This is a genomic window from Arthrobacter glycogeni, from assembly GCF_054510815.1.
The window spans coordinates 57,672-281,271 of sequence record NZ_JBTNDV010000003.1 but is presented as its reverse complement, the minus strand read 5'-3'; the positions used below and the strand labels follow the sequence as shown (position 1 = coordinate 281,271).

The 223,600-nt window shown below is 64.7% G+C and carries 224 protein-coding genes, 6 tRNA genes, 1 other RNA gene, 5 pseudogenes and 1 riboswitch (2 of these 237 only partly in view); of the genes and pseudogenes, 129 read left to right on the top strand and 107 right to left on the bottom strand.

The window, feature by feature from the left end:
• Positions 1-227, bottom strand: partial view of a DUF6318 family protein gene (locus ACX80G_RS05275; RefSeq protein ID WP_459306154.1) — the 5' end (the start) only. Its footprint begins 373 nt before the window's first position; only the first 227 of its 600 coding nucleotides appear in the window; its start codon is at positions 225-227; its stop codon lies beyond the left edge, outside the window.
• Between the two features lie 196 nt (positions 228-423).
• Between ACX80G_RS05275 and ACX80G_RS05270 the strand changes: the two genes are divergently transcribed.
• From ACX80G_RS05270 to ACX80G_RS05250, 5 genes are all read left to right on the top strand, one after another.
• Positions 424-1,350 (top strand): carbohydrate kinase family protein, encoded by a 927-nt coding sequence (locus ACX80G_RS05270; protein ID WP_459306152.1) that lies wholly within the window; start codon positions 424-426, stop codon positions 1,348-1,350.
• A 13-nt stretch (positions 1,351-1,363) separates the two neighbouring features.
• Positions 1,364-1,894 (top strand): YbhB/YbcL family Raf kinase inhibitor-like protein, encoded by a 531-nt coding sequence (locus tag ACX80G_RS05265; protein ID WP_459306150.1) that lies wholly within the window; start codon positions 1,364-1,366, stop codon positions 1,892-1,894.
• A 31-nt stretch (positions 1,895-1,925) separates the two neighbouring features.
• A complete protein-coding gene (locus ACX80G_RS05260) occupies positions 1,926-2,156 on the top strand; it encodes a zinc-ribbon domain-containing protein (RefSeq protein ID WP_459306149.1) in 231 nt (76 codons plus the stop codon).
• An 82-nt stretch (positions 2,157-2,238) separates the two neighbouring features.
• Entirely contained in the window at positions 2,239-3,051 is an 813-nt protein-coding gene (locus ACX80G_RS05255; RefSeq protein WP_459306148.1) for an HAD family hydrolase, read from the top strand.
• Between the two features lie 2 nt (positions 3,052-3,053).
• Complete coding sequence (locus ACX80G_RS05250; protein ID WP_459306147.1) at positions 3,054-3,848, top strand: glycerophosphodiester phosphodiesterase family protein; 795 nt, start codon at positions 3,054-3,056, stop codon at positions 3,846-3,848.
• A 92-nt stretch (positions 3,849-3,940) separates the two neighbouring features.
• Here ACX80G_RS05250 and ACX80G_RS05245 read toward each other — a convergent pair whose 3' ends face one another.
• From ACX80G_RS05245 to ACX80G_RS05215, 7 genes are all read right to left on the bottom strand, one after another.
• A complete protein-coding gene (locus ACX80G_RS05245; RefSeq protein WP_459306146.1) occupies positions 3,941-4,798 on the bottom strand; it encodes a DNA-3-methyladenine glycosylase family protein in 858 nt (285 codons plus the stop codon).
• Between the two features lie 118 nt (positions 4,799-4,916).
• Entirely contained in the window at positions 4,917-5,912 is a 996-nt protein-coding gene (locus tag ACX80G_RS05240) for a hypothetical protein (protein ID WP_459306144.1), read from the bottom strand.
• Positions 5,912-6,607: an aspartate/glutamate racemase family protein gene (locus ACX80G_RS05235; protein WP_459306142.1), complete on the bottom strand. Its 696-nt coding sequence runs from the start codon at positions 6,605-6,607 to the stop codon at positions 5,912-5,914. Before ACX80G_RS05235 ends, ACX80G_RS05240 begins: the two co-directional genes overlap by 1 nt.
• Positions 6,608-6,663: 56 nt before the next feature.
• Positions 6,664-7,044, bottom strand: a complete 381-nt coding sequence (locus tag ACX80G_RS05230) for a DUF7793 family protein (RefSeq protein ID WP_459306141.1) — start codon at positions 7,042-7,044, stop codon at positions 6,664-6,666.
• A 55-nt stretch (positions 7,045-7,099) separates the two neighbouring features.
• Positions 7,100-7,684 carry a hypothetical protein gene (locus ACX80G_RS05225; RefSeq protein ID WP_459306139.1) on the bottom strand — a complete coding sequence of 195 codons (585 nt, stop codon included), beginning with the start codon at positions 7,682-7,684 and terminating at the stop codon, positions 7,100-7,102.
• 177 nt (positions 7,685-7,861) lie between these two features.
• Complete coding sequence (locus ACX80G_RS05220; RefSeq protein ID WP_459306138.1) at positions 7,862-8,425, bottom strand: RBBP9/YdeN family alpha/beta hydrolase; 564 nt, start codon at positions 8,423-8,425, stop codon at positions 7,862-7,864.
• A gap of 5 nt (positions 8,426-8,430) precedes the next feature.
• Positions 8,431-9,759 (bottom strand): uracil-xanthine permease family protein, encoded by a 1,329-nt coding sequence (locus ACX80G_RS05215; protein WP_459306136.1) that lies wholly within the window; start codon positions 9,757-9,759, stop codon positions 8,431-8,433.
• A 76-nt stretch (positions 9,760-9,835) separates the two neighbouring features.
• On the opposite strand from ACX80G_RS05215, the gene ACX80G_RS05210 reads away from it, so the two are divergent.
• On the top strand, positions 9,836-10,663 hold the full coding sequence (locus tag ACX80G_RS05210; protein WP_459306134.1) for an SDR family NAD(P)-dependent oxidoreductase: 828 nt from the start codon (positions 9,836-9,838) through the stop codon (positions 10,661-10,663).
• Positions 10,660-12,045 carry an aldehyde dehydrogenase family protein gene (locus ACX80G_RS05205; protein WP_459306133.1) on the top strand — a complete coding sequence of 462 codons (1,386 nt, stop codon included), beginning with the start codon at positions 10,660-10,662 and terminating at the stop codon, positions 12,043-12,045. The genes ACX80G_RS05210 and ACX80G_RS05205 overlap by 4 nt, the downstream gene beginning before the upstream one ends.
• 120 nt (positions 12,046-12,165) lie before the next feature.
• Here ACX80G_RS05205 and pgm read toward each other — a convergent pair whose 3' ends face one another.
• The 6 genes from pgm to ACX80G_RS05175 all read right to left on the bottom strand — a co-directional run bounded on the left by pgm (position 12,166) and on the right by ACX80G_RS05175 (position 19,926).
• Positions 12,166-13,800, bottom strand: coding sequence for a phosphoglucomutase (alpha-D-glucose-1,6-bisphosphate-dependent) (pgm, locus tag ACX80G_RS05200; protein WP_459306132.1), 1,635 nt, complete (start codon positions 13,798-13,800; stop codon positions 12,166-12,168).
• Positions 13,801-13,883: 83 nt separating this feature from the next.
• A complete protein-coding gene (locus ACX80G_RS05195) occupies positions 13,884-14,510 on the bottom strand; it encodes a class I SAM-dependent methyltransferase (protein WP_459306131.1) in 627 nt (208 codons plus the stop codon).
• Between the two features lie 51 nt (positions 14,511-14,561).
• Entirely contained in the window at positions 14,562-16,085 is a 1,524-nt protein-coding gene (locus ACX80G_RS05190) for a long-chain-fatty-acid--CoA ligase (protein ID WP_459306130.1), read from the bottom strand.
• Between the two features lie 154 nt (positions 16,086-16,239).
• Positions 16,240-17,706 (bottom strand): peptide MFS transporter, encoded by a 1,467-nt coding sequence (locus tag ACX80G_RS05185; protein WP_459306128.1) that lies wholly within the window; start codon positions 17,704-17,706, stop codon positions 16,240-16,242.
• 67 nt (positions 17,707-17,773) lie between these two features.
• Positions 17,774-19,177 carry an amidase gene (locus ACX80G_RS05180; RefSeq protein WP_459306126.1) on the bottom strand — a complete coding sequence of 468 codons (1,404 nt, stop codon included), beginning with the start codon at positions 19,175-19,177 and terminating at the stop codon, positions 17,774-17,776.
• Complete coding sequence (locus ACX80G_RS05175; RefSeq protein WP_459306124.1) at positions 19,174-19,926, bottom strand: Type 1 glutamine amidotransferase-like domain-containing protein; 753 nt, start codon at positions 19,924-19,926, stop codon at positions 19,174-19,176. The genes ACX80G_RS05180 and ACX80G_RS05175 overlap by 4 nt, the downstream gene beginning before the upstream one ends.
• A gap of 93 nt (positions 19,927-20,019) precedes the next feature.
• On the opposite strand from ACX80G_RS05175, the gene ACX80G_RS05170 reads away from it, so the two are divergent.
• From ACX80G_RS05170 to ACX80G_RS05155, 4 genes are all read left to right on the top strand, one after another.
• Positions 20,020-20,346 (top strand): rhodanese-like domain-containing protein, encoded by a 327-nt coding sequence (locus ACX80G_RS05170; RefSeq protein ID WP_459306122.1) that lies wholly within the window; start codon positions 20,020-20,022, stop codon positions 20,344-20,346.
• A 10-nt stretch (positions 20,347-20,356) separates the two neighbouring features.
• Positions 20,357-21,289 (top strand): prephenate dehydratase, encoded by a 933-nt coding sequence (gene pheA, locus ACX80G_RS05165; RefSeq protein WP_459306121.1) that lies wholly within the window; start codon positions 20,357-20,359, stop codon positions 21,287-21,289.
• A gap of 84 nt (positions 21,290-21,373) precedes the next feature.
• The gene (locus ACX80G_RS05160; protein WP_459306120.1) at positions 21,374-22,348 is read left to right on the top strand and encodes a DNA topoisomerase IB; all 975 of its coding nucleotides are present in this window, start codon (positions 21,374-21,376) and stop codon (positions 22,346-22,348) included.
• Positions 22,349-22,432: 84 nt separating this feature from the next.
• Positions 22,433-22,798 carry a hypothetical protein gene (locus ACX80G_RS05155; RefSeq protein ID WP_459306119.1) on the top strand — a complete coding sequence of 122 codons (366 nt, stop codon included), beginning with the start codon at positions 22,433-22,435 and terminating at the stop codon, positions 22,796-22,798.
• On the opposite strand, the gene ACX80G_RS05150 is transcribed toward ACX80G_RS05155, so the two are convergent.
• The gene (locus ACX80G_RS05150; RefSeq protein WP_459306118.1) at positions 22,795-23,895 is read right to left on the bottom strand and encodes a diacylglycerol/lipid kinase family protein; all 1,101 of its coding nucleotides are present in this window, start codon (positions 23,893-23,895) and stop codon (positions 22,795-22,797) included. The genes ACX80G_RS05155 and ACX80G_RS05150 overlap by 4 nt on opposite strands.
• Positions 23,896-23,967: 72 nt before the next feature.
• Between ACX80G_RS05150 and serS the strand changes: the two genes are divergently transcribed.
• Positions 23,968-25,254, top strand: a complete 1,287-nt coding sequence (gene serS, locus ACX80G_RS05145; RefSeq protein ID WP_459306117.1) for a serine--tRNA ligase — start codon at positions 23,968-23,970, stop codon at positions 25,252-25,254.
• A 43-nt stretch (positions 25,255-25,297) separates the two neighbouring features.
• Positions 25,298-26,128, top strand: a complete 831-nt coding sequence (locus tag ACX80G_RS05140; RefSeq protein WP_459306116.1) for an HAD family hydrolase — start codon at positions 25,298-25,300, stop codon at positions 26,126-26,128.
• Here ACX80G_RS05140 and ACX80G_RS05135 read toward each other — a convergent pair.
• Positions 26,125-26,766, bottom strand: a complete 642-nt coding sequence (locus ACX80G_RS05135) for a hypothetical protein (RefSeq protein ID WP_459306115.1) — start codon at positions 26,764-26,766, stop codon at positions 26,125-26,127. The two genes, ACX80G_RS05140 and ACX80G_RS05135, sit on opposite strands and share 4 nt — an antisense overlap.
• Before the next feature lie 169 nt (positions 26,767-26,935).
• Positions 26,936-27,406: pseudogene (locus ACX80G_RS05130) on the bottom strand (inorganic diphosphatase); the annotation flags it as partial.
• A 141-nt stretch (positions 27,407-27,547) separates the two neighbouring features.
• Here ACX80G_RS05130 and dacB point away from each other — a divergent pair.
• The 24 genes from dacB to dhaM all read left to right on the top strand — a co-directional run bounded on the left by dacB (position 27,548) and on the right by dhaM (position 51,410).
• Positions 27,548-28,813, top strand: coding sequence for a D-alanyl-D-alanine carboxypeptidase/D-alanyl-D-alanine endopeptidase (gene dacB / locus ACX80G_RS05125; protein ID WP_459306114.1), 1,266 nt, complete (start codon positions 27,548-27,550; stop codon positions 28,811-28,813).
• Positions 28,814-28,852: 39 nt separating this feature from the next.
• Positions 28,853-30,007 carry an Rv3626c family coenzyme F420 biosynthesis-associated protein gene (locus tag ACX80G_RS05120; RefSeq protein ID WP_459306112.1) on the top strand — a complete coding sequence of 385 codons (1,155 nt, stop codon included), beginning with the start codon at positions 28,853-28,855 and terminating at the stop codon, positions 30,005-30,007.
• On the top strand, positions 30,000-31,043 hold the full coding sequence (gene tilS, locus ACX80G_RS05115; RefSeq protein WP_459306110.1) for a tRNA lysidine(34) synthetase TilS: 1,044 nt from the start codon (positions 30,000-30,002) through the stop codon (positions 31,041-31,043). Before ACX80G_RS05120 ends, tilS begins: the two co-directional genes overlap by 8 nt.
• Positions 31,044-31,086: 43 nt before the next feature.
• Positions 31,087-31,638, top strand: coding sequence for a hypoxanthine phosphoribosyltransferase (gene hpt / locus ACX80G_RS05110; protein ID WP_196839557.1), 552 nt, complete (start codon positions 31,087-31,089; stop codon positions 31,636-31,638).
• 191 nt (positions 31,639-31,829) lie between these two features.
• Complete coding sequence (gene ftsH, locus ACX80G_RS05105; RefSeq protein ID WP_459306108.1) at positions 31,830-33,902, top strand: ATP-dependent zinc metalloprotease FtsH; 2,073 nt, start codon at positions 31,830-31,832, stop codon at positions 33,900-33,902.
• Positions 33,903-33,938: 36 nt separating this feature from the next.
• Positions 33,939-34,556 carry a GTP cyclohydrolase I FolE gene (folE, locus tag ACX80G_RS05100; RefSeq protein WP_459306107.1) on the top strand — a complete coding sequence of 206 codons (618 nt, stop codon included), beginning with the start codon at positions 33,939-33,941 and terminating at the stop codon, positions 34,554-34,556.
• Between the two features lie 14 nt (positions 34,557-34,570).
• Positions 34,571-35,476, top strand: coding sequence for a dihydropteroate synthase (gene folP / locus ACX80G_RS05095; protein WP_459306105.1), 906 nt, complete (start codon positions 34,571-34,573; stop codon positions 35,474-35,476).
• A gap of 8 nt (positions 35,477-35,484) precedes the next feature.
• Entirely contained in the window at positions 35,485-35,874 is a 390-nt protein-coding gene (gene folB / locus ACX80G_RS05090) for a dihydroneopterin aldolase (RefSeq protein ID WP_459306103.1), read from the top strand.
• Positions 35,871-36,386, top strand: a complete 516-nt coding sequence (gene folK, locus ACX80G_RS05085; protein ID WP_459306101.1) for a 2-amino-4-hydroxy-6-hydroxymethyldihydropteridine diphosphokinase — start codon at positions 35,871-35,873, stop codon at positions 36,384-36,386. The genes folB and folK overlap by 4 nt, the downstream gene beginning before the upstream one ends.
• A complete protein-coding gene (locus ACX80G_RS05080; protein WP_459306099.1) occupies positions 36,374-36,862 on the top strand; it encodes a DUF3180 domain-containing protein in 489 nt (162 codons plus the stop codon). Before folK ends, ACX80G_RS05080 begins: the two co-directional genes overlap by 13 nt.
• Positions 36,855-37,370 carry a PH domain-containing protein gene (locus tag ACX80G_RS05075; RefSeq protein ID WP_459306097.1) on the top strand — a complete coding sequence of 172 codons (516 nt, stop codon included), beginning with the start codon at positions 36,855-36,857 and terminating at the stop codon, positions 37,368-37,370. The genes ACX80G_RS05080 and ACX80G_RS05075 overlap by 8 nt, the downstream gene beginning before the upstream one ends.
• Positions 37,367-38,947 carry a PH domain-containing protein gene (locus tag ACX80G_RS05070; RefSeq protein WP_459306096.1) on the top strand — a complete coding sequence of 527 codons (1,581 nt, stop codon included), beginning with the start codon at positions 37,367-37,369 and terminating at the stop codon, positions 38,945-38,947. The genes ACX80G_RS05075 and ACX80G_RS05070 overlap by 4 nt, the downstream gene beginning before the upstream one ends.
• Positions 38,934-39,842, top strand: coding sequence for a Rossmann-like and DUF2520 domain-containing protein (locus ACX80G_RS05065; protein WP_459306094.1), 909 nt, complete (start codon positions 38,934-38,936; stop codon positions 39,840-39,842). Before ACX80G_RS05070 ends, ACX80G_RS05065 begins: the two co-directional genes overlap by 14 nt.
• Entirely contained in the window at positions 39,842-40,762 is a 921-nt protein-coding gene (gene panC / locus ACX80G_RS05060; RefSeq protein WP_459306092.1) for a pantoate--beta-alanine ligase, read from the top strand. Before ACX80G_RS05065 ends, panC begins: the two co-directional genes overlap by 1 nt.
• 114 nt (positions 40,763-40,876) lie before the next feature.
• Entirely contained in the window at positions 40,877-42,367 is a 1,491-nt protein-coding gene (lysS, locus tag ACX80G_RS05055) for a lysine--tRNA ligase (RefSeq protein ID WP_459306236.1), read from the top strand.
• A complete protein-coding gene (locus ACX80G_RS05050) occupies positions 42,360-42,554 on the top strand; it encodes a hypothetical protein (protein ID WP_459306091.1) in 195 nt (64 codons plus the stop codon). Before lysS ends, ACX80G_RS05050 begins: the two co-directional genes overlap by 8 nt.
• A gap of 127 nt (positions 42,555-42,681) precedes the next feature.
• The gene (locus ACX80G_RS05045) at positions 42,682-43,002 is read left to right on the top strand and encodes a histone-like nucleoid-structuring protein Lsr2 (protein WP_459306090.1); all 321 of its coding nucleotides are present in this window, start codon (positions 42,682-42,684) and stop codon (positions 43,000-43,002) included.
• A gap of 130 nt (positions 43,003-43,132) precedes the next feature.
• Positions 43,133-45,640: an ATP-dependent Clp protease ATP-binding subunit gene (locus ACX80G_RS05040; protein ID WP_459306088.1), complete on the top strand. Its 2,508-nt coding sequence runs from the start codon at positions 43,133-43,135 to the stop codon at positions 45,638-45,640.
• A 190-nt stretch (positions 45,641-45,830) separates the two neighbouring features.
• Positions 45,831-47,933 (top strand): S9 family peptidase, encoded by a 2,103-nt coding sequence (locus ACX80G_RS05035; RefSeq protein WP_459306086.1) that lies wholly within the window; start codon positions 45,831-45,833, stop codon positions 47,931-47,933.
• 35 nt (positions 47,934-47,968) lie between these two features.
• Positions 47,969-48,514 carry an amino-acid N-acetyltransferase gene (locus ACX80G_RS05030; protein WP_459306085.1) on the top strand — a complete coding sequence of 182 codons (546 nt, stop codon included), beginning with the start codon at positions 47,969-47,971 and terminating at the stop codon, positions 48,512-48,514.
• 88 nt (positions 48,515-48,602) lie between these two features.
• Positions 48,603-48,785, top strand: a complete 183-nt coding sequence (locus ACX80G_RS05025; protein WP_459306084.1) for a CsbD family protein — start codon at positions 48,603-48,605, stop codon at positions 48,783-48,785.
• 230 nt (positions 48,786-49,015) lie between these two features.
• A complete protein-coding gene (gene dhaK / locus ACX80G_RS05020) occupies positions 49,016-50,017 on the top strand; it encodes a dihydroxyacetone kinase subunit DhaK (protein WP_459306083.1) in 1,002 nt (333 codons plus the stop codon).
• Positions 50,018-50,019: 2 nt separating this feature from the next.
• Positions 50,020-50,679: a dihydroxyacetone kinase subunit DhaL gene (gene dhaL / locus ACX80G_RS05015; RefSeq protein ID WP_459306081.1), complete on the top strand. Its 660-nt coding sequence runs from the start codon at positions 50,020-50,022 to the stop codon at positions 50,677-50,679.
• Positions 50,676-51,410 carry a dihydroxyacetone kinase phosphoryl donor subunit DhaM gene (gene dhaM / locus ACX80G_RS05010; protein WP_459306079.1) on the top strand — a complete coding sequence of 245 codons (735 nt, stop codon included), beginning with the start codon at positions 50,676-50,678 and terminating at the stop codon, positions 51,408-51,410. Before dhaL ends, dhaM begins: the two co-directional genes overlap by 4 nt.
• 33 nt (positions 51,411-51,443) lie before the next feature.
• On the opposite strand, the gene ACX80G_RS05005 is transcribed toward dhaM, so the two are convergent.
• A complete protein-coding gene (locus tag ACX80G_RS05005) occupies positions 51,444-52,385 on the bottom strand; it encodes an HhH-GPD family protein (protein WP_459306077.1) in 942 nt (313 codons plus the stop codon).
• A 104-nt stretch (positions 52,386-52,489) separates the two neighbouring features.
• Between ACX80G_RS05005 and ACX80G_RS05000 the strand changes: the two genes are divergently transcribed.
• Entirely contained in the window at positions 52,490-53,203 is a 714-nt protein-coding gene (locus ACX80G_RS05000; RefSeq protein ID WP_459306075.1) for a hypothetical protein, read from the top strand.
• 3 nt (positions 53,204-53,206) lie between these two features.
• On the opposite strand, the gene disA is transcribed toward ACX80G_RS05000, so the two are convergent.
• The 3 genes from disA to ACX80G_RS04985 all read right to left on the bottom strand — a co-directional run bounded on the left by disA (position 53,207) and on the right by ACX80G_RS04985 (position 57,038).
• A complete protein-coding gene (gene disA / locus ACX80G_RS04995) occupies positions 53,207-54,283 on the bottom strand; it encodes a DNA integrity scanning diadenylate cyclase DisA (protein ID WP_459306073.1) in 1,077 nt (358 codons plus the stop codon).
• 178 nt (positions 54,284-54,461) lie between these two features.
• Positions 54,462-55,838, bottom strand: a complete 1,377-nt coding sequence (radA, locus tag ACX80G_RS04990) for a DNA repair protein RadA (RefSeq protein WP_459306071.1) — start codon at positions 55,836-55,838, stop codon at positions 54,462-54,464.
• Between the two features lie 72 nt (positions 55,839-55,910).
• Entirely contained in the window at positions 55,911-57,038 is a 1,128-nt protein-coding gene (locus ACX80G_RS04985; protein ID WP_459306069.1) for an FUSC family protein, read from the bottom strand.
• 268 nt (positions 57,039-57,306) lie between these two features.
• On the opposite strand from ACX80G_RS04985, the gene pstS reads away from it, so the two are divergent.
• The 4 genes from pstS (at position 57,307) to pstB (ending at position 61,449) form a co-directional block, all read left to right on the top strand.
• On the top strand, positions 57,307-58,431 hold the full coding sequence (pstS, locus tag ACX80G_RS04980; RefSeq protein ID WP_459306067.1) for a phosphate ABC transporter substrate-binding protein PstS: 1,125 nt from the start codon (positions 57,307-57,309) through the stop codon (positions 58,429-58,431).
• 188 nt (positions 58,432-58,619) lie between these two features.
• On the top strand, positions 58,620-59,537 hold the full coding sequence (gene pstC / locus ACX80G_RS04975) for a phosphate ABC transporter permease subunit PstC (RefSeq protein WP_459306234.1): 918 nt from the start codon (positions 58,620-58,622) through the stop codon (positions 59,535-59,537).
• Positions 59,537-60,640 carry a phosphate ABC transporter permease PstA gene (gene pstA / locus ACX80G_RS04970; RefSeq protein WP_459306066.1) on the top strand — a complete coding sequence of 368 codons (1,104 nt, stop codon included), beginning with the start codon at positions 59,537-59,539 and terminating at the stop codon, positions 60,638-60,640. Before pstC ends, pstA begins: the two co-directional genes overlap by 1 nt.
• 29 nt (positions 60,641-60,669) lie before the next feature.
• A complete protein-coding gene (pstB, locus tag ACX80G_RS04965; protein ID WP_459306064.1) occupies positions 60,670-61,449 on the top strand; it encodes a phosphate ABC transporter ATP-binding protein PstB in 780 nt (259 codons plus the stop codon).
• A gap of 25 nt (positions 61,450-61,474) precedes the next feature.
• On the opposite strand, the gene ACX80G_RS04960 is transcribed toward pstB, so the two are convergent.
• From ACX80G_RS04960 to ACX80G_RS04950, 3 genes are all read right to left on the bottom strand, one after another.
• Positions 61,475-62,485: an inorganic phosphate transporter gene (locus ACX80G_RS04960; RefSeq protein ID WP_459306062.1), complete on the bottom strand. Its 1,011-nt coding sequence runs from the start codon at positions 62,483-62,485 to the stop codon at positions 61,475-61,477.
• The gene (locus ACX80G_RS04955) at positions 62,486-63,103 is read right to left on the bottom strand and encodes a DUF47 domain-containing protein (protein ID WP_459306060.1); all 618 of its coding nucleotides are present in this window, start codon (positions 63,101-63,103) and stop codon (positions 62,486-62,488) included. It lies immediately after the preceding gene.
• 297 nt (positions 63,104-63,400) lie between these two features.
• Positions 63,401-64,048 (bottom strand): hypothetical protein, encoded by a 648-nt coding sequence (locus tag ACX80G_RS04950; protein ID WP_459306058.1) that lies wholly within the window; start codon positions 64,046-64,048, stop codon positions 63,401-63,403.
• Positions 64,049-64,181: 133 nt separating this feature from the next.
• Between ACX80G_RS04950 and ACX80G_RS04945 the strand changes: the two genes are divergently transcribed.
• From ACX80G_RS04945 to ACX80G_RS04920, 6 genes are all read left to right on the top strand, one after another.
• On the top strand, positions 64,182-64,376 hold the full coding sequence (locus ACX80G_RS04945; RefSeq protein ID WP_459306056.1) for a hypothetical protein: 195 nt from the start codon (positions 64,182-64,184) through the stop codon (positions 64,374-64,376).
• A 112-nt stretch (positions 64,377-64,488) separates the two neighbouring features.
• Positions 64,489-64,561: transfer RNA gene (locus tag ACX80G_RS04940), tRNA-Lys, on the top strand.
• 194 nt (positions 64,562-64,755) lie between these two features.
• The gene (locus ACX80G_RS04935; RefSeq protein WP_459306054.1) at positions 64,756-65,370 is read left to right on the top strand and encodes a hypothetical protein; all 615 of its coding nucleotides are present in this window, start codon (positions 64,756-64,758) and stop codon (positions 65,368-65,370) included.
• A gap of 203 nt (positions 65,371-65,573) precedes the next feature.
• Positions 65,574-65,804 (top strand): hypothetical protein, encoded by a 231-nt coding sequence (locus ACX80G_RS04930; RefSeq protein ID WP_459306053.1) that lies wholly within the window; start codon positions 65,574-65,576, stop codon positions 65,802-65,804.
• Positions 65,805-65,934: 130 nt separating this feature from the next.
• Complete coding sequence (locus ACX80G_RS04925; protein ID WP_459306051.1) at positions 65,935-66,669, top strand: hypothetical protein; 735 nt, start codon at positions 65,935-65,937, stop codon at positions 66,667-66,669.
• On the top strand, positions 66,666-67,385 hold the full coding sequence (locus ACX80G_RS04920; protein ID WP_459306050.1) for a hypothetical protein: 720 nt from the start codon (positions 66,666-66,668) through the stop codon (positions 67,383-67,385). Before ACX80G_RS04925 ends, ACX80G_RS04920 begins: the two co-directional genes overlap by 4 nt.
• Positions 67,386-67,719: 334 nt before the next feature.
• Here the strand turns inward: ACX80G_RS04920 and ACX80G_RS04915 are convergent, their stop codons facing one another.
• The 5 genes from ACX80G_RS04915 to ACX80G_RS04895 are packed head-to-tail and all read right to left on the bottom strand — an operon-like array spanning position 67,720 to position 73,518.
• The gene (locus tag ACX80G_RS04915; RefSeq protein WP_459306048.1) at positions 67,720-67,998 is read right to left on the bottom strand and encodes an HPr family phosphocarrier protein; all 279 of its coding nucleotides are present in this window, start codon (positions 67,996-67,998) and stop codon (positions 67,720-67,722) included.
• A gap of 25 nt (positions 67,999-68,023) precedes the next feature.
• Entirely contained in the window at positions 68,024-69,721 is a 1,698-nt protein-coding gene (ptsP, locus tag ACX80G_RS04910) for a phosphoenolpyruvate--protein phosphotransferase (protein ID WP_459306046.1), read from the bottom strand.
• Between the two features lie 22 nt (positions 69,722-69,743).
• Positions 69,744-71,744: a PTS fructose transporter subunit IIABC gene (locus tag ACX80G_RS04905; protein ID WP_459306044.1), complete on the bottom strand. Its 2,001-nt coding sequence runs from the start codon at positions 71,742-71,744 to the stop codon at positions 69,744-69,746.
• On the bottom strand, positions 71,732-72,754 hold the full coding sequence (locus ACX80G_RS04900; RefSeq protein ID WP_459306042.1) for a 1-phosphofructokinase family hexose kinase: 1,023 nt from the start codon (positions 72,752-72,754) through the stop codon (positions 71,732-71,734). The genes ACX80G_RS04905 and ACX80G_RS04900 overlap by 13 nt, the downstream gene beginning before the upstream one ends.
• Positions 72,751-73,518, bottom strand: coding sequence for a DeoR/GlpR family DNA-binding transcription regulator (locus ACX80G_RS04895; protein ID WP_459306040.1), 768 nt, complete (start codon positions 73,516-73,518; stop codon positions 72,751-72,753). Before ACX80G_RS04895 ends, ACX80G_RS04900 begins: the two co-directional genes overlap by 4 nt.
• 651 nt (positions 73,519-74,169) lie before the next feature.
• Between ACX80G_RS04895 and ACX80G_RS04890 the strand changes: the two genes are divergently transcribed.
• Together ACX80G_RS04890 and ACX80G_RS04885 are read left to right on the top strand one after the other, a co-directional pair.
• Positions 74,170-74,436 (top strand): GlsB/YeaQ/YmgE family stress response membrane protein, encoded by a 267-nt coding sequence (locus tag ACX80G_RS04890; RefSeq protein ID WP_459306039.1) that lies wholly within the window; start codon positions 74,170-74,172, stop codon positions 74,434-74,436.
• A 118-nt stretch (positions 74,437-74,554) separates the two neighbouring features.
• Positions 74,555-75,304: a hypothetical protein gene (locus ACX80G_RS04885; RefSeq protein WP_459306037.1), complete on the top strand. Its 750-nt coding sequence runs from the start codon at positions 74,555-74,557 to the stop codon at positions 75,302-75,304.
• A gap of 112 nt (positions 75,305-75,416) precedes the next feature.
• On the opposite strand, the gene ACX80G_RS04880 is transcribed toward ACX80G_RS04885, so the two are convergent.
• The gene (locus ACX80G_RS04880) at positions 75,417-76,712 is read right to left on the bottom strand and encodes a DUF445 domain-containing protein (protein WP_459306036.1); all 1,296 of its coding nucleotides are present in this window, start codon (positions 76,710-76,712) and stop codon (positions 75,417-75,419) included.
• A 105-nt stretch (positions 76,713-76,817) separates the two neighbouring features.
• Here ACX80G_RS04880 and ACX80G_RS04875 point away from each other — a divergent pair, with 105 nt between their 5' ends.
• Positions 76,818-77,705 carry a glycerophosphodiester phosphodiesterase gene (locus tag ACX80G_RS04875; protein ID WP_459306035.1) on the top strand — a complete coding sequence of 296 codons (888 nt, stop codon included), beginning with the start codon at positions 76,818-76,820 and terminating at the stop codon, positions 77,703-77,705.
• Positions 77,706-77,726: 21 nt separating this feature from the next.
• A complete protein-coding gene (locus ACX80G_RS04870) occupies positions 77,727-79,526 on the top strand; it encodes a glycoside hydrolase family 15 protein (RefSeq protein WP_459306034.1) in 1,800 nt (599 codons plus the stop codon).
• A gap of 124 nt (positions 79,527-79,650) precedes the next feature.
• On the opposite strand, the gene ACX80G_RS04865 is transcribed toward ACX80G_RS04870, so the two are convergent.
• Entirely contained in the window at positions 79,651-80,826 is a 1,176-nt protein-coding gene (locus ACX80G_RS04865) for a zinc-dependent alcohol dehydrogenase (protein ID WP_459306032.1), read from the bottom strand.
• Between the two features lie 112 nt (positions 80,827-80,938).
• Here ACX80G_RS04865 and ACX80G_RS04860 point away from each other — a divergent pair, with 112 nt between their 5' ends.
• Together ACX80G_RS04860 and ACX80G_RS04855 are read left to right on the top strand one after the other, a co-directional pair.
• Positions 80,939-81,661, top strand: a complete 723-nt coding sequence (locus tag ACX80G_RS04860) for an AzlC family ABC transporter permease (RefSeq protein ID WP_459306030.1) — start codon at positions 80,939-80,941, stop codon at positions 81,659-81,661.
• Positions 81,658-81,969: an AzlD domain-containing protein gene (locus ACX80G_RS04855; protein WP_459306028.1), complete on the top strand. Its 312-nt coding sequence runs from the start codon at positions 81,658-81,660 to the stop codon at positions 81,967-81,969. Before ACX80G_RS04860 ends, ACX80G_RS04855 begins: the two co-directional genes overlap by 4 nt.
• 12 nt (positions 81,970-81,981) lie before the next feature.
• Here ACX80G_RS04855 and ACX80G_RS04850 read toward each other — a convergent pair whose 3' ends face one another.
• Both ACX80G_RS04850 and pta read right to left on the bottom strand, forming a co-directional pair.
• Positions 81,982-83,115 carry an acetate kinase gene (locus ACX80G_RS04850; protein ID WP_459306027.1) on the bottom strand — a complete coding sequence of 378 codons (1,134 nt, stop codon included), beginning with the start codon at positions 83,113-83,115 and terminating at the stop codon, positions 81,982-81,984.
• A gap of 55 nt (positions 83,116-83,170) precedes the next feature.
• The gene (pta, locus tag ACX80G_RS04845; protein WP_459306026.1) at positions 83,171-85,243 is read right to left on the bottom strand and encodes a phosphate acetyltransferase; all 2,073 of its coding nucleotides are present in this window, start codon (positions 85,241-85,243) and stop codon (positions 83,171-83,173) included.
• A gap of 276 nt (positions 85,244-85,519) precedes the next feature.
• On the opposite strand from pta, the gene ACX80G_RS04840 reads away from it, so the two are divergent.
• The 6 genes and pseudogenes from ACX80G_RS04840 (at position 85,520) to ACX80G_RS04815 (ending at position 88,893) form a co-directional block, all read left to right on the top strand.
• On the top strand, positions 85,520-85,861 hold the full coding sequence (locus tag ACX80G_RS04840; protein WP_459306025.1) for a thiamine-binding protein: 342 nt from the start codon (positions 85,520-85,522) through the stop codon (positions 85,859-85,861).
• A pseudogene (locus ACX80G_RS04835) lies at positions 85,858-86,513 on the top strand (O-methyltransferase). Before ACX80G_RS04840 ends, ACX80G_RS04835 begins: the two are co-directional and overlap by 4 nt.
• A gap of 9 nt (positions 86,514-86,522) precedes the next feature.
• Entirely contained in the window at positions 86,523-87,011 is a 489-nt protein-coding gene (locus ACX80G_RS04830; protein ID WP_459306024.1) for a GNAT family N-acetyltransferase, read from the top strand.
• Positions 87,012-87,044: 33 nt separating this feature from the next.
• Positions 87,045-87,551, top strand: a complete 507-nt coding sequence (locus ACX80G_RS04825) for a GNAT family N-acetyltransferase (RefSeq protein WP_459306022.1) — start codon at positions 87,045-87,047, stop codon at positions 87,549-87,551.
• On the top strand, positions 87,548-88,036 hold the full coding sequence (locus tag ACX80G_RS04820) for a GNAT family N-acetyltransferase (protein ID WP_459306020.1): 489 nt from the start codon (positions 87,548-87,550) through the stop codon (positions 88,034-88,036). The genes ACX80G_RS04825 and ACX80G_RS04820 overlap by 4 nt, the downstream gene beginning before the upstream one ends.
• The gene (locus ACX80G_RS04815) at positions 88,036-88,893 is read left to right on the top strand and encodes a spermidine synthase (RefSeq protein WP_459306018.1); all 858 of its coding nucleotides are present in this window, start codon (positions 88,036-88,038) and stop codon (positions 88,891-88,893) included. Before ACX80G_RS04820 ends, ACX80G_RS04815 begins: the two co-directional genes overlap by 1 nt.
• Here ACX80G_RS04815 and ACX80G_RS04810 read toward each other — a convergent pair.
• Positions 88,887-89,831 (bottom strand): LysR family transcriptional regulator, encoded by a 945-nt coding sequence (locus ACX80G_RS04810; protein ID WP_459306016.1) that lies wholly within the window; start codon positions 89,829-89,831, stop codon positions 88,887-88,889. The genes ACX80G_RS04815 and ACX80G_RS04810 overlap by 7 nt on opposite strands.
• A 148-nt stretch (positions 89,832-89,979) precedes the next feature.
• Between ACX80G_RS04810 and ACX80G_RS04805 the strand changes: the two genes are divergently transcribed.
• On the top strand, positions 89,980-91,359 hold the full coding sequence (locus ACX80G_RS04805) for an MFS transporter (protein WP_459306015.1): 1,380 nt from the start codon (positions 89,980-89,982) through the stop codon (positions 91,357-91,359).
• A gap of 3 nt (positions 91,360-91,362) precedes the next feature.
• Positions 91,363-92,172, top strand: a complete 810-nt coding sequence (locus tag ACX80G_RS04800; protein ID WP_459306013.1) for a 3-hydroxybutyrate dehydrogenase — start codon at positions 91,363-91,365, stop codon at positions 92,170-92,172.
• Positions 92,173-92,241: 69 nt separating this feature from the next.
• On the opposite strand, the gene ACX80G_RS04795 is transcribed toward ACX80G_RS04800, so the two are convergent.
• The gene (locus tag ACX80G_RS04795; protein WP_459306232.1) at positions 92,242-93,693 is read right to left on the bottom strand and encodes an NCS2 family permease; all 1,452 of its coding nucleotides are present in this window, start codon (positions 93,691-93,693) and stop codon (positions 92,242-92,244) included.
• Between the two features lie 307 nt (positions 93,694-94,000).
• Here ACX80G_RS04795 and ACX80G_RS04790 point away from each other — a divergent pair, with 307 nt between their 5' ends.
• Positions 94,001-94,606 carry a copper resistance CopC family protein gene (locus ACX80G_RS04790; protein ID WP_459306011.1) on the top strand — a complete coding sequence of 202 codons (606 nt, stop codon included), beginning with the start codon at positions 94,001-94,003 and terminating at the stop codon, positions 94,604-94,606.
• Positions 94,607-94,633: 27 nt separating this feature from the next.
• Here ACX80G_RS04790 and ACX80G_RS04785 read toward each other — a convergent pair whose 3' ends face one another.
• The gene (locus ACX80G_RS04785; protein WP_459306009.1) at positions 94,634-95,245 is read right to left on the bottom strand and encodes an FAD-dependent monooxygenase; all 612 of its coding nucleotides are present in this window, start codon (positions 95,243-95,245) and stop codon (positions 94,634-94,636) included.
• Between the two features lie 295 nt (positions 95,246-95,540).
• Here ACX80G_RS04785 and ACX80G_RS04780 point away from each other — a divergent pair, with 295 nt between their 5' ends.
• Positions 95,541-96,563, top strand: a complete 1,023-nt coding sequence (locus tag ACX80G_RS04780; RefSeq protein ID WP_459306007.1) for a universal stress protein — start codon at positions 95,541-95,543, stop codon at positions 96,561-96,563.
• A 76-nt stretch (positions 96,564-96,639) separates the two neighbouring features.
• Here ACX80G_RS04780 and ACX80G_RS04775 read toward each other — a convergent pair whose 3' ends face one another.
• The 3 genes from ACX80G_RS04775 to ACX80G_RS04765 all read right to left on the bottom strand — a co-directional run bounded on the left by ACX80G_RS04775 (position 96,640) and on the right by ACX80G_RS04765 (position 99,715).
• Positions 96,640-98,211, bottom strand: a complete 1,572-nt coding sequence (locus tag ACX80G_RS04775; RefSeq protein WP_459306006.1) for a C40 family peptidase — start codon at positions 98,209-98,211, stop codon at positions 96,640-96,642.
• A 178-nt stretch (positions 98,212-98,389) separates the two neighbouring features.
• Positions 98,390-99,310 carry a cation diffusion facilitator family transporter gene (locus ACX80G_RS04770; RefSeq protein ID WP_459306004.1) on the bottom strand — a complete coding sequence of 307 codons (921 nt, stop codon included), beginning with the start codon at positions 99,308-99,310 and terminating at the stop codon, positions 98,390-98,392.
• A gap of 45 nt (positions 99,311-99,355) precedes the next feature.
• Positions 99,356-99,715, bottom strand: a complete 360-nt coding sequence (locus ACX80G_RS04765) for a metallopeptidase family protein (RefSeq protein WP_459306230.1) — start codon at positions 99,713-99,715, stop codon at positions 99,356-99,358.
• 137 nt (positions 99,716-99,852) lie between these two features.
• Between ACX80G_RS04765 and ACX80G_RS04760 the strand changes: the two genes are divergently transcribed.
• From ACX80G_RS04760 to ACX80G_RS04750, 3 genes are all read left to right on the top strand, one after another.
• Positions 99,853-99,925 (top strand) — tRNA-Glu (locus ACX80G_RS04760).
• An 86-nt stretch (positions 99,926-100,011) separates the two neighbouring features.
• A tRNA-Asp gene (locus ACX80G_RS04755) sits at positions 100,012-100,085 on the top strand.
• A gap of 57 nt (positions 100,086-100,142) precedes the next feature.
• A tRNA-Phe gene (locus tag ACX80G_RS04750) sits at positions 100,143-100,218 on the top strand.
• A 26-nt stretch (positions 100,219-100,244) separates the two neighbouring features.
• Here the strand turns inward: ACX80G_RS04750 and ACX80G_RS04745 are convergent.
• Positions 100,245-100,523, bottom strand: a complete 279-nt coding sequence (locus ACX80G_RS04745) for a tyrosine-type recombinase/integrase (RefSeq protein ID WP_459306002.1) — start codon at positions 100,521-100,523, stop codon at positions 100,245-100,247.
• On the opposite strand from ACX80G_RS04745, the gene ACX80G_RS04740 reads away from it, so the two are divergent.
• The 3 genes and pseudogenes from ACX80G_RS04740 to ACX80G_RS04730 all read left to right on the top strand — a co-directional run bounded on the left by ACX80G_RS04740 (position 100,471) and on the right by ACX80G_RS04730 (position 102,075).
• Positions 100,471-100,677, top strand: coding sequence for a hypothetical protein (locus ACX80G_RS04740; protein WP_459306240.1), 207 nt, complete (start codon positions 100,471-100,473; stop codon positions 100,675-100,677). The two genes, ACX80G_RS04745 and ACX80G_RS04740, sit on opposite strands and share 53 nt — an antisense overlap.
• Before the next feature lie 276 nt (positions 100,678-100,953).
• A pseudogene (locus ACX80G_RS04735) lies at positions 100,954-101,262 on the top strand (Fic/DOC family N-terminal domain-containing protein); the annotation flags it as partial.
• Between the two features lie 15 nt (positions 101,263-101,277).
• Complete coding sequence (locus ACX80G_RS04730; RefSeq protein WP_459306228.1) at positions 101,278-102,075, top strand: Fic family protein; 798 nt, start codon at positions 101,278-101,280, stop codon at positions 102,073-102,075.
• Positions 102,076-102,248: 173 nt separating this feature from the next.
• Here the strand turns inward: ACX80G_RS04730 and ACX80G_RS04725 are convergent, their stop codons facing one another.
• The 3 genes from ACX80G_RS04725 to ACX80G_RS04715 form a co-directional block, all read right to left on the bottom strand.
• Positions 102,249-102,506, bottom strand: a complete 258-nt coding sequence (locus tag ACX80G_RS04725) for a hypothetical protein (protein ID WP_459306001.1) — start codon at positions 102,504-102,506, stop codon at positions 102,249-102,251.
• A 30-nt stretch (positions 102,507-102,536) separates the two neighbouring features.
• A complete protein-coding gene (locus tag ACX80G_RS04720; protein ID WP_459305999.1) occupies positions 102,537-102,899 on the bottom strand; it encodes a YtxH domain-containing protein in 363 nt (120 codons plus the stop codon).
• A 138-nt stretch (positions 102,900-103,037) separates the two neighbouring features.
• Positions 103,038-104,237, bottom strand: a complete 1,200-nt coding sequence (locus ACX80G_RS04715) for a PucR family transcriptional regulator (protein WP_459305998.1) — start codon at positions 104,235-104,237, stop codon at positions 103,038-103,040.
• Between the two features lie 97 nt (positions 104,238-104,334).
• Between ACX80G_RS04715 and ACX80G_RS04710 the strand changes: the two genes are divergently transcribed.
• The 8 genes from ACX80G_RS04710 to ACX80G_RS04675 all read left to right on the top strand — a co-directional run bounded on the left by ACX80G_RS04710 (position 104,335) and on the right by ACX80G_RS04675 (position 109,596).
• Positions 104,335-105,417 carry a ferredoxin reductase gene (locus ACX80G_RS04710; RefSeq protein ID WP_459305996.1) on the top strand — a complete coding sequence of 361 codons (1,083 nt, stop codon included), beginning with the start codon at positions 104,335-104,337 and terminating at the stop codon, positions 105,415-105,417.
• Between the two features lie 13 nt (positions 105,418-105,430).
• Positions 105,431-106,615 (top strand): fatty acid desaturase family protein, encoded by a 1,185-nt coding sequence (locus ACX80G_RS04705; RefSeq protein WP_459305994.1) that lies wholly within the window; start codon positions 105,431-105,433, stop codon positions 106,613-106,615.
• A 111-nt stretch (positions 106,616-106,726) separates the two neighbouring features.
• The gene (locus tag ACX80G_RS04700) at positions 106,727-107,251 is read left to right on the top strand and encodes a hypothetical protein (protein ID WP_459305993.1); all 525 of its coding nucleotides are present in this window, start codon (positions 106,727-106,729) and stop codon (positions 107,249-107,251) included.
• Positions 107,252-107,334: 83 nt separating this feature from the next.
• Entirely contained in the window at positions 107,335-107,835 is a 501-nt protein-coding gene (locus ACX80G_RS04695) for an Asp23/Gls24 family envelope stress response protein (protein WP_459305991.1), read from the top strand.
• 9 nt (positions 107,836-107,844) lie between these two features.
• Positions 107,845-108,036 carry a DUF2273 domain-containing protein gene (locus ACX80G_RS04690; protein WP_459305989.1) on the top strand — a complete coding sequence of 64 codons (192 nt, stop codon included), beginning with the start codon at positions 107,845-107,847 and terminating at the stop codon, positions 108,034-108,036.
• Positions 108,033-108,398: a hypothetical protein gene (locus ACX80G_RS04685; RefSeq protein ID WP_459305987.1), complete on the top strand. Its 366-nt coding sequence runs from the start codon at positions 108,033-108,035 to the stop codon at positions 108,396-108,398. The genes ACX80G_RS04690 and ACX80G_RS04685 overlap by 4 nt, the downstream gene beginning before the upstream one ends.
• Positions 108,395-108,982, top strand: coding sequence for a DUF6286 domain-containing protein (locus ACX80G_RS04680; RefSeq protein ID WP_459305985.1), 588 nt, complete (start codon positions 108,395-108,397; stop codon positions 108,980-108,982). The genes ACX80G_RS04685 and ACX80G_RS04680 overlap by 4 nt, the downstream gene beginning before the upstream one ends.
• A complete protein-coding gene (locus ACX80G_RS04675) occupies positions 108,979-109,596 on the top strand; it encodes an Asp23/Gls24 family envelope stress response protein (RefSeq protein WP_459305983.1) in 618 nt (205 codons plus the stop codon). Before ACX80G_RS04680 ends, ACX80G_RS04675 begins: the two co-directional genes overlap by 4 nt.
• Positions 109,597-109,598: 2 nt before the next feature.
• Here the strand turns inward: ACX80G_RS04675 and ACX80G_RS04670 are convergent, their stop codons facing one another.
• Positions 109,599-111,329 (bottom strand): glycoside hydrolase family 13 protein, encoded by a 1,731-nt coding sequence (locus tag ACX80G_RS04670; protein ID WP_459305981.1) that lies wholly within the window; start codon positions 111,327-111,329, stop codon positions 109,599-109,601.
• A gap of 140 nt (positions 111,330-111,469) precedes the next feature.
• Here ACX80G_RS04670 and ACX80G_RS04665 point away from each other — a divergent pair, with 140 nt between their 5' ends.
• The 7 genes from ACX80G_RS04665 (at position 111,470) to ACX80G_RS04635 (ending at position 117,123) form a co-directional block, all read left to right on the top strand.
• Entirely contained in the window at positions 111,470-112,750 is a 1,281-nt protein-coding gene (locus ACX80G_RS04665) for an ABC transporter substrate-binding protein (RefSeq protein WP_459305979.1), read from the top strand.
• Positions 112,751-112,850: 100 nt separating this feature from the next.
• Positions 112,851-113,867, top strand: coding sequence for a carbohydrate ABC transporter permease (locus ACX80G_RS04660; RefSeq protein WP_459306226.1), 1,017 nt, complete (start codon positions 112,851-112,853; stop codon positions 113,865-113,867).
• Positions 113,864-114,760: a carbohydrate ABC transporter permease gene (locus tag ACX80G_RS04655; RefSeq protein ID WP_459305977.1), complete on the top strand. Its 897-nt coding sequence runs from the start codon at positions 113,864-113,866 to the stop codon at positions 114,758-114,760. The genes ACX80G_RS04660 and ACX80G_RS04655 overlap by 4 nt, the downstream gene beginning before the upstream one ends.
• A complete protein-coding gene (locus tag ACX80G_RS04650; protein ID WP_459305976.1) occupies positions 114,760-114,981 on the top strand; it encodes a hypothetical protein in 222 nt (73 codons plus the stop codon). Before ACX80G_RS04655 ends, ACX80G_RS04650 begins: the two co-directional genes overlap by 1 nt.
• Positions 114,982-115,034: 53 nt before the next feature.
• On the top strand, positions 115,035-116,057 hold the full coding sequence (locus tag ACX80G_RS04645) for a LacI family DNA-binding transcriptional regulator (protein ID WP_459305974.1): 1,023 nt from the start codon (positions 115,035-115,037) through the stop codon (positions 116,055-116,057).
• A gap of 9 nt (positions 116,058-116,066) precedes the next feature.
• Entirely contained in the window at positions 116,067-116,807 is a 741-nt protein-coding gene (locus ACX80G_RS04640; RefSeq protein WP_459305972.1) for an alanine--tRNA ligase-related protein, read from the top strand.
• A gap of 172 nt (positions 116,808-116,979) precedes the next feature.
• Positions 116,980-117,123: a hypothetical protein gene (locus ACX80G_RS04635; RefSeq protein WP_459305970.1), complete on the top strand. Its 144-nt coding sequence runs from the start codon at positions 116,980-116,982 to the stop codon at positions 117,121-117,123.
• Here ACX80G_RS04635 and ACX80G_RS04630 read toward each other — a convergent pair.
• The 8 genes from ACX80G_RS04630 to ACX80G_RS04595 form a co-directional block, all read right to left on the bottom strand.
• The gene (locus tag ACX80G_RS04630; RefSeq protein WP_459305968.1) at positions 117,120-117,971 is read right to left on the bottom strand and encodes a DUF8083 family protein; all 852 of its coding nucleotides are present in this window, start codon (positions 117,969-117,971) and stop codon (positions 117,120-117,122) included. The genes ACX80G_RS04635 and ACX80G_RS04630 overlap by 4 nt on opposite strands.
• 3 nt (positions 117,972-117,974) lie before the next feature.
• On the bottom strand, positions 117,975-118,775 hold the full coding sequence (locus ACX80G_RS04625) for an exodeoxyribonuclease III (RefSeq protein WP_459305966.1): 801 nt from the start codon (positions 118,773-118,775) through the stop codon (positions 117,975-117,977).
• Between the two features lie 28 nt (positions 118,776-118,803).
• Positions 118,804-119,628, bottom strand: a complete 825-nt coding sequence (nadE, locus tag ACX80G_RS04620; protein WP_459305964.1) for an NAD(+) synthase — start codon at positions 119,626-119,628, stop codon at positions 118,804-118,806.
• 83 nt (positions 119,629-119,711) lie between these two features.
• On the bottom strand, positions 119,712-120,728 hold the full coding sequence (locus tag ACX80G_RS04615; RefSeq protein WP_459305963.1) for a sugar phosphate isomerase/epimerase family protein: 1,017 nt from the start codon (positions 120,726-120,728) through the stop codon (positions 119,712-119,714).
• 10 nt (positions 120,729-120,738) lie between these two features.
• Complete coding sequence (locus ACX80G_RS04610) at positions 120,739-121,842, bottom strand: Gfo/Idh/MocA family protein (RefSeq protein ID WP_459305961.1); 1,104 nt, start codon at positions 121,840-121,842, stop codon at positions 120,739-120,741.
• Positions 121,839-122,576: a sugar phosphate isomerase/epimerase family protein gene (locus ACX80G_RS04605; protein ID WP_459305959.1), complete on the bottom strand. Its 738-nt coding sequence runs from the start codon at positions 122,574-122,576 to the stop codon at positions 121,839-121,841. Before ACX80G_RS04605 ends, ACX80G_RS04610 begins: the two co-directional genes overlap by 4 nt.
• 59 nt (positions 122,577-122,635) lie before the next feature.
• Positions 122,636-123,796: a Gfo/Idh/MocA family protein gene (locus tag ACX80G_RS04600; protein ID WP_459305957.1), complete on the bottom strand. Its 1,161-nt coding sequence runs from the start codon at positions 123,794-123,796 to the stop codon at positions 122,636-122,638.
• 111 nt (positions 123,797-123,907) lie between these two features.
• Positions 123,908-124,879, bottom strand: coding sequence for a DUF5996 family protein (locus ACX80G_RS04595; RefSeq protein ID WP_459305955.1), 972 nt, complete (start codon positions 124,877-124,879; stop codon positions 123,908-123,910).
• Positions 124,880-124,960: 81 nt separating this feature from the next.
• Between ACX80G_RS04595 and pyrE the strand changes: the two genes are divergently transcribed.
• Complete coding sequence (gene pyrE, locus ACX80G_RS04590; RefSeq protein ID WP_459305954.1) at positions 124,961-125,521, top strand: orotate phosphoribosyltransferase; 561 nt, start codon at positions 124,961-124,963, stop codon at positions 125,519-125,521.
• Positions 125,522-125,536: 15 nt separating this feature from the next.
• Positions 125,537-126,538 carry a thioesterase domain-containing protein gene (locus ACX80G_RS04585; RefSeq protein ID WP_459305952.1) on the top strand — a complete coding sequence of 334 codons (1,002 nt, stop codon included), beginning with the start codon at positions 125,537-125,539 and terminating at the stop codon, positions 126,536-126,538.
• Here the strand turns inward: ACX80G_RS04585 and ACX80G_RS04580 are convergent.
• Positions 126,532-127,266: a tyrosine-protein phosphatase gene (locus tag ACX80G_RS04580; RefSeq protein ID WP_459305950.1), complete on the bottom strand. Its 735-nt coding sequence runs from the start codon at positions 127,264-127,266 to the stop codon at positions 126,532-126,534. The two genes, ACX80G_RS04585 and ACX80G_RS04580, sit on opposite strands and share 7 nt — an antisense overlap.
• 3 nt (positions 127,267-127,269) lie before the next feature.
• A complete protein-coding gene (locus ACX80G_RS04575; protein ID WP_459305948.1) occupies positions 127,270-128,049 on the bottom strand; it encodes an HAD-IIA family hydrolase in 780 nt (259 codons plus the stop codon).
• A 63-nt stretch (positions 128,050-128,112) separates the two neighbouring features.
• Here ACX80G_RS04575 and ACX80G_RS04570 point away from each other — a divergent pair, with 63 nt between their 5' ends.
• The 3 genes from ACX80G_RS04570 (at position 128,113) to ACX80G_RS04560 (ending at position 130,280) form a co-directional block, all read left to right on the top strand.
• Positions 128,113-128,778 carry a TrmH family RNA methyltransferase gene (locus tag ACX80G_RS04570; RefSeq protein WP_459305946.1) on the top strand — a complete coding sequence of 222 codons (666 nt, stop codon included), beginning with the start codon at positions 128,113-128,115 and terminating at the stop codon, positions 128,776-128,778.
• 61 nt (positions 128,779-128,839) lie between these two features.
• Positions 128,840-129,859 (top strand): class II fructose-bisphosphate aldolase, encoded by a 1,020-nt coding sequence (fbaA, locus tag ACX80G_RS04565; protein ID WP_459305944.1) that lies wholly within the window; start codon positions 128,840-128,842, stop codon positions 129,857-129,859.
• Between the two features lies 1 nt (position 129,860).
• Positions 129,861-130,280 (top strand): DUF3151 domain-containing protein, encoded by a 420-nt coding sequence (locus ACX80G_RS04560; protein ID WP_459305942.1) that lies wholly within the window; start codon positions 129,861-129,863, stop codon positions 130,278-130,280.
• 8 nt (positions 130,281-130,288) lie between these two features.
• On the opposite strand, the gene ACX80G_RS04555 is transcribed toward ACX80G_RS04560, so the two are convergent.
• On the bottom strand, positions 130,289-130,885 hold the full coding sequence (locus ACX80G_RS04555) for a hypothetical protein (protein WP_459305940.1): 597 nt from the start codon (positions 130,883-130,885) through the stop codon (positions 130,289-130,291).
• A gap of 47 nt (positions 130,886-130,932) precedes the next feature.
• Between ACX80G_RS04555 and ACX80G_RS04550 the strand changes: the two genes are divergently transcribed.
• The 6 genes and pseudogenes from ACX80G_RS04550 (at position 130,933) to ACX80G_RS04525 (ending at position 135,021) form a co-directional block, all read left to right on the top strand.
• Positions 130,933-131,319, top strand: coding sequence for a DoxX family protein (locus ACX80G_RS04550; protein ID WP_459305938.1), 387 nt, complete (start codon positions 130,933-130,935; stop codon positions 131,317-131,319).
• A gap of 185 nt (positions 131,320-131,504) precedes the next feature.
• Positions 131,505-132,791, top strand: coding sequence for an adenylosuccinate synthase (locus ACX80G_RS04545; protein WP_459305937.1), 1,287 nt, complete (start codon positions 131,505-131,507; stop codon positions 132,789-132,791).
• An 8-nt stretch (positions 132,792-132,799) separates the two neighbouring features.
• Positions 132,800-133,066, top strand: a complete 267-nt coding sequence (locus ACX80G_RS04540; RefSeq protein WP_459305935.1) for a DUF3253 domain-containing protein — start codon at positions 132,800-132,802, stop codon at positions 133,064-133,066.
• A gap of 9 nt (positions 133,067-133,075) precedes the next feature.
• Positions 133,076-133,615 (top strand): PAS domain-containing protein, encoded by a 540-nt coding sequence (locus ACX80G_RS04535; protein WP_459305933.1) that lies wholly within the window; start codon positions 133,076-133,078, stop codon positions 133,613-133,615.
• 39 nt (positions 133,616-133,654) lie between these two features.
• Positions 133,655-134,115 (top strand): annotated as a pseudogene (locus tag ACX80G_RS04530) (diguanylate cyclase domain-containing protein); the annotation flags it as partial.
• 18 nt (positions 134,116-134,133) lie between these two features.
• Positions 134,134-135,021, top strand: a complete 888-nt coding sequence (locus ACX80G_RS04525; protein ID WP_459306224.1) for a putative bifunctional diguanylate cyclase/phosphodiesterase — start codon at positions 134,134-134,136, stop codon at positions 135,019-135,021.
• 17 nt (positions 135,022-135,038) lie between these two features.
• Here the strand turns inward: ACX80G_RS04525 and ACX80G_RS04520 are convergent, their stop codons facing one another.
• Positions 135,039-135,815 (bottom strand): SurA N-terminal domain-containing protein, encoded by a 777-nt coding sequence (locus tag ACX80G_RS04520; RefSeq protein ID WP_459305931.1) that lies wholly within the window; start codon positions 135,813-135,815, stop codon positions 135,039-135,041.
• Between the two features lie 112 nt (positions 135,816-135,927).
• A complete protein-coding gene (locus tag ACX80G_RS04515; RefSeq protein ID WP_459305929.1) occupies positions 135,928-136,422 on the bottom strand; it encodes a DUF427 domain-containing protein in 495 nt (164 codons plus the stop codon).
• Positions 136,423-136,493: 71 nt separating this feature from the next.
• Between ACX80G_RS04515 and ACX80G_RS04510 the strand changes: the two genes are divergently transcribed.
• A complete protein-coding gene (locus ACX80G_RS04510) occupies positions 136,494-137,300 on the top strand; it encodes a carbon-nitrogen hydrolase family protein (RefSeq protein WP_459306222.1) in 807 nt (268 codons plus the stop codon).
• Positions 137,301-137,336: 36 nt separating this feature from the next.
• Here the strand turns inward: ACX80G_RS04510 and ACX80G_RS04505 are convergent, their stop codons facing one another.
• From ACX80G_RS04505 to ACX80G_RS04470, 8 genes are all read right to left on the bottom strand, one after another.
• A complete protein-coding gene (locus tag ACX80G_RS04505; RefSeq protein ID WP_459305927.1) occupies positions 137,337-137,840 on the bottom strand; it encodes a CoA-binding protein in 504 nt (167 codons plus the stop codon).
• A complete protein-coding gene (locus ACX80G_RS04500; RefSeq protein WP_459305926.1) occupies positions 137,837-139,168 on the bottom strand; it encodes an O-acetylhomoserine aminocarboxypropyltransferase/cysteine synthase family protein in 1,332 nt (443 codons plus the stop codon). Before ACX80G_RS04500 ends, ACX80G_RS04505 begins: the two co-directional genes overlap by 4 nt.
• On the bottom strand, positions 139,168-140,313 hold the full coding sequence (gene sfnG / locus ACX80G_RS04495) for a dimethylsulfone monooxygenase SfnG (protein WP_459305925.1): 1,146 nt from the start codon (positions 140,311-140,313) through the stop codon (positions 139,168-139,170). The genes ACX80G_RS04500 and sfnG overlap by 1 nt, the downstream gene beginning before the upstream one ends.
• Before the next feature lie 5 nt (positions 140,314-140,318).
• A riboswitch (SAM riboswitch) is annotated at positions 140,319-140,423 on the bottom strand.
• Between the two features lie 272 nt (positions 140,424-140,695).
• Positions 140,696-142,657 carry an acetate--CoA ligase gene (gene acs, locus ACX80G_RS04490; protein ID WP_459305923.1) on the bottom strand — a complete coding sequence of 654 codons (1,962 nt, stop codon included), beginning with the start codon at positions 142,655-142,657 and terminating at the stop codon, positions 140,696-140,698.
• Complete coding sequence (locus tag ACX80G_RS04485; RefSeq protein ID WP_459305922.1) at positions 142,633-143,559, bottom strand: ABC transporter permease; 927 nt, start codon at positions 143,557-143,559, stop codon at positions 142,633-142,635. The genes acs and ACX80G_RS04485 overlap by 25 nt, the downstream gene beginning before the upstream one ends.
• Positions 143,556-144,596, bottom strand: a complete 1,041-nt coding sequence (locus ACX80G_RS04480) for an aliphatic sulfonate ABC transporter substrate-binding protein (protein ID WP_459305921.1) — start codon at positions 144,594-144,596, stop codon at positions 143,556-143,558. The genes ACX80G_RS04485 and ACX80G_RS04480 overlap by 4 nt, the downstream gene beginning before the upstream one ends.
• 150 nt (positions 144,597-144,746) lie before the next feature.
• On the bottom strand, positions 144,747-145,559 hold the full coding sequence (locus ACX80G_RS04475; RefSeq protein WP_459305919.1) for an ABC transporter ATP-binding protein: 813 nt from the start codon (positions 145,557-145,559) through the stop codon (positions 144,747-144,749).
• 173 nt (positions 145,560-145,732) lie between these two features.
• Complete coding sequence (locus ACX80G_RS04470) at positions 145,733-145,912, bottom strand: hypothetical protein (RefSeq protein WP_459305918.1); 180 nt, start codon at positions 145,910-145,912, stop codon at positions 145,733-145,735.
• Positions 145,913-145,994: 82 nt separating this feature from the next.
• Here ACX80G_RS04470 and ACX80G_RS04465 point away from each other — a divergent pair, with 82 nt between their 5' ends.
• Positions 145,995-146,975 carry a GlxA family transcriptional regulator gene (locus ACX80G_RS04465; protein ID WP_459305916.1) on the top strand — a complete coding sequence of 327 codons (981 nt, stop codon included), beginning with the start codon at positions 145,995-145,997 and terminating at the stop codon, positions 146,973-146,975.
• 22 nt (positions 146,976-146,997) lie between these two features.
• A complete protein-coding gene (locus ACX80G_RS04460) occupies positions 146,998-147,414 on the top strand; it encodes a CoA-binding protein (protein ID WP_459305914.1) in 417 nt (138 codons plus the stop codon).
• A 6-nt stretch (positions 147,415-147,420) separates the two neighbouring features.
• On the opposite strand, the gene ACX80G_RS04455 is transcribed toward ACX80G_RS04460, so the two are convergent.
• Complete coding sequence (locus ACX80G_RS04455; protein WP_459305912.1) at positions 147,421-148,248, bottom strand: DUF1206 domain-containing protein; 828 nt, start codon at positions 148,246-148,248, stop codon at positions 147,421-147,423.
• Between the two features lie 60 nt (positions 148,249-148,308).
• Between ACX80G_RS04455 and ACX80G_RS04450 the strand changes: the two genes are divergently transcribed.
• Together ACX80G_RS04450 and ACX80G_RS04445 are read left to right on the top strand one after the other, a co-directional pair.
• Entirely contained in the window at positions 148,309-148,704 is a 396-nt protein-coding gene (locus tag ACX80G_RS04450; RefSeq protein ID WP_459305910.1) for an MmcQ/YjbR family DNA-binding protein, read from the top strand.
• The gene (locus ACX80G_RS04445; RefSeq protein WP_459305908.1) at positions 148,691-149,215 is read left to right on the top strand and encodes a DUF1990 domain-containing protein; all 525 of its coding nucleotides are present in this window, start codon (positions 148,691-148,693) and stop codon (positions 149,213-149,215) included. The genes ACX80G_RS04450 and ACX80G_RS04445 overlap by 14 nt, the downstream gene beginning before the upstream one ends.
• 173 nt (positions 149,216-149,388) lie before the next feature.
• Here the strand turns inward: ACX80G_RS04445 and purL are convergent, their stop codons facing one another.
• The 5 genes from purL to ACX80G_RS04420 all read right to left on the bottom strand — a co-directional run bounded on the left by purL (position 149,389) and on the right by ACX80G_RS04420 (position 154,500).
• Complete coding sequence (gene purL, locus ACX80G_RS04440; protein ID WP_459305906.1) at positions 149,389-151,707, bottom strand: phosphoribosylformylglycinamidine synthase subunit PurL; 2,319 nt, start codon at positions 151,705-151,707, stop codon at positions 149,389-149,391.
• Positions 151,708-152,457: a phosphoribosylformylglycinamidine synthase subunit PurQ gene (purQ, locus tag ACX80G_RS04435; protein WP_459306220.1), complete on the bottom strand. Its 750-nt coding sequence runs from the start codon at positions 152,455-152,457 to the stop codon at positions 151,708-151,710.
• 5 nt (positions 152,458-152,462) lie between these two features.
• Positions 152,463-152,735 (bottom strand): phosphoribosylformylglycinamidine synthase subunit PurS, encoded by a 273-nt coding sequence (purS, locus tag ACX80G_RS04430; protein WP_459305904.1) that lies wholly within the window; start codon positions 152,733-152,735, stop codon positions 152,463-152,465.
• Between the two features lie 173 nt (positions 152,736-152,908).
• Positions 152,909-153,445: an SSI family serine proteinase inhibitor gene (locus tag ACX80G_RS04425; RefSeq protein ID WP_459305902.1), complete on the bottom strand. Its 537-nt coding sequence runs from the start codon at positions 153,443-153,445 to the stop codon at positions 152,909-152,911.
• Between the two features lie 80 nt (positions 153,446-153,525).
• Positions 153,526-154,500, bottom strand: coding sequence for a 3-methyladenine DNA glycosylase (locus tag ACX80G_RS04420; RefSeq protein WP_459305900.1), 975 nt, complete (start codon positions 154,498-154,500; stop codon positions 153,526-153,528).
• A gap of 110 nt (positions 154,501-154,610) precedes the next feature.
• Here ACX80G_RS04420 and ACX80G_RS04415 point away from each other — a divergent pair, with 110 nt between their 5' ends.
• Together ACX80G_RS04415 and ACX80G_RS04410 are read left to right on the top strand one after the other, a co-directional pair.
• Complete coding sequence (locus ACX80G_RS04415; protein ID WP_459305898.1) at positions 154,611-154,817, top strand: hypothetical protein; 207 nt, start codon at positions 154,611-154,613, stop codon at positions 154,815-154,817.
• 242 nt (positions 154,818-155,059) lie between these two features.
• Positions 155,060-155,341 (top strand): hypothetical protein, encoded by a 282-nt coding sequence (locus ACX80G_RS04410; protein ID WP_459305896.1) that lies wholly within the window; start codon positions 155,060-155,062, stop codon positions 155,339-155,341.
• On the opposite strand, the gene ACX80G_RS04405 is transcribed toward ACX80G_RS04410, so the two are convergent.
• Positions 155,338-156,630, bottom strand: a complete 1,293-nt coding sequence (locus tag ACX80G_RS04405; protein ID WP_459305894.1) for an aspartate kinase — start codon at positions 156,628-156,630, stop codon at positions 155,338-155,340. The two genes, ACX80G_RS04410 and ACX80G_RS04405, sit on opposite strands and share 4 nt — an antisense overlap.
• A gap of 163 nt (positions 156,631-156,793) precedes the next feature.
• Here ACX80G_RS04405 and ACX80G_RS04400 point away from each other — a divergent pair, with 163 nt between their 5' ends.
• Entirely contained in the window at positions 156,794-157,726 is a 933-nt protein-coding gene (locus tag ACX80G_RS04400; RefSeq protein WP_459305892.1) for an ABC transporter ATP-binding protein, read from the top strand.
• The gene (locus tag ACX80G_RS04395; RefSeq protein WP_459305890.1) at positions 157,723-158,859 is read left to right on the top strand and encodes an ABC transporter permease; all 1,137 of its coding nucleotides are present in this window, start codon (positions 157,723-157,725) and stop codon (positions 158,857-158,859) included. Before ACX80G_RS04400 ends, ACX80G_RS04395 begins: the two co-directional genes overlap by 4 nt.
• A 132-nt stretch (positions 158,860-158,991) precedes the next feature.
• Here ACX80G_RS04395 and recR read toward each other — a convergent pair whose 3' ends face one another.
• From recR to ffs, 4 genes are all read right to left on the bottom strand, one after another.
• Positions 158,992-159,588 carry a recombination mediator RecR gene (gene recR / locus ACX80G_RS04390; RefSeq protein ID WP_459305888.1) on the bottom strand — a complete coding sequence of 199 codons (597 nt, stop codon included), beginning with the start codon at positions 159,586-159,588 and terminating at the stop codon, positions 158,992-158,994.
• Positions 159,589-159,627: 39 nt separating this feature from the next.
• Positions 159,628-162,468, bottom strand: a complete 2,841-nt coding sequence (locus tag ACX80G_RS04385; RefSeq protein WP_459306218.1) for a DNA polymerase III subunit gamma and tau — start codon at positions 162,466-162,468, stop codon at positions 159,628-159,630.
• A gap of 95 nt (positions 162,469-162,563) precedes the next feature.
• Entirely contained in the window at positions 162,564-163,457 is an 894-nt protein-coding gene (gene gluQRS, locus ACX80G_RS04380) for a tRNA glutamyl-Q(34) synthetase GluQRS (RefSeq protein WP_459305886.1), read from the bottom strand.
• A 35-nt stretch (positions 163,458-163,492) separates the two neighbouring features.
• An RNA gene (gene ffs / locus ACX80G_RS04375) (signal recognition particle sRNA small type) lies at positions 163,493-163,588 on the bottom strand.
• Between the two features lie 191 nt (positions 163,589-163,779).
• Between ffs and ACX80G_RS04370 the strand changes: the two genes are divergently transcribed.
• Positions 163,780-163,864: transfer RNA gene (locus ACX80G_RS04370), tRNA-Ser, on the top strand.
• A gap of 131 nt (positions 163,865-163,995) precedes the next feature.
• Here the strand turns inward: ACX80G_RS04370 and ACX80G_RS04365 are convergent.
• On the bottom strand, positions 163,996-164,916 hold the full coding sequence (locus tag ACX80G_RS04365; RefSeq protein WP_459305884.1) for an oxygenase MpaB family protein: 921 nt from the start codon (positions 164,914-164,916) through the stop codon (positions 163,996-163,998).
• 75 nt (positions 164,917-164,991) lie between these two features.
• Here ACX80G_RS04365 and ACX80G_RS04360 point away from each other — a divergent pair, with 75 nt between their 5' ends.
• The gene (locus tag ACX80G_RS04360; RefSeq protein ID WP_459305882.1) at positions 164,992-165,492 is read left to right on the top strand and encodes a glutathione peroxidase; all 501 of its coding nucleotides are present in this window, start codon (positions 164,992-164,994) and stop codon (positions 165,490-165,492) included.
• Here ACX80G_RS04360 and ACX80G_RS04355 read toward each other — a convergent pair.
• Entirely contained in the window at positions 165,489-166,376 is an 888-nt protein-coding gene (locus ACX80G_RS04355) for a hypothetical protein (protein WP_459305880.1), read from the bottom strand. The two genes, ACX80G_RS04360 and ACX80G_RS04355, sit on opposite strands and share 4 nt — an antisense overlap.
• Positions 166,377-166,475: 99 nt before the next feature.
• Between ACX80G_RS04355 and ACX80G_RS04350 the strand changes: the two genes are divergently transcribed.
• Positions 166,476-167,141, top strand: a complete 666-nt coding sequence (locus ACX80G_RS04350) for a hypothetical protein (RefSeq protein ID WP_459305878.1) — start codon at positions 166,476-166,478, stop codon at positions 167,139-167,141.
• Positions 167,134-168,576, top strand: coding sequence for a multicopper oxidase domain-containing protein (locus ACX80G_RS04345; RefSeq protein WP_459305876.1), 1,443 nt, complete (start codon positions 167,134-167,136; stop codon positions 168,574-168,576). The genes ACX80G_RS04350 and ACX80G_RS04345 overlap by 8 nt, the downstream gene beginning before the upstream one ends.
• Here the strand turns inward: ACX80G_RS04345 and ACX80G_RS04340 are convergent.
• The gene (locus ACX80G_RS04340) at positions 168,557-168,970 is read right to left on the bottom strand and encodes a hypothetical protein (protein ID WP_459305874.1); all 414 of its coding nucleotides are present in this window, start codon (positions 168,968-168,970) and stop codon (positions 168,557-168,559) included. The genes ACX80G_RS04345 and ACX80G_RS04340 overlap by 20 nt on opposite strands.
• A 79-nt stretch (positions 168,971-169,049) precedes the next feature.
• On the opposite strand from ACX80G_RS04340, the gene ACX80G_RS04335 reads away from it, so the two are divergent.
• From ACX80G_RS04335 to ACX80G_RS04325, 3 genes are all read left to right on the top strand, one after another.
• The gene (locus ACX80G_RS04335) at positions 169,050-170,126 is read left to right on the top strand and encodes a multicopper oxidase domain-containing protein (RefSeq protein ID WP_459305872.1); all 1,077 of its coding nucleotides are present in this window, start codon (positions 169,050-169,052) and stop codon (positions 170,124-170,126) included.
• Between the two features lie 87 nt (positions 170,127-170,213).
• On the top strand, positions 170,214-170,513 hold the full coding sequence (locus ACX80G_RS04330; protein ID WP_459305871.1) for a type II toxin-antitoxin system VapB family antitoxin: 300 nt from the start codon (positions 170,214-170,216) through the stop codon (positions 170,511-170,513).
• Positions 170,506-171,213: a LytR C-terminal domain-containing protein gene (locus tag ACX80G_RS04325; protein ID WP_459305870.1), complete on the top strand. Its 708-nt coding sequence runs from the start codon at positions 170,506-170,508 to the stop codon at positions 171,211-171,213. The genes ACX80G_RS04330 and ACX80G_RS04325 overlap by 8 nt, the downstream gene beginning before the upstream one ends.
• On the opposite strand, the gene ACX80G_RS04320 is transcribed toward ACX80G_RS04325, so the two are convergent.
• From ACX80G_RS04320 to aceA, 3 genes are all read right to left on the bottom strand, one after another.
• A complete protein-coding gene (locus ACX80G_RS04320) occupies positions 171,210-171,923 on the bottom strand; it encodes a DsbA family oxidoreductase (RefSeq protein WP_459305869.1) in 714 nt (237 codons plus the stop codon). The genes ACX80G_RS04325 and ACX80G_RS04320 overlap by 4 nt on opposite strands.
• 117 nt (positions 171,924-172,040) lie before the next feature.
• Positions 172,041-173,660, bottom strand: coding sequence for a malate synthase A (gene aceB, locus ACX80G_RS04315; RefSeq protein ID WP_459305868.1), 1,620 nt, complete (start codon positions 173,658-173,660; stop codon positions 172,041-172,043).
• Between the two features lie 28 nt (positions 173,661-173,688).
• Positions 173,689-175,029, bottom strand: coding sequence for an isocitrate lyase (gene aceA / locus ACX80G_RS04310; protein ID WP_459305866.1), 1,341 nt, complete (start codon positions 175,027-175,029; stop codon positions 173,689-173,691).
• 146 nt (positions 175,030-175,175) lie between these two features.
• Here aceA and ACX80G_RS04305 point away from each other — a divergent pair, with 146 nt between their 5' ends.
• Positions 175,176-176,684: a helix-turn-helix domain-containing protein gene (locus tag ACX80G_RS04305; protein ID WP_459305864.1), complete on the top strand. Its 1,509-nt coding sequence runs from the start codon at positions 175,176-175,178 to the stop codon at positions 176,682-176,684.
• Between the two features lie 88 nt (positions 176,685-176,772).
• Here ACX80G_RS04305 and ACX80G_RS04300 read toward each other — a convergent pair whose 3' ends face one another.
• From ACX80G_RS04300 to thiD, 4 genes are all read right to left on the bottom strand, one after another.
• Positions 176,773-180,681 carry a S8 family serine peptidase gene (locus ACX80G_RS04300; RefSeq protein WP_459305863.1) on the bottom strand — a complete coding sequence of 1,303 codons (3,909 nt, stop codon included), beginning with the start codon at positions 180,679-180,681 and terminating at the stop codon, positions 176,773-176,775.
• A gap of 300 nt (positions 180,682-180,981) precedes the next feature.
• Entirely contained in the window at positions 180,982-181,971 is a 990-nt protein-coding gene (locus ACX80G_RS04295) for a glycosyltransferase family 2 protein (protein WP_459305862.1), read from the bottom strand.
• An 8-nt stretch (positions 181,972-181,979) separates the two neighbouring features.
• Positions 181,980-183,443: a polysaccharide pyruvyl transferase family protein gene (locus ACX80G_RS04290; protein ID WP_459305860.1), complete on the bottom strand. Its 1,464-nt coding sequence runs from the start codon at positions 183,441-183,443 to the stop codon at positions 181,980-181,982.
• On the bottom strand, positions 183,440-184,264 hold the full coding sequence (gene thiD / locus ACX80G_RS04285) for a bifunctional hydroxymethylpyrimidine kinase/phosphomethylpyrimidine kinase (protein ID WP_459305859.1): 825 nt from the start codon (positions 184,262-184,264) through the stop codon (positions 183,440-183,442). Before thiD ends, ACX80G_RS04290 begins: the two co-directional genes overlap by 4 nt.
• Positions 184,265-184,410: 146 nt before the next feature.
• Between thiD and ACX80G_RS04280 the strand changes: the two genes are divergently transcribed.
• Entirely contained in the window at positions 184,411-185,124 is a 714-nt protein-coding gene (locus ACX80G_RS04280) for a queuosine precursor transporter (protein WP_459305857.1), read from the top strand.
• A 121-nt stretch (positions 185,125-185,245) separates the two neighbouring features.
• Here the strand turns inward: ACX80G_RS04280 and ACX80G_RS04275 are convergent, their stop codons facing one another.
• From ACX80G_RS04275 to ACX80G_RS04250, 6 genes are all read right to left on the bottom strand, one after another.
• Entirely contained in the window at positions 185,246-186,202 is a 957-nt protein-coding gene (locus ACX80G_RS04275) for a type IV toxin-antitoxin system AbiEi family antitoxin domain-containing protein (RefSeq protein WP_459305856.1), read from the bottom strand.
• A gap of 285 nt (positions 186,203-186,487) precedes the next feature.
• Positions 186,488-187,741: a tRNA guanosine(34) transglycosylase Tgt gene (tgt, locus tag ACX80G_RS04270; RefSeq protein WP_459305855.1), complete on the bottom strand. Its 1,254-nt coding sequence runs from the start codon at positions 187,739-187,741 to the stop codon at positions 186,488-186,490.
• Positions 187,742-187,760: 19 nt separating this feature from the next.
• Complete coding sequence (locus tag ACX80G_RS04265) at positions 187,761-188,567, bottom strand: SRPBCC family protein (protein WP_459305853.1); 807 nt, start codon at positions 188,565-188,567, stop codon at positions 187,761-187,763.
• A 51-nt stretch (positions 188,568-188,618) separates the two neighbouring features.
• Entirely contained in the window at positions 188,619-189,470 is an 852-nt protein-coding gene (locus ACX80G_RS04260) for a DUF6707 family protein (RefSeq protein WP_459305851.1), read from the bottom strand.
• A gap of 3 nt (positions 189,471-189,473) precedes the next feature.
• Entirely contained in the window at positions 189,474-190,013 is a 540-nt protein-coding gene (locus tag ACX80G_RS04255; RefSeq protein WP_196839393.1) for an NUDIX hydrolase family protein, read from the bottom strand.
• A gap of 123 nt (positions 190,014-190,136) precedes the next feature.
• Complete coding sequence (locus ACX80G_RS04250; protein WP_459305850.1) at positions 190,137-190,817, bottom strand: VOC family protein; 681 nt, start codon at positions 190,815-190,817, stop codon at positions 190,137-190,139.
• Between the two features lie 63 nt (positions 190,818-190,880).
• Between ACX80G_RS04250 and ACX80G_RS04245 the strand changes: the two genes are divergently transcribed.
• The 4 genes from ACX80G_RS04245 (at position 190,881) to ACX80G_RS04230 (ending at position 195,302) form a co-directional block, all read left to right on the top strand.
• On the top strand, positions 190,881-191,471 hold the full coding sequence (locus tag ACX80G_RS04245; protein ID WP_459305848.1) for a YdeI/OmpD-associated family protein: 591 nt from the start codon (positions 190,881-190,883) through the stop codon (positions 191,469-191,471).
• Between the two features lie 105 nt (positions 191,472-191,576).
• Positions 191,577-192,638 carry an iron ABC transporter substrate-binding protein gene (locus tag ACX80G_RS04240; RefSeq protein WP_459305846.1) on the top strand — a complete coding sequence of 354 codons (1,062 nt, stop codon included), beginning with the start codon at positions 191,577-191,579 and terminating at the stop codon, positions 192,636-192,638.
• Positions 192,639-192,663: 25 nt separating this feature from the next.
• Positions 192,664-194,238, top strand: a complete 1,575-nt coding sequence (locus tag ACX80G_RS04235; protein WP_459305844.1) for an ABC transporter permease — start codon at positions 192,664-192,666, stop codon at positions 194,236-194,238.
• Entirely contained in the window at positions 194,235-195,302 is a 1,068-nt protein-coding gene (locus ACX80G_RS04230; protein WP_459305842.1) for an ABC transporter ATP-binding protein, read from the top strand. Before ACX80G_RS04235 ends, ACX80G_RS04230 begins: the two co-directional genes overlap by 4 nt.
• On the opposite strand, the gene ACX80G_RS04225 is transcribed toward ACX80G_RS04230, so the two are convergent.
• Positions 195,254-196,396 carry a glycoside hydrolase family 76 protein gene (locus ACX80G_RS04225; RefSeq protein WP_459305840.1) on the bottom strand — a complete coding sequence of 381 codons (1,143 nt, stop codon included), beginning with the start codon at positions 196,394-196,396 and terminating at the stop codon, positions 195,254-195,256. The two genes, ACX80G_RS04230 and ACX80G_RS04225, sit on opposite strands and share 49 nt — an antisense overlap.
• A gap of 171 nt (positions 196,397-196,567) precedes the next feature.
• Between ACX80G_RS04225 and ACX80G_RS04220 the strand changes: the two genes are divergently transcribed.
• The 3 genes from ACX80G_RS04220 (at position 196,568) to ACX80G_RS04210 (ending at position 199,051) form a co-directional block, all read left to right on the top strand.
• Entirely contained in the window at positions 196,568-197,344 is a 777-nt protein-coding gene (locus tag ACX80G_RS04220; protein ID WP_459305838.1) for an SDR family NAD(P)-dependent oxidoreductase, read from the top strand.
• 32 nt (positions 197,345-197,376) lie between these two features.
• The gene (locus tag ACX80G_RS04215) at positions 197,377-198,540 is read left to right on the top strand and encodes an acyl-CoA dehydrogenase family protein (protein WP_459305837.1); all 1,164 of its coding nucleotides are present in this window, start codon (positions 197,377-197,379) and stop codon (positions 198,538-198,540) included.
• Between the two features lie 85 nt (positions 198,541-198,625).
• Positions 198,626-199,051 carry a VOC family protein gene (locus tag ACX80G_RS04210; protein WP_459305836.1) on the top strand — a complete coding sequence of 142 codons (426 nt, stop codon included), beginning with the start codon at positions 198,626-198,628 and terminating at the stop codon, positions 199,049-199,051.
• Positions 199,052-199,177: 126 nt separating this feature from the next.
• On the opposite strand, the gene ACX80G_RS04205 is transcribed toward ACX80G_RS04210, so the two are convergent.
• From ACX80G_RS04205 to ACX80G_RS04175, 7 genes are read right to left on the bottom strand one after another with little or no spacing between them, the layout of a single operon-like run.
• Positions 199,178-199,402, bottom strand: coding sequence for a hypothetical protein (locus tag ACX80G_RS04205; RefSeq protein WP_459305834.1), 225 nt, complete (start codon positions 199,400-199,402; stop codon positions 199,178-199,180).
• Positions 199,403-199,418: 16 nt separating this feature from the next.
• Complete coding sequence (locus ACX80G_RS04200) at positions 199,419-200,669, bottom strand: TspO-related membrane protein (protein WP_459305833.1); 1,251 nt, start codon at positions 200,667-200,669, stop codon at positions 199,419-199,421.
• Entirely contained in the window at positions 200,620-201,267 is a 648-nt protein-coding gene (locus tag ACX80G_RS04195) for a DedA family protein (RefSeq protein WP_459305831.1), read from the bottom strand. Before ACX80G_RS04195 ends, ACX80G_RS04200 begins: the two co-directional genes overlap by 50 nt.
• 52 nt (positions 201,268-201,319) lie before the next feature.
• Entirely contained in the window at positions 201,320-202,228 is a 909-nt protein-coding gene (locus ACX80G_RS04190) for an RluA family pseudouridine synthase (RefSeq protein WP_459306216.1), read from the bottom strand.
• Between the two features lie 59 nt (positions 202,229-202,287).
• Positions 202,288-204,237: a DUF6541 family protein gene (locus ACX80G_RS04185; RefSeq protein ID WP_459305830.1), complete on the bottom strand. Its 1,950-nt coding sequence runs from the start codon at positions 204,235-204,237 to the stop codon at positions 202,288-202,290.
• Between the two features lie 28 nt (positions 204,238-204,265).
• Positions 204,266-205,072, bottom strand: coding sequence for an Fpg/Nei family DNA glycosylase (locus tag ACX80G_RS04180; protein WP_459305828.1), 807 nt, complete (start codon positions 205,070-205,072; stop codon positions 204,266-204,268).
• Positions 205,065-209,888, bottom strand: coding sequence for an ATP-dependent helicase (locus ACX80G_RS04175; RefSeq protein WP_459305826.1), 4,824 nt, complete (start codon positions 209,886-209,888; stop codon positions 205,065-205,067). Before ACX80G_RS04175 ends, ACX80G_RS04180 begins: the two co-directional genes overlap by 8 nt.
• A gap of 105 nt (positions 209,889-209,993) precedes the next feature.
• Here ACX80G_RS04175 and ACX80G_RS04170 point away from each other — a divergent pair, with 105 nt between their 5' ends.
• Positions 209,994-210,530, top strand: a complete 537-nt coding sequence (locus tag ACX80G_RS04170; RefSeq protein ID WP_459305825.1) for a hypothetical protein — start codon at positions 209,994-209,996, stop codon at positions 210,528-210,530.
• A gap of 23 nt (positions 210,531-210,553) precedes the next feature.
• On the opposite strand, the gene ACX80G_RS04165 is transcribed toward ACX80G_RS04170, so the two are convergent.
• The 4 genes from ACX80G_RS04165 to rlmH all read right to left on the bottom strand — a co-directional run bounded on the left by ACX80G_RS04165 (position 210,554) and on the right by rlmH (position 213,399).
• Entirely contained in the window at positions 210,554-211,282 is a 729-nt protein-coding gene (locus ACX80G_RS04165) for a DUF4232 domain-containing protein (protein WP_459305824.1), read from the bottom strand.
• Positions 211,283-211,378: 96 nt separating this feature from the next.
• A complete protein-coding gene (locus ACX80G_RS04160) occupies positions 211,379-212,122 on the bottom strand; it encodes a YcnI family copper-binding membrane protein (RefSeq protein ID WP_459305823.1) in 744 nt (247 codons plus the stop codon).
• A gap of 96 nt (positions 212,123-212,218) precedes the next feature.
• Positions 212,219-212,833 (bottom strand): hypothetical protein, encoded by a 615-nt coding sequence (locus ACX80G_RS04155; protein ID WP_459305822.1) that lies wholly within the window; start codon positions 212,831-212,833, stop codon positions 212,219-212,221.
• Positions 212,834-212,940: 107 nt separating this feature from the next.
• A complete protein-coding gene (gene rlmH / locus ACX80G_RS04150; protein ID WP_459305820.1) occupies positions 212,941-213,399 on the bottom strand; it encodes a 23S rRNA (pseudouridine(1915)-N(3))-methyltransferase RlmH in 459 nt (152 codons plus the stop codon).
• Here rlmH and ACX80G_RS04145 point away from each other — a divergent pair.
• Positions 213,364-213,576: pseudogene (locus tag ACX80G_RS04145) on the top strand (DUF2256 domain-containing protein); the annotation flags it as partial. The gene rlmH and the pseudogene ACX80G_RS04145 overlap by 36 nt on opposite strands.
• Before the next feature lie 15 nt (positions 213,577-213,591).
• Positions 213,592-213,843 (top strand): DUF3253 domain-containing protein, encoded by a 252-nt coding sequence (locus tag ACX80G_RS04140; RefSeq protein ID WP_459306214.1) that lies wholly within the window; start codon positions 213,592-213,594, stop codon positions 213,841-213,843.
• A 325-nt stretch (positions 213,844-214,168) separates the two neighbouring features.
• Here ACX80G_RS04140 and ACX80G_RS04135 read toward each other — a convergent pair.
• From ACX80G_RS04135 to tadA, 3 genes are all read right to left on the bottom strand, one after another.
• Positions 214,169-214,253: transfer RNA gene (locus tag ACX80G_RS04135), tRNA-Ser, on the bottom strand.
• A 43-nt stretch (positions 214,254-214,296) separates the two neighbouring features.
• Positions 214,297-214,782 carry a pyridoxamine 5'-phosphate oxidase family protein gene (locus ACX80G_RS04130; RefSeq protein WP_459305818.1) on the bottom strand — a complete coding sequence of 162 codons (486 nt, stop codon included), beginning with the start codon at positions 214,780-214,782 and terminating at the stop codon, positions 214,297-214,299.
• A gap of 127 nt (positions 214,783-214,909) precedes the next feature.
• A complete protein-coding gene (gene tadA, locus ACX80G_RS04125; protein WP_459305817.1) occupies positions 214,910-215,395 on the bottom strand; it encodes a tRNA adenosine(34) deaminase TadA in 486 nt (161 codons plus the stop codon).
• Positions 215,396-215,418: 23 nt separating this feature from the next.
• Between tadA and upp the strand changes: the two genes are divergently transcribed.
• The 5 genes from upp to ACX80G_RS04100 all read left to right on the top strand — a co-directional run.
• On the top strand, positions 215,419-216,054 hold the full coding sequence (gene upp / locus ACX80G_RS04120) for a uracil phosphoribosyltransferase (protein ID WP_459305816.1): 636 nt from the start codon (positions 215,419-215,421) through the stop codon (positions 216,052-216,054).
• 528 nt (positions 216,055-216,582) lie between these two features.
• Positions 216,583-217,422 carry a winged helix-turn-helix domain-containing protein gene (locus ACX80G_RS04115; protein ID WP_459305814.1) on the top strand — a complete coding sequence of 280 codons (840 nt, stop codon included), beginning with the start codon at positions 216,583-216,585 and terminating at the stop codon, positions 217,420-217,422.
• Between the two features lie 305 nt (positions 217,423-217,727).
• Entirely contained in the window at positions 217,728-220,142 is a 2,415-nt protein-coding gene (locus ACX80G_RS04110) for a helix-turn-helix transcriptional regulator (RefSeq protein ID WP_459305812.1), read from the top strand.
• A complete protein-coding gene (locus tag ACX80G_RS04105) occupies positions 220,139-222,751 on the top strand; it encodes a helix-turn-helix transcriptional regulator (protein WP_459305811.1) in 2,613 nt (870 codons plus the stop codon). Before ACX80G_RS04110 ends, ACX80G_RS04105 begins: the two co-directional genes overlap by 4 nt.
• Positions 222,752-223,096: 345 nt before the next feature.
• On the top strand, positions 223,097-223,600 hold the 5' portion of the coding sequence (locus ACX80G_RS04100; RefSeq protein ID WP_459305809.1) for a SixA phosphatase family protein. Its footprint extends 21 nt past the window's final position; the window shows 504 of its 525 coding nt (coding positions 1-504); the start codon lies at positions 223,097-223,099; its stop codon lies beyond the right edge, outside the window.

Sequence of the window (223,600 nt, the reverse complement as noted above, 5' to 3'; positions counted from 1 at the left end):
GACTTCAGTTCGAAGACGTGGTGGAGAAACGCCCGCGCGCCTTCGGGGCTCGCCTCGCCCATCAGGTCGTTCGTTTCCGGAGGCTGAATGTTCTGTGCGGGCGCGGTTGAGCTCGCGGGGGTGGGAGCCGCAGCCTCCGAAGGGGCAGCGGACTCGGTGGATTCGCCGCACGCGGTCAACGTGGCAAGAGCGATGACGGCGATGGCCGCGGCATTTCTGATCTTCATTGATTCCCCAACAGGTAGTAAGTTTCTGGCTCCGCTTAGGTCGGCGCACCCGGACAGTCTAACCGTAGCCTTAGGCAACTAGGCTCGGGATGGAGTCCACTGTGCCGGAGATCACACCCGATGACGATTGCCGGCCTAAGGATCCGTTCGGCGCCCGGCGGGGTCGCCTACCGGGTGGGGATGCTAACTTGTTAGCGTGCTCACCGTGATCGGGGAAACCCTTATAGACGAAGTCATCAGCGATGTCGCTTCACCCCGCGCCCACGTGGGGGGGAGCCCGATGAACGTGGCCGTGGGGCTTGCCCGGCTGGGGCACCCCTGCCGGTTCATCGGGCGCTGGGGGGACGACGAGTATGGCCGGATGATCCACGAGCACCTCAGCAGCAACTCGGTGCTGACTCCGATGGGGCAGGATCATTACCCCACCAGTATTGCCACCGCGCGCCTCGACCCAGCCGGCGGAGCCGCCTATTCGTTCCAGCTTGTCTGGGACCTTCCCACCATCAGTGAGCAGAAGGACCAGATCCTCGACGGCACCACCCTGCTACACACCGGCTCAATAGCCACAATGCTGGCGCCGGGTGCAGCCGAGGTGCTCGCCGTCGTCCAGCACGCCCACCCGCTGGCCACCATTTCCTACGACCCGAATTGTCGGCCGAGCATCGTCACCGACGTGGACTTCGCCCGCGCACAGGCCGAGAAATTCGTAGCGCTCGCCGACGTCGTCAAGGCCTCCGATGAGGACCTTGAGTGGCTCTACCCGGGCCAGGACGTGTTCGATACGGCTCGCCAATGGCTTGCTCACGGCCCAGCCATGGTGGTGGTGACACGTGGCTCCCTCGGGCCGTGGGCCGTCGTCGCGCGCGGCGAAACCTCGGTTCCGGCCCCCGCTACCCGGGTGGTGGACACGGTCGGCGCAGGAGACTCCTTCATGTCGGCGCTCCTGGGGTCACTGGTGGACCGCGGCCTCGTCGGCGCGCCTCGGCGGAATGAGTTGCGCCAATTATCCGTTGAGCAGATGGAAGCAGTCCTCGCCTACGCAGCAAAGGCGGCGGCCGTAACCGTCTCACGCGCCGGTGCTAACCCACCGGTGCGCAGCGAGCTAGTAGCAAACCCCCAGTGAAACAGGAGCAGTTATGACCCGCGATCCGTACGCAGACCTCCCCGCAGTCCCCGGCTTTAGCCTCACCAGCACCGACGTCGAGCACAACCAGCCCCTGGACGTCCGGCACGCCTCGGGGGCTATGGGCATCGAGGACGGGAAGGATCTGTCGCCCCAGCTGTCCTGGAGCGGGTTCCCCGAGGGGACAAAAAGCTTTGCCGTGACGGTCTATGACCCGGACGCCCCAACGGCCAGCGGGTTCTGGCACTGGGCGGTCTTCAATCTTCCAGTAAGCACCACGTCCCTGCCGTCCGGCGCTGGCGTGGACGGCGGCACCGATCTGCCCGAGGGCGCAGTTCAGTTGAAAAACGACGGCGGCTTCAGTGGCTTCATCGGAGCAGCACCTCCGGCCGGTCATGGACCGCACCACTATCACGTGGTGGTGCACGCTGTGGATGTGGAGAGCCTTGAGGTGCCAGCGGAAGGCAGCAACGCCTACCTCGGATTCAACCTTTTCTCCCATACGCTCGGACGCGCCCGGCTGATCCCCACGTTCGAGCAATAGATCACGTCACCCAGAGACTGGAAGCCGACCGATGTTCCTCCTGTTTGGTTTTAAGACTGCGGTCCGGCATTTGTTCAGCGTTTCGAACACCTGCCCATACTGCGGCCAGCTGATCGCGCAACGCGTCGAGGAACGCGCCACCCGCTTCACCCTGTTCTTCATTCCCCTGCTCACCACCCGACGCCGGTATGGCATCACCTGTTCCAACTGCGGCGGCTCGACCGTGCTTTCCAAACGGGAAAAAGAAGCGCTAGCCCGCTGATCTGAGCGATTCAGCACTAATCGGCGCAGGTAGGCTTAGACGACCCTGCTGTTTGAACTGCCCGCTGAAAGAGAGTACCCGCATGCGCCTGGTCGCCAGCGACATGGACGGAACTATCGTCGGCCACGACGGCAAGATCAGTGCCCGGACCGTCGAAGCGTTCCGGGCCTGCCTGGATGCCGGAGTCGAAGTTGTTTTTGTCACCGGACGGCCCCCGCGGTGGCTGGACCCGCTGCGTGAACAGCTGGAACACCGCGGCACGGTCATCTGCTCCAACGGTGCAGTGACCTACAGCCTTCACGACGAAAGGGTGTTGAGCGCACACCTCCTGGAGCACAGCAACATTCTGGCAGCCCGCGAGATCATTCTCGACCTCTACCCGGCCGCCTCCTTCGCCGCCGAAACAGTCAACGGCTTCCACATCGAGCACGGGTTCGCCGAAGACGGCTCGGTGGAACTGCTCGCCGGGGCCGTCGCCATGCCGCTCGCGGACTCCCTCGCGGGAGAGCGGGTGATCAAATTCCTGGCCCGGGAACGCGACGTCTTGCCCGATCACTTCCTGAACACCGTCCGACCAGCCGTCGCCCACCTGGTCACCGCAACCCACTCGGCACCCAGCATCGCCCTGCTGGAAATGTCGATGCCCGGCATCAACAAGTCGGTCACCCTCGCCGAATTCGCCGCGAGCCGTGGGATCAGCCAGGCCGACGTCGTCGCCTTCGGAGACATGCCCAATGACGTGCAGATGTTGACCTGGGCGGGCACCGGATACGCGATGGCCTCCGGGCATCCCGAAGCGATCATGGCTGCCGATCTGCAGGCCCCAGCCTTCGAGAACGACGGCGTGGCGCAGATCCTCGAGGAGCGCCTGGCCGCCCTGAACGCCGCCCCGTAAGGATGCTGCCCTACCTGCGAAACGTCGGACCGGCCGGAGAGCAGCGGAAGCTCGCTCTCTCGCATCGCGGGTTTTCGCTCGACGGGTTGGAAAACTCGATGGTCGCCTTCGCCGCCGCAGTCGAGCTGGGCTTCGGCTATCTGGAGATCGACATCCGCACCACCAGTGACGGCGTTGTCGTGGTCTTCCACGACGAGCTGTTGGACCGGGTCTGCGACGCTGCTGGCCCGGTGGCCGATCGTACGCGGGAGGAATTGGGGGCCGTCCTCATCCGGGGCGTCGAGCCGATTCCCACCCTTGAAGAGGTGCTGACCCGGTGGCCAGCCATGAAACTGAATATCGACATCAAGGACGACGCTTCGGTGGAGCCGTTCGTCGAGCTGGTGGAGCGGTTCGGTGCGCATGACCGGGTGTTGGTCGCCTCTTTTTCGGATCGGCGGCGGCTGAAGGTACTGAAACTGCTGTCCCGACCGGTGGCATCGTCGGCGGGGATGGTGTGGTCGGCGTCGCTGTGGCTGCTAGGTCCACTCGGCCAGACGCGGCGCCTCGCCCAACTGGCCAAGGTCGATTGTCTGCAGCTGCCGGTGCGCCATGCCGGCATCGTGGTGGTGACCGAACGGTTCGTCAGGCGGTGCAGGAAGGCCGGACTGCCGCTCCACGTCTGGACCATCAACGACGCCGAGTCGATGGATCGGCTCCTATCACTGGGCGGTGGTGTGGACGGGCTGGTATCCGACCGCGCAGACCGGCTGGCCGCTGCTATGCGCCGCCGCGGTCAGTGGCCCCAAAGCACGTAGGCCCGGCCGACCGGACTGCTCCGAAAAAAGTGTCCCACCCGCAGACGCGCTGTTGGGCAACCACTATTGTGCGGCCCAGGCACTTGCTTGGCTCAAAGGGTGGTCGGCCGGTAGGTAGCTTCGGTCCACAGGTGGAACAGGGCATACGCGCGATACGGTCGCCACCGCTGGGACCAGGTCTCGGCTTCACTGATGCTGGGGTTGTTCATGGCCCGGCGCAGCACAAGGTCACCCGGCGTGAAGGCGTCCCGATCGCCAAGCACCCTGACCGCCAGGTAGTCGGCGGACCAGGGGCCGATCCCAGGAAGAGCCAGCAGGGCCTTCCGGACCGCAACGGGGTCACCGTGAAGAGTCAGCCCGTCACAGAAGGCCCGCGCAACGTGCTGCACGGTCGCTCCCCGCGTTCGGGTCACGCCGACGGCGCTGCGCAGGGCCTCCGCCGGAGCAGCAGCCAGTAACTCGGGAGTGGGGAAGGTGGTCAGTCCGGCGTCGCCCGGGATGCCGTAGGCGGACGCCAGCCGTCCGCCAAACGTCCCAGCGGCAGCCACCGAAACCTGCTGGCCGAGGACAGTCATGATGGCAGCTTCGAACGGTTCTGGATAACCGACGGCGCGCAGGCCTGGGCGACGCCGGACCAGCGGTCCGAGCAGGGGGTCCGGGTCGAAGGCCCCGGTTACCTTCTCGAGGTCGGCGTCCAGATCGAGCCAGCGTCGGATCGTTGCCGCCAGATCGGGGATTTCGCTGGCAGGTGCCCTGGTGCTGACCGTCACCCCCGATGAGCCGATGGTGACGGTCACCGCGTACTGGCCATTGGGTGTGCTGAGGAGCCGTGAGTGGGACAGCCCAGCCGGGTCGGGGATTTCACAGCCGGGGATGAAGTGGTTTGAGAGCAGGGAAACCATTGGCCCCACCTCGATCGGTCCGTTGGCTGCCAGCGAAAATTTCTTCACCGGGCAAGCCTACGGCCGGTTCCCGGCCCGCCATGACCAGGAAAGTGCCTCACCTGCAGACGCGCTGTTGGGCAACCACTACTGGGCAGCTGCAGCACTTTTCTGGCCCGGGCAAAGCCTACTGAAGCACCGGATCGGTCAGCGTCCTCAAATATTCGAGGGCTTGCGGGCCGTACTGGGCCATCGATGCGTCGTCGGCGTGAACCAGGAGCCGCAGCCAGGACCCATAACGGTGAAGCCGCGCCAGCTTCAGCGCTGGCTCGACGACGAGACGCAGCTCGGTCATGGGAGCAAAGTCGGTCCAGCACTTGAGGTAGGCGGTAATGACTTGCCGGATCCGCGGGTCGTCGACTGTGGTCTGCCACTGTTCCTGCATCACAGTCAGCGGAACATACAGCGAACTGAAGGGGTGCGCCCAGTAGGAGTCACCGAAGTCGAAGAATCTCAGCGGGGCGGTGGTGGTTCCCGGGATGAAGGCGTTGCCTGGGTGGAGGTCGTTGTGTTCAAGGCTCAGGGGGATTCCCACTACCAGAAGCGTTGCGGCGGCCTGCTCAAGGGTCGGGATACTGGCAAAAATACCGTCGGCCGCCTGCGCTGAGAGATGCAGGGGATGTTCGGGCGGCAGGCCCGTGTGAAGGAGCAGCTGGTTGCTGGCGAAGTTCCCGGCAATTCCGGGATCCATGCTGACCAGGCCAACGGCGGCCAGCGGGGCGCCGTGTGGAATGAGCTGCCGTTGGAGGTCAGCGAAGTCCTTCACCACACGGACCCATAATTGGTAGTCGGTCGACTTGAGGGAGGCGAGGGTCTTCCCATGGTCGGGGGTGAGCAGCCAGCCCTTGGCCGGTTCGAAGGCCAGGGGTGCGGCAACATGGTCCGGCACCAGTTCGGACATCCGGGCCACGAGGGCTGCCTCAGTGAACTGGCCGGGGTTGTTTTCCTTGAACCAGAGCCGTCCGTGATTCGTTGTCACGGTGAGTTGGGTGGACCAGAACCGGGTCCGGGTCGGTTCCAGCGGGCCTGTCTGCGTCAGGTTGCAGCCTTCGAGCACCTGGGTGATCCACTGCTGCACAGCTTCCCGCCACTCCGGTGACGCCCAGACCTGCTGTCGGTCCATCAGCGGCCCGCCAACGCTGCGGTCAGAGCGGCCCCGGCGTGGATGGCGGTGGTGGGAAACAGGTGCAGCGGCGTGTCCGCGGGTGATACCAGCAGTTCTATCTCGGTGCACCCAAGAATAACTCCCTGGGCACCACTGGCTCCGAGCGCCTCGATGATGCTGAGATACCTGCGCCGCGAGTGGGTCGAGATGATTCCCAAACACAGCTCCTCGTAAATGATCCGGTGGGCGACTGCCCGATCCTCGGTGCCGGGTGTCAGGACTTCCACGCCGTGTACTGCAAGCCGGTCCCGGTGAAAGTCCTGCTCCATCGTGAATGCTGTTCCGAGCAGCCCCACTGTGCTCATGCCTGCTGCGCGGACCGCGTCAGCGACGACGTCGACGAGGTGGATGAACGGAACACGGACTGCCTGCTCGATGGCTGGCGCGACCCGGTGCATGGTGTTGGTACACAGGACGATCAGCTCCGCCCCGGCAGCCTCCAAATCACGGGCACCCTGGGCCATAAGTGTGCCGGCTTCGTCCCAGCGACCCTCCGTCTGAAGTGCTTCGATCACGGCGAAATCAACCGATCGCAGCACACAGTCGGCCGAATGGAAGCCACCCAGCCGCTCCTTCACACCGTCGTTGATCAGCCGGTAGTACTCGGCGCTACTTTCCCAGCTCATCCCGCCCAGTAACCCGATCCTCAGCATCACACCAGTTTAGGCACTGCCAGCCAGGGAGGTGACAGGGTGTGGGTGGCGTCCCATCAGACGAAGGTTTCGAGCCAGTCGATCGCGTCGCGCTCGGATGTGAAGAACTGGGCCGGGTGCGCCGCATTGTCGGCAAACGCCGCGACTACACGGTCGACGGGATCCTCGCCGACCAGGGCAATGGCAGTGATGCCCTCTTCGTCGCAGAATGCGCGCCGGGCCGCGTTGGTGAAAGCTACACCTTTCATGCTCAGCAGGATCCGGCGGGTTCCTGGGTTGAGGAGGGATGCATCAAGGGCGGCTCGGGCATCGTCAACCGTGACCACAGCGGAGGGATGCCACCACGCGTGCAGGATGCCGTCCTCCCGCAAGGTGAGCGGTCGCGATTCGTCGTCGGTCGGACAGCGGCCAGCGACGGGGATAGAAGAATTGTTCATAGGGTCCCCCGAAGTTTAAGCAATTCCATTGAAGATTAAAGTAAGAGTCTGTGAATTACTTCGTCGCAGGTGATCTTTTGGATGTGTTCGCCCCAAACGAATATTCGTTGACCAGCCCGACGATGGCCGCGGCCACCTGGGTCACCTCAAGTCCTTCGGTTGAAATGAGCGCGTCGTCAGAGTCGGCCTCCTGCAGGATCGACTGCAACTCGCCGGCACGGTGTAGATACCAGCCCAAAGCGGGGTCGGAGGCGACATGACGTCGTCGCAGTCTGTCCCGGACTATGGCGAGCAGGGCATCGAGGCGAATCACGAGGAGGGGGCTGCCAAGCGCCAGCTCGTATTGCAGCCGTTGAGCGGACCCTTCAATCACCCCGGCGAGGATCAGGATTTCAGGTCCCGCGGCACGGAAATTGGCTACCATGGCCGCCAGGTTGGCGAGCTCGAGGTCGCGGTTGAACGGGTCACCAGCCGGGGCCGGCCAGGCGTAGCGCAGCCAGTCAAGATCGATGACCGCATGGGGTACTCCGTCGGCGGCCAGGAGGGCTGCGGTTGCCTGGGCTACTGACGTCTTTCCCGCCCCCACAGTCCCGTTGAGGAAGACACACTGCATCGTTCCACCTCGCATCGTCCCGCTCATGGCCCAAGCCTAATCTGGTCGCGACGCTCCCCATCGGCTTGCCGCGGGACTAGCGTGTGACCATGACCGACGACGACGTCCGGAGCCTTTCGCTGTTCCTACCGGAAACCTCTGAGCGTGCATCCTAGGGAACGCCCGGATTCCGGGTCAAGGACAGGCTCTTCGCCCGTCTCCGGGCTAGTCGCGGACAGCCGTAGTAGCCAGTCCAACGAGTTCCGCCTCAACCTCGGGGAAGGTCCGGTAGCCGTCGTCGGACCCGAAATGCCCGCCCCCGGGGACGACGACCAGCCTGCCACCGAGCCTGTCCGCGAGACTGGCGGTGATCGCCGGAGCTACCACTGGGTCGTTGTCCGATCCGATCACCGTGCAGCGGGGGACCACCAGGTCGTCGACAAACTCACTGCCGGCAGTAAAGCCGTCGAGGAGTGGGAGCGAATCGATGGGTTCGGCGAAACCAGCGACGAGGATCAGCCCCCCAAGTGACCAGCCCGGATCCAGCGCCGCCAGGTAGCGAAGCGCCGCAATGCAGCCGAGGCTGTGGGCGACGATCACCGTCCCAGCCGACGGTCGGCCGATGGACGTATGAAGGGCGCCTGTCCAGCCGGCTGTGGTGGGCTCGTTCGGTGTGGGTAAGTCCAGCACGGTCACCTGGTTCTGGACCGATGAGAAGCGGGACTTCAGCCAGGGAAACCAGTGCTGACCCGGAGACGCCTGATACCCGTGGACCACGAAGATGTCCATCCGGCTCAGCCCAGCTTCGACGGGCGGGACCCCTTGTCGGAGGCGTCAACGTCGTCGGGCCCCGTGACATGCTCACTGCCGCGCCAGCGGGCCAGGCCGTTCATCCCGTGGTAAATCACGAGGGTTGCGGCTGTGCCGAGGGCGATGCCCTCGAAGGTGAGGTCCCCGATGGTCCAGGTGAAGTTGGCGATACCGACCACCAGGGCCACCCCGGCCGTCGACAGGTTGATGGGGTTGGAGAAGTTGACCTGATTCTGCACCCAGATCCGGACCCCGAGGATGCCGATCATGCCATACAGCACCACTCCGGCGCCGCCGAGGACACCGGGTGGGACGGTGGCGATCAGTGCTCCGAACTTCGGGAACAGGCTCAGGAGGATGGCAACAATTCCTGCCACCCAGTAGGCCGCCGTCGAATACACACGGGACGCTGCCATGACGCCGATGTTCTCCGCATAGGTGGTGGTTCCGGAGCCGCCGCCCGACCCCGCGAGCATCGTGGCGAGGCCGTCAGCCATCAGGGCGCGGCCGGTCACGGGGTCGAGGTCGCGCCCGGTCATTGCCGCCACCGACTTCACATGACCGATGTTCTCGGCGACGAGGACCAGGACTACCGGGACGAACAATCCCACCACTGAAAGGTGGAACTCGGGGGTCTGGAAGGGGGGAAGGCCAATCCAGGCGGCGTCGCTGATGGCAGTGAAATCGACTTCTCCGCGCAGCATGGCTGCGACGTAGCCGGCGACAACGCCCACGAGGATCGATAGCCGCCCGAGGATTCCCTTGAACAGGACGGTCACCAGGAGGATGACCACCACGGTGATGAGCGCGGTCAGGGGGGCCTGCTCGAAGCTCGATTTTGCTGTGGGGGCCAGGTTAAGGCCGATCAGCGCGACGATGGCACCCGTGACGATCGGCGGCATCACCACCTGGATCCACCGGGACCCTGCCCTGTGGACGATGGCACCGATGATCGCCAGGACCGCACCGGCCATGATGATCCCGCCGAGCGCGCCCGCTGCGCCATGCTGGCTCTGGGCGGCGGCGATCGGCGCGATGAAGGCGAAGCTTGACCCAAGGTAGCTGGGAACCTTCCCGGCGGTGATGATCAGGAACAGGATGGTCCCGATTCCTGAAAACAGGAGGGTGGTGGCCGGCGGGAACCCGGTGATCAGGGGGACCAGGAACGTTGCGCCAAACATCGCGACGACGTGCTGCGCGCCGATCCCGACAGTCCGGGGCCAGCTGAGCCGCTCATCCGGGGCAACAAACTGCCCGGGCAGGACGTTCTTCCCATCGCCGTGGAGTGTCCAAGAGGTACCGAGCCTGCTCATGGCTGTGCCTTCCAAAAGATGTTGGGGTGATCTGTCGGAAATCCTACAGTCCGCCGCGGGATGTTACGTTGCACTCATGTCATTCACTGTCGAAGGCCGAACAGTCCTCATCACCGGTGCCGCCAGCGGGATGGGCCGGTTATACGCCGAACGCGCTGTCAGGGAGCGGGCCGGCGCCGTCGTCCTCTGGGATGTCGACGCCGACGCGCTCCACGCGACCGCCGATTCCCTGGGAGGTGCGGGATCCTCGGTGCACAGCTACGTCGTCGATCTTGCCTCGCTGAGTGCGATCACGACGGCGGCCGCCGCCGTCAGGAACGACGTCGGGATCCCGGCGGTACTGATCAACAACGCCGGCATTGTGCGCGGGAAGTACTTCTGGGAGCACGAGCAGGAGGCGGACATCGCACTGGTCATGCAGATCAACACCCTTGCGCTGATGCACCTGACCCGGGAGTTCCTGCCGGACCTCATCGCGTCGCGCGAGCAGGCACGTATTCTCAACGTTGCGTCGGCGTCCGGCACCCTGTCGGTGCCCCGGATGAGCGTCTACACGGCTTCGAAGTGGGCAGTCATTGGGTGGAGTGACTCGCTGCGCCTTGAACTGCGCGAGGCCGGTCACCGCCACATCAAGGTCACCACGCTGATCCCCAGCTACATCCGGACGGGCATGTTCGAGGGGGCCCGGGGTCCGCTGTTCACGCCTCTGATGGACCCGGCCGACGTCGTCGACAAGGCCTGGCGGGCGCTGCTGGCCGGGCGTCCCCGCCTCCAACTGCCGTGGTCGGTGGCGTTGGGCGGTGCGCTGCGCGGTGTCCTGCCGCAGCCGGTGTGGGACGTGGTCGCCGGGCGCGTGTTCAAGGTGTACAGCTCCATGGAGCACTTCACAGGCCGCGCGAAATGACTCTCCCAGCGGCGGCCGAGGAGGCTACGGCTGTGGCACGGCTGCGCCGGACCTTCGACGCCGGGACCACCCGCCCGCTGACCTGGCGGCGGGCCCAGCTCACGGGGCTGATCCGCATGTTCGCCGAGCGGGAGGTGGACCTTACCGACGCTCTGCACGCCGACCTCGGCAAGAGCCGCCTCGAAGGACTGGTGTCCGAACTCTCACTGGTCAGGGCCGAAGCCGAATACGCCCTGCGGCACCTGACCGAGTGGACCAGTGCCGAACGCGTGCCGGTGCCAGCTGGGCTGCTGCCGGCGACGGCCCGCCGGCAGCCCGAGCCACTGGGCGTGGTGCTGATCATCGGTCCCTGGAACTACCCGGTGCAACTACTGCTGTCCCCTCTGGTCGGTGCGTTCGCGGCAGGGAACTGTGCTGTCCTGAAGCCGAGCGAACTTGCCCCTGCCACGTCGGCGGTCATCGCCAACCTGCTGCCGCTCTATTGTGACGCCGCCGCCGTGGACCTGGTGGAAGGCGGCCCCGAGGTAAGCACCGAACTGCTCACCCAGAAATACGACTCCATCTTCTTCACCGGGGGTGCCCGCGTCGGAAGGATTGTCGCCCATGCCGCGGCCGAGCAGCTCACCCCGGTCACGCTGGAGCTGGGAGGCAAGTCGCCCGCCGTCGTGATGGACGGGAACCTCCGCGCGGTGGCGCGGCGCCTCGTGTTTGGGAAGTTCCTCAACGCTGGCCAGACCTGTGTGGCCCCCGATTACGTGCTCGTCGAGGCGGGGTTGGAAACGCAGTTGCTGCGCCACCTGAAAAAGGCGCTCGCCGACTTTTACGGCAGGGATCCACAACGCAGCGCCGATTACGGTCGAATCATCAACGAGGCGCACTTCGATCGCCTGGTCGGCCTGCTCAGCGGCGGCACTATCTACGCCGGTGGATCGTACGACCGCGATGCCCGGTATCTCGAACCCACGCTGCTGACCGGAGTGTCGCCGGAGTCCCCGGTGATGCAGGAGGAAATCTTCGGGCCCATCCTGCCGATTCTGACGGTAGGCGGAATGGACGAAGCTGTGGACTTCATCAGCTCCCGTCCCAGTCCCCTGGCGGCATACCTGTTCAGCAACACGACGACGGTGCGGCAGGACTTTGAGGCACGCGTGCGCGCCGGAGCGATCGGCCACAATGCCTGCAACCTGCACCTGACGGTGCCCGGACTGCCGTTCGGCGGGGTGGGGGACAGCGGGACCGGCGCCTATCATGGCCGCTATTCCTTCGACGTGTTCAGCCAGTTGCGGGGAGTGCTTTCCAAGGGCACCGGAATCGACACCCTGCGACTGGCCTACCCGCCGCACAACCGCCTGAAGAGGTGGCTCCTGCGTCGGCTCCTCTGAGCTGGCGGCGGGCTTCACGCCCCACCCCTCCAACCCGTTTCACCGACCCGTGAGATTAGGTGGACCGGGCGCCGACCTGAACTCGCCGACGGGCCACACCTCACGGTGCGGCGGTGGGGGTTAGCCGCCGATGACGGCGTCTACCAGGGCCTTAGCCTCTTCCTGGACCTGCTTGAGGTGGTCAGCGCCCTTGAAGGACTCGGCGTAGATCTTGTACACGTCCTCGGTTCCCGACGGGCGGGCAGCGAACCACGCGTTCTCGGTGGTGACCTTCAGCCCACCGATTGACGCTCCGTTGCCCGGGGCCGTGGTCAGCCTTGCAGTGATGGTTTCGCCCGCGAGGGTTGTCGCCGAGACGTCCGACGGCGACAGCTTCCCGAGCGCCGCCTTCTGCTCCCGCGACGCGGGAGCGTCGATCCGCGCGTAGACGGGCGAGCCGAACCGGTCGGTCAGGCTGGCATAGTGCTGGGACGGCGTGCGGCTGGTGACCGCCGTGATCTCGGAGGCCAGCAGAGCCAGCAGAATGCCGTCCTTATCGGTGGTCCAGGGCCCGCCGTCGTGGCGCAGAAATGACGCCCCGGCAGACTCCTCCCCACCGAAGGCGAGCCCGCCGGAGAGCAGACCCGGCACGAACCACTTGAACCCCACGGGCACCTCTTCGAGGGTCCGCCCCAGCTCGGCGGCCACCCGGTCGATAATCGACGACGACACGAGGGTCTTCCCGACGACGGCGTCCGCCCGCCAGTGCGGACGGTTCCGGTAGAGGTAGTCGATGGCCACCGCAAGGTAATGGTTGGGGTTCATGAGGCCCGCATCGGGGGTGACGATCCCGTGCCGGTCGGCGTCGGCGTCGTTCCCGGTGGAGATATCGAACTCCGACGAGCGGGCAATCAGCGAGGCCATCGCCGACGGCGAGGAGCAGTCCATCCTGATCTTCTCGTCCCAGTCGAGAGTCATGAACGCCCACTGGGGGTCGACGGCGGGGTTCACGACGGTCAGGTTCAGGTTGTGGGTTTCGCCGATGGCACCCCAATAGTCGACAGCGGCCCCGCCCATCGGATCGGCGCCGATGTGCAGGCCGGACGCCCGGATGGCATCAAGGTTGAGGGCGGTGGGAAGATCCTCGACGTAGTGCTGCAGGAAATCGTAGGTTCCGATGCCGTCCGCCTGCCGCGCCTGGCTGGCGGGGACGCGCCGCACCTCCCGTAGCCCACCCTCCATCAGGGTGTTGGCCCGGTCGGCGATCCAGTTGGTGGCATCCGAGTCTGCTGGGCCGCCGTGCGGGGGGTTGTATTTGAATCCGCCGTCGCCCGGCGGATTGTGTGAGGGTGTGATGACGATGCCGTCGGCTTGATCGGCGCCGCGGGCGTTATGGGCGAGAATCGCGTGGGAGACGGCAGGGGTGGGGGTATAGGCGCCGCGGGCGTCCACCTTGACTGTGACCTCGTTCGCGGCCAGGACCTCAAGGGCTGTCTGCTGGGCCGGTTCGGAGAGTGCGTGGGTGTCCCGGCCCATGAACAGGGGACCGGTGATGCCCTGGCCCGCCCGGTATTCGACGATCGCCTGGGTGATCGCAGCGATGTGCCCCTCGTTGAACGAGGCTTTCAGGGAGGATCCGCGGTGACCCGACGTGCCAAACGCGACCCGCTGTGCCGGGTCGTTCAGGTCCGGGACGACGTCGAAATACGCGTCCAGAAGCGAAGAAACATTGACGAGATCGCTGGGGAGGGCGACTGTGCCCGCTCGGTTTGCCATTGCTACAGCATGCCAAAGAACCGGGACTATTACAGCCCCGGGTGGCAAATGCGCGGCGCGTTTCGACATCCAGGCCGCCGGGCTCAGGGTTTACGGGCGTGAATCCGTTCAATGGTGCCGGCTTTGAGGCGTTCCACCTCGACGACGACGAATCCGGCAGCCTGCACCAGGGGTAATTGGCGGCGGGTGAAGTGCTCGCCAGCCGTCCGGACTGTGAAGCGCTCCAGCAGCCACTGCAGTGCGTAAATCGGTGGCCAGGTGCTCGCCACGTGATCGAGGAGGAGCAGCCTTCCACCGGGCACCAGCACCCGCCAGGCCTCCCGGACGGCTGCCTCCGGATCAGGAATCCCGCAGAGCGATAATCCACAGATCACCGAATCGAACGAGTTGTCGTCGAACGGCAACTGTTCGGCGTTACCTACCCGCACATCAACGTCGCGGCCCAGGCGGCGTGCCCGGTCAACTGCGACGGCGAGCATGGCCGGGCTGAGGTCAACCCCGGTCACCCGGGCGCCAGGCGGGAGATGGGGGAGGTTCAGCCCGGTACCGATGGCCACCTCAAGGATGCGGCCCTCGGCGCGGTCACCCAACCATTCGCGGCCGCCCCCAAACCAGACCCGGTCCAGAAAGGCGATCTGCCGGTCGTAGTTGTCAGCGTTTTGCTCCCAGGCACGCAACACCCGGGCGGTCTGATCTTCTGGTGCGGCCATCGTCTGCCTCCCTCTACGTTCCCAGCACCTACCGGGTGAACGGTGGCGCAGTTAGACCTGGATCTCGCGTTTGAGGATCTTCCCCGTCGGGCCCTTGGGCAGGGCTTGCACCAGCACCACCCGGCGGGGGTATTTGTATGCGGCAACGCGCTCCTTGGTGAATTCAAGTATTTCGGCGCTCAGCCGCTCACGGGCGTCGTCGTCCGCCGGTTCGAGTTCGGCCTTGATGCCCACGACTGCCACAATCTCCTCACCCTGGAGGTCATCCGGAACGCCGATGACTGCGGCTTCCGCTACAGCGGGGTGTTCGTAGAGCGCCTCTTCCACCTCGCGCGGGTAAACGTTGTATCCCCCACGGAGGATGACATCCTTCTTCCGGTCGACGATGAAGATGGCCCCATCCTCGTCAAACCGTGCCAGGTCTCCGGTGCGGAACCAGCCGTCGGGGATGGCAGCCGCCGTGGCGTCGTCGTTGTTCCAGTACCCCTTCATCACGCAATGGCCTCGAACAGCGAGCTCACCCACCTCGCCGGTGGGCACCTCGACTCCGTCGGTGTCGAGCATCCGCACCTCAACGCCGTCCACCGGTGTCCCAATCGAGCCCGGCTTGCGGATCGTCCCGCGCCGGTTGAAGCTGACAATCGGCGATGTCTCCGACAGGCCGTACCCTTCCAGCAGCTCAGCAGCGAAGACCCGTTCAAACTCGTGCAGCACCTCCACCGGTAGCGCCGACCCACCGGATACGGCCACGCGGAGCGATGACAGGTCGGTCCCCGCGACCGACGCATGCCGCAGCATGGCGATGTACATGGTGGGGACGCCCTCAAAGATGGTCACCCGGTCGCGTGCAATGATCTCCAACGCCTTCCCGGGCTCGAACCGGGGGAGCAGCGTCACGGTGGCGCCGGTGAGCATCGCCGCGTTCAACGCGCAGGTCTGCCCGAAAATGTGGAAGAACGGGAGCCCGCCGAAGAGCACGTCGCCTACCTTAGTGCCCATCAGGTCTCGTGAAATCTCGGTGTTACGCTGCAAATTGGAGTGGGTCAGGGCCGCGCCCTTGGGGCGGCCGGTGGTCCCCGAGGTGTAGAGCAGAACCGCAGTGTCATCAGCATCGACTGTTGCGACCACGGGGTCCGGTTCCACAGCTCCCAACTGCTGCATGAACGTTGCCCCATTAACGGTGATGACCTCCAGCGCGACGCCCTGGTCGTCAGCCGACTGTTCCGCGCCCTTCGTTGCCTCAGCGACAATTCCCTCCCAGGCGAACACCAGCCGGGCGCCGGAGTCGGTGAGGTGGTAGGCCACCTCGCGGGCCTTCAGCAACGGATTGAGGGGAACCACCACAGCACCGAAGCGCAGAACGCCATAATAGATAAATGCCATCTGCGGAATATTCGGCATAATCAGCGCCACCCGGTCCCCGCGCTGCACGCCCTTCTGCACCAGCAGGCGGGATACCCGCTGACTCCACCCGTCCAATGCGGCGAAAGTGAGTTCGACGTCGTCGAGCTTGATGCCCACCGCGTCCGGGTGCACCAGGGCAGTGGACGCGAGGTTGTTGGCGAGATTGGGCACGTGATCTCCTTCGATCATTGCGGGTTACCGGTGAGTAACAGTCTCATTCATGACACGGCGGCGCGCAATACCGGCAGGGGCGCGCGGCAATGCCACAACGACGACGACGCCCGCCCCGGTGTTGGGGCGGGCGCCGTTCGGCCGGGGGAGCGGGTTAGCGAACCCCGGACATCAGCTTCTTGATCGCTGGAGTTGCTGCTACCAGCAGGATACCCAACACGATCGCGGTGATCCCGCTGAAGGAGAAGTAGGGCACCTCATTGTCCTGGTCGTAGTAGCCGGCCAGGATGCCCGAAACCGTAGTACCCAGGGAGATGGACAGGAAGTTTAGGGCCACCATCTGGGTCCTGAACGTTTCGGGCGCCAGCTTGGTGGCCACCGAGAGGCCAATTGGCGAGAGGAACAGTTCGGCGAAGGTGAAGAACAGCAGGATCATGGCCAACACCAGCAGCGGTGTGCTGTTCGCGCCGCCGCCCGAGAACGGAATGAACATCAGGAAGGCGACACCCATAAAGATCAGGCCCAGCGCGAATTTGAGCGGCGACGACGGCTGCCGTGACCCCAGCTTGGTCCATAGCGCGGCGAAGACCGCGGCGAACAGGATGATGAACGCCGGATTGATCGACTGCACCCAGGCGGCGGGCATGGTCCAGCCCAGGATCTCCCGGTCCAGGCTCTGCTCCGAGTACAGGAGCACCACGGTGAACTGCTGCTGGAACAGCGCCCAGAACGCAGCACTGGCGAGGAAGAGCGGCATGAAGGAATACACCCGGCGGCGCTCCAAGGCACTGACTTTGCGGCTCCGCAGGATCACCGTGAAGTAGGCCACCGTGGCAATGATTGCCGCATAGGCCATCAGGTCCGCCAGATTGTCGGGGGTGACTGCACCGGTCAGGATGGCCACCGCAACGAGGGCCAGGAACGCGACGGCGATCAACATCCACTTCCGGTAATCGGCGGACGGCAGCGGGTTCTCCACCGCATGCGATTCCGCGGGAAGGTTCTTCCGGGTCAGGGTGTACTGCACCAACCCGATGGCCATGCCCACCGCCGCGGCGCCGAAGCCCACATGGAATCCCCAGCTTTGTTGCAGCCAGCCGGTAATCAGCGGTCCGACCAGGGCGCCAAGGTTGATGCCCATGTAGAAGATCGAGAAGCCGGCGTCGCGCCGCTCATCCCCTTGCCGGTACAGGGTGCCGACCAGGGAGGTCGCGTTGGCCTTGAGGCCGCCGGAGCCGATGCCAACGAGGATCAGGCCCACCGTCAGGCCCGCCCCGCCTGGCAGCACAGCCAGGGCGATGTGGCCGACCATGATCATGATCGCCGAGGAGAAGAGGACCTTCTCGGACCCGAGCACCCGGTCGGCCAGCCAGGCGCCGAGGATCGTCGACAGGTAGACACCGCCGCCATACGCGCCGACCAGACCAGCGGCAACCCCCTGGTTGATCGCCAGCCCACCCTCGGTGACGCTGTAGGTCATGTACAGCAGGAGGATGGCCTGCATCCCGTAGAAAGAGAAGCGCTCCCACAGCTCGATACTGAACAAATTGGCCAACATTCGGGGGTGGCCCATGAATGTTTTTTCCGCCGGACGGGCGGACGTCTCAGATGATGTGGTCATTTATCCCATGGTGCCACGCGCATTTTGGCTACTGAAGTGGACCCGGCGGATTTCGCCGTCGTCCCGGCTAAACGCCCTGCGCTTCAAGCTGCGCCGAAACCGCCAGTAGTTGCGCCTCGGCGCTGGGGCGCCCGATCAGCTGGACTCCCATGGACAGGCCGCTATTGGTGGCGAGGGTTGGCAGGGTGATCGCCGGCAGTCCGCACACATTCACCATCGACGTGTAGGGGGAATACTGGCACTGTCTCATGTAATCGACATCACCGTCCTCCGAGTCGTACCACCCGATCGGGCGGGGAGTCTGGCCCAGCGCCGGTGTCAGAATGAGGTCGAACCTCGAGTAATCGGCAATGGTCTGCTGCTCAAATTGCCGGAGGATGTCGACGGCGGCGACCAGCTCGGCCGCGCTGCGCGCCATGGCACGGCGCCGCATATCACGGGCGAGCGGGGAGAGCAGTGCTTCGCGATCCGGCGGGATGGGAGCCGCTGCCAGGGAGGCGGTCCAGACCAGCTGGAAGGCCTGATGGTAGCGGGGGTCGTAGCTGATGTCGGCGTCGACCACGTCGTGCCCCGCGGCCCCGAGAGCCGTGATGCCCTGCTGGTAAGCTGCCACGGCCTCAGGGTCCAGGACAATGTCGTAGGCACTGGCGAAGGGCGAGACAGTGCTGGCGCCGATCCGGAACGTGCCGTCCGCCCGGAGGGCAGCGCCGAGAAATGACGTCGATCCTGGCACCGCACTGGTGGCCCGGTGGTTGGGCTCGGCCACCATCGCGTCGAGCAGAAGTGCGGCGTCGGCGGTCGTCCGGGCCAGGGGTCCCGCCACCACGAACTGGCCGAGGTCCGCCTGGCCGGACAGGGAAGGAATTCGCCCCCGGTTCGGTTTCAGCCCGATCAGGCCGGTCGCCGAGGCGGGAATGCGGACCGATCCGCCGCCGTCGCTGCCCGGCGCAAACGGGATCAGGCGGGCCGCGACCGCTGCCGCGCTGCCGCCGGAGGATCCGCCGGGGCTGAGGGACAGGTCGAGCGGGTTCCTGGCCGGGGGCGCAATAGTGTTTTCGCTGTGGCAGCTCAGACCGAATTCGGGCACCTGGGTCTTGCCGAGGCTGATGCCGCCGGCAGCTCGGAGAATCGCCACCAGCGGCGAATCAGTGGCAGCGAGTACCTGGTCCATCGCCGCCGTGCCGTAGGTGGTCACGACGCCGGCGACGTCGGTCAGGTCCTTGTGCGCCAGCGGCATGCCGTGGAGCACTGGCAGGTGACCGCCCGACCGGGCGGAAGACGCCTGCCGGCTGTCCGCTGCGGCCGCCTCGTGCATCGCCTGATCCGCGGTCACCGTGATGAAGGACCCCAGTCGCGGATTGAGTTCGTCAATCCGGCTGAGATAGTGGGACGTTAATTCGCGCGAGCCCAGTTCGCCCCGCGCGATAGCGTCGCGCTGGGCCAGCGCGGTCAGGTTGTGAAGTTCGGTCACCGGATTTCCCCCAGCAGCCGGGGTTCCAGTGTTTCCTCAACTGCCACCGCATCGACACTGTCGCCCGCGCCGGCCCGAACAAGGTAGGCGCTCTTGCCAGGGGTTTCGCTGACCGCCTCCACCAGGGTGGTGCCGTGGTAGACCAGTCCCACGCCGTCGTCGGTGCAATGGGTTTCTCCGAGGGTGCCGTCGGCGACCATCCGGTGGATGAGCGGACGCCTGCGTTCCTCCGAGTCGTAATGCACGCCGTTTCCGTAGGGGAGAAAGCCCAGGCCATTGGTGACCGGTAGCAGCTCGGGGCCGAAGGAATCGGTTGCGCCGCCGCGGAACCAGCAGATAGAACCGGCTGAAACCCCGCCGAGGACCACGCCGGCCTGCCAGGCCCGGTGAAAGAGCTGGTCGAGGGCGTGCACGCGCCAGACGGCCAGCAGGTTCGCAACCGACCCGCCACCGACCCACACCACGTCCTGGGAGAGCAGGTGATCCTCCATCGGATCGATATTGGGCATGGTGAACAGGTTCAGGCACGCTGCGTCGAAGCCCGCAATCCGGGCAGCCTCGGTAAACCGCTGATTCCACTCCCGTGAGTCGCCGCCTGCGGTGCCCACATAGGTGACCCGCGGGGCTCGCCCTGTGACGCCCGACAGTTCGACGGCGTGATGCATGAGCAGATTGAATTCGAGGTCCACCCGGAGGCCCTTGCGGTACCCGCCTGACGTCGCAAGGATGGTGGGGCGATCAGCGGTCATTGGTACCTCCCGGTTTGGGCGCAGCATGGTGGGTGAGGTTCGCCTCCCACTATAGGCTTGGGCGGAATACGACCCATGGGAAGGGGATGAGTGATGAGCGAAGTTGAGAACGTCTCGATTGATTCAATTGTCGAGGACACCACTGTGGTGGACGTCAGGGAGGACTACGAATGGGCCGCCGGTCACATCGACGGCGCACTGCATGTTCCGATGGAGCAGATTCCCGCACGGCTGGACGAGTTTGACCCTGACGCTGACCTGCACGTGATCTGCCGGACCGGGGGCCGTTCCCAGCGCGTTGCCCAGTGGCTGGTAGCCAACGGGTACTCGGCAGTCAACGTGACCGGTGGAATGGGCGCATGGCTTGAAGCTGATCGTCCGATGGTCTCCGACACCGACCAGCCACCCGCGGTCCTGTGAGCTGGACAGCATGACCTCTCCAGCGTCCTACACCTTCCTCGGCCCCGAGGGGACTTTTACCGAGGCAGCCTTGCTGCAGGTGCCCGGAGCCGATGTCGCCCGCCGGGTTCCCGCCCCGACCGTCAACGCCGCGCTGGATTTGGTGCGGGATGGCTCTGTTGACGCCGCCATGGTCCCGATCGAAAACTCGGTGGAAGGCGGGGTGAGCGCCACCCTTGACGCCATCGCCCACGGGGATCCACTCCGGATCATCCGCGAGGTGCTGGTTCCCATCACGTTTGTCCTGGTTGCCAAACCAGGATCGCCCCTGACCGAGGTGCGCACCATTTCCACCCACGGTCATGCCTGGGCACAATGTCAGGCGTGGACCGCCAAACATATTCCCGACGTAGAATATCTGCCAGGATCCTCGACCGCCGCGGCCGCGGTTGGCCTCCTCGACGCCGGCTGCCCCTACGACGCAGCAATCTGCTCGCCGTTCGTGGCCGAACGGTTGGGCCTGGAGGTGCTGGGACGCGATATCGGTGATGTGTCCGACGCCGTGACCCGGTTCATCCTGGTCAGCCGGCCCAACGTGCTCCCCGAACCCACGGGTGCCGACAAGACGACGCTGGTCATTCCCCTGCCGGAAGATCATCCAGGGGCGCTGATGGAAATACTCGACCAGTTCGCCGCACGCGGAGTGAACCTGAGCAGAATCGAATCCAGGCCCACCGGCCAGTTCCTCGGCGACTACTTCTTCAGCATCGACGCCGAGGGGCACATCGCCGATGCCCGGGTGGCCGACGCACTGAAGGGATTGCACCGGATCAGCCCTCACCTGCGGTTCCTGGGCTCCTACGCCAGGGCCGACCGGCGTGAACACTCGGTCGCCAGGCACACCTCCGACGAGGCGTTCCGGGCGGCGAGGATCTGGGTGGATTCGCTCCTCAAGGACGACTAGGCGTAAGGGACGCCCGTGATCCGTCCATACCGGATCGGCAGCTACGCAGTAGTCTGATCTTCTCAATCCTGAAAGGTCGCACCCATGCCCCGACTTCGGCGCAGCAACTGTGAAAAGCCGGGCATTACCCGTCGCCGGCATGGAAAGGGCTTTGGCTACCGGACACCCGACGGAACACCGCTTCGCGATGCCATCGAGCTGCGGCGGATCAAGGAGCTGACGATCCCGCCGGCCTGGCAGGACGTCTGGATTGCCCCGTATCCCAACGGCCACATCCAGGCGCTCGGCACCGACGCAGCGGGGCGGCGCCAGTACGTCTATCACACGGCGTGGCGCCAGAAGAAGGACCGCGAGAAGTTCGACCGCGCCCTGGAATTCGGGGAAAAGCTGCCTGCAGCCCGGCGAGTCATCACCTCCCATCTACGCAGCGAGGGCATCCCCCGGGAGCGCGCGTTCGCCGCTGCGCTGCGGATTGTCGATTCGGGGTCGCTGAGAATCGGTTCCGAACAGTACGCCGAAGCCAACGGATCCTTTGGGGTCACCACCCTCCAGGTCGAGCACGTCAGTATCAAAGGGTCGGTGATCACCTTTGAGTTCCCCGGGAAGAGTGGCCAACAGTGGGAGTCAACCGTTGAGGACGCTGACCTTTCGGCGGCGATGCGGCCCATGCTTAAGCGCGAACCGGCCGACACGGCGCTCGCCTACCGGACCGCCGACGGCGAATGGCACCGCGTTGACGCATCGCAACTGAACGAATTCCTCCGCCAAGTCACTGGGGAGGGCTTCACCGCAAAAGACTTCCGCACCTGGCAGGCGACGGTCGTCGCGGCCATGGACCTCGCACGCAGTGACCTGCTGGCCACCAGCCGCACCGCCCGCCAGAAAGCTGTCGCGGCAACCATGCGCGCGGTCGCCGAGCGACTCGGGAACACCCCGGCCGTAGCGAAGCGCTCGTACGTGGACCCACGACTGGTCGACCGGTTTATGGTCGGCGAAGTCATTGAGATCGCCAGCTATTCAGCCTCCGAGAAAGCTGTTCGCGGGCTGCTTAAAGCGTGAGGATCCTTCCCACCGGAACCTTTTCCTCAGTAGGCTTCACTCAAGGCGCCAGCGTAGGCGCACACGTTCAACGAAAGGCGCACCATGAGCGAGCAGGCTAACGAAGGACGAGACAGCACCTCGAACGAAGGCGGCGGAGCCACCTCCGACGAGAACTACCGCGGAGACGCCGGAGACCAGGCCAACGACCTGCGGTTCTCGGAGGAGCAGCAGCTCATCAACAGCCAGGCGAAGGGCGAGTTTCCTGATTCGGACACCGAGAACCTCGAGCCCGTCCCCGGCGGCGGATACACCGGTGCGCAGAAGAAGAGCGCCACCGACGGCGGATTTACCGGCGAGCAGAACCCCGAGAACGAGGGCGAGTACACCGACGTCGAGGAAGACCCATCTGATGGCACCGGCCCACAGGGTGGGTACACGGATGCCGACACAGAAGGTGGTTCCCGCTAGCCGCGAGTCCTTCGCACCACTGGTCGGGTGCGCTGCGAAGCGGGTGCCGGGAGGGACCTGACGATCAGCGCACCCGGATCGATGCTAACGGTGACTGACGTGACAACGCCCGAGAGGTCGCCGTCGAGCTGGGTCTGTGTAGGTTCAGACACCGTCACTGTGACGCTCCGTGCCTGATAGTAGTTGATGACCGGGATAACGCTCCGCGGCCGGAGGACAATTTTGGCACCCATCCAGATCCAGCCGAGGATACTCCGCGGGCTCATCACCACCACATCCAGGTAGCCATCATCGAGCGTCGAATCGGGGATCAGCTCGATCCCGCCGGGAAGGCGCCCGCAGTTGGCGAACAGGACGCTGTGGACGGTCCTGACCTGCGACGGCTGACCATCGAGGCTGATTCCCATTCGCTGCCGCTTGCCTGGCAGGCTGCGGAAGCCGGCTTCGCTATAGGCCAGCCACCCCAACTTCTCTTTCAGGACGTCCCGCGTCGCCGCTACCACGACGGCGTCCAGGCCAACTCCGCCCATCACCAGGAAAACGTGCTCGGTGCCTGAACCAGTCCGGTCGTCGAGCAGCTTGACGCGTCCCATATCGATCCGACGCCCACCGCCATGAAGCGCGTGGCGCACACTCGTTGCCAGATCCGACACCGGAACGCCAAGATTCCGTGCCAGCAGGTTTCCCGTCCCCAACGGAATGAGGCCCAGCATGGCGCTCTGGTGCGCCATAGCCCGGGCCACGGCACGCACCGTCCCGTCCCCACCGGCAGCGATGACGACGTCGGACCCTTCCCGGAGGGCCTGGCTGGCCTGACCAAAGCCCGGGTCGGAGACGCTGGTCTCGAAGACCAGCGGCGGGTCCCAGCCAGCCTCCACGCAGGCCAGTTCAACCAGGTCCCGGGCGAGTCCAGCATGGGGCTTCCCCGGGTGCACGACCAGGGCCACCCGCTGCCGGTCAGTTGGTGCCGGAAGGGGAGGTGCCGCGTCGGGTGCGGGGGGTTTGCGGAAATGTAGACGGCGGACTCCTCGCCAGCTCGCAACGGAACCGGCCGCGACCAGGGCCAAGGCAATCAGGAAGATCAGGCGAAGTTGCATGATGCCCCTCAGGCTATCGCCCCGTGGAGAGGTCGGGGCATCATCGCGCCGTGCCATTGATAGTGTTGGCTCGTGATCGATGTTAACGAACTCCGCGACAATCCTGAGAAATTCCGCACATCACAGCGCGCCCGCCGTGCTGATGTCGACCTGATCGATGCGATTATCTCGGCTGACTCCCGCCGCCGGGAGGTGGTCACCAGCGCCGAATCCTTGAGGGCAGACCAGAACGCCTTCGGCAAGCGCGTCGCCCAGGCCAAGGGCCAGGAGAAGCAGGCATTGCTCGCGGAGGTCAAGGAACTTGCCGCCTCGGTGAAAGCCGCGGCAGCCGACGCCGAGGCCGCCCGACAGGAGCAGGACGCACTCCTTCGCAGCCTCCCCAACGCCATCCAGGAGGGCGTGCCAGCCGGCGGCGAGGACGACTTCGAGGTCGTCAAAACGGTCGGCATCCCACGGGACTTCAGCGGCGAAGGCTTTGCACCCCGGGATCACCTGGAAATCGGTGAGCTCATCGGCGCCATCGACATGGAACGTGGGGCGAAGGTCTCGGGCTCACGCTTCTACTTCCTCAAGGGCGTCGGGGCGCGCCTGGAGCTTGCGCTCTTGAACATGGCCATGGACCAGGCGGTTCAGGCCGGGTTCACCCCGATGATCACCCCCACCCTGGTCCGCCCGGAAATCATGCAGGGCACCGGGTTCGATGTGGCTCATGACGCCGAAATTTACCGGCTTGCCGAAGATGACCTGTACCTGGTGGGCACCTCGGAGGTGGCCATGGCCGGCTATCACTCCGACGAGATCCTCGACCTGTCAGCCGGGCCCGTCCGGTACGCCGGCTGGTCCTCCTGCTACCGCCGTGAAGCTGGCTCCCATGGCAAGGACACCCGCGGAATCATCAGGGTGCACCAGTTCAATAAGGTAGAAATGTTCGCCTACACCACCGAAGCGGAGTCCTACGCCGAGCACGCCAGAATGCTGGCGTGGGAAGAGGAGATGCTAGCCAAAGTGGAGCTGCCCTACCGGGTGATCGATACTGCCGCGGGGGACCTGGGCATGTCAGCCGCCCGCAAGTTTGACTGCGAGGCGTGGGTTCCCACCCAGGAGGCGTACCGGGAGCTGACCTCGACCTCCAACTGCACCACCTTCCAGGCCCGCCGTCTGAACATTCGTGAGCGGCAGCCGGAAGGTCAGAAGGGAACCCGCGCGGTTGCAACACTCAACGGGACGCTGGCAACCACCCGCTGGATTGTCGCGATCCTTGAGCACCACCAGAATGCCGACGGTTCGGTGACCGTACCGCGGGCGCTTAGGCCGTACCTGGGCGGGCTCGACGTGCTGCCGGTACTCGGCGCCTCCTGACGCTCCCTACCCCGCCGCTCGGCGAATCTGGTTCACTGGGGTAATGAAAGAATTTACTACTGCCGGCACCGAGGACCAGCGGCCCCACCGTAAGCTCATCGCCCTCGACGTCGACGGCACGCTGGTCGATCATGACGGAAAGATGACCGACGAGGTCCGGGATGCCGCCCGGGCCGTCGTCGACGCCGGGCACGAGGTCATCATCGCTACGGGCCGCTCACTGGGTGCCGCGCTGCCCATCATTGAACACATCGGGCTCACGCACGGCTACAGTGTGTGCTCCAACGGCGGGGTGACCCTCCGCGTCGATCCCACCCTGGCGCAGGGTTTTGAGATTATTGACCGGGTCACTTTTGATCCCCGGCCGGCTCTCGTTGCGCTGCGGGAACGCCTGCCGACCGCCAAATACGCCCTCGAAGACGACGAGGGAAACTTTCTCGCCACTGAACCGTTCCAGGACGCGAGCTTCGGGGCGAAGACCCGCACCGTGGATTTCGATGAGATGCTCGACGCCGCGGCGGTCCGGGTCGTGGTGTTCAGTACCGACAGCACTGCCGAGCAGTTCGGAGAGGCAGTCGAGGCAATCGGCCTTCACGGTGTCACCTATTCGGTGGGGTGGACGGCGTGGCTGGACATTGCGGCGGCCGGTGTCACTAAGGCGAGTGCCCTTGAACTGCTGCGCCGTCGCCTGGACATTGACCCGTCGCAGACCGTCGCTATGGGCGACGGGCGAAACGACATTGAGATGCTGACGTGGGCTGCCCGCGGCGTCGCGATGGGCCAGTCGCCGGCTGAGGTGCTGGCAGCAGCAACCGAGGTGACCGCCAGCGTGTACGACGACGGCGCCGCCAAGGTCCTCCGCACCCTCGTCTAGGAGCCCGGCTCATAGGGTACGGACGACGGCGGCAGGGCCACGGGTCCGGCGGCGAGGTCGAGGAGCCTCGCAGCCGCGGGCCGGGTGGCCCATTCCTCAATCCAGTGCGACCTGACCACTGCCTTACTGACAGCCTGGGTAGTAATCCCCAGTTCAGCGGAAATCAGCCGCTGCTGTCCCCTGGCGCCGGGGGTCAGCAGGTCAAGAACATTCCATTCGGCCTCTGTCCGGGTGAAGACAATCTGACCGAGCAGGCGCAGAACCGCCTCGGCCTCGCCCGCCACCACGGAATCCGGGCCCTCCACGGCGAGGGGAATACGTTCGCCGGTTTTCTGTGCCCGGGTGACGGCGCGGCGCGCGTAGACCAGCCCATATCCCTCGGCCTCGAGGATATTCCCGGGGATCGGTGCGTTGACTCCGCCAACACCGATTCCGACATGCCAGCGCCGGTGCCGGAGGGCGGTCAGGGCGACATCGACGGCAATCGAGGCGCTGTCAACAACCCCCTGCAGTTCGTCCCCGGTGGACCGCTGGAACGGCACCACAGCGTCGACGTGACGTAGCCCACGCAGCAGATCGCTGACCAGGTCTCCCACCTCGCGGGAGTCACGCTGGTTGATCGTTAGGACGTAGAGCATGGCTTCAGTATGCCTGAAATCATGCCCCACAACGCTCTAATCAACCGATAACCGTTGATTTTCGGTGTGGAGACTAGCGACCCTGTGGGATGGCTGCGGCGTTCTGGACATCGGCGTCGACGTCCCGCCCCTGCGGCTCATCTTTTTCCCGCTGCTCGCCGAGCTCCTGAAAACGCTTCAGCGAGGCCTCGACTTCGGCTTCGGCCGCAGCGCGGTCGGCCCAGTCTGCGGCCTCAACCCACTTGCCGGGCTCAAGGTCCTTGTAGCGCTCAAAGAAGTGCTTGATCTCGTCCAGCAGGAACGGCGACACATCCGATAGGTCCTTGATGTGGTTGAAGCGGGGGTCGGTCGGAACGCACAAGACCTTCGCGTCGCCGCCGCCGTCGTCGGTCATGTTGAACACGCCGATGGGACGGGACTCCACCAGTACGCCGGGAATCAGGTCAAAATCCTGGAGCATCACCATCGCGTCCAGCGGATCGCCGTCCTCGCCGAGGGTGTTCTCAAAGTAACCGTAGTGGGTGGGGTACTGCATCGAGGTGAAAAGGACACGGTCAAGGCGCAGCCGGTGCGTTTCGTGGTCGATTTCGTACTTGACGCGTGATCCTTTGGGGATCTCTATGGTGACGTCGAGGTTCATGGCACTCTCCTGTGGAATCCTGTGGTCAGCGCGCGGCGGTATGCCGCAGGGGCTGCCACGTCGGTCTAGTCTTAAACATATAGGTTTGGGACGCATCCCGTGGGTTTGAACCAGTTCGACTGATAACCGAGGGGGATTTATTTGCCCCGCAGCATACGGGTGGTCACTGCAGCCCTGCTGGTTGCGGTTTTCGCTGTCCTCGCCGTTCCCCTGGGTTTTGCGGCTGTGCCATCGGTGGTTCGGGCCTCTGAGGAGCCGGAGCCGACGCCTGAACCCACCACCGACGCACGGCAGCTACCGCCGTTGACCCTCACGCCCCCCGCCCACGTGACGGCTCTGGATCCGGCGGCTCCAGAGCCGAACCCCGACATCCTGACGGCCGCCCTTGACGCAGAACTCGCACTGGACGGACCGGGTGGGTTCTCCGGGATGGTGATGGACGCCGAGACCGGCGGTGTCCTCTTCGACAGGGGCTCGGGCACGCCCCAATTGCCGGCATCCAACCAGAAACTGCTTACTGCTGCTGCGGTAATAGCTGCTGTTGACCCGGCCGATGCCCCGTTCACCATCCTGCTGGATGACACCTTGTTCGTCGGCCCCACCCTCAACGCCGGCTGGTTGCCGGGTGACGTGGCTGCCGGCGAGATCGCCCCCATCTATCCGCTGGCCATCAACTCGTCCTGGGTGGACGAGGGTGCCACCCAGGGGCCGCGGTCACCCGACGCTGCCCTTGCCGCCGCAACAGTCTTCAGCGACGCGTTCGCGGTTGTCGGCAGCGAACTCGGTATTGAGGTGACAGCTGGGGTCACCCGGACGCAGGCCCCCGACGACGGTGTTCGGCTGGCCGCTGTTGGGTCGGCAACGGTCGCCGAACAGGTGGACCACATGCTGCTGACGAGCGACAACTACCTCGCCGAAGTGCTGGCCCGGCTGGCAGCGCGGGCGGGCGGCCAGCCAGCCTCCTTCGGCGGCGCCACGGAAACCGTCGTGAGCGTTATTAGTCAGTTGGGCGTAGCCACGGAAGGGTTGGTGGTCAGCGACGCGGCCGGGCTGTCCCCACGCAACGAGGTGTCCCCGGCCCAACTCGCTGCCGTGGTGCGCGCGTTGATCGTCTCAAAGGAGCGCGGGCTGGCCTCCGTCCTCAATGGGCTGCCGATCGGCGGACTATCGGGCACTCTGCAGGACAGGTACCAACCGCAAGGGCCAGCGGCCGACGGTGCCGGCCTGGTCAGAGCGAAAACGGGAACCCTCAACGCGGTGACGGCGCTCAGCGGGTACGTGGTGACGGCGGATGGACGGCTGCTGGTTTTCTCCTTGATCGCCGGCGGGCTGGATGGAAATACCTTCGCTGCGCGGACGGCGATCGACCGAGCCGCCGCCACCCTGGCCGGCTGCGGCTGCAGATAGCCCCCGTTCCTCTCAGGCTAATGTGATCGAATGGACCTCATGGAGAGCAACCCTTCGTCCACCGTCCGACCCAAAGCACCAGCACAACTTATTAACTGGGACCTCGCGGCGTCCAGCGCCGCGAAGCTCATCCCCGCCGGCCCCCAGGCGAGTGCGAACGAAATCGCTACAGCAGTCGCCGACCTGCGGGCGGCGGCCGAGGCTTCGATCGGGTATGTCCATCAGATCACCGGGCTCGACGCAGCGAAAGATCTGCGGGACTCTGACGTGCTCATCGTTGACAGGGCATCGTGGGCCAAAGCCAACACCCAGAGTTTCCAGGCGCTGATGGCGCCGGCGCTGGAGCACCTGTCGCGTGCCAGGAAAGACGAACTCAGCACCGCCAGCGCTGCCCTCGGCGGAACTCTCACCGGTGCCCAGTTCGGAGCCATTCTGGCCTTCCTCTCGTCTAAAGTGCTCGGGCAGTACGATCCCTTTGGCCCCGCAAGGAACGGCACCAACGGACGGCTGATGCTGGTTGCCCCCAACATTCTGGCGGTCGAGCGTGAACTGAACGTGGAGCCCGCCGACTTCAGGCTGTGGGTGTGCCTGCATGAGCAGACCCACCGGGTGCAATTCGCTGCGGCGCCCTGGCTGAAGGACCACCTGTTGGCGCACATCTCCGAACTCACGGAGGGTCTGCTCGGTAAGGCAGACGGCCTCTCCGAGCGGCTCGCTAAAGCCGCGAAGGGCATCACCAGTCGGGCGCAGCCATCCGATGCGGACCAGGGTGGTGCCGACAGCCAGCACCGGGGCAGCGACAACGGGATACTTTCCCTCCTGCAGGACCCGCAGGACAAGGCACGGATGTCCCATCTCACCGCCGTCATGAGTCTGCTCGAGGGACACGCAAACGTGGTGATGGACGCCGTCGATTCAACTATCGTCCCCAGCGTCAAAACCATCCGCCGCCGGTTCAATGCCAGAGGAAAGTCTCACGGTCCGGTGGAGAAATTCCTGCGCCGCGTGCTGGGGCTGGACGCGAAAATGCGGCAGTACAGCGACGGGGCGCGGTTTGTCCGGAGGGTCGTGGACCGGGTGGGCATGGAAGGGTTCAACAGCGTCTGGATCAGCGCCGAACACCTCCCCACCGAAGAGGAGATCCACGCCCCGGACAAGTGGATCACCCGGATGGGACTGCTTAGCGGTGGTTAGGCGCCCCCGGCTCAGCCCGGTGGTTGCCAACGCGCGCAATCTGCTCCGACATGCCCTTGAGATAAGCGGAACCCCGGCAGGGTCGCTCCTCCTGGTGGCCTGCAGCGGTGGGCCCGATTCCCTGGCTTTGGCATCAGTCGCCGCCCACTCCAGCCGCTCCGGGGAGTATCGGGTTGGCGCAGTAGTGGTGGACCATGGACTCCAGCCCGGCAGTGCAGCGATCGCGGCACAGGCGGCGCTGACCCTGACGGCCATGGGTCTGGACCCGGTCGGCGTGCGCACAGTCACAGTTGACCACCGGGGGATGGGGCCGGAGGCGGCGGCACGGAGCGCGCGCTTCAAGGCGCTGGACGCTGCGGCTGCCGAGTCCGGTGCGTCGGCAGTGCTGCTCGGCCATACGCTTGATGATCAGGCGGAGCAGGTGTTGCTGGGACTTGCCCGAGGCTCCGGCACCCGGTCCCTCGCCGGTATGCCGGCGCAGCGGGGGCTCTATCTACGGCCCTTCCTGGGGCTGCGACGGGACGAGACGGTTGAGATCTGCCGGTTTGAAGGACTCGCACCGTGGTACGACCCAACCAACTCCGATCCCAGCTTCGCCAGGTCCAGGGTCAGGGCTCAGGTCTTGCCTTACCTGGAGGAACAGTTGGGCCCCGGAGTCGCGCGGGCGCTGTACCGCAGCTCCCGGATTCTGGCGCAGGACGCCGACTATCTTGACCGACTCAGCCTCGAAACCTACGACCAGCTGCACGTTTTCGACGGAACCGACATCCTGCTCCTGGAGGACGCGCTCCGGTCCCTGCCGCCATCTTTGCGGCAACGGGTCCTTGCGCTCGCCGCCGTCCGGCTCGGCGGAGAGCAGCCAAGTTTCGAGCGGATCCGTGCGGCGGAGACGCTGCTCGACCGGCGGGGCTCGGCCGGGCCGGTGCAGCTCGGCGGGGGCGTGAGCGTGCACCGTCAGGTGCGAGGGAAGGCCGTTCCCCAAGGGGACCCAAGCTATGGCAGTCTTGTCTTTAGAAACAACCGTGCGCTTCCCTAAGCCGTCGGTGCAGCCCCATCATCCAAACCTTCAGGAGTAACTGGTGGATTCACAGGACGTCCAGGACGACCTCAAGCATGTCCTCTACACGAAAGAGGAAATCCAGCAGCGCGTCGCTGAGTTGGCGGCTCAGATCGACGCCGACTACGCAGGCCGGGACCTTCTGATTGTCGGTGTCCTGAAGGGCGCGGTAATGGTCATGGCGGACCTGGCGCGCGCACTGCACTCCCACGTCACGATGGACTGGATGGCTGTGTCTTCCTATGGCTCCGGCACCCAGTCCTCGGGCGTCGTCCGCATCCTCAAGGACCTCGAAACCGATCTGATGGGCAAGCATGTGCTCATCGTTGAGGACATCATCGATTCCGGCCTGACACTCTCCTGGCTGAAGTCCAACCTGCAGTCCCGCGGACCGGCCTCCGTGGAAATCTGCACCCTACTGCGGAAGCCCGAAGCCGCGAAGGTCAGTATCGACGTGAAGTACGTCGGCTACAACATCCCCAACGAATTCGTCGTCGGATATGGCCTGGACTTCGCCGAAAAGTACCGCAACCTCGACTTCATCGGCACACTCGCCCCGCACGTCTACGAGTAGCCCCAACCAGCCCCGGGACGCCGGACCCGGGCGAAGTCTGTCCGCCCATAGGGAACTTATGGGTGATTTGGTGCGTGGTTGTGTGCAGACGGTGTAAAGCTTGTACAGCTTTCCTTGCGCGCCCGCCGCGTGACGTCAGCGGTATCTGACTCGTTAAGCAGGAGGGACAGGGTCTCGAAACCCTGAGACGAATGAAATTTAAGAACCTTTTCAAGGGGCCCATCTTCTGGATTGTGCTCGCCGTCGTGGCGCTGCTGATCATCCTGCCCAACCTGTTCAGCACCAATAGCTCACGGGTGGACACCAACGTGGGCCTGGACCTCCTGAATGACAATCAGGTGGAGCAGGCGAAGATTTACGACGGCGACCAGCGCGTTGACCTGACCCTGCGCGAGGACTATGAGGACCTGGGCCGCAGTGTCCAGTTCTTCTTCAGCACCGCCCGTGCCGACGATGTGGTGGCAGCGATCAACGCCTCCGACGTCGAAGGGTTCACCGACCAGCCCGCTGAAAGCAACTGGTTCACCAGCCTGCTGGGCCTACTCCTGCCACTCTTGATCATCGGCGCCATTTTCTGGTTCCTGCTTTCCCGGATGCAGGGCGGCGGGTCGAAGGTGATGCAATTCGGGAAGTCCAAGGCGAAACTCGTCACCAAGGACATGCCCCAGGTCACGTTCAACGATGTGGCGGGTGCCGACGAGGCCGTCGAAGAGCTCCACGAAATCAAGGAGTTTCTTCAGGAACCAGCAAAGTTCCAGGCCCTCGGCGCCAAGATTCCCAAGGGCGTGCTGCTGTACGGCCCGCCGGGCACCGGCAAGACCCTCCTGGCCCGGGCCGTGGCAGGAGAAGCTGGCGTGCCGTTCTACTCGATCTCTGGATCGGACTTCGTTGAAATGTTCGTCGGCGTCGGCGCGTCCCGTGTGCGGGACCTGTTCGAACAGGCCAAAGCGAACGCCCCGGCAATCATCTTCGTCGACGAGATTGACGCCGTCGGACGCCACCGTGGGGCCGGCATCGGCGGTGGCAACGACGAGCGGGAGCAGACACTGAATCAGCTTTTGGTCGAGATGGATGGTTTTGACGCCACCTCCAACGTGATCCTCATCGCCGCCACCAACCGGCCCGACGTCCTCGACCCCGCTCTGCTGCGGCCAGGACGGTTCGACCGGCAGATCGGCGTTGAAGCGCCGGATATGCTGGGCCGCGAACACATTCTTACGGTTCACTCACAGGGCAAGCCCATGGCACCGGATGTGGACCTGCGCTCGGTAGCCAAGAAGACCCCTGGATTTACCGGCGCGGATCTTGCGAACGTGCTTAACGAGGCGGCGCTGCTGACGGCGCGGTCAAACGCCCAACTGATTGACGATCGTGCCCTCGACGAGTCAATCGACCGCGTCATCGCCGGGCCGCAGAAACGCAGCCGGGTGATGAAGGAACGTGAACGCAAGATCACCGCCTACCACGAGGGTGGGCACGCACTCGTCGCGGCGGCGCTGCGCAACACCGACCCGGTCACCAAAGTCACTATCCTTCCGCGTGGCCGAGCGCTGGGCTACACGATGGTGCTTCCCAGCGACGACAAGTACTCTATTAGCCGCAACGAACTGCTGGACCAGTTGGCGTACGCCATGGGCGGGAGGGTCGCCGAGGAGATCGTGTTCCACGATCCGTCGACCGGTGCGTCAAACGACATTGAGAAGGCGACCGCCACCGCCCGCAAGATGGTCACCCAGTACGGCATGAGCGAACGAATCGGTTCGGTCAAGCTGGGCCAGGGTGGCGGGGAGCCTTTCCTGGGCAGGGACATGGGCCACGAACGGAATTATTCAGACCACATTGCGTACATCGTGGATGAGGAAATCCGTCGGCTGATCGACAACGCGCACGACGAGGCCTACGAGATTCTGACCGAGAATCGTGACGTTCTTGACCGGGTTGCGTTGGAGTTGCTGGAACGGGAAACCCTGAACCAGGCGGAGATCGCCGAGGTCTTCACCGAGATCCGCAAACGCGATTTACGCGACGTGTGGCTGTCCAAGGATTCCCGCCCGGTTCACGCCCTGCCACCGGTCACCTCCAAGAAGGAGCGCGCTGAAGCCAACGAGGCTGGCGAACCCGCACCCGAGACCGTCGCGCCACAGGACCAGATCGCCGACGCGCACCTCATGGGAGATTTTGATGTGCACGGCACCGAACTGCCCGCAGCGGAGTCAGGGAACGGATCCGTCGGCAAGGGCGGCGCCGGAGGGGCCCAGCCCTAAACGGCCGGGCCGCAGGCACCGCGTAGGATTGCTCCAGTGACCGATTTCGATGATGAGGTGTTCTCAGCGGCCCTCGAGGCAGCAGGTTCACCTGTGGACCAGCTCAGGATCCAACGGGCGGTAAGGGAGATCCTCGCCGCGATCGGGGAGGATCCTGATCGCGATGGACTGGTTGAGACACCGAAACGGGTGGCGAAGGCTTATGCCGAGTTTTTCGCCGGGCTTCACCAGGACCCGGCGGAAATTCTTTCCACCACCTTCGAGATCGACCACGAGGAATTAGTCCTGGTCAAGGACATCCCGTTCTACTCCACCTGTGAGCACCATCTCGTGCCCTTCCACGGGTCTGCCCACATCGGGTACATTCCGTCAGCGGAGGGGCGGGTGACCGGGCTGAGCAAACTGGCCCGCCTGGTGGAGGTCTTTGCCCGGCGCCCCCAGGTCCAGGAGCGGCTCACCACCCAAATTGTTGAAGCGCTCATGACGCATCTTCAGCCGAAGGGTGCCATTGTGGTTATCGAATGTGAACATATGTGCATGTCAATGCGCGGGGTGCGCAAACCCGGCGCCAAGACTGTTACATCAGCTGTACGCGGCCAGGTGCGGGACCCCGCTACCCGGGCCGAAGCCATGAGCCTGATACTTGGAAGATAGGACATCACAGACCGATGGATTCACTCGCTGCGGCGCCGGGAACCGGGCCGGCCACCTCACCACTTCCGGTCCTAAGGGTCGCCAGGAAGGCGAAGACCCTCGCCGACCTGCCCACCAACCGCTCACTCGTGATGGGGGTCCTCAACGTCACCCCGGATTCGTTCAGCGACGGCGGGCGTTTCGCCAGCGCCGATGAGGCAATCGCCGAAGGCCTCAGGATGCACTACGCCGGCGCTGACATCATCGACGTGGGAGGGGAATCGACCCGCCCCAACGCGGATCTGACCAGTCCCGACGAGGAACAACAGCGGATCCTGCCCGTGGTGGCGGCCCTGGTGAAGGCGGGAGCCTTGGTCAGCGTGGACACCATGCACGCGTCGACCGCAGCACAAGCGCTCGACGCCGGCGCCGCCCTGGTCAACGACGTTTCGGGACTCGCCTACGACCCCGCGATGCCCGCCCTGATTGCCGAGCGGAACGTGCCCTATATCCTCCTGCACCGCCGCGGCACCGCAGCGACTATGGGTTCCCTCGCCCAGTACGGGGAAGTGGTCGATGAGGTCATCGCTGAGATGATCCACATTCGGGATGCCTTCGTTGCAGCGGGTGTTGATCCCAGCCAGATCATCCTCGATCCCGGCATCGGATTCGCCAAAGACGAAGCCCACAACTGGATGATCCTGGGTGCCATCAACCGGTTTACCATGCTCGGGCACCGGGTCTTGATCGGCGCGTCACGCAAACGGTTCCTCGGCACGCTCCTCACCTCAGCCGGCAAGGCAGCCGCCCCGCAGGAACGGGACTCGGCGACAGTCGCCATTTCGGCGCTCGCCGCCGCCGCGGGTGCCTGGTGTGTGCGCGTGCACGACGTCGGCCCCAACCTGGACGCCGTCAAGGTTTCAGCCGCGTGGACCGACTAGGTCCCGCCATGACACTCCTCCAGCAGGACACCATCACAATCACCGGCATCACAGCTCTCGGGTTCCACGGGGTATTCGACTCCGAACGCCGCGACGGCCAGCCCTTCGTCGTCGACGTCGTCCTCCACCTCGACCTTCACTCTGCTGGGGCAACCGACGATCTGACCACAACCGCTCACTACGGTGACGTGGCCGAACAGGTTGTCGACGTAGTGACCGGCGATCCACTCAACCTGATCGAGGCCCTCGCCGAGCGGATCGCTGCCCGACTGCTCGCATCCTTCCCCGTGGCGGCGGTCCAGATAACTGTCCACAAACCCCAGGCGCCAATCCCGGTGCCGTTCGGTGACGTTGCAGTATCCATCCTCAGGGCCCGGATCGGCGAGGAAACGCCGTGACCGGGCGGGTGCGCTCGGTGCTGGCCCTGGGAAGCAACCTCGGCGACAGTCACGGCACTCTCTCCCTCGCCGTCGCCGATCTGGTGGACAGCTCCCTGGTGCGCTTGAGAGAAGTCTCCCCAGTGGTCAGGTCGCGCCCGGTTGGCGGTCCGGCGGATCAGCCGGACTACCTGAATATGGTGATCGAAGTCGAAACCGACCTCGACCCCCACGCGTTCCTGGCCCACTGCCAGGCGGTCGAAATCAAGCACCAACGCATCAGGGGAGTCCGGTGGGGACCGCGGACCCTCGACGTCGACATCATCACCTTCGGCGACTACTCCTCCGACGACGAGCGGCTCACCGTCCCGCACCCCAGGGCAACCGAGCGGGCCTTCGTCCTGCAACCGTGGGCGTGGATGGATTCCACGGCGCGCCTCGGCGGACGGCTGGTGACGGAACTGGTCGGCGAAACTACCGACCTCGCCGGAATCCGACCCTATGAGGGGGCCGACACACAGTGGGTTCCCTGAAGTTCAGCTGGCTGGCAGCTCTCGGGGTAATAGCGGGGATCGGTGGCTGGCTGGTGAACTGGTGGGCGAGCAGGAACGGGTTCCCCGTTCCAACCCTGCCGCTGAGTTCGCTGCTGACCGTGGCTGCCATCCTGGTCATCACCCTGGTATTCGGGCTAAGGGTGCTGCGCTGGCGGAACGGCCGACGCGACCGGGCGCTGAACGCCATCCTCGCTGCCCGCACCGTGGTGTTGGCCCAGGCGACCGCTTACGCGGGGGCGCTGAACGCGGGGTGGCATCTAGGGATTCTGATGGATCAACTTTCCCTCGTCGCCGTGCGCGGCGTGACCGGATCGGTCTGGGGAACCCTTGTCCTTATTACCAGCGGCATGGTGATGATCGTCGTGGGGATAATGGTGCAGGGATTCTGTCGGTTACCGCCTGATGACGGTGCCGACAAGAACAGTAGCCGCCATGACGAGGGGGAGTATGCGTAAGGAACCTATCGATCCGGACGGCGTCGAATGGACTCGGGTGTCGCCGAAGTACCTGACCGTGCGCCTGCTCGGCTGGGCCGTGGGGACGATCATCAACCTCGCGATCTTCAGCATCCCCCTCATCCTCGTCCTGACCGACATTTGGTGGGGCTTCCCACCACTGTGGATTGCCTGGGCGCTGCCAATTGCTGCCCTGATCCTGTCCCTCTGGCGGGGAATCCTTCTTCCCCGCCAGGTCAGGGCGATCGGCTACACGGAACGGAATGAGGACCTCCTGATTCGTAGCGGCGTCTTCTACCAGCGCACCATGGTGGTGCCCTACGGGAGAATGCAATACGTCGACGTCGCTGTCGGGCCGATTGAACGGGCCTTCGGACTGTGCACCCTGAAAATGCACACAGCGTCACCGGGCACCAATGCCTCCATACCGGGCCTGCCAGCCGACGAGGGCGCGCGCCTGCGCGAGCAACTGTCCGCCCGCGGTGAGGCGAAGCTGGCCGGACTGTGACAACCCGGGACCAGACGCCGCCGGAGAACCCCATCGCGCCCGACGCGTCGCTGCTGGCAACCTCCGACGACCAGTGGAGCCGCGTTCACGTCATCTCCCCGCTGGTGCGGGGTTGGATTGCGTTGGTTGCCATCGCCTTCTTCGCCGGCCAGGACCTGTTCCAGGACGTGCTCAGCGGCGACGGCCTGCCAAGCTTTGCCGACGACGGATCACCGTTGCCCTGGACCATCGCCATCATTGGCGGGATTATTGTGCTCGTTGCAGCCGGTTTCCTGCTGTCCTGGTACTTCACCCGCTACCAGGTGACCGAGCAGCATGTGAGGGTCAACTCGGGGGTGCTTTTTCGCCAGAACCGGCAGGCACGGCTGGACCGGGTTCAGGCTATCGATGTGGTGCAGCCCTTCCTCGCCCGCGTCTTCGGGCTGGCTGAACTGAAATTCGAAGTAGCCGACGCCGGCGAGTCAGCGGTCAAACTCGCTTTCCTCAAACTCAGCGACGCGCAGCGTCTAAGGGCAACGATCCTGGCCCGCGCGGCGGGCGTGAGCATCGACCCGGACCACCCCGAGGATATCCAGGAGGCGCCAGAGCGTGAGGTGCTGTCGTTAACGCCCGGGCGGGTAATCGCGGCGGCGTTGCTGTCGGGAACCACTATCCTTCTGATCCTCGGTGTGGCAGTTGTAGTGGTCCTGGCGGTTGTCCTCGACGCGGCCGCCCCCCTTGCCGTCATCATCCCGCTAGGGCTTGCCGTGGCGGGTGGGTACTGGAACAGCATCAAAAATGGGTTCAATTTCCAGGCGGCAATCTCGCCCGACGGCATCAGGATCCGCTACGGCCTCCTCGACACCCGAACCCAAACCGTCCCGCCGGGGCGTATCCAGGCCGTCGGGATCAGCCAGTCTCCGCTTTGGCGGATGAAGGGCTGGTACCGGATGAGTGTAAACGTCGCCGGCTACGGTATTTCAGCTTCCGGGGATGCCCAGGCCAGGGCCACCCTGCTCCCGGTGGGAACCCGTCAGGAAGTCCTGCAGGTTCTCGCACTGGTGCTTCCCGATCCGGGCACCGAGGAACCCCTCGAGGTGTTCAACGCCGGGATGGAGGGCAGGGACAGCCGCGCGGGGTTCCTTTCCACCCCACGGCGGGCACGCTGGGTCGGACCGCTCGAATGGCGCCGCAACGGCTTTGCAGTAACCAGCACTGCCCTGCTGATCCGGTCGGGCTATTTCTGGCGGACCCTCGCAGTGGTGCCGCACGAGCGTACCCAGTCCCTGGCCCTGCAGCAGGGACCGGTGTATCGACGGTTCAGGGTTGCCGATCTGGTGCTGCACACCACGCCGGGACCGGTTAGCCCACGAATCCAGCAGGTCGACGAGGAAACCGCCTGGCGGCTCTTCCGCGAACAGTCGATCCGCGCAGCAGAGGCACGCCGCCGTAGCCTTCCGGAGCAATGGATGAGACCGGCTGAGGTGGCCGATGCGATTCCCATGCTGCCCCCGCCTTCCTATGACGGTCAGGGTCCGCCAACGAACGGTAAGGGTCCGCCAACCGAAGACCCGAAGGACGCAGATGAACAACGCTAGCGGGGCGAGGCGGCCGGGCCGGCTAGGTGTCGGAATTATCGGTGCAGGCAAGGTGGGGGCAGTCCTGGGTGCGGCCTTGCGCGCCGCCGAACACGCAGTCGTTGGGGTGTCGGCAGTGTCCGAGGCGAGCCTGGAACGTGCCGAAATGTTACTGCCGGGCGTGCCAGTGCTGGAGATCCGCGACGTCATCGAACGATCGGAGCTGGTGCTCATTGCCGTTCCCGATGACGCGTTGTCCGGACTGGTGGAAGGCCTTGCCGCCCTCGGGGCGTGGCAGCCGGGGCAACTCGTCGCCCACACCTCCGGACGGTTCGGCATTTCTGTGCTCGAACCGGTCCGCCGGATAGGCGCCATCCCCTTGGCGTTGCACCCAGCGATGACCTTCACCGGAATGAGCCTGGACCTCGCCCGGCTGCCCGACTGCAGCTTTGGCATTACCGCTCCCTCCGCCGTGCTGCCCGTGGCGCAGGCTTTGGTGGTGGAGATGGGCGCCGAGCCTGTGGTGATTGATGAGGTCCACCGGCCCCTCTATCATGCTGCCCTCGCTCACGCCTCGAATCACTTGGTCACGATCACCGCACAGTCGACCCAATTGCTCACCTACATCGGCGTTGAGCAACCTCACCGAATGCTTGGACCATTGATGAGGGCATCCCTGGAAAATGCCCTCTCAGCCGGAGAGGGAGCGCTCACCGGTCCAGTGGCCCGCGGAGATACCGGAACTGTCGAGGCGCACATCGAAGCGCTGAACTCCCAGCCATCGGAGGACATCCGCGCGGCCTACCGTGGTCTGGCGATTGCCACTGCCCACCGGGCCTTGGACCGGGGGCTCCTCAGCGAGGCGCAGGCCAGCGCGATCACCCAGGCACTGGCTTCCGATGAGCTGGGTCCCTGATGAGCGGATATCCTGCCGCGCCTCGGGTCGTCAGGACTGCTGCTGACCTAGCGACCGCCACTGCCGAACTCTTCGGCGGGCACCCGGCACCGGGCCGTGATGGTCAACGCCCCAGTCTCGGGTTCGTCCCCACCATGGGTGCCCTGCATGAGGGTCACACGGCTTTGGTGCGGGCAGCCCGACAGGCCAATGAGGTAGTTGTGGTCTCGATCTTTGTGAATCCGCTGCAGTTCGGCGAACCCACCGACCTTACGCGCTACCCCCGGCAGCTCGATCAGGACCTTGTCCTGCTGGCTGGCTGCGGGACGGACCTGGTGTTCGCCCCCTCGGAAAGCGAGATGTACCCGGAAGGCCCACCGCTCATCACCATGAATGCAGGCGCCCTCGGCAGCAAATTTGAGGGCGCCGCCCGGCCTGGGCATTTCAACGGGATGCTCACGGTGGTAGCCAAGCTGTTGCACGTTGGAGCCCCTGCAGCTGACGCCGGGTTTCGCTGCTATTTCGGTCAGAAGGACGCCCAACAACTTGCCCTCATCCGCCGGATGGTCAAAGACCTCAACTTTCCGGCTGAAATCGTTGCGGTTCCGACGGTCAGGACCCCCGCCGGGTTGGCTCTGTCCAGCAGGAACCGTTTCCTCACCGCGGCGCAACAGGACGCTGCGCTGGTGCTCTCCCGTGCGCTGCGTCTCCTAGAAGCCAGAGCTCAACGCCACGAACCACTGGACCTTGACTCGGCGGTGGCGTTGGTCACTAGCCATCCTCTGGTGGATCTCGACTACTTCGAGGTGGTAGACGCGGCGACCCTCGAACCCCTGGCCGTCAACTGCCGGGAAACCCCCTTCGTCGGTGAGGCATTGGCTCTCATCGCCGGGCGGGTGGGGTCAGTCCGGTTGATCGACAATGCCCCCCTGGGGTACTGAGTCAGCCAGTACCGCGTCGCTCCAGACGTGGGCGGCGGAACGTAGCCGGTAACCTTGTATATCGTGACCAAAGATAATTTCAACACCGCCACAGAAACCGTCCCGAGTGATGGCATGGGTAACGACGAAACCACCGAGCAGATGCGCATCCGCATGGAGAAGCGTGAGCGGTTACTCGGGCGGGGGGACGAGGCGTACCCGGTGAAGCCGGAGCGTACCCACTCACTGGCAAAGCTACGGGTAGAGTTCGATCACCTGGCAGCCGACGAAACCTCCGGCAAGATTGTCTCAGTGGTGGGTCGTGTGGTGTTTGTCCGCAACACCGGGAAGCTCTGTTTTGCTACCCTCCAGGAAGGCGGCGGGGCGCGACTGCAGGCCATGCTCAGCCTCTCCGAGATCGGCGAGCAGTCCCTCGCGGACTGGAAGGCTCTGGTGGACCTGGGTGACCATGTAGTGGTGCACGGCGAGGTCGTCAGTTCCAGGCGTGGAGAACTATCCGTCATGGCTGACGGTTGGGCGATGGCATCGAAGGCACTGCGCCCGCTGCCCACCCTGCATGCCGGGGTAAGCGAGGAAACTCGGGTAAGGCAGCGCTATGTCGACCTAATGGTGCGCGAAGAAGCGCGGGACATGGTGCGAAAGCGCGCAGCGATTGTGCGGTCTATCAGGGAAACTCTTCACTCGCTGGAATATGTAGAGGTGGAAACGCCAATGCTTCAGTTGGTGCACGGCGGCGCTGCTGCACGACCGTTTGAAACGCATCTGAATGCTTTCGACCAGAAGATGACCCTGCGAATCGCCCTTGAGCTTTATCTGAAGCGCGCTGTTGTGGGTGGAATAGATCGTGTCTACGAGATCGGGCGGATTTTCCGCAACGAAGGGGTTGACTCAACCCACAGTCCGGAATTCACCATGCTTGAGTGTTACGAGGCGTACACCGACCAGTTTGGAATGGCTGAGCGGATGAAGGAAATTATTCTCAATTGTGCCGACCTTCTCGGTTCATGGCGCATAGAAACAGAGGCCGGCGTCATTGACCTGAATGGCGAATGGCGATGGCTCGGTGTGTATCCGGGTCTTTCCGAGATGGTGGGGCGCCAGATAACCCCCGAGACCACCCAGGATGAGCTGGTGGATATCGCAAAAATGCACGAGGTAAAGATCGCCCCGGAATGGGGCAGCGAAAAGCTTGTGCTGGAACTGTTCGGCGAGCTGGTTGAGCCAACCCTGATCCAGCCAACCTTTGTGTACGATTACCCGCCGTCTGCACAGCCGCTCGCCCGGCCGCACCGCAAAGATCCTCACCTTATTGAAGCGTGGGATCTGATCATCGGCGGGATGGAGCGGGGAACCGCCTTCTCGGAACTTATTGACCCGGTGGTGCAGCGGCAGCGACTCGTCGATCAATCCAGGCGGGCGGCCGCAGGTGACGATGAGGCAATGCAGCTCGACGAGGACTTCCTGCAGGCGCTGGAGTACGGAGCACCCCCGATGGGCGGCATTGGTCTGGGCATTGACCGGCTGGTCATGCTGTTCACCAATACAGGGATTAGGGAGACCATCCTCTTTCCCATTCTCAAACCAGTTGGAGATAGTCGTGCTTGAGTATGTTGCAGTATTGGGGCCGTCGTTAGCAGTCGGCGCGATCTTCTATTTTGTGATGCGTTCAATATTCAACGCCGACCGCACTGAACGTGAGGCAATGAGCCAGGCTGAAGAACGGATCGCCGAGTCGCAGCAGGAACAGCCCGTTGCAGCGCCCGACCAGGAGGGCCCCGCGGCGCCCAAGTGAAGTAGTTCCCGACACATTTCGAGAAGAATTTCTATAGGCTTTTTTGTACTGTGCTTTGACGGTTAGTGTGTGACTGGCCCATAATTGGTTACACATAGTAATTCACCACAAAACGCAGGAGCAGACCGTGGCACAAAAAGTAAAGATCCTCCTGATCGATGACATCGACGGTGGCGAAGCTGATGAAACTGTACGCTTTGGTCTTGACGGCGTGCAGTACGAAATAGATCTTTCGAAGAATCACGCCAAAGAACTTCGGGCCGTAATGAGTAATTACGTTTCCGGTGCGCGCCGGAGCGCCCAGGTGAAAGCACGCGTAGCCACACCGGGCCGCAACCAGGAGGCCGCACAGGTTCGTGAATGGGCGCGAGCCAACGGATACACCGTCTCGGCCCGTGGCCGGGTCAACAGCGAAATCGTCGAGGCCTACCGCGCCGCCCAACGCTAGAAGGATGGCAGGCTGCGCACCGTTGGGCGCAGTCTCGGGTCGGTGTGATATCTCGCCTGTGGCGAACACGCTCCAAAAGGCCGGGCAGGACACGTAGCATCGAATTACGCGTTAGCTAGGAGTGTGCCCCATGTTTGAGAGATTTACCGACCGCGCCCGTCGTGTTGTTGTGCTGGCCCAAGAAGAGGCCCGCATGCTCAACCACAATTACATCGGCACCGAGCACATTCTGCTCGGTCTGATCCATGAGGGAGAAGGCGTCGCCGCAAAGGCGCTTGAGTCCCTCAGCATCTCTCTCGGCGCCGTCCGAGAGCAGGTTCAGGAGATTATCGGCCAGGGCCAGCAGGCACCGTCCGGCCATATCCCGTTCACGCCCCGTGCCAAGAAGGTACTCGAACTTTCGCTGCGGGAAGCCCTGCAGCTGGGTCACAACTACATCGGCACCGAGCACATCCTGCTTGGTCTCATCCGCGAGGGTGAGGGTGTCGCGGCGCAGGTACTGGTCAAGCTCGGCGCTGACCTCAACCGTGTCCGCCAGCAGGTCATCCAGCTGCTCTCCGGCTACCAGGGCAAGGAACCGGCGTCCGTGGGTGGCCAGCAGCAGGAGGGGACGCCGGCAGGGTCGGTGGTCCTCGATCAGTTTGGACGCAACCTCACCCAGGCCGCCCGCGAGGGCAAACTCGACCCAGTGATCGGGCGGGCACTGGAGATGGAACGCGTCATGCAGGTCCTCTCCCGTCGCACTAAAAACAATCCCGTCCTGATTGGCGAGCCCGGTGTCGGTAAGACGGCAGTAGTCGAAGGACTTGCCCAGGCGATAGTCCGCGGCGACGTACCCGAGACCATCAAGGACAAGCAGCTCTACACCCTTGACCTTGGTTCCCTCGTCGCGGGTTCACGGTACCGCGGAGATTTTGAGGAACGCCTCAAGAAGGTGCTCAAGGAAATCCGCACCCGCGGCGACATTATTCTGTTCATCGATGAGATCCACACCCTGGTGGGTGCGGGAGCCGCCGAAGGCGCAATCGATGCAGCGTCGATCCTGAAGCCAATGCTTGCCCGTGGTGAGCTCCAGACCATCGGTGCAACCACTCTTGACGAATACCGCAAGCACATTGAGAAGGACGCCGCCCTGGAGCGCCGGTTCCAGCCGATCCAGGTCCAGGAACCCTCAGTGGCGCACACCATTGAGATCCTCAAAGGCCTGCGGGACCGGTATGAGGCGCACCACCGTGTCTCGATTACCGATGAGGCGCTGATCGCGGCAGCAACCCTTGCCGAACGCTATATTTCGGACCGGTTCCTGCCGGACAAGGCGATTGACCTGATTGACGAGGCCGGCGCGCGACTACGCATCCGCAGAATGACCGCGCCGCCGGAGCTGAAGGAAATTGACGACCGCATCGCCGACGTCAAGCGGGAAAAGGAGTCGGCGATTGACGCGCAGGACTTCGAAGGCGCAGCATCATTGCGCGATAAGGAGCAGAAGCTTCATGACGAGCGAATGGAGAAGGAGCGCCGGTGGAAGTCCGGCGGCCTTGATGACATTGCCGAGGTCGATGAGGAACTCATCGCTGAGGTACTCGCCAACTCCACTGGCATCCCGGTCTTCAAGCTGACCGAAGAGGAATCGACGCGGCTCCTCAAGATGGAAGACGAACTGCACAAGCGGGTAGTCGGCCAGAACGATGCCATCAAGGCCATTTCGCAGGCGATCCGTCGCACGCGGGCAGGCCTGAAGGATCCCAAGCGTCCGGGCGGATCGTTCATCTTCGCCGGCCCCACCGGGGTTGGCAAGACCGAACTGGCCAAGGCGTTAGCCGAATTCCTGTTCGGTGACGAAGACGCCCTGATCACGTTGGACATGTCCGAATACTCGGAGAAGCACACCGTATCCAGGTTGTTCGGTGCGCCCCCAGGGTACGTCGGCTACGAAGAAGGTGGTCAGCTCACTGAAAAGGTGCGGCGCCGCCCGTTCTCGGTGGTGCTGTTCGACGAGGTCGAAAAGGCACACGCCGACCTGTTCAACTCGCTCCTCCAGATCCTTGAGGACGGCCGGTTGACCGATAGCCAGGGCCGGGTGGTCGACTTCAAGAACACCGTCATCATCATGACCACCAACCTGGGTACCCGCGACATCTCGAAGGGTGTCATGACCGGATTTCAGTCCGGCACTGACACCACCACCACCTACAACCGGATGAAGGCGAAGGTCACCGAGGAGCTCAAGCAGCACTTCCGACCCGAGTTCCTCAACCGTGTTGATGACACAGTGGTGTTCCCGCAGCTCACCCAGGACGAGATTGTCGAGATCGTCGACCTGTTCCTGGAGCGGTTGGGGAAGCGGATGGCTGACAAGAATATGAGCATTGAGCTCACCCCCGCGGCCAAGGTACTGCTGGCAACTCGCGGCTACGATCCGTCAATGGGTGCCCGGCCACTGCGCCGGACCATCCAGCGGGAGATCGAGGACCAGCTGTCCGAGAAGATTCTCTTTGGCGAACTTAAGTCTGGCGAATTGGTTTCGGTGGACATTGAGGGTGAGGGAGATGAAGCACGCTTCACCTTCGTCGGCCATGGCGCCCCGAAGGAAATCGAGGATGCGCCGGCCGCCATTGAGGCGACAGTTCCCGAATAGATTGTTGGGTGATGCCCTGAAGGTGTCAGTAGGAGGCCTCCGGTCGGCGTGAGAGCGCAGACCCGGGGCCTCTTGGCGTTTAAGAAGGTGACCACTCGACCCATCTCCAGCTTGTGTGCCTGAAGCAACCTATTACTCTCTCAGAGAAGTCATGCTGATCCCTACCACTCCCGATGGTAAAGATGGAGCCATGACACCCGAACCGGAATTGAACGCCACGGCGAAGCCCGAAACCCCGTTCCACGACCTGGACCGCTTCATTGCGATTCCCCGCCTTGGTTCGTTGGTGCTGAGCCCGGACGGGTCCCGTCTGGTGACCGCCGTCGCAACCCTGAATGCCAAGTCCACTGAGTACGCCACCGCCCTCTGGGAGGTTGACCCGGCTGGCGTGAAGCCCGCCCGCCGGCTGACCCGCAGCGCCAAGGGCGAGTCCGGGGCCGGGTTCCTCGCCGGTGGGGACCTACTGTTCACCTCGGTCCGCCCCGATCCGGAGCGTGCTGACGGCGACTCGGCCAAGGACACCGCCAGTGCCCTCTGGCGGCTGCCCGCCGCGGGCGGCGAGGCACGAGTGGTGCACTCCCGTGTGGGGGGAGTCAACGGCATCCTCACTGCCGCGACCGTGGACTCAGCAATCCTCATTGCTGACGTCCTCGCCGGTTCGACCGACGAGGCGGACGATGGTGAACGCCGTACCCAGCGCAAGGATGCGAAGGTGGGGGCCATCCTTCACTCCGGGTACCCGGTTCGCTACTGGGACGCCGACCTGGGACCGGCCGAACCGCGCTACTTCGCGCTGGAGAGCGATGCGTCGCTCCAGCCCGAACCGGTGGCGATCGGTACTCCGTCCGCGGCGCTGCTGCGTGACATCACCCCACATGCAGGGGTGGCGCTCCGCAACGCGCAGCAGGTCGTCAGCCCTGACGGCTCACTCGTGGTGACGTCTCTGAGCATTCCGGTGGGACGAGGGGACCGCCGCAGCGTCCTTGCCCGGATCGAGGTGGCGACAGGGCAGCGCACGGTGCTCCTGGACGACCCGGCCTACGACTTTTCACCCGGGCCGATCAGCCCCGACGGGACCACCCTGGTGGTCCATCGTGCGCGCCGAACCACAGCCGGGATTTCGCCCCAGCAGACGCTGGGGCTACTGCCCGTCACCGGAGGGGAGCTCACCCCGCTCGCCGGGGACTGGGACCGCTGGCCGTCGCCTGCCACCTGGTTACCGGACGGCAGTGCGGTGCTCGCGACGGCCGACGAGGAGGGGGCCTGCCCGGTCTTCCGTATCGCCGTCGACACCGGGCTGGTGACCAGGGTGACCCGCGATGAGGCCGCCTACACCGACGTCGTGGTGGCCCCCGATGGGGGTACCGCCTATGCGCTGCGCAGCTCCTACGCGTTTCCCGCCGAGGTGGTCAGCATTAATCTTGCTGACTCGTCGGTGGAGAAGCTGGCCGGGCCCGTGGAGCGGCCCGTTCTCCCGGGGCGGCTCGAACGAGTTCACACCACAGCCGATGACGGACAAAAAGTTGGGTCCTGGTTGGTCCTTCCCGCGGACGCGGATGCCTCCCACCCGGCCCCACTGCTGCTCTGGATCCACGGTGGTCCGCTCGGGTCCTGGAACGCGTGGACCTGGCGTTGGTCGCCCTGGCTACTTGCCGCCAAGGGCTACGCAGTGCTCCTCCCCGATCCGGCGCTGTCGACCGGTTACGGCCAGCACATGATTGACCGCGGTTGGGGCCAGTGGGGCAAGACGCCCTACACCGACCTCATGGCGGCCACCGACGCCGTCGTCGTCCGCGGTGACATCGACGAGACGCGCACCGCGGCAATGGGTGGCTCGTTTGGCGGTTACATGGCCAATTGGATCGCTGGGCACACCGACCGGTTCAACGCCATCGTCACCCACGCCAGCCTGTGGGCCCTCGATCAGTTCGGGCCCACCACTGACGCCTCCTACTACTGGGAGAAGGAGATGACCGCGGAAATGGCTGCCGAAAATTCACCGCATCACCACGTGGAAAACATCTCAACTCCCCTGCTGGTGATCCATGGCGACAAGGATTACCGTGTACCCATCGGGGAGGGTCTCAGGCTCTGGTATGAGCTGCTTTCCCGGTCCCGGTTGGCCGTCGATGACCAGGGTCGCACCGAGCATCGCTTCCTGTACTTCCCCGACGAGAACCACTGGATCCTCAAACCGCAACACGCGAAGGTCTGGTACGGCGTCGTCGGTCACTTCCTGGCTCATCATGTGCTGGATCAGCCCACCACCCTCCCACCCGAGCTGGGGCTGTAACGGTACGGGCGTCGAGGACTTTGTAGACTGCCCTAGTGAGTTCCTCTTTCAGAATCCGGCCCGCCCGCACCTCCGATGTCCCGGTGATCAAGACGCTCGTGGCTCCGCTCGCCGACAGCAGGGTGCTGATGGCCAAGGAAACCGTCGCTTACTACGAGGGCCTGCAGGAGTTCCGTATCGCGGAGGACGACGACGGCGTGCTCGGCTGCGGCGCGCTGCACGTCATGTGGGAGGACCTGGCGGAGATCCGCACCCTCGCCACCTCCCGCACCGCGCAGGGCCGGGGAATTGGTACCGCGCTGGTGGAACGACTGCTCGACGACGCCCGGGCACTCGGCGTCGATCGCGTCTTTTGCCTGACCTTCGAGGTGGAGTTCTTCCAGCGCAGGGGATTCCAGGTGATGGCAGACCAGTCTGCGGTTGACCCGGCCGTGTACTCGGAGCTCCTGCGCTCCCACGATGAGGGGGTGGCGGAGTTCCTTGACCTTGCCAGGGTAAAACCCAATACCCTCGGCAACACCCGAATGATCCGAAAGCTCGATGATCGCAGTGCTACGGGTGGCATACCGGCGGCAGAATAGATACGCTAAGGGAGCTTGGCATCTATGACGATGCGTAAGCGGGTTCCGGAACCGGCGCCCGACACACCGAGCGGAAGTAGGTCAGACTATGGGTGCAGACGATAAGGCAGCAAACACCGGCGAGAAGCTGGGCGGCAAGATCAAGGAAGGCCTCGGCAAGCTCACCGGCAACGAGAAGATGGAAGCCGACGGTCACAAGGACCAGGCTTCCGGCGACATCAAGAACGCTGGCGAGAACGTCAAGGATGCCTTCAAGGGCGACAACCGCTAGATCTGATCCATCAGGTATCCGCTCCGCATTCAGTTGCTAGTGAGACTTACCGAAGGATTAGTGCTGTGGGAGGGATCGGGCTCAGGCCCGGGTCTCTCCCACAGTCAGTTAAGGCAGTTGCTCAGCCTATAGGCAAGCGGCTGACCGAAGGGTATGGTTCAGAAACGGCCAGCAGGTCAGGCGGGCCGGTAGTACCCCTAAGTCCTGTGTCCTTCCACCGAGGAGCCGCCATGAAAAAGCTAATCAATGACCCCAAGCAGGTAGTCACCGAATCCGTCGAGGGGTTTGGGGCTGCTCATGCCGATCTGGTCAGCGTTCATCCGGAGCCCCTGTTCATTACCCGGCGGGATGCGCCGCGGCAGGGGAAGGTGGGGCTGGTCTCGGGAGGGGGTAGCGGCCACGAGCCGCTACACGCAGGTTACGTGGGGCTGGGCATGCTCGATGCCGCCGTACCGGGAGCCATGTTCACCTCACCCACCCCGGACCAGATCCTCCCCGCCACCACGGCTGTCGACGGGGGAGCGGGAGTGCTTCATATCGTCAAGAACTACACCGGCGATGTCCTGAATTTCGAGACGGCCGCCGAGCTGGCCGAAGCCGAAGGTGTGACAGTGCGGAGCGTCCTGGTGAACGACGATGTCGCTGTCGAGGACTCGCTCTACACCGCCGGCCGGCGCGGCGTCGGCGGGACGGTGCTCGTCGAGCGGATCGCTGGCGCTGCCGCCGAGCGTGGCGACAATCTCGACTCGGTGACCGCCGTTGCGCAACGCGTCATCGACAATGTCAGATCGATGGGGGTGGCGCTGGCCGCCTGCACAGTCCCGCACGCCGGGCAGCCCAGCTTTGACCTGACCGACGACGAAATCGAGATCGGCATCGGCATTCACGGGGAACCCGGCAGGCACCGCATCGCGATGGAGAACGCCGACGGGATCACCGGGCGGCTACTGGAACCGATTCTTGCCGATTTGCAGGTCGACAGTGGCGAACGGGTGTTGTTGTTCGTCAACGGAATGGGAGGAACCCCTGCCAGTGAGCTGTACATTGTCTACCGGCGGGCCCGCCAACTCCTTGAGGAGCAGGGGATTGTTGTCGAACGTTCCCTGGTCGGCAACTACATCACGGCACTCGAAATGCAGGGCGCCTCAATCACCGTCCTGCGCCTCGACGACGAGATGGTCCAGTTGTGGGACTCGCCAGTCCTGACCGCGGCATTGCGCTGGGGAGTCTAGGCGTGGTTGAAGGAACCCCGACAACCCTCACCGCGGCATGGGTGGTCGCCTGGCTGCGCGAGAGCGCCCGCGTGGTCGGCGAGCACCGGCAACACCTGATCGACCTGGACCGGGCGATCGGCGACGCCGACCACGGTGAGAACCTTGACCGCGGATTCTCTGCGGTAGTGAAAAAGCTCGACGACGGCGAAGACCCAGCCACCCCGGCCGCCGGCCTGAAGTTCGCCGCGATGACCTTGATGTCCTCGGTGGGGGGTGCGGCTGGGCCGCTGTACGGGACAGCGTTCCTGCGGGCGGCAGCCTCGTTGGGTGATGTCCGGGAGGTGGGTCCCGACGACGTCGTCGGGCTGCTGACCGCGGCACGAGATGGCGTGGTGGCCCGCGGCAAGGCGGAGTCAGGCGATAAAACGATGGTGGATGCGTGGACCCCGGCCGTGGAAGCGGCGGGGACGGCGGCGCTGGCGGGGGCATCGGTGACCGAGGTCCTCGTCGCCGCCGCCAACGCGGCCAACGCGGGGGCCGCGGCCACTGAACCTCTGATCGCCCGAAAGGGACGGGCCAGCTATCTCGGTGAACGCAGCGCCGGCCATCTCGATCCGGGTGCCGTTTCGACGGGGCTGATCCTGCAGGCGGCAGTCGACGCGGCCGGTGGCCAGTGGTGAACGTTGGTCTGGTGATCGTGTCGCATAGTTCGAAGATTGCCGAGGGCGTCTGCGATCTCGCCCGGCAGATGGCGGCCGACGTCGAGCTGGTCCCTGCGGGCGGGGTGGAGGACGAATCGGGGGTGTCAAGGATCGGCACCAGTTTTGAGAAGGTACTTGAGGCGATCTCGGTAGCCGATCAGGGACACGGCGTCGTGATCCTGACAGACCTGGGGTCGGCGGTCATGACCGCCGAGATGGCGCTGGAGTTCCTCGACGGTGATCATCGGGGGCGGGTCAGGCTTGCCAGGGCGGCCCTGGTGGAAGGTGCGGTCGCTGCGGCAGTCGAAGCCCAGACCGGTGCTGACGTGGACGAGGTATCCAGGGCCGCCGAGTCGGCGATCGTTGCGTTGGATCCCACAGTCCTTGAACTTTTTGTCAGCCACGCGGCCGCAGCGCCGGGGGATGCCCTGACCGCGCCGTCAACCAGCGGCCCGTCGGCGGAAGGGTCGTGGGAGCTGCCCAACCCGATGGGGCTCCATGCACGCCCGGCGGCAACCCTGGCTCGCGCGATGAGCGAACTCGACGCGGAGGTAACGGTGAACGGCGTCGACGCGAAATCGGTGATGCTGCTGATGAGTCTGGGGCTCGGGCAGGGCAAGGTGCTGACGGCGTTGGCTGCCGGCCCAGACGCGCAGAAAGCGATCGACCAGATCGGCAACGAGGTCACTGCCGGATTCGGTGAGCTCTGACCCGCAGATCCGGAGACCCGACGGCGGGCGGCGTCAGCCGGGAAGCGTGATCCCGGCTGGGGTATCGCGGGCGAGGCCGTCCTTGACGAGACTCTCCAACGACCGTTCCAGCTGATCCTTCGGTGCGTTCAGGTTGTGCAGCTTCATCAGTGGGGTTAGCGTTGCGGCGGACTCCAAAGCGAGATCTACGGGCACGTTGACCAGCAACTCCCTGACCACCGGCACGGCTGCGTTCCGGAGCACCCCCATCATCGCGCCGCGCACCTGACGGTCGGTCCCGGCCCACGCCTGGCCCTTGGGAATGTAGTGCGGTTCCGGCCTGCCGGCGGCCACCCATGCGCAGGCATCGAGCACCGGGCACCGGGAGCACGTGGGGGCCCGGGCGGTGCAGACCAACGCACCTAGTTCCATTACCGCCGCGTTCCACAGCACTGACTGGGCGACGTCGTCGGGCAGCAGATCGGCTGCCCGGCGCAGCTCTGCCGCGGTGAGCGCCGGCGCAGGCAAAGCATCCCCGCCGACCAGCCGCGCGTGGACACGGCGGATGTTCGTGTCCACTACCGTCTCGCGCCTCCCGAAGGCGAACACTGCCACCGCCGCCGCCGTGTAGGTGCCCACGCCCGGTAGCGTGAGGAGCTTGTCAACTGTGCCGGGCACCTCGCCGTCGTGGTGGTCGACGACGGCGACGGCGGTCGCGTGCAGGCGAAGCGCTCGCCGCGGATAGCCCAGCCGCCCCCAGTGTCTCAGCGCATCGCCGGAGGGTGCCGCGGCAAGATCCGCCGGGGTGGGCCAGCGGGAGAGCCATTCGGTGAAAACGGGCAGGACACGAACTACTGGTGTCTGTTGGAGCATGAACTCGCTCACCAGCACCGACCAGGGGGTGCGGTCGGGTCCCCGCCACGGTAGGTCCCGGGCCCTGACGTCGAACCAGCCAATGATGCCCCGATGGAGCTGCGCTGGTGGAACCTGGTGCATCGACCCTCCTGATAGGTGACCCTCAACTGATAGGTGACCATCAATACTGTACTGACCGGCGTGGGGTCACAGGTATCCGGCGGTTCAGTCTCTAGCCTTAAGTCATGGATTCTCACGGTGGCCCTTCGCGAGGCGGGCCGCAGGACAGGCCGTCACGCCCGTCTGGCGCGCCCCGGGCCAGCCCGCGGGTGTACCGCCGCCGCCGGTTGGTGGTGCTGGTCCTGACGTTAATTGTCCTCGGTGCGCTGGTGTGGTTGGGGACTTTCATCGCTGGGCTGATCGCCACCGCACAGGATACCGCCGATGCCGGATCGGCTCCCCGCGGACCGGCCCGGTCCGCGCCGGCGTCGGCCGACCCAGCGGCAGAGGCGGGCCAGTCGGGCGCGCCGGCTGAGGCGGCCGGGCCCACCGACGAGCCAGCGCCGTCGGACCCTGCCTGTGACCCCGACCAGGTGGAGGTCAGCGCATCGACGGACGCACAGGACTACGCACCCGAACAGAACCCGGTCCTGACGTTGACTGTAACGAATACCGGCGACGTGGCCTGCCCGGTGAACGTGGGGACCTCGCAGATGGAGTTCCTGGTTACCAGTGGCGAGGACCGGATCTTCTCGTCCCTTGATTGCCAGGAGGGCGCCGAGGACCTCAACCGGGATATCCCGCCGGGAGGGTCGGAGGAAGCCAACTTCCGCTGGGAACGGAACCGCAGCGCCCCGGGTTGCGAGGCGGTCGAGGCGGACCCCACGCCCGGTTTCTACGCCGTGAGTGTGTCTCTCGGCGAACGGACCAGCGACGAAGTTACCCTCGAACTGCGATAACCGCTACATGAAGCGGTCGAGGAGGCTCGTCTCGGCAATCCGGGAGAGCCCCTCCCGCACAGTGCGCGCCCGCTGTTCGCCGATGCCGTCGACGGCCATCAGATCGTCAATATTCGCGGCCATCAGGTTCTGCAGACCATCGAAGTGGTCAACCAACCGGTTCGCCACCGCCGGGGGAACAGCTTTGATGCCCGACAGTAGCCGGAAGCCCTTGGGCTGGACCACAGCGTCGAGAGAGTCATTGGACGGGTTGAAACCCACCACGCTGGCAATGGTGCCGAGGTCGATCAGGTCGGTGGAGCTGAAAGCCTGCAACGTCGCGAGCTGTTCTTCTACCACCAGGGAAGCGTTGCCGAGGTCGAGGTAGTCCCGCAGGACCATTTCGCTGCCGGGACCAAGACCGGTGGTTAGTTCTTCGACCTGCAGCGAAAGCAGCCGGCCATCCACACCGAGTTCAAGGACATACTGGGAGATTTCCTCGGAGATCCGGCGGACCATCTCCTGGCGCTGCAGGGTCACCGCCACATCCCTGACCGTGACCATCGCCTCGATCTCCAGCGCCGACAAGGAGCCAGTGACCTGGTCCAGGCGGGCTCGATAGCGCTCCAGGGTAGCGAGGGCCTGGTTGGCGCGCGCCAGCACCGGTTCGGAGCCCTCCAGCACATGCCGCAGGCCGTTGATATAGAGGGCAATGATGTGCATCGACTGGCTGACGGAGATCACCGGGAGACCAGTCTGGATGGCTACCCGCTCGGCGGTCCGGTGCCGTGTCCCCGACTCCTGGGTGTCGATGGTGTGGTCCGGAACCAGTTGCACGCCGGCCCGCAGGATATTGCTCGCATCCTTGTCGCAGACAATTGCACCATCCATTTTGGCGAGCTCCCGAAGCCGGGTGGGCGAGAAGGTGATGCCGATGTCGAAACCACCGGAGCAGATGGAGTCGACTGTGCGGTCGAATCCCAGAACGATCAGTGCCCCGGTACGCCCGCGCAGGATGCGCTCCAGTCCATCCCGCAACTGTGTGCCGGGCGCCACGCGCGCCAAAGTGGCTTTTAGCGCGTCCTCTGGGCTGCGAACCACTGCCACTTCCTTCCGGCTACCGGCGTCGCCAACCGGTATCCGGCTGGGCGAGGCCCTGCCGCGCAGGCACCCGCGCAGCCGTTCTCATCCTAGTGGGAGCGCAGCCTAAACCCTGATACCGGCCAGGGTCGCAAATGGGTAACGGTTACAGCGGATGCTGCAGGCGAGTTGGGGGCAGTTAGAAAAGTAGCTCCAGAGCCTCGGTCACCGTTGACACCTCGTGGACTTTGAAACCCGCCGGAACCCGGCCCGGACCATTGGGGGAGGCGGGTACCACTGCGTGGGTGAAGCCGAGCCGTTCGGCTTCCTGGACCCGTTGCGCAATGCCGGGGACCGGCCGCACCTCACCCGCCAGGCCCACCTCGCCGAAGGCGATCAGCCGTGCCGCGAGTGGCTGGTTAGTTTTCGCCGACGCGACGGCGAGGGCAACGGCCAGGTCGGTGGCCGGTTCGCTAAGTTTCACCCCGCCGACCGTTGCCACATAGCTGTCATCCTTATGTAGGCTCAGCGAGGCTCGCTGCTGGAGTACCGCCAGGAGCATCGCGACCCGCGAACTGTCGAGGCCGCTGGTCGCGCGGCGGGGTTGCGAGTTGGAGGACTCGGCGAGGAGGGCCTGCACCTCCGCCAGCAGGGGCCTGCGCCCCTCAAGTGTTACCGTGATGCAGGTTCCCGAGACCGGGTCCTTGGTCCGGGACACGAATAGGCCACTCGGATCGGCGAGACCCTCAACGCCGGTCTCGGTCAGGTCGAAACAACCCACCTCGTCGGTGGGGCCGTACCGGTTCTTGATGGCCCGCATCAGCCGGAGTCGTGAGTGCCGGTCGCCCTCGAACTGGCACACCACGTCCACCAGGTGTTCCAGCAGACGCGGCCCGGCGATCGACCCGTCCTTCGTGACGTGCCCCACCAGGACGGTGGTCATTCCGCGGGTTTTCGCTGCGGCGATCAACGACGCTGCCACCTCCCGGACCTGGGTCACTCCTCCGGCTGTGCCGTCGACGGCGGCGCTGCTTAGGGTCTGCACCGAATCAATAATGAGCAGCGACGGGGACAGCCGCTCCACTTGCCCGAGTGCCTGCCCAAGATCCGACTCGGCGGTGAGGTAGAGGGTTTCCGCCAGCGCGCCGATTCGTTCGGCTCTCAGCTTCACCTGGGCCGACGATTCCTCCCCGGTGATATACAGCACGTCCTTACCGAGCCGAGCAACCCGTGCCGCAACGTCGAGCACCAGGGTGGACTTGCCCACCCCCGGTTCCCCTGCCAGTAGAATCACTGCGCCAGGGACCAGACCGCCGCCGAGAACCCGGTCAAATTCGCCGATCTGGGTGGGCTGGTAGGACGCGGCAGTTGCGTCGATCTGCGCGATCCGGAGAGCAGGCGAGGCAACCGCTACCGCCGGCGTCGTCCTCGCCACTGTCTGGCCGGTCTCCTCGACCGTCCCCCAGGCCTGGCACTCGCCGCACCGACCCACCCATTTGGCAGTCGTCCACCCGCATTCACCGCACCGGTAGGCGGGGGCAGAAGTGCGCGACGGACGTGCTGTCTTTGTAGCCATGATCTCTAACGTACCGGCGGGTAGGGGCATGGTGCGGCAAGGACACTACCGCAGGCGCCAGCTTGACCGGACTCACAATTTCGGCAGATACCCGGCGGCCTCGTCGTGGGGGAGGCCGGTCGCCTCCAGCAAATCAACAATCAGCGGGCGGTACAGCAGCACCAGCCCCTCACCTTCCAGCCGCTGGATCTTCAGCAGCCGTGGATGGAGAGTGGTCGCCACAGCTGCCAGGTCCTCACGCGCCTGCCGGAGGGAGAGCTCCTGTTCGGGCGCACTTGAGGAGGACAGGGCGCGGCCCAACACGTCGACGGCGTCGGCGGTGTCCTCGATAACCCGGGACAGTTCCTGCACGGCTTCGTCGGTGAGCGCCGCATGATTGATCACCGACGTCAGCCGGCGGGTGAAGACCCGTGCGTTGCGGACGGCGAGGTCGATCGATTCGATTGACCCCCTCAGCTCGCCGAGCTCCTGGCGGTGCCGCCGGTAGGCGGGGGAGAGGCGCGCCACCTCCTGCGCCGCCCCCATGCTGCCGGACAGCCCCTCCATCAGCGGCTGGCAGCTGCGGGCCTTGATGAGCGCATGCCAGGCGAGCGTTGGATCGCTGCGGGTCAGCGCCGTCGACGATTCCCGCAGCACCGCCGACAGCTCGCCGAGGAGCTCCCGCACATTGGTCTTTGGTTCCTTCCGCGGATCCTTGGGGGCAAGGATCACTATCAGCAGCGCGAACAACCCGCCCACTATCGCGTCGACGCTGCGGGTGAAGGGCCCGCCGTCGGGAGCCGGGAGTAGCACCACGAGCAGGGACTGCAGGCCCAGTTGCGTAGTGAAAATGGTGCCGCTGTCCAGGAACCTGGCCAACAGGATGGAAACGAACAGGACGACGGCGGCTTGCCAGATCCCCGTACCGAAGAGGGCCAACAGCACGTCTCCGAGCGCAATGCCAAGGGTGCAGCCCACGCCGACCTCCAGCACCCGCCGAAGACGCGGGTCTCGGGTGAAGCCGAGGGCGATCATTGAGGATGTCGCAGCGAACAGTGGGCCGCTGTGACCGAGGACCCGTTCAGCGAAGACATACGCGCCCACCGCGCAGACGGTCATCTGGAGGGCGGGGATCACCGAGTTGGAGCTGCGGCGGAAACCGACCCGCGTCCGGTTGCGAACAAAGGAGCGGGCTCGCGAGGGAAATGATGGCCGCGGCATGGAACCCAGCCTAGCCCCGGTTTCCCGGGCACCGAGTCGCGGCGGACTACTGGGAATCGAACAGTACCTGGGACGGTTTGGCAAGGCTACCGAACGGGCTGATTGCAACTGTACGTCTCCCGTTCACCGGCCGTTAACTTTGGTCAGTCAGTCTCTTCACCTGTGGCACCTAGCTTGTTCAAGGTACGCATACCGAAAAGTTCGGCTTTTCCATCTTCATAGGTGCCCTCAGCACTGATTTTCGACTCCCTGGAAGGGGCAACATCAAGTGAAGGTTCTTCGCTTTGGCCGCGCAGCGGCAGTAATCTCCGTCGCCGCGCTCGCACTGACAGCCTGCGGCACCGACAGTGCCACCGATGCACCGGCTGAGACCACCGGAGACAACGGCTCGGTCGAGAGCACCGTGACCGGCACCCTGACCGGCGCTGGTGCTTCCTCCCAGGGCGCGGCAATGACCGCGTGGCAGTCCGGTTTCACTGCGGCTAACCCTGACGCAACGCTGCAGTACTCCCCTGACGGCTCGGGCGCCGGACGCGAGGCGTTCCTCGCTGGCGGCGTCCAGTTCGCAGGGTCTGATGCTTACCTGGATGAGGAAGAGCACGCCGCGGCCGTTGAGGTCTGTGGCCCTGAGGGTGCGTTCAACATCCCCGCCTACATCGCACCAATCGCTGTAGCCTTCAACCTGCCCGGTGTTGACGAGTTGAACATGGACGCAGAGACCATCGCTTCAGTGTTCCGCGGAGACATCGCCAAGTGGAACGACGAGGCAATCGTCTCGCAGAACGAGGGCGTCGACTTGCCCGACCTGGCCATCACAGTGGTCCACCGCAGTGACGAATCGGGCACCACCGAGAACTTCGTCGACTACCTTGCAGCAGCAGCACCAGATGTGTGGACGGACGAGGTGTCAGGCGACTGGCCCGCAGAGATCGTCGCTGAGAACGCACAAGGCACCAACGGAGTGGTTTCGACGACCTCCGGCACCGAAGGGGCAATTACCTACACGGACGCCTCAGCCGTCGGCGATCTGGGCCAGGTTCTGGTGAAGGTTGGCGAAGAGAATGTGGCGCTCACTCCAGAGGCCGCATCGCTCGCCGTCGAGGTTGCAGAGCCAGCCGAGGTGGAGGGCGCCCCTGAGGTTGACATGTCCTTCAACCTGACACGGGACACCACCGAGTCCGGCGCGTACCCGATTGTGCTGATCTCTTACCACGTCTACTGCGCTACCTACCCTGACCAGGAGACTGTTGACCTGGTCAAGGCCTTCGGCTCCTACGCGATCAGCGAAGAGGGACAGGCGGATGCTGCAGATTCGGCTGGAAACGCGCCGATCTCCGCTACGTTGCGCGAGCAGGCCCAGGCCGCCATCGATTCGATCACGGTTGCTTCCTAACACGGTTGACTTGCCCCGTCCGGTCTTTACAGACCGGGCGGGGCTGTCCTTTGCACTCAGCCATTAGGCTGGTAGGCAGCTACCAACCCCACCGCTGAGGACGCCCGATCGGCGACTGAAGCAGGATCAACCCAGTACCAGCACCGAAGGGTTAACTAGTGTCCACGAAGACGGTGTCTCCGAATACGCTGCGCAGAGATGGCGATAGCGGTCAATCAGGGGACAGAATATTCTCAACGGCCAGTCTGTTAGCCGGCTGTCTGATCCTCGCCGTGCTGTTCAGCGTGGCAATCTTCCTGCTCGTTCAGGCCTTTCCCACCTTCATCGCCGACCCGGCCGATATTTCGGGTGGCAGCGGATTCGTCTCCTATATCTGGCCGATCGTCATCGGAACGGTGATCGCAGCCACGATTGCGCTGATCATCGCCACACCGGTGGGAATCGGCGTCGCGCTGTTCATTTCCCACTATGCGCCCCGCAGGCTCGCACAGGGGTTTGGTTACCTGATCGACCTGCTCGCGGCCATCCCGTCGGTGGTCTACGGCGCATGGGGATACGCGGTTCTAGCGCCCCAGTTGGCGCTGGCCTATGACTGGCTTGCAACGAACCTCGGCTGGATCCCCATTTTCGAGGGCCCTGCCAGTAATACCGGACGGACCATGCTGACCGCGGGTATCGTCCTCGCCGTCATGGTGCTGCCGATTATCACCTCGCTCAGCCGGGAGATTTTCCTCCAGACTCCCAACCTTCATGAAGAGGCTTCGCTGGCGCTGGGCGCCACCCGCTGGGAGATGATTAAGATGGCGGTGCTGCCCTTCGCCCGCCCAGGCATCATCAGTGCAGCGATGCTGGGGCTCGGTCGGGCCCTGGGCGAGACGATGGCGGTTGCGCTAGTCCTTTCCGGCGGCGCACTGACCGCCAGCCTGATCCAGACCGGCAATCAGACCATCGCCGCGGAAATCGCGCTGAACTTCCCCGAGGCATTCGGTCTTCGCCTGAGCGAGCTGATCGCCGCCGGCCTGGTCCTCTTTGTCATCACCCTGGCAGTGAACATGATCGCCCGCTGGATCATCAGCCGTCACAAGGAATTCTCAGGTGCCAACTAATGAGTAGCGCAACCACGACCCGGCGTCCTTCCCAATTCACCAAGAACAAGCTGCCCGGGTGGTCGATCTGGGCAGTACTGGCTGGGGCAGTGATCCTCGGAGCAGCCGTCTCGGCACTGCTCGGGTTCAGCCCGGTCGCCATGGCCCTCTTTGCGGCAGTGTTCTTCATTGTCGGCGGCACCGCGGCGTCGGCCGTGGTGGAAGGCGGGCGCAAAGCGCGGGACCGGCTCGCCACCTACTTGATTTTCGGCGCGTTCATCGTCGCTGTCCTGCCGTTGTTCTCGGTGCTGTGGACGGTGCTGGAGCGCGGCATCCCCGGAATGACCAGTGACTTCCTGTTCCGTTCGATGAACGGACTCACGGGCGCCATCGACAACCAGAGCGTCGCCGAGGGCACTCCGGTGCTGGGCGGCGCCTACCACGCAATCCTCGGCACCCTGCAGATCACTATGTGGGCCACCATCATCTCGGTGCCGGTGGGCCTATTGGCCGCCATCTACCTGGTGGAATACTCCACAGGTGGCCCTCTCAGCAGGGCCATTACCTTTTTCGTCGACGTGATGACCGGCATCCCGTCCATTGTTGCAGGCCTGTTTGCGGCCGCACTGTTTGGGCTGATCTTCGGGCCCGGCACCCGGACAGGTTTCGTGGCAGCAGCTGCCCTGTCGGTGCTGATGATCCCGGTGGTGGTGCGGGCAACCGAGGAAATGTTGAAGATTGTCCCCAACGAACTCCGCGAGGCGTCGTTCGCCCTGGGTGTGCGGAAGTGGCGGACCATCACCAAGGTGGTCATCCCGACCGCCATTTCGGGTATTGCCTCGGGCGTCACCCTGGCGATCGCCCGGGTGATCGGCGAGACCGCGCCAATCCTGGTCACGGCAGGGTTTGCGACGGGGATCAACCTTGACGTCTTCGGTGGTTGGATGAGTACCCTTCCGACCTACATTTACTACCAGATCATTACGCCCACATCGCCAACCGCCACCGATCCGAGTATCCAGCGCGCGTGGGCGGCCGCCCTGGTCCTGATCATCCTCGTGATGTTGCTCAACCTCGTTGCCCGTCTGATTGCCCGGATGTTTGCCCCCAAAACCAGCCGCTGACCGGCGCTGAACAACCCCTAAGGATTTAGATGTCTAAGCGTATCGACGTCAAGGACTTGAACGTCTACTACAGCAAATTTCTCGCCGTAGAGGACGTCAACGTCACCATTGAAGCCAGTTCCGTCACCGCCTTCATCGGCCCATCCGGCTGCGGTAAGTCGACTTTCCTGCGGACATTGAACCGGATGCACGAGGTAATCCCCGGCGCCCGTGTCGAGGGTGAGGTGCTGCTCGACGGCGATGACCTGTACGACGACGCCGTTGACCCGGTTCACGTGCGGAGCCAGATCGGTATGGTCTTCCAGCGCCCAAACCCGTTTCCCACCATGTCCATCAGGGACAACGTGCTTGCCGGCGTCAAACTGAACAGCAAGCGCATCAGCAAGTCCGACGCCGACGCGCTGGTGGAGAAGTCACTGCGGGGCGCCAACCTGTGGAACGAAGTGAAGGATCGCCTTGACCGGCCCGGCTCTGGGTTGTCTGGTGGGCAGCAGCAGCGCCTGTGTATCGCCCGAGCCATCGCGGTATCACCGGAGGTTATCCTGATGGACGAGCCCTGCTCGGCTCTCGACCCCATCTCCACGCTCGCCATCGAGGATCTCATCAACGAGCTGAAAACCGACTACACGGTCGCGATTGTCACCCACAACATGCAACAGGCTGCCCGGGTTTCGGACAAGACCGCATTCTTCAACATCGCGGCAACCGGCAAGCCGGGAAAGATGATCGAGTTCGGCAACACCGCCGACATCTTCAACAACCCCCGGGAGAAATCCACCGAGGACTACGTCTCCGGCCGGTTTGGCTGAGTCATGTCTGTCCGGCTTTGCCGGTCTAGAGGAGCGGACTCATCGCCAGGAAAAGGACCGCGCCGATCAGTGCGGTCACCGCCGCCGTCGAGAACCACACGAGCAGCACCTTCACCACTTCGCGGCCGCGAATAGTGGGAAATCGTTGATTGGCCCCCGCACCGAGGATCGCCGAAGTCATCGTGTGGGTGCTGGAGAGTGGCATCGACAGGGATATCGAGCCCATAAAGAGCATTGCCGAGCTGACGCCCTGGGCCGTCATCCCGCGCAGCGGATCCATCCGCACCAGCCGGTGCGACAGGGTGTGGGTAATCCGCCAGCCGCCGAAGAGTGATCCGATAGCGAGCAGTACCGCTGCGAAGATCTGCACCCAGAGGGGGATCCCGGTGCCCGTTGCGATGCCGCTGCCCACGAGGGCCAGGACGATCACCGCCATGGTCCGCTGTCCGTCCTGCAGCCCGTGACCCAGCGCGAAGACCCCCGCCAGCACCGACTGCGCCAGTCTGCTACCTGAGTTCACCTTCTGGGGCGGGCTGTACCGTAAGAGCCAGATGGCGGGAAATACCGCCAGGTAGGCCAGCAGGTATGCCACCAGGGGTGAAAGGATCAGTGGCAGTGCGATCTGCAGGAGGAACATATGTTCCGTATCGGTGATTGACCCGCCCCCGATCAGGGTCGATGCCCCGCCGGAGCCGATCAAACCTCCGATGAGAGCATGGGTGGACGACGACGGCTTGCCCCGGTACCAGGTGAGAACACCCCAGCTAATCGCAGCAAGGAGACCTGCAACGAGGATTCCGAGGCCAACGCTCCCCGGCGGAACGCTCAACGCGTCCCCGGTGAACAGGAGTGCGACGCCGGTGCCGAGGAGCGCGCCAATCAGGTTGAAGAACGCAGCCAGGAGGACGGCGACAGTAGGGGTCAGGGCCCTGGTGCGCACTGCCGCGGCGACCGAATTGGAGACGTCGTGGAACCCGTTGAGAAAGGCAAAACCTCCGGCCAGCATCACGACGGCGCCGAGGAGGAACAGGTCCACCTATGATTCCTTGACGAGGATGCTACCCACGTGAGTGGCCACCTTGCGGATGTCCTTGGTGACGTCGACAAGCTGATTGGCCACGTCACGGTGCCGCGCGTAGACCAGCGGCTTGTGATCGTTGAGGAGTTCCGAGCACCAGATCCGGTGGGTGCGTTCGGCGCGTTTGGCTAGCCGAAGGATTTCAATCCAGTACTCCTCCAGCTCGTCCATCGAGTTCAGGCGTTTCATTGCCGCAGCAGTCAGCTCCGACTGGCGGGTGATCACCTCAAGTTGCTCGGTGGCCCGGCGGCTCAGCTTGCTGAGCTGGTACAGGGAAATGAGCTCGGCGGCGCCGTCGAGCTTCTCGATTGCTTCGTTCAAAAGCCGGGACAGGGCGTAGAGGTCTTCCCTGGGGAGCGGGTTGACGAAGCTGCTGCGCATCGAGGTGAGCAACGCGTAATGCAGTTCAGCTGAGTTGGCCTCGTGCTGGTGCAATTCTTCGGCTAGGCGGTCGTAGTCGCGGGTTGTGGCCCCGAGGATTCCCGACATGGTGCGCACGCCCAGTACGAGTTGCTGCGCCATGTCGGAGAGCAGGACAAGGCCGGCGTCCTCCTGCGGAAAGAGGCGAAGCTTCACGGGGGGCTACCTAACCTGCTCGGGCATCGGACATGAGTTGCTGCCTAAGAATAACCGACAGTCCCGTGGAGGCTTATTTTGGCCGGACACTCCATGTCCGAACGGCCTGTTGCACCGCCATTTACCCGGAATTCGGCGCTAACAACACAAAAATGGTGCCGAACCGGGAGCGCCTCTCGGCGGAAGGCCGCTCGAAGCGGCTAAATGTTGAAGCCCGGGGGTTCCACAGTCCGACACCACTTTCAGTGTTCTCCCTCGGTGCGCTCATGTCAACATTGGCCCCAGAAACACCGCCAGCTAGTCGAGTTCGCCCCGACGCCATGACGCCGCCGCATGTTCCAGATCTTCAGCGGTTTTAATGAGCTGATGGGAATTGCGCGTCAACTTGGCGGCATGCGCGCCGTTGACGGATTCGGCGTCGTCGGCGTGATGGGTCTGCCCCAGGGCAATGACCCGGCAGAACGCGGCGAAGCGTTCCAGCGCCACGTCAAACTCGCCCTCAAAGGCACCCGAGAGAATGGTGTCCGCCATGGACCTGACCTCCTCGGCGCCGGGGGGCTCCGCGACGCCCGCAATGACATTTGAGACCTGCGCCACATCCTTGCCGGACTCGAAGTAGGAGGCAATGCGCTCAGGATCCTGCTGGGTGGCGGCGCGGAGCGCGTAGAGCCGCCATAGGGCGCCCGGGAGGGAACGCGCGGGGCTTTCCGCCCACATTTCGGCGATCGCCTCAAGACCCTGCTGATCGGCCAGTTCGACCAGCCGCTGGGTGATCCCTGGATCGTCAGCGAGGCGGCCATGATGGACCAGAGCATGCGCTGAAAGGTGGGCGGCTTCGGACACTCGCGACGGATCTGCACCGCCGGCGAAAACTTCAAAGTCCAGCGGCGCGAATGGCTTGGGCTTGTGGTGCCGTGGACTCTGGTTTTCGTAGTTACCGCTCATGAACTGAGGATACTCCTGCCGTTTCCCTCAGTGCCAGAGTCACCGGCCCGGGCGGCTTTCGGACCCACCGCCCCGTCAAGACTGCTCAGGATCATTCGCAACACCGTGAGTTGTGGCAGGCCAGCCTTACCTGGTGGCTCCATCCGTTGCAGAGCAGAGCCCAGAGCACCCCTTCGACCCAGTCCGGCGACATCTCGGAGTCGATGGTGCCATCACTGCCACCACTGCCATCAGGGCCAGCGGTACCCACAGCGAGCTGTTGGCCAGCGATGACCTGTACCGTCGGCTGGTGAAGGCACTGCGGATTGTCGAACCGGCCGTTGGCTGACCTCACCGCCGGCCCCTCATCACCGCCGGTAGGGGCCGCGTTCTGCACACCGGGGCAGGATGCGATAATGTAGGCAGGTCATTTCGACCACTTCGGTGGTGTGGGGTGATGCGGGCCTTTAGCTCAGATGGTAGAGCATCGGACTTTTAATCCGTGGGTCGAGGGTTCGAGCCCCTCAGGGCCCACAATTGTGGGAAACCCGATCATGGAATCCCCGCCGTCCATCGTAACGGCGGGGATTCTGTGCGTTCATGAAGAAACTGGGGATTGACTCGGACCGTTTGAGCGTCTGCAATGGATAGTAGGTAATTCCACAAGGGACGCTACGTTTTCGGCCACCCTCGGTCCGTGAACCTCGGCCCCGCCGGGAGGAAGACCGATGGACCTTGCCAGTTTCGTCATCCAGGCGACGATCGCCGTCGCAGTGGTGGGAATGCTCACCGCTATCACCGCGGCGGTCTTGGCTGGCTCCCTCAAGCGTAATGACGACGTCGACTCCCTGTTTTGGTACGGGTTCTCCGGATTCGTGGCCGTTGTCCTCGCGGTGATTGCAGCCGCAGCAACCATTCCGGGGAGCGAAGGAATGGTCACCGCCGCGGCGCTGCTCTGCGGCGGCCTGGCAGCCGGTTGGCTATGGCGAGGCGAGCGGGAACGCCGGGCATCGCTCGACGCCGAGGCGATCCGCCGCGAGGGCGAGAACCTGCGTGCCCGCCACGAGCGGGTCCTTCAGCAATGGGTCACCTACGAACTTGATCCGGCAGCGGCCATCGACTTTCCGGCGATGACGGATCTCTCCCGCAGCGACACGTCCCAGCTGATCCGATCAATGCGGGCCGCAGCGCTGTCACGGGTCAGGTTCGACGACGGCAGCTCAGTAGCGCCTGAGTATGAGTCGGCTGTGGCACGCCTCGAAGCGGCCCTCGCAGCTGCCGAGACCGCTGCCGGGGTGGTAAGCAGTCAGGTTGTAGGCAGCAAGCGCCACACGCTCACCTAGCGGCCAGGGCTGGGAGCTCTGGCCGACGCCGGAGGCGTCGTGTAGGTTTAGCTGCATGAGAACAATAACTTTCGAGTAGTCCTTTCAGTGCTTCTTCTCTGATCGAAAACCACACTTGTTGAGGCAGTGCCTCCGAGTGGCGTTTCTTATCCACCACAGCAGCAGCTGAACATCGTTCGGCAGTCGACCATCTAAGGATCTCCATGACCGAGCAACCCAAAAACGACACCAAAGACCACACCCCGGACGTGGCAGTACACCTGTCCGAGTCGGCAGCGAGAAAACTTCAGGACGATCCCAGGGCCAAGCTCGCGCTGGAAAAGAAAAATCCGGATTTTGGAAAACTCGCCGGGTCCCGAAGCACCGGGCCCAATCATCAGCCGGTTCACCGCAGCGGGAAGCAGGGCAAAACCGAGAAGAAGGCGCGCTGGTAATTCTTCGGGCCATTGGAGGGTTAAATTGAGACTGGCTCCGCGTTCTGCGTATGGGGGAATCGCAGAATGGGGAGCCAGCAACCTCAGTATACTTCAAATCGAGCGGGGGAAGTCCAATTAAGGGGTGGTAATGGCTGTCACAGCTAAGTCCTTCCAGCTGTGGCGATCCCGGATTGCGCCAGACGATACCGTTTCGGATGTGTGCCGTAAGGCGGGGATCAAAAGGTCAACCCTGGGTCAGCAGCTGGTCCGTGGGAAGGTGGCCACCAGCACGATCGTCGGCATCGCCCGCGCCTACCACCTCCATCCCGTGCAGGAGCTTGGCGATTTTGATGGCTACCGCGACCTTCCGGGTGGGATCCGGGAACCGACTGACGCCGAACTGATCAGCCAGGTCTCCCACATCGACATCCTCCGACTCGTCGTGGCCCGCAGCCAGGACAAGGAGGTGGTGGGGCGGGCAGTCCAGCTCGATCTGGCTTCCTTCCCGCACCGGAACTCGGTGCGGGCATGGATCGATGCTATCGATCGTGGTGACCTCCGCCAGGGACTGGCGGACGGAACCGGCATCGCACCCCAGAACCTTTCGGCGCAGCTCACTGCCGGACGGCTAACCCCCGAACTGGCTTTGGCGGCTGCCCGGCTTGCCGGGGTATCACTGGCGAGCGGGCTGGTCGTTACCGGTCTGCTCACGCCCGGCGAGGGGAGCTGGCCGGCCAACGGAAGGCGCCGGGCGCTGAGCGTCATGCAGGACGCAGATCTGGTCCTGCTTGCGAGGGACCGCCTCGACGTGCTCGGTAAGTCACTCAAGAAACTTGAACTGGCGCATAGCCGGGATCGCGACCTATGGGAGAACCTCGGATGAGTGAGCAGGTAATCCAATGGACGGTGCTGGCACTATGCATCGTGTTCGCCTTATTGCGGCTACCGGACGCTGTCCGCGGCAGGGGGAGCGGCGTGTTCGTCGCTTTGGTGCTGCTCGTTGTTGCTGTGGGGCTGAGTCTGCCGCAGATCTACTTGCCGGTTGATGGGTTCCTGGGCGGCATCAACATCGCCAACCTGATCCTCAGACTCTCACTTTTCGCGATTGTTGTCCTGCTGGGCATCAGAATCGCTGCCGCCTTCAGATCGCCCCGAACGCGGTGGCTGATTATTGGACCGGTTGGCTTGGCGGTTTTGGGTCTTTTTGTACTGGTTACCGTCGCGCTGTTCGTCCTCAGCGACCTCCCCGAAAGTTCAACGGGCTTGTTCGCCTACTCAGAGCAAAGCACCGTGAGGTACTACGCCGAAGCAGGCCGACTCTATCCGGCATACGTTGCGGCTTGCCTGATCGTGCCCGCCCTTAGAGGCGTTGCGAACCCAACCGGCAGGACCGCACATCGGGGTGCGTCGGCGTTGTTGGCGGTCGGTTTTGGTGCTGTCACCTTTTTCGCAGTGGCTCGGTTTACAGTGGGCGACCTGGGTATGTGGGAGGTTCTCCTCCCGTTCGGCGCCATCCTGCTAGTCACGACCGGTCTCACAATCATCTGGGCTGCGCGACGGCGCACCGAATCGTCGCCGCAGGAGAATCAACTTGCCTAGAATTTGACGTTTTGGTGATTGATTACACCAAAGGTATTCACGTTTTCATCATCGTGTGCCAAAATAATGATTATGTAACTCTGCTTAGCCATGGGGGACAGCGGAGCTACGGTGCGGGGTGGGGCGTCCATTAGAACGGGTGGACGCACCTACCCGTTCCCGACCGGGTTACCCGGTCCAGGCGTAGCGCTTCTTCGGCCGGCCCGTCGTCCCATATTCGGGAGCAACTCTGGCCTGCGCCAGCGATCTTGGTAGTGGCTTTCCAGCGCTACCACATCCAGCCCGCGCCAATCACGTCACCGATTGCCGGCGGAGCCCAGACCCGCGCCCAGTGTCACTCGGCGTCGTGGTCGGTCTCCAGAATTTTCGCCAGAGTCTCTAGGGCCTCCTCGGCGCCATCGCCGTCGGCACGCAGCACGACGACGTCGCCGTGGGAGGCCCCGAGGCCCATCAGCGACAAGATGCTTGACGCATCCATCGCGTCTTCAACCGGCTCGCCTTCCAAAGCGATGGTGACTTCCATGGGAAGCTCACCGGCGGCCTCGGCGAAGATGGCTGCTGGGCGGGCGTGCAGGCCCACTCGGCTCGCCACCGTGGCTTTGCGTTCTGACATAGGGTTTCCTCCTTGGTTAGGGCGCTTACTGGCCCAGGGTTTTCAGAATGGGGAGCCGTTCGCGCACGGCGGTACGCCCCGAATCGGCAGTGGGAGCGGCAAGAGCCAGGGCCGCGAGTTCCTGGGCTTCGTGGCGGGTCACCGAGGCGAGCACCGCCGCGACGGTGGGGAGCGACCTGGCCGACATGGAGAGGGTCTGGACACCCAGACCCACCAGCACGACGGCGAGGGCCGGATCCGCTGCGGCCTCACCGCATACACCCACCGGTTTCTCGGCCCCCGTGTCTGCAGCTGCAGACTCCGCGCCGGCGACGGTGAGCTTGACCAGTTGAAGCACTGCAGGCTGCCAGGAGTCGTTCAGCGCGGCCAGTTGGCCTAGCTGCCGGTCAGCGGCCATCGTGTACTGGGTGAGGTCATTGGTACCCAGGGAAGCGAATCCCACATGGTGCAGGATTGCCTCTGCCGTCAGTGCCGCTGACGGTACTTCGACCATCACTCCGGGCTGGGTCAGGCCTTCCGCCAGGCACAGCCCGCCGAAGGCTTCGGCCTCCGCGGCGGTGGAGATCATCGGCGCCATCACCCACACCTCAGCTTCGGTATCCGCTGCGGCACGGGCGATTGCCTGCAACTGGCGGGTCAGGACGCCGGCGCTAATGGACCCCGTCCGGTATCCCCTGACGCCCAGCGCCGGGTTGGGCTCCGAGGCGTCGGTGAGGAAAGGCAGCGGCTTGTCAGCACCGGCATCGAGGGTCCTCACCACCACTTTCCGGCCCGGGAACGCGTCGAAGACCTCCCGATACGCTGCGGTCTGCTCGTCTCCGCTGGGCTCAGTCTCACGATCGAGGAAACAGAATTCGGTGCGCAGCAGGCCTACGCCCTCCGCCCCCGCCGCTGCCGCTGCGCGTGCGTCCTTGCCGGACCCGACATTTGCCAGTAACGGCACTAGATGCCCGTCGGCTGTGGCACCCGTCCCGTTGAACGTGCCGAGCGCTGCCGACTGCTCCACCCACCGGGCAGCCGCCGAACGCTCATCGTCACCGGGTTCAGTGACAATGCTGCCGGTGGCGCCGTCCACGTACACCACGGTCCCGGCTTTGATGGCTTCCGCACCGAGCGCCGCCACCACCGCAGGCAGTCCCAACGCGCGGGCCAGAATGGCCGTGTGCGACTGGGGTCCGCCGCTGCTGGTGATCAGCGCCAGCACTTTGGAGGAATCGAGGGTTGCTGTATCCGCCGGGGCAAGGTCCTCGGCAGCGAGGATGAAGGGCTGGTCCGACGTCGGAATGCCCGGAGCGGGAAGCCCGCGAAGTTCAGCGACCAGCCGTGCCCGCACGTCGTGGACGTCCTGGGTGCGCTCGGCCATGTACCCGCCGAGGCCCCGCAGCATCTCGGCAACAGCCGATCCGGCGTCCCACACCGAGCGTTCAGCGGAGGCGCCGGCGGCGATGAGCTTGGTCGCCGACTTCAGCAGCATCGGGTCGGTGGCCATCATCGCCGTGGCCTCCAAGACGGCGCTCGCATCCTCCGATGCGACCTCGGCGCGACGCTTCAGCTCGGCCTGGACCGCTTTGGAAGCGGACTTCAGCCGGGCCGTTTCGGCGTCGGCGGTGGTGTCCTGACCCCACCGCTCATCCGAGGGTGGTTCGGTCACGCTGCCGGGCATCTGCAGCACAGGCCCGATCACACGGCCGGGGCTAACCCCGACTCCGGTAAGTCTCGTCATTGAACTACCCTCCGGGGTTCGGTTAGGCGGCGACCGTCTCGGCGACAGGGGTGTCTTCGGTCTTCCGCGTGGCGAAGCGCTTCAGGGCAACCACTGCGACTGCCGAGATGATGGTGCCCACAATGATAGCCACCACAAACATAGCGACATTCCCGATCGCAAAGAAGACGAAGATACCGCCGTGGGGTGCCTGCGAAGTGACACCGGAGCCCATCACGATGGCTCCGGTCACCGCCGACCCGAGCATGCTCGCGGGGATGACGCGGAGCGGGTCCACCGCTGCAAAGGGAATCGCGCCTTCGGAGATGAACGCTGCGCCCAGCAGCCAGGCTGCCTTCCCGTTTTCCCGTTCGGCCACTGAGAAACGGCGGCGGTCCAGGACGGTGGCGAGTGCCATGGCCAGCGGTGGGACCATGCCGGCGGCCATGACGGCCGCCATGATCTGCCACGGAGCCTGGTTGGCTACCGCTCCCGCACCGAGTCCAGCGACGGCGAACGAATAGGCTACCTTGTTGATTGGTCCGCCGAGGTCGATGGCCATCATCAGGCCCAGGATTGCTCCGAGGAGTACAGCTGCTGCTCCGGTCATTCCGGAGAGGAAGTCGTTCAGCGCGTTGGTCAGTGCGGCGATTGGTCCGCCAAGGATCAGGATCAGGAGGCCCGATGCAGCGATGGAAGCCAGCAGCGGGATGATGACCACCGGCATCAGGCTCCGGAGCCAGCGCGGCACCTTGATCCGTCCGATCATTAGGGCGATATAGCCGGCAAGCAGACCGCCGACGATGCCGCCGAGGAATCCAGCGCCCATGAAGCCTGCCACAGCACCGGCAACGAAACCGGGGGCGATGCCTGGCCGGTCGGCCAGCGCATAGGCGATGTAGCCGGCCAGGGCCGGGACGAGGAAGCCCATTGACAGGGCTCCGATCTTGAAGAAGACAGCCCCCAGGAAGACTGCGAGGCCCTCCGGCGGCAGGTTGACGAGGGAGTATTGGGCGAGCATCGCGTCGCCATTGCCCACGCCGTCGGCATTCGACAAGGCAATTTCGTAGCCTGCGAGCAGGAAGCCCAGGGCAATCAGGAGACCGCCGCCTGCGACAAACGGAATCATGTAGCTAACACCGGTCAGCAGTACGCGCTTGAGCTTGCGTCCCACACTTTCGCCGTCGTCGTCGGTCTGTTGGGCCTGAGGGTCGGCGGATCCCTGGACGCGCCGCGCATCGGGGTTGTCGGCGGCGGCTAGCGCCTCCTCGACCATGAGTCCCGGTTCATCGATGCCCCGTTTGACTGGGGAGGTGATGACTGGCTTCCCGGCGAAACGGTTCCTGTCACGCACGTCGACGTCGACGGCGAAGATTACCGCGTCGGCGGCGGCGATCACCCCGGGGGGTAGGGGAGTGGCGCCGGAGGACCCCTGGGTTTCGACCTGGAGGTCAACCCCGCGCTCCTTGGCTGCGGCGACCAGCGAGTCGGCTGCCATGTAGGTGTGGGCGATTCCGGTGGGGCAGGCGGTGACCGCCACCAGGCGGCGCGGTGCTGCTGGTGGGGTTGCACCGCCGGAGCTCTGGCGGGGGCCGGCGTCGAGGGCGCCCTGGACGAGGTCGACGACGTCCTGCGGAGTGGCCGCGGCGCGGAGAGCTGCTGTGAAATCCTTCTTGATCAGCGACCGGGCCAGCTTGGACAGGAGTTTGAGGTGTTCCTGGTCGGCGCCGTCGGGTGCCGCGATAAAGAACACCAGATCGGCCGGGCCATCCTTGGCGCCGAAGTCCACTGGTGGATTGAGCCGCGCCATGGCGAGGGTGGGCTCGGTGACCGAGGTGGACCGGCAGTGGGGGATAGCGATGCCGCCGGGTATTCCGGTGGCGGTCTTCTGTTCGCGGGCCAGCGCGTCGGTGTAGAGGCCGTCAGCGCCGGTAGCCCGGCCGTTGGCGGCAACCTGATCTGCTAGCTGGCGGATCACCTGCTGCCGGTCAGAGCCCAAGTCCTGATCAAGCGTGACCAGGTCGGTGGTGATTAGCTGTGCCATTGATCTTCCTCCTTTGGAAGTGGTGCATCGAGCGGTGCGTCGGTTGAAGCGTAGGGGAGGTAAAGCCGCCGGGTGGTGACGGCGTCCGGGGTGGTTTGGCTGAGGCTGGGGACGGTGGATCCCGGTAAGGCCGCCGCGGCTGAGCCGTGGGCAACCGCCTGTCGCAGGCAGTGTTCGGGCGAGCCGCCGCCGGTATGGGCCAGCAGGTACCCGGCGAGGGCCGAATCGCCGGCACCGACCGTGGAGCGGGTGGCGACCGGTGGATGAGTTGCCTGCCACGCTTCGTGGGCGGTCACCAGGAGTGCGCCGCGCGCGCCCAGGGTTGCGAGGACAGTGCCGACGCCGGCGCCCACCAAAGTGGCTGCTGCGGCGGCGGCAAGAGCCGGATCGGCTTCGAGAGCATCGCCGTCGGCAACGCCGCTCAGTTCGGCGAGCTCTTCCGCATTGGGTTTCAATAGATCCGGCCTTACCCCTGCGGCAAGCGTGTCGATGAGCGGGGCGCCGGATGAATCGACGGCGATCAGCGGTGCTGTGTCCGGGTAGCGCTTGCGGACTGCGTCGATCACCGTGGCGTAGAAGGTCGTAGGGACACCTGGTGGGAGGGATCCGGCCAGGACCAGCCAGGTTGCCCCGGAACACTCGGCCAGCACCACGTCCAGCAAGGCGGTGAGTTCAGAGGCGCCGAGCAGCGGTCCAGGCTCGTTGATTTTGGTGGTGGTCCCGCCCTGCTCAGTTAGAGTGATGTTGCTGCGCAGCGGGGTGCCGATGGGGACGCTTCTGAACGGGACTCCGGCGGCGCGGAGGCCCACCAGTACGGGATCGTCAGGATCCCCAGGGAGCACCGCGGTCGCGGGAACTTCGGAGGCGCAGAGGGCGCGGCAGACGTTGACTCCTTTTCCGCCCGGTTCCTGGTGGGCGGCAGTGGCACGCTGCACTTCACCCCGGATGAGCTCCTTTGCCAGTTCTACGGTTCGGTCGAGGCTAGGGTTGACGGTCAGCGTGATGATCACGCGACCACCACCTCGACGTCGGCGTCAGCCAGCGCTGCAGCCAACGCGGGTGCGGGGGTCTGGTCGGTGACCAGGGTGTCAATGTCGGCGAGTGCGGCGAATCCCACCAGAGTCTCCTGCTCGAGTTTCGAGGCGTCGATGACGGCGATGACCCTGCGCGCCGACCTGACGATAGCCGTTTTAACTGACGCCTCATCAGGGTCTGGGGTGCTGAGGCCGAAGGTGGAGTGGACGCCGTTAGCTCCGATAAACGCGATGTCCGGGCGGTACCCGTTGAACCGGTCGATCGTGTGGCTTCCGACGGCGGCGCTGGTCAGTCCCCTGACCCGCCCTCCGACCAGTTCGAGGTGCAGGCTGGACAATGCGATCGCCTGGGCAATCGGGACGGCGTGGGTGATCACGACGAGGTCATCCCGGTTCTCATGGGCCAGTAAGTCGGCGAGGTGGCCGGTGGTGGTGCCTGCGTCGAGCACTATGGATCCGATGTGGGGAACCATAGCGAGGGCGGCTTTGGCGATCCGCGCCTTTTCTGGCTGATGCTGGGCCTCGCGGCTGTCCAGGCTGAGCTCACTGGTGCTGCTGTTCCCACCCGTCACCGCCCCGCCATGGACCCGACGCAGGATTCCCGCATCCTCCAGGAGGGCAAGATCACGCCTGACCGTTTCCCTGGTGATGTTGAAACGCTCGGAGAGCTCGGCGACACTGACCCGACCTTCTGCTGCCACGAGAGTGGCGATCTTGCTGTGGCGTTCCTCGGCGAACATTGCGGCCTCCTCGCAGTGGTGACTACCATCACAGTAAATGTCTGATTGAGTGACTATATCTGCGTTTATCTTTGTTTGTCAATCACTTTGTGGCGAGGAGGAAGCGTCACCGGGCAGGCGTCCGGTCAGCGACACTATTGGTATCCCGGCGCGCGATGGATGCCGTTAGCTGGGCCTTGATGCGGTGACATGCTGGGCCACGCCACCTCCGAGGGGCTACTAACCCGCCACGCCAGAGGTGATGAATCCGTAACGTCAGAATTGCAAAAGCAAGAACTGCGCACCGTGCAATGAACACGGTTGAAGACCCAAATCTCCAATTGTCCTGTACTCCCTCGTTACGCGGGGGTCCGAGGAAAATTTGCCGTGAGGGTTGAACTGTAGACAGATGGCAGGCGCATAGGCGCCTGTATGGCGATCGGCATCGGAGGATGCGGTTTGTGGGTCAATTAAGTGTTATCAAATCAATACCGGCGTGGTCGTTTGAAAAACCCTGCGCAAGAGGTTTAATGAACTCGACACCGCTTTAACTTAAAACTAAGCACGCTGATGAAGTAGGATGGCTAGAAGCTTGTGTGGGGACATCCTGCATTACAGCACTTTTGTTATACGTATCACTCGTAGACAAGACCCGATTACAAGGAGTACTTCATGGGTTTCTTCGCATTCCTTCTTCTAGGCCTTATCGCTGGCGCAATCGCCAAGCTCATTCTCCCGGGCAAGCAGGCCGGTGGGTGGGTCATCACCCTCATTCTTGGCGTTATTGGCGCACTGCTCGGCGGCTTCATCGGCAGCGCACTCTTCAACGCCGACATGAACGAATTCTTCTCGATCTCGTCATGGCTGCTGGCCATCGGTGGCGCACTGATCGTGCTGGTTGTCTACGGCGCCATCACCGGCCGCAAGTCACGCGCCTAATTCAGCCGCTGCACTTTGAAAACGCCGCCGGGGCAGCCCGGCGGCGTTTTTTGTGTATTTTCGGCCCCATTCGTGTGCGCTGTGGCAACGCGTTGCGCCCAACTGAAGGAATCCAGCAATGAAACTGCCTAACCTCAACCCAGCGTCGCGGATGGCTAATGGAGCTCTCTTTGATAAGCAGGGAAAGCCCAAGCCGGGCATCCAGCGAACCATCGAACGTGCAATTGAGGTGCAGCGACCGCTGGTCCTGGCGAATCTGCGCCGGATGTACGCAAAGAACCCGCAGGCGACCGCCGCCGAGATTAGCTCGGACCTGGAACGCCACTATCTCACGGTAATTACCGTCACGGGTGCCGGGGTAGGCGCAACCGCGGTCGTGCCCGCTATCGGGACCATCGCGTCGTTAGGGCTCTCTGCCGCAGCAACCGTTGGCTTCCTTGAAGCCACAGCCCTTTACGCCCAGTCCATCGCTGAACTCCACGGGGTCCAGACTGGCGACCCGGAACGCGCGAGGACCATGGTGATGGCCATCCTCATGGGCGAAGAAGGAAACGCCCTCATTCAGGCCATGCTGCGCGGTTCGGGCGGAGGTGCCACCGAGCACTGGGGCACTGTGGTCGGCGGTGCAGTGCCGTCCCCGATCGCTCGCACGATCGGGAACAGTATCCGGCGGCGGTTCGTGCGGAAGATGCTCGCGAAGCAGGGCGGCGCGCTCCTGGGGCGGGCGATTCCGTTTGGTATCGGCGCCGTCGTCGGCGGTGCAGGCAACCACATGATGGGGCGGGCGGTAGTCGCCGCGACGGCTCAGGCCTTCGGCCCGGCGCCCAGCGTCCTACCGGGTGAGCTGGTCCAAGACCTCGACAGGTGAGCCAGTCGCGCCCGGTTGCGGCGGCCGCGCTAGATATTTCTGGGGCAATCGGCGGGATCGGGCGCGCAAGCCGATAAAGAACACTCCGGGTGGCAGCAGATCAGCGGGTGAGTTAGCCGAAGACCGCGTGGGCAGCGGTAAAAATCACCAGGCCGGCGAGGGAGCCGACCACAGTGCCGTTGATCCTGATGAACTGCAGGTCCTTGCCGATCTGTAGTTCAATCTTGTGTGAGGTCTCGACGGCGTCCCAGCGGCCTACCGTCTCGGTGATGATCGCGGCGATGTCGGTGCGGTAGGTGCGCACCAGGTACCCGGCAGCGTCGGCGATCCACCGGTTCACTTTCCCGGCCAGCTCCTCGTCGCTGGACAACCGGCGCCCGAAGTCCCGGACCGCCGACTTGAAGTTACGGGCCAGTTCGCTCTCAGGGTCGTCGACGGCCTCAAGGAGTGCCTTCTTGATGGTGGTCCAGGTGCGGGCGGCCAGATCGCGCACCTGGGGGTCGCCCAGGAGCTGCGCCTTCATGCCTTCGACCTTGGCGATGACCACCGGGTCATGCTGCAGGTCCTGGGCCAAATCCTTGAGGTATTTGTCCAGGGACAGACGCACGTCGTGGTCTGGCCTGGTCTGCACAGCGCGCATGAACTTGGTCAGCTCCACGTACACCTTGTCACCCACCAGTCCGTCCACAAATTGGGGGACCCAGGTAGGGGAGCGCTGGGACACCAGCCCCGAGACAAGGTCATAGTTGCCGTCCACCCATTCGGCTGCGCGATCCACGAGCAGATCCACCAGCTGATGGTGGTGACCGTCGTCGAAAATCCGCTCGGCGATCTTTCCCGCGGGCGGACCCCAGGGCGGAGTGAGCAGGTGCTTACGGACCATTGACTCGATGACCGACTGGACGGCGTCGTCGTCCAGGACGGTAAAGACGCCGCGAATCAGGGCCGCACCCTCAGTAGCTACCCGGTCCGACCCTTCGGGGGTGGCAAGCCACACGCCGGCTCTCTGCGCAATACCCACCGTGGACAGTTTCTGCTGCACCACAGCCTCAGACAGGAAATTCTCCTCGACGAACTGCCCGAGGGACGCCCCAATTTGGTCCTTCTTCCGCGGAATGATTGCGGTGTGTGGGATCTTGATGCCCATCGGGTGCTTGAACAGCGCGGTGACAGCAAACCAGTCGGCCAGGGCTCCAACCATCCCGCCCTCGGCCGCGGCCCGTACGTATTGCAACCACGGGTACTCGTCCTGCAGGGCGAACGAGATGACAAAAATCACCGCCATCGCACCGAGCAGCCCGGTGGCCACAGCTTTCATGCGCCGCAGTCCTGCGGCCCGTTCTGCGTCAGTGCCGGCTAGGTGAGAGCTCAAGGATCCTCCGGGAGTTGCAGCGCACTTACTGTGCATCCGTCTGTGCCAGTAAAGCAGCGAATGGCTGGGTAAGTCACGCTGGGCTGACCGATGTCGCGTAGCGTATCGGGTAGACACTGGTTGCTGACGGGAGGGGGTAGGTTGCACACGATTTTCGCCCACCGTGGTGCGAGCCACCAGTTTGCCGAACACACCCGGGCCGCCTATCTCCAGGCGCTCGTGGAGGAAGCAGACGGCGTCGAATGCGATGTGCACCTGACGCGCGACGGGCAGCTGGTCTGCATCCATGATTCGACGTTGGACAGGACCTCCAATGGCACCGGCGACGTTGCCGACCATACCCTGAGGGAGTTGCGGACGCTCGATTTCGCGTCCTGGAAAGGGGCAAATATTCCGGCGGAATTCGGCGGTATAGCTGACCAGTTTCTATCACTAGGCGACCTGCTGGAACTGCTGCTGGCTGCGGGGCGCGAGGTCTCGCTGGCCATTGAACTCAAGCATCCCAGCCCCTTCGGGTTGAGACTTGAGGAAAAGCTGATCGCCTTCCTGATGCAGCGGGGGTGGGATCCGGAAAGCTCGACCCTCGCCAACGTGAATATCAGTTTTATGAGCTTCAGCCCTGACTCGGTGAAACATCTATTGGAGAAAGTGCCTTCGTATACCGTCTGCCAGCTGGTTTCCGACGTCAGGCCGCAAGAGTTGCGCGCCGAACTGCACCTTGGGGCGTTGACTGCAGCAGCGGTGATCGGCCTGCTCCGCCGGGCGCTCAATGATGGGGAGCAGAATATAGATTCCCATTCAGCGGGGGTGGCCGGTCCGGGCGTCGATTACGTGCTGGCCCATCCGGCCCGGGTGCGCCGGTGGATTGCCGAAGGGATCCGTATCCGTGCGTGGACCGTGGACAAGCCCGACGACGTCGAGTTCATGCGTGAGCTGGGCGTTCAGGAAATCACCACAAACCGTCCTGCAGCTGTCCGTGCCCAGCTCGCAAAACGCACCTCCGGCGGCGAGGATCCAGTCTGCCGGTAGTGACTGTGATTGAGTTGAAGTATGCATTCTCCGATCGAAGATTACGCGCTCGTTTCCGACATGCACACCGGTGCGCTGATTTCGAAGACCGGGAGCATCGACTGGTTGTGCTTCCCCCGGTTCGATTCTGATTCCCTCTTCAGCGCATTGCTGGGCGGAAAGGACCACGGGCGGTGGCTGGTGGCGCCGGCCCCGGGTGCGGGTTCAGCTGAGGTGGTGGATTGGCACTACGTCGACTCGACGTTTGTTCTGGTTACCCGCTGGCACACCGAGGTCGGGGACGTCAGGGTGACCGACTTCATGCCGATCGGAGACCGCAGGGCCTCTGTGGTGCGGCGGATTGAAGGGCTGAGCGGCGCAGTGCCGATACGTCAGGAACTTGTGGTGCGGTTCGGGTACGGCAAGATCATCCCGTGGGTCAGCCGACAGACCGACGAGAGCGGCCAGGCGATCTCGGCGATTGCCGGCCCCGACGCCCTCGCGCTGCGCGGCGACCACCTGCCGCGCGCCTCCCACCGCCGGCATGAGGGGGATTTCACTGTGGTTGCAGGCCAGACGGTGGATCTCGAACTCTTGTGGTACCCCTCGTACCGTCCGATGCCCCGTCCGGTGAACGTCGACACTGCGTTGCAGGAGACGATTGACTACTGGTCAGGCTGGGCCGCCAGCTTCGAGCAGCAGGGCGAGTATGATCCGATCGTCAAGCGCTCGCTGCTGGTGCTTCGCGCGCTTACCCACGAGGACACCGGCGGGATCGTCGCGGCGCCCACTACGTCCCTTCCCGAGCATTTTGGTGGCACCCGCAACTGGGACTACCGGTTCTGCTGGCTCCGCGACGCTGCCCTGACGCTTGACGCCATGATGACCCACGGATACCAGGAGGAGGCGCTGGAATGGCGCAACTGGCTACTACGGGCGGTCGCAGGTGATCCTGAAGATCTGCAGATCATGTACGGGGTTGGCGGTGAGCGGGAGTTGACGGAGAAGATCCTCGACCACCTGCCCGGGTACGAAGACTCCACGCCGGTGCGGGTCGGCAACGGGGCAGTGGATCAGTATCAGGCGGACGTGGTCGGCGAGGTAATGGTGGTGCTGGAAAAGCTCCGCAACAGGGGGGTACTTGAGGACAGTTTCTCCTGGCCGCTGCAGCGCGCGCTGCTGAGTTTCGCGGAGAACCATTTTGACGACCCTGATCACGGGATCTGGGAGATGCGCGGCGAGCTGAAGTACTTCACCCACTCGAGGGTGATGATGTGGGCGGCCTTTGACCGGGGTGTGCGGGCCGTCAGGGAGCACGGGCTGGAGGGCCACGCCGAACGGTGGGCTGAGCTCAGGGATCAGCTACGCGAGAACATCCTGGAGAAGGGGTTTGACACCAGCATCAATTCTTTCACCCAGACGTACGGCAGCCCAGAGGTTGACGCTTCGTTGCTGCAACTGCCGCAGGTGGGGTTCCTCGACTACGACGACCCCCGGATGCTTGGCACCGTGGCACGATTGGAGAGGGACCTGGCCAACGAGCACGGCCTGTTGCTGCGGTACCGGACCGAAGCGGGGATGGACGGGCTGAAGCCGGGCGAGCACCCCTTCCTCGCCTGCTCCTTCTGGCTGGTGGAACAGTACGCCCGGTCCGGGAGGATCAAGGACGCGAAACGGCTGATGGATCAACTGGTGGGATACGCCAACGGCCTTGGCCTGCTGGCCGAGGAATACGATAGCGGTAGCTCCCGGATGGCGGGCAACTACCCCCAGGCGTTCTCTCATCTGGGTCTGGTTCGCGCCGCGGACGCGATCCACGGCGTCAATAGCGGCTCTCTCTAGCGCTCCGCACCGCCAAAAAAGTGCCGGGCCCACAGGATCGCTGTTGCGCAACAGCGATCCTGCGGGCCCGGCACTTTTCTGGCGCCCAGAGCTAGCGCCGCGGACTCTCACCCAGCGCCGGTGACTAGGGGCGGATGACCACCTTGATGCAGCCGTCCTGCTTCTTCTGGAACTTTTCGTAGGCCTGGGGCGCTTCATCGAGGCTGATCGAGTGGGTCATCAGGTCCATGACGCCCAACGGATCGGAGGGGTCCTCGACGATAGGCAGCAGCTCATCGGTCCAGTTACGGACGTTGCACTGGCCCATGCGGGTCTGGAGCTGCTTGTCGAACATGCTCAGCAGCGGCATCGGGCTCGCCGTTCCACCGTAAACACCGCTGAGGGAGATGGTTCCGCCGCGCCGCACCGCATCTATTGCGGCATGCAGCACCGTCAGACGATCCACGCCAGCGGTTTCCATTGCCTTCTTGGCAAGGGCTTCCGGCAACAGGTTCACTGCATTCTGGGCGAACGCGCCCAGCGGGGAATCGTGCGATTCCATCCCGACGGCATCGACCACTGCGTCAGGCCCGCGACCGTCGGTCATCTCCCGCAACTCGTCGCCAATATCTTTTGTGAAATCGAGCGTCTCGATCCCGTGCCGCTCTGCCATGGCGCGTCGTTCAGCCACGGGCTCGACGGCGATGACCCGCTGGCCGAGGTGCCGGCCGATTCGTGCGGCAAATTGCCCCACGGGTCCCAGACCGAACACCGCGAGGGTGCCGCCCGCGGGAACGTCGGCGTACCTCACGCCCTGCCAGGCGGTAGGGAGAATATCGGAGAGGTAGAGGTACCGCTCGTCGGGGAGTTCGTGGCCCACCTTGACCGGTCCGTAGTCGGCGTGGGGGACGCGGAGGAACTCCGCCTGCCCGCCCGGAACCGAGCCGTACAGTTCGGAGAATCCCAGCAGGCTCGCGCCCGAACCCTGTTCACGGACCTGGGTGGTCTCGCACTGGGACTGTAGTCCCCGCGTGCACATCCAGCAGTGGCCGCAGGAAATGTTGAAGGGGATGACCACCCGGTCTCCCGGGCGCAGGTTGGTTACCGCGCTGCCGACTTCCTGGACGATGCCCATCGGCTCGTGGCCCAGCACGTCGTTCTTGTGCATGTAGGGGGTGAGCACTTCGTACAGGTGCAGGTCGGACCCACAGATGGCCGAGGAGGTGATGCGGACGATAGCGTCAGTGGGCTCCTGGATCACTGGATCCGGAACCTGCTCAACACTGACGGTGCGACGGCCCTGCCATGTCACTGCCTTCATGATTCACTCCATTCGGTTAGTAAGTAAGCTGACTACCTGTTCAGTATTACCGGGATCGACGGGGAAGGGAAGCCGAGTAGGCGAATTCCCGACCGGGCAATACGCTGAATCGGTGAAATACCTGCAGTCGCCCGCCGTCCGGGTTGGGCTCTCCATCGCCGTTGCTACCGGCCTGTACGGGATCTCCTTCGGAGCCCTCTCGGTGACATCGGGGTTCAACCTGTGGCAGACCGTGGCCCTGAGCCTGCTGCTGTTCAGCGGCGGCTCCCAGTTCGCGTTCATCGGCGTGGTGGCCGGTGGGGGTACCGGCGCCGCGGCTCTGACCGCCGCCTCGCTGCTGGGAATCCGCAACGCCGTCTATGGCATGCAGATGAACGCGCTGATCCGGCCCATCGGGTGGCGCAGACTTGTTGCAGCCCAGGTGACCATTGATGAATCGGCTGCAACCGCCAGCGGCCAGACCGACCCAGGCGAGCGGCAACTAGGGTTCTGGAGCGCCGGAATCGGCGTGTTTGTGCTGTGGAACGTGTTCACCGTCGTCGGCGCACTGCTGGGGACTGCGCTCGGCGACCCGGCGCAGTGGGGTCTTGACGGAGCGGCGGTGGCCGCCTTCCTGGGGCTGCTTTGGCCGCGCCTGAGAACCAGGGAGCCGGCAGCAATCGCAGTGGTCTGCGCGTTGGTTACGGTGGTGACGGTGCCGCTGATGGCGCCCGGGTTGCCTATCATCATCGCGGCAGCCGTGGCCGGGGCCATCGGCTGGTTTGGTCACGGAAGCCCGGAAGAGGGCCTCGAACCCGATGTTGACCCCTATGCCGACGGTGAGGCCAACCGATGACTCTGTGGGTCTGGATCCTATTGGCCTGCGCTCTCGCGTTCCTGACCAAGCTCACCGGATATCTCGTCCCGGCACGATGGATGGACAACCCCCGGATGAGCCGGGTCGCTGGAACCCTGACCATTGGGCTGCTCGCGTCGCTCACAGCGGTCAACACGTTTGCCTCCGGCCAGCAGCTTGTCCTCGATGCAAGGATCGTTGCCCTGGCTGCCGCCGCCGTCGCGCTGCTCCTGCGGGCCCCATTCCTCGTAGTTGTGGTGGCCGGCGCGGTGGCGGCGGCATTGGCCCGGTTGGCGGGAATGCCCTAGCCGGGCAGGGGCTCAGCGCGCGACGACGACGGCGGTCGCCTCAGCTATTGCAGCCTCCTCGTCGGTGGGCACCACCAGCACCGGGAACGCCGACTCCTCTGTGCTGATCTGGCGGGGCGCCGAACTCTTCTTGCGGTTCTCGGCCTCGTCGATATACAGGTTGAGAGCCCCAAGCTTGTTAACCACGAGCTCCCTGAATTGCCAGGAATTCTCGCCGATACCCGCGGTGAACACCAGCGCTTGAGCCCCACCGACTGCCACGTGATACCCGCCGATGTACTTGGCGAGCCGGTACGACGCCAGTTCCAGAGCAAGCTTCGCCCTGACGTCTCCGGCGGCCGCCGAGTCGACCACCGAGCGCATGTCATTCTGCCCGGTCAGGCCCCTGAGCCCGGCGTCGCGGTTCAGGAGCTGATCAAGGTCCTCGGCTGAGTAGCCCTCCCGGCTTAGGAACAGCAGGATCGACGGGTCGATGTCACCGGACCGGGTCCCCATCACCAGCCCCTCCAACGGGGTGAAACCCATTGAGGTGTCGATGCTGGCACCCGCCCTGACCGCGGTGATGGAGGCACCGTTGCCGAGGTGGGCGATGATCCCGGTGAACTCGGTGGGAGCCAGCCCCAGCAGCGACGCCGCGTGGTGGGTGACGAACCCAATCGAAGTGCCGTGGAAGCCGTAGCGGCGGATACCGAACCGGGTGTACAGGTCGTCGGGGACGGCGTACCGCCAGGCGTGTTCGGGCAGGGTGCGGTGGAACGCCGTATCGAAGACCGCGACCTGCGGCATCTGCGGCCATTTGGCGGTGATTGCCCTGATGCCCTGGACGTTCGCCGGGTTGTGCAGCGGCGCGAGCGGGCTGAGGCGTTCGATTGCCCTGGTGATCTCATTGTCCACCAGCACTGGTTCGCTGAACCGTTCGCCCCCGTGCACCACCCGGTGCCCGACGGCGTCGATGGTCTTTCCCTGCAGTGCCTCTTCAACGTCGGCGGTCACCCGGTCGAGGGCCGCCTGATGGTCGGCGGGGCCGCCGTGGGCAGGATCGCCGATCCGCTCCACGGTGCCGTCAGCCAATCGTTCGCCGGATCCGGTATTGCGTACCTGATATTTCAGCGATGATGAGCCCGAGTTGATGACGAGAATGATCATGATGCCTCCTGCCCAAAACTCTACTGGAGGCTGCTGTTTCCGACGCGGGAGCCTACTAGGTCTCCTGCGCCTGGACAGCGGTGATGGCAACTGTGTTCACGATATCTTCAACAGTGCAGCCACGGGAGAGGTCATTGACAGGTTTCCGCAGACCCTGCAGGATAGGGCCTACCGCGACGGCGCCGGCAGACTGCTGGACAGCCTTGTACGTGTTGTTGCCGGTGTTCAGGTCGGGAAAGATGAACACTGTTGCCTGCCCCGCAACGGAGGAGCCGGGAAGTTTCGATTCGGCCACCGACGCGTCGACGGCGGCATCGTATTGGATAGGTCCCTCGACGGGCAGGTCGGGGCGCAGCTCCCGAACCAGCTCGGTGGCGCGGCGCACCTCATCCACTGCACCGCCGGAGCCCGATTCGCCGGTCGAGTAGGACAGCATCGCCACCCGCGGATTAACACCGAACTGCTGGGCGGTCTCGGCGGAGGCAACAGCAATGTCGGCGAGCTGCTCGTCATCGGGGTCCGGGTTGACAGCGCAGTCGCCGTACACCAGAACCCGGTCGCGGAGCAGCATCAGGAAGACCGACGAGACAATCTTGATCCCTTGCTTGGTCTTCACGAACTCCAAAGCCGGTCGAATGGTGTTCGCTGTGGTGTGGGCTGCGCCGGACACCATGCCATCTACTTTCCCGAGCTGCACCATCATGGTGCCGAAATATGCGCCTTCGAGCATACGTTCCCTGGCGTTCTCGATCGAGACACCCTTATGGGAGCGGAGTCTGACATACTCGGCGGCAAATTCTTCGCGCAGCTCGGAGACCACTGGGTCGATCAGGCTCACGCCCGCCAGGTCGATGCCCTGCCCTGCCGCTAGTTCGCGGATCTTCGCCTCCGGGCCCAGGATGGTCAGATCGCAGACATCCCTGCGATGCAGGATTTCGGCTGCCCGCAGGATTCGTGGATCTTCCCCTTCGGGCAGGACGATGTGCCGGCGCTGGGACCGTGCCCGCTCGATCAGGTCATGCAGGAACCGCAGCGGCGTCATGGTGAGCGCCCTTGGGAGTTCCAGCCGTTCCAGGAGTTCCCGTTCATCGACCTGTCGCGCCCAGGCGCCCAGGGCCGCCGCGGCCTTGCGCCGCAGGCCGGAGGCGATCTCGCCGCGCACCTCGCTGACCCGCCGCGCAGCAGTGTAGGTGTCGTCGTCGTTGGCGAACACGGGGAACGGCGCCTGCGCCAGGAGAGACAGGATGGTGGAATCTGGCGCCAGCCCGCCCGTCAGGATCATGCCCGAGGGGACCGGGAACTCGGCGGAGAAGGATGAGGCAAGGGTGGCAACCATGACGTCGGCCCGATCGCCGGGGACGATCACCAGGGCGCCGTCGGTGAGTTTGTGAAGGAAGTTGGCCACGTTCATCGCGGCCACTTTGATCGACGCGACATCGCGTTCCAGAGTTGGGCTGCCGGCAATCTGACGCGCGCCGAGCTCCCGGGCCACCTCGCCCACGGTAGGCCGGGAAATTTCCGCCAGCTCCGGAATGACATAGACTGGGCGGCCCGAGCGGCCGGGACGCACCTGTGAACTGATCTCGGCGACGGCGTCGTCCGCGGCCCGGTTGACCATCATGGCGAGCAGGGACACCTGCGCAGCGTCCAGTTCCCGGCGCGAGACGTCGACGGCGTCGGCCGCCTCCGACGCCGACATTTCCTTGGCATTGACCACCGCCAACACCATGGCGCCGAGGTTATTGGCCAGCCGGGCGTTGAGGTCGAACTCGACGGCGGCGTCATGGCCGCTCAGATCGGTGCCTTCAACGATGATGACGTCGCACTCCCGGGCCATCTCGCTGTAAATGGAAACACACCGAGTGTCGATCTCCTCCCGTTGCCCCTTCACCAGCAGTGCGCGCGCTTCGGCGCGGGTGAGGCCGCCGCGGGCGCGTTCTGGCGGCAGGTTGAAGGACCGCTTCATGAGGTTGACCATGGGGTCCGCCTCGGTGTCGTCACCCTCGACGATTGGCCTGAAGAATCCGACCCGGTCCGCATGCCGGTGCAGCATGTCTGCCAGCCCCAGCGAGATGAGGGACTTACCTGAGCCTTCGGTCATGGCGCTGACGTATATTCCGCGAGTCATTGACTCATCCTGTCAAACGGTGCGCCCGGTAGCCATGACGTCGGGCACATTGGGGTATTTTATCTCGTTGGCGATGACCCTTGCGCAGTTGTGGCGGGTCCTGAGTCGAGACCGCCGAGCATTTGCGCAGTTGTGGCGGGTGGGAGAGCGCTCCACCCACCACAACTGCACAAGCAATGACGACGGCGGTGACACAGGTCATCGGGACCCGCCGGAGCTGCACAAATCTTTGCCGACGCCCCTTCCGCTGGCACACCGATATGCCAGACTTGGACCATGCTTGTAGCCTTCTCAGTTGCCCCAGCCGGAAACGGCGCCACGTCGGTCGAAAACGTCGATGGCTCGGTTCACGACGCAGTGGCCGAGGCCGTCAGGATCGTCAGGGATTCAGGCCTGCCGAACCAGACCGACTCCATGTTCACCACCATCGAGGGTGAATGGGACGAAGTGATGGACGTGGTCAAACGAGCCACCGAGGCGGTCGGCAAGTACGGTAGCCGCGTGTCTTTGGTGCTCAAAGCCGACATCCGGCCTGGCTACAGCGGGGAGCTCACGGGCAAAGTGGAGCGCCTCGAGCAGGCCATCGACGAGATGGACGAGTACCAGGGCCATTCATGACCGGCTGGGCCGCCGTCGAACGCTATCTGGCTGACACTGTGGTCCACCAGGATGAAGCGCTGACCGCGGCCATCGGCGCGACCGCCACCGCGGGCATGCCCGCCATCGAGGTCACCCCCACCCAGGGCAAGCTCCTGATGCTGCTGGCGACCATCCAGGGCGCCCGCCGCATCCTTGAAATCGGCACCCTCGGCGGGTTCAGTACTATCTGGTTGGCCCGGGGTATCCCCGACGACGGGGTGATTGATACCTGCGAATACGAGTTATCCCACGCGGCTGTCGCGCGCCGGAACGTCGACCGGGCGGGGTAGGCCGCAAGGTGACGATTCACGTGGGCGCGGCGCTCGACACCCTACCGACGCTCACCGCGCCCTACGACCTGTTCTTCATCGACGCCGACAAGGTCAACAACCCGACCTACCTCGACTGGGCTGTCCGGTTGTCCCGGCCGGGCAGCGTCATCGTTCTCGACAACGCGGTGCGCGGCGGCACCGTGCTGGAGACCGACGGCGACCAGGCGTTGCGGGGCACCCGTGGCGCCCTCGAGCTGCTGGGCCGTTACCCCCGGCTGGACGCGACGGCCGTCCAGACCGTCGGCTCCAAAGGCTGGGACGGGTTTGCGCTGGCAGTGGTCACCGGCGCCGCGGCATAAACTGAGGTGGTGAATTTCTCTATCCGTCGAGCCCTGCCCGACGACGCCGAAACCTACTCCCGCATTCACCTCCAGGGCCTCCACGAAACCTACGCGCAGATCATGCCGCAGGCGTTCCACGCGCATTACGACGCCGAGCTCCCGGTTCTGATCGCCAGGCGTCGGGAGGCCTTGACGGCGGGCGCGATCAGTTGGGTGGCATTCGACGAGACAGGATCAGCCGTGGGCGTCGCGACCTCGGGCGCGGGGCGGGACGAAGATCGACCTGACTTTGAGTTGCACCATATCTACACGCTCGCAGCGACCCACGGAAAGGGGCTGGGACAACAGTTGCTGGACACCGCTATCGGGGACCGGGCCGCCTATTTGTGGATCCTCAACAACAATCCGCGGGCCGAGCGGTTCTACCGGCGCAACGGGTTTGCGCCGGACGGCACCAGCACGCTCTGCGGTCCCAGCTGGCATCACCGCCCCATGTTCAGAATGCACCGGCAGTGAGCCTTTCCCGGCCGGACCGCTAGCATGACAACCATGCCCACCTTCACGATCCGGCCGTGCGCCCCCGCCGAGGTTGAGACGGTCCTACGGATGAAGAATCTGGCGTGGCGGGAGACATATGCAGGCCAGCTCAGCGATGAAATCTTCGATAAGCTCGACGCCGACGTGGTGTCCGACGCGGCCAGCTGGCAGGAAGGGATCAGGAACGGCGATGCCCCGCCGCTCGTAGGTACCGACGCGGCGGGCCGGGTGATCGGTGTCGCGGCTGGCGGGCTAGCGCGTGGCGACGCCCCGCCACCCGCAACCGAGCTTTATATGGTCTACGTGCTGGCCGAGGCCTACGGGTCGGGGCTGGGCCGCTTACTGGTCCACGCGGCGATCGGAACTTCCTCCTCCTTCGTGTGGGTGCTCGAAACCAATGCCCGGGCCACCGCCTTCTACCGGAAACTCGGGTTCGAACCGGACGGGGCCCGGGAGCGGTTGTCGACCGGTTGGAACGACCAGACTGAGATCCGCATGGTCCGCGGCGGGTCGTCATGAACGTGATTATCAGGCGGGCCCACCCCGACGACGCCGGTGCGCTGGTGGCGCTGCATAACCGCGCCTGGCGTGAAGCCTACGGCCACCTCGGGCCGGCGGAGTTCTTCGATCGCCGCGACGCCCGCTCCGCACGCGACACCGCTGAGCGACGCGGTCAGATCGAGGCGGGCGCGCCCTGGACGGTGGCCGTTGACGACGACGGCGACTTGGTGGGGTTGGCGCTCGCCGGATCTTCCCGCGACGCCGACCTGACTGGATGTGAGCTGTACTTCCTGTATGTGCTGCGGCGGGTGTACGGCGTCGGGGTAGGGCCGGCGCTGCTGGGCGAGGTGCTCGGCGACCGGGCGGCGAGCCTGTGGGTGCTGGCGGTCAACCATCGTGCCGTCGCCTTCTATCAGCGGCACCGGTTCGTCGCCGATGGTGCCCACCGGAAGGTCACCACCGAGGGCTCGGAACTTTTGGAGAAGCGGATGGTGCGCCACTAATGGGCAGGCAACGGCCGGCACGTCCCGGCAACTCAAAGGCGCAGCCGGACAGTGCCGAGGCCGGTCCGGTCGCGGGAACCTACGACATCGATACCGGCACGTGCGAGGTGGAACCGGACCCGTTCAACCCCAACGGGTGGATCCTGAAAGTCAACGGTGTCCCGAGTTCCCACATCGATCTCAGCGACCCCCTGCGCCTGGACTTCGAGTACATGCGGTGGATCGCGGCGCTGGTCGAATCGGAGCGGCGCGACGACGGGCCCCTGCGTGTCCTCCACCTGGGCGGCGGAGCCTGTTCACTGGCGCGGTATTTCGCTGCGTCGGTGCCAGCAGCCCGGCAGGTAGTCGTGGAACTCGACGGCAGGCTCGCTGGGTTGGTGCGTGACTGGTTTGATCTGCCGCGGGCGCCGCTGGTACGGATCAGGGTGGGGGAGGCCCGCGCGGTGACCGAGTCGCTGACCGGAGGCAGCCGGGACGTGATCATCCGTGACGTGTTTGCCGGCAGTATGACGCCGCAGCCGCTGACCACCCTTGAGTTTACCCAGCACGCCAAGCGGGTGCTTAGCGACGATGGCTTGTACCTGGTCAACTGCGGTGATTCACCGGATCTTGCTGGCGCGCGCCGGGAAGCCGCGACTATTGGGGAGGTCTTCGCTCACACAGCGATCGTCGCCGACCCGGCGATGCTGAAGGGGCGCCGGTACGGCAACGTGATTATCGCGGGCAGCGACGTCCCCCTGGCCCAGGACCCGGGGCTGGCACGGGTGCTGCTCGGGGGAGGCGTGCCCGCCCAGGCCTGGGACGATGCCCGCGTCAGGAAGTTCTGCAACGGGGCGCAGGTGCTCTTCGATCAGTAGGTTCCAGCGGATGCGGATGCGGTTGCCGGGCCAGGCCCGCTGCGAGGCCTACCCAGCAACTCATTCTCGTAGGCCGTGGTCGCATCCCTCAGGGCGGCGACGACCGCCGCGACAGCCGGTTGCCTCAGCGAGTCCGGCCGGGCCACCAGCCAGTACCCCAGCCGCTCGGCGATCACCTTGGGGAGCAGCCGGACCAGATCATCGTGCCGGTCGGCCATGAAGCAGGGCAGCAGCCCAAGTCCGGCGCCTGCCCGGGTAGCCTCCACATGGACGAAGACGTTGGTCGAGCTGAGCGAGTCCTTCATGGTGGGCAGTAACCGTCGGGGGGCGTCGAGGCTGTCCACCTGCAGCATCGAGTCGATGAAGTAGACCAGCGGGTGCACGGAAGCCTCGTCAATGGTCAGTGGTGCAGGATTCTCAGCGAGATAGGACTGCGAGGCGTAGAGGCCCAGCATGTATTCGCCCAGCCGCAGGGCTTCCGCCCGGTGCACCTGCGGTTCGCCGACCACCACCTCAAGGTCCAGGCCGCTGCGGGTCTGCGACGCACGGCGGGTTGCCGCAACAATCTCGATCGTCAGCCGTGGATGCTGGCGCCGGAGCCTCGCGAACGCGGGCGCGGCAATGTAGGCGCTGAACCCATCGGTGGCGCTCATCCGGACGACGCCGGCAACCGGGCTGTCGTCGTCGTCGCCCGCCAGGATCGCCAGCGCGGCAGCGACCCGCTCGGCGGCGGCCACCGCCCTGCCGCCCAGCTGGGTCAGTTCCCATCCCCCGCTGGCACGGACGAGGACGTGCCCACCCAGGCTTTTCTCCAGCGCAGTGATGCGGCGCGACACGGTGGTGTGGTTCAGGTTCAGGCTTTCGGCCGCCGACGTGAACCGTCCGGTACGCGAAACGGTCAGCAGGATCAGCAGATCGTCGGGATTCAGTGCACTCATCTCTGCATTTTCGCAGGTTCGCGGTGCGGATGTGGTCATTGAAGCACAGGTAATCTGCAGGGATACTCAATGAGGTTGCCAGGAAGTGACAGCAGTCACAGCACCCCCAGTCATTCAGGTGTCACCGCCGACACAGAAGGAGATCGTCATGAGCGTCAATCAACGCTCCACTCAATCCGGTCAGGACCGGACCGAAACCTCTGGACTCAAAAAGGTCGTCGCCGCCTCAATGGTGGGAACAGTCGTCGAGTGGTACGAGTTCTTCCTCTACGCCACCGCTGCCACCCTGGTCTTCGCGGTGGTGTTCTTCCCCAACGCAGCCACCCCGCTGGATGGCATCATCGCGGCGTTCCTGACCTACGCCGTCGGTTTCATTGCCCGGCCGCTCGGCGGAATCTTCTTCGGCCAGATTGGCGACAAGCTCGGCCGCAAGCACACCCTGCAGGTGACCATCGTTCTGGTGGGCGTTGCCACCTTCCTGATGGGCTGCCTGCCCGGCTTCAACTCGATCGGCTACTGGGCGCCAGCCCTGCTGGTGGTCCTGCGCTTCGTCCAGGGTTTCGCCGTCGGCGGTGAATGGGGTGGCGCTGTTCTGCTGGTAGCCGAGCACAGTCCCAACAAGTCCCGTGGATTCTGGGCCAGCTGGCCGCAGGCCGCGGTCCCGGTAGGAAACCTGCTGGCAACTGTGGTGCTCCTGACCATGTCCTTCATCCTCCCCGAGGACGAATTCCTCGCGTGGGGCTGGCGGGTAGCGTTCTGGCTGTCAGCGGTCATCGTGGTGATTGGCTACTACATTCGGACGCACGTCAGTGAGGCGCCCATCTTCCTTGAGGCCCGCGAGCAGGTTGAACGCGAGAAGTCGATCAACTACGGCGTGCTTGAGGTTGTCAGAAAGTACCCCAGGGGGATCCTCGGCGCCATGGGCCTGCGCTTTGCCGAGAACATCCTCTACTACATCATTGTCAGCTTCTCGATCGTGTACTTGAAGACTGTTCACGAGTACGACACCAGCCAGTTGCTCCTCGCCCTGCTGATCGCCCACGTGGTCCACTTCCTCGTGATACCGCAGGTGGGCCGGCTGTCCGACCGCTTCGGCCGCAAGCCCGTGTACCTGGCGGGGGCAATCCTCGGCTCAACGTGGGCGTTCTTCGCCTTCCCGATGTTCGACACCCAGAACCCGGTCATCATCATCCTGGCCGTCACCATCGGGCTGTGCTTTCACGCGCTGATGTACGCGGGCCAGCCGGCCATCATGGCGGAAATGTTCCCCACCCGGATGCGTTACTCGGGTGTCTCCCTCGGCTACCAGGTGACCTCGATCATCGCCGGCTCGATGGCTCCGATCATCGCCACTGCCATTCTGCAGGAGACCGGTTCGTGGGTGGGTGTCGCCCTATACGTCCTGGGCGCCTGTGTGGTGACCGCCATCGCCGTCGTCACGCTCCGCGAAACCAAGGGCATCTCCCTGCGCGACGTCGACGCCGAGGACGCCGAGCGGCACGGCATCAAGGTCCTGAAGGACAGCTGACCCATGGCGCAGACAACACAGCTCGACGACGGCGTAGCGCCGGCCCGGGACGCGGGCGCTACGCTGGCTCGCCCCCTCGCGGGACGCCGGGCGTTGGTCACCGGCGCGGCAAGCGGGATTGGGGCCGCCACAGCTCGCCTGTTGGCCGCGCAGGGGGCCTACGTAATCGTCGCCGACCGCGACGGCGACGGCGCTGCGGCCCTCGCGCGGGAGGTCGGCGGCGAACCGTGGTCGGTTGACTTCCTGCAGACCGGCGCACTGGAGGAACTGACCCTCGACGTCGACATCCTGGTGAACAACGCCGGAATCCAGACGGTCAGCCCCATCCACGAGTTCGATCCGGCGGATTTCCGACGCATCCACACGCTCATGCTGGAGGCTCCGTTCCTGCTGATCCGGGCTGTGCTGCCCGGAATGTACAGCAGGGGGTTTGGGCGGGTCATCAACCTGTCCTCGATCCACGGGCTGAGGGCGTCACCGTTCAAATCCGCTTACGTCTCAGCGAAGCATGGCCTGGAGGGCCTGTCCAAGGTGACTGCGCTTGAGGGCGGGCCACACGGGGTCACCAGTAACTGCGTGAATCCCGGCTACGTCAGGACCCCGCTGGTTGAGAACCAGATCGCGGATCAGGCACGGCTCCACGGGATCAGCGAGGACGATGTGCTGTCCACCATCATGCTGACCGAGAGTGCCATCAAGCGGATGGTGGAGCCGGAAGAGGTGGCCGGGTTGGTGTGCTGGCTGGCATCAGACACCGCCGGCATGGTGACGGGGTCGTCCTACGTGATGGACGGCGGTTGGTCGGCCCGCTGACCCACGGAGTCCGGACTGGCGCCTGCTTTAGGCGCCAGCCCAGACTCCGGCTTAGGTGCCAGCTCTGGTTTAGCGCAGGCCCAGCAGCAGTTCGAGCGGCCCGATCCCGAAGAACACTACAAAAGCGCCCGCAACAGCCCACATCAGCGGGTGGATCTCCCGGGCCCGGCCCTGGAAGGTGCGTACCAGGACATAAGCGATGAACCCGGCGCCCAGGCCGTTGGCGATGGAGTAGGTAAATGGCATCAGGATGAAGGTCAGGAACGCCGGGATCGCGACTCCCCAGTCCTCCCAGTCGATCCTGCCCACCTGCGCCACCATCATGAATCCGACGACGACGAGGGCCGGGGCAACCGCCTCGAAAGGCACCAGCGAGATCAGCGGGGTGAAGAACATTGCCAGCAGGAACAACACACCGGTGACAATGTTGGCGATACCGGTGCGGGCGCCCTCACCGATGCCGGCGCCGGACTCGACGTAGATCTGGTTGGAGGAGACCGACCCGGCGCCGCCGGCAACTGCGCCCAGGGCATCGACGATCAGGACCCGGTTGACGCCGGGGATGTTGCCCTTCTCATCGACAAGTTTCGCCTCATTGGCCAGGCCCACCATGGTCCCCATCGCGTCGAAGAAGATGCTCAGCAGGATGGTGAAGGTTAGGAGCAGGGCAGCGGTGGCTCCGATGGAACTGAAGGCCCCGAACAGGCTCACGTTTCCGATCAGCGACAGATCCGGTATGCCCACCCAGGACCCGGTCGGAAGTTCGGGAACCACCAGTGACCAGCCCTGCGCGTTGGCGCCGTCAGGCCCAACGCTGGGTCCCACATTAGCCACGGCCTCGACCACGACGGCGAGGATGGTGGAGGCGATGACGCCGATCAGGATTCCGCCGCGCACTTTGCGGACCACGAGGGCGATGGTGAGGATCAAGCCGAACACAAACACCAGGGTGGGCCAGCCCAGCAGGGCACCCTCGAAGCCGAGACCAACCGGGACCGTGGTTTGGGCGACGTCCGGTACCCGGCGGACGAAACCGGCATTGACCAGTCCGATCAACGCGATGAACAGGCCGATGCCCACGACGATGGCGGTCTTCAGGCTCTCCGGGACGGCGTTGAACACTGCTGTCCGGAATCCGGTGAGGACCAGGATTAGCATGGTGAGGCCGGCCAGCACGACCAGGCCCATCATCTGGGGCCAGGTCAGCTCAGGGTTGGTGGCGACGGTGATGGCGACGAACGCGTTCACGCCGAGCCCGGTGGCGAGAGCGAACGGATACTTGGCCCAGGCGCCCATCACGATGGTGAGGATTCCCGCCACGAGGGCAGTGACAGCCGCGACCCGCTCGAATCCCAGTTCCGCACCCGAGGAGTCGGCGCCTGCGAGGATCAAGGGGTTCAGGACCACGATGTAGCTCATGGCGAAGAAGGTGGCCACCCCGCCGCGGATTTCCCGTGCGTAGGTGCTGCCGCGTTGTGAGACTTCGAAATAGCGGTCCAGTGTGGAACCCTTTTTGAGCATGGTCATTCCTCGAACGATGGGGTGGTCTGCGGGATGAGTCTATCCGCTGCTCGCGGTGAGGGCGCCCGTGTGACGTCGTCGTCCTCTCGGTGAGCAAGGTGGTCAGGCGGGGTGGATATCTCGGACGCCGCTGTCCGGCTTGACCACGTCCGCGAGGGCTAGGTGTGTTACCCATAGGGAGTGGCGGTCCGCGATGAGCCGCTGAACCGCTATTCGGGTGTCCTCCAACGACGGCAACTTGCAGGCGGAGCGGGTGTGGTGCAGGCCCTCCCAGCCAGCTGGCAGCCCCTGCACGTAGAGTTAATGCATGAGTACCACCTACCCTGCTGCCGCAAATGCCGTCGGCCATTCTTTCCTTAGGGTTCCGACCCAGCTCGCGGCGATGCTGATGGTCGCACTGATGGCCGCTCTCGGTTCCGCCCCGGCCGCTAACGCCCACGACGAGCTGGCCGGTAGCAATCCCGAGCCCGGCGCGAGTATTGAGGTACTCCCGGCGGTGGTGGAGTTGACGTTCTCGAGCGTCCCGTCGGGAATCGGCTCGGAGGTGGAGATTCTCGACGCAAGCGGCGAGAACTGGGCGCAGGGAGACGTCTCGATCGTCGACCGTGTGGCAAGCCAGCCCGTCAAGGTGGGCGCCCCGGCAGGCGACTACACAGTCAACTGGCGGGTGGTCTCCTCGGACTCTCATCCTATTGAAGGCACCTTCGCGTTCACGGCGGCCGCCGCGGGTGCCGGGCAGACCCCTGGCGCCTCGGTAGGAACGCAGGGGCCAATCGAAATAGAGCAGGCTGAGCAGACAGCCGACGGGGACTTCCCCTGGAGCATCGTGGGGATGGTGGTGGTTCTGATCGCACTAGCCGTGGTTCTGGCCGTCACCGCCCGCAAGAAGTTGCGGCATGGAGCCGACTCGTAATACTCCCGCTGGATAGTCAGTAAGCCTTCAAGCGCCCAGTGCCCGCGGCGCGGCCAGCAGCGACGGATGTTGGACGATCAGCGTGCTCACCAGCTTCGCCTGCCGGACAATGTCGCGGGTAGTGGGGCTGAGAAGTTCACCAACCCCCACCAGGTGCAGGCCAATTGCCTGCGCCGCTGTCTTGAGGTCGTGTCCCACTGCGAGGCCAAGGGATAGGAGGAACCGGCGCAGTTGATTCTGGGGGTACTTGGTCAAAACCACATGATCTGCCAGTAAGACACCGCTACCGGTCTGAACGGCCCATTTCTTGGAGCCCAGCACCGGGGCGGGCAGCAGTTGCGAATGACCGACCACGCAGACATTCTCGGCGATCGTGCTGTGCCGGATGTCCAGCGAATGGCTGGTCGCATAGCCGCGCAGGAGCCGGAGCAATTCGGTTCGCTCTGACAGGGAAACCGAATCTGTCATGACCGTCCGGGACAACTGGCCCGTGTCAACTGACTCCACGCACTCAACAACGATGGATTTGATGCCCCGTCGGCTGAGCTCACTGGCGACAGCCAACCCGGGGAGTCCCGACCCGATGACCACTGTGGTGGTGAGCTCCGCACCGCCGTGCGCGTCTGAGCGCGTGGCCACGAGTCCGGGCAACGGCAAAATCACAGGTTAAACCTCCGGGGTAAGGAGTAATTCCGCACGGCCCAGCGCCTCTTCCGGGCCGTGCGGAAACTTGGCTGCGAACGGGTCAACCAAGCTCACCTCGTTACCCTTCCGAACCAACTGCGGATCGAACAAGTAACGATTTCTCAGAAGCCTATATAACTTTGCCCACGGTGAATAGTCCTGTGCGGGAGAGTAGGCTTTGAAATAATTCGACGGCGCCTTCCGATCGCCGACCGGACGCAGGAATTTGCGATCGTAGAGAGGAGTGGACATGGAAAAGGCACAGTCCGAGAATGGCGTTAGCAGTCTCTACGGCAGCGGGGTAGTGGTCGGCGTCGACGGCTCCGACCAGAGTCAATGCGCCCTCGTCTGGGCGGCCCACGAGGCGGCCCGCAGGGGCACCCGTCTGAGCATTGTTACCGCCTACACGGTTCCGGTTTTCGCCGCATCCAGCATGGACGCCGGCTATGCCACGATCGACGACGCCGTCATCCGCGAGGGTGCCCAAGCGGTCCTGAATCAGGCCGTCGCTCGAGTCGGAGGACTTCACGTCGAGATCGACCCGCGGGTCGAATCCGGCGATGCAGCTGGTGTTCTACTCGAACTGTCGGAGGAAGCCGAACTGATTGTTGTGGGATCCCGCGGCAGGGGAGGATTCGTTGGGCGCCTTCTGGGTTCGGTCAGCAGCGCGGTGCCTGCCCACGCCAAATGTCCGACAGTAGTGATTCCGCTCTGCGCTGCACGCCGTTTCGGCGACTCGGGAGTCGAACCACCCAAGACGAAAGGGGAACCCGGCGTCACGGCGGCTGAAGTGGAGCACGTAGTGGTGGTCGGAGTTGACGGCTCGGAGCAGGCCCGGATGGCTTCGCTCGCTGCCGCGGAGCAGGCCGCCTCGCGGGGAATGCCGCTGCGCGTGGTCTGCTCATTGCCCCCCTTTACCGGATCGCTGGCCTGGGTTCCCGCGCCGTTGGACCGTGAAGCACTCCACGTCGACATCCGCATCTCCTTGAACGCGGGGAAGGCTTGGCTGCAAAGCCATTTCCCGGGTCTGGAGATCTCAGTCGAGCTACTCGATGGCCCACCGGTTGAGGTGCTGATTGAGAACTCGCGCACGTCGGAGCTGTTGGTGGTGGGGACGCGAGGACGGGGCGGGTTTGCAGGAATGCTGCTGGGCTCAACGAGCCAGGGTGTGCTTCATCACGCCAAGGGGCCGGTGCTCGTGGTTCCGGACAGCAACGATCCGCGACTGCTTGATCGCGAGAACTTCGGACCGATGGTTGCCCCGACGAGCTAGTCCAGGGCAGCCGGATCCCTGCGGGTAGACCTGAGGTAGATTGTCGGTCCGGGCCGCGAGGCCCGGAGCCGTTGGGTCAGAACCTGGCGACCATCGGGTACAGGTTAGGCATTCCACCCATGTGCGCCAAGTCGGTGACCAGGATGCCCTGCGACTCGTTGAGCGCGTTGACCACCTTGTTGTTGCCGAGGTAAATACCGACGTGGTAGAAATTCCCGGGCGAACCCCAGAACACCAGATCACCGGGCTGTGCCTGGGCGAGCGGGACGTGATTGGAGCTTGCTGCGTACTGGGCGGTGGCCACCCGCGGTAGGGAGATGCCGGCTGAAGCGAAGGCCTGCTGGACCAGCCCTGAGCAGTCGAAGCCTCGCGGGCCGGATCCACCCCACTGGTAAAAGTTTGGCGAGCCGGTCTTCGACATGGCGAAGCTGATTGCTGCTGAGACCGAGCCACCGTTCGAGGGAGGCGGTGCAGGAGCTGGTGCCGGAGTGGGTGCAGGGGGCACAGGCGCCGGAGCTGGAGTAGGAGCCGGTGCAGGGGGCGCAGGAGCGGGGGCCGGAGCGGGTGCCGGGGGCGCAGGTGCCGGTGCCGGTGCCGGGAGGCGAGGCGAGGGTGTGCTGGGCGGCTCCGGTACGGGGGCCGGAGTGGTCGGCGCGGGCGCCGGTGCCGGAGTGGTGGGCGCGGGCGCCGGCGCCGGTGGCGCTACGGGCCGGTCAACCGCTGATGCGCTTGGCGCTGGGGCTGATGCCTCGGCAGCGGGGGCTGGCGGAAGGATGGTGGCGGGCATGGACTGCTGCACACCAACCGGAGTGTCGTTGGACCGTTGCGCTGCGGCGGCCTTCGCGACGCGCTCAGATTCGGCGATGATCTTGGCGAGCTCCAGCTCGCGCTGCTGGGCCTCCAGCCCGGAGATGCGTTGCTCTTCAAGCGCCGCGGTGGTGTTGCGGAGGGACGCGAGCTGGTCAACCAAGATGGAGCGCTCGGCCTGCCGGTCCTCGACCTGACGTGCTGCCGCATCGGTGGCCCGCTGATTGTCTTCGCCAGCCAGTTGGGCTATCTCGGCTGCGTCTGCCGCCGCCTGCCGGGCTGCCGCAGCGTCTAGGCGAAGCGCTTCCCAGGTCTTGGCTGCGGTTTGGGCGTTGGTAAAAGTGGTCGCGCGGTTTGCTGACAGTCCATACACCGTGGAAGCCCGCGCCATGATTTCATCGGGGTTCTCGCCACTGAGGAGCATGGTCATGCCGGGAGTGACCCCGCCCGAGCGGTACAGGTCGCCAGCCAGCTGCCCCACTTGGACTGATGCGGCGTCGTGGGTCAATGCTGCCGCCTCGGCGAGCGCCGTGGTGGCAACAGCGGTCGCGCGTCGTTCCTCGAGGACAGCGAGAGCGTCGATATACGCACCCTGGGACTGCATCGCGGTCGTTTGGGCATCCTGAAGGTTTGATGTTGCTGTTGCGAGGATTCCCTCAATCTCACTGACCAGGGCGGCCTTCGCCGTCGTACTGCCCAACGCGCCGGCGATCTCTGCCGGGGTGGGGATCACTGCTGCGGGGGTAACGTCCGTGGTGGGCGCCGCGACCGACGGGGTGAGGCCGACGCCGCTGAGCAGGACAGCCGCGGCAAGGACGCCGACGGCTTTCAAGGAGGGCATGCGCCGCTTTCCTGATGACTGCACTATTCCCCAAATCCTCGCGCGACGTATTACACAACAGTCACGACAATAAGGGGATGTATGTCACTTTAGCAACACTGGTCACACAAGTACCATAAACAACATTGGTGTCATTTGGTCGTGTTGTGGTGCGGCGTGTCGCGTTCTGCCCGTTAGATCAGGCGTGTTGGCGGCTCTCGTGGATTGCGTGCTCGGCTGGCTCAAGCTGAAACGTGCAGTGTTGGGTATCGAAGTGGTCACGGAGGCAGTGGGTTAGCCGGTCCAGCACCTGATCCACCCCCTCGGCATTGAGTGTTGCGCCGTCCACCACAACATGCGCCGAGAACACCGGTACCCCGGAGGTGATGGTCCAGGCATGAATGTCGTGAACGCCCACCACGCCGCGAACCCCAAGAATATGGCTGCGAATCATCTCGGAGTCAACACCCTTGGGGGCCGACTCAAGCAGCACGTTGATCACGTCCCGCAGGAGACTCCAGGCCCGCGGCAGGATCATCAGGGCGATAGCTATCGACGCGAGGGCATCGGCGGGGAGGTAGCCGGTCGTCGCAATAACGACGGCGGCGATGATGACGGCCACTGAGCCCAGCAGGTCGCCCAGCACCTCCAGGTAGGCGCCGCGGAGGTTGAGGCTTTCCGCTTGTCCCCGCCGGAGGATAAGCAAGCAGGCGAGGTTGGCTCCCGCTCCAACCAGCGCCGTGACAATCATGACGTCGGAGCGGATGTCAGGGCTCGTGTTGAAGCGGCGCAGCGCTTCGATCAGGATCACGACAGCGATGACCGCCAGGATGATGGCATTTGCCAGAGCAGCGAGGACTTCGGCCCGCTGATATCCGTAGGTACTCCGCCGGGTTGCGGGGCGGGTGGCTATCCAGGAGGCAAAGAGGGCAATGGTGACCCCCGCCGCGTCGGAGAGCATGTGGCCAGCATCGGCGAGGAGTGCAAGGGACCCGGACCAGATGGCTCCCACCACCTGCACAAGGACAACTGCCAGGGTGATGATGACGACGACGATCAGCTGTCGGCGATGCCTCCCGGTAGCCGTCCCCTGGGGTAATCCGTGATCGTGCGCGTGCATAAGGTCAAGTATCCGCTGTTGGGGCCCGCGGATGCGAGTTGGACCTTATCCCCAGCCCAGCTCGTGCAGCCGCGCGTCGTCAATCCCAAAGTGATGCGCCACCTCATGAATGACGGTGATGAGGATTTCCTCGATGAGTTCCTCCCGGGTCTCGCAGTGACGGAGGAGAGGCTCGCGGAAGATGCTGATGCTGTCCGGCAGGGAACCCGCCTCCCACCAGGAATCGCGTTCGGTGAGGGGGGTGCCCTCGTAGAGTCCAAGCAGTTCAGTATCGGCGTCCTCGCCGGGGCCTGGCTCGTATTCCTCGCGGACGAAGATCGCTACGTTGCTCATCATGCGCACGAGGTTCTCGGGAATCTGGTCGATTGCGTTATCCACTGCAGACTCGAAGTCTTCGAGGGTCATTTCGATGGGCACATAGTCGACTGTACCGGTGGGTTGGGTCGACCCTGGGCCGAGTTCCGTTTTGTGGAATCGCGACGCAGGCCCTATAGTTTTATAGGTCCACAGCAGGGGAAAATTGTTTGCCCAATGTGGTCCTGGCCCCCATCGTCTAGCGGCCTAGGACACCGCCCTTTCACGGCGGCGGCACGGGTTCGAATCCCGTTGGGGGTACGCAAGAGTAGATCAATTCGAAGCTTTTCGAGGCGGTCAGAAAGCGGCAGAGATGCTGGTAGGCTAAAACTCTTGCGAAAAAGCAAGGCCCTGTAGCGCAGTTGGTTAGCGCGCCGCCCTGTCACGGCGGAGGTCGCGGGTTCAAGTCCCGTCAGGGTCGCTCAGGTTTCCCAGTCTCGGCTGGTCGACCGCGGTGACTGTCGTAGGATAGTTGCACGGCTCTGTAGCTCAGTTGGTAGAGCGTTCGACTGAAAATCGAAAGGTCACCGGATCGACGCCGGTCGGAGCCACCAGCATTTAGCCCCTAGATTGCAGGAATTTACCGCAATCTGGGGGCTTCGCTATTTAAAGCGTTCTGCCCTTCTGTCCACATTTTGCCCACATTCGCAGATATAGCACCGTGATTCAGCATGACCGCGACTGCATCCAAATCGTCGTCGAAGAGATCGGCGTACACATCCAAAGTCATCGCAGCGGACTTATGTCCGAGCATCCGCTGAACAGCTTTCACGGTCGCCCTAGCACTAACGGCAAGTGAAGCCGCAGTGTGGCGCAAGTCGCGAGGGCTGATCTTCGGGAAATCGGGGTCCGACTTCATGCGGCTCGTCACCGCCGCGTCGAAGTGTTACCGCCTGAAGTTTGCGCCGCGCAAAACTGACGCTTTCGAAGGAAGTGAAGACCAGGTCTTCCCTCTTCTTGTTCTCGCAGCGTTTCGCCAGGATCTCGCTGAGGAACTCAGGGAACGGTACTGAACGACCTTTATGGTTCTTCGGTGTACTCCGGACAATAGTCCCTCGTGGTTCTGAGACTGTCTCGACGACAGCGACGCGCTGCCGCAACATGTCCAGGCGCCCTACCTTCAGGCCGGCCATCTCACCCCACCGCAGCCGGTATACGCGAAAAACAGCACCACATCGCCGTAGTCTCCCTGCCACGACTTAGCCTGTGGATAATCCATACATAGGGGATTACACGCCCCCGCAACATGTAAAAAAACCTCCGATTATCCCCTGTTGATAGATTTTTACATGTCCATCTGGAGCGCTGATGCGCCGCATAACGATCTGCCACCACTTCCGCCCGCAACGGACATAGAGACAAAGGCGATCCTCAAACTGACCATCGAAGCCCGGGCAGCCCTTGCGGCCTTGAATCAGGCGACGAGGTCAATGACCAATCCTTCAGTGCTCATCAATGCGATTCCGCTGCTAGAGGCATAGGCAAGCTCAGAAGTAGAGAACATCGTCACTACTACCGACGAACTCTTCCTACATGCTCAAGATGGAACCGCCGCGACTTCGGCAACCAGAGAAGCTCTGCGGTACAGGACTGCCTTATTTGAGGGCTTCACGATGGTTCAGAAACGAGGTGTTGTCACTACCACTACTGCGAAAGAAGTGTGCTCGATTATCAAGAAGCACACTATGGACGTTCGCAGCACCTCTGCGACCTACATTGGAAACCCAAAGACTCAGGTTGCTATATATACCCCACCTGAAGGCTATGACCTCATCAACGCGAAGTTGAGCGACTGGGAATTCTTCGTCAATGCCAGCAAGGGCTTTGATCCGTTGGTCAGGATGGCAATCGCGCACTATCAGTTCGAGGCCATCCACCCCTTCGAAGACAGTAACGGTCGAACCGGCCGTGTTCTCAACGTGTTGATGCTAGTTGCGGCTGGTCTTCTCGACTCTCCGGTCCTCTACCTATCCCGATTCATCAGCATGAACAAAAATGACTACTACCAGCGGCTTCTTGGCGTGACCGCTAGTAACGAATGGATCCCCTGGGTTTCCTACATGCTTGAGTCTGTTCGCCAAACCTCACTATCCACACTGAAAAAGATAGACGCAATCACGGATCTGCACACCACTATGAAGAGCGAGATAGGGGAATCCATCTCGGGTGGCGGGCACGTGGGCCTGCTGGATGTCCTATTCGAGCAGCCCTACTGCCGGATCTCTAACGTGATGGAGCAGTGTCATGTATCGCGCCCAACTGCGACGAACTGGCTTAACACTCTGACCGCAAAGGGTGTTCTGCGGGACTTCAGGACAGGCCGGGAAAGAATATTCATAAACACTAGGTTCATGGATCTACTTATAAAGGAGGAGGACATTGCTGAAAGCAACCAAGACCCTCTCTTCTAACCCATCACAGGAGATCGTTCTGCCCACGCTTCGCGGTAAACGACGTGATGCAGCGTGATGCTGAATGAACTGAAACTCCCGTAAATCTGATGATCTTGGATTAGACAACAAAAACCCCGCAGTCCCCAGTCGTTATACGGGGGCTGCGGGGTTTTTCGTTGCTGACTCTGAGATCAGCTATTTTCCGGAGCAACGACGCTGTCTTCGTCTTCTTCAAGGGCTGGAGCATCTTTGAGCCCCTCGGGGCTTGCATTGATGTCCTCCACCGGAGACTCGGTGCGCGATGAGCCCTCCTCGCTGGACGTGCCCGAAGCTTTCTTCTGCGCGCCTGCAGATTCGCCCTCGACGTCCTCGCGGTTGGTGGCTTTGGAATCTTCATTGCTCATGGTGCCGTACCCGTCTACTGGTCGATGTGCTCGAATATCAGGCATCAGGGAGTGTGCCAACGCCAACGCCTGCTCCTAGACGGTGTCGGGGCGGGTAGCGTCGTCCTGATTCTGGAACGGCGTGTCCTCGACCTTGGCGGGGTTGCCGCCGCTGGGGCCGGTGGTTGCGCCCTTGACGTCGTCCGTCTTGTCGCTGCGGTGGAGTGCACCGGTGACCGACTCCTTGGTCTTCTTGACGGCGTCGCCAGCCTGTTCCTGTACCTCGGGTATCTTGTGCTTCAAGGTGGAAGCGGTGTCGGCGACGGTCTCCTGGACCTTCGGGTTATTCCACAGTTCGTCTGCTTTGGTCTTGAGCTTGTCGTAGCTCTCCCTGCCGGCACGCGAGCCGAGCACATAGCCGGCGGCCATGCCTGCTGCGAATACAAGTTTGTTCTTCATGATGGTGCTCCTGTCTGATCGTCCAAGGGTTCCCATGGAAGGAACTGCTGGGTCGAATCTATCCGACACGTCCCGCAATCTCATAAGTAACCTTAGTTTATATTTGGGTCGGCTGACAGAGGCTGCGTCAATTCGTCTTCACCGACGGCCGGCATTTAGCGCCAGCTGTAACTCGAACCGGACCTGCGGGTTCTCAAGGTCGTCACCGAATACCTCCCGGAGCTGGGCCAGCCGATAGCCCACCGTCTGGGGGTGAATCTGCAGCTCAGCGGCGATGGGGGCGCGCTGCCCCCAGTGCTTGAGCCAGGACAGCAAAGTCTGCACCAGCCGCTCCCGTTGGGCGGGACGCATTTCGTCCAACGGCGCCAGCCGCCGTTGGGCCAGCTCGGTGATCGCTGTCGGTTCGGCGCTGAGAATCACCTCGGCTAGATGTTCGTCAGCCCAGACTGGCGGGTCCGCCGCCCCCTCGCGCGTCGGGAACACAGTGGCGGCCAGGACCGCCAGGCGCAGCGAATCGGGGACTCGCTCCCAACCGCAGGCCGGGCCGACGGCCGCTGACCGCCCCTCCAACGCCGCCGACAGCTGCCGACGCGCCAGCGGGGTATCTCGGGTGGGAATCAGAACAACCGCATCAGTCTCCCGCTCGACCAGGAGGGAACCAGGATCGAGCTGACGGCGCAGCCCGGCGGCCCGTTCGAGGGGCAGCGTGACCACCGTCAGCCGCGCGGGCAACGCCCAGTCAGCCATCGACGCCGCCTGCCGCAGCGCCGCCTCATCGGCTTGCCCCAGCAGCAGCAGTTCCAGCAGTTCGGTCCGCCGTCGGTCAACAGCTCCAGCACGTTCGGACTGCTCATACGCATAAGCCTCTGCGCTCACGGCAGATAACTCATCGATGTACGCGAGGATTGATTCACCCAGGTTCACCACCACGTCAAGACCCAGATCCTGCTTCATCGAGATCCGCGACATCTCACGGAAGGTCACCCGCGCACCCATCCGGTAGGCGCTCAGCAGCGCATCCATGCTGCGCCCCTGCCGGAACTCGCCACTGCCGAGCCCGGCCACCAACTGTCTGCTCTCCTCGGACAGGGCGGGCAACCTGGTACCGGGTAGCTGCAGGAAGCGTTCAAGCGCGACGGCGACGCCTCGCCGTAGACCTCTACCAAACCTGCCCTCAATGGGGCGGGCGTAGGTCGGAACCAGTTGTGGCACCGCTTCAATGATTGCCTCGACCACCCCGGGCATCATCGGCCGCAGCAGGGCGCTGATCTCCTCCGGAAGGGCCAGCCAGGGCGGTTCCAACGCATTACTCGCGGCGGCAGGCGGTGTGGAACTCATGGAATGCCTCGAGAATTGTTTCGACGGGATAGTTTACTCAACTCAATCGTATGTCCTGCTAGAAGAACTGGCGTCAGGAATATTCTAGAATTGGAGGATGATTCGGCTCCGTCGGTTGGCCCGCGCCGCATCCGTCCTCACCACTCCTCTCACCGCAGAAGATATTCTTGGTCTCTTCAACCCGGTGTACTCGAGTCGTCAGCTGCGCGGTGTGGTTACTAAAGTGGTGTCCGAAACTCCTGACTCGGTCACTATCCATTTCCATCCCGGACGGGGGTGGACGGCGCATCAGGCTGGCCAATGGGCGCGGATCGGTGTGGAACTGAACGGTGTCCGCCACTGGCGTTCCTACTCGCTAAGCGCCGCTGCCGGGGCGGACCCGGCCATCACCGTCACGGATGCCGGAGCGGTTTCCGGGGTGTTGGTGCGCAGCACCAAACCGGGCGATGTCCTCTTCCTGGCCCCCCCACAGGGCGAGTTTGTGCTCCCCGAGCATCCCCGCCCCCTGTTGATGCTTACGGCTGGCAGTGGGATCACCCCGGTGATGTCCATGGTCCGCACTCTGGTTCCGCGCCGCCCCGATGCCGACGTCGTCCTGATCCACTCGGCCCGGACCCCCAGCGACAGCCTGTTCCGTGAAGAGCTGAACGAACTGGCCGACCAGTTTTCGAACCTTCGAGTCACCCACCTGTTCACCGGCGAACGAGGCAGGCTGGACTTCGGCTCCGACGCCGACCTCGGCGAGCTGTGCCCGGACTGGCGGGACCGGGCGGCGTACGCTTGCGGCCCCGAAGGTTTCCTTGACGAGGCCGAGGCGCTCTGGGCGGCCCAGCCCGCGTTGGCGGCGGGTGAGGCGGCCACGGAACGGAACACCCTTACCATCGAACGGTTCAGTACCAACCTCGCCGGCGGCGAGGGGCACGACGGCGGACTGGTCCAGTTTGAGGCGTCCGACCGCGAGGTCGAGGCCGACGGCGATACACCACTGCTCGACGTCGGCGAAGACGCCGGCGTGCTGATGCCCAGCGGATGCCGGATGGGCATTTGCCATAGTTGTCTCACCCCGTTGCGTGCTGGCCAGGTACGTGATCTTCGCACGGGGGAAGTTCATGGGGAACCTGGCCAACTAATTCAGACGTGCGTTTCGGCAGCCGCCGGACCCGTCAATCTGGACCTTTAAGGAGCACCACCGTATGACGACACTGACTGAACGCACCGAAACCAAGCCTGCAGTTACCCGTCCCGGGGCGCTCGCCGCTACTGGGCACCCGTTGGTGCGGCCACCGGCCGCGGCTCATCTTTCCGACGAGCAGGTCGCGGAGCTGGGCCGGGAGCTCGATGCGGTTCGCGACGAGGTGCTGGCCAAGCGCGGAGCCACTGACGCGGCGTACATCCGACGGGTCATCAAGGTGCAGCGTGGATTGGAAATCGCCGGCCGTGCCTCGCTTCTGGTGGGACGCAACAAGGCCGCCTGGGTGGCCGGCACGGCAATGCTCAGCGTCGCAAAAATCCTTGAGAACATGGAGATTGGCCACAACGTCCTGCACGGGCAGTGGGACTGGATGCGGGATCCCGACATCCACTCCACCACGTGGGAGTGGGACTTCGTCACCCCTGCCAGGTCGTGGCAGCACACCCACAATGACCTTCACCATCGCTGGACCAACGTGGTCGGCAAGGACCGCGACGTCGGCTACAACCTCCTGCGGATGGACGCGGATCAGCCGTGGACCCCCTTCAACCTGGGCAACCCGCTGTACAACGCCATCCTGGCCCCGGTCTTTGAATGGGGAATCGCGCTCTACGACCTGGAGATCCCCGAGTACCAGGAGGGTTTGAAGTCCAAGGAGGATATGTCACGGGACCTCAAGGCGGTTGGCGTCAAGGCAGTGAAGCAATTCACCAAGGATTACGCTGCCACACCGGCCGTCGCCATGCTGACCGGGTCAGGGAAGCAGGCCCTGTACGGGACCCTCGCCGCCAACGCGATCCGCAACGTCTGGGCGCACGCGGTCATCTTTTGTGGACACTTCCCCGAGGGTACTGACACGTTCACCGAGGAAATGGTTGAAGGTGAGACCCGCGGTGACTGGTACGTCCGCCAGATGATTGGTTCAGCCAACATCTCCGGCTCGAAATTCATGCACCTGATGACCGGCAACCTGTCGCACCAGGTCGAACACCACTGCTTCCCCGATCTGCCATCGAACCGGTATGCCGAAGTGGCAGTGAAGGTCAGGGAAATCTGCAACCGTTACGGCCTGCCGTACACCACCGGTCCGCTTCCCAAGCAGGTGGCCTCCACCTGGGCGAAGGTCTTCAAGCTCGCGCTTCCCGACACCGGCCGGTTCTCACTGCGGAAGAAGACGACCGCCTAATCGGGCATCGAGCACCCGCAAGAAAAAGCGCCCCGGTCAAGGAGAAGACCGGGGCGCTCACGCGTTAAGTAACGTGTCAGTGGGAAGCCAGCCGGATCAGGAGTTCTTTGGGTGTTGAGATCGCGTGTCGCAGCAGGTGCCGGGTGTGCACTGGCATTGTCACTCTCCGGCTGCGGAGCCGCCGTCCCGGAGACAGCTGGCACTGCGATCGAACTCCCCGAGATCATTGCGGAGACCCCCACCGCTGAAGCCGCCGATCCGTCCCCGGACGCGCTTCCGAGCTCCGCGGGAGGGGACGCGTCCTCCTTGTCGCCGTCGAATGTCAGCGAAACGGAGGACGCCAATATCAGCACCAAGGACTGCGTCATCGTGGCCGCCGGGGTGTCATCAATCCTCCTGGCCCCGCTGAGCTTCATGGGGGGCTCCGACGACGAAACTGTTGAACGTCTCCACGACCAGATCGACGACGTGCAAGCCATGGTCCCGAAGGCGCTCGCCAGCGACTTCGATCGGCTGCAGGATGTCGTTACGGCCAGCACCGAGGATGGGGGAAGCTTCGACGAAAGCGCTTTCCGGGAGGCCGTCGAACCGATCGAGGACTGGCTCCAGCAGCACTGCAACAAGTCCCTTAGGTAGTTGCCGCCGACTGCCCGTTAGCGAGCGCCCCTTCCTGAGCGGGTAACCGTTAGGCTGAACACAACGAAAGGGGTGCTCTGCAGATGGATGAGAACCGGATACCACCGCCCAGCCACCGACCGATTGATCATTCACCGGAAACTGCCCCGGAGCAACTTCCGGGAGGATCGCAGGCCATCACCCGGGACGCTGACGCGGCCGGCGGGAGAACCACTATTGCAGATCCGGCCGTGGCCAAGGTCGCGGCCATTGCGGCGCGGAAGGTGCCAGGGGTTTACAGCCTTGGGGCCGGGGCCGGGCGCGCGCTCGGCGCCATCCGGGACGCCGTCGGGGGCGGTGACCTGAGTCAGGGCGTGCAGGTCGAGGTAGGGGAAACCCAGGTGGCGGTGGACGTCGTCCTCGTGGCCGAGTACGGCCACCCTCTCACCGGCGTCGCCGACCAGGTCCGTGCGGCCGTCTATCAAGGGGTCCAGGATCTTGTCGGGCTGCAGGTGATCGAGGTGAACGTCGAAATCACCGATGTTCACGTGCCCGGCCTCAATGACCCCAAGAATCCCGACAAATCCCGTTCCGCAGCAAGTTAGGCAACCACAATGACCCCCACAATAGTCGGAATAGCGCTGGGCGTCGTCCTGGCATTCACCGCACTGACCTTCGGTTTCTGGGGCTTCCTCCTCATGGCACTGTTTATTGCAATGGGGGCCCTGCTGGGCAGGGTCGCCGAGGGTAAACTGGACCTGGGCAGCGTCCGTGACGCCCTTGCCGGTCGACGCTCGTCCTCGTGAGCGCCGGACCTCCGGGGCTGGCCGGGCACAACCGGATCAGCACGCAAGCCCTGACCAGTACGGCGCGGGCGGTCGCTGCCGACGTCTTCGACATTCCGGCGCAGCAGATCCGGGCGAGCTGGTCCGATGATCAGGGTTTACTGGCCCTACGACTTGCCGTCCCCATTGCCGTCCCATCCCTGACCCGCATCGTCAGGGATCCGTCGCTGGTCAGCGGGGCCGGCGGATCGATCTGGGACCGCGCCCACGCGGCGAAAGGAGTCATCCTCCAACGGGTGGCACAACTGAGCGGTTCGCAACTCAGCCGCGTCGATATCAGAATCACCGGGATCAAGCTGGCCGAGAGTGGGCGCGTCAGGTGAACGACCGGATCACTCAACTGACCCGGAAAGTGGTGCGCCGCGAACTGCATTCCTCACGGGCACTACCTTCGGTCGCCGCCGCCGTCCTGATCTCCCTCGTCTGCCTGTACGTCATGTTCGAGGCCGCATTGAAGGCCACCGGCCAGGACGCCTGGCTGGCCAGCCCGGGGCAGGCGGGGGACTGGCTGGGAACCCTGCCCGGCACCGTCCAACCGGCGCTTCTGGGGTCGGCGGGGCTGCTGGTCTTCCTCGTCGGCCTGCTCTTTTTCCTCAACGCGGTGCTCCCAGGGCGTCGAGCCCGGCACTCAATCCCCAACCCGCGCACCGCAATCATCGTCGACGCCGAGGTGCTCGCCTCCGCTCTGGCCCGCCGCGCACGGATCGCTGCCGGGGTAACCCCTGACCAGGTAATGGTGACGGTGGGCCGCCGGGCCGTCGAAGTGCAGGTGCGCCCGACGTCGGGCATGCCCGTCGACGTCGGAAGTATCCAGGACGTTGTCGAGGACGAACTGCGGCTGACTTCGGTGGACCCGGTGCCCGCTGTGCGGGTGGCTGTTGCACCGTCGGGAGTGATCGGCCAGTGAACCAGACTCCACGCGTACTCAACCGATTGCTGTTGGGGCTGTTCGGTGCGGTGTTGATGGCGGTCGGCGCCGCCGTTGCACTATTGGCGGTTCCCGCCGTGGCTACCTGGTGGCAATCCGCTGCCGCCGGGCTCAGACGGTCGATCAGTGACGTACTCGAACGGACCACCCTCGCCGGCCAGCAGGATAGCTGGCTGTGGATCGTCGTGGGGACGGTGATGCTGCTGGTGGTGATCCTGATGGTCGCCTGGGTGGCGGCGCAGGGCCGCGGGCGTTCCGGAACGCTGGCGCAGGAGACCACCGTGGAGGTTTCCGACGACGACGCCGGGCGGGTCACGATCAACGGCGCGGTGGCCGAGCAGGCTTTGAAGGCCGCTTTGCAGGAACGCGGTGACCTGGTGAACGCGGCGGTCACTACCTACGAATTCGACGGTGAACCGGCCCTGAGGATCAGGGTGTTTCCACGGCCGGGGGTATCGCCGCATGAGCTGGCCACCGAGGTCACCGACCTGGTCGAAGCCCTTGACCTGCTGGTTGGACGCCGGACGCCGGTGCTGATCAGTATCAGCTCCGGCGCCCGCACCCGCTTCACCCGGACGGAACGGGTGCGCTGAGGTCAGGAGTCGGCGGCTACCAGCCACACCGACGCATTCGTGGTGAGGCGGCCGCCGTCGACGGCTGCCTCGCTACTGGCCAGAATGATCCGGTGATCGTGGGGCAGGTCGATCGTACTGGCACCCATGTTGGCCAGCAGCAGCACTGCGCCGTTGCGGTAGGAGAGGACCCCTTCCTGTGGGCTGTTCAAGGGCGTCCATTCAAGGAGCCCGCGGCCCAGTGCGTGGCTGTGACGCAAACCCAGTGCGCTGCGGTACAGCTCATAGGTTGAACCAGCCACGTCCACCTGGACGTCGGCCGCGTAGCCTGCGAAGCTTGACGGCTGCGGTAGCCAGGGGGCCGCGCCAGGTGCGCTCACGGCGTCGTACATCCCGAACCCGAACCCCGGCGCGTCTGCTACCCAGGGCAGGGGAACCCGGCAGCCGTCGCGGCCGATCTCGGTGCCGCTGGTGCGGGCGAAGGTGGGGTCTTCGCGGACGCCGTCGGGGAGGGTGGTGTGCTCGGGAAGGCCCAGTTCGTCTCCCTGATACAGGTAGGCGGAACCCGGTAGGCCCAGCATTATCAGGGCCGCCGCCCTGCCGCGGGCGAGGCCCAAAGTCTCATCCGGCTGCTCATGGTCGGAGCCCAGCCCCTTGGGGAACTGGGTGGGGTCCTGAAGACCGAACCGGCTGGTGTGGCGGACCGTGTCGTGGTTGGACATCACCCAGGTACTCGGTGCGCCCACCTTCCCAGCTTCGCTCAACGACTCGGTGATGCTCTCGGTTAGCTGGGCAGCGTCCCACCCGGCGAGCAGGAAATCGAAGTTGAACGCCTGCTGCATTTCGTCGTGACGGACGTAGCGGAACAACCGCTCGGCGGGTTCAACCCACGCTTCGGCAACCAGCATGCGATCGCCGTCGTACTGGGCCAGTACCCTGTTCCATTCGCGGTAAATGTCGTGCACCCCCGGCTGATCGAAGTAGGGCGGGGTCTGGTCGAGGTCAGCCAGGTCCGGTTCACCGGATTCGATGGGGCGGCCCGAGTTGCCACCGTCGATCATGTTTGCCTGCTCGGCCCAGTCAGGGAGTCCTTCCGCCTTGACCATGCCGTGTGCCACGTCGATGCGGAAGCCATCCACGCCCCGGTCGAGCCAGAACCGCAGCACCGAGACCATTTCGGCACGCACCTCAGGGTTTTCCCAGTTCAGGTCCGGCTGCTTCGAGTCGAAAAGGTGCAGGTACCACTGCCCGTCCGCGAGCCGGGTCCACGCGTTGCCGCCGAAGATGGACTGCCAGTTGTTCGGCGGCAATTCACCGTGAGCACCCAAGCCGTCCCGGAAGATGTAACGCTCGCGTTCCGGCGATCCGGGGGCGGCGACGGCGGCGGCCCGGAACCACTCGTGCTCGTCGGAGGTGTGGTTCGGCACCAGGTCCACGATCACCTTCATGCCCGACGCGTGAGCCTCAGAGAGCATCGCATCGAAGTCGTCCAAGGTGCCGAACAGGGGGTCGACGTCACGGTAGTCGGCGACGTCGTACCCGGCGTCCGCCTGCGGGGAGACGTAGAACGGGGAGAGCCAGATGGCGTCCACTCCCAGCTTCCGCAGGTAGGGTAGCCTGCTCCTGACGCCCGCCAGGTCGCCCATCCCGTCGGCGTTGCCGTCGGCGAAGGACCGGGGGTAGATCTGGTAAATCACCGCGTCAGCCCACCAGGGCGTGGCGACCTTTTGGTCGAGGGAAATTTGGATGGACACTTATAACCTTTCGATAAACATGGAAAAAACCGTATGTAAGCGCTTGCGTTGTGGCTTTCACCTTACTAGGGTGTGATGGTCATCACACAACTGGGGGGACTGCGACGTCCACCTCTCTTTCTCATTGGAGAGAAGGCACAATGAACAACAAGAAATTTTCGAGCAGGGTGGCATCTTTGGCGGTGCTCACGTTGCTTCTTTCAGCTTGCGGCGGCAGCAATGACGACGGCGGTGGCGGTGGAGGGGCGGCCGAGGAGGGTCTGGAGGGTCGCGGACCCATCACTTACGTGCAGGGCAAGGATAACAGCAATATCGTCGCCCCGATGATCGAGAAGTGGAACGCCGACCATCCTGACGAGCAGGTAACGTTCAAGGAGCAAACCGACCAGGCCGACCAGCAGCACGACGATCTGGTTCAGAACTTCCAGGCACAGATCGCTGACTACGACGTCGTGTCCGTCGACGTCGTCTGGACCGCCGAGTTTGCCGCCCAGGGCTGGATCCAGCCGCTGGAGGGTGACATGGCCATCGACACCTCAGCAATGCTTCCCGCGACGGTGGAGGCAGCGTCCTACCAGGACACCCTCTACGCCGCGCCCCAGTCGTCGGACGGCGGAATGCTGTACTACCGAACAGACCTCGTTGACAAAGCCCCCACCACCTGGGACGAACTGACGGAGATGTGCTCCATTGCAGAGGAGAACGACATCGAGTGCTTCGCCGGGCAATACTCGCAGTATGAGGGTTTGACCGTTAACGCTTCCGAGGCGATCAACTCCGCTGGCGGGGCTGTGATTGACGAGGCCGGGAAGCCAACTCTCGACACGCCAGAAGCAGCCGAAGGGCTCGGTAATCTCGTGGAGGCCTTCGAGTCTGGGGATATCCCGAAGGAAGCGATCACCTACACCGAAGAGGAAGGGCGCATCGCCTTCCAGGAAGGAAAACTCCTCTTCCATCGAAACTGGCCTTACGTCTACAACCTCGCCACCACTGAGGAGTCCTCTACGGTGAAGGACACGCTCGGTATGGCGCCGCTTCCCGGCACCGACGGTCCGGGAGCCTCCTCGCTGGGTGGCCACAGTGCCGCGATCAGTGTGTACTCCGAGAATAAGGCGACTGCCCGCGATTTCCTGGAGTTCGTGACCGACGAAGAACAACAGCGGTTCTTCGCGGAGCAAGGGTCCCTCGCGCCAGTCCTCGCGGACCTGTACGACGACGAGGAACTGGTTAAGGCTCTTCCCTATCTCCCAGTCCTCAAGCAGGCAATCGACAATGCGGTTCCACGTCCTGTGACGCCGTTCTACCCTGCCGTGACAACCGCAATCCAGGACAACGCCTACGCCGCCCTGCAGGGCGAGAAGACAGTCGATCAGGCGCTCGCCGACATGGCCAGTGCCATTGAGGCCGCCTCGGCAGGCTAATAGCATCACCCAGTGAGGGCGGGCGTGCCTGCGCATTTCCGCCCTCACTGCCCCCTTATTCGTAGGACCGGCGATGATGCCGGATATGAAAGGAGCGGACATGGCTACACGTCTGGCCGTGCCACCCAAAAGCGGTTCAAAGTCAGGACCGGTGGAAAGCGCCGACCGCCGAGCCCAATCTCAAACCAAATGGGCCTCTGTGCTCGTGGCGCCAACATTGATTTTGCTGGGCCTTGTCATCATTTACCCGATTATCAGCGGCATCGTGATGTCCTTCCAAAAGGATTCCGGACTTGATCCGGCTACGGGTCTCTTCGCGGATGGCGGATTCGCGGGTATCGCAAACTACACTGGCTGGCTATTTCAGCAGTGTGCGGCGGCAGGGGGTGGGACAGTTGACTGCCCGCAGGGCACCCTTGGTTCCCAGTTCTGGGCGGCCACCAGCAACACCTTCTTCTTCACCGTCGTGACAGTGATCCTGGAGACAATCATTGGCTTCTGGATGGCGCTGATCATGGCGCGATCCTTCCGGGGTCGCGGCCTTGTCCGTGCCGCAGTGCTTGTTCCGTGGGCCATCCCGACCGCCGTTACCGCAAAGCTCTGGTTCTTCATTTTTGCTTTCCAAGGCATAGCGAACGAATTGTTCAACACTTCGATCCTCTGGACTGGCAGTGAGTGGCCCGCAAAGTGGGCTATCATCATCGCCGATGTCTGGAAAACCACACCCTTCATGGCCTTGCTGATCCTTGCTGGGCTTCAGATGATCCCGGGTGATGTCTACGAGGCTGCAAAAGTGGACGGCGCGTCTACCTGGCAGCGGTTCCGCTACATCACGTTGCCCCTCGTCAAACCGGCCCTGATGGTTGCAGTCCTCTTCCGGGTCCTCGACGCACTTCGCATGTACGATCTTCCCGCCATCCTCACCGGTGGGTCCAACAACACGTCGACGTTGTCGATTCTTGTCGTCGACCAGATTCGGCAAGGCTTCAACAGTGCGGCGGCGCTCTCCACTATTACGTTTGTGATCATTTTCCTGGTCGCCTTCATTTTTGTTCGGTTCCTCGGAGCGGACGTGTCTGAGGGCTCCGGCGTGATAAAAAAGGCGAAGACAAAATGACCCAGTTAACCGGCGCGACCGCCACTCCGACGTCCGGCCGACAGCATGTGCGCGCTGTCAGTTCAAAGCAGCGCTGGGCCTCCGCGCGCACCTACATTAGTGCCGCCGTCATCGTCATTTGGTGTCTGCTACCCGCTTACTGGATGGTGGTCACCGCGTTCCGTGAGGTCGCCTTCACCTACGACACCAGCTTCCTGCCAACGCATGTCACGCTGGACAACTTCCGTACGGCGTTCGCTACGGATTCCGGGAATAACCTTGCGATGGCATTGGTGAACAGCCTCATCATCGGGCTCATCGTGACGGTGATCGCGCTAGTGGTCGGCGTATTTGCCGCCTACGCGCTGTCCCGGCTGAACTTTCCCTTCAAGTTTATGATCCTTGGCTTCATCCTGGGCGCATCTATGTTCCCTGGTGTCGCCTTGATCACTCCGCTGTTCCAGCTATTCACCGACATCGGGTGGATTGGGACCTATCAGGCGCTGATCATCCCGAATATCTCCTTTGTCCTACCGTTGACGGTGTACACACTCACAGCGTTTTTCCGCGAGATGCCGTGGGAACTTGAGGAAGCCGCGCGCATCGACGGTTGCACCCAGTCGCAGGCCTTCCGCAAAGTCATCATGCCCCTGGCCGCGCCGGCTGTGTTCACGACGGCCATTTTGGCGTTCATCTCCTCCTGGAACGAGTTTCTTATTGCGAGCCAGTTGTCGAATGACTCAACCCAGCCTGTGACGGTGGCTATTGCTTCCTTCACAGGGAGTCAGCCGCAGCAGGAGCCGTACACGGCGATTATGGCTGCCGGAACTATCGTGGTGATTCCTCTGGTCATCCTTGTTCTGATTCTTCAAAAGCGCATCGTCGAGGGTCTGACCGCTGGCGCTGTGAAGTGATGGCGTCCAATCGCAGGCAACAGCGCAAAGCGGAAAATCTGGATATCCTCATCGGGTTTCTGGGGTTTTTCGTCGTGGCGTTGGTTGTGGTCATCGTCGCTATGGAAATAAGCGGCAGGAATGCCGCCCTGTGGTCAGTGGCACTCTTCGCGGTCTTGCTGTCCATGTGGGGGCTGTTCCGCGTGCGCCGCCGGGATAGCCAAAAGCGAGCCGGGGAGTGACCGGGCTGAGACTGTAACGGGAGAGCTAAATCAAACGAGAGGGACCTAGCTCGATGGTCACGATCGAGGACGTCGCAGTTGCCACCGGGGTGTCCACTGCGACTGTTTCGCGTGCGCTGCGAAAATTGCCCGGGGTGTCGCCTGGTACGAGCGACCGAGTGCTGGCGGCAGCGGCCCGGCTTGGTTACGTGCCGTCGTCGTCCGCGTCGGGCCTCGCATCGGGCCGGACCATGGCGATGGGCGTGCTGTTGCCGCTGATTAATCACTGGTACTTTTCTGCAGTGCTGGCGGGGGTTGACCGCCAGCTTCGCGCCGCCGGGTATGACCTGGTGGTGTTCAGCCTGGGCGGGTCGGGCGTCAACCGGCAACGGGTATTTCACCGCTCCATCCTGCGCAAACGCATTGATGCGCTCCTGGTGATGTGCATGGAGCTCACCGATGATGAGCTGCAATCGTTGCAGGCGCTCGAGTCGCCGACCATCGTGGTGGGCGGATCAATCAAGGGGGTCCGTCATGTGGGCATTGACGACGACGCCGCCGCCCGGGACGCCGTCGAGCACCTGATCGAGCTGGGGCACACCAGGATCGCGCACCTGCGGGGCGGGGGCTCCTACGGCATCGAGTTTGAGGTGCCCCGTATCCGGGAGGAGGCATATCTTTCCGCTATGGCCAGGCATGGGCTGACCGTCCGGCCGGAATGGTCCCTGTTCGGGGACTTTCGTTTCAAGCGCGGCAAACAGGCGGCCCTTACCCTCCTGCAGGATCCGGCCGACCGGCCTACGGCGGTGTTCTGTTCATCGGACGAAATGGCGTTCGGGGTAATTACCGCCGCGGCCGAGCTGGGCATCAGCATCCCTGGTCAACTCTCGGTGGTGGGAATCGACGACCACGAATTCGCCGACCCGCTGGGTCTGACGACCATCCGGCAGAGCCCGGAGGAGCAAGGGGCCTACGCCGCTGACCTCCTGCTCGCCGAGCTGGAAGGAGGGACTCCGGCTGCCGCCCCCGCGCCGCGCCCCCACAAGTTGATCATCCGGACCTCTACAGCGCCGCCCTCCCGGGCAACGGGTAGATAGACTCGGCTGATGGCTACCGAACTTATCTACCTGAACGATTTTGATGTGCTGACCGGCAGCGCACGCGTGTTGTCGGTCAGCACCGACGACGACGGCCGGACCGACGTCGTCGTGGATCGGACCTGCTTCTACCCCCGCGGCGGCGGCCAGGACTGGGATACCGGGGTCATCCGAGGTGCGGGTGAATCCGCTGGGGACTTCGCTGTGGACGAGGTCCGGCTGGATCCCGAGGGAGTGGTGCACCACCTCGGAACCGGCTCAGTCGCGGTGGGGGAGGAGGTGTCACTGGAGGTGGACGCCGCCAGGCGGATGGTTAACACCCGGTTGCACTCTGCCGGCCACGTGGTCGACCTCGCCGTGGAACGACTCGGCCTGCAATGGGTTCCCGGCAAGGGAGCCCACTACCCACACATGGCGTTCGTCGAATACAACGCGGCTGTGCCCCCCGAGGAGGTCGACGCCGTCGTCGCCCAGCTACAGGAGGCCGCGCAGGGCGTGGTTGGCGCCGGCAGCACCAACGAGATCCGGTTCATGCCAGTCTCCGACATGGGGGAGTACTGCCGGAACGTGCCGGACAACATTCCCACCAACAAGCCCGCGCGGATTGTGCTGTACGCGGCCGACTTCGGCGTACCGTGCGGGGGCACCCATGTGGCGGACGTCAGCGACATCGGCACCCTAACCATCACCAAGATCAGGTCCAAGAAGGGTCTCACGAAGGTGTCCTACGCCGTCGACGGGATCAACTAGCGCTGTCGTCGGCTTCCCCTACCTGTTACCAGGCTTCCCGGTGGCTTTACCTGGGGAAAGAGGGGATGGTGAGGCTGATGGGGCTAATGGGTCCCAGCGCACCCGCATTCTCGTGAGCAATCTGGGCCGGCGGGGGTGACCTGGAGATTGGTGAGCGATATTCCGCACCCCGATGTCTAGATTCCTCACCGAATCGCAGACCACGACGGCGACGACGACCACGAGGGCGACCACGACGGCGGACGAGCGGACGACGATGACGATGCGTGCGACGACCACGACGCGTGCACGCCGGGCGGGGTGGACTGCCGGCTAGCTGGCTCGGGCCAGCTGGCGGATTGGAATCCAGCGGGAGGCCAACCGACGATACGAGGCAGCGGCTCCGGTCATGTCCCCTTCAGAGAGACATTCAATGCCCATGCGGACATCCATGGGTGATTCATCGGGGAAGACCAGATCGGCGACCGGGCCGTAGTCCAGTTCAACCACCGCATCGAGGCGGAACAACTGGAGCCACTCGATAATGTCGGTCAGGTCGTCGAGCAGGTCCAGCTCGGGCGCGGCGATCGCCAGGGACGCCATCGCGTGTTTGGCCCGTTCGATACACTGATGCGCTGCCGCGGCGACCCTGACGGTGCGCACCTTCCCGCCATCCTCGATCACCTCGGTCAGATCATCCTCGTGAATCAGGACGAACCAGGAGAACGGGACTCCCCAGGTGGCGGACCGGGTATGCAGTTTGGCCGTGGTCTCGGCGACTGTTTCGGGGTCGAGTCGTGCCTGATGCGCGTCAGTCGCCGCCTCCGGGAGCAGCACGTCGACCAGGGGGCCGCGGATGGTCTGGCCCAGCGATTCGGCGGCCAGGGACGTGCGGACCGCCAGCTGGTTGGGGCAGTAATACTGGGCGGTGATGCCGTTGGTACCGGGGAAGTGCAGGACCCGGACCAGATCGGTGCCGTGGTGGGGGAACGGGTCCGAGACTGGCCGCAGGATCCGTTGCAGCGAGTTGCTGCGCTCAATTCTTTCGGTGTCCTTGCGGTCGCGTGAGCGCTGTTCGAGAATCACCAGTTGCTGGGCGTCGCTGAACGCTTCGAGCGGTTCGAAAACCCTAAGAAATGACACGTAGGGGAAGTGGCCCGTGGCGGCCGGACCGATGCCCGCCATCAGCTATCCCAGCTCCACAATGACCGGGGCATGGTCGGAGGCGCCTTTGCCTTTGCGTTCCTCACGGTCGATCGACGCGCCGGTCACACGCTCGGTTAGCGCCGGCGACGCGAGCACAAAGTCGATACGCATCCCCATTTTCTTGGGGAAGCTCAGCTGCTTGTAGTCCCAATAGGTGTAGACGCCGGGTCCCGGCGTGTGTGGTCGGGCGACGTCGGTGAAGCCTGAGTTCTCGAACGCATGGAACGCCGCACGTTCCGGGGGGCTGACGTGGGTGTACCCCTCCCGCTGGAACAGGTCGATGTCCCAGACATCCTCATCCTGGGGTGCGATATTCCAGTCACCGGTCAGGGCGATCTGCGCCGTGGGGTCGGCTTCGACCCAGCCGAGGGCCTTCTCCCGCAGGGTGTCCAACCAGTCGATCTTGTACTGCATATGCGGATCGTCGAGGGAACGCCCGTTGGGGACGTACAGGCTCCAGACCCGCACCCCGCCACAGGTGGCGCCGATGGCACGGGCTTCCTGGATCGGTTCGGCGTCCTTTCCGAACAGGGGCTGGCCCTCAAAGGTGCGTTCGACGTCGTCGAGCCCCACCCGGGAGGCGATGGCGACGCCGTTCCACTGGCTGAGGCCGAAGTGGGCTACCTCGTAGCCGTTGGCCTCGAAGAGTTCCCAGGGAAAGTTCTCGTCCTTGCATTTGGTTTCCTGGATGGTCAGGACATCGACGTCGGAGCGGGCAAGCCAGGCTTCGACGCGGTCCGCGCGGGCTCGGAGGGAATTGACGTTCCAGGTGGCAATCTTCACAGGGAACACGTTACCAATGTCCTGGGCGTCAGCCCCGCCACCAGGTGTCGAGGATGGTAACCGGGACGGTCCGCTTGTGCCGGGTGATGGTGTGGCGGCGTTCGATGGCAAGGGCGGCCGACTCGTCGATCTCCCTGCCTTCCAGATAGTCGTCGATCTGGTCGTAGGTGATGCCAAGTTCATGCTCGTCGGCGCGGCCGGGCTGATGATCGAGGAGGTCGGCCGTCGGTATCTTGGCGTAGATCTGCTCCGGGGCTCCGAGCTCCCTGAGCAGTGCCCGGTTCTGACGCTTGTTCAGGCCAAACAGGGGCAGGATGTCAGCGCCGCCGTCGCCGTGCTTGGTGAAGAACCCGGTGACCGATTCCGCGCCGTGATCGGTGCCGATTACCAGGAGGTTGTGTTGGCCGGCGAGGGCGTACTGGGCGATCATCCGGGCCCTGGCCTTGATGTTGCCCTTGGTGAAATCGGAGATGTCTTCGCCCGTGGCGTTCGAGTATTCGGCTTCGAAACCGTCGACCGCCGCAGCGACATTGAAGGTGCGCTGGCTTTTCGGCTTGATGAACTCCAGGGCTGCCTGCGCGTCGTCCTCGTCGTGTTGCTCGCGGTAGGGGAGGCGGACGGCGACGAAATCGGCGTCGACCCCCTCATCGGCGAGTTCGGTCACAGCGAGCTGCGCGAGCCTGCCCGCCAGGGACGAGTCCACACCACCGCTGATCCCGAGGATAAAGCCGTTGGTGCCTGTGGCCTTGAGGTAGTCCTTCAGAAAGGTGACCCGGCCCCGGATCTCCGCTGCAGGGTCGATGGTGGGCCGCACGCCCATTTCCTCGATGATGCTGGCTTGGTTCTCGCGCATGGGAAAAGGCTACTACGGGGGCGTTTCCGGTGCGTTACGCCAAATCCCACGACTCCCACGATCCTGCCGCCATGGGGGCCGCGTCACTGGAAGGAAGTCCGCTGCTGCGTGAAGGCCGCGTCGAAGGAGCCCCCGGAGGGGCTGAAGTCGAACTGCTTGAGGAAGGCCAGCGCCTCCGGTGCGCCCTGTAACCGGTCCATCCCGGCGTCCTCCCACTCAATTGAGATGGGCCCGTCGTACCCTATGCTGGTGAGCGCCCTGAAGCTGTCCTCCCACGGCACATCCCCCCGGCCGGTGGAGACGAAGTCCCAGCCGCGGCGGGGATCGCCCCAGGGCAGATGCGAGGACAGGATGCCGTTACGGCCCCCGCCCATCCGCAGCTTCGTGTCCTTGCAGTCGACGTGATAGATCCGGTCGGCGAAGTCGGAAATGAACGCCACCGGATCGATCTGCTGCCACATGAAATGGCTGGGATCCCAGTTCAGGCCGAAGGCCGGCCGGTGCCCGATGGCTTCCAGGGCGCGCTGCGTTGACCAGTAGTCGTAGGCAATCTCGGAGGGGTGCACCTCGTGGGCGAACCTGACCCCGCACTCGTCGAACACGTCGAGGATAGGGTTCCAGCGGTCGGCGAAGTCCTGGTACCCGGCGTCAATCACGTCCTGGGACACCGGCGGGAACATCGCCACGTATTGCCAGATGGAGGACCCGGTGAATCCCACCACGGTCTTCACCCCGAGCTTCCGTGCCAGCCGGGCGGTGAGCTTCATTTCTTCGGACGCGCGGGCCTTGACGCCGTCGGGCTCGCCATTCCCCCAGACCCGGGGGCCCACGATGGCCTGGTGCCTGAAGTCGATAGGGTCATCGCATACGGCCTGACCCTTGAGGTGGTTGGAGATGGCCCACACCTTCAGGCCGTGGCGTTCCAGAATCGCCAGTCGCCCGGCGATGTAGTCATCATCGTCCCAGCGCCACGCATCAAGATGGTCCCCGGAGACAGCGATTTCCAGGCCGTCGTAGCCCCACTCGCCTGCCAGGCGTGCCACTTCCTCGAAGGGCAGGTCTGCCCACTGGCCGGTGAACAGGGTGTAGTTGCGTGCCATGGGTTAGCTCTTAGGAAAGGGTGAGCTGGGTAGGATCCCAGTCCTCGGGAAGGGGGTCCAATGCTGCTGCTGAACTGGTCACCGGCACAAACGCGCCCGTGTCGACTGATTCGGTGATCGCCGCCATCGCATCGAGGATGTGGAAGCCCGTTGCACCCTGGGCACGGTGTGGCTGGCCCGCGCGGATGGACCGCGCCATCTCCAGGACGCCGGAGCCTCTGCTGAAGACCGACCCGACGGCCGGAAGGACTTCCCAGTCGTCGGCGCCGTGTCGGTGCACCCGGACATCTCCGAAGAACTCGTTCGGATCGGGGAACGCGATTGCGGCATCGGTCCCGGTGATTTCCAGGAAACCGGTCCGCGGGCGGGGCGAGTCGAAGCTGAAGATGCTCTGCGACGACTGGCCACCGTCGTACTCCACCAGCGCGCTGACGTGGGTGGGAACCGACACCTCAAACGTTTCGCCAGCCTTCGGTCCGGAGCCGATCACCCGGGTGTCCCGCGACCGGGAGCCGACGGCGGCGACCCGCCGGATCGAACCGAAGGCCTGCACCAGGGTGGTCAGGTAGTAGGGACCGATGTCGAATAGCGGCCCGGCCCCTTCCTGGAAGAGGAAAGCGGGATTGGGGTGCCAGGATTCCGGGCCGGGCGACTGCATCAGCGTTAACGCGGTCAGGGGAGTGCCAATATCGCCGCGCCGGATGCTGCGCAGCCCGGTCTGCAAGCCGGCGCCGAGGAAAGTATCGGGGGCGCAGCCCAACCGAACCCCTGCCGCGGCGGCGGCGGCGAGCAGTTCCATTCCCGTGCCCCGGTCCAGGGAGAAAGGTTTCTCGGACCAGACGTGCTTGCCGGCCGCCACGGCGGCGAGGGCCACCGGCACGTGCGCGGCGGGAGTGGTCAGATTGACCACAATTTCCACGTCCGGGTGGGACAGGGCATCGTCAACGCTTCCCGAGAGCCCAACGCCAAACTCGGCTGCCCGGGCGCGTGCCGCATCCTCGAAAAGGTCAGCCACAATGTGGACGTGGAGATCAGGGAACGCGGTGAGGTTGGTCAGGTATTCCTTGCTGATGACGCCGGCGCCGATCACGCCGACGCCGACCGGTCCCCTCACGCGCCGGTCCGGGAGAGCAGGAACCGGCGGCTGTCCTCGATCGCCTCAAACAGGTCGCCAGCGCTGTCGTCGAGTTCAACAACAGCCGTTTCCACCGTCGACGCCGCCCCCAGCACGGCGTCGATGTCCATCCGCCCGGCGCCGACCGCGACCTGCGACGTGTTGTCCCTGTCGACTGCGCCGTCCTTGATGTGGATCAGCCGGACCCTCTCGCCCAACCGGCCCAGCAGCCCCGCGGGATCCTGACCGCCGACGGCCACCCAGTAGGTGTCCACCTCCAGGACCACTGAGGGGTGGAGGTGCTCGGCCAGGACCTCAAGACCGGTGCGACCATCGAAATCTGTCTCCACCTCAAACCAGTGGTTGTGATATCCCACCCGGAGGCCGTACCCGGCGGCGAGCGCTGCCGCCTCGTTGAGCTGACCGGCGGTCCTGGCGATGTCGTCGACCGATGTCCAGCGCAGTGGATCTACGAAAGGGTCGATCACCGTCCGCATTCCGAGGGTGCGGGCGGCCTCAAAAATGGCGGCCTGATCCGCGGAGAGCAGCGGAGCATGACCGGACGGTGCCGACAGGCCGTTGCGTTGCAGTGCTGCGGCCAGCGGGCCCGGGTCGGCAGCAAAGTTGTACGGTTCGACGTTGGTGAAGCCCATCGCCGCGATCCGGTCGATGGTGCCATCGAGATCGGCCTCAAGCGAATCGCGGACGGTGTACAGCTGGACAGACAGTTCCATGGGTTCCTCCTGCGTGCGGTGGGTCTTTCAGGCGGTGGGTCTTCAGGGCAGTGGATCTTTCAGACGGGCGCGACGGCGGTGCCCGTCCGGGCGGCGCTGGCTTCCAACGCGGCCAGCACCCGCTGGGTCGCCAACCCGTCCTCGAACGACGGCGACAGCGGGGTCCCCTCGTCGATGGCGGTGAGGAAGTCGGCTGCCTGGCTGGTGAAAGTGTGGTCCCAGCCGAGGGTGTGCCCGGCGGGCCACCACGCTCCAAGGTACGGGTGGGAAGGCTCCGTGACCAGGATGGTGCTGTAACCCTGCAGCTCGGTGGGCGTGGCGCTATCGAAGTATCGCAGCTCGTTGAGGTGCTCAAGATCGAAGCGCAGCCCACCACGGGAACCGTAGACCTCAATCTGCAGCGAGTTCTTGCGGCCGGTGGCGAACCGGGAGACTTCCAGACTGGCGACGGCGCCAGACGCGAGGCGCAGGGTGGCCCAGGCGGCGTCGTCGACGGTGACCGGCTCAAGACCGTCCGGGCCGTGACGTTCGGTCACAAACGTGTTGACCGTGCCGGATACCGAGGTCACCGAGTCGTCGAGCAGGAAAGCCACCTGATCGACGGCGTGCGACGCCGGGTCGCCCAGCGCGCCTGAGCCGGCGGATGCCTTACGCAGCCGCCAGCTCATGGCCGCGCGCTCGTCGGCGAGCCAGTCCTGCAGGTAACTCACGCGAATCTGACGGACGTCCCCCACGCGCCCGTCAGAAATCAGGGAGCGCGCCAGGGCAAGCGCGGGAAGTCGGCGGTAGTTGAAGCCGACCATTGACTGGATGCCGCGGGTCCGCGCATCGACTGCGGCGGCGACCATCTGCTCGGCTTCCGTCACCGAGTTGGCCAGCGGTTTCTCCACGATGACGTGCTTGCCGGCGTTCAGCGCGGCAATAGCCAGCTCGGCGTGGAGCTGCCCGGGGGTGCAGATGTCGACGAGCTGGATGTCGTCGCGTTCGAGCACCTCCCGCCAGTCAGTCGAACTTTCGGCCCAGCCAAACTGGGTGGCGGCGTCGGCCACGTGGCTGGCGTCCCGCCCCACGAGGAGCTGCTGGGTCACGCGCGGCGTCGGGTAAAAAGCATTCACGTTGCGCCAGGCGTTGGAATGCGCCTTCCCCATGAAGGAGTAGCCGAGAACGGCCACCCCGAGCGTGTCGGGCACGGCAGCTGCTGCCGGGGCGGGGATGGTCATCGGGGGTCTCCTTCAAGAAATGGCGTACAGGGAAACTTCCCTGGAGCGGTGCGGTAGTCAAACTGGCCAGCACCCAGCACGAGAGGGACAATCCCGGCAACCGGGCACACGTTAGCTGCCTTCACGACGGGTCGTAGTCACCGTGCCGCGTCGGTCCCACCGTGCCGGATCGGTCTCCAGCCGGGCCCTGTCCCAGTGACCGGTCGTCGCCGCTGCCACATAGGTGGCCTGTAGAAACTCAAGGAGCACATGGTCGGGATCGGTCGCCGAGCGGACCACTTCGTAGGGCAGCAAAAACTGTCCGTTCCCTGGTGAATAGAACGCCCCCGCCGGACCGGGAGACCGGTCGGCAAAGCCCGCCGGCTCGGGGTAGGCGTACGCATAAAATGCACCCTCTTCGCCGCCACCGGGCCAGAATCCGCAACTGCTCAGTTCCTTCGAGTAGCCCTCCTCCATCACCCAATCGCCGCAGTTTGGTGCACCCCCGGGATGGACGGGGGCGTCCCTGCCGGAAAATCGCGTGCAGGCCAGATCCATGGCGCCCCAGAAGAAGTGGACTGGGCTGACCTTGCCCGTGAAGTGGGCTCGAAACGCGTTCATCACCCGGTCCGCCTGGACGAGTTGGCGCCAGAACAGGTGGGCGGAGACTGGATCGTAGGAGGCGTGTGCTGTGTCTTCGGGGAAAGGAATTGAGGGGTCCACCTCGTTTGGCCGGGATTGAATGTCGATGTCGATACCCAAGTCCGCGAGGGCTCCCATGACCCAGGAGTAAAAGTCCTTCATCGGCATGGGCGCCAGCGCCAGTTCCCGTGTCTGCCCATCGCCGCTGCGGATGCGCAGCCGGTGATCGTGAAAGTCGAACTCAATGTCAAAAACCGTGTCCCGGTAGGGGATTGTTGACGTAGTCAACCCGCGGGCGCTGACATACAGGGTGACCTGCCACCAATGATTGACGAGCGGCGCGTGTGCAAGCCGGATCTTGCCGATGATCTGGGTCCACAGGTGCAGGGTGTCCCGCGTGTCAGACCAATCGGCCACCAAAAGTTTCGGCCATTCTTGAGTGGCTTCGTCTCGCCGGATCATAGCGCTCCCTCCAGTTTGTGTCCGAGCCTACCGAACTGGCCCTCGCATGTCGCTGCTGGTCGAGCCATTAGGATTGCATCCATGACAGCTACCGTCGCCCGAGACCGCCTGCGCGAACTCATCCAGGACCTGGCCATCGTGCATGAGAAGGTCACTTTGTCCAGTGGGAAGGATGCCGATTACTACATCGACCTCCGCCGGATCACCCTCCACCATGAAGCCTCGCAGCTGGTGGGCGTGGTCATGCTGGAGCTTCTCGACGACGCCGGCATTACCTTCGAAAGCGCTGGCGGTCTGACCATGGGCGCCGACCCCGTGGGTACGGCCGTCATGCACGCCGCGGCCCGCGACAACCGCGGCATTGACGCGTTCGTGGTGCGCAAGACCCAAAAGACCCACGGCATGGCCCGCCAGGTGGAAGGCCCCGATGTTGCCGGCCGGCCCGTCGTCGTGCTCGAAGATACCTCGACCACCGGTGGCTCGGCGCTGACCGCTGTGGAGGGTGTCCGGCGGGCGGGCGGCCTGGTGCAGGCGGTGGCAGTGATCGTTGACCGGGACACCGGCTCGAAGGAGCGGATCGAGTCCGAAGCGGGTGTGCCGTACCTTTACGCGTTCGGCAAAGACGAGCTCGGTTTGGGCTAGCGCCCCCTCACACCCATGACTGACGATTCCGAGCGGCTGCTTCGCTATGCGCACGGGGTCAAGGGGATGTCCCGCCGGTCATTCCTGATTGGCTCGGGGTTCGGCCTCACGCTGGCTGCCGATCTGTTCCTGACCCGGCGAATTCAGGAGGAACGCGAAGAACTGCAAATCCTGCCCGTCAAGGACGACGAGGCGGCGCGGCGGTTCCCGCGAGCCCGCTGGATCATTTTCCCCGGCTACAAAACCGGTTGGGAGGAGGGCGGCTGGATTGCTAATTCGCTGCAGCCCGCTCTCAGCCAGCGCGGGCAGATTTCCGTGCTGGGATATTCCAACCGCGGGCTCAATGTCGCCACCATCGTTGCGGCGCTGAACCGGTACGTGCGGATCTTCCAGGTGGAAACCTTGTATTTCTACGGGCACAGTTTCGGCGGAATGGTGGCTGTTGAGGTGGCGTCGCAGCTGCGCGGCCTCGGCATCAACGTGGAGCTGATCATCCTTGATTCCAGTCCGCACTCCCGCACCGATGTGCTGGACCAGGCGGTTTTCGAGGGCGTGGTGTTCCTGTACGACGCCGGCTACCGGGTGCCGACCGTGTTGCGGGGCGGCTACGAGCTCGGGGAGCGAATCGTCAACAAGGATGAGCGCTCCTGGCAGCAGATCCTCAACCAGACCCTCGAACAGCTGTCCCCGCTCGCGCCGTCCAGCGTGCTGATCCAGTCGCAATCGTCCTACATCTACCACTACAACGTCACCCGGTTTCAGGGGACCCTCGGCGATACCCAGATCGCGTTCATCGGGAATCCCAACGACGGCACTGTCAACTACTCGACCACCCGGCCGGGCTGGGCGGAGGCGTTCCCCGACAATCTGGTGTCGGCTGACTACGTGACCGAGGGGGCGCTTCCGGCCCACGCCAGCCCGCAGTGGAACCCGCTGATCTACCAGAGCATCGTGGTGGCACTGCAGGATGAGTTTCTCCCGCTTCCGCGCGGCGGGTTCCTTAGGACCGTCTACTGACCACTGAGTGTCCGCCGCAGCTGCGCTAGGTCGGCGCGGTCCATGCCGGCACCCGTCAGGAAGGCGTCAACGGTCCCGAACTCCCGGCGCAGCCCATCGATGAACGTCGCCATGGCGGCGGCCGGGGAGGTGAGGATGACCGGCGGGTTTTCAAACGAAATCCGGTCCGCCCCCGCCGGGGCGTTCCCCACCCAGAGCTTCGCGAGCGCCGGCAGGATCAGCGGGAGGGCCCCCGTGGTGTGGGCGTAGTCCTGGATGATCAGGTCATCGGAGACCCCCGCCACCAGAAGGACGACGGCGGTGATCACCCCCGTCCGATCCTTACCCGCCGCGCAGTGCACCAGCGTGGTCCGGCCCGCCGCGATCGGCGCCAGAGCGCTGACCACCACTTCGGGGCGGCTATGCAACCAGCCGACGTAATGGTTTCCCAGGTCCTCTGCGGTCAGTAGGTCAAAGGTGGAGGCGGGGTTCGCCTCGGACGGGTCGAGCGGCGCAGTGACCACGTCGATCCCGGCGTCCGCCGCCACCAGCCACGGCACCATGGTGGCCTCGCGGTTGCTCCGCAGGTCAACGATCGTCTCAATCCCCTTGCCCCTGAGGAAGCCCATGGTTGCATCACGATCCCAGCCGAAGGGCTGACTGGAGCGGAACACCAGTCCGGGTACCGTCGCCCGGGGATCGGCGGCGGTGAGCTCAGCGATGTCGCGAAGGTTCAGAATTCCCGGCACCGGCTACACCTGGTCGATGAGGTCAGCCACCGAGTCCATGATCTGTGCCGGCCGGAAGGGATAGGCGTCAATATCGGCACGCTGGGTGATCCCGGTCAGCACCAGCACCGTGTGCAACCCGGCTTCCATCCCCGCGATGATGTCAGTGTCCATCCGGTCCCCGATCATCGCCGTCGTCTCGGAGTGAGCGTCAATTTGGTTCATCGCCGACCTGAACATCATCGGATTGGGCTTACCCACAATGTAGGGGACACGGCTGGTGGCAGCGGTGATCAGCGCCGCCACGGCCCCGGTAGCAGGCAGCGGACCTTCCTTGGACGGTCCGGTCACGTCGGGGTTGGTCGCGATGAACCGGGCTCCGCCTTCCACCAGCCGGATCGCCTTGGTGATGGCCTCGAACGAGTAGGTGCGGGTCTCGCCGAGGACCACGTAGTCGGGGTGCTGATCGGTGAGCACAAAACCCGCGTTATGCAACGCCGTCGTTAAACCAGCCTCACCGATAACATAGGCGCGTCCGCCCGGCAGCTGTTCTTTCAGGAATTGCGCGGTGGCGAGGGCCGAGGTCCACAGGTTCTCTTCCGGGATTTCCAGGCCCGACGCCTTGAGCCGGGCTGCCAGGTCACGCGGGGTGTAGATCGAGTTATTAGTGAGCACCAGGAACCGTTTGGAGGTGGTCACCCAGCGGTCAATCAGGTCAGCAGCACCCGGGATGGCCTGATTCTCGTGGACGAGGACGCCATCCATGTCAGTCAGCCAGCATTCGATGTGTTCGTTCTCGCGCATATGATCTCTCCCTGCTGTCCGGGCGGTGCTATCCGTCCCAGTCTTTCACCTTAGGCTGGGAGCGTGAAAGAAAATCCCGAAACTCCACTGGTCCCGGTCGGCGTCGGGCCCTGGGAGGGTCAGCTGCCGGAGGGCAGCCACTGGGATCCCGACCTGCTCGCGGCAGGGGACACCCGCAACGTGGTCGACCAATACCGCTATTGGGCGCACGACGCGATCGTCGCTGACCTGGACTCCCGCCGCCATACCTTCCATGTGGCGATCGAAAACTGGCAGCACGATCTGAATATCGGTTCGGTGGTGCGCACCGCCAACGCTTTCATGGCCAAGGAAGTCCACATCATTGGACGACGGCGGTGGAACCGTCGGGGCGCCATGGTCACCGACCGTTACCAGCATGTCCGGCACCACCCCACAGTGGAGGAGTTCGTGGCCTGGGCAACCGGAGAGGGACTGCGGATCATCGGGATCGACAATTTTCCCGACTCGGTACCGCTGGAAAGCTACGAGCTGCCCGGGAACTGTGTGCTGGTCTTCGGCCAGGAGGGGCCAGGGCTCACCCCCGAGGTGCACGCCGCCGCTGACGCCACCCTCTCCATCGCCCAGTTCGGGTCGACCCGCTCCATCAACGCGTCAGCCGCCGCAGCGATCGCCATGCACGGCTGGGTCCGCCGGCATGTGTTCAACCAGAGCGTCCAGGCCGTTTCTGTCGATCGACCAGTCGAATAGGATGGCTGGAGCGGTCCGTTTCCATCCCGCCTGTTAGCACGCATTCCACAAAGGAGTCCCTATGCCTATCGCAACACCTGAGATCTATTCGGAAATGATCGACCGTGCCAAGACCGGGGGATTCGCGTATCCGGCTGTCAACGTCACCTCCTCCCAGACACTCAACGCGGCCATCCGCGGGTTCGCTGAGGCGGGCTCCGACGGGATCGTGCAGGTCTCAACCGGCGGCGCCGCGTACTGGTCCGGCGCATCGGTGAAGGACATGGTGGTCGGGTCCCTCGGTTTCGCGGCATTCGCCCACGAGGTGGCCAAAAAGTATGACGTCAACATTGCCCTGCACACCGACCACTGCCCGAAGGACAAGCTGGATGACTTCGTCCTTCCCCTCCTTGCAGCGTCGGAAGAAGCGGTCAAGCGCGGCGGCAACCCCATCTTCCAGTCCCACATGTGGGACGGCTCAGCCGAAACCCTTGAAGAGAACCTGCGCATCGCCAAGGACATCCTGCCCCGGGCGGCGGCAGCCAAGATCATCCTCGAAGTCGAGATCGGCACCGTCGGCGGCGAAGAGGACGGCGTCGAAAACGCCATCAACGACAAGCTCTACACCACCGTCGACGACGCCCTGGCCACCGTCGAGGCGCTGGGCTCCGGCGAGCACGGCCGCTACCTGACCGCCCTGACCTTCGGCAACGTGCACGGCGTGTACAAGCCGGGCGGCGTCAAGCTGCGCCCCGAGATCCTCAAGGACATCCAGGACCAGATCGGCGCCAGGTTGGGGAAAGACAAGCCCTTCGACCTGGTGTTCCACGGCGGGTCCGGCTCGTCGGCGCAGGAAATCTCCGACGCCGTCTCCTTCGGTGTCATCAAAATGAACATCGACACCGACACGCAGTACGCGTTCACCCGCCCGGTCGTTGACCACATGCTCAAGAATTACGACGGCGTCCTGAAGGTCGATAACGAGGTGGGCAACAAGAAGGTCTATGACCCACGAGTGTGGGGAGCAGCAGCCGAAGCCGGGCTCGCCGCCCGCGTCGTCGAGGCCGCAGCATCTCTGGGCTCCGCCGGGAAGAAGCTCTAATATGTCGGACGAATTCCGCCGCAATCTACTCGGCCCCGATCCCACCCTGCTTCCCGAGGAGACGGATCTCGGGGCACGGCTGGCTGCCGGTGACGAGGCGGTTGACCTCGCTGCCAAGTACCCGACGTCGTCGCTGGTGTGGGCCATCCTCGCCGACGAGGCGTACGGCGAGGGGCGCACCATCGAGTCCTATGCGTACGCCCGTACCGGCTACCACCGGGGCCTCGACGCCCTCCGCCGGAACGGCTGGCGGGGAACCGGCCCGGTCCCGTACTCGCATGAACCCAACCGCGGGTTTTTGCGGTCCCTGTACGCGTTGGGCCGGGCCGCGGCCTCCATCGGCGAGATTGATGAGGCCGAACGGATTGCCAAGTTCCTTGGTGAATCCGACCCCGACGCCAGCAAGCAGCTCGGCAAGTAGCCAGCCGACTATGGCCGCTTGATGCTGGTCACCACGGTGACCAGCATCGGCGCGGCCGGGGCCGAGCTGAAACCAAACCGCACCGGGGGTGTCAGCCGGGCAAGTCCGCCCACATCGGTCCCGTCCCAGCTGGCCGTTACCGCGACGATTTTCCGTGCCATGGTCACCCCGTAATATTCGGTACGGCCATTCCCTGCTGAGCCGGCCGTCCTGACGCCCGGCATGAGCAAACCCGCCACCGGATTGATCAGCCTGAGCCAGCGGGGTGAGGTCCCCAGCCGGCGGGGGACGAGGCGTAGCAGCCGTCCCAACCCGGTCACGCCGCCCAGTTCGGCAGTGACCCTGAGAGGCCCGGCTGCGACGGTCAGGATGCCGTCGCTGAGCGTCGAGATCACGTCGACCACCAGCACCCGGTCGAACTGGTAGGTGGCGCTGACATAGTCGGCCACCACCTGGGTGGGAGCGAGCAGCGTCCGGCTCCCGCCGTCGTCCTCCACCATCACGTCGGTGAAGGCCCCGAGCGGCGACTCCGTCCAACGGCCCACCACCAGTCGAGTGCCCGAACCGGTGCCAAGCCCGGCGATGTTGCCAACGAAACGATCCATGAGCACATTCTCCCCTCCAGCGGCGCTGCGAGTGGCATCATGGCCCTATGCAGAAGAAGCGGATCGACCTGGTATGGCTCGCGCTTGCGGCGGCGCTTGCCTTCTTTTTCGTCCGGGCGGGGATCGAGAAGGTCATCGGGGTACCCGCAGCCCTGCTCCCCTTCCAAAAATCGGGCTTACCAGGGTGGACCGTCTACCTGACGGCTGCCCTCGAATTCATCGGCAGCGCCGCACTGTTCGTGCCCCGGGTCCGTACCCTGGGGGCGCTGCTGCTCGTGCTGGTCATGGCCGGGGCGGCGGTGACCAACATCGTCAACGGTGACGCCAACTATGTGTGGACCAACGTGCTGCTGGGCGCCGGCGCCCTGGTCCTCGCCTGGCAGGGCCGCCCCTATCTGTTCGACCGCTCCCGGCGGGACAACCGCCCGGGCTGAGGGGGGACGAGGAGTCGCCCATTGACCACCGCAGCTGAACGCCGGCAGGATCTGTTGCTAAACTTGGCTGGTAAGAGCCCCAGATCTCTTGCAGTCACGCAGCAGTAGGTTTTGGGGCATTCTCATGCACTTCTGGCGGCATCGCGTGTTGTGCGGGTGCTGCCGCAACGATGGGGGAGGATCCCATGCCAGCGATCGTTATTGTCGGAGCCCAATGGGGCGACGAAGGTAAAGGCAAAGCAACCGACCTGCTCGGCGGACGGGTTGACTACGTCGTCAAGCCGAACGGCGGAAACAACGCAGGGCACACCGTCGTCGTTGGCGGTGAAAAGTATGAACTGAAGCTCCTGCCCGCTGGCATCCTGAGCCCCAACGCAATCCCGATCATCGGCAACGGCTGCGTCATCAACCTCGAGGCGCTCTTCGAGGAGATCGAGGGGCTGGAGGCCCGCGGCGCCGACACCTCGAAGCTGCGCATCTCGGCGAACGCCCACCTGGTGGCGCCATACCACCAGGTCCTTGATAAGGTCACCGAACGGTTCCTCGGCAAGCGGGCCATCGGCACCACCGGGCGTGGCATCGGCCCCGCCTACATGGACAAGGTGGCCCGGCTGGGGATCCGGGTCCAGGACGTCTTCGACGAGTCAATCCTGCGCCAGAAGGTTGAAGGGTCGTTAGCCCAGAAAAACGAGTTGCTGGTCAAGGTGTACAACCGCCGCGACGTCGAGGTGGAGGAGGTGGTCGACTACTTCCTGTCCTTCGCCGACCGGCTCCGCCCGCTCGTCATCGACAGCACCTACGTGCTCAACGAAGCCCTCGACGCCGGCAAGGTGGTCCTCATGGAGGGCGGCCAGGCCACCTTCCTCGACGTGGACCATGGCACCTACCCGTTCGTGACGTCGTCGAACCCCACGGCCGGTGGCGCTTCGGTCGGGTCGGGGATCGGGCCCACCCGGATCAGCCGCGCCGTGGGCATCATCAAGGCCTACACCACGCGGGTCGGAGCCGGGCCGTTCCCCACCGAACTCTTCGACGACATGGGCATGTACCTGCAGACCAAGGGCGGCGAGTTCGGTGTCAACACTGGCCGCCCGCGACGCTGTGGCTGGTACGACGCCGTGTTGGCCCGCCACGCCGCCCGCGTCAACGGGTTCACGGACTACTTCGTGACGAAACTCGATGTGCTCACCGGGATCGAGCGGATCCCAGTCTGTGTGGCGTACGAGGTCGACGGCGTCCGGCACGATGAGATGCCGATGACCCAGACCGGCTTCCACCACGCCAAACCCGTCTTCGAGTATTTTGAGGGCTGGACCGAGGACATTACCACGGCGCGCACCATCGACGACCTGCCGGAGAACGCTCAGGTGTACGTGCGGGCGCTGGAGAAGATGTCCGGCACGCGCTTCTCGGCCATTGGGGTGGGCCCGGACCGTGACCAGACCATCGTCATCAACGACCTGATCGGCTAGACCAGCCAGTGGATCCCGCCAGCGACGACACCGGCCAGCTCCTCGAGGGCGCCATCCGGCGGCTACTCGACCAGCGAAAGCCGGAGGCGACGATCTGCCCGTCGGAGGCTGCACGAGCCGTGTCCGACGGGCAGTGGCGGGACCTGATGGAGGCGTCCCGCGAGGCCGCCAAGCGCCTGGTCGCCGCCGGTGAGGTGGAAATCACCCAGGGCGGGACGGTCATTGACCCCTCGACGATCAAGGGCCCCATCAGAATTCGACGCCGGCGGGCCTGACCTTCCGGTGTGGTAGCTCACGCCGACGGACCTTACATTTCGGCTCGGCCCGCCGACAGTTCAGTGCGGAGCAGACGGTCAGCTGACCGGGCCGTCGCCCACACCGACTTTTCGAGGGGCAGTCATGACGCCGATGGCGTTTTCAGAGCGGGTATTTCCCGCCCACCGGCGTTTGCCGTGAGCGCCACCGGGCTGGACTACGAAGCCCTGTTTCAGTACGCGCCGATGGGGTATCTGCTGACCGACGACAACGGCGTCATCACCAACGTCAACGAAACGTTCCTTATCTGGGCCGGCCACTCCCGCGCAGACCGGTTGAATACGCCGCTGCACGCGCTATTCCCGGCCGGGGACCAGTCCTTCTACACTATGCAGTGCGTCCCCCAGCTGACCCTGGTCGGTGCCGTCTCCGAGATTGCTCTGGAGGTCGTGGGCAAGGACGGCGCCCGACGTGCAGCGTTGCTGTCCGCGAACCGGGTTTCGGCCTCTGACACCACACCGGCGATGGTCCGGGTCGGGATTTTCGGTGCACACCAGCGTTTGCGGTAGGAGAAGAGTCTGCTTGATGCGCGACGCCGGGCCGAGGAGTTGGAGGCGAGGTGGGCCGCAGCCGAGGCCGGGCTGCAGCACCCGGCCCTCCACGACGCCCTGACGGGGCTGTTGAACCGGGCTGGCCTGATCCAGGAGCTCGGTGCTGTGCTGTCGGACGCCGGCGCCTCAGCCGGACACGCCGTGGTGTTCTTCGTTGACCTTGACCATTTCAGGGCGGTCATCGACAGCCTGGGCATGCTGCCGGTGACGAGCTGCTGAGTTTGGTGGCGGGACGGCTTCGGGAATCAGTGAGTGAACCGCTGCGCATCGCGCGGCTATCCGGTGACGAGTTCGTCGTCGTCGAAATGGTCGACGACACGGCCGAGGTGGGGACGGTGGCCGGGCGGCTGCTGGAGTCACTGAACCCACCGATCATGATCGAGGGTCTTGAGGTGGTGGTGGGCGCGAGCATCGGGGCGGCGATCTTTGAGGACGGCGATACGCCAGAGCGGCTGCTGCACCGGGCCGATATTGCGATGTACCAGGCGAAGGCCAGTGGGCGGAACGCCTGGGAGCTGCACGATTCCTCCCAGTCCGACCCGGCAGTCGACAGAATGCGGCTGTTGGGCGAACTGCGGCACGCCATTGCCAACGGTGAACTCCGCGTGTACTACCAGCCGCGGGTGAACCTGCGGAACGGCTGCCTGACCGGTGTCGAGGCGCTGGTGCGGTGGGAACACCCCAGTAGAGGACTGTTGCCGCCGTCGGACTTCATTGGGCTGGCCGAGGAATCAGGGCTGATCCGTGAACTGGGGGCGTGGGTGCTCGACGAGGCGGTGGCGCAGGCGGTGCGGTGGGCTGCAGATCACCCAACGCGTGGTCCGGTGGAAATGGCGGTGAATCTTTCCACCCGGCAACTCACTGATCCTGAACTCCCGCGGCGGGTCGGGGCGGTGCTGGCGCGGCACGGCTTTGATCAGTCCCTGCTGACCCGTGAAATCACCGAGACGTCCCTGATAGTGGGGCCCGAGGCGGCCATGAAGGCGCTGACCGCGCTGAAGGCGCTGGGGGTAGGGCTGGCGGTTGATGATTTCGGGACCGGCTATTCGAGCCTGACCTATCTGCGGCAGTTTCCCATCGACGAGCTGAAGATCGACCGGTCGTTCGTGTCGGGGCTCGGTATCAATAGTGGCGATTCGGCAATTGTGGCCAGCTGCGTGCAACTGGCTCACGCTGTGGGTATCAAGGCGGTGGCCGAGGGCGTCGAGACGGAGGGGCAGCGCGAAGCCCTCATCGATCTCGACTGCGATCTGGCACAGGGCTACCACTATGCCCGGCCGCTCCCAGCCGCCGAGTTGGCATCATGGTTCGCCATGGAATCTCCCGAACTGGCGCACACCACTCCGGGTGCCGCAGCGCTCTAGCTGCGGCACCAATGGCACTACAGGTTGATCGTGATGTCAGCCTTTTCACGGAGGCTGGCCACCAGGGACTCCGCTGCTGCGGACTCCTTCTGGGTCTTGAGCTGCTCCTCAAGGGCCGGCTTTGCTTCTTCGAAGGGCGGCACCTCGGTCTCTTCACCGCTCTGGGCGTTCTGTTCCTCCTGCTGGGCCACCGCCTCGTCGTAGGCGGTGGTGAGCTCCTCCTCGGAAGGTGCGGCGTCCCCCGCCTCTTCCTTGATGAGCTGCTCCACCTGGACCTGGGTGGCAAGCTGTTCGTTGACTGTTGCCTCGTCCATGCCCTGCTCGGCAAGCGCGGCATAGAACTCATCGGCTGAACCAAGCTGGTTGGCTGCGACGAGCTCGTCGAGTGCTGCGGTAGTTGCTTCCTCGCTTGCCTCAAGCCCCCGCTCGCCAGCTTCCTGAACCAGCAGTTCGGTACCGATCATCCCCTCAACGGTCTGGGTTTTCAGCTCATCCTGGTCGACAGCTTCCCCGGACATCTGTGACTGGATCGCGGCCTGCTCGTACTGGGCGGTGTAAACCGACTCAAAATCAGCTTTGAGGATCTCGGTGCCGTTCACCAGAGCGACGACGTCGGGCACGCCCTCAAGATCGGGCTCGGCGACTTCTGGAGCCGCGTCGGGTGCTGGGCTTTCGCTGGCGGGGGACTGGGACGTCTCGGACCCTGACTCGCTGCCGCTTTCGGGCGTGCCGCATGCTGACACCACCGAAACAATTCCGGCCAAGGCAATACTCAGTAACAACTTCTTCCGCACAATATTCTCCTGCCAGATAGATAACCAACCTGCGAAGTTATCAGCTTTCTATGAGCGTTAGCTGGACGCTACCTTTTGACGGCGGGTTTGGGCCGCCAGGACGGGGCCCGGACTACCAGCCCCAGGTGCCGGGCGCTCCTTTGAAAGGGCCCACAAGGCGCCCGGTGATCCAGCCGCCGTAGAAGTCGCCCTCCTGCGCCGTGACCACCTCGCCGTCGATCAGGCAGCGGTCCATCGCTCCCGGGTAAATCGCCACCCGGGTCTGCAACGCCTCGAAGCCGGGGGTGGGGCTGGGATAGGTCCAGCCGGCGCGCTGCACGCGATGGCGCCCACTGACGACGTCGTAATAGGCAGCCATGCCCTTGTACTCACACAGCGATGAGCCCTCCGCGGGGACCAACGTGCCGGCCACGAAGTCGTCGATCGGTACGTAGTACACCGGCGGGTGGCTGGTTTCGAGGACCCGGACCGCGGTGGTGCTCTCGGCAATCACCGCCCGGCCAAACTCGATCACTATCCGCTCGGTGGTGTTCTCCAGCCGGGGCGGCCGTGGGTAGTCCCACACGGACTCCTGGCCAGGACCAGGGACGATAGGTTGCAGTCTCATAATTCAACGATAGGACCTTCAGGCATTCGGTAGGCTGTAAGAGCATCTATTTCATGATGAAAGCGGCGACAATGAAGATCAGCGTTGGGCAGTTCCGGCCGGGCGGCGACGTCTCGGACAACCTCAGGACCATGCGGGGGCTCGCCGAGAAGGCGCGTTCCGAGGGGTCGGAGCTGATCGTCTTTCCCGAAGAATCCATGTTCTCCATCGGGAAGGTAGAGGGGTCGCTGGCGGCCGCGGTGGACGAGAACTGGTCGACGTTCGTGCAGCAACTGTCCTTCGTCGCCGCCGAACTGGGCATCGCCATTGTTGCCGGCGGGTACGAGGGCAGCGGCGAGGATCGCCCCTACAACACGCTGGTGCTGGTCGACGCCACCGGCAAGATTGTGGACACCTACCGCAAGCTGCACCTCTACGACGCCTTCAGCTACCAGGAGTCCACCCGGATCAAGCCGGGCGACGGCGGTATCAAGGTGGTCACGATCGGTGAGCTGACGGTGGGCCTGATGACCTGCTACGATATCCGCTTCCCGGAACAGGCGCGGGCGCTTGCGGACCGTGGGGCGGACCTGATCCTGGTGCCGGCCGCCTGGTTCAAAGGCGACCACAAGGTGGACCACTGGGAGACCCTGCTGAAGGCCCGCGCCATCGAGAACACCGTCTGGATTGCCGCGGCGGGAACCTCCAGCGGGCACACCATCGGCCACTCAGCCATCCTCGACCCGATGGGCATTCCGCAGGTTTTCCTCAATGAGGAGAGTGAGGGCGTGGTCACCACCGATGTGTCACGCCGACGGATCGCCGACGTCCGACAGTTCCTGCCCGTCCTGAAGAACCGCCGCTTCGCGCGCAACGAGGAGATCGTCGAGTCCCACTAGCCCCGGACCGATGGATCTCTGTTTGGTGGGGTCGGGCTAGGCGGTGACCCGGCGCTTCGACGAAATCACTCCCGTGTTGAAACCGGCCAGGTTCAGTCCGCCGTGGAACCGTGCGTGCTCAATCTTGATACACCGGTCCATGACGACATTCAGTCCCGCCTTTTCGGCGTCGTGCGCAACGCCCTCATGCCAGGACCCCAGCTGCAGCCACAGCGTCTGCGCGCCGACCGCCTTGGTCTCCTCCAGGACGCCCGGGAGGTCGTCGTGCTTCCGGAACACGTCAACAATGTCGGGGACCTCGGGCAGGTCGGCGAGTGACGCGTACACCGGCTGCCCTAGAATCTCCTTGGCCACCGGGTTCACGAAGTACAGCCGGTAGGGCGACGACGACTGCAGGTACGTTGCCACGAAGTACGACGCGCGGGACGGCTTGTCCGACGCCCCAACAATCGCCACAGACTTGGCATTCCGCAGGAGGGAGAGCCGTTCGGGTGCTGACGGGCCCTCCCAGGTCCGCACCGTTTCCGGGCCAGCGCTCATGCCTGAACTCCTTCGGTTGAACCCGGTGCCGCAGCGAGCTGGGGCGCTGTGGCAAGATCCAGCGCCTGGTCGATGTCCCACAGAATATCTTCCAGGTCCTCCAGCCCGATCGAAATCCTGACCAGGTCCTCCGGGATGCCGGCCGTGACCAGCTGTTCGGCGGAGAGCTGCTGGTGCGTCGTCGAGCCGGGGTGGATGACCAGGGTGCGTGCGTCGCCGACGTTCGCCAGATGCGAGGCGAGCTGTAGTGATTCAATGAACTTCTGCCCGGCCGCCCGGCCGCCCTTCACCCCGAAGCTGAAGACCGATCCCGGCCCCTGCGGCAGGTATTTGGCTGCCCGCTCGAAATGACGATGCGAGGGGAGCCCGGCGAAGTTCACGTATTCAACCCGCGGGTCGTTCTCGAGCCACTCGGCGACCGCCTGCGCGTTGGCCAGGTGCTCGTCCATCCGCTGGGCCAGGGTTTCGACGCCCTGCAGCAGCTGGAACGCGGACATGGGGGACAGGGACGGGCCGATGTCCCGCAGCTGTTCGGTGCGCAGCTTGGTCAGGAACCCGTACTCCCCGAAGTTGGCCCACCACTGGATGTTGCCGTAGGACGGCACCGGCTCCGTCATGGTGGGGAACTTGCCGTTGCCCCAGTTGAAGGTACCGGCCTCGACGACGACGCCGCCCAGGGTGGTCCCGTGCCCGCCGATGAACTTGGTGGCCGAGTGGATCACAATGTCCGCGCCGTGCTCGATCGGCCGGATCAGGTAGGGGGTGCTCAGGGTCGAGTCGATGATCAGCGGCACCCCGGCGTCGTGGGCGATCTTTGCCAGCCCCTGAATATCGGCGATCTCGCCGGACGGGTTGGCGATCACCTCGGCGTAGACGGCCTTCGTGTTGTCCTGGATGGCCGCGGCATAGTCAGCGGGGTCGGTGCCGGGCACAAACGTGGTGTCAATGCCGAACCGGCGGAGGGTCACGTCAAGCTGGGTGACGGTGCCGCCGTAGAGCTGCGACGCGGCGACAATGTGATCCCCCGCCTGGCACAGCGCGGCGAAGGTGATGAATTCGGCGCTCATGCCCGACGCCGTCGCCACGGCCCCGATGCCGCCCTCCAGCGACGCAATCCGTTCCTCGAACGCAGCGACCGTGGGGTTGCCGATCCGCGAGTAGATGTTGCCGTACTTCTGCAGCGCAAACAGGTTGGCGGCGTCGGCCGTGTCCTTGAAGACGAACGACGTCGTCTGGTAGATGGGTACCGCCCGGGCCCCATGGGCCGAGTCAGGAGTGCCTCCGGCGTGGAGGGCGCGCGTGCGGAAACCGAAGCTGCGGTCAGCCATCAGACACCTGCCTTAATCTGGTCGTCAACAATGAAATCTAGGCCCTCTTTGCGGGCGAGGTCCGCTTCGAGCTCGCGGACAATGGGAAGGATGTCTTTGCCGAAGGCTTCGACTTCCTCCTGGAAGTGCAGGTAGCAGGTCAGCATGAGGTTCACGCCGATCTTCTTGTACTCGACGATGCGCTCGGCAATCTGCTCGGGCGTCCCGATGAGCTGGGTCTTGAACCCGTCGTTGTACTGGATCAGGTCCTCGAAGGACGAGTCGGCCCACATGCCCTTGCCGTCCTTGGTGGACGCGCCAGCCTCCTGGACCGCGTCGCGGAACCCTTCGACGGCCGGCTTGTGCGCCTTGGCCACAATCTCGCGGAGGGTTTCGCGGGCCTCCTTCTCGGTATCGCGGGCGATCACAAACCCGTTGAGCCCGAACCTCGGGTGCCGTCCGGCTTCGGCTGCTGACGCCTGCACGCCAGCGACGTTCTCCTTGAACCCCTCGAGGTCCTTCCCGTTGGAGAAATACCAGTCGGCCACCCGGCCTGCGGTTGCCTGTGCCGCCGTCGAGTTCCCGCCGAAAAAGATCTCCGGGTGCGGCCGCCCCGGCACGTCAACGGGTGGCGGGTTGAGGGTGAAGTCGGTGATGTTGTAGTACTTCCCGGCCTGGGAGAAGTTTTGCTCGGTCCAGAGGCCGCGGAGAATCCTGATGAACTCCTCGGTGCGGACGTACCGTTCGTCGTGCTCCAGCCACGGCAGCCCGAACCCGGTGAACTCACTCTTCAGCCAGCCCGAGACGATATTCACTGCCGCCCGACCACCGGAAATGTGGTCGGCGGTGATAATGAACTTCGCGAGGACACCGGGCTGCCACATGCCCGGGTGGACGGCGGCGATCACCTTCAGCTTTTCGGTCGCGCCGAGCAACGCCAGCGAGAATGAGGTGGCCTCATGCTGCTTGTCGGCGCCATACGACGCCGCGTACCGGGTCTGCGAGAGGGCGTACTCGAAGCCGGCATTTTCTGCAATGCGCGCCAGTTTTTTGTTGTAGTCGAAGTCCCAGCTGGTGCGCTGCTCAATGGTCGACACCACCAGCCCGCCGCTCACATTGGGAACCCAGTAGGCGAACTTGAGGGGTTGGGATAGATCAATAGCCATGAAAACCTCCATCGTGCCTGGCATTAGCACCCTAATGTCACTGCCGGGGCAGTGGCCAGGGTTGCTGCGGTGTCAATGAGCCAGATCTCTCGTACCGCTCGGGATGGTCACCACCAGTGTGGCAGCCCCTTCGCGGTAGACCAAGAATGTTGCTCAGCGTTGCAGGTGTCGTCCTCAGTCACATGATGCAGGGCCTTGAGGTCGCCCGAGCTTCGGATCGGTGATCAACCCGGACCGCGGGGGTCAAACTGGAGATCGGTGGGCGGTATGTTCGCCACCGATGCCCACTTTGACCCCGGGACGGCGATAAAGGTCACTGAAACCGGGTGGAAGGTCTCCGGGACGGCCGGAGGATGAGGCGCCGGCCGCGCGCGGGGCGGGGTCACGGTGCTGCCCTCGCGGCCAGGACCGCCGCGATTCCCGGCACGCAGGCCTCATTCTGCAGCGAGGTAGTGTCACCGAGCGTGGTTCCCTCGTACAGCTGGGTCAGCAGCCGGCGCATGATCTTCCCGGACCGGGTTTTCGGGACGTCAGCGACGACGACGACGGCGGCCGGCTTGGCGATCGGCCCGATCACCGTCCCGACGTGGTCCCGCAGGATCCGGGCCACCTCATCCTCGGCCCTTGCCCCTTGTGATGCAGCCAGCACGACGAACGCGGCGATCGCGTGACCGGTCAGCGGGTCGGCGACCGGGCACACCCCGGCCTCGACCACCCATGGGTGGGCCACCAGCGCCGATTCAATCTCGATGGTCGAGAGCCGGTGACCCGACACGTTGAGCACGTCATCGATGCGGCCGAGGATCCAGGTGTCGCCGTCGTCGTCGTACCGGGCGCCGTCACCGGCCAGGAACCAGCCCTGGGCGGCGAACTTCCGCCAGTAGGAATCCAGGTACCGCTGCGGGTCGCCCCAGACGGTCCGGGCCATGGCGGGTCCGGTCTGGTCCACCACAATCAGGCCCTGCACTCCGGGCGGGACTGGGCGCCCGTCGTCGTCGACAATCCGGGTACTCACGCCGGGGAGGGCGCGGGATGCGCAGCCCGGTTTGAACGACGCATCGGTGGGGCGGGGAGACAGGATGGCGGCCCCGGTTTCGGACTGCCACCACGTGTCCACCACCGGCGCGGTGCCGGATCCGAGGTGCTCCCTGAACCAGCGCCAGGCCTCAGGGTTGGTCGCCTCGCCAACGGTGCCGAGGAGCCGGATGCTGGAGAGGTCGTAACCGGACGGTACGCCGTCCGGGAACCAGCCCATCAGTGACCGGATCAGGGTGGGCGCCGTGTAGTAGCTGGTCACGCCGTAGCGCTCGATGATCTCAAAGTGCCGTCCCGGGTGGGGTGTGTTGGGGGTGCCCTCGAAGATTACTTGGGTGGCGCCGTTGGCGAGCGGCCCGTAGATCTCGTAGGTGTGGGCGGTGACCCAGGCCAGGTCGGCGGTACACCAGTGCACGTCGGTGTCCCGCCGGGCCGGGTCGGGGTGGCTGAACAGGTAATCGAAACTCCACGACGCCTGGGTGAGATACCCGCCGGAGGTGTGCACCAGGCCCTTGGGTTTCCCGGTGGTCCCGGAGGTGTACATGATGAACAGGGGAGTCTCGGCGTCGAATGCCTCGGCGGTGTGGTGCGGGGATGCGGCGCCGACGGCGTCATGCCACCAGACGTCGCGGCCCTCGGTCCACTCGATGTCACTGCCAGTGCGGCGGATCACCAGGACGTGCTCGATGCTGGTGGACCCTGACACGGCCTCGTCGGCGTTGGCCTTGACCGGCACCGCCAGGCCGCGACGGTACTGCCCATCGGTGGTGACCAGCAGTTTCGCGCCGGTGTCTTCGACCCGGAACCGGAGCGCCTCGGCGGAGAACCCGCCGAACACCAGCGAATGGACCGCGCCGATCCGGGCGCAGGCCAGGGTGACGACGACGGTTTCCACCAGCACGGGCAGGTAGATGACCACCCGGTCGCCCTGGCCGATCCCGAGGTCAAGCAGGGCGTTGGCGGCGCGGGACACCTCGTCCTGCAGATCAGCGTAGGTAACTGTGCGCCGGTCGCCGGGCTCGCCTTCAAAGTGCAGGGCAACCTTGTCACCCCGCCCGGCGTTGACGTGGCGGTCCACGCAGTTGTGTGCCACGTTGAGACGGCCACCAACGAACCACTCGATCACCGGCACGGTGAGGTCTTCCTCCGCCCCACCCGGGGCGGGGCGGGCCGGATCGAAGGTGTGCACGGTCGACCACTCGGTGGCCCAGTCCAGCCGGCGCGCCTGCCGCTCCCAGAACGCCAGCCGGCCGGTCTCGGTCAACGGGTCGGTTTCCTGCAGGCTCACGCCCATCGTCGCACCGCCCATTTTTCGGCAATCCCCAGGAGCGCGTCGGTGGTTTTGCCGATGACAGCCAGCAGGATGATCGCGAGGAAAATCCTGTCCACCCGTCCATTGTTTTGCGAGTCGCTGAGCAGATATCCCAGCCCCAGGGAAGAGGCGATCAGTTCCGCAGCGACCAGGAACAGCCACGCCTGGGCGAGGCCCAGCCGCAGTCCGGAGAAGACCGAGGGAATCACGGCAGGTAGCTGCACCGTGGTCAGCAGCTTGAACCCGTTGAGCCCGAACGCCCGGCCGGCCTCCACCAGGTTCCGGTCCACATGGCGTAACGCCAGATACACAGTGGTGAAGACCGGGAAGAAAGCCCCGATGAGGATCAACGTGATCTTCGAATCCTCACCGATCTTCATCCAGAGGATCAGCAGCGGCACCCAGGCCAGCGACGGAACGGCCCGCAGCGCGCCGATGGTCGGTGCGAGGAGGGCATCGGCGATCCGCGACAGTCCCACCAGGGAGCCGATCGCCAAGCCCAACGCGGCGCCGAAGGTGAAGCCCAGCAGCACCCGTTGGGTGGAGATGCCAACATGGGTCAACAGTTCGCCGCGCTGTATCAGCTCGACGGCGGCGTTGAACACTGCCGCGGGTGGCGGCACCTGGACGGCGCTGAACAGGCCGGTCACCGAATTCAGCTGCCACACGGTGACGATCAGCGTGGGCAGGATCAGTCCGAGGAGCAGGCGCACCCAGCCGAGCCGCAGCGGACCGGCCTGGGACCATCCCTGGGCCGGCCCACCCCGTTCGGGCTGCGGCTGGGCGGCGCCTGCCGTTGTGAGGGTGGAGCCTGGGGCTGCCAAGGGTGCAAGCCCCTCGGGCCTGACCACTCCCGTAACGCTGTTCCCGGTGAGATAGGGATTCCCGCCGTGGGTCATGAGGAGGCCTCAATCGCTGCGGGGTCCGCGTTACGCACCAGGGAGTCATCAAAGAGGGTGTCCAGTGCTTCATCGACCTGCTCCTGGCTGGAGACGTCACCGGATTCGACGAACACCGGTCCAATCTTCTCCAACACGGCCCGCTGCGCCTCGCCTGGGGCCGGGTCGACGTTGAGGTTGGTGCGGTCGATGATGACCGCGTTGGCGATCTCGACGTCGATTCCCGCCACCTCAGCGAGAATCTCGGCCGTTTCCTCAGGGTTTTCCGTCGCCCATTCGCGGGCCTTCTCGTAGGCGTTCACCACGGTCTGGGCCACCTCGGGGCTCTCCGCCAGGAAGTCTTCGGTGGCGTTGAGAAAGCCGTAGGTGTTGAAGTCGATGTCCCTGAAGAACAGGGTGGCTCCGTCCTGCTCGGCTGAGGCCATGATCGGGTCGAGCCCGGACCAAGCGTCGACCGACCCGTTGGCGAGGGCTGCCCGCCCGTCGGCGTGCTGCAGGTTCTGGACCGTCACCTCGGAGGGATCGATCCCGCCGGCCTCAAGGGCCTGCAGGAGGAAGAAGTAGGGGTCAGTCCCCTTCGTTGCGGCGATCGACTTGCCGCGCAGATCCTCGATCTCCTTGATGTCGGAATCCGCGTTGGTCACCAGAGCAGCCCATTCCGGCTGGGAGTAAATGTCGATCGCCTTGATCGGCGACCCGTTGGATCGGGCCAGAAGTGCTGCCGAACCGGCGGTCGAACCGACGTCGATAGCTCCGGCACGCAACGCCTCATTGGCTTTGTTCGAGCCGGCGGACTGGATCCAGTTGACGGTGATCTTCTCGGCAGCCAGCTCGTCCTCAAGCCACCCCTGTTCCTTGATGATCAGGCTCAGCGGGTTGTAGGTGGCGAAGTCGATATTCAGCTCACCACCGACGGGCCCCGCAGATTCGGCGTCCTCACCAGCCATGCAGCCCGTCAGCGTGAGCGAGGCGACGGCGGCCAGGGACACGACGGCCAGGACGGAACGGCGGGGGACAGGTGTTGGTTTGCGGTTCATGAGGATCCTTCGAGTGGGACAGTCGTCCGAGACGGGTTGTGTGAGACGAGCAGAAGTGAGGTGGTGCAAGTGCGGCGCTGGGTACGGAGAGGCTGCGAAGCGGTGAGGTAGTGGTGCCCGTGGGCAGAGCGGAGAAGAGGAGGACGCGGCCTATTGGCCGGTGACTCCGAGGGAAGCCAGCAACGAGCTGCGCATTCGGCCCAGATCCGCCGAGTTGCGGTTGCGGGGGCGGTGACCGGGCACGGTCAACACTTCGGTAATTGTCGCGCCGGGGCGGTCACCGTCGGCGCCAAGGAGGATGATGCGGTCCGCGAGTTGCAGTGCTTCGTCGACGTCGTGGGTCACGAGCAGCACAGTGGTGGGCTGGGCGCGGTGAATATCGAGCAGGAGGTCCTGCATCTTGATCCGGGTGAGGGCGTCCAGCGCACCGAACGGTTCGTCGAGGAGGAGGACGCCCGGGTTGCGGGCCAGCGCGCGCGCCAGGGAAGCCCGCTGCGCCATTCCGCCGGAGACTTCCCGCGGCCGGTGCTTGGCGAACGAATCCAGTTCGACCAGGTGCAGCAGTTCGGCCACTTTCGCTTTGCCTTCGCTGGCGCTGGAAGCTTTGGGTAGTCCGATCGCCACATTGGCCTGCAGGGTGTGCCAGGGCAGCAGCCGTGGCTCCTGGAAGGCGACGGCGCAGCGTTCGTCGATACCGTGGACTTCAAGACCGTCGATGAGTACCGATCCGGCGTTGAGTGCGTCGAGTCCGGCGACCGCCCGTAACAGGGTGGACTTGCCGCAGCCGCTGGGCCCCAGAATGGCAAGTACCTCGCCGGCCTGAACCTCGAAGTTGATGTCCCGCAGGACGGCGCGGCGGTCGGAGGCGGGGCCGAAGCTGCGCCCCAGGCCGATAAAGGTGATGTCGAGTGCCTGCTTGGTGGCCAGGGAAGTTCGCGGGTGTGGTGATGCCAGAACGCTCATAGAGTCAACTCCATCGGTCCTGGCGGTAGCACCCTACTGTCACCGGTTAACTGTGGGCAGCCGGATGGCCAGGGTTGCTGCGGCTTCATCGATCCAGGTCTCTCGGCCGCTCGGGATGGTCAAGCACTACTAAACCCCTGTACGCCGGTGATGTGCAAGTGTGGGCGTAACAATCAGTTATCTCCGGGCTCCAGGGTGTGGCGGTATCCAATGCTGGGAAGATGCTCGGCGGTCCAGGGGTCACGGGACCGGACGGGCGGAGCCTGCCCGGAACCGTCCCGAACGACGGCCCTGAATACCTGCACCGCGGCAGTAAATATTGCGATCAATGCGAAGGCTGTCATCAGTTCCATACCCTTGATGATCCGCTCGCCCAGAATCGAAAAACAGTGGCGGAAATGACCATGTTCAACAAATTCCTGCCATACTGGTCTCGTGCTGAAAAGTGTTGCGGTGGTAGTCCTCCCGGGCATGGCGCCCTTCGAATTCGGTGTGGTGTGCGAGGTCTTCGGATCAGACCGTACCGCCTACGGGGTGCCTCCCTTCGACCTTCGGATCTGCGCTGACAGGCCAGGCTTGGTGCCAACCAGTCTGGGTTTTGCCATTGAAGTTGACAACGATCTGTCGCCCGTTGCCACAGCCGACCTCGTAATTGTGTGCCCCTACGACGGCGGGCGGACGCTACCCCAGCCCGTCATCGATGCCTTGCGGCAGGCAAACGAGCGGGGCGCCTGGATCCTTTCCGTCTGCAGCGGGGCATTCGTCTTGGCGGAGGCGGGACTGCTCGACGGGCGGCGGGCCGCAACCCATTGGAAGTATTCTCTACGGCTGGCCGATGACTATCCGGAAGTTACGGTCGACGAGGATGTGCTTTACGTCCAGGACGGCAACATCATTACCAGTGCAGGTTCCGCGGCAGGAATCGACGCCTGTCTCCATCTGGTGCGGACCGAGCTGGGTAGCAAAGTTGCCAATGCAATAGCCCGGGGAATGGTGGTTCCACCTCACCGGGACGGAGGGCAGGCGCAGTACATCGACCGGCCGTTCCCGACTGTCAACGGGGACACAATGGAGCATCTTCTGGTCTGGTTGGGCGACCATCTGGAAGAGGACCAGCCCGTCAGCGCCCTCGCTGCCCGGATGCACATGTCCGAGCGCACGTTCGCCCGGAGGTTCCGGGCTGAGACGGGAGCCACCCCGGCCGCCTGGGTCAACACCCAACGACTGTTACGTGCGCAGGTGCTCCTCGAGGAAACGGAGCTCAGCATTGACGCTGTAGCGACCAATTCAGGCTTCGGACAGGCTGTCCTGCTGCGGCACCATTTCAATCGGGCCCTTGGCATCAGCCCGGCCAGCTACCGCAGAACTTTCCGGGGAAAGCACCCCACGCAGGTAACTGTTCCGACTGGCAACTGATCGGATACAAGTGAGAGGCACCATGGCACACCGCAACGATCCCGAGTTGATCCGCTCCCTGCTCACGACGCCGGCGCGCTGGGCGGTGGTGGGACTATCCAATAACCCCCGGCGGGCAGCGCTCGGCGTCTCCCGGTTCCTGATCGACCACCTGGGGATGGAGGTCATCCCGGTGAGCCTCAAGGGTGATTCGGTACACGGGCAGACCGGGTATCAGCGGTTGGCCGATATCCCGGGGACCGTCGACGTCGTCGACTGCTTTGTGAACTCCTCGAAGGTGGGGGCGGTGGTGGACCAGGCCATTGCGGTGGGCGCGAAGGCCGTCTGGCTGCAGCTTGGGGTCATCGACGAGGCGGCAGCGGCTCGCGCGACGGCGGCGGGCCTCGCCGTCGTGATGGATACCTGCCCGGCGATGGAGGCTCCGGGTCTGGGGCTGTAACGTCAGCTACATTCTCTGGTATTTGGAGCGGATCACTAGGAACACACCGTAGGCGATCAGGCCCAGGGCGACGACGCCGAGGATCCACGCGCCATACGGCTGGTCCTGCAGGGACTTCAGGGCGCCGTCCAGGCCGGTGGATTCTTCGGGATTGTTCTTCACCGTCGCGACAATGAACAGCAGGCCCAGCACCAGCAGGGCAACACCCTTGGCGATGTAGCCAACCATGCCAAGCCGGATCACCGCGGTGCCCGCGCCGTTGCCTGGTAGCCGGGACAGGTTCTTGGTGAAATGTTTGGTGGCGCCGCTGTACACAAAGTAACCGCCGACGATCATCACCGCGGCGCCAACAGCCATCAGCAGGACCGAGCCGGCGGGGTTGGACATGAGGGAGGCGCTCAAGTTCTGGGTGCTTTCGCTGCTGTCTTTGCCGCCACCCGCGGCGTACGTGGCGAAGCTGCCGCCGATGACACCATAGGTGACCGCTTTGGCGCCGTTTTTCGCGCGGAACTTGAGCTTGTCGGAATCTTTCAGGCCGCGGGCGCCGAAGAACACTTCGCTGAGCAGGAACAGGGCCAGGGCGATCGAGCCAATGGCGCATCCCCACAGGAGTAGCGCCCCGCCGGGGCCGTCGCCCAGCGCGCTGATTGCGCCGCCCTGGTCGGCGCTACCGGACCCGCCCATCGCCACGCGGAGCGCGATCACGCCGATCAGCAGGTGGAGCAGGCCGGCGGCGATGTAGCCAGCCCGGGCCGCAATCTCAAGTGCCTTGGACTCCGAGACATCCTCGGCGACATCCACTGCCTTATCGGCCTGGCGTTTTGCCTCGCTCATGGTGCGCTCCTGCGGTTGGTGTCCTCCCATCCTGCCACTAGTTAGCGGTACGCTCACCCTATGGATCCGGTTGACCTGCGGGAGTTGTGCCTGGCGCTGCCGGGCACTTTCGAGGACTTCCCTTTCGGCCCTGCAGCGTCGGTGTTCAAGGTGATGGCTCCCGCGGGTACCGCGAAAATGTTCGCGTTATCCGATCTGTCGGACCCGCAGTTGTCGGTGAGCCTGAAGTGTGAACCTCAACTGGCGGAGCAACTGCGCGCCGCGCACCCGGAAATTGTGGGCGCCTACCACCTGAACAAAACTCACTGGAATGGTGTGTCGTGCACCGGCCGTCTCCCGGATCCGATGATCCGCGACATGATTGAGGATTCCTATGACCTCGTGGTGGCATCCCTGCCCATGAGGGACCGCGTAATGCTCGGCTGGAGCAGATGGGCAGCAGATGACGACACCTAGTTTCACCTATGAACCAGTTGGATTGAGTCAGTGCGGCGAATCCCCGGACGGCTTCCGGACGGTCAGCCGGCGGGTCAGGGTAGGCGCGGGGCACGCCGCGTATGCCCGCCTGGCGGATGGCATCCTGTCCTGGCAACTGCACCGCGGTGCCGGTCTCAGTGTGCCCGCAGACCAAGGGCGCGCCGTCGTCGGTCGCGAGGTGGTTCCCGGCTTCGGCGTCGGCCGGTTGCGCCTGCCGGCACCTTGCCGTGTGGTGTGGGCCGAGGAACCGGCCGACGACGGCGGTGCGCAGCGCGCCGGGTTCGGATACGGCACCTTACCTGGACACCCGGAACGCGGCGAAGAAGCCTTCATCGCCGCGCTGGCTCCGGACGGGGCGGTCTATTTCGAGGTGTTTGCCTTCAGCCGGCACGCCAACTGGTTCTTCGTCCTGGGCGCACCGGTGGCCCGGTTCTGCCAGGAGCTCGTCACCCGTCGGTATATCGCCGCCGCGCAACGGCTGGCCCGTTAGTTTCTCCACCCAAGGTGCCGGGCGGGTGCAGGTTTCCCCACCTTCTGGCCCTTACCCTGCGTGTCGCAGTGCAACACGCAGGGTTTCTGGGCGACCCAGACGACAAGGTGGGGAGACCTGCACGGTCAACGGGTGCTCAACAGCGGCACCCGCAAAGTGAACCGGACCAGCTGTTAGGCGAAGTGGGCGGGCAGGGTTGAGTCGTGGGCCGCGCGCAGCTCGAGCAGCGGCAGGGTGAAGTGCCCCTGGACGTCGAGGGTGCCGCTTTCGACGTCGACCACACCGATGCGCAGGTGCGGGTAGTTACGTGCTGTACACATGTCGTTGAACCGCACCTCTTCGGAGCGTGCGACGCTGACGACGGCGCGCCCCTGGGACTCGGAGAACAGCGCGGTGAACGGGTCGACGCCGTCGCGCTCGCAGAGCTCATCGATGCCGATCCGCGCGCCGACGCCAAACCGCAGGGCAGCCTCGGAGAGTGCAGCAGCGAGCCCACCCTCGGACAGGTCGTGGGCGGCGTCGATCATGCCGTCACGGGAGGAGTTGATCAGGATGGCGGCGAGGGTCTTTTCCGCCGTCAGGTCCGCCACCGGTGGCTGCCCGCCGAGGTGGCCGCGCAGGTTGGCCCACTCGGAGCCGTCCAGCTCATCCCGGGTGGTGCCGAGCAGGTAGATGGCCTGGCCGTCGTCGCGCCAGCCCGACGGGGTGCGGCGGGCGACATCGTCGAAAACGCCCAGCACACCCACCACCGGGGTCGGATGGATGGCGACGCCCCCGGTCTGGTTGTACAGCGAGACGTTGCCGCCGGTCACCGGGACCCCGAGCTCCTGGCAGGCATCCGCCAGGCCGCGCACGGTCTCGGCGAACTGCCACATCACTTCGGGGTCCTCTGGGGAGCCGAAGTTCAGGCAGTCCGTGACGGCCAGCGGCTTGGCGCCCGTGGTGGCGACGTTGCGGTACGCCTCGGCCAACGCCAGGCGCGCGCCCTCGTAGGGGTTGAGGTAGGAGTAGCGGCCGTTGGCGTCGGTGGAGATGGCGACGCCGAGGCCGGTCTCCTCGTCGACGCGGACCACACCGGCGTCGTCGGGCATGGCCAGCGCCGTGTTGCCCTGCACAAACCTGTCGTACTGGTTGGTGATCCAGTCCTTGGAGCACATGTTGGGGGACGCCATCAGTTCCAGCACCGCGGCGCGCAGGGCGTCGCCGTCCGCGGAGGCCGGTCGGTCGCCATCGAACGTGTCCTCCTGCAGCGCGTCCTGCCAGGACGGCCGGTGGAACGGACGGTGGTAGACGGGCCCGTCGTGGGCGACAGTGCGGGGATCGACGTCGACAATCTTCTCGCCAGCCCACTCGATGATGAGCCGGCCGGTATCGGTGACCTCGCCCAGCCAGGAGAACTCGACATTCCACTTCTCCATGATGGCTTCGAACGCGGCGGCGTTGGCGGGGGTGACCACGGCCATCATGCGTTCCTGCGACTCGGACATCAGGATTTCGCCGGGGGTCAACGACGGATCGCGCAGCAGGACGTCGGTCAGCTCAACGTGCATGCCGCCGTCGCCGTTCGACGCCAACTCGGAAGTGGCACAGGAGATGCCGGCGGCACCGAGATCCTGAATGCCCTCGACGACCGAGGCCTTGAACAGTTCGAGGCAGCACTCGATGAGCACCTTCTCGGCGAACGGGTCGCCCACCTGCACGGCTGGGCGCTTCGACGGCTTGTCGGCGTCAAAGGATTCGGAGGCCAGCACCGAGGCACCGCCGATACCGTCGCCGCCGGTGCGGGCGCCGAAGAGCACCACCTTGTTGCCCACGCCCGAGGCATTCGCCAGACGGATGTCCTCGTGCCGCAGGACGCCGACAGCCAGTGCATTGACCAGCGGGTTGCCCTGGTAGACGGAGTCGAACACCACTTCACCGCCGATGTTCGGCAGGCCGAGGGAGTTGCCGTACCCGCCGATGCCGGACACGATGCCGTGCACCAGACGTGGGGTGTCGGGGTGGTCGATGGCACCGAACCGCAGCGGATCCATGATCGCGACCGGACGGGCGCCCATCGAGATGATGTCACGCACAATGCCGCCGACGCCGGTCGCTGCACCCTGGTAGGGCTCCACGAAGGAGGGGTGGTTATGGGATTCCACCTTGAACGTGACGGCCCAGCCGTCACCGATGTCGACGACGCCGGCGTTCTCGCCGATACCCACCAGAAGGTGCTCCTTCATGGCGTCGGTGACCTTGTCGCCGAACTGCGCCAGGTGCACCTTCGAGGATTTGTAGGAGCAGTGCTCGCTCCACATCACCGAGTACATGGCCAACTCAGCGGCGGTGGGGCGGCGGCCGAGGATCTCCACCACACGGTCGAACTCGTTTTCCTTCAGGCCGAGCGCGGCCCACGGGAGTCCGACGTCGGGAGTCTCGGCAGCGTGGGCGACGGTGTCGATGTTGAATTTGCGGGCCTCGGCGGGCGCGGCGGAGCTATTGAGGGTCACTTACTTAACCAGCTTCTTGAGTACAGAGGTGAATATTCCCAGACCGTCGGTGCCGCCACGGACGCCGACCACCCCGGTCGCTGAGGAGTCGGGACCGAAGCCGGCCTCGACAGCGTGCTCCGGATGGGGCATCAGGCCCACCACGTTCCCGGCCGCGTTGGAAATCCCGGCAATGTCGCGGCGGGATCCGTTCGGGTTGCCGCCCACGTAGCGGAACACCACCCGGCCCTCACCCTCCAGCACATCGAGGGTCCGCTCGTCCGCAACGAACTGCCCGTCCTGATTCTTCAGGGGGACAACGATTTCGTCGCCCGCAGCGTAGGAACCGGTCCACGCGGTGGAGGAGCTCTCGACGCGCAGACGCTGGTCACGGCAGAGGAAATGTAAATGGTTGTTCTTAATCATGGAGCCGGGCAGCAGGTGCGCCTCGGTGAGAACCTGGAATCCGTTGCAGATCCCGAGCACCGGCAGCGCGCTTTCGCCACCGGAGGCGGCGGCGGTGATCTGCTCCATCAGGGGGGCGAAGCGGGAGATGGCCCCGGCCCGCAGATAGTCACCGTAGGAGAAACCGCCGGGGATAACGACGGCGTCAACGTTCTGCAGGTCGTGGTCGCCATGCCAGAGGGGGACGGCGGTGCCACCGGCGAGGCGCACCGCGCGGGCGGCGTCGCGGTCGTCAAGTGAACCCGGGAAGGTAATAATCCCAACTCGAACCGAACCCAGCTCCGGCGAGGTCTCCGCTGCGAGCATCTGAGTCACTTCACGGCCTCGCCGGGGCCGTCGGTGAGCACCTCAACGCGCGTGACGTCTTCGATGACCGGGTTGGACAGCAGGGTGGCCGCGGCCGAGCGTGCCTGCGCCAGCAACTCCTCGGTCACCTCGCCGTCAACGGTGAGTTCGAAACGTTTTCCTTGGCGGACCCCGGAGAAGCCGGTAAACCCCAGCCGCGGCAACGCCCCGGCAATGGCCTTGCCCTGCGGGTCAAGGATCTCGGGTTTAGGCATGACGTCAACAATTATCCGGGGCATCCGGTTACTCCTGGGCTCAAGGTGCGTTAGATGCAGTGGCTTCGGAGGTGCCGTCTCACGCTGAGAAGAAATGGTGAGTCCAGCGCTCCGCGAGCTTGCCGTCCCAGTCTAACGGGGATCACCCTCCACCCGTCATCTGGGTCGGCGGGGAACGGTGTTCAGCGAGGCGCCGGCTACAGGGTGCCCGTGCCGCCCGGTGTTCCTAGCAGCGGCTCAAACATGGCCCACCGGGCAATTTCGCAGCCGTTCTCCCGGGAGAAGCTGGCGGTGACCTGTTCTCCGCCGACAGTGCCTTTCACGACGGCGGTCTCCGGGCCGCCGTATTGCTGGGTGCACATCGTGCCGGGGTCCGGCTTGGCCACGATCAGGTCACCGTGCGAGCTGAGCGCCTGGCACGCCGCAGCGGGATCCGGCAACTTTGATTCCCCCACGGGTGCACCCGCTGTACATTCCAGTTCGTAGGTGACCCGTTCGGCGTCGTCGCCAATGGTGACAACGATGGTGAGCTGGGAGTCAGCGGCGGGGCCTGCGCTCGCCGACGGCTCGGGAGCTGTTGTCGGCGCCTGGGTAGTCGGGTCGGCGGTCGCTGATCCCGGCGGTGTACCACCGCTGCCCGCACCACAGCCGGAGAGCACCAGCAGGATCATGCTGGCACCGGCCAGAACACCCAGCGGCGTCGACGGGCGGCGGGAAGGGTCTTCGCGGATCATGGCATCTCTCCTTCTCCTGCCGACGGACTGCGCCCCGGCTGCTGTTTGGCCGGTTGCCCGGTGGCGCGAAGGGACGGTCACTAGATTAACGCTGGCCCACTCTCCGTCAGTTCCACGTCATCCAAAGCGGTACTCAATCGTTGCCGAAGTTGCTGGGACTCCTCGGAGAACCCACGTTGCAGACGGGCGTACTCGGCGCGGCCTCCGGGGGTTTCGATGCGGATCGGGTCATAGCCCCAGGCTCCGAGGTCATAGGGCGAGGCCCGCATGTCCATCGCCCGGATCCGCCACGCCAGGTCAAAGCAGTCCATCACCAGGTCGCTGGAGAGCAAGGGGGCGAGCTTGTACGCCCACTTGTACAGGTCCATGTTGGCATGTAGGCACCCGGGTTGTTCGAGGTCGCGCTGCGTTTCCCGGGTGGGCTGCAGCGCGTTCAGGGGTACCGCCTGAGGGGTGTAGAACCGGAAGGCGTCGAAGTGGGTGCAACTGATCTTGCTGTCTTCGACCAGTTGGTCGGTTCCCTCAGCCCCGAGCCGGAGTTTGAGGTACTCATGGCGCACTCCATTGACCTGCGACCGGTACGCCATCGCCCACTCGTGCAGGCCGAAACAGCCCAGCTGAGCCCGCCGGGCCTGCGTGCGGCGGACAATGATTGCGGCGAAGTGCAGTGCCTCCGCCCGGTCGCGGCGGAACCCGTCGACGTCGGCGGTGACGGCGTCGACGTCGTTCTCCAGCGCCAACTCCGTCCGCTCGGCTATTGTGAGCGTCCGGTAGTGCTTCCAGGTGGTCCGTTCGGTGGCTTCCGAGCCGGTGAGCACGACGCCGGCTCCCGGGTGCCAGCGCGACAGCTGGCCCGGTTTCATCGTGTAGTAGGTGAACAGGAAGTCCTCGACGGGGTGCTTCAACCCGGCGGAACGCCGTTCCAGGTAGGGACGCGCGAAGGGCTCGACCCGCGCTTGGTGGAACGCGGCGGCGGCGAGCCACTGCTCCGGTCGCAGCACGGTCAGGGCACCAGGCCAGGCCGACGTCGTCGCACTGATCGATAGGCTGCTCACCCTTCCAGTGTCTCACCGCGATTACCACCGGTCGAAGCCGTGGACCGGTCAGGCAGGGAGGATGATGGAGGGAGGAAACGTTGATCGACCGGCAGTCCGGAAGGAACACCATGGCGAGGAAGCCCAGTTTTGTGCAGCGGTTCATGAAGGCCACGGGTCGGGCTCGCGCAGTGTTCGGGCCGGCCCAGAGCAGCTCACTGGATCACCCCATGACCCGGGAAAACGAGGCGCTGCTCAAGGACCGTGAAGCCGACGCCGCGCAGTGGGAAACGGTGAAGCGCCCGGACGGCAGCACCTACATTGTGCCCAGGAACTAGCCGACCCGCTGACCACCTCGAACCAGCACGCGACAGTGAGAATGGATATCACGAAGAAGATCGACTCCTGCAGCGCGGGCCCCGGTGGAATCGATGGTGCTACCAGAGACCATTCTCCGCCAGCCGGTCGCCTGAACAGGCTGGACGAGTTGCCGACTAAGTTCACTTTAAGAGGCGCCTTTTCCGTCCCGCGGCGGTAAAATTGGCCGCAAGCGTATCGCGCGAAGAAGAAGGCGGTTCGAATGAGAAATCCCACCAGGGGGTCGCCACGGAAGTGGCTAAAGAACCCTGCCAGAGTGTTCCTGGGCCCGGCAGAGCGGAGTGATCCCACCCTCCCCGTCGTACACCGGGACGACGAGTTTGAGAAGGCGTCGAAGACCGATCTCGACGGCTTCGAGGTGGAGGAGGATTCGACGGGGCACCACTACGCAGTACGGAAGGAGCACCCGCCGACCCGGGCGCCGGAGGCACCGATGAAGTACGACGACTGGTCAGGCAAAAAGGCTCTGCATACCGAAGATTAGCGACCGGTGCCAGCGTGCACGGTGGCCACCGTTTCACCGTCCAGGTCGAATGCCGCGTGGACGGCCTGGACGGCTCGGTCCAACAGTTCCGCATCGGTCACCACCGAGATCCGGATTTCGGACGTCGAGATCATGTCGATATTCACCCCGGCGTCGGAGAGGGCCTTGAAGAACCGGTAGGACACCCCGGGGTTCGACCGCATTCCCGCGCCGATCAGGGACAGCTTACCGATCTTCTCGTTGTAGTCGACGCTCTCGTAGCCCACCCGGTCCTGGGCGGCTTTCAGAGCGGCCAGCGCTTCGGAGCCTTCAACGATCGGCAACGTGAAAGATATGTCGGTCCGCCCGGATCCATGCGTGGAAACGTTCTGCACAATCATGTCGATGTTGGAGTGCGCTCCAGCAACAATCCCGAAGATTTCTGCGGCCTTGCCGGGAATGTCGGGTACTCCCACCACGGTGACCTTCGCTTCCGAACGGTCATGGGCGACGCCCGAGATGATGGGTTGTTCCATGGGATCTCCCTCTTGAATTTTGATGTGGTCATCGGGGCTGGGCAGTACCCAGGTACCCTCCCGCTCGCTGAACGAAGAGCGAACGTGCAGGCGGACGCCGAACCGTCGGGCGTACTCGACGCTGCGCAGATGCAGGATCTTCGCGCCCGACGCCGCCATCTCAAGCATTTCCTCACTGGAGATCTCGTCGATCTTCCGGGCGCTCGGTACCACTCGCGGGTCAGCGCTGTAGATGCCGTCGACGTCGGTATAGATCTCGCACACATCCGCATCTAACGCGGCGGCCAACGCCACCGCAGTGGTATCAGACCCGCCCCGACCCAGCGTGGTGATGTCGTTACTCTCGCGGCTCATCCCCTGGAAGCCAGCGACGATTGCGACGTCGCCGCGGTCAATAGCGGTTTTGATCCGGTGCGGCGACACGGAAATGATGCGAGCGCGGCCGTGAATGGCGTCGGTGATCATGCCAGCCTGGCTGCCGGTGAAGGACTGTGCCGAGGCGCCAAGCCCCTGGATCCCCATGGCGAGCAGCGCCATCGAAATGCGCTCGCCAGCGCTCAAAAGCATGTCCATCTCACGGGGGTTGGCGACGACGTCGTTGGACACCTGTGCGGCAAGATCAAGCAGCTCGTCGGTGCTGTCGCCCATCGCCGACACGACGACAACTACCTGGTGGCCGGAGCGCTGAGTCTGCACGATCCGCTGCGCGACGCGCTTGATCCCGGCGGCGTCCCCAACTGAGGAGCCACCAAACTTCTGGACGATCAAGCTCATGCGCACGCTCGCTGACGGAAAGGTGGGTGATGCTGTGCGACATCGTTGGCGCTGCGGTTGACGGTCCAAGTTTAGCCCTGCGGGATTTGCGTCAGCCAATTATGCGTCCGATTGTTCCGCCCAAGATCCCCTGAACGTGACGCAAGTCGCATAGTGTTCAACTATGAACAACGAGTATGGGGGAATCGTTGCCAGGGGGATTGCAAGGAGTTTCGGCTCCGTTGCGGCCATCAGGCACATCGACTTTGCGGCGCCGCCTGGGGAGGTGACAGCGCTGATTGGGCCCAACGGCTCGGGTAAGACCACTCTGCTGCTGATCCTCGCCTCGCTGCTGGCGCCCGACAGTGGGACGCTCACCGTGGGCGGTGTGGACCCGATGCAGGACGCAGTCGCAGTCCGGCGCAGGGTCGGGTGGATGCCGGACACTTTGGGGGTCTGGGAATCGCTCACCGCCACCGAGATCCTCACCACCATGGGTTCGCTCTATGGGATGCCGGTCGACCAGCGCCGCGACCGCGCTGCAGGGTTGCTTGCGGCCGTCCGGCTTGAGGAGTTCGCCGATAAACCCGCGCGGGTTTTGTCCCGCGGGCAGCAGCAGCGGCTGAGCCTGGCCCGCGCACTGATCCACGACCCGACCGTGCTCCTCCTGGATGAGCCGGCGTCCGGACTAGACCCCGGGTCCCGGGTGGAACTTCGCGCCACACTCCGCTCCCTGGCGGACCAGGGGAAGACCATTGTGGTGTCCAGTCATGTACTCTCCGAACTCGACGAGATCGCCGACCGGGCCGTGTTCATCAACAGGGGTGAGTCGGTCAAGAATCAGACCCTCGACGAAGCCGGCACCCAGATCCGCCGCTACTACATCCAGGCAGATCCTCTGCAGCCGCTGGCCGACGCGCTGGCCAGTCACGGCGTCGAGTTCGAGGTGCGTGGGGATTCCCGTCGCACCGAGTATCAGGTGCTGGTCAGCAGCACCGACCAGGCGGCGTGGCTTCTGCGCACCCTGGTCCTGGCTGACGTCGCCATCACCGCCTTCGCGCCTGCCGGCGGCGCCCTCGAAGAAACCTATATGAGCCTCGATACGGACAGACAATGAGTATCTCTACCACCGAACAGCCTGGTTCCACCGGTGCCGCCTCCGACCTGGTCTTGACCTATTGGGGTGGGGTGAAAGCAGTCTTCGGCCTGGAAATGCGGCAGCGGCTCCGAGCCAAGGCCTGGTACATCATGCTGGTCGTCTGGTTCTTCGTCATCGGCCTGGTGTTCCTGCTGGCGTCAGTGACGACGGCGTCGGCCTTCGGAACCGGGGCCATCCTGTTCGACCTGGTGGTGGGCTTCGTTTTGTTCTTTGGGCTTCTCGTCGCGCCGGGGCTCTCCGCCAACGCGGTCAACGGCGACCGCGCCGCCGGCACTCTTGCCATTTTGCAGATCACCCTGCTGACTCCCGGTCAGATCCTGTGGGGCAAATGGTTTGCCTCGTGGGTGGCGTCGCTGGCCTTTCTGCTGGTCAGCACACCGTCCATCTTCTGGGCGCTTGCGTTGGGAGGGGTGAATCCCGCCGAGGCGTTTGTCTCACTACTGATGCTCAGCATCGAGTTGGGCTTGGTGTCGGCGATCGGCATCGGAATTTCGGCTCTGGCCAACCGACCTCTGTTCTCCATTGTGACCACCTACATGGTGGTGGCCCTGCTGGGCATTGGGACTCTGATCACGTTCGGGCTGAGCTACGCACTGGTCGAAGAGGACAACGTGGAGGTGTCCTACTCGTTCGTGGACTATCCGCCCGGCACTGACTTCCCGACGGAGATTCCAGCGTCGGTGGAGATGGAATGTGTCACCCAGACCGAGATTCAGACCGTGCACCACACGGAGCGGACGGCGTGGCTGCTGGCCGCCAACCCGTTTGTCATCGTGGCCGACTCGGTTCCCTATTCCCGCGGTGGTGACTTTGGGCAGGTGGCGACGCCGATGAGCCCCGATGCGTCTGTCCAGCCTGGCGTGATGGAGGGCATCAGCCAGGGAGTCCGTTTCCTCCAGGCTGGCCCCGACTACGAGACGACCTGCGAGGAAGCGCAAGGTTTTGGACGGGACCTGCCCGAGGGTGGGTTCCCGATGTGGCCCCTGGGTTTGGTGCTGCAGTCGGCGCTGGCCGGGACCCTGCTGTGGCTTGGACGCCGCAAACTCGCGACCCCCGTCCGGCGGTTGGCGCAGGGGACGCGGATCGCCTGACCCGGGTGAGCAAAGTGGACCGGACGGGTCAACCTGGAGATCGGTGAGCGGAATGTTGCCCACCGATCTCCAGGTTGACCACCGGATCGGCGTTCGTGGGCCAGCGACCATCGGTTGGCTGCCCGGGACCGGCTAGGAAACGGTGCGGCGCCCCTCGAAGGCGCGACCGAGGGTCACTTCGTCAGCATATTCGAGGTCGCCTCCCACCGGCAGGCCGGAGGCCAGGCGGGTCACCTTGATCCCGATAGTTTTGAGCATTCGCGCCAGGTAGGTGGCGGTCGCCTCGCCCTCAAGGTTGGGGTCGGTGGCGATGATAATCTCTTCGATCTGATCGTCAGAGAGCCTGCTGAGGAGTTCGCGGATCCGGAGCTGATCAGGACCGATGCCCGCGATAGGGTTGATGGCGCCGCCAAGCACATGGTAGCGGCCTCTGAAGGATCGGGTGCGCTCGACGGCGATGACGTCCTTTGACTCTTCCACCACGCAGATCGCTGTCGGATCGCGGCGCGGATCGCGGCAGATTCCGCAGGTTTCCTGCTCGGCAACGTTGCCGCACACCGCGCAGAACTTGACCCGTTCCTTCACCGTGACGATGGCGTTGACGAGACGCTTAATGTCCTCACCGTCGCCCTCGAGAATGTAGAAGGCAAGCCGTTGAGCCGATTTCGGCCCGACCCCCGGAAGCCGGCCCAGTTCGTCGATGAGCTCCTGGACTGCGCCTTCGTACACTGGACCTTCTTCTGGTTGCTGAATTCATGCGTCGGAGCGCTACTGGCTGTCGACGCCGCGTTCCTCGATGAGTTTTCCGTTCAGGATGCGTTCGATGGCTGAGCGTCCAACCAGCCCTGACTCCTCGATGGTTTCATCATCGGCGCTAGGCTCGTCCTCGACGTAGACCAAGTCTACGGCGCCTTTCCTCGGATTAGCCGCTTCCTCCTCAAGCCGCTTCCGCTCTGCTTCGTCGAGGAGACGCTGGTACCGGCTGAGCGGCTTCGCTGGTGGGGTGGCGACCGCGGGTGGAGGAGAGGGCTGTTCGGGCGCGGGGTCCCGTGGAGGTTGCTGGTGCTGTGGGCTCGCCGTTTCTGCCGTCGGACGTTCCTGGGTCCCTTCCCGGGCTGGTGCCCCGGCCTGCACCGGTGCCGTGCCCTGTTGCGGGTCGGACAGCGAGGGACGGCGGGTGGACAATGTCTGTTCGGCCGGGCTTGTGGGTTGAGGCGTTTGCCAGGCATCGCTTTCTGGACCCAGATCGTATTCGTCGGAGGGCGGCTCGACCGAAGCCCACGAATCGTCTGGCTCCGAGACTGCTACCTTGCTTCGCTGCGCCCGACTCGCGGGAGCAGTTGGTGCGGCGGGGGATTGCCGGGGGTGGTCGCTCTGGTCTGCGCCGGTGCTTGGGCCGGTATTCCAGCGGGCTGGCGTTGCCCCGCTTGGCTGTTCAGCCGCGCGAGAGGGGGTGGCTGTGGCCGCACCGGGTGGCGGGGAAATCGCTGGCGCAGAGGGTGACGACGGCGCAGAGGTTGTCGAGGAGGGGGTGGATGATGCTGCCGGTGCGGCGTTTAACGGTGCTGGCTGCGAAGGTGGCTGGTCCGTCGGGGCGACTTCCGCGGGGGTGCCTGCGGACGGTGCGGCCTCCGTCGGGGTGCCTGCGGACGGTGTGGGATCGGAGGACGCAGCCGCAGCCGCAGCCGCGGTTGCAGCCGCAGGTGCAGGTTGGCGAGGGCCGGTAAGCGCCTCGCGCGAAGGCGTCATGGCCGGGAGTGCCTGGCTGCGCTGTCGTGTTTCGGGCGTCGAGCTGCTGGGAGGCTCCGTCGGCGCCTGCCGACTAGTGGGTACTTTTGGGTTTGGCTCACCCGCTGACGCTGCTCCGTCGTGGAGAACTTCGATGGTGACGTTCAAGGCAAGGATCGCGTGGATCGCCTGCTTCACATTGTCGATGTGGGTGCCGCGTTGGAACGCGATGGCGTTCCCCTGCGTCGCGAAGGCGAGCACCAACTGGTTTCCGTTCATGGTCCGCGGTTTGGCGTCGGGATTGACGTTGAGCCAGGTGGTCCGTTTGATCCGGGCCAGTTCGTCCATAATCTCCGGCCACGCGCGGCGGATCATCTCCACCGGCGGAGCGCCGGACACGGCCGGAGCCGATGCTGGTTCCTGTTGGGAAGATTCCGGTTCGGCGGGAGGTGAAGTGGCAGGAGCCCGAGCTGGTGTAGTCGAGCTTTCCAGCGCCGAGGAGCCCGGCTCTGACGCGGTCGGAGCTGGTGTAGCGGACGCCCCGTCGTCCGGCGCTGAGGCACCCGGGGTTGGTGTTGACCCAGGCGGCGAGTTCTCCGCCGGGGCGGTTTCATCCGGCCACGCCGAATCGCTGGATGTCGCCTTCTCCGGCGTAGGTCTCGCGGTGGGCGGCGTTGTCTGGGGGCCACCTGGTGTGCTGGCGACAGGAGCGGGCTCCTGCGCCAGGGCGGCCGGTCCGGCGGGCTGGTCGGCAACGGTTGCGGATCCGGCGTATTGCAGCCGGCGCTCAATCCTGTCGACGCGTGCCAGGGTTCCCCGTTCGGTTTCGTCGGCGGCCGGCAACAGAATGCGGGCGCACAGTAGTTCGAGGTGCAGGCGGGGGGAGGTGGCGCCAGTCATTTCGGTCAGGGCCGTATTGGTGATGTCAGCCGCACGGGATAGCTCGCCGCGTCCCAGCTGGTTCGCCTGGGCGCGCATGCGGTTCAACTGGTCATCGGGGGTGCCGCGAAGAATCGCCGCGGCACTGTCCGGGACGGCATTGACGATGATGAGGTCACGGAACCGCTCCAGCAGATCCTCAACGAATCTGCGGGGGTCATGGCCTGTCTGGATCACCCGGTCGACGGCGCTGAACACCGTGCCGGCGTCGCCCGCTGCGAAGGCGTCGACGACGTCGTCGAGCAGTGATGCGTGCGTGTACCCGAGGAGGGACACGGCTAGCTCGTAGTCGAGCCCATCAGGCCCTGCCCCTGCCATGAGCTGGTCGAGCACCGAGAGGGAATCACGCACCGAGCCGCCGCCGGCCCGGATCACGAGGGACAGCACACCGGGCGCCACCGGGATGCCCTCCTGGTGGCAGAGAAGATCAAGATAGGCCATCAACGGCTCGGGCGGGACCAGCCGGAACGGGTAGTGGTGGGTGCGGGACCGGATGGTGCCGATCACCTTGTCCGGTTCGGTGGTGGCGAAGATGAACTTGATGTGTTCGGGTGGCTCTTCAACGATCTTCAGGAGCGCGTTGAAACCCGCCGACGTGACCATGTGGGCCTCATCGATGATGAAAATTTTGTACCGGTCGCGGACGGGTGCGAAGGTGGCGCGTTCCCTCAGGTCCCGGGCGTCGTCGACGCCGCCATGGCTCGCAGCGTCAATTTCAATCACGTCGAGGCTGCCCGACCCACCGCGGGCCAGTTCTACACAGCTGTCGCAGACGCCGCAGGGAACCGGCGTGGGGCCCTGGGCACAGTTCAGGCAGCGCGCGAGGATGCGCGCCGATGTCGTCTTGCCGCAGCCGCGAGGCCCGGAGAACAGGTAGGCGTGGTTGACTCGGCCCTTCTCAATGGCAGCCATGAGGGGCTCAGTGACGTGCTCCTGGCCGATGACATCCGCGAATGCTTCGGGACGATATCGGCGGTAAAGGGCTGTGCTCACAGAAGAACCCTATCGGTTGGCGGTGACGTAGTGCAGCGGTGGCATCAGGACAGGCTGCCGGGCTCGACAGTCCAGGCTTCGCGCGGCAACCGTGCGGGATCAAAGGCCCCCAGCGCTTCTGCCAGCGTACCCGCCGGGAGCCCTGCCGAGCGAAGAATCAGGTCCCTCACCCGGTCACTGCTCCACCCTTTTTCGGCGAGGGATTCCAGGGTGACGGCGCCGTCCCGTTTGGCGAGCCGCTGCCCCACCGGGTTTAAGGCCAGGGGAACGTGCGCGTACTGAGGCGGGGTGATTCCCAGGAGGGTGGCGAGATAAGCCTGCCGTGGCGCGGAGCTGAGGAGGTCATCCCCGCGGACCACCTGGTCCACCCTCTGGGCGTCGTCGTCGACCACTACGGCCAGGTTGTAGGCGGGCACTCCGTCGCTGCGGACAATGACAAAGTCATCCACCGGGCCGGTGTACACGCCGTGCAGGTGATCCTGGACAGTCCAGGTGGTGACCCCCGACCGCAGCCGGAGCGCCGGCGGACGTTCAGGTTGCGGGGGGACCGTTGACGGTGTGAGGTTGCGGCAGGTGCCCGGGTAGGAGCCGGGTAGGCTGTGCGGCGCTGTTGCGGCTTCGGCGATGTCCCGGCGGGTGCAGAAGCACTCGTACAGGAGGCCGGCATGCCGCAAGGACTCGACGGCGTCCTGGTACAGGGTAAGGCGCTCGCTTTGGCGAACCGGCGTCGCATCCCAATCGAGCCCGATGGCGACCAGCTCGGCAAGCTGCGCGTCCTCGGCTCCGGCCCGGGCGCGGTCCAGATCCTCGATCCGCAGGAGAAACGTCCGTGCGGTGCTGCGTGCGAAGAGCCAGGCGAGAATTGCGGTACGGAGATTTCCCAAATGCAGCTCCCCGGATGGGCTGGGTGCAAAGCGTCCGGCGCCAGGGCTGTTCATCGGTGCTCCTGAAGCGTCAGGGAATGTCCAGGGAATGAGAAGACCCCCCATGCACCTGCCAGAGCCCGCTTACCCTTGCTACCTTCCGGTCCTGGGGGAGTTCACAGGGTGACACCACATGAGGGGCCGGAGAAGAGTCTACAGGAATCCGGCGGTCGGCTTCGAACCAGGTCGTCGGCCGGTCCGAGGGCTCAATTGCTGGCCGGGGATCGGTTGGCGGTGCATCGGGTGACCATTGCTCCCGGCGGTGTGGGGCAGGGTCGCCCGACTGCGATTCGTTAGATCGTTGCCCGTTGGGTAGTCTGGTATCTGCTCCAAACTAGGAGGATTCGCCTAGCGGCCTATGGCGCACGCCTGGAACGCGTGTTGGGTTAACGCCCTCGGGGGTTCAAATCCCCCATCCTCCGCGCAATAAGAAGCGGCTCTGACCCGGCAATACGCCGGTCAGGGCCGCTTTTTTCTTTATCGTCCGCCGAACTTCCCAGTGATCGGCAAAGATCGGTGGGACTATCTAGACAGTCCCACCGACCGAGCTCGATCACTGGGATCCTGTGCTGGCGTCCCCGCGCAGTCGGGCGAGCCGACGGAGCGCAGCAGCCTCGCTGGGACCCTCTGGCCCCAGACCCAGCCGGACGATGAGCATTACCACCCGGGTGGCAGAGCGCACCGGCAGCGGGATGGGCCCCAGCGACGGGACGCGCAACCCGAGCAGTTCACGGTGTCGGGGTTCCAGAGTGGCCACCGCCCCGGCGAACAGCACCTGGTACCCCAGCCGCTGTGACGCAGGTAGCGGCGGGCGTTTGATGTACCGGAGGGCTTCGGTGACCTGCGGGCCGCACACCAGTTCGTCGTCGAACGCTGCCAGTTGGGCGGCGAGCTCCGCTGCGGATTCGGGCGGATCGGTGACCCCCATGAGCCGCCCGGCCTGCGCCCACTCATTGACGTAGTTGTCGGCGCCGCCGGGTATTTTGGGCCCGTACGCAAGATGTGAGGCGAGGAACGCGTCGGTGAAAGCCAGATGCACCCAACGCAGCAAATCGGGGGAGGCCGCCGAGTAGGGCTGCGTGGCGCCCTGGCTGTCCGTATACGTCCCCGAGACCCGCTGGTGCAGCCGCTGCACCCAGGCAGAGCCGCCCTTGGCCGCCTCGGCGGACCCATAGGTGACGGTGAAGATCCACTGGATGGTGCCCGCCAGGCGCCCGAGGGGGTCTTCGCGGTAGCGCGAGAAGTCGTGGACACCCGCCATCGCCCCCGGGTGCAGGGCCTGCAGGAGGAGCGCGCGGATCCCGCCGACCAGGGGGGTCATGGACCCGTGGACTGCCCAGGCCGCTGACGACGGCGGGAAGTAGCCGACGTCGTCGCCCTCGTCTAGTTTCTCCGCCCAGGCCGGAGGGACCTCCGCGTTGCCGGTGAAGGTTTTGCGGAGCTGTGTTCGCCAGGTGCTGATGAGGGAGGCCACCCTCTCATTATTACTCAGGCCCATCCGTGGGCTGCTACCGTACGAATGCTAAGCAGTCACCTACCGGGAGCAACCATGCCACCAACGAATTTGCACTCTATTCCTCTGACCATGAACGACGGCACCGAGAAATCGTTCGGGGACTTCAAAGGCAAAACGGTGATGGTGGTGAATGTTGCGTCGAAGTGCGGGTACACCCCGCAGTATGGCGGGCTGGAGAACCTATACCAAAAGTATCGCGATCAGGGATTCGTGGTGGTTGGTGTGCCCTGCAACCAGTTCATGAGCCAGGAGCCCGGCACCGATGAGGACATTCAGTCGTTCTGCTCCGCCACCTACGATGTGACGTTCCCCCTGACCAAGAAGGCCGACGTGCGCGGCAAGAACCAGCACCCGCTCTACTCGGAGTTGACCAAATTCAAGAACGGGATCTTGCCCGGACTGGTGAAGTGGAACTTCGAGAAGTTCCTGATCAACGATCAGGGCTCAGTGGTGGCGCGCTTCGCCCCGACCGTCGAACCCGAGTCGGACGAGGTTGTCGCGGCCATCGAGGACGCCATCGGCAAGGCGGCCTAGCTGCTAGGTCGCCCCCGACCGTCATCCAGCGACAGGACGCAGGCGGCGAGAAAAGCAGCCCCGGCGTCGTCGTTGGTCAGAACACCCTCGGTGAGCACCGGGTACGGGGTCGCCGGGACGCCGTCCGCGGGCCGGACGTCGACATGAGCGACGTCGTACCCGTGCGCATGCAGGTAATCAGCCATTGCGTAGTCGGTGCGTGAATCCCCAACGGTCCGCCAGCGGGACGGAATGGTGCTGAGCAGTGCTAAGGCCCGCTCGGCACCAAGGTCCTTGCCCAGGCGGACCGACTCGATGTCGGTGGAGATGATGGTCGGGTCGATCCTGAAGTCGATATTGTCGTCGCTGTCCGGGGCATGGTGGGCCAACCGGCACACTCCCATCCCGAAGGAACGCATCAGGGCCAGCGCATCGGCGTCGAATCCGGCCTGCTCCGCCAGATAGTCGGTGTTATCAACGTCGATGTGCTGTTCCACCGAGACCATCGCGTACTTGGTTTCGTCAAAAAACATGTGGGCCGAGTATTTCTCCGCCACGAGGTCGCGAATCCCCGCCCCGAACTCCTTCGGCAGCGCGAGCGACTGATCGACGTGCAGTTCCCCGGCCCCTGAGCGGTCAAAGCTGAACCAGACTCCGCCTTTCTCGCAAATGGCGTGGAACACCACCCCCTCCGGAATCCCTGCTGCGAGCATCGGGTCCATGACCTCACTGCGGATAAACGAATCGGACCGTCCGGTGTTGAAGATGACCGGCCACCCCGCGGCGGCGAGCGTCAGGAGGTCGTCGATGATTTCCTTCCGGACGGTCCGCGACACGGGGCTCGCAACCGGCCCGTCGACGTCCAGCAGAAGGCCCGTACTCAGATGGGTATCGGTCTCGGGCATAGGTCAATTCTCCATGGTTTCTACAAGGTGTCGAAATCAGAATTAGTGAATGACACGCAACAGCCATTTAGATCCCCACCGAATGAGCGGACAGGGCCGATGACCATACTAATGGGCGACGTCGAGCGGGCTACGGTCGACGTCGCTAAAGCGGTTGACGTAAACATCACATCCGACGACCGGACCGGCCTGACGCGCCGCGTCTTTGGTGTACTGGTCGGTGTCACGGTGGCTGGCACGGCAGCAGCGGGCGGCCTGCTGGCAGCCGCTACCTCTGCCAGCCCGCCCGGAGTGAAAACTTCCTTCGGCACCGTCCGGCTGACCGAGGCCGAGCGGCAGCTGAGATTCCTGCCAGCGAACGGTCCGGGCGGCTCCGACGCACAGAAACTGCCCGGGATCACCCACGGTGGTCACAGTGCGGTCGGCAGCACGGCTCAACCAGCCAACAGCACCTGGGGGGAACACCTTGCCCTTCGACTGGAGGTCCGCAACGACTCCGACCAGCCCGTACTCTTCGCCCCGGGCCAGCTGCGCCTGCAGATCGGTGCGGACGGACCTACCGTGACGAACCGGGACGCTGAAGCGCTCACCGGCCCGCTCCCGGCCGACTCGACAACCTCCCTGTGGATCAACTTCCTGGTACCCGCCGATGCGACGAGACTCTCCGCCGAGTTCACCGACCCGTGGGGTGGCAGCCCTCCGCTGGCCCTGGAGTTGCCGCCGGTGCTCAACCGGCCAGGCTCGCTGGCGGTGGATCATGACTGACAACCAGGGAATCGCGAAGAATGGCGTCGATATCGCCGGAGAACCCACCGATCTGGAGGTGACAGGCCAGCTGGGCCGTTGGGACTTCCTCCGGTACGGGGCCGCCGCCGGCGTGGGCGCGGCAGCCCTCCTTAACGCGCAGCCCGCCCAGGCCGCACGGGTTAACAGAGTGGCGACGACGCGGCCCGTCGCCGTCAGCCCGATCCCCGGCGTGCTCGACCTCTACATCAATGAGGGTTACCTCAAAATGGTCGATGACTCGTTGGTGTACCACCGCGGATTTGGAGACCGTCCAACTGATGTTGACGATTTCCGCCCCAGCCTTGCCATTGCCCCGAAGGTGTTCACTGCAGCTGGTCAACTGGTGGAAAGTCGGAGCTATCCTCTGGGAGCGCCACTTCCCCCGCATGGAACGCCCCAGCCCTTCGGGCCGGACCCCGCCAATCCGGGGCAGTACTTTATCCGTCGAAACTACTGGGCGAGCTATTACCCGCAGCGGACCATCATCGCGGAAGTGGGGGCCCGGATCCGGATCCGGGTTCACAACCGGTTGTCCAAACAGCATCAATTCACTTTGCACGGGGCAGGCCCGGGCGGCAGCGACGTGGGCACCGGGACAATTCAACCCGGGGGAAGCGCGCTACTGGAACTCGATACGCCAGCACCCGGGACGTATATCTACGCGGACCCGACCAACGCCCCGGTCGAGCGGGTGTTGGGTTTGTTCGGCGTGCTGCTGGTGATCGATCCGGAGCATCGGTGGGCCATCGGGGAGGACATGGCGTCGTTCGAACGCCAGTGGCTCTGGATCTGTCACGACGTCGACTCGGTCTGGGCCGGGATTGAGGCCTCCGGCGGAACTGTTGACCCACGCCGGACCAAGGCGGTACCGCGATACTTCCTCCTCAACGGACGCAGCGGCTACGAATCCCTGGGAATCACCACCGACGACGACCTGAATCTCGCCACCGAGGAAGAGACGCTGATCTCGGGCTATCCCCGGCAGCTGGACGTCCGGCAGTTCGGCGAGGGCACCGAGCTGGGGACGCTACGCGGAGGGCAACTGGTACGCATGGTCAATCCCGGCATCGTATTCCACCAGATGCATTTCCACGGCAACCACCTGTGGACTGTAGGACGCAATAACTACAACTGGCCGCGCAGCGACGGTTTCGTGGACCCCGACGGGCATGTGGTGGTTCAACAGTGGGAGGACGTCATTGAACTTGAACCCATGGACCGCAAGGACTGCATCATCCCGATCAAACGGCCACCAGACGCCGTCAACCAGGTCTGGGCAGCGCGGACTACAGACTGGGAGTATCCCATGCACTGCCACGCTGAACCATCGCAGACGGCTGCCGGCGGGTTGTACCCTGGCGGGCTGGTTGCACACTGGACTCTGAAAGCACCGATCACAGGAGCGGCATTGTGAGCAACGTCAAGGTACCCGCAGGCACAGAGCGCCGGTTCCCCTGGTTTAGGCGCACCGAGCCGACCCCGAAGCCGAGCGCCAAGTCCACGCTTTCACCCACGCCGAAGCCGACGTCGAGTGCCAAACCGGCGCCCAAGCCGATACCCAAGGCCAGTGCCAAACCCACCCCCAAGCCGACGTCGAGCGCCAAACCGGCGCCCAAGCCGACACCCAAGGCCAGCGCCAAACCCACCCCCAAGCCGACGTCGAAGCCAACGTCGAGCACCAAACCGGCGCCCAAGCCGACGACACCGAAGCCGACGCCGACCGCCACACGGACGGCGACACCCAAGCCGACGCCGAGTGCGACGGCGACAACCCCGGCTCCACCGCCGTCGCCCACCCCGTCGCCCACTCCGGTTCCACCGCCGTCGCCCACCCCGTCGCCCGCTCCCGATGACGACGGCGCCCCGAGTCACCGCTTCCGCAGCCAGGTGGACTTCAGCTCAGAACAGCTGGACCTTGAGAACCCTGTCACTGAGTTCCTGCAGACGCCCCAGCGGTCGGTGGTGATGGAGTTCTTTTCCCGCGACCTGGTGTTTGATGATGGAAAGAAATTTGAGGTGTGGAGTTTCGAATCGGAGGATTCCGGGCGGAGCCTGCCGGGACCGACGCTGCGGCCCACCGAAGGCGAGATCTTTCATGCGACGTTCACCCCGGCCAAGGGTGCCCACACCATTCATTGGCACGGCATGGAACCGGATCCACGCAACGACGGCGTCGGACACTCCTCTTTCGAAATCGGAGGCAGTTACACCTACCAGTGGCAGGCCGAGCCGGGTAGGCCTGGGGACCCCAACTACGGGGCGGCGGGCACCTACTTCTATCATTGTCACGTCAACACCGTCCTGCATGCCCAGATGGGGATGTTCGGTGCCCTGGTGGTGGACCCGGTGGTGCATCCCAGCTACCCGGTGACGCCCGGTGCACGCAGACCCTTCGTCGATGGGCCCGAGTACGACATCGCGACCGAATGCCTACTGGTTCCGTATTCGCTGGACCCACGCTGGCATGAAATGAACCATGCCGCCGGACTGTCCGGCGAAGACGTGGGACTTAACCGGTTTGAGCCTAAGAACTTCTATCTGCTGGGAGGCAATCTGGCGGACCGGGGTGACACCGACGGCAGCGTCTGGAGCCTGTCGTCCATCTCAGCCAACGTAGTGCCAGGCGCGCGCAAACCCACCCTACTGAGGATCGTCAACGCCAACTACCTGCCCAATCGGATGTACTTCACCGATGAGGCAGGGCACCCCGCCCGGATCGCCGAGGTCATTGCCCATGACGGGCGGCCCTTCAGGGACACCTCAGTGCCGGGGGTGCCTTCTCCGACCTGCGCGGCGGCAGGCTATCCGCTGCTCACTAGCCTGCTGGGTTTCGGAGCAGCCGAACGGTACGACGTCATGCTGCTGCCTCCGACGGCCGGCCGGTACGAATTGAAGGTCGAATGGGAAGACTGGATTACTGGCGAAGTGCTCGCGGCACGGACCATACCGATCATCGCGACCTGACCGGCCGGAACGTAACCTTTCGGCCACTAAACCCCGTTGGGCGCGGCTCATGTTCCATTGACCGTTGATGTTCTCTAGTCTGTATTGGTGATCTTCAAAGCCGTAAGCGCCGGACGCCCCTACCCTGACCATGGTCATGTGACCCCGAAGGACTGGGCCAGCGTCGCACCTCGTCAGGTGCGCCTGGACGACTTGGTGACCACCAAAACCACCCTGGACCTTGAGGCGCTGCTAGCCGAGGACTCCACCTTTTTCGGCGACCTGTTCCCACATGTAGTCCAGTGGAACAAGACGCTGTACCTCGAAGACGGGTTACACCGTGCCGTTCGAACCGCCTTGCACCAACGGACTATTCTGCATGCGCGCGTGCTGGTGATCGATGACTGACCAGTCGCCGCACCGGCACGAAACCAAGAAGTCCAAGAAGAATCCGATCGAGTGGCACGGTCACCGGATCGTCACTGAAAACGATCTGGACAATGTGTTCGCCGATACCGGGGACGTTGAGCGACCGCATATCTACATGCGGCGGCTCAGGCACGGCGTGGTCCTGGTGGTACTGGTCGCGTTGGTGGCGACAGCGGTTTTCGTGGCCATCGGCATCAACCGTGGGGATATCCGGATTGCGGCCCTGGAACCTGACCTCGCACCGACCTACACCTGCCCCGCGGGACCATTCGAGGTGCAGTCACCCTCGGCGGTCACCGTTAACCTCTATAACAGCACCACCATCGATGGGTTGGCAGGAACCGTCGGCGAGAGCCTGCAGGGCCGCGCCTTTGTCGTCGGCGAAGTGGCCAATCGCACGGTGAACCGGGTAGGCATGACCGCGATCGTCGTGTCCGGGCCCACCGGATACGCGAACGCTTTTACCGTGCAACGTCAGATCCCCGGGACGACTTTCGTTGAGGACGAGCGCACCGACGCGACCGTCGACGTCGTCGTCGGATCAGGGTTCGAGACTCTCATCGCCGAGGAAGACCTGGATACGACGCCGGCCGGGCTGATCTGCACCGACCCGGCGACGGCGTCCGCCGAGCCCGAGTCGGCGTCCGGGCCTCCCGAAGCCACTCCGGCGGCGCCCTAGCTACAGCCGTCCGGGCCGCACGTTTCGCCGTCGGAACCCGCAGTTGACCCCGCAGGACTAACGAGCGTGAGGGGGTTCGCTTCCTTCCACGCGGTGTCCAGCGCCTCGGCGAACAGGTCCGTGGGCTGGGCTCCGGAGATGCCGTACTTCCGGTCGATGACGAAGAAGGGGACACCGCTGATACCGAGGGCGCGGGCTTCGGCGATATCCTGCCGGACGTCGTCGGCGAATCGGTCGGTGCCCAGGGTGTCACGCACGTCCTGCTCCGTGAGGCCGAGGCTCGCACCCAGGCCCACCAGGAACTCAGTGTCCGAGGTGTCCTTGCCCTGCTCAAAGTGGGCGGACAGGATGGCCTCCTTGGCCGCATCGCCGAGACCCTGGGATTTGGCCAGGTGCAGGAACCGATGGGCCGTGAAGCTATTACCCACCACGACGTCCTCGAACCGGAAATCCAGGCCCTCGCCCGCGGCTGAGGCGGAGAGGCTGTCCCACATCTGGCGGACCTGGTCCTCTGGGATGCCCTTGCGCTCCGCGAGGTACTGCTGCTCGGTGCCGTCGTAGTGGTCTGGTAGGTCCGGATCGAGCTGGAAACTCTTCCAGGTCACCGTGACCTGGTCCCGGTGGGCGAACCCCGCCAGGGCTTTCTCGAACCGGCGCTTGCCGACGAAACACCAGGGACACTTGACGTCTGACCAAATTTCAATCTGCATACCTCGCACAACGCGGGGGTGGCTTCGGCATATTCCCGCCACTCAATAGAGACGCGCCCGCACCCAACCGGATGCGGACGCGTCACTGTTCGTCCAGACATTCGTCTAGATGTCGGTTTAGACGGGTGCGAGCTCCCTGCTCTCGTGCAGGTAGCGGGCGTAGGCGGGGACGGTGAGGAACGTGGGGAACTCCTCGCCGAGTGCCACCTCCTCGAAGATCGCGCGGGCGTCGTCAAACCGGTCGCCGTCGAAGCGCTCCAGTCCCTCAAATTCCTCCTCCAGCAGTTCGGCCACCCAGCCGTGGGTGATCACTTCGCCGTCGTCGGTCACCGCACCCGAATAGATCCACTGCCAGATCTGCGACCGGGAGATCTCGGCCGTGGCCGCGTCCTCCATCAGGGAATTGATCGCCGCAGCACCATTGCCGCGCAGCCACGACTCGATGTACCTCACACCCACCTCGAGATTGCCGCGGATGCCACCCTCGGTGATGACCCCGGGGGTGCCAGCGATGTCCAGCAGCGCCTTATCGTCGGGGACGACGTCGTCGCGCAGCCTGGTGAGCTGGTTCGGTTCGCTACCAAGCACCGAATCAAACACCTCCATGGCCACCGGAACCAGGTCCGGGTGAGCCACCCAGGAGCCGTCGAACCCGTCGTTCGCTTCGCGCGTCTTGTCAGCCCGCACCTTCTCCAGTGCGACGGCGTTAGCCGCCTCGTCGCGTCGGTTCGGGATGTTCGCCGCCATCCCGCCAATCGCATGGGCACCCCGGCGGTGGCAGATTCGCACTAGTTGCTCCGTGTAGGACCGCATGAACGGGGCGGTCATGGTCACCATGGACCGGTCGGGAAGGACGAAACGGGGTCCGCGGGTCCTGAAGTTCTTGATCACGGAGAAGATGTAGTCCCACCGGCCCGCGTTCAAACCAGCGGCGTGTTCGCGCAGCTCGTAGAGGATCTCTTCCATCTCGAAGGCCGCGGTGATGGTCTCGATCAGAACCGTGGCGCGGATGGTGCCCTGGGGGAGCCCGAGGAGCTGCTGGGCCTGGACGAAAATGTCATTCCACAGCCGCGCTTCGAGGTGGTTTTCGATCTTCGGTAGGTAAAAGTACGGGCCACGGCCCTGCTCGATCAGGGTCCGGGCGTTGTGGAAGATATACAGCCCGAAGTCCACCAGGCCGCCGGCAATCGGGGTGTTGTTGATCAGCAGGTGCTTTTCCGGCAGATGCCAGCCGCGGGGCCGGACCACGATGGTCGGACGGTCCGCGCCCAGGTGGTACTCCTTACCCTCCGGGGAGGTGAAGTCGATCCGGTCCGCGAGGGCATCGCGCAGGTTGATCTGCCCATTGATGACGTTAGACCAGCTCGGGGTGGAGGAGTCCTCCATGTCAGCGAGCCACACCTTGGCGCCCGAGTTGAGCGCGTTGATGGTCATCTTTCGGTCCACCGGCCCGGTGATTTCCACCCGGCGGTCCTCCAGTCCCGGAGCGACCGGCGCCACCCGCCAGCCGGTATCGTCCCTGATGTGTTTCGTTTCCGGGAGGAAACGCGGGTCGGTGCCGTTGGAGATCCTGGCACGGGACTGCTGCCGCAACTGTAGGAGTTCCTGCCGTCGGGTCCCCGTCGATTGATGCAGCCGCCGCAAAAATTCGAGTGCCTCGGGGGTGAGAATTTCGTCCTGGCGGCGCACGGCCGGCGCCGTCAGGGTAACGCCGTTGAGAGTGATCAGGTTGTTCATGGTGTGCCTCCTGGAAAAGTGGTGGGGGTTAGTGGAACTGCTGCGCCTCGGTGGAGCCGGCCAGTGCGAGGGTGCTGCCCGTGGGGTTCAGAGCGGTGGCGACCTGGTCGAAGTAGCCGGTTCCCACCTCGCGCTGGTGCTTGGTTGCGGTGTAGCCGCGGGATTCGGCGGCGAACTCTCGTTCCTGCAGCTCGACGTAAGCGCTCATGCCGTCGCGTGCATAGCTTTCGGCAAGATCGAACATCGAGTAGTTGAGGGCGTGGAAGCCGGCCAGGGTGATGAACTGGAAGGTGAAGCCCATGGCGCCGAGCTCACGCTGGAACCTGGCGATCGTCGCGTCATCGAGGTGCTTCTTCCAGTTGAACGACGGCGAGCAATTGTACGCGAGCATCTGGTCCGGATACTCCGACTTGATGCCCTCAGCGAACTTCCGCGCCAGATCAAGATCGGGTGTTCCGGTCTCCATCCACAGCAGGTCCGCGTACGGTGCGTAGGCGCGGCCCCGCGCAATGCAGGCGTCCAGCCCGTTACGCACGGTGTAGAAGCCTTCGGGAGTGCGCTCGCCGGTGATGAACGGTTGGTCCCGCTCGTCAACGTCCGATGTGATCAGCGTTGCCGCCTCAGCATCGGTCCGCGCCACGACCACCGATGGTGCGCCGGCGACGTCGGCCGCGAGCCGGGCGGCGTTGAGGGTCCGCACATGCTGCTGAGTGGGGATGAGCACCTTACCGCCGAGGTGGCCGCACTTCTTCTCGGAAGCGAGCTGATCTTCCCAGTGAACGCCCGCGGCGCCGGCCTGGATCATCGACTTCATCAGTTCGTAGGCGTTGAGCGGGCCACCGAAGCCGGCCTCGGCGTCGGCGATGATGGGCACCAGGTAGTCCTCCACCGTCTGGACGCCCTCGGCGAAGTCGATCTGGTCGGCACGCAGCAAAGCGTTGTTGATGCGCCGCACCACAGTCGGGACCGAGTTGGCGGGGTAGAGGGACTGGTCGGGGTAGGTGTGGCCCGAGTTGTTGGCATCGGCGGCGACCTGCCAGCCGGACAGGTAGATGGCCTTCAGGCCGGCTTTGACCTGCTGCACCGCCTGGTTACCGGTCAACGCGCCAAGCGAGTGGGTGTACTCGCCCGTTCGGGCCTGATCGGTCAGCTGGGTCCAGAGCTTCTCGGCGCCGCGCTTGGCCAGGGTGTGCTCCTCCTGGACCCGGCCGCGGAGGCGGACGACGTCGGCCGCCGAATAGTCGCGCTTGACGTTATCCCAGCGGGGATTGGCCGACCACTCGAGTTCGAGCTCCCGCTCCGCGGATCCTTCGGCGCCCTGGCCAGTCGATGTTGTGTGGGCGGGTGGGGTGGTCTGGTCCTGTGTCATTGCGTTCTCCTTTGAATTCCCTGAGCCGCGGTTCCAAGTTCATAAAGTATTCGACGGCTTCGTAGAACCAACCTTTCTACCATTCCGGCCCCTTGCCTAGACGAAACTACTGGCAAGAAGCGCACTTCTTCGCGTAACCTCAACAAATGACTAACATGCCGATCAGACCAGCCACCTGGAACCGGCCAGGGCCCAGTGGGTCTGCCACGATAAGTTCCGGAGGGCCGGGGGACCTCGACGCGATCAGCCTGGGCCGACGGATCCGCCACCTCAGGAAAGCGAAGGGGATGACGCTCGACGATCTCGGCGCCGTCGTCGGCACTGTTGCGTCGCAGTTGTCGCTGATCGAGAACGGCAAACGGGAACCGAAGCTGGGGATGCTGCAGGGGCTCGCGGCGGCGCTCGGGGTGGGCATCGATCAGCTGCTGGGTGCGGAGCCGCCCTCCAGGAGGGCGGCTCTGGAGATTGAGCTGGAGCGGGCGCAGCGCGGCCCGCTGTACGGGTCCCTCGGTCTGCCGAAGGTGCGCATCTCCGCACGGCTACCGATGGAGGTCCTCGAATCGCTGGTGGGGCTTCAGGGGGAGCTGGAGCGGCGGCTCAACGAGCAAGTAGCCACTCCTGAGGAGGCCCGCCGGGCCAACGCCGAACTGCGGGGGGAGATGCGCCGCCAGAACAACTACTTTCCCGACCTCGAAGCCGAAGCGCAGAAGGTCCTGGATTCGGTGGGTCACACCACGGGGCCCATGTCGCAACACCTGATCGCTGACATTGCAACGCACCTGGGGTTTACCCTGCATCATGTGGGCGACCTGCCGCATTCAACGCGCTCCGTCACTGATCTAAAGAACCGCAGGATCTACCTGACGCAGTCGCAGCGGACCGATCACGATCCGCGCTCGGTGTTGCTGCAGGCACTGGGGCACTACGTGTTGGACCACCAGACGCCCGAAAACTATCGAGAGTTCCTCCGGCAGCGGGTGGCCACCAACTACTTCGCCGCCGCGTTGTTGCTGCCGGAGAAACCGGCTGTGCAGTTCCTGCAGCGGTCTAAGGCGGCCAAGGAGATCGCCGTCGAGGACATCCGCGATGCCTTCGCCGTGTCCTACGAGACCGCGGCGCACCGGTTCACCAACCTCGCCACCGAGCACCTGGGTATCCCCACCCATTTTCAGAAGACCCACGAGAGCGGGATTATCTATAAGGCCTATGAGAATGACGGCGTCACGTTCCCCCAGGATCATACCGGCGCCATTGAGGGACAGCCCTCCTGTAAACGGTGGACGTCACGGGTGGTATTTGAGGTAGCCGACAAGTTCCGTGCGTACAACCAGTACACGGACACTCCCAGCGGCACGTACTGGTGCACGGCCAGGACCGAACGGTCGGCCAACGGCGAATTCTCGCTGAGCATCGGGGTGCCGTACGCGCACGTGAAATGGTTCAGGGGCCGGGACACCGCCATGCGGGAGAAGTCCTTCTGCCCGGATGAGGCGTGCTGTCGGCGCCCGCCGTCGTCGTTGGCTGAGAACTGGGCCGGTCACGCCTGGCCTAGCGCCCGGGCGCACTCCCATCTGCTGGCCGCGATGCCGCCCGGTGCGTTCCCCGGGGTGGACGAGACCGAGGTGTACAGCTTCCTTGAGGCCCACTCGGACTGACCGGGGACCTTTTCCTAGTGCAAAAAGTAGTGGCCACCTGTTGCCGGGTGGCCACCACTTTTTGGTGTCTAGCTGATGCTAACCGTGGTTACGGGTTGCACCCGCCGTTGTTTTCGTTGTAGCCGTCCAGGCGCTCGATGAACGCAGCCATAGCGTCACGCGCGACTGGCTGAAGGCTCTTGTACTCGCCATCAGGGAAGCCCCGGGTGATCTTGTTCTCGGCCATCCAGGAGATTTCCCGGTGGAACTGGTCGTTCACCGGAACATCCCGGAACGGTTTGACCTGAGGTGCCTGATAATCTGCCGCGTCGCCGATGTTGCAGTAGAGCCCGGCGAAACGATTCATGAATGCTGCCATTGCATCACGGTTGACGGGAGCCAGCGGACGGTAGGTGACCGCCCCGTTGCCCTCGTCGTATCCGGTCGACAAACCAGTCTCGGCCATCCAGGACATTTCCCTGTAGAACTGGGTGTCCGTGGTGATGTCATCGAAAGGCGACACCGTCGGCTCGGCATAGGCAGGCTTGCCGGCCAGGCGGTAGAGGAACGCCGCCATCGCGTCGCGGTTGATCGAGGCGAGCGGGCGGTACGTGCCATCCGGGTAACCGGTGGTCAGGCCTCGGTCGGCGAGCCAGTTGATTGCGTCCTCGTGCTCGTTCCCCGCAACATCCGGGAAGCGAAGCTGATCAACCTGAAGTCCCACAATTTCGTCCTTCAGCCCGGTTGCGTTCTGGTGGTGCAGGAACAACGCACGGGCATCGGTGACGCCCTCCTGGCGGTTGACGCCCAGCAATGCCCCGTCGGCCGAAACAAAGGAGGCGTCGGGGGTTGCGCCAGCAAACCACAGCTCAGGCTCCGTGACGTTGAAGTCGATCCAGTCGGTGGAATCCACCGGACCGTTCTCGCCATCCTCGTCAACGTTGAAGGAACTGTAGGTTGCCACGCGGTACTTGATGGGTGCCGATGCTTCCAGATCGAGGCCAAGCGCTGCGACCGGGATGGGGAAGGTGACGACGTTGGTGTCGAAGGTGTTGGTGTCAACGCTGCCGTCAACGCCATTGGCGGAGACGACGGCGAGTGCAGAGACGTTGCCTTCCGCGTCGACCGGACCAAGCGAACCGTCAGCGTTGAGTTCGTAGACTTCGAAGAGGATCAGGTCCAGGTCAGCAGCGCGGCTGGTGAATCCGACGTGGTCGGCTGTGCTGTCGTTGTCCGTGTCGAACTCGACCTCGATGGCGTTGTTACCGCCAAGCTGGCCCCAGTTCTGCCAGGTGCTGATGCCGAGGTTGAAGACAGCGGGGGCCTTCTCGTCCTCTGGATCGCCACCGGCTGCAACCACTGCGGGGACCGTTGACGATGCGCCGACTGAACGCAGGTCATAGGAGTACAGGGATTCCAGCGGACGCTTGTCGGCCCGGGGGCTTTCAGCGCCGAGCACGAGTGGGGACACAATTGACTCATACAGCGAGCCTTCCCCACCCTGCGCCAGGCCACGGCCCTCCAGGGCGATTGCAGTCTCAAGAGTCGAGGCGTTCTCGAACATGATCTTCGCGCCAGCCGAAATCTCGGACGTAGGCTTCGGTGCCGAGTAGACGGGGACACGGAGTTTCTGGCCCTCTGCTCCAAGCAGCTGTACCCGTCCGGACACGTCGGCGAGGTACTGGCGGGGCACCCCGAGCTGGGTTGCCTCAGCGGCGGGGTCGATCGTCTTCGCCAGCGCAGCAGGATCGTCGATGCTCATGATGACATCAAGCGTGATGGTTCCGTTGGCAGGCACATTGACCACCTCGGGGAACACCGTGATCTCAACACCTGGCATGGTGGATGCCTTGAGGTAGCTGGTCGTGTAGGTCAGGACGGCGTCCGACTTGTTTTCGACGGTGACCTGCTTGGTGATCTCCGTCTTCTCGGTCCCGAGTTCCAGTACACCGAAGTTTACCGAGGTCAGTGATGGATCCTCGGTTGCGTAGGCCAGCACCCGGGTGTCGAGGGCCTGGACCGCGTCCACCCGACCCGAACCGACCCGGTTGGGTGCGTAGGCGACTCCGTCAGCGGTCAGTAGATCCGCTGTTGCCGTGTTCATGATCATTGACTTGATTTCGTACGGGTTGAAGTCGGTGGCACCAACCAGCAGCGCTGCGATGCCGGCAGTGTGAGGGGCGGCCATCGATGTGCCACTCTTTACCGAAGCGCCGGATCCTGTGCCGACCTGGACCGAACCGGTTGAGACACCGGGGGCCGCGACGTCAGGCTTCACCACCCCGTTCGAGCCATGAATTCCTCGGGACGAGAAGGAAGCCAGCGTGTCCAGTGCCCCGGAGCTAGCTCCGGCAGTTGCCTGGTACTCAGAATCCAGAAGGACTTCCAAGGTGCCAGCCGCTGCTGCCGGTTCCAACTGTTCGGAGAACTCGGCGTTTAGCTGGACGCCGGGAATGGTTGCGTTGCCGCCGATTCCAGAGGCAAAGACTGACCGGGGCGAGTCGAGGACTACACCTTCTCCGCCTGCGGCTTCGACGTTGTTGAAGCGCACGCCCGATCCGCAAGGGAATTCGCCGTTCTCCTCCCACTGCAGCCAGACCCATTTGCCGTCGAACGTGTTTGGAGCGAAGGGCTGGCAGCCGAACGCATTGGCTGCGGGGGCTTTGACGACGGTTCCCGTGAGCTGGTCGGGGGTGGCGTTGGTGTAGTTAAAGTTTTGCGCGTACTGGCCAGCAGCCTGCCCCGCTTCTGGTGCGAGTACATCAATCCGGTCCAGGGTGACCTGGGAGCCGACGCTAGCAGCGACGGTGAGCGCCGACTTGGCGCTGCCGGGGGAGCCGCCGATGTCGTAAATGTCGCCGTCGTTACCTGACGAAACGACTGAGAGGACGCCAAGGGTGGTGAGCTCGTTGACGATGTCGTTTTCGGGGTCGTCATACGCTGGGAAGGAGGAGCCAAGCGACATGTTGACTACCTGCGCGCGGTCGTCGAAGTTGCCGTCACGGTTGGGGTCGAGCACGTAGTCGAGCGCCTGGCCGACGACGGAACTGGAGCCTTCGCAACCGAAGACGCGGAGCGCAACCAGCTGTGCGTCGGGGGCCGAGCCGGGGCCGATCCGCATGGCGTTGACGCCGTCGGCGTCGAGGTCGGAATAGTCGCCGTCGAACGTGGTGCCGTCGTCGTTGACGCCGTAGCCCGCGGCGGTGCCTGCGACATGAGAGCCGTGGCTCTGGCAGTCGAGGGGGTTGAGGTCCGGCTGGGGAGTGTCGTTGTCCGGGTCGTTCGCGTTGTAGTCGTCGCCAACGAGGTCGAAGCCGCCCACGTACTTAGCGGCATCGAATAGAGCTGGATCGGGTTCCAGATCGGCCTTCGCCTGCTCGAATGCCTCGATGGTGCCGGGCCCGCCGAAGCCGGAATGGGTGTAATCGAGTCCGGTGTCCAGGACAGCGATGGTGACTCCCTCGCCAGTCTGGTCTCGGGCCGTCCAGGCATCAAGAGCGCGAGTGTCGATATCCGCGCCCTTGTTGGTCACGGTCTTCGGCACAATACCGGTGATCTTCACGACATCGGGGCGGGCAGCAAGTGCCCTGATCGCCTCGGCGTCGCCCTGAATGGCAACACCGGGGAGCGTGTTGGACGTGGTGTAGAGCTGCGTGGCCGACGCTTCGTCGGCCACAGAATCTGCCTGCTGCTCGATTCCGGACCTGATGTTCAGGACGTCGCCCGTCCGGTCCAACGGCGCTTTGAGACCGCTGAGAACCTCTGCTGGCTGGGTCTGTTCGAAGGCGCCTTTGCCCGAGAACTGGATGTAGGCCGCAGTCGAACCCTTTCTGTTCTTCAGATCCGCGCTGACTTTGAGATCGGGTAATGCCTGGAGCTCGATTCCCTCAGCAGTGGGCTCGCCCGATGACGGCGATTCCAGAGCTGAAGCAGGCGCCCACATGCTGGAAGCCAGAACAAGGCCAGTTAGCGATGCCAACACAGCCTTCCCCGTATTCCGGTGGTATGACTTGCTCATACTTCTCCTTAGTGAGGCTCAGACATGGCCACTTGCCGGGATCCTTGGTTAGCTCCCCGCAAGTACTGCTGACACGGCCATGACAGATGTGAGTGACATTCCTGGAGTGAACGAGTTGCGCCAGCAGTATTTCGTCAGTGGATGCCGGCAGACCCGACCCCCTCCACCGGTACCACTTTTCTGTGTAGTGGGTCACAAGTCAACGGGTACCACATAAAAAACTTAGTTAAGTTAGGCAATTTCCTTGCAATTCCCTGAAGACTGCCGCGGGGTGTGAAATCGCGATCCTTTCGCCCGGCTCTAGCGCCGAGTCACTCGGTCTTTCAACCGGCGGTACCGGCGACGCGCCAGCGAGACGAGGCTGGCGTCGCTTATCGCCTCCTCCAGTACCCGCATCCTTTCGGAGAGTTGACGGTTCGCATCGAGAATCTGCCGCAGGAGGTCCTCCGAGTAGTTCTGCCGCTCGTGCAAATGATCGAACTCGCGCTGCTGATATGCAGTCTGGTACAGGAGCGACCCGAGACCGGACCGGCCCGCGTATTCCTTGAGGTGCTGCTCGCGCACCTTCCGGTCCAGCAGTTTGTGATCAGCATCATCGATGATCACGCTGTTCCCTAGATCTCCGGTTGCCTCCCGGCGCTGATTCCAGAAGGCCAGGGGTTCAGCGCCGAGGAAGCCCAGGGTGTGGTGGCGCAGCAGCCGGAGCTGAAATTCCCAGTCACCCACGACGGAGAGAGATTCGTCGTAGTACCCGATCTGGTCGTGAATCGACCGGCGATAGAGCACCGAGATGGGAACGCAGCGGTTGTGCCGCAAAGTGTCAAAGAGGGTCACTGACCGCATCTCGGGCAGGAAGATCTCACGGCCGACTTCCTCGATCGTTCCGTCCAGAATCCGCTCGTAGACGATCTCGGTGCGTACCGCCACGCCGGCGTCGTCGTGCTGCGCCAGGTGGGCCAGGGTCCGCTCGAGAAAGGCGGGGTGCCATTCGTCGTCGTCGTCGTGGATCGCAATAAACTCCGAGTCTGTCGCGCGGATACCGGCATTGGATGCCGCCTCCATCCCGAGCGCGGCGTCGTGGTGGATAACCTGAACCCGCCCGCCGAGCTGCGCGCGGTACCGGTCCACGACGGGGTCCACTTCGGCGCGGTCGCCGCCGTCGTTGACGACGACGAGAGTCCAGTCGGACACGGTTTGGTTGAGGACATCCCGCAGGGCACGGTCCAAAAGGAGCGAGCGGTTCCGGGACCGCATGATGATGGCAACTGAGGCGGGGGAAGCGGTGGTCACAGGAGTCCTTAGGCGGCTTTGCGCGGTCGCAGCCGCGATCGGAGTGAGGCGAGGATGCGGACCAGTCGGAAACTGGAGGAGTTGAACCAGCCCTGCAGCTCGTTGCGCGCTGCTGTGGCTTCGCCGTCAAGGTGTTCCCGGGTCTTGTGCAGGCGGGCGATTTCCGCCGACATGGGCAGGAATACCACTCGCGCCGCAGCGGCGGTGGTAGCCCACGTGCCCTCGGGTACCAGCTCCTGGTGTAGGCGTGGGACGAGGAGGTCGGCGGGGTGACCGTGCAGGGCCCGCACAACAGTGTCCCACCAGGCGGCTGATTCGGCCAGTTTCTGCTGGCGGAGGGATTGCATCTGATGCATAATGTCGGCGCGTCGTTGCCAGGCTTCGTGGATGGCGAGCCGAACGGTGCCGTCCAGCAGGGACGGCAGCGCCAGGACGAACTCGGCCAGCCCCCAGTGAGCGAGTGCCCCACGCAGTCGCACGTCGCTATATTCATCGAGGGACAGGGCTACCGTCGGCACGGCGCCGTCGAGTGCGAAAACCACCGGGTGGTAGCGCGACGTGACGACCATTGCGGCTCTCGAGGTCAAGACCGCGGTGTCCCGCGCTGACGCGATCTCCCTGGCCTCAACGGCGGAGGTCATCGCGGCCGCGATCTCGGCGTGCATGGTTTCATCGACGCCGCCCTCCCCCTGCACCGCCATGTGGGGGAGGAGGAGCACCGGCAGGCCGGTGAGTTCGGCCGCATCGTCCAGCACCTTGGCGACCGCCCGGACGAAGACGTTGCGCGGGCAGGCCCCCGTCCCCCCGGCGAAGGTTCCCACAAGGTAGGCGCCTGCTGGCGGGTTTCGGTGCGATTGTCCCTCGCCGGGCGTCGCGCTTGTGGCGAGGAACGATGCGTCGTCGAGGCTGGGCGCCACGGTGGTTCCGGTCAGCTCGCGCGCGAGCTTCAGCGTGCTGGCCTCGCGCGCTCCCACCAGGGTGGCGAGCGAGAGCATCCGTGCAGCGACGTCGCGGTCCGCTTCGTATAGCAGCGGACCGACGGTTTGGCCGGCGATGACAACCGTCTTCCCGAGGTGCCGGGCGATCTCGACGACCGCTGCACGCTCGTACAGCAGCCAGCCATACACCGAGTTCATGTTGCCGCCGCCCGCGATCAGCACGGCGTCGCAGCCGGAGATGGTCTCGATGAGCTGGTGTACCTGATCATCATTGGCCAGTCCGTGTGGCTTACCGGCCAGGAAGGAAAGAATGTCATTCAGGTAGTGCCGGTACGCGGCGTAGGGCCACGGGAATTCGATGGTCGGCGCCGCTTCGACCCCGAACCGGCCGACGGTGTCGGTGACATTCCGGCTGAGCAGGACGACGTCCTTGATGTCGCGGGCGGCGAGTTCGTCAACGGCCGCATGGGTCATCGCGTCATCTCCGACGTGGTAAACCCGCTGTCCGATGTCGCCTAGAATCGCAATCCTCATGCTCGGATCCCGGCCGCGCCGCCCTGCCAGACGGCGTCGAACGGTGCCTGGGACGAGACCCTATGTCGAATCCCCTCGGTCACGAATGTCTTGGCAGTTCGGGCGGCTTCCAGAGGCGTGGCACCTTTGGACAGTTCGGCCGCGATGGCGGCGGCGAGCGTGCACCCCGCCCCGCTGACCGCCACGTCGCCGACCTTCGGGGCGGACAGCAGCTCAAGGGTGGTGCCATCGAAGTAGACGTCAACGGCGTTCGCGCCTTCCACTCGGACACCACCCTTCGCGACGACGACGGCCCCGCTGATCTCGTGGATCCGCTGGGCGGCTTCCTGCAGATCCTCAATCGTGTTGATGGTCATCCCGGAAAGCGATTCGGCTTCGAAGTGGTTGGGCGTGACCACAGTGGCCAGCGGAAGAATGCTGGCCTTCAGGGCCTGGTCGGTGTCGAGTGCGGCGCCCGGCTCCTGCCCCTTGCAGATCAACACCGGGTCCAATACGACATTCCGCCACCGTTGACTCTTCAACGCTGCCGCCACAGTGTTGATCGTCGAGGGGGTCCCGAGCATGCCAATCTTGACTGTCTCCAGCGGATAGCACGTCTGGGCAGCCTCCAACTGATCGGCGATCACCTGCGGGTCAACCGGCACGAAGCGGTGGTTCCAGTTGTCCTTCGGATCGAAGGACACAATGCAGGTCAGGGTCGCGATGCCGTAGACACCCAACTCCTGGAAGGTCCTGAGGTCGGCCTGGGCGCCGGCGCCACCGGTTGCCTCGGATCCGGCGATGGTCAGGGTCACGGCTGGGGCGGAATGAGGTAGGGGCATTCCTATAGTCTGCCCACTTTCCTCCGGGGCGGCCAGTTCAGGGCATCTCTTCCCGCCGTGGGAGAATTAGGCTGCCCGGGGGCAGCCGGGCATCAGTGCTAATACAGCGGACCGAACAGTGTCCGCGAACCACTTCGATGAATGAGATGACGTTGACTCAGCCGCAGGAAAGAACCCGCGCCAAATTTGCCTCCTCCGGGAGCACCTACTTCGCCGTCATGCTGGCGACGCTCGCCGTCGTGGTGTTGCTGTCGAACATCGGAGCATCCAAGGGAGTGCTGATCGGGCCGGTTGCCGGGGACTTCAGCATCATCACCGACGGCGGGTTCTTCCTCTTCCCTCTCGCCTACATTCTGGGCGATGTGATCAGCGAGGTCTACGGCTTCAAAGCCGCCCGGTTGGCGATCATTGTGACGTTCCTGCTGTCCGCGTTCGCGTCCCTCTGTTACCTGATTATCATCGCGCTCCCCGGGTTCGACGACGATTTCGGTACGTCAAAGCAGGCCGCCCTCGAGGGAGCTCTCGGCCCGGTCCCGTTGATCGTGCTTGCTTCCCTTGTGGCGTTCGCCGTGGGGCAGACACTCAACGCGTGGGTGCTGGTGCGGATGAAAGCCCGACTGGGTGAGCGAGGTCTGGTGGGACGCCTGCTCGGATCAACGGTGGTCGGCGAGTTCGCCGACACCCTGATCTTCTGCGCCATCGCTGCGTCTGTTATTGGTATTACGACATTCGGTGGATTTCTGAACTACCTCCTCTTCGGATTTCTCTACAAGACCCTGATCGAGGTGTTCTTTGTTCCGGTCACAGCACTGGTGATTAAAGCGATCAAGAAGCGCGAACCGAGTTACGCGGCTTCCTAGCTGCCGCCTGCCCCCATTCCTTCCTGGAGATGGCCCGCCTATTCCTTCGTGGAAGTGGCCCTATGGGCCGGAAAAGTGCCGGAGCCGCAGACGAGTGGTGGGGCTGCCATTCGTCTGCGGGTCAGGCACTTTTCCGGTGGAGCAAGGCCGCCCGGTGCAGAGCAGCGGTGAGCCGGGCGCGCAACTCTGACTCTCTGAATAAATCCGACCATTCGAGCCGGACGAACTGCCAGCCGTCCTCCATTAGCGCCTTTTCCCGGCGACGCTCCTGAAAGAGCACCTCGTCGGTGGGCGCGTAAGCAAAGTACTTGATCTTGCCGTCAAATTCGAGGGCCAGCAGCAGCTCCCGCCACGCAAAATCGAGTCGGTGGGCACCATATCTGGTCCGGACGGCGACCTGCTCCTCAGGTATCGGTAGCCGTAGACGTCGGATGATGTGCCGGGTCAGGGTTTCGCCGGGGGATTCGGCCAGGGCGCTGGCATGAGCGAGGACCTTTCTCGCGTTGGCGATGCCTTTGTGGCCGGTGAGTTGCAGGGCTATGTCCCGCATGAGGGGGCGGTCTCCGCCTTGATACAGGGCATTATCCGCGATGATCAGCGACTGCCGGTAGGGGAGTATTCGTGCGCAGTCCACCACGGTGCGTTCCAGCGATGTGACGCGCAGCCCTTTCTTGACGGACACGGCCTCGGGCACCAACGGTGAGCAATAGGCTCGAACGTCTGGACCATGTCCGTGGGGTGAGGTGGGAAAACTTTGAGTGACGTGGATCGAGTCATCCACGTTCCACAGGTGCAGCCCGTGGACCCGGGCAGCCGATGTATGGCTGTACACCAGCCCTGACTGACTGGCCCGTAGAAGTGAGTGGCGGTGTGCGTAAATGCGCTGCAGCGCGCGTGTTTTGGGTGACTGTTGTTCCCAGAGTTGGCCTGACCCGTAACATCCGCGACGTAACCGGACGAGGACTCCCGTCTGGACGAGCCGGGCAACCTGCCGATCGTTGACGTTCCGGTCGGCGAGTTCCTCGGTGGTCCAGGGAGTCTTCGAGAGGTTCAGCCAGGACGGGCACTGGGTATTCATGCAGCCAGCATGCGCTGATCCAAGCCCGAGGGGGTGGGCCGAAACCGTTATGTGGACAACTCGACTACCCTCGCGGCTGTAGAGGAGGAGTCGAGAGCCGACATGGACCGGTTGCGTGGATCCGACCCGGCCCACGTGACTCCCGCCTAGCCCGGAAAAGTGGCCCACGTGCAGGGTCGCTGTTGCGCAACCACTAACGTGCGGGCCGGCCACTTTTTTGCGGGCGGCACTTCTGGTCGGGCACTTCTGGGTGTGGCGGTGCGGATGGCCGGGCGGCGGTGCGGGTCAGGGCTTGGCGGCGTAGTAGCGGCCCAGGATTTCGGCCTTGAAGTCGAAGAAGGCGCCGTCGCCGATCGCGTTGCGGGCGTCGTCGACCAGTTTCACGATGAAGCGCTCATTGTGGATCGAGATGAGCGTGGCCGAGACCATTTCCTTCGCCTTATACAGGTGGTGGATGTAGGCGCGGGTGTAGTTGGTGCAGGTGTAACAGTCGCAGCCGTCCACCAGGGGAGTGAAGTCCTTCCGAAACCGGGCGTTCGACAGGTTCCACCGACCGTCCGGGGTGTAAAACGCTGAGTTGCGGGCGACCCTGGTGGGGGAGACGCAGTCAAAGGTGTCCGCGCCGTTTTCGATGCCCGTAAAGAGGTCATCTGGCTCCGAGATACCCAAAAGGTGACGCGGTTTGTTCTCGGGCAGCTCGTCCGCGCACCAGCCCAGAATGGTCCCGAGGTTTTCCTTCTCGAGCGCGCCGCCGACCCCGAAACCGTCGAAATTCATGTTGCCGAGGTCTCGGGAAGCCTTCCGTCGCAGGTCCTCATACTGGGCGCCCTGGACGACGCCGAACAGCGCCTGGTACGGCTTCCCCACCCGTTCGTCGGTCAGCCGGTCGTGCTCGGCAAGGCAGCGCTCGGCCCACAGTCGGGTGCGCTCCAGCGACTCCTCCTGGTAGCCGCGGGAGTTCATCAGCGTGGTCAGCTCGTCGAACGCGAACATGATGTCAGCGCCCAGCTGATGCTGTACCTGCATCGAAATCTCAGGGGTGAACCGGTGCCGGTCCCCGTTGAGGTGGGACTTGAACCAGACGCCATCGTCGTCAATGTGGGCGAGCCGGTCCTTGCCGGCGGCCACCCGGTGGTCGGATCCCCCGCCCTCCGCGTCGGCGACGGTCATGGTGATGACCTTCTTGAACCCGGAACCCAGACTCATCACCTGAAAACCACCCGAATCCGTGAACGTGGGCCCAGCCCAGTTCATGAAGCGGCCCAACCCGCCGGCTTCGTCGAGGATCTCGGGTCCTGGCTGCAAATACAGGTGGTAGGCGTTGGCAAGGAGTGCCTGTGCACCAAGGTCCTTCATGGACTCGGGGAGCACCGCCTTCACCGATGCTTTGGTCCCGACGGCGATGAACGCCGGTGTGCGGATCTCACCGTGTGGTGTGGTGATGGTGCCGGTGCGCCCATGCGATGGTCCGCCCGCGGGGTCGCTCAGCCGCTGATCGACGGTGAACGAGAAAGAAGATTGCTGCGTATCAGTTGGCACCAGCCTATTTTGCCAGCAATTAGGAGGACGGTTTGCCCGCACGGTCCAGGGCTGAGGTGACCAGCGGGTCGGCGTCGGGATAGGAATCTCGTCGCACACCCTCCCAGCTGTCCCAGACGGCGTGCAGATCCCTGGCTCCCAACGCGTAGGTCGAGGCAATGACCAACGACGACAGCTCAGCGCGCACGCCTTCGGTAAGGGGCTGCTCGGCCAGGATCAGCAGCCCGTCGCCGTGCTCGGCGTACTGGGCCACGGTCAGCCCAAGTTGCCGTTCGGTGCGGAACCACACCCTGCCCGTCAGTTCCTCGCCACCCGGCATGGTCAGCGTGTAGAAATCGCCGGGCTGACCGACCACCTGGGCGCCCAGCCGGTCCACGATGGACCGCCCATCGGTGGGGGTGCCAGCGAAGAATGCCGTGTGACGGTCGGTGTTGGGGTGCCGTTCAAGCGCGAAGCGCAGCTGCTGGAGGAACGAGATCCACCCCTCGGTGATATCTTCGTCCCAGTCCGCCAGCTCGGACCCCGGTTCCGGCTGCCCGCGCTCAACGGTGACGACAGTCCCATCCGGGCCGGGCACCGCCAGGAACGTATCGCCGTCCTCCAGCGTCAGCGAAAGGTGGTTAGGCGCCTCTGCGACGCCGACGGAGAAATAGATCAGGCGGATCTCTTCAGCCAGACCGTCATAATCCCACCCGTGCCACTGTGCGACCTTGGCCGGTTCGCGGAGCATCACCCAGACCTGACGCGCGTCAGCATTGATGTGAACGCTCAGCGGGTTCAGAGCACCAGCTGCGGCCGAGCCGGTGATGCCGGGCGAGTGATCCATGGCGACACTCTACTCCCGCAGCAGCTCCTACTCCAGAGCCCTACCCGAGCCCTACCGGGCGCGGATCGCGACGAGCTCGTTGTGGATCCGCCGGGTCAATTCTTCAGTAGTCAGCGTTTCGGAGCCGCCGTGCGCGCGCAGGTAGAGCAACGCTGTCAGCCGCACCACCCGCCAGTCCTTCTCGGCCGCCGCGTCGCCAGCAGTTACGGCCCGGCCGATCTCCGGGTCGTAGAGGTTGGGGGCATTGAGCTGGCGCTGCCTGACCGCTGCCGCGAGCTTGGCTTTCAGGGGATCGGTTTCCGCGTCGTCCGCGGAGCGGAGCGACGCCGAGTAGGCAGCTGCGCGAGCGGCGTCGCCGTCGTCGTAAGCCAGGTAGGAGGCCAGGGCCAGCACCCCCTCGATCCACTTCCAGCGTCCAAAGTTGCCGTCAAACGGCAGCGGGGTGAGCAGGTCGCAGACCCGTTGCGCGTTGGCCGCGTCGGCGAAGTCAACCAGCAGGCTCAACGCAAGATCGTGGACGTCCTGCAGATTGCTCCCCGATTTGACGTTCACGCCGTTCGAGAGCCGTTCAGCAATTCCCTGTAGCCGAATGCTTTCCGGGTGCAGGGACACAGCGTGGGCAATGACAGCCTCAGGGGTGCCATCCTGGGCGGGGATCGATCCAGCCGCCGCCTCGTCGTCGTCGACAGCAATCTGGACCTGCGAACCAGTCGCGATCCGAAGAACATCACCGGAGTCGAGGGTGGCGACGACGACAGCGGGGGTACCGAAATCGTCATTTTCGATATCGATCTCCACCACCTCGGTGGGCTCTGCGCCGGCCGGACCGATGATGTGGTGACCGGCGGTGACAGCTTCGGCGCTGAGCCTGCGTACCCGTGACGGTTTCCGGTTCTCGGTCACTGGTTAGCGCCCCCAGCCAGCATAGGCCAGCGCCTGGCGGAGCAATCCACCGCGTCCACCCGAGAATTCGGACTGAACGCCAGGGCTGAGCGCTTCGTCAGGGGTCATCCAGGACAGCTCCAGGGCGTCCTGGCGGGGCTGGCATTCGCCGGTCACGGGGATGAGGTAGGCGAGGGCGACCGCGTGCTGCCGGTCATCGGTCATCCCGGTTTCCGACGGCGAGGGAAAATACTCGGCGACCGTGAACGGCACCGGGCAGGGCGGCAATTGGGGGAGAGCAAACGGACCCAGGTCCTTTTCCAGATGACGGACCAGCGCGGCGCGGATGGTTTCGCGGTACATCACGCGCCCGGAGACGAATGTCCTGACCATCTCGCCCTGATCGTTGGCCTGCAACAACAAGCCCACCTCGGTGACATACCCCAGCGAATCGCAGCGCACCGGGATGGCCTCCACGTAGACCATCGGGAGGCGGCGGCGGGCTTCATAGAGGTCATCCTCCGAAAGCCACCCGGGATTGGGGTCAGGGGTGCGAACGTTCATACTTTGTTCTATCGCAGACGGGGCCCCGATGGCGGGCGGCGCGCTGCGCTTCGGCCCTTGGCTGAATCCGGGCTCACCGTCGTACGGGTGCCAGGCGGGCGCCGTTGCGGGTGTGCCGGACAGTCAACTCGGCCCGTCCGAAGGCCCAGTAACGGTCAACGGCTGACCCGACGGAAGCGAAACGCTCAGGAAACGGCCCGCTCCGCCTAACACTGCGGGGAATCCGGCCCTCAGCACCCTGTCGCGGAGTCCGGGAAGGTCACCCGTGTACTCGAACCCCACCTCGACGCTTTGGTGTTCCCCGGTGCGAACCGACACCAGGCCGCCATTCTTGGCCTCGAATTCCAGCCGACCGTCAGGGGCAGCAGGTCGCGGCCGTGCGCCGATGTCGCCCAGCACCTTCGCCGCCGACACGGAATCCGGCGTGTGCCACACGCACACCACAGTGAGATCCGGGTCGACGTCGGCGCGCGCGGCCCGCTCACCCTGGTGGACAGCAAAAGCGATCCCGGGAGTTGTGACGAGGACAGTCGCGATGAAACCAGCCGTGCCGCCGTCGGACTGGACCAGTTCGGCTGCCGTCCCGCTCTCCCGGGTACGGCGGGCAAATTCGGCCAGGTCGCCCGCTTCGAAGCCAATGAGTCCCAGCCCGTCCCCGGCGCCGTGGACAGCAAGCCGGCCCCCGCCGGCGTCGAAAAGTGTTTCCTCGGCATTCCCTTCGGCCTGCAGCAGACCGAGGACACAGAGGAGGGAAGCCATTCGCTCGGTGTCGGTGGTGATCACCGTAGGGCGGACCCGCAGCATGAGGTTTCCTCCAGATTCCTGGGTCGGGGAGCTCAGCGAAGCATAGGGGTTTACAGTAGCCCCATGAAGGCCGAACTGCCCGAACTGTTGGTTCCCGATGCTCCGGCGTGGAAGGACTGGCTCGACGCTAACCACTCCACCTCCCCGGGGGTCTGGCTGATCCTGCACAAGAAGGGCGGGTTGGTCACGGAGCTGACCTACCCGGCGGCGTTGGACGAGGCGCTGTGCGTGGGGTGGATCGATGGTCAGGCCCGACGGCGGGACGACGGAAGCTCCTTCCAGCGGTTCACTCGGCGGGGGCCGCGCAGCATGTGGTCCCTGCGCAACATTGGCTACATTGACCGGTTGACCGCCGAGGGCCGGATGACGCAGGCAGGGCACGACGCCGTCGCCGCCGCGAGAGCGGACGGCCGGTGGGAGCGGGCCTACGCCGGACCGGCGACGGCCGAGGTTCCCCCCGACCTGGCTGCAGCGGTGGCCGCGGACCCAGCGGCGCACGCCATGTTCGAGGTCCTCTCCTCCCAGAACAGGTATGCATTGATCTTCCGGTTGGGCCAGCTCAAAACCGACGCCGCCCGTGAGCGGAATATCACAAAATTCGTGGCGATGCTGGCCCGGCAGGAGACGTTCTACCCCCAGCGCAGGCGTCCCTGATCCGCCTCGGGCCCTATTAGGTCATATTTGTGTGACTAATTCGGTTTAACCCCGTGTAAGGTAATCCTTACCCGCATTACCGGATCACCCTCGGAGACACCACCCATGACCAACAAATTTGCCGCCCTCACTGCCGGCGCCGCCCTCCTCGCCCTCGTGGGCTGCGGTGCGACAGCCGAGCCCACGGAGCCCACGCAGCAGGGAAGCTCAGCGCCCGCCGCCGAGCTCGAAAGCGACGACGCGTTCACCCTCTATTCCGGCCGGGATGAAGAGCTGATCCAGCCGCTCATCGACATGTTCGAGGAATCCAGCGGTATCTCGGTAGACGTCCGCTACGGCAACACCGCTGAACTAGGTGCCCTGCTGCTGGAAGAAGGCGAGCAGACCCCCGCCCAGGTGTTCCTGTCCCAGGACGCTGGAGCGCTCGGCGCCCTCAGCAGTGCCGGCCTGTTCACCACCCTCCCCGAAGACCTCACAGCGAGCGTCCCCGCCGGATTTACCTCCACCGATGACAGCTGGGTTGGGGTCACCGGCCGCGCCCGCGTCATTGTGTACGACGGCGAAGAACTCGCCGCCGATGAAGTGCCCGTCACGGTGGACGAGTTGATCACCTCCGAGTGGGCTGGCCGGGTGGGCGTTGCCCCCTCGAATGCAAGCTTCCAGGCGTTCATTACCGCGTACCGCGTGCTCAAGGGTGAAGAAGCGGCCGACGAGTGGGTGGCAGCGCTGGCAGCCAATGATCCGCAGGTCTTCGAGAACAACGGGGCGGTGCTGACCGCTGTGAATGAGGGCGTCGTCGACACCGGACTGATCAACCACTACTACTGGTTCGGTCAGGCAGCCGAAATCAGCGAAGAGAACATGCGCGCCCAGCTGTCCTACCCTGAGGCCGGAGATCCGGGGTCTATCGTCAACGTCACCGGAGCAGGGATCCTGTCCGGCGCCGCCCAGGACGCCGACGCCCTCGAGTTCGTCGAGTTCCTTGTCTCGGCCGACGCGCAGCAGTATTTCGTCGACGAGACGTTCGAGTACCCGCTCGCCGAAGGCATTGACGCTCCCGAAGACCTGCCGGCTCTGGATTCGCTGATCAACCCGGACCTGGACCTGTCCGACCTCGAGTCACTGGACGCGACCCAGGAACTGCTCAGCAAACATGGCTTGATCTGACCTTACGGAGCAGGTGACACCCCAGATGAGCATGGTCCGCGTGGGACGTGCCGGCACCTCGCCGGTGCGTCCCACGCGTGCGCCCCGGGCCAAAGCCCCGGTATGGCTGGTGGTGCTGGCCATCCTGTGCGCCTCGACCGCGGCCATCCCGCTGGTCTACCTCGTTGCCCGCACCACTGACGCCGGGTTCGCCGAACTCGCCGATACCCTCCTGCGGGCGAGGGTCCTCCAGCTGGCACTGAACTCGGTGCTGCTGGCAGCGGCAGTCACCGGTTCCTGCCTGGTGTTGGGTACCGCATCGGCATGGGTGCTGACCCGGGTCCGTATCCCCGCACCCCGGGCGATGCTGTTGATGGCGGCGCTGCCTCTCGCTGTCCCGTCCTACCTGGCGGCCTATGGCTGGCTGGTTTGGCTGCCGACCCTGGATGGGTTCTTTGCGAGCTGGCTGATCATGACGGCGGTCTGCACCCCTTACGTGACCCTGCCTGTCGTTGCGGCCCTCCGCGGTGCGTCGGGCGACCTGGAAGCGGTCGCCCGTACCCTGGGCCGCGGGCCGTGGGGGGCCTTTCGTGCCGCCACGTGGCCGCGAGTCAGGCCGGCGGCGGTGGCTGGTGCACTCCTCGTTGCCTTGTACACGCTGTCCGACTTTGGGCTGGTGGCGATGTTGCGGTTTGAAACCCTGACCTGGGGCATCAACTCGGCCTATGGTGCCAGCTTCGACCGCAACCAGGCCGCCCTGCTGGCCCTGATGCTGGTGGCCCTGGCGCTGACCGTGGTCGCCGGGGAGAAACGGTTCCGTGGGCAGGTCGGCCAAGGCGCCAGCCGCGGCCGGGTGCCACTGATCCCCGCCGGCCGGTGGGTCACCGTGGTTCTCGGCTTGGTGCTCAGCGCTCCGGTGGTGGGCGTCGTCGTCCCAGTCGGCGGGCTGACCAGCCGACTGCTGGAAGCCCAGACGCTGCGGGAGATCGACGTCGCGCGCCTCGGTGAAGCCATCGGAACCACCCTGGGTCTAGCCGTCGCCGGCGCGTTCGCCGCCGTGGTGCTGGCTCTCCCCATCGCCGTCCTGGCGGCGCGGTACCGGGGTCGGCTGGTCGCCGCTGTCGAGGCAGTAGGATTCCTGGGTCATGCCCTGCCCGGCATTGTGGTGGGCCTGGCGCTGGTGTTCTTCGCGCTGGCCGCGGTCCCGGCGCTCTACCAGACAGTTGTGGTGCTCATTTTCGGCTACGCAGTCCTGTTCATGCCGAAGGCGATCGGTACGATGCGCAGTGGCATTGCGGCGGTGCCGGGGGATCTGGTCGACGTGTCGCGGATGCTGGGGTTGTCTCCGTTGCAGTCGTGGTGGCGGGTGACCGCCCGGCTGGCGCTCCCCGGTATCGGGGTGAGCGCATTGCTGGTTGCCATCTCCGTCATGAAAGAATTACCTGCGACGCTGCTGCTGCGCCCCACCGGCACATCCACCCTCGCCACTGAGTTATGGTCACGGACCACAGTGTTCGAGTTTGGGGCTGCCGCACCCTACGCGGCAACCCTGGTGCTGCTCGCCGCCGTCCCGGCGGTGGTGCTCTCCGGGTTCCGGGGCGTTGCGAAGGAGGAGCTGTGAGCTGGGTAGTCATTGAGGGGCTGCGCGTTGCCTACGGCGACACGACTGTGCTCGAGGGCGTCCACCTGGAGATACCCCGGGGCGCCCTCACCGCGGTGCTCGGCCCGAGCGGCTGCGGCAAAACCACCCTGTTGCGTGCCATCGCCGGTCTCCTCCCCGCGACCGGCGGCACCATCAGCGTCGGCGAAATTCTCCTGTCCTCGCCCACCGTCCAGCTAGCCCCGGAAAAGCGTGGGGTTGGTTGGGTGCCCCAGGATGCCTCGCTTTTCCCCCACTTATCAGTAGGGGACAACATTGGGTTTGGGCTGAAGCGCACCCCGGACCGGGCCCGACGGATCGCCGACCTCGCCGCACTCGTTGGCCTCGGAGAGCTGGTGGATCGCGCTCCATCCCAGTTGTCCGGCGGGCAGGCCCAGCGTGTGGCGCTGGCCCGCTCCCTGGCGCCCCGGCCTGATCTGGTGCTCCTGGACGAGCCGTTCGCCGCGCTCGACCCTCAGCTACGGTCCACGCTGCGCCGCGAGGTCGCCGACCTGCTGCGTGGGCAAAGCAATACCAGCCTCCTGGTCACCCACGACCAGGAGGAGGCGCTGTCCCTGGCTGACTACGTCGCGGTCATGCGGGAGGGCCAGATCCTGCAGTGGGGCACCCCCCGCGAAGTCTATGAGCGGCCGGTCAGCCGGTGGGTTGCAGCGTTCGTCGGTGACACAGTGGAAGTGGACGGCTACTGGTCCGGCGGTCTGGTGCAGTGCGGCCTGGGGCTGGTGGAAGCCGAGATGGCCGACGGCAGCGAACCGACGGACGGCTCACCGGTGTGCCTGATGCTCCGGCCGGAATGGCTTCACGTCCAGGGCGGTGGAACCGAAGCGACAGTCACCTCAGTGTCCTACGCCGGCCACGACGCCCTGGTCAGCGTTGAACTGCCCACCGGCGTGACGGTCCGCGCCAGGATGGCCGCGCCCGACCTGCCGAACCGCGGCGACCGGGTATCGCTGGGCATCAGGCACCGGGCGCTCGCCTACCCCGGCACCTCGGCCTCGCCCGTCGCGCCGGCCGTCACACGGTAAGCCGCCTCCAGGGTCATCCACGCCTGCAGCTGCGTGGACAGTTCGGTACCACCGGTGAGTGCGTCGTTCCCGGTTCCCGCCGGGAACGCCAGCACCGCATCCCCGGGGTCCCGACGCCGGCCACGAACCACCGGGGCGGGCACCCTGGTGCGCGCCGACCACAACGAGTCCGCCGTCGTCGTCACCAGGGTTGCGGCGGTCCGCCGAACCATCACCGGCAGCGAGGGATCCAGCGCTGCGAGGCCGAGGTAGCGGACCAGGATTCCGGTGAACAGGCCGCCGTCGCCGCCCCCATGCGTGAGCAGCACCCCGTTTGGTGCCAGGTGTGTCCCGACGGCGGTGATCAGGTCAGCGGCGGCAGCCAGATTGGCGGGCCCACCCAGCTCGAGGAGGGCGCCAAGGACCGGACCCTGGTTGTAGGTGTAGACGGCGGGGACCAGCAGTTCGCCGCCGGTCGTCATTCGGATCCCATCCTGGTACAGGCCCGTCTGCTGATCCCGGAGCCGGTGTGCCAACCAGTCCACCAGCTCCTGCGCCCGGCCCGGATCGCCCCGTCGGGCGAAGAGCAGGGCCGCCGGACCGGTGGCGGGGGTGTTCTTGAAGTTGCGGTCGGTGTTCCAGTACAGCCCGCCGCCCACGTCCGGCGTGTGCGCTGACCGGAGTGCGCGTTCCAGGGCCGGAAGCGCCCGCCTACCATCCCACCCCAGGAGGCGCAGTCGGTCCACCGCCAGAGCAAGCCACGCCATGTCGTCATAGTAGGAATTGGTCCAGCGCAGGCCGTTGCGCAGGAAAATTCCCCACAGCAGACCTCGGGCCGTCGGCGCTGAGGCCGGCTGCCGTTCGCCCTTCCAGTGTGCCGCTTCCTGCGGCCCCGCTTCCCGCAGTGCCGCGTCCACCAGGGCATCGAGGTAGTGGGCTTGCCACCAGTAGTGCCAGGCATAGCTCGGGCGCCCACGGGGACTCCACACGGCACCCAGATGGGTTCCCGGTAGCCCGAAGAGGTGGTGGCCGAAGCGGGATCGGACGGACGCCGCGGCGGCCTCAGCCCGCAATCCCGTCGCACGGAGCTGGGGTTCTTCCGCCGGAGTGAGCATAAATCCACCCTAACTGGATAGCTCGTGGCTCGTACTGAGCAATCTGCCATACCTGACGCCAGCCGGATGCAGTATGGGCTGCGTCACAGTAGTGTTTGGTGGGCATCAGGTTACGCCTGCGCCCGCATCACCGACAGATCGCCCAACGGCGCCGACGCCCCAGGAGACTCCATGGACATCACCAATACTGTGGCATTGATCACCGGAGGTGCCTCAGGCCTGGGCCAGGCTACCGCGAGGAAACTGCATGACGACGGCGCCACGGTGGTCCTCGTCGACTTGCCGCAATCTGCCGGCGCCAGGTTCGCCGCCGAACTCGGCGTCCGAGCCGTATTCGCCCCCGCCGATGTCACCGACCCTGCCCAGGTGCAAGCCGCCGTCGACGCCGCCGTGGGGCTGGGCCCGCTGCGCACCGTGGTCAACTGCGCGGGGATCGCCACGCCCGGGAAGGTCCTCGGACGCGACGGGGTGCTCCCACTGGAGCAGTTCGCCAGGGTCATCAACATCAATCTGATCGGCACGTTCAACGTGATCCGGCTGACCGCCGAAGCGATGGCCGCCACTGAACCGGTCTCCCCGCCGAACGGTTCACCCGAACGAGGAGTGATCGTGAACACCGCCTCGGTGGCAGCGTTCGACGGGCAGATCGGCCAGCCAGCGTACGCCGCCTCCAAGGGTGCTGTCGCCGCGATGACACTTCCCATCGCGCGGGAGCTCGCCCGCTCGCTGATCCGGGTGGTCACCATCGCGCCCGGAATCTTCGAAACCCCGATGATGGCGGGACTGCCGCAGGAAGCGCAGGATTCCCTGGGCGCGCAGGTTCCCCACCCGTCGCGGCTCGGCAAACCCGCCGAGTACGCGGCCCTGGTCGCCCACATTGTGCAGAACCAGATGCTCAACGGCGAAACGATCCGCCTCGACGGTGCCATCCGCATGGCACCGAAATAGCTGCCACCGCAGCTCCAGAAAGGAACAGCTCAATGGAGAGCCCTCTCCCCTCCGCCGATTTTATGGGCTTCGAATCCCTGCTCAACGCCGCCGAACGCGCGAAGCTCGACGACGTCCGCGACTTCCTCGATAAGGAGGTGGCGCCGTCGGCCGAGGAATGGTGGAACCGCGCGGAATTCCCCATCGAGGTGCTCCCCAAGCTTGCTGCACTAAACCTGAGCACCCCGGTCCAGCAGGGATACAGTTACCTGTTCAGCGGCATGGTGATCGCCGAGATGACGCGCGCCGACACATCCCTCGCCACGTTCTTCATGGTGCACCACGACCTCTTCGTGGAGGCGCTGCATGAATTCGGTTCCGAAGACCAGAAGGCCCGGCTGTTGCAGGACGCCATGGACCTCCGGATCACCGGGGCATTCGCCCTCACCGAGCCGCTGCACGGCTCTGATGTGGCAGGGGGGCTCGCGACGACCGCAACGCGCGACGGCGACTCCTGGGTCCTGAACGGCGCCAAACGATGGATCGGCAACGGCACCTTCTGCGACTACATGCTGCTGTGGGCGAGGGACACCACCGATGGCAGCGTCAGGGGCTTTATCCTCGACGCGACGCTGCCTGGCGTCACCCGAACGCGGATTGAGAACAAGATTGCCCTGCGAACCGTCCAGAACGCTGACGTGTTGTTGGACAACGTCCGGGTGCCCGAAGCGGACCGGTTCGCTGGCATCAATACGTTCGCCGACACTCGCCGGTTACTGCGAGGGTCGCGGATCCTGGTCGGCTGGCAGGCGGTGGGCCAGCAGCTCGCTGCCTTCGACGTCGCCCGCCAATACGCTGCGGACCGCCACCAGTTCGGCCAACCCATTGCCGGGTTCCAGTTGGTGCAGGACCAGCTGGTGCGCATGCTTGGGAACACGACCGCGAGCCTGGGGATGATGGCGCGGGTGGCGCAGCTGCAGGAAGACGGCGGTGGGGACATGCCCCAGGCCGCGCTCGCGAAGGCCTACACAACGGCCCGGATGCGTGAGACCGTCGCCCTGGGGCGCGGAATTCTCGGCGGCAACGGTATCGTCACCGATTTCCGGATGGCCAAGATTTTCGCCGACGCCGAAGCCATCTTCACCTATGAGGGGTCCCATGAGATCAACACGCTCATAGTCGGACGGGCCATCACCGGACTGTCGGCGATCAACTAGGTCCCGCACCGATCCCCACCCTTGCTGACCGGTGACGGCGGGTAGCCCGTATATTGTGGGGTCACACCCTCAAGATTGGAGCACCATGCCCATCCCTGTCACAGACTTCTCCCACGTTCGACTGACCGTCACCGACATTGATCGGTCCCGCGCGTTCTACGAGGCGGTCTTCGGCTTCGACATAGCGTTCGAGGCTCCGCCCGCTGACGCGGACCAGGAGACTAAAGACCAGCTGGGGTTCCTGTTCGGCGGTGTGATCTACAGTTTCGGAAGCCGTCTGCTGGGCCTGCGCCCGGTGGCAACGGCCGGTGACCGGTACGACGAGGATCGCGTTGGACTTGACCACCTGAGCTTTGCTGTCGCCGCGCGCAGTGAGCTGGATGCTTCTGCGGCCCTTCTTGATGATCTTGGCGTTGCGCATAGCGGGGTCAAGGATATCGGTGCTGGGTTCATCCTCGAGTTCCGGGACCCGGACAACGTGGCCCTCGAACTGTTTGCCCCGGCAGCCTGAGCCGCGTCCCTGGCCGGAGAAGTAGCCGACGCCGGCGGGCCGAGGCTGAAGGGCTGAAGGGCTGACGGGCTGACGGGGTCGACGTGTTGCGCAGGGACCTGGCGATGGCAGACTTAACCCATGCCGTCATTCCGCGCCCAGCTCGACATCCTCGGCCTGCTCCCAGGACACGCGCCGGAGGCCGTCATGGACTCGGCCCAGGCGGCCGTAGGCGCCGCCCATCTGGTGGAGGCGAAGCAGCTTGATGTCGTGGCTGGGACCCCGCGGATTACCCTCAGGTTTCTTGTCGAGGAAACCGATTACGAGGCAGGCGCCCGGCAGGCCATCGAGGCGGCGGTGACCATGCGTCACGCGGTGGGGCGGGTAGCTACGGTCGGGCCTCTACGGGTTCTCCGTCGTCATAGAAATCGATGGGAGCGACTGTAGCCATCTGCCGGGCCCGCAATTCGCGTCGGTACGCGTGGTCCACACGGTGTCGCCTCGACCCGGCGGAGATAAGAAGCAGGAAGACGCCCAGCCCGGCGGCAAAGGCGACCGGCGTCGACTGTGGTTCACCGAACAGCCGCACCGGAACCATGCAGGCCAACCCCCAGACCACAGCGAGGGCGACCGCGATCCGACCCCGATCGGTCATGCACACGGCCATCGCGGCCAGGGTGAGCAGAACCACCCCAATGAGGGCCCAGCGCTGGGGGCCCCACCCCAACCAGTCGACACCCTGGGTAGTCAGCACCGCGGCGGTGTGCACTGCAGCGGTGACGCCCGTCCAGCCCAGAAACAAGCCAACTGGGACATCAACAAGGGCGCCCTCACCATGAGTCCGTGCCGGGAAATGGTTCAACCAGCGCAGGGAACCCACCAGGATGGCCAGAAGCAGCACGATCATCATCAGGCTCGTGGTGCCTTGATTCTGTTGCACGGCCACAACCCAGGCCATTGTCACCAGCATCGCTGCGGCCACCAGCCACCCCAGCCCGCGGTGTCGGGGGCTGCGCCGCTGGGACGGCAACCATTGGTGCGCCGTGTACCCCAGCAGGCCGACGCCGATCACCAGCCACAGATAATGCGCGGGTGCTGCGGGGGAGATCAGCGTGACTCCGGGGTCGAAGGTCCCGAGGGGGGCGTCCCGGAGATCCGGCCCGCCGAACGCCCCGGCGGTGCCGGCCACGCCCAGGCCAGCGCCCAGCACCACGATCGTTACCCCAATCCGTCGAACCAGGTCAGGGTCCCAGGAGCCGACTCTGTTGAGGACCGTCGCGCCGCTCTGCGCTACCCGGCGAGCGGCGGCGCGGGCTGCGCTGCTCCCGTTCCTCGCCGGGCGAGGTGAGTGAACGGTATCGGCCGCTGAGGGCCGGGTGCTGTTCGTGGCCGGCGGCCGTGTAGGTCCGGCTGCCGTGGTCCCCGCCTGAGTGGTCCCCGACCCGGTTGTCCGGGCGGCTGCACCTTCGGAGGTGCTGCCGGCGGGGCGCCCAGCCCGGAGCCGCTCCAATACCGGTGAGATCGACCCCGTCGCGGGCTCCTCGGCTGCGGCGCGGGGCGGCCCGGGATCTGACGCCGCCGCTGGCAGATTAGTCGGTTTGGTCGGCAGCCGGGGGACGGGCGGGGTCGGGGTGCTCATCAGTGGTTCTAACCTTCCGGCGTTGCTTGAGCGCGAGGAATGCGGCAATTACAAGTCCCACCAGAGTACCTATACCCATTCCGAGCAGGGCGCTGACCCACAGTGGAAACCCCGTGGTGACGTCGGTAATGTAGCCCAGCATGACCAGCCAGGAGGCCCACAGGATGCCCCCGACGGCGGCGCACGCGAGGAACGGCCGGAGCGGAAGGTCGGCAATGCCGGCCGCTGCGACGCCCGCCGACCGCCCGGCCGGAAGGAACCTCAGAGCGATGAGCCCGGCATAGGTGGGGGACTTCCCTGCTTTTTCGACAGCATTCCGGATGCCCCGGTGGATGCCGCGACCCCACCGGAATTTGTCCAGCCAGAAGGTCAGCCGGTTGCGGAACAGCAGGTACAGGATGATGTCGCCCAGCCAGCTCCCCAGGATTGCGGTCAGGAGCGCCACCGGGAGGAACAGGGTGCCTTCGGAGGCCATGGTGCCGGAAGCGATCACCAGGAACTCGGAAGGCACGGCGGGAATGAACACGTCGATAACGACGACGATGAAGGTCAGGGGATGGAACAGCGGCGACCATGCCCCAAGATCGGTGAGATCCACGGTTCCAATCTACAGGTGCCCCGCAGGGTGCGGTCCAGGGCAGCCAGTGTGGCTAGGCGAAGTCCTGGAGCTGCAACTGGCTGTCAAAACGCCGGGCGACACCGCTGAGGGGGTCGGTGAACGCGATGCTTTTCGCAAGCAACTGGAGCGGCTTGCTGTAATCGTCGGGCGCCTGGGGGTGCAGCACCGGGTAGAACGGATCGTTTATGATGCCCAGCCCCAGCCCGGCCATGTGCAGGCGAAGCTGATGGGTTTTGCCGGTACGCGGGATCAGCCGGTAGCGGCCGCGCCCGTGCCGTTCCGCCACCAGTTGCACCAGTGTCTCAGTGTTGGGTTCGCCCTCCACCTCCTCGGCGAGCAGATAGGTGCGGCTCTTCACGATGCGGCTGTGGACCACCCGCGGATGGTCCATCAGGTCCAGGGCGGGGTCAACCGGGGCGGCCGCCTCATACTCTTTGGAAATGAGCCGATTCTCGAACAGGAGCTGGTAATCCCCCCGTGTGGCCGGGTTGGTGGAGAACAGGAGGATTCCGGCGGTCAGCCGGTCCAGGCGGTGCATCGGGATCAGCTGGGGGAGGTCCAGCTGGACCCGCAGCCGGACCAGAGCCGACTCTGCCACGTAACGGCCGCCCGGGGTGGTGGGCAGGAAATGCGGTTTGTCCACCACCAGCAGGTTCTCATCCTGGTGCAGGATTCCCAGCTCCACCGGGAGGCGTTCCTCGACCGGCAGCTCCCGGTAGTACCAGACGAACGTGTGCGCGGTGAGAGGGGTGGTCCGGGTCAGCCGCTCGCCGTTTAAAGCGACCACCTCACCCCGGTCGAAGCGGGCGGCTACCCCGTCAGGATCGACGTGGTCCCACCGGTCCAGGATGTAGTCGAGTGCGGTACCCCAGGGCCCCTCGGCGGGCAGGCGCAACCGCGTGGCGTTGACGCCGTCGCGGACGGGAAGAGGGGATTGCATCACCCGTCAACTGTACGCGCCCGCCCCTTCACCGGCGGCTGGCTAGCACCGACGCCTGGCTAGCTGCAGCCGACAATCCTGTACAGGGACGCGCTGCCTTCCCGGTCCGCCAGCTCAAAGCCCGCCCCGGGGGAGAGATCGCTGAGGCCGGAGAAGATTGGCGCACTACCACCGTGGACCGAAGCGGTCCCGAAATCCAGGACGAACGCCGTGTTGGTGCTCCGGACGGCGGCGCAGACCGCCGGGTTCTGCCGCATCCTGTCCAACTCGTCGAAAATGAGCTTGGCCTCCGGGGTCACAGGACTGGTTCCGGCAGGTAGGAGCGATTCCCGTCCAGCAAAGGCGTACGAGAGGGAGGCCCCAGTCAGGGGCTGGCCCGCAATCACCGCGTCGGCGGGGACACGGTCGGGTAGCCGCTGGAGGAGCGTTAGCTCGTCCACGGTGAGCAGTCGCGAGTCGTCGGTGTATCGGTAGTGGAAGGCAGCCTCACTCACCCCGCGCTGCACGGCGAACAGCGGTGCCACGGCCAGGCCGATCACCACGAGAGCCGCTGCAACCGCCGGCAGGAACCAGCCCGGTTCGGGTGTGCCGCCGGCCGCACGCGCGCGTTGAAGCCCTTGGACGGCGGAACTGGCCAGCGCCACGCCGCCGATACTGGCCACCAGGAGTCCTGCCGGGGCGAGCATGGCGCTGATCCTGAAATAGTCGTTGTACCAGGCCCCCGCGACGATCCACCGCACAGTCGGCTCCTCCTGCCAACTGCCGAGAACAAACAACGCCCCCGCCACCAGATACATGACAATCACCCAGCGGTGGCTGCGCAGATACAGGACGACGGCGGCACCGACCGCGGTGAGTATCATCGCCAGCAGGGCCACCGGCCGGCCGAGGGGGCCATGCAGCAGGACCTCAGGAATTGCTCCGGCGGCGTCACCCGCCTGCGCCCAGTTATCTGAGCTGCTTCGGGCGGGACGAACAGTCATCCATAACGCAGCCGACAGGACCACAAACGCGACGGCGCCGGCGACGGCCGCCAGCCGTCGCCGACCGCCACTGGTGCGGGCGGTCCGATACGCCACCGTGAGGACCGCCGGCGCCGACAAAGCCAGGAGCCCCAGCAGGGACGACGGGTGGGCCAGCATCAGGCCGGGCAGGAGACCCGCCAGGAGCACCAGGCTCCCAAAGCGTCTCAGCGGCACCTCAGAGCCGGCACCTACCAGCTGAAGGACCAGCCCGAGGGCGGCGGGCAGGATGGCGATGGACAGCATGAACGGGTACACCACGCCGAATTCGAGCAGCAGGTAGGGGAAGGAGCTGTAGGCGGTGGAGAGGACACCGGCGACCAGGAGGGGTAGGGCGCGCTCGCCGGTCATCCGGCTGACCAGGAAGAGGCAGCCGACGCTCCAGATCCCGGTGATCAGCACCAGGTTGGCCACGTTGATGGCCGCGGCGAGGGGAATGCCTGAGGTGGCGATGACCAGGGAAACGACGGCGTGCCAGCCGGCCGGGTAGAACGTCCCCTCCCTGGTTCCGAGATACCCGAGGGTCAGCGACGAAGAGTTGGAGGTCTCGGTGATGTAGCGCAGCGCGTTCAGATGGAAAATGTTGTCGTGGGACTGGGCGATGTTCTCGGGTGCCCCGAACATCCAGAACATCCACGCTGCCACCGGCACCGCAGCAACCGCCCACGCGATCAGAACAGTCCTGGTCCGGGCTGGCGGTTCGGCCCCGCCTGCGGGGCCGTGAATCAGGTGCCCGGCGCTGCGACGCAGCAACCACAACAGGGCCGTCACCACCAGGGTGACGGCCACCACCGGCAGTAGTGACCAGTCGACCCCCGCGGCGGCGGCAACCTCAGCGGACACCACCACCGCCGTGATGCTGAATGGCCCTGCCAGCGCCAGCAGCGTGAGTCGCCGCAGCCCCAGCGCAGCGCCCCAGGCCAGACCGGGGCCGAAGACCACAGCCAGGGCGACAACAAACGCGGGGAGGGTCGCTGCCCAGCTCATAGGTCCTCTCGGATGGTGGCGGAAGTGCTCATGCGGTTGCCGCCGGACTGTCTGGCTGACAATACGGACAGTAGTACAGGTCCCGCAGTTCGAGTTCGTTGGTCCCGAGCTGTTCGAGCGTGACCTTTGTACCGCATCGCAGGCAGCCGCGGTGCTCCCGGCCGTAGACCCACAGGGTGTCGCCCCTCAGGTTGCCGGTGGTGGCACGCGTGGACCGAGCCTTGTTTGCCTCAAGGAGTTTTTTGGCCAAAGCCACCATGCGCGGCAGGTCACGGACCTTGGCCACCGGGGTCAGCGGGTGCACCCCGGCGAGGAAACACAACTCACATCGATACACGTTTCCGATCCCCGCAAGGTTCCGCTGGTCCAGCAGTGCCAGCCCGATCGGCCGGTCCGGCTGGGACCGCAATCGGCGCAGCACCTCGTCGGGGTTCCAGTCCGGTCCCAGGAGATCGGGACCCAGATAGCCCACCGCCTCGTCCTCGGCGGATTGGGGGAGGACTTTCAGGAAACCCAGTTCGAATCCCACCGCGGTGGACTCGGCGGTCTCAAGAATGCAGCGTGCCTTGAACGCCGGACGGCGCCATTTCGCACCCTTGGCGTAAATATGCCATAGCCCTTCCATTTTCAGGTGCGAATGGATGGTGAACCCGTCGTCGCCGCCCACCCGGATCAGCAGGTGCTTTCCGCGGGCGACCACGTTCTGCACCGTCTGGCCCGTGAAGTCGACGGTGGCGAACCGGGGCACCCGGATATCGCAGCGGGTCAGCGTCCGGCCGGCCAGGGCAGCGTTCAGTTCGCGGGCCGCCCGCCAGACGGTATCTCCCTCAGGCACGGATTCTCAGCCCCCGCGGGGTGGAATAGAACCCGGCAGCGGTCAGCGCGCGTCCTACCTCGGAGTCCAGGACCGGTTCGCCGTTGACCTTCTCGATGGCCATTTTCTCCGCCGCGCCCCGGCGGATCACTGCGACCAGCGCCCCGGCTGCCGCGTGCAGGGCCGCCGAATCCTCGGTGAAGGCCAGCATTGTTTTGCCGCCACGCTCCACATAGAGGGCCAGTTTGCCGTCCTGCAGGATCACCAGTGCCCCAGCTTTCCGGCCCGGGCGGTGTCCGCCGTCGGACGTGGGCCACGCCAGCGCAGCGCCGTAGGGGTTCGCCGGGTCGGTTGCGGCGAGGGCAATCGAGGAACGCACGACGTCGGGGTCCTCGCCGGGCCGGCGCTCCTGCTGGGCGTCGGCGCTGAAGGAGCGCAGCCGATCAACCGTGGCGGGGACAGCGAACTGGGCAGCGCCGAGATGTTCGATGAAGTAGCCGCGCCGGCACCGGCCCATCTCCTCAAGGCGGGCCAGCACCTTGTACTGCAGGCCAAAGCCACCGGGGGTGCCTTCGCTGCCCACCGACCCGCGGGTGACCACTCCGTAACGGTCCAGCAGTAGTTCTGCGGTGGCGTGGGCGTGGATCGTGGTTTCCGCCTCGACCGGAGGCAGCACGGTCCACCGGCCCGCGGCCATGGGCGGGGTGCTGCGCTGGTAGCCGCGGACGCCGTCGTCGTTCCCCGAAGCGCGGAGGGAGGACCCGGTCAGGGACGCACCGGGTGCGCGCCCCAGCCGGCCGACCCGCGACGACCGGGCCCGCGGCGGCGCGGCGCGCTGCTTGTGGGCCGTCTTGCCGCCGGCGAGCAGGCTGCGCACCGGCGTGAACGTGTCATTGCTGATCCTGCCGGCCCACACCAGTTCCCACAGGGCGTTGACCACCTCCGTGTCGTTGCGTGGCGCCGCAGAATCCAGCGATTCGGCGAGCTGCCTGAAGAAGTACGCGCCCCCCCGGCCCAGCAGGTCCAGAAGATTCAGTTGCAGGGCCGACGGTTCGAACACGGGGTCCGGTCGTAGGGTCAGCGGTGCGTTTTCGGCCAGGTGCAGGGCGATCCACCCGTCATTGCCCGGCAGGGAGCCGGCCCCCGACCACACCACCTCCCCGGTGGCTGTGAGCTCGTCGAGCATTGCCGGCGTGTAGTTCGCTATCCGGGAGCCGAGGATGAGAGGTTCCCAGGCCGACGCCGGAATGGGCACCCCTGACAGCTGGTCCACCACGGTCGCCACCCCGTCCAGTCCGCGCAGGCCCGACCCGACGTGCTGCCAGGACGGCAGGAACCTGCCGTACGCCGCGGGGTCCACCGGTTCCACTTCCTGCCGCAGCGCGGCCAGGGATCGGCGGCGTAGCCTGCGCAGCACCTCGACGTCGCACCATTCGCTGGGCGCCGCGGTGTGGCCGGTGGTTCCGGCAGTGTTTTCGGGGAGGGACGCGACGGGGCGGAATTCACCCTCGACCACCCGGCCGTCGGCGGCCAGCCGTTGCAGGGCGGTCAGCACCACAGCAACCCCGAGGCCGAGCCGCTGTGCGGTTTCGGCGGCGGTGAACGGGCCGTGGGTGCGGGCGTAGCGGCCCACCAGGTCGCCCAGGGGATCCGCTACGGGCTCGATGAAGGCCAGCGGGATGCCCATCGGGAGCGGCACGCCCAGCGCGTCGCGCAACCGGGCGGCATCCTCGACAGCAGACCAACGTTCCTCGCCGGCAATGAAGACCTGCAGCGCCCGGTTGGCCTGGGCGAGCTGGGTGAGGAGCGGCCCCACGTGTTCGGCGGTGGGCGTGCCGCCGGACTCCTCTGCGGTCTGGAACCGGTCAGCCACCTCCTGGGTGGTGAGCGGGCCAAGGAGGCGCAGCAGGTCTGCGACACCTTCGAGGCCGCGCACGGTCCGGTCCGGTGCGAGTCGCTGCAGCTCGTTTTCGGTGGTGGCGATGACCTGCGGATCCAGCAGTTCGCGCAACTCCGCGCGCCCCAGCAGTTCGTTGAGGAGAGTCGGGTCCAGGGCGAGCGCCGCGGCGCGTCGTTCGGCGAGCGGCGAATCGCCCTCATAGAGGAAGGAGGCCACATAGCCGAACAGCATGGAGCGGGCAAACGGTGACGGCTGCGAAGTTGTCGTCTCGACGATCCGCAGTTCCCGGCGCTCGATGCTGGCGGCGATGTCCTTCAGGGCGGGCAGGTCGTAGACGTCCTGAAGGCATTCGCGGACGGTTTCGAGCACGATCGGGAACGTCGGGTATTTGCGGGCGACGTCGAGCAGTTGCGCGGAGCGTTGGCGTTGCTGCCAGAGCGGGGAGCGCTTACCGGGATTCTGGCGGGGCAGCAGGAGGGCGCGCGCAGCGCACTCGCGGAACCGTGAGGCGAACAGCGCCGAGCCGCCCACCTCGGTGGTGACAATACCGTCGAGTTCCTCGGCGTCGAACAGGAACAGGTCAGCCCCGGGCGGTTCGTCATCCATCAGCGGCACCCGCAGCACAATGCCGTCGTCGGAGGCCATCGCCGAGCCGTCCATGCCGTACCGCTGCTCAAGGCGGGCCCCGACGGCGAGTGCCCACGGAGCGTGCACCGGCATGCCGAACGGGCTGTGCAGGATCACCCGCCAGTCGCCGAGCTCGTCGTGGAACCGCTCGACCACCAGGGTGCGATCATTGGGGACAATTTCGGTGGCCGCCCGCTGTTCGGCGAGGTAGGTCAGCAGGTTTCCCGCCGCCCAGTCGTCGAGCCCGATCGCCTTGCATCGAGCCTGCGCTTCGTCAGGGGCGGCGGTAGATGTCTCCCGGACAAACGCGCCGATCGCGCGGCCCAGTTCCACCGGCCGGCCCAGGGAATCGCCCTTCCAGAACGGCAACCTGCCGGGCTGCCCGAACGCCGGGGATACCAGGACCCGGTCGTGGGTGATTTCCTCAATCCGCCAACTGGTGGCACCCAGGGCGAACACGTCGCCCACGCGCGACTCGTAGACCATTTCCTCGTCGAGTTCACCGACCCGGCGCCCGCCCTGTTTGCCGCCGGTACCGGGTTCAGCCGAGCCCACCAGGAACACGCCGAAGAGCCCCCGGTCGGGGATGGTGCCGCCGGAGGTGACGGCGAGACGTTGGGCGCCGGGACGCCCGGTGATGGTGCCTTCCACCCGGTCCCAGATGATCCGCGGCCGTAGTTCAGCGAACTCGTCGGAGGGGTAGCGTCCCGCCAGGAGGTCGAGGGTCGCGTCGAACGCGGAGCGCGGCAGGGTGGCGAACGGTGCCGACCGGCGGACGACGTCGAACCATTCCTCAACATCGATCGTGCCCAGGGCCGCCGCAGCGACCGTCTGTTGCGCCAGGATGTCCAGCGGGTTGGCGGGAATGTAGAGCGGTTCGATCTTTCCGGCCAGCATTCGCTCGACGGTGACTGCAGTGTTCACCAGGTCGCCGCGGTGTTTGGGGAAAAGCACCCCCTGGGACACCTCACCCACCTGGTGCCCGGCCCGGCCCACCCGCTGCAGCCCACTGGCCACCGAATAGGGCGATTCCACCTGGACCACCAGGTCGACGGCGCCCATGTCGATGCCGAGTTCCAGCGACGACGTCGCTACGACACAGCGCAGCCGCCCGGATTTGAGGTCATCCTCGATCAGCGCGCGCTGGTCCTTGGACACGGACCCGTGGTGGGCTCGCGCCAGCAGCGGTTCAGCGCCTTCGGCCTGACCCGACTGTCCCATCTGTTGGGCAGGGGGTGTGGGCGGGGCAGGCTGACCGGTGCCGTCCGATTCGTCCGCGGGTGATGCCCGTGCTGCGGCGGCTTCCAGCCGGTCGGCGTGGATCTCGTTGAGGCGGGCGGTGAGGCGTTCCGCCAGCCGGCGCGAATTGGCGAACACGATCGTGGAGCGGTTGGCCTGAATCAGGTCGACGATCTTCTCTTCGACGTGCGGCCAGATGCTGCCCTGCGGCACGGCGTCGGCGCCGTACGCGTCGTCGTCTCCGGTGTGCTGCGTCGGCGGCCCGCCGAGCTCGGTCATATCCTCGACCGGGACAGTGACGGTCAGGTCCCACTGCTTCTTCGACGGGGGTGCCACGATCTCCACCGGTGCGTTGCCGCCCAGGAAACGGGCGACGGTCTCCTGCGGTTCAACGGTGGCGGAAAGCCCGATGCGCTGCACAGGTTTGTCCAGCAGTGCGTCGAGCCGGGCCAGCGACACCGCGAGGTGTGCCCCACGTTTGGAGCCAGCGACCGCGTGGACCTCATCGACGATGACCGTATCGACGTCGGTCAGCGTCTCCCTCGCCCTGGAGGTCAACATGAGGAACAACGACTCGGGTGTGGTGATGAGAATGTCCGGTGGCCGGGTCAACAGGGCACGTCGGTCCGCCTGCGAGGTGTCGCCTGAGCGTACCCCCACGGTGATGACCGGCGCCGGAAGGCCCAACCGTTTCGCCGTCTGGGTGATGCCGATCATTGGTGCGCGCAGGTTGCGTTCGACGTCGACGCCGAGCGCCTTCAGCGGCGAAATGTACAGGACCCGGGTGCCACGTTTCTTCGCGGGCGTCCCCTTGGCCGTCGGCTTCTCCTTGGCAACAGTCTCAGCCTCGGCGGCGCCGGAGGCGATGAACTTGTCCAGCGCCCAGAGGAACGCCGCAAGGGTCTTGCCGGAACCGGTGGGGGCAATGACCAGCGCGTTTGAGCCCGCAGAGATGGCATTCCAGGCCCCTTCCTGCGCGGACGTAGGCGCGGCAAATGCTCCGGCGAACCACTGATGGGTTGCGGGAGTGAACTTATCCAGCGCCGACGTCACCGATTCATCATCTCCCAAGCGGCTGACATTTTGCGACGCAGCGGGCCGGGCTCCCGCATCAGCGGTGATTCAGGGGTAGCTTTCAGGGTAGAACGCGCCCGCTTCAGCAGGAAAGGCTCACCCATGAGTGGCCAGGTAGGCAACAACTGGTTTCCGCTGACAGGGGTGTCTGTCCTCTTTGTCGGCGGCGCCGCGGCGGGCCCGATCGCCGGCGACAACACGGGTGCCGTCGCAGCCTACTTCGTTATCGCAACCCTGCTGCTCATCCTGCTGGCGGCCCCGTGGCTGGTCCGCAACCCGCCGGCAATCAACGCCAACTCCGGCACCTATCTGGTGCTCGCCGTCGTCCTGGAGTTGGCGGCCCTGCTGGGCGGCTCCATTGCCGTCCTCCGTGGGCTCGGCGGCTGGATTGTCCTGGGGCTCGGCCTGGCGGCGTACGGGCTCCTGGAACGTGGCCGGGTGATGGTGACTGCAGGAGTGTTCGCTGTGCTGGCCGGCGTCGTCGCCGTCGTGGCGCACCAGAGCTGGCTCACCCTGGCCCTGCAGTTGCTGACCGCAGCGGTCTTCGCGCTTGCCGCAGGCCGGCTGCGGCACCTGTTGCTGAGGCAGCGGCGGGCGCCCGACGACGCACTCGAAACCCCGGCACCCGCCCTGCAGTGAGGCAAGCCCCCTGAGGGGCTGTGTTACATGGCTACGACGGGGCCGACGGTCATCAGGATGATGCTCTCGGCCGCGCAGCCAAACGATTCCTGGGCTGCCACCAGGGAGTCTGTGGCGTCCGGTGGGTAGACCAGCACCCCCACGGTGTCGGTGATGACGCAGTCGTCGCCATAGTTCTGCGCGTTGGTTTGTTGGAGGGTTGCAATCGCCGATTGGCCCGGTTCCAGGACGACGGCAGGGACCTCGACGCCGGGTTCCCGGTCTGCGGGGGCGCCAACCTGCGCTCCCGACGCGTCGACATAGGACACCCCCGGGTAACCGGTCATGGTGCAGTCCGTGTCGGACGTATTTGCGAGGATGAGGTTGCGCGCCGCAGTACCCGCGCCACCGGCGCCCATCGGAGTTTCCACGCTGGCCGACAGATCGGCTGCGGTGCAGATTTCCGTCGCAGCCTCGGCGGGCTCCTCGGCCTCCGGGGAAGCGTCTGCGCTGGGGCTGGCCGAGGGCTCAGTCTCTGGCGCGGACGAGGGCTCAGACTCTGGCGCAGACGAGGGTGCCGACGAGGGTGCCTCGCTCGCTTCCTCGGTTGGTGGCTCAGAGGTTGGCGTAGCGGAGGTGGTGGTTTCGACCGCCGCTGCGGTCGTTTCCTGATCGGTGGAGTTGGATGTTCCGCACCCTGCAATCAGAGCGATGGAACTGATGGCCGCGACGACGACAGCGGCTGCGGACGAAGTCCGTGTGTGGATACCCATGGACTCACCTTCGCCGGTGTTCGCCCCTGCGTCAATCGGCCGGAGGGATGGGATTGCCGATTGACGCAGGGATCGTGACGTTAGGCTACCGACTGCCTACTTGACACTGCGCGTGCGGAACAGGGCAAACACTCCCGCGCCCAGACCCAGCAGGCCGGCGGCGAGCGCAACCCAGATCACCGGCTGATTTCCCGAGGCTTCGCTGGACGCTGAGGCAGGCTCGGTATCAGCTGCTGCTTCCGCTGTGGGTTCTGACGTAGCCTCCGCTGCAGCCTCATTTTCCGGTTCCTCGGCGGTGGTGACGAAGGACGGCGCGGGGCTATCGGGTTCTTCGCTGCCCTCCTCGGCTACCTCATCCCAGCTGGACACGCTGCCATCCGTGTACGTCTGAATGGCGGGAAGCGTCACTGTGGTTCCGGCTTCGGGAAGCCGCCCCACCGAGAGGGAGAAGACCTGGTATTCGTCGGCCGATAATCCGGCCGCTTCACTGTCGGCGGTCCAGACCACTGACAGCACACCCTCGGTGATGGTGGAACCGTCGATCTCAACGGGTTCGGGAAGCTCGCCGCGGACTACCTCGGCGGTCCACCCTTCCACCGGCTTCGCCCGGACCGAGGTGAACGGGGTGTCGGTGGGCAGCTGGATCTCAATCTTCTCGGTCAGCGCCGTATCCGACTCGCTGGGCACGGAAAAATTGAGCTGGGTGTACCCGCCGGCGGTGGTGCTGGCCGGGCTCACGTTCACGTGGGCCGATGCGGTCCCGAGCCCGAGGGCCATCAGGCCAGCGGTGGTGACGGCGAGTGCCGAGGCGGAGACGGTACGGCGTGTTGAAGCTTTCATGGGAGATGCCTTTCAGGATACTGTCCGGGCGCGCGGCGCTCAGGGCAGCAGAAAATGGGTGTAGGGAGGGTCAGGTAGTCCCCACACCCGAGTAGGTCAGGCGGGGGAGAAGCCGGGCATAAACGCCAGCGGCGGCCCTCGCAGCGGAGGTACGTCCCGCAGGGCACGAACGGTGCGAAGCGCCGGCGCCGGCGGGAAGGAGGGGATCCGTGGTGCTGGGACGACGACCACGACGTCGGGCAGGCGCAGTAACGGATTCAGCCGGGCTGCTGCGCGCCGGAGGGCGGATTCGCCGCGCTGGAGCATGAATCCCGTGACGACGACGGCGGACGCGTGAAGCGCCAGCATCCCCAGATCGGTGTGGGCGGTCTCAGCGTGACCCTGAAGACTGTTCGACGGGCAGGAAACCGCCTGCACGGCATGGTGCCGGGCCGGAGCGGCGACGCACGCCGCCGCCGTCGTCGTGAGACTGAAGGCGTGATGCAGTAGCCACTGCCCGACGCCGAGAAGAACGAGGAGAGCGGGCAGCGATAGTGTCTTTTTTGCAATCACAGTGACTGCCAAGAGCGTTGCCGACCCCAGCGCGGCAACGATCAACGGGGCTGGGAGGTTTCCCCCACCAATAATGTGTGCCCCGGCAGCAAGGGCGAGGACGACCGCTGACGTCGCAGAAGACCGGACCAGGCGGAGAGAAGCCGGTGCGCCGCTCATGGTCCTCCCTGCATCACGTCATTGCCCGCTCGTACTGCGACTGAAGGGCTACCCGCCCTACCTAAGAGTATTCGACGTCGTGGGGTGGTCGGCTTGGTGAAAACGCGCTACTCGTGGTGATACGGACGCCCCGCCGCGATCTCCTGGGCCCGGTACAGCTGTTCGGCGAGGATCAACCGGACCAGCTGGTGAGGAAAAACGAGGGGCGAGAGTGACCAAACCAGGTTGGCGCGGGCGTGGACGGACGGGTCAACGCCGTAGGCGCCGCCGATGATCAGGATCACCGTGCGGGCGCTGTCGATGGGCTGCTGAAGGGTGCGGGCCAGGCCGGGGGAGTCGAGGGCTTTACCGCGCTCATCGAGGAGGATCACGAAGTCGTTGGTGATGAGTTTGGCGAGCAGCCGCTCGGATTCTTCCCGGCGGGCGGCGTCGTTCTCCCTCGCTGAGTGGGGAATGAGCTGCCAGGCCAGGTCGAAGGGCTTCTTGAGGCGCTTCTCGTAGCGCGTGATGCCGTCGCTGACCCACGCTTCATGCTTTTTGCCGACTGCCAGGATCCTCAATGCCACAGGGGCAAGCCTATAAGGATGTGCCTGCGGCTCGTGGACAATGAGGCTATGGCCCACCGACGGCGCGGAATAGCCCAGACACCGGATGAAAAGACCTGCGCGTCCTGTGGGCGACGGATGGAGTGGCGCGCCAAGTGGGCAGCAAACTGGGACAAGGTGCGCTATTGCTCGGACGCTTGTCGCCGCCGCGGAGTGAGTCCTACCGATCAGGCATTGGAAGCGGCAATCCTTTCCCTCCTGGCTGCAGCGCCGAGCATCTGCCCGTCGGACGCGGCGCGCGCCGTGGGGGGAGTGGGCGGCGGCGACTGGCGTCACCTGGAGGAGCCAGCGCGTCGGGCGGCCCGGCGGCTGGTTGATTCCGGTCGGGTCCAGATGATTCAAGCCGGGTCGGTTGCTGATCCTTCCACCGCCAAGGGGCCTTTCCTCATCCGGAAAGTAGGGTAGGCGGCATCGGTCCAGAGATGCGGAAGGGAGAATCACCATCGGCTGAGGCTCCCATGCGAGCTGTCGGGCGAATCCCCAGCGAAGTAGTTGCGCGATTGACTAAGTAGAGCTTGTCGCGAGTAGGCGTCTGTCGCCTCGTCTCCGTTCGATGGACAGAGAGCAGTTGCACTCCGAAGGGCGGCATGATCAGACCAGTCGCCCTCCGCTACAATGGCCGACTTCACCACGACTATTCATCAAGGCAAAAAAACACCCCCAGCCGAAGCTGGGGGTGTTTTCGATGTCGCGACTCACCTGTAGTGCATGTCGTGACTCGTAACTAGCGCGGTGACGGTGGGATTTGAACCCACGTTGGCTTTCACCAAACAACATTTCGAGTGTTGCACCTTCGGCCGCTCGGACACGTCACCAACGCGATTACTTTACCGGCTGGCGGGCCCAAGGCCCAAAACGCTAGAGCTCAACGACGTCGTTCTTGCCCGGATCGGCGCGCTCGCCGGTGACGAGGCCCTTGGCGATCTTGAACGCTGAGACGATCTTCGGGGAGTCGAGCGTCCAGTACTCGGCGGTGTCCGCGTCGACCTTAATCAAGGCGACCGACGGATCCTCCTTGCCATTCTCGAACCAGGGCTCCACCGAAGCGCTCCACAGTTCGTTGATCTTGGCCGGATCCTTGGTGAGGGATGCGGTGCCGGCGATCGAGACGTAACCCTTGCCGCTGCTGATCGACACGTTCACCTGAGGGTTCGCGCGGATCTCGTCTGCCTTGGGAGAGGGGTCATCAGTGAAGAACCACAGATCGCCGTCGAACTCGGCCTTCTGCACCGCCAGCGGGCGGCTGACCAGCTGGCCTTCGCCGTTGATGGTGGTGAGGATCGCAATGTCAGCGTCCTTCAGCACCTTGTTCAATTCTTTCATGCCGTCCTGCTGCGAGGTCATCGACTACTCCTTCAAACTATGCGGCTCTACCGGATTTAGTCAGCCTACGCACTACTTGCCGCGAACGATACCGGCTCAGCGCCTAGCGAAACTTCCCAGCTGCTGCGCCGGTTCGCCTCGTGCTGCCTTACCGGGTGGGACGTTGCGACGCGAAGAAGGCCCGTAGCAGGTCGGCACATTCGTCGCCCCGCACCCCGGGAATGACCTCGGTCCAGTGATTGAGCCGCCGTTCCCGCAGGATGTCGAACACCGAGCCCGCGGCGCCCGCCTTGGCATCCCAGGCACCGAACACCACCCGCGGAATGCGGGCCAGCACCGACGCGCCAGCGCACATGGCGCACGGCTCGAGCGTGACGACGAGGGTGCAGCCCTCCAGCCGCCAGCCGCCGACTGCCGCGGCGGCCCGCCGGAGCGCCAGCACCTCCGCGTGAGCGGTGGGATCGCCGGTTGCCTCCCGCTCGTTCCACCCGGTGCCCAGGATTTCGCCTGTCGGACCGACGACGACGGCGCCGATCGGCACATCCGCAGTCGCCAGTGCCCGGCGGGCGGCTTCCAGTGCCAGGGCCATCCACTCGGAATGGAGCGGGTCGGTGGGCGGGGGGTTTGGCGGCATGCCCCCAATGATACTTTTGAGCTATGCGCGTACTGGTTGTAGATCATCCCCTTGTGGCTCACAAACTCACCGTCCTGCGGGATAAGAACACTGCATCGCCGGTGTTCCGGCAGTTGACCGAGGAATTGGTCACGTTGCTTGCCTACGAGGCGACCCGCAATGTCCGGGTGGAACCGGTCGAGATCGAAACGCCGGTCACCACCACGATCGGGACCGGGCTCGTCAAGCCCACGCCGCTGGTGGTCCCGATCCTCCGGGCTGGCCTGGGCATGCTGGAGGGCATGACCCGATTGGTCCCCACTGCCGAGGTGGGCTTCCTGGGCATGGCCCGCAACGAAGAAACCCTCGAGGCGATTACCTACGCCGAACGGCTCCCTGATGACTTGACGGGCCGCCAGATCTTCGTTCTCGACCCGATGCTTGCCACCGGTGGAACCCTGCGCGAGGCGATCAAGTTCCTGTTCAAGCGCGGAGCGGCCGACGTCACCTGCATCTGCCTTCTGGCCGCCCCGGAGGGCCTCGCGGCACTGCAGGCCGAGCTCGAGGACGCCAACGTGACCATCGTGCTTGCGTCAATCGACGAGAAACTGAACGAAAACGCCTATATTGTGCCCGGTCTTGGCGACGCCGGCGATCGCTTGTACGGCGTGGTCGGCTAGTCGCCCCGCTTCTGGCCCCTTCCGGTGAGCAACCCGGACTGCGGGGGTCAACCTCGGCCTGAGTGAGGGGTATGTCGCTCCCCGATGTCTAATTTCCTCACCGGACCGAGGTTCGCGATGGCTGGTGCTCGATCTGCGTGGTACCACTAGACGAATGGTGACGACAGAACATATTAGGTAGACAAACCGGCACATTCGAAGCCTGCTTAGCGACCGCCGAGGACGATCTGTCCAGCAGTCATTTGGCCCTCGCATCGCCTCGCGCAGCATTGTTACTTGTGCGTAAAGGAATGTGACGTGCAATAATTTGTAATGTGTTTACCCACTCATCGGCATCTCCAGTCGCAGCTTCCGCAGCAGGCACGCAGCCTGCCCGTGGAATGCACTGGTGTCGAATGCACGCGTAACGGCATACCCAGACCCGTACGCCCCTTTAGCCCAACGGCGGGCTCCATGAAGCCATCCCGACCGGGCATACCCCCGCATTCGTGCCGTGATGACGGCCATCCACGTAGAGGCAAGCCACACATGTCAGTAGCATCTGGATACGTCCACATTTCCCTCCGTAGCGCGCAGACCCGCGCTAACTCCCAGGGCCGGTCCTACCAACCGAGCCCATCCTTCGTCCCTTACGGCGAAGTCCCGGCACAGGACCAGCCGCCGTCACGGTACCGACCCCTTCAGGCAGTGCCCGGCGCCGTGGATAACGGCCACCCCGACACGGCGCCAACGCCCGTGGTCACACCCAACGGCGTTCCGGGCCCGCAGTCAGTCTCAGGAGACACCACCGCGCGGGGATTCGTTCTTTACGTCGCCCTGGATGAGGAGACCGCTGCGAATAGCGGCACAACGCTGACCAAATTAGCGCAGGATGTCAGGGCCCATGTTCGGTCACTTGTTCCTCAGGCTCAGAGCCACGCCGCCGTAGCGCTGGCGCCGGCCGACGCGACGGGAAGCGATATCGATGTCGTCCGCCGGGCCCTCGGCGATCCGACAGTCACACGCCGTGCTCCGGCGCAATCAGCGCTGCCCGCCGCACCGCGCCCGACCGGCGTTCTCATTGACCTGTCCCGCCGGGAAGTTCACCTCGACGGCGACACCCTGAACCTCACGTTCAAGGAGTTTGAACTCCTGAACTACCTGGTCGAAAATGCGAGCCGCACTGTTGGTCGGGAGGAACTCCTCAGCGGACTGTGGCGCGACGCCGAAGAGGTGCCCAACGAACGCACCATCGACGTCCACATCCGTCGGCTGCGCTCAAAGCTCGGTCGCTTAGCTAACACCGTCAGGACGGTCAGGGGACAGGGCTACCGGTTCTACGAGCACCCCGAAGTGATTGTCTGGGCGGCACCGGAATACTCCATCTAATCGGCCTCGACCGGCTGCATTCGACGGGTAAAGGGCCAGCCTCGGTGTAGTGGGCGAAACGCCAGTAGTAGTTGCTGGCATTTGGCCATCCCGTCATCGGGGTGACTGTTGGATGTCAGTCTTCCCCCCCTATCAGATGTGCCGGGTGACCAGTGGCTGTAGAAGCGGACGATTTCACTACTCCCTGCGCCCCGGCGGGTGTTGGGGTTAATATGTAACGAAGCGGTAGTAGTTGCCAGTTTCCCATTCGAGCACTCGCCACATTGGGGACAGGTATGACTAGTGACAGAACCCGAGGCCAGTTGATGACACAACTGGAGGAGCTGCTCAGGCGTGGGGTGTCAGTGGTGGTCGAGGGCCAGTTTGGGTCCGGAAAGACTGAATCACTCAGGGTGGCAGCGCGGGCGCTAGAGCCCGACAGGAACATCGTCCGCCTCCGAGGGACGCCCAGGGGTAGCCAAACCGCCTATCTGGCATTAGGAGATCTCGTCGGGTTCGGTACCGGGGGAGTCCCCCACCCAGCGACCGTCTTCGCGCTGCTTTCCGCCCGGCTTCATGAGCTTGCTGCGGACCGCCCGGTGATTCTCCTTATCGACAACTTCGATTTCCTCGATCCGCAGACCAGAGCCCTATGCACCATGGTGCTGGACCTGCCTTCGGTCACGTTGCTGGTTTCCTGCAACCGGGTCGACGACAGCCCTGAGATCAGAGCTGCAGTGAACAGCGGGGCAATGGAACCACTCACCCTCACCGCGTTGTCTGTCGAAGAGGGCAGAGCTGTCATCGAACGATTCCTGGGCGGAGAGGTCTCCACTTCAGTTGCCAACTCACTTCACGCGCATTCCCGAGGCAACGGGCGAATCCTGACGATGCTCGCCGCCCACGCTCGGGAGAACGGCAACATTGCTCACGTGGACGGACTGTGGCGGACCACCGCCCACTATGCCGAGCCCTTCACCAGTGGTTCCCTCCGCAGCGGGCTGGCAGTCCTGTATTCACGACTTAATGCCGACGAGCGGGCCGCACTTGAGGTGCTAGCCGCCGCTGGCTCCGTCCACATTGATGTGCTGGCACGCCATTGCGACATGCAGGCCCTGGAGCGTCTGCAGCGCGAAGGGATGGTGGAGGCCCGCGACGGGGGGAACACCTACTGGCTGCACAGCAAGGGCCTGGCCCACATTCTGCGTCAGACGCTGGGCAACGCCAGAAGCCGTGAAGTATGGGCGACCATCGTTGAACCCGGAATGTCGCAACGCGGAGCGCGGCCGCCCGGCGCCAACATCGTGTGGGCACTCCAACGCGGCATCGAGGTCAAAGACTCGGCCCTGCTCGCCGCCGCCGACGACGCTTTACGCGCCTATTCGCCGCGCATCGCCCTCGACCTGGTTTCCGCTGTGAAGAGGCGAACCGGGCTGTCGGTCCGCATGCGGGCGGAGGCTCATTGGTTCCTGGGGCAGGTCGAGGAGGGGCAGCGCGTGCTGACCCGTCAGACCCGGGCGTCAGAGGCGCCCACCGCACCGGCCGCGGATGAAGCGGCGCTGAGCCGGCTGGTGCGGTCGGTCTTCGCTTCCCGGGGGGCTGCGGCGGAGGACGTGGCGGGGGACGCGGTGGCGCAACTACTGGCCCATCGGCGGACCGGGAACTACCGCGCAATGCTCGAGCTGTATCGCACCATCACTCTCCCCGTGAGTTTAGAGTCCCGCTACCTGGTCACCATGCTCGCCGCGGAGGCCTACGCGGCCTGCGGCGATTCGGCACGCGCCCGCCTCCTGACCATCGAATACGGGCTGGTCGCTGGAACCGTGCGGTCCGCCGTCGTGCGGGAAATCGGGGAGACGGCCCTCTACCGGGTGCTGTTCCTTAACGGTGAATGGCGGGTTCTCAGCGACCTTCTCACGCAGAACATACTGCGCCGACCGGGCCGCTTGCTGTTTGGTGAGCAGTCGACCCTGTTGTATCCCCGGCTGATCGCCCGGGAGCCGCGGGCCGGCGTCGTCGGCGGCGAGCAGAGCACGGCGAGCTCCGCCGACCTGTTCGGATGGTTCCTTGAACGGTGCGCCGACCTGTTCACTGTTTACGACACGGTTGATCACATGGTCACCCAGTTCAAGGAATTGGCGGGCGACCGGCGGCTTACCGGCCTGTTTGGGTTGCAGTTGTTCGCGCTCGGTTCCCTGGTGCTGCTGCAGGGTGAGGGCGACACCGATCCCAGCTCGGGCGATGACTTTAATGAGCTGGACCTCAAGCGCCTTGATCGGTGTGCCAGGTCGACGACGGGCGCGCTCGCCCGCCAGCTTGGCCTGCTGGCCGACGGACTGTTGACTGGGGAGCCTGCCACGCTGGTGCGGGCAGCGCAGGGTGCGGCCAGGCAAGGAAACACTGGGCTGTCGACGGTTGCGGCGACCCTGGCATCACGCACGGCGGGGCGGATCAGGCAGCCGGAGATCCAGCGCGCCGCCCAGGAGTTGGTGCCCGGCTCCGAGGCGCGGCCGGAGATGCCGGCGGATACGGAGATGCTGACCCGGCGTGAACGTCAGGTGGTTGACCTAGCCATGTCCAGCAGTAAGAACTCCGAGATCGCCGCAGCGCTGGGCATCTCTCCGCGGACCGCCGAGCGTCATGTGCAGAACGCGTACCGGAAGTTAGGTGTCTCAACCCGCGAGCAGTTACGTCGGACGCTCCAGCCGTCCGACGACGCCACCGAATCGGGCGGGGTATGAACACCTCGTCCCCCGACGGTGAGCGCCAACGAAGCGCCCTTGACGAAGTTCTTGATGCCGCGGGACAGGAACTGGTAACGTCCCGCTCCGGGGGCCTGCTCCTCACCACGTCAACGGTCTTCGGCGGAGACTTCCTGCTCGCGCGCATGCTGGCGTCGGCGGATCCGTTTTACACGGTCGGTGTGCAGGGAACCGAGTCATTCGCGGGTCTGGCTTATGCCCCGCTGGCCCCGCTCCTCCAGGATTCGCCGGACATCGACTTCAGCTCCGAGATGGAGGTGCTCTCCGCGGTGCGTGACCGCATCCAGCGCCTCTCGGAGGGAAAGAGTTGCGTGGTGGTGGTGCGTGGTCCCGAACACCTTGATACGGCGAGCATCGCCGTACTGACGCGCCTCGCCGAATCCCCCACCATCGGATTGCTGATCCGTTGTGGCCCCCGGAGCCAGCTTCCGCTGGACCTTGAACTCTCCCTGGCAGACGGTTTCATCGAGGAAGTCATGATCCCAGTGCTGGGGCCCGCGGACATCAAGGGGTACTTCGCCTCCATCCTCGGCGCGACGCTCCCGATGCTGTCCAGCATCCTGGTGCGCGACGCGATCGGCGGAAGCCCAGTCTTGCTGGAATTGGTGACACGGGACAGGGATTTGGAGGATCTGATCCACCTGCGCGACGGCGTCTGGATTCTGCCGCGCGAGCTGCGCCTGACCGATCGGATTGCTGAACGGATCTTCAGCCTGATCGCCGACTATGGGCCCGAGGAGACTGACGTCCTCCTGACCGTTGCGCTCGCCCACCAGATACCCGTCGACGTGGCAGTCGAACTGTGGGGTGCGGAGCCTATCAACGCCCTGCTGCTGGAGGGCGCCCTGTCCCATGCGGAGGACGCTGGTCAGATCTGGCTGCGCGCCGCGCCACCAATCCTGGGGGCCGCCATCAGGCAGCGGGTTGAGCCCTTCCGGTCGCGTCGGCTCTGGGACAACGTCCACGAGCACCTCACGGATCTCACCAACACGCCGGGCATTATTCTCCGGGTGATGTGGAGGCTGTCAGTGGGCGTCGCAGTCGATGACACCGAAGTGCTCACGGCTGCCGCCATGGCCAATCGTCTCGACCAGCCGGACACCGCCGACTTTCTGCTGCACCTGCTGCCGTCCGACGTCGCAACGGACCCGGCCGGTCTGGCCGCGGCCGCCGAACTGCAGCGGGCCCGCGCCGAGTTCTATGACGGGCGAACTGACCTTGCGCTGCCCCGACTCCGACGCCTAGTCCTCAGCGACCTGGAACCGGAGATCATGACCTCGGTAGTCCACTTCACGTTTCAGATCAATCTCGCCACCGGGATGGGTGCGTCAGCGCTCACCCAAGCGGTCCGACGGCGGGCTGAGGTCGACCCCGCCGGGGACACCTTCGAGAGCTCGTTGATCACCCGGCTCGGTCGTGAGCTGCAACAACTTGCAGCTGGGACCGTCCCCGAACGGCCTGTCGTGGAGGTGGTCGGCGTGCCGAATGAGACCAGGGAGGCAGTCTGCTGGCACCTCGTTGCTGGTGAACTCCAGTACCGTCGCGGAGATCTTTCGGCTGCGGCCGAAGAACTGGGGCTGGCCCTTGACCTCGTCCTTATTCATGAGCCGCTGCGCAACTACGGCGGATACATCCTGGTCCGGCTGATGCTCCTCCTGGCCGGAGGCGGCTATTGGGAGGACCTGGCAGCCCTGCAAGCCAAGGTCGCGGACGGTAGGGCGCCCTGGGTCAAACGGTTCATTGGTTTCTGGGAGCTGATCGAGGGCCTGACAGCATTGCGTCGCGGCCGGCCGCTGAGCGCGCTGACCCACTTCGGGACAGCAGTTGTTGTCCTCCGTGAACGGGACATCAAGCGGTTCAGGCCGCTCGCCACTGCGCTTGCCGCATACACCTCCTGGCTCATTGGCGACGCGCGTCTGGGAAACTACGTGGCGGAGTACCGCCGGCTCACCCACCTGGGGCCGCCCGAACGCAGGATGCTTGCCGAAGCCTATATGGCTGTAGTGGGCGATTCGGCCGGGTCATCGACGCGTCAGCCGACCACGGTGACGCCTGAGGCAGCGAATCCCCAGATCCGTGCTGAACTCAGTGTGCTTGAGGTGCAGGCCGGTGTGGCTGGGGCCATCGACGTCGCCATCGCACAGACTGCCGGGCTCGCCGACCCGCGCGCGCAGGGCCTACAGGCGGTGCTGTCCGCGCTCGCCGGGGGGAGCGCCGCCGACCTGGTTGCGGCCGCCGAGCTGTGCCTTGATCGCGGTCAGGAGTTACTGGTTCCAGTGTGCCTCGGGGTGCTGCTGACCCAGACTCCGGGGTCGAAGGGCAAGGTGGTCCGCAGCGCGTCGAAGCTGTTGGCGCTACTTGATCCTGAACTGCAACGCCTCCACCCACAACTGGCAGCGCTCCGGCAGGCCACCAGACTCACCCCGCGCGAGACGACTATAGCCGCGGACATCGCAGCCGGAAAGACTGCCAAACAGATCGCCAAAGAGCTTGGGGTATCGATCAGAACGGTGGATGGTCACGTGGAAAGTATTCTTACGAAGCTGGGATTGCCTTCGCGCAAGGACATCCGAAAGCGAACCAAGTAGTCATGGTCTGCAAGACGAGTAGTAACTACGTACCAATTACTCAAAGTCGGGTAGTACCTGCGTAGTGGTTGTTGGGGGTTCGCAGCATAGGTTGATTGCAGGGAAGAAACTCCCAGGTCGGTGCGGACATTAGCACTGAAGCATAGAGCCGGAGGCGGCTGAGGGACTCCCCAACGAACCTCGCCGCCTCCGCCTCTGCCAGTCTGGGTGGCATCGACCGAAGCGGAACACCGACCGCTGACCCACAGATCGGGGCGGTTTCCCGGGGCGAGAGCCGGGAAACCGCTCTTTCTGTTGGCCCCGCAGCGTGACCATCCTGCAGGAAAAACCCCATAGACTTCGGCCATGGCATCCCACCACCTCAAACGGCTCATGTTGCTGCGTCACGCCAAATCCGAGTGGCCCCGCAACGTCGAGGATTTCGAGCGCCCCTTGAGTACCCGCGGACACCGGGACGCTCCGCTACCTGGCCAGTGGATGGTGGAGAACGACGCCGTTCCGGACCTCATTCTCTGCTCCTCCGCCCTCCGGACCCGCCAGACCTGTACCTGGATCTGCTATGAACTAGGGGACAAGGCTCCAACCCCCAAACTTGAAGAGCGGCTGTACTCGGCCCCCGCAACGACCATCCTGTCGCTGGTCAATCGCGTTCCGGAAACGGTCACCAGCCTCCTCGTGATCACTCACATGCCCGGAGTCCAGGAGTTGGCGATGCGCCTGGCCTCGGTGGACTCCGACGAGGGTGCGGTGATGGATATGGCAACCCACTACCCGACGTCGGGCCTGTCAGTTCTGCAGCACGATCGGCGCTGGGCGGAACTGGACGGGCGCGACGCCGTGATGACGGAC

Bases quoted from the DNA above. Each gene is read 5' to 3' on its own strand.
- ACX80G_RS05265 (WP_459306150.1), top strand. From the start codon at position 1,364: ATGACCCGCGATCCGTACGCAGACCTCCCCGCAGTCCCCGGCTTTAGC.
- ACX80G_RS05260 (WP_459306149.1), top strand. From the start codon at position 1,926: ATGTTCCTCCTGTTTGGTTTTAAGACTGCGGTCCGGCATTTGTTCAGC.
- ACX80G_RS05255 (WP_459306148.1), top strand. From the start codon at position 2,239: ATGCGCCTGGTCGCCAGCGACATGGACGGAACTATCGTCGGCCACGAC.
- ACX80G_RS05250 (WP_459306147.1), top strand. From the start codon at position 3,054: ATGCTGCCCTACCTGCGAAACGTCGGACCGGCCGGAGAGCAGCGGAAG.
- ACX80G_RS05240 (WP_459306144.1), bottom strand. From the start codon at position 5,912: ATGGACCGACAGCAGGTCTGGGCGTCACCGGAGTGGCGGGAAGCTGTG.
- ACX80G_RS05235 (WP_459306142.1), bottom strand. From the start codon at position 6,607: ATGCTGAGGATCGGGTTACTGGGCGGGATGAGCTGGGAAAGTAGCGCC.
- ACX80G_RS05230 (WP_459306141.1), bottom strand. From the start codon at position 7,044: ATGAACAATTCTTCTATCCCCGTCGCTGGCCGCTGTCCGACCGACGAC.
- ACX80G_RS05225 (WP_459306139.1), bottom strand. From the start codon at position 7,684: ATGAGCGGGACGATGCGAGGTGGAACGATGCAGTGTGTCTTCCTCAAC.
- ACX80G_RS05220 (WP_459306138.1), bottom strand. From the start codon at position 8,425: ATGGACATCTTCGTGGTCCACGGGTATCAGGCGTCTCCGGGTCAGCAC.
- ACX80G_RS05215 (WP_459306136.1), bottom strand. From the start codon at position 9,759: ATGAGCAGGCTCGGTACCTCTTGGACACTCCACGGCGATGGGAAGAAC.
- ACX80G_RS05210 (WP_459306134.1), top strand. From the start codon at position 9,836: ATGTCATTCACTGTCGAAGGCCGAACAGTCCTCATCACCGGTGCCGCC.
- ACX80G_RS05205 (WP_459306133.1), top strand. From the start codon at position 10,660: ATGACTCTCCCAGCGGCGGCCGAGGAGGCTACGGCTGTGGCACGGCTG.
- pgm (WP_459306132.1), bottom strand. From the start codon at position 13,800: ATGGCAAACCGAGCGGGCACAGTCGCCCTCCCCAGCGATCTCGTCAAT.
- ACX80G_RS05195 (WP_459306131.1), bottom strand. From the start codon at position 14,510: ATGGCCGCACCAGAAGATCAGACCGCCCGGGTGTTGCGTGCCTGGGAG.
- ACX80G_RS05185 (WP_459306128.1), bottom strand. From the start codon at position 17,706: ATGACCACATCATCTGAGACGTCCGCCCGTCCGGCGGAAAAAACATTC.
- ACX80G_RS05175 (WP_459306124.1), bottom strand. From the start codon at position 19,926: ATGACCGCTGATCGCCCCACCATCCTTGCGACGTCAGGCGGGTACCGC.
- ACX80G_RS05170 (WP_459306122.1), top strand. From the start codon at position 20,020: ATGAGCGAAGTTGAGAACGTCTCGATTGATTCAATTGTCGAGGACACC.
- pheA (WP_459306121.1), top strand. From the start codon at position 20,357: ATGACCTCTCCAGCGTCCTACACCTTCCTCGGCCCCGAGGGGACTTTT.
- ACX80G_RS05160 (WP_459306120.1), top strand. From the start codon at position 21,374: ATGCCCCGACTTCGGCGCAGCAACTGTGAAAAGCCGGGCATTACCCGT.
- ACX80G_RS05155 (WP_459306119.1), top strand. From the start codon at position 22,433: ATGAGCGAGCAGGCTAACGAAGGACGAGACAGCACCTCGAACGAAGGC.
- ACX80G_RS05150 (WP_459306118.1), bottom strand. From the start codon at position 23,895: ATGCAACTTCGCCTGATCTTCCTGATTGCCTTGGCCCTGGTCGCGGCC.
- ACX80G_RS05140 (WP_459306116.1), top strand. From the start codon at position 25,298: ATGAAAGAATTTACTACTGCCGGCACCGAGGACCAGCGGCCCCACCGT.
- ACX80G_RS05135 (WP_459306115.1), bottom strand. From the start codon at position 26,766: ATGCTCTACGTCCTAACGATCAACCAGCGTGACTCCCGCGAGGTGGGA.
- ACX80G_RS05120 (WP_459306112.1), top strand. From the start codon at position 28,853: ATGGAGAGCAACCCTTCGTCCACCGTCCGACCCAAAGCACCAGCACAA.
- ftsH (WP_459306108.1), top strand. From the start codon at position 31,830: ATGAAATTTAAGAACCTTTTCAAGGGGCCCATCTTCTGGATTGTGCTC.
- folP (WP_459306105.1), top strand. From the start codon at position 34,571: ATGGATTCACTCGCTGCGGCGCCGGGAACCGGGCCGGCCACCTCACCA.
- folB (WP_459306103.1), top strand. From the start codon at position 35,485: ATGACACTCCTCCAGCAGGACACCATCACAATCACCGGCATCACAGCT.
- ACX80G_RS05075 (WP_459306097.1), top strand. From the start codon at position 36,855: ATGCGTAAGGAACCTATCGATCCGGACGGCGTCGAATGGACTCGGGTG.
- ACX80G_RS05065 (WP_459306094.1), top strand. From the start codon at position 38,934: ATGAACAACGCTAGCGGGGCGAGGCGGCCGGGCCGGCTAGGTGTCGGA.
- panC (WP_459306092.1), top strand. From the start codon at position 39,842: ATGAGCGGATATCCTGCCGCGCCTCGGGTCGTCAGGACTGCTGCTGAC.
- lysS (WP_459306236.1), top strand. From the start codon at position 40,877: ATGGGTAACGACGAAACCACCGAGCAGATGCGCATCCGCATGGAGAAG.
- ACX80G_RS05040 (WP_459306088.1), top strand. From the start codon at position 43,133: ATGTTTGAGAGATTTACCGACCGCGCCCGTCGTGTTGTTGTGCTGGCC.
- ACX80G_RS05035 (WP_459306086.1), top strand. From the start codon at position 45,831: ATGACACCCGAACCGGAATTGAACGCCACGGCGAAGCCCGAAACCCCG.
- ACX80G_RS05025 (WP_459306084.1), top strand. From the start codon at position 48,603: ATGGGTGCAGACGATAAGGCAGCAAACACCGGCGAGAAGCTGGGCGGC.
- dhaK (WP_459306083.1), top strand. From the start codon at position 49,016: ATGAAAAAGCTAATCAATGACCCCAAGCAGGTAGTCACCGAATCCGTC.
- ACX80G_RS05005 (WP_459306077.1), bottom strand. From the start codon at position 52,385: ATGCACCAGGTTCCACCAGCGCAGCTCCATCGGGGCATCATTGGCTGG.
- ACX80G_RS05000 (WP_459306075.1), top strand. From the start codon at position 52,490: ATGGATTCTCACGGTGGCCCTTCGCGAGGCGGGCCGCAGGACAGGCCG.
- radA (WP_459306071.1), bottom strand. From the start codon at position 55,838: ATGGCTACAAAGACAGCACGTCCGTCGCGCACTTCTGCCCCCGCCTAC.
- ACX80G_RS04985 (WP_459306069.1), bottom strand. From the start codon at position 57,038: ATGCCGCGGCCATCATTTCCCTCGCGAGCCCGCTCCTTTGTTCGCAAC.
- pstA (WP_459306066.1), top strand. From the start codon at position 59,537: ATGAGTAGCGCAACCACGACCCGGCGTCCTTCCCAATTCACCAAGAAC.
- pstB (WP_459306064.1), top strand. From the start codon at position 60,670: ATGTCTAAGCGTATCGACGTCAAGGACTTGAACGTCTACTACAGCAAA.
- ACX80G_RS04950 (WP_459306058.1), bottom strand. From the start codon at position 64,048: ATGAGCGGTAACTACGAAAACCAGAGTCCACGGCACCACAAGCCCAAG.
- ACX80G_RS04935 (WP_459306054.1), top strand. From the start codon at position 64,756: ATGGACCTTGCCAGTTTCGTCATCCAGGCGACGATCGCCGTCGCAGTG.
- ACX80G_RS04930 (WP_459306053.1), top strand. From the start codon at position 65,574: ATGACCGAGCAACCCAAAAACGACACCAAAGACCACACCCCGGACGTG.
- ACX80G_RS04925 (WP_459306051.1), top strand. From the start codon at position 65,935: ATGGCTGTCACAGCTAAGTCCTTCCAGCTGTGGCGATCCCGGATTGCG.
- ACX80G_RS04920 (WP_459306050.1), top strand. From the start codon at position 66,666: ATGAGTGAGCAGGTAATCCAATGGACGGTGCTGGCACTATGCATCGTG.
- ACX80G_RS04915 (WP_459306048.1), bottom strand. From the start codon at position 67,998: ATGTCAGAACGCAAAGCCACGGTGGCGAGCCGAGTGGGCCTGCACGCC.
- ptsP (WP_459306046.1), bottom strand. From the start codon at position 69,721: ATGACGAGACTTACCGGAGTCGGGGTTAGCCCCGGCCGTGTGATCGGG.
- ACX80G_RS04905 (WP_459306044.1), bottom strand. From the start codon at position 71,744: ATGGCACAGCTAATCACCACCGACCTGGTCACGCTTGATCAGGACTTG.
- ACX80G_RS04895 (WP_459306040.1), bottom strand. From the start codon at position 73,518: ATGTTCGCCGAGGAACGCCACAGCAAGATCGCCACTCTCGTGGCAGCA.
- ACX80G_RS04890 (WP_459306039.1), top strand. From the start codon at position 74,170: ATGGGTTTCTTCGCATTCCTTCTTCTAGGCCTTATCGCTGGCGCAATC.
- ACX80G_RS04885 (WP_459306037.1), top strand. From the start codon at position 74,555: ATGAAACTGCCTAACCTCAACCCAGCGTCGCGGATGGCTAATGGAGCT.
- ACX80G_RS04880 (WP_459306036.1), bottom strand. From the start codon at position 76,712: ATGCACAGTAAGTGCGCTGCAACTCCCGGAGGATCCTTGAGCTCTCAC.
- ACX80G_RS04870 (WP_459306034.1), top strand. From the start codon at position 77,727: ATGCATTCTCCGATCGAAGATTACGCGCTCGTTTCCGACATGCACACC.
- ACX80G_RS04865 (WP_459306032.1), bottom strand. From the start codon at position 80,826: ATGAAGGCAGTGACATGGCAGGGCCGTCGCACCGTCAGTGTTGAGCAG.
- ACX80G_RS04855 (WP_459306028.1), top strand. From the start codon at position 81,658: ATGACTCTGTGGGTCTGGATCCTATTGGCCTGCGCTCTCGCGTTCCTG.
- ACX80G_RS04850 (WP_459306027.1), bottom strand. From the start codon at position 83,115: ATGATCATTCTCGTCATCAACTCGGGCTCATCATCGCTGAAATATCAG.
- pta (WP_459306026.1), bottom strand. From the start codon at position 85,243: ATGACTCGCGGAATATACGTCAGCGCCATGACCGAAGGCTCAGGTAAG.
- ACX80G_RS04840 (WP_459306025.1), top strand. From the start codon at position 85,520: ATGCTTGTAGCCTTCTCAGTTGCCCCAGCCGGAAACGGCGCCACGTCG.
- ACX80G_RS04825 (WP_459306022.1), top strand. From the start codon at position 87,045: ATGCCCACCTTCACGATCCGGCCGTGCGCCCCCGCCGAGGTTGAGACG.
- ACX80G_RS04820 (WP_459306020.1), top strand. From the start codon at position 87,548: ATGAACGTGATTATCAGGCGGGCCCACCCCGACGACGCCGGTGCGCTG.
- ACX80G_RS04815 (WP_459306018.1), top strand. From the start codon at position 88,036: ATGGGCAGGCAACGGCCGGCACGTCCCGGCAACTCAAAGGCGCAGCCG.
- ACX80G_RS04810 (WP_459306016.1), bottom strand. From the start codon at position 89,831: ATGAGTGCACTGAATCCCGACGATCTGCTGATCCTGCTGACCGTTTCG.
- ACX80G_RS04805 (WP_459306015.1), top strand. From the start codon at position 89,980: ATGAGCGTCAATCAACGCTCCACTCAATCCGGTCAGGACCGGACCGAA.
- ACX80G_RS04800 (WP_459306013.1), top strand. From the start codon at position 91,363: ATGGCGCAGACAACACAGCTCGACGACGGCGTAGCGCCGGCCCGGGAC.
- ACX80G_RS04795 (WP_459306232.1), bottom strand. From the start codon at position 93,693: ATGCTCAAAAAGGGTTCCACACTGGACCGCTATTTCGAAGTCTCACAA.
- ACX80G_RS04790 (WP_459306011.1), top strand. From the start codon at position 94,001: ATGAGTACCACCTACCCTGCTGCCGCAAATGCCGTCGGCCATTCTTTC.
- ACX80G_RS04780 (WP_459306007.1), top strand. From the start codon at position 95,541: ATGGAAAAGGCACAGTCCGAGAATGGCGTTAGCAGTCTCTACGGCAGC.
- ACX80G_RS04775 (WP_459306006.1), bottom strand. From the start codon at position 98,211: ATGCCCTCCTTGAAAGCCGTCGGCGTCCTTGCCGCGGCTGTCCTGCTC.
- ACX80G_RS04770 (WP_459306004.1), bottom strand. From the start codon at position 99,310: ATGCACGCGCACGATCACGGATTACCCCAGGGGACGGCTACCGGGAGG.
- ACX80G_RS04765 (WP_459306230.1), bottom strand. From the start codon at position 99,715: ATGACCCTCGAAGACTTCGAGTCTGCAGTGGATAACGCAATCGACCAG.
- ACX80G_RS04745 (WP_459306002.1), bottom strand. From the start codon at position 100,523: ATGAAGTCGGACCCCGATTTCCCGAAGATCAGCCCTCGCGACTTGCGC.
- ACX80G_RS04730 (WP_459306228.1), top strand. From the start codon at position 101,278: ATGGTTCAGAAACGAGGTGTTGTCACTACCACTACTGCGAAAGAAGTG.
- ACX80G_RS04725 (WP_459306001.1), bottom strand. From the start codon at position 102,506: ATGCCTGATATTCGAGCACATCGACCAGTAGACGGGTACGGCACCATG.
- ACX80G_RS04720 (WP_459305999.1), bottom strand. From the start codon at position 102,899: ATGAAGAACAAACTTGTATTCGCAGCAGGCATGGCCGCCGGCTATGTG.
- ACX80G_RS04715 (WP_459305998.1), bottom strand. From the start codon at position 104,237: ATGAGTTCCACACCGCCTGCCGCCGCGAGTAATGCGTTGGAACCGCCC.
- ACX80G_RS04710 (WP_459305996.1), top strand. From the start codon at position 104,335: ATGATTCGGCTCCGTCGGTTGGCCCGCGCCGCATCCGTCCTCACCACT.
- ACX80G_RS04705 (WP_459305994.1), top strand. From the start codon at position 105,431: ATGACGACACTGACTGAACGCACCGAAACCAAGCCTGCAGTTACCCGT.
- ACX80G_RS04695 (WP_459305991.1), top strand. From the start codon at position 107,335: ATGGATGAGAACCGGATACCACCGCCCAGCCACCGACCGATTGATCAT.
- ACX80G_RS04690 (WP_459305989.1), top strand. From the start codon at position 107,845: ATGACCCCCACAATAGTCGGAATAGCGCTGGGCGTCGTCCTGGCATTC.
- ACX80G_RS04665 (WP_459305979.1), top strand. From the start codon at position 111,470: ATGAACAACAAGAAATTTTCGAGCAGGGTGGCATCTTTGGCGGTGCTC.
- ACX80G_RS04660 (WP_459306226.1), top strand. From the start codon at position 112,851: ATGGCTACACGTCTGGCCGTGCCACCCAAAAGCGGTTCAAAGTCAGGA.
- ACX80G_RS04655 (WP_459305977.1), top strand. From the start codon at position 113,864: ATGACCCAGTTAACCGGCGCGACCGCCACTCCGACGTCCGGCCGACAG.
- ACX80G_RS04650 (WP_459305976.1), top strand. From the start codon at position 114,760: ATGGCGTCCAATCGCAGGCAACAGCGCAAAGCGGAAAATCTGGATATC.
- ACX80G_RS04645 (WP_459305974.1), top strand. From the start codon at position 115,035: ATGGTCACGATCGAGGACGTCGCAGTTGCCACCGGGGTGTCCACTGCG.
- ACX80G_RS04640 (WP_459305972.1), top strand. From the start codon at position 116,067: ATGGCTACCGAACTTATCTACCTGAACGATTTTGATGTGCTGACCGGC.
- ACX80G_RS04635 (WP_459305970.1), top strand. From the start codon at position 116,980: ATGTCTAGATTCCTCACCGAATCGCAGACCACGACGGCGACGACGACC.
- ACX80G_RS04630 (WP_459305968.1), bottom strand. From the start codon at position 117,971: ATGGCGGGCATCGGTCCGGCCGCCACGGGCCACTTCCCCTACGTGTCA.
- nadE (WP_459305964.1), bottom strand. From the start codon at position 119,628: ATGCGCGAGAACCAAGCCAGCATCATCGAGGAAATGGGCGTGCGGCCC.
- ACX80G_RS04615 (WP_459305963.1), bottom strand. From the start codon at position 120,728: ATGGCACGCAACTACACCCTGTTCACCGGCCAGTGGGCAGACCTGCCC.
- ACX80G_RS04605 (WP_459305959.1), bottom strand. From the start codon at position 122,576: ATGGAACTGTCTGTCCAGCTGTACACCGTCCGCGATTCGCTTGAGGCC.
- ACX80G_RS04600 (WP_459305957.1), bottom strand. From the start codon at position 123,796: ATGACCATCCCCGCCCCGGCAGCAGCTGCCGTGCCCGACACGCTCGGG.
- ACX80G_RS04595 (WP_459305955.1), bottom strand. From the start codon at position 124,879: ATGATCCGGCGAGACGAAGCCACTCAAGAATGGCCGAAACTTTTGGTG.
- pyrE (WP_459305954.1), top strand. From the start codon at position 124,961: ATGACAGCTACCGTCGCCCGAGACCGCCTGCGCGAACTCATCCAGGAC.
- ACX80G_RS04585 (WP_459305952.1), top strand. From the start codon at position 125,537: ATGACTGACGATTCCGAGCGGCTGCTTCGCTATGCGCACGGGGTCAAG.
- ACX80G_RS04575 (WP_459305948.1), bottom strand. From the start codon at position 128,049: ATGCGCGAGAACGAACACATCGAATGCTGGCTGACTGACATGGATGGC.
- fbaA (WP_459305944.1), top strand. From the start codon at position 128,840: ATGCCTATCGCAACACCTGAGATCTATTCGGAAATGATCGACCGTGCC.
- ACX80G_RS04560 (WP_459305942.1), top strand. From the start codon at position 129,861: ATGTCGGACGAATTCCGCCGCAATCTACTCGGCCCCGATCCCACCCTG.
- ACX80G_RS04555 (WP_459305940.1), bottom strand. From the start codon at position 130,885: ATGGATCGTTTCGTTGGCAACATCGCCGGGCTTGGCACCGGTTCGGGC.
- ACX80G_RS04550 (WP_459305938.1), top strand. From the start codon at position 130,933: ATGCAGAAGAAGCGGATCGACCTGGTATGGCTCGCGCTTGCGGCGGCG.
- ACX80G_RS04545 (WP_459305937.1), top strand. From the start codon at position 131,505: ATGCCAGCGATCGTTATTGTCGGAGCCCAATGGGGCGACGAAGGTAAA.
- ACX80G_RS04525 (WP_459306224.1), top strand. From the start codon at position 134,134: ATGTACCAGGCGAAGGCCAGTGGGCGGAACGCCTGGGAGCTGCACGAT.
- ACX80G_RS04515 (WP_459305929.1), bottom strand. From the start codon at position 136,422: ATGAGACTGCAACCTATCGTCCCTGGTCCTGGCCAGGAGTCCGTGTGG.
- ACX80G_RS04510 (WP_459306222.1), top strand. From the start codon at position 136,494: ATGAAGATCAGCGTTGGGCAGTTCCGGCCGGGCGGCGACGTCTCGGAC.
- ACX80G_RS04505 (WP_459305927.1), bottom strand. From the start codon at position 137,840: ATGAGCGCTGGCCCGGAAACGGTGCGGACCTGGGAGGGCCCGTCAGCA.
- ACX80G_RS04500 (WP_459305926.1), bottom strand. From the start codon at position 139,168: ATGGCTGACCGCAGCTTCGGTTTCCGCACGCGCGCCCTCCACGCCGGA.
- sfnG (WP_459305925.1), bottom strand. From the start codon at position 140,313: ATGGCTATTGATCTATCCCAACCCCTCAAGTTCGCCTACTGGGTTCCC.
- acs (WP_459305923.1), bottom strand. From the start codon at position 142,657: ATGGGCGGTGCGACGATGGGCGTGAGCCTGCAGGAAACCGACCCGTTG.
- ACX80G_RS04485 (WP_459305922.1), bottom strand. From the start codon at position 143,559: ATGACCCACGGCGGGAATCCCTATCTCACCGGGAACAGCGTTACGGGA.
- ACX80G_RS04480 (WP_459305921.1), bottom strand. From the start codon at position 144,596: ATGAACCGCAAACCAACACCTGTCCCCCGCCGTTCCGTCCTGGCCGTC.
- ACX80G_RS04475 (WP_459305919.1), bottom strand. From the start codon at position 145,559: ATGAGCGTTCTGGCATCACCACACCCGCGAACTTCCCTGGCCACCAAG.
- ACX80G_RS04470 (WP_459305918.1), bottom strand. From the start codon at position 145,912: ATGGAACTGATGACAGCCTTCGCATTGATCGCAATATTTACTGCCGCG.
- ACX80G_RS04460 (WP_459305914.1), top strand. From the start codon at position 146,998: ATGGCACACCGCAACGATCCCGAGTTGATCCGCTCCCTGCTCACGACG.
- ACX80G_RS04455 (WP_459305912.1), bottom strand. From the start codon at position 148,248: ATGAGCGAGGCAAAACGCCAGGCCGATAAGGCAGTGGATGTCGCCGAG.
- ACX80G_RS04450 (WP_459305910.1), top strand. From the start codon at position 148,309: ATGGATCCGGTTGACCTGCGGGAGTTGTGCCTGGCGCTGCCGGGCACT.
- ACX80G_RS04445 (WP_459305908.1), top strand. From the start codon at position 148,691: ATGACGACACCTAGTTTCACCTATGAACCAGTTGGATTGAGTCAGTGC.
- purQ (WP_459306220.1), bottom strand. From the start codon at position 152,457: ATGCTCGCAGCGGAGACCTCGCCGGAGCTGGGTTCGGTTCGAGTTGGG.
- purS (WP_459305904.1), bottom strand. From the start codon at position 152,735: ATGCCCCGGATAATTGTTGACGTCATGCCTAAACCCGAGATCCTTGAC.
- ACX80G_RS04425 (WP_459305902.1), bottom strand. From the start codon at position 153,445: ATGATCCGCGAAGACCCTTCCCGCCGCCCGTCGACGCCGCTGGGTGTT.
- ACX80G_RS04415 (WP_459305898.1), top strand. From the start codon at position 154,611: ATGGCGAGGAAGCCCAGTTTTGTGCAGCGGTTCATGAAGGCCACGGGT.
- ACX80G_RS04410 (WP_459305896.1), top strand. From the start codon at position 155,060: ATGAGAAATCCCACCAGGGGGTCGCCACGGAAGTGGCTAAAGAACCCT.
- ACX80G_RS04405 (WP_459305894.1), bottom strand. From the start codon at position 156,630: ATGAGCTTGATCGTCCAGAAGTTTGGTGGCTCCTCAGTTGGGGACGCC.
- ACX80G_RS04400 (WP_459305892.1), top strand. From the start codon at position 156,794: ATGAACAACGAGTATGGGGGAATCGTTGCCAGGGGGATTGCAAGGAGT.
- ACX80G_RS04395 (WP_459305890.1), top strand. From the start codon at position 157,723: ATGAGTATCTCTACCACCGAACAGCCTGGTTCCACCGGTGCCGCCTCC.
- gluQRS (WP_459305886.1), bottom strand. From the start codon at position 163,457: ATGAACAGCCCTGGCGCCGGACGCTTTGCACCCAGCCCATCCGGGGAG.
- ACX80G_RS04360 (WP_459305882.1), top strand. From the start codon at position 164,992: ATGCCACCAACGAATTTGCACTCTATTCCTCTGACCATGAACGACGGC.
- ACX80G_RS04355 (WP_459305880.1), bottom strand. From the start codon at position 166,376: ATGCCCGAGACCGATACCCATCTGAGTACGGGCCTTCTGCTGGACGTC.
- ACX80G_RS04350 (WP_459305878.1), top strand. From the start codon at position 166,476: ATGACCATACTAATGGGCGACGTCGAGCGGGCTACGGTCGACGTCGCT.
- ACX80G_RS04345 (WP_459305876.1), top strand. From the start codon at position 167,134: ATGACTGACAACCAGGGAATCGCGAAGAATGGCGTCGATATCGCCGGA.
- ACX80G_RS04325 (WP_459305870.1), top strand. From the start codon at position 170,506: ATGACTGACCAGTCGCCGCACCGGCACGAAACCAAGAAGTCCAAGAAG.
- ACX80G_RS04320 (WP_459305869.1), bottom strand. From the start codon at position 171,923: ATGCAGATTGAAATTTGGTCAGACGTCAAGTGTCCCTGGTGTTTCGTC.
- aceB (WP_459305868.1), bottom strand. From the start codon at position 173,660: ATGAACAACCTGATCACTCTCAACGGCGTTACCCTGACGGCGCCGGCC.
- aceA (WP_459305866.1), bottom strand. From the start codon at position 175,029: ATGACACAGGACCAGACCACCCCACCCGCCCACACAACATCGACTGGC.
- ACX80G_RS04305 (WP_459305864.1), top strand. From the start codon at position 175,176: ATGACTAACATGCCGATCAGACCAGCCACCTGGAACCGGCCAGGGCCC.
- ACX80G_RS04300 (WP_459305863.1), bottom strand. From the start codon at position 180,681: ATGAGCAAGTCATACCACCGGAATACGGGGAAGGCTGTGTTGGCATCG.
- ACX80G_RS04290 (WP_459305860.1), bottom strand. From the start codon at position 183,443: ATGAGGATTGCGATTCTAGGCGACATCGGACAGCGGGTTTACCACGTC.
- thiD (WP_459305859.1), bottom strand. From the start codon at position 184,264: ATGCCCCTACCTCATTCCGCCCCAGCCGTGACCCTGACCATCGCCGGA.
- ACX80G_RS04280 (WP_459305857.1), top strand. From the start codon at position 184,411: ATGACGTTGACTCAGCCGCAGGAAAGAACCCGCGCCAAATTTGCCTCC.
- ACX80G_RS04275 (WP_459305856.1), bottom strand. From the start codon at position 186,202: ATGAATACCCAGTGCCCGTCCTGGCTGAACCTCTCGAAGACTCCCTGG.
- ACX80G_RS04265 (WP_459305853.1), bottom strand. From the start codon at position 188,567: ATGGATCACTCGCCCGGCATCACCGGCTCGGCCGCAGCTGGTGCTCTG.
- ACX80G_RS04255 (WP_196839393.1), bottom strand. From the start codon at position 190,013: ATGAACGTTCGCACCCCTGACCCCAATCCCGGGTGGCTTTCGGAGGAT.
- ACX80G_RS04250 (WP_459305850.1), bottom strand. From the start codon at position 190,817: ATGCTGCGGGTCCGCCCTACGGTGATCACCACCGACACCGAGCGAATG.
- ACX80G_RS04245 (WP_459305848.1), top strand. From the start codon at position 190,881: ATGAAGGCCGAACTGCCCGAACTGTTGGTTCCCGATGCTCCGGCGTGG.
- ACX80G_RS04240 (WP_459305846.1), top strand. From the start codon at position 191,577: ATGACCAACAAATTTGCCGCCCTCACTGCCGGCGCCGCCCTCCTCGCC.
- ACX80G_RS04235 (WP_459305844.1), top strand. From the start codon at position 192,664: ATGAGCATGGTCCGCGTGGGACGTGCCGGCACCTCGCCGGTGCGTCCC.
- ACX80G_RS04225 (WP_459305840.1), bottom strand. From the start codon at position 196,396: ATGCTCACTCCGGCGGAAGAACCCCAGCTCCGTGCGACGGGATTGCGG.
- ACX80G_RS04220 (WP_459305838.1), top strand. From the start codon at position 196,568: ATGGACATCACCAATACTGTGGCATTGATCACCGGAGGTGCCTCAGGC.
- ACX80G_RS04215 (WP_459305837.1), top strand. From the start codon at position 197,377: ATGGAGAGCCCTCTCCCCTCCGCCGATTTTATGGGCTTCGAATCCCTG.
- ACX80G_RS04210 (WP_459305836.1), top strand. From the start codon at position 198,626: ATGCCCATCCCTGTCACAGACTTCTCCCACGTTCGACTGACCGTCACC.
- ACX80G_RS04200 (WP_459305833.1), bottom strand. From the start codon at position 200,669: ATGAGCACCCCGACCCCGCCCGTCCCCCGGCTGCCGACCAAACCGACT.
- ACX80G_RS04190 (WP_459306216.1), bottom strand. From the start codon at position 202,228: ATGCAATCCCCTCTTCCCGTCCGCGACGGCGTCAACGCCACGCGGTTG.
- ACX80G_RS04185 (WP_459305830.1), bottom strand. From the start codon at position 204,237: ATGAGCTGGGCAGCGACCCTCCCCGCGTTTGTTGTCGCCCTGGCTGTG.
- ACX80G_RS04170 (WP_459305825.1), top strand. From the start codon at position 209,994: ATGAGTGGCCAGGTAGGCAACAACTGGTTTCCGCTGACAGGGGTGTCT.
- ACX80G_RS04165 (WP_459305824.1), bottom strand. From the start codon at position 211,282: ATGGGTATCCACACACGGACTTCGTCCGCAGCCGCTGTCGTCGTCGCG.
- ACX80G_RS04160 (WP_459305823.1), bottom strand. From the start codon at position 212,122: ATGAAAGCTTCAACACGCCGTACCGTCTCCGCCTCGGCACTCGCCGTC.
- ACX80G_RS04155 (WP_459305822.1), bottom strand. From the start codon at position 212,833: ATGAGCGGCGCACCGGCTTCTCTCCGCCTGGTCCGGTCTTCTGCGACG.
- ACX80G_RS04130 (WP_459305818.1), bottom strand. From the start codon at position 214,782: ATGACCTCGCAGCAGGACGGCATGAAAGAATTGAACAAGGTGCTGAAG.
- tadA (WP_459305817.1), bottom strand. From the start codon at position 215,395: ATGCCGCCAAACCCCCCGCCCACCGACCCGCTCCATTCCGAGTGGATG.
- upp (WP_459305816.1), top strand. From the start codon at position 215,419: ATGCGCGTACTGGTTGTAGATCATCCCCTTGTGGCTCACAAACTCACC.
- ACX80G_RS04115 (WP_459305814.1), top strand. From the start codon at position 216,583: ATGTCAGTAGCATCTGGATACGTCCACATTTCCCTCCGTAGCGCGCAG.
- ACX80G_RS04110 (WP_459305812.1), top strand. From the start codon at position 217,728: ATGACACAACTGGAGGAGCTGCTCAGGCGTGGGGTGTCAGTGGTGGTC.
- ACX80G_RS04105 (WP_459305811.1), top strand. From the start codon at position 220,139: ATGAACACCTCGTCCCCCGACGGTGAGCGCCAACGAAGCGCCCTTGAC.